This window comes from Sediminibacterium sp., from assembly GCF_019264485.1.
GTDB lineage: Bacteria > Bacteroidota > Bacteroidia > Chitinophagales > Chitinophagaceae > Sediminibacterium.
In genome coordinates this window covers 461373-692058 of record NZ_JAHVAA010000014.1, presented here as the reverse complement: position 1 = coordinate 692058, position 230686 = coordinate 461373, and the positions used below count along the sequence as shown (strand labels likewise).

214 protein-coding genes and 1 tRNA gene (2 of these 215 only partly in view) are annotated in these 230686 nt (G+C 41.0%); 132 read left to right on the top strand and 83 right to left on the bottom strand.

Translation table 11 applies throughout. The features are described from left to right. The 3 genes from feoB to KXJ59_RS14630 form a co-directional block, all read right to left on the bottom strand. Positions 1 to 374 carry the start of a ferrous iron transport protein B gene (gene feoB / locus KXJ59_RS14640; protein WP_295206232.1) on the bottom strand. The gene continues 1744 nt to the left of window position 1, outside the view, so 374 of the gene's 2118 nt are visible here — the first part of the coding sequence; its start codon is at positions 372 to 374; its stop codon lies beyond the left edge, outside the window. Positions 375 to 437: 63 nt separating this feature from the next. Then, positions 438 to 785 carry a DUF86 domain-containing protein gene (locus KXJ59_RS14635; RefSeq protein WP_295206230.1) on the bottom strand — a complete coding sequence of 116 codons (348 nt, stop codon included), beginning with the start codon at positions 783 to 785 and terminating at the stop codon, positions 438 to 440. Next, positions 772 to 1128, bottom strand: a complete 357-nt coding sequence (locus KXJ59_RS14630) for a nucleotidyltransferase family protein (RefSeq protein WP_295206227.1) — start codon at positions 1126 to 1128, stop codon at positions 772 to 774. The genes KXJ59_RS14635 and KXJ59_RS14630 overlap by 14 nt, the downstream gene beginning before the upstream one ends. 38 nt (positions 1129 to 1166) lie before the next feature. Here KXJ59_RS14630 and KXJ59_RS14625 point away from each other — a divergent pair, with 38 nt between their 5' ends. The 4 genes from KXJ59_RS14625 to KXJ59_RS14610 all read left to right on the top strand — a co-directional run bounded on the left by KXJ59_RS14625 (position 1167) and on the right by KXJ59_RS14610 (position 4467). Next, a complete protein-coding gene (locus tag KXJ59_RS14625) occupies positions 1167 to 2810 on the top strand; it encodes a M28 family peptidase (RefSeq protein ID WP_295206224.1) in 1644 nt (547 codons plus the stop codon). 58 nt (positions 2811 to 2868) lie between these two features. Then, on the top strand, positions 2869 to 3312 hold the full coding sequence (locus KXJ59_RS14620) for an IPExxxVDY family protein (protein WP_295206221.1): 444 nt from the start codon (positions 2869 to 2871) through the stop codon (positions 3310 to 3312). 71 nt (positions 3313 to 3383) lie between these two features. Next, positions 3384 to 3614 (top strand): 4a-hydroxytetrahydrobiopterin dehydratase, encoded by a 231-nt coding sequence (locus tag KXJ59_RS14615; protein WP_295206218.1) that lies wholly within the window; start codon positions 3384 to 3386, stop codon positions 3612 to 3614. Between the two features lies 1 nt (position 3615). Then, entirely contained in the window at positions 3616 to 4467 is an 852-nt protein-coding gene (locus KXJ59_RS14610; protein ID WP_295206215.1) for an arginine deiminase-related protein, read from the top strand. A 2-nt stretch (positions 4468 to 4469) separates the two neighbouring features. On the opposite strand, the gene selD is transcribed toward KXJ59_RS14610, so the two are convergent. Both selD and KXJ59_RS14600 read right to left on the bottom strand, forming a co-directional pair. Further along, positions 4470 to 5522, bottom strand: a complete 1053-nt coding sequence (selD, locus tag KXJ59_RS14605) for a selenide, water dikinase SelD (RefSeq protein ID WP_295206213.1) — start codon at positions 5520 to 5522, stop codon at positions 4470 to 4472. 16 nt (positions 5523 to 5538) lie between these two features. Continuing rightward, positions 5539 to 6381, bottom strand: coding sequence for a biotin--[acetyl-CoA-carboxylase] ligase (locus KXJ59_RS14600; protein ID WP_295206210.1), 843 nt, complete (start codon positions 6379 to 6381; stop codon positions 5539 to 5541). A gap of 26 nt (positions 6382 to 6407) precedes the next feature. Between KXJ59_RS14600 and rsfS the strand changes: the two genes are divergently transcribed. From rsfS to KXJ59_RS14570, 6 genes are all read left to right on the top strand, one after another. Further along, a complete protein-coding gene (gene rsfS / locus KXJ59_RS14595) occupies positions 6408 to 6809 on the top strand; it encodes a ribosome silencing factor (protein WP_295206207.1) in 402 nt (133 codons plus the stop codon). A gap of 95 nt (positions 6810 to 6904) precedes the next feature. After that, a complete protein-coding gene (ftsH, locus tag KXJ59_RS14590) occupies positions 6905 to 8935 on the top strand; it encodes an ATP-dependent zinc metalloprotease FtsH (protein ID WP_295206204.1) in 2031 nt (676 codons plus the stop codon). Between the two features lie 26 nt (positions 8936 to 8961). After that, positions 8962 to 9576: an LUD domain-containing protein gene (locus tag KXJ59_RS14585; protein WP_295206202.1), complete on the top strand. Its 615-nt coding sequence runs from the start codon at positions 8962 to 8964 to the stop codon at positions 9574 to 9576. Between the two features lie 7 nt (positions 9577 to 9583). Further along, positions 9584 to 10012 (top strand): gamma-glutamylcyclotransferase family protein, encoded by a 429-nt coding sequence (locus KXJ59_RS14580; protein WP_295206200.1) that lies wholly within the window; start codon positions 9584 to 9586, stop codon positions 10010 to 10012. A 17-nt stretch (positions 10013 to 10029) separates the two neighbouring features. Beyond that, positions 10030 to 10791: a UDP-2,3-diacylglucosamine diphosphatase gene (locus KXJ59_RS14575; protein WP_295206197.1), complete on the top strand. Its 762-nt coding sequence runs from the start codon at positions 10030 to 10032 to the stop codon at positions 10789 to 10791. A 15-nt stretch (positions 10792 to 10806) separates the two neighbouring features. After that, on the top strand, positions 10807 to 11898 hold the full coding sequence (locus KXJ59_RS14570; RefSeq protein WP_295206194.1) for a mechanosensitive ion channel domain-containing protein: 1092 nt from the start codon (positions 10807 to 10809) through the stop codon (positions 11896 to 11898). 46 nt (positions 11899 to 11944) lie between these two features. On the opposite strand, the gene KXJ59_RS14565 is transcribed toward KXJ59_RS14570, so the two are convergent. Beyond that, positions 11945 to 12649 (bottom strand): MerR family transcriptional regulator, encoded by a 705-nt coding sequence (locus KXJ59_RS14565; RefSeq protein ID WP_295206192.1) that lies wholly within the window; start codon positions 12647 to 12649, stop codon positions 11945 to 11947. 97 nt (positions 12650 to 12746) lie between these two features. Here KXJ59_RS14565 and KXJ59_RS14560 point away from each other — a divergent pair, with 97 nt between their 5' ends. Further along, on the top strand, positions 12747 to 13595 hold the full coding sequence (locus tag KXJ59_RS14560) for a 3-hydroxyacyl-CoA dehydrogenase NAD-binding domain-containing protein (RefSeq protein WP_295206190.1): 849 nt from the start codon (positions 12747 to 12749) through the stop codon (positions 13593 to 13595). A gap of 58 nt (positions 13596 to 13653) precedes the next feature. Next, positions 13654 to 15429 (top strand): DUF885 domain-containing protein, encoded by a 1776-nt coding sequence (locus KXJ59_RS14555; RefSeq protein ID WP_295206187.1) that lies wholly within the window; start codon positions 13654 to 13656, stop codon positions 15427 to 15429. 42 nt (positions 15430 to 15471) lie between these two features. Here the strand turns inward: KXJ59_RS14555 and KXJ59_RS14550 are convergent, their stop codons facing one another. After that, positions 15472 to 16611: a hypothetical protein gene (locus KXJ59_RS14550; RefSeq protein WP_295206184.1), complete on the bottom strand. Its 1140-nt coding sequence runs from the start codon at positions 16609 to 16611 to the stop codon at positions 15472 to 15474. 86 nt (positions 16612 to 16697) lie between these two features. Between KXJ59_RS14550 and KXJ59_RS14545 the strand changes: the two genes are divergently transcribed. The 18 genes from KXJ59_RS14545 to yidD all read left to right on the top strand — a co-directional run bounded on the left by KXJ59_RS14545 (position 16698) and on the right by yidD (position 33104). Next, positions 16698 to 17828, top strand: coding sequence for a glycosyltransferase family 1 protein (locus KXJ59_RS14545; protein WP_295206180.1), 1131 nt, complete (start codon positions 16698 to 16700; stop codon positions 17826 to 17828). Positions 17829 to 17893: 65 nt separating this feature from the next. Next, a complete protein-coding gene (gene gldC / locus KXJ59_RS14540; RefSeq protein ID WP_295206177.1) occupies positions 17894 to 18238 on the top strand; it encodes a gliding motility protein GldC in 345 nt (114 codons plus the stop codon). 11 nt (positions 18239 to 18249) lie between these two features. Further along, on the top strand, positions 18250 to 18705 hold the full coding sequence (locus tag KXJ59_RS14535) for a GatB/YqeY domain-containing protein (RefSeq protein WP_295206174.1): 456 nt from the start codon (positions 18250 to 18252) through the stop codon (positions 18703 to 18705). 156 nt (positions 18706 to 18861) lie between these two features. Further along, positions 18862 to 19407: a CvpA family protein gene (locus KXJ59_RS14530; protein WP_295206172.1), complete on the top strand. Its 546-nt coding sequence runs from the start codon at positions 18862 to 18864 to the stop codon at positions 19405 to 19407. Between the two features lie 155 nt (positions 19408 to 19562). Further along, positions 19563 to 20336 carry an alpha/beta hydrolase gene (locus KXJ59_RS14525; RefSeq protein WP_295206170.1) on the top strand — a complete coding sequence of 258 codons (774 nt, stop codon included), beginning with the start codon at positions 19563 to 19565 and terminating at the stop codon, positions 20334 to 20336. A 40-nt stretch (positions 20337 to 20376) separates the two neighbouring features. Next, entirely contained in the window at positions 20377 to 21036 is a 660-nt protein-coding gene (locus KXJ59_RS14520; RefSeq protein ID WP_295206167.1) for a CBS domain-containing protein, read from the top strand. A 113-nt stretch (positions 21037 to 21149) separates the two neighbouring features. Next, the gene (locus tag KXJ59_RS14515) at positions 21150 to 22430 is read left to right on the top strand and encodes a Xaa-Pro peptidase family protein (RefSeq protein ID WP_295206164.1); all 1281 of its coding nucleotides are present in this window, start codon (positions 21150 to 21152) and stop codon (positions 22428 to 22430) included. Between the two features lie 84 nt (positions 22431 to 22514). Next, the gene (locus KXJ59_RS14510; RefSeq protein ID WP_295206161.1) at positions 22515 to 23945 is read left to right on the top strand and encodes a POTRA domain-containing protein; all 1431 of its coding nucleotides are present in this window, start codon (positions 22515 to 22517) and stop codon (positions 23943 to 23945) included. 80 nt (positions 23946 to 24025) lie between these two features. After that, positions 24026 to 24904, top strand: a complete 879-nt coding sequence (locus KXJ59_RS14505) for an NAD kinase (protein ID WP_295206158.1) — start codon at positions 24026 to 24028, stop codon at positions 24902 to 24904. A 334-nt stretch (positions 24905 to 25238) separates the two neighbouring features. After that, positions 25239 to 26093 (top strand): DUF6089 family protein, encoded by an 855-nt coding sequence (locus KXJ59_RS14500; protein ID WP_295206155.1) that lies wholly within the window; start codon positions 25239 to 25241, stop codon positions 26091 to 26093. 108 nt (positions 26094 to 26201) lie between these two features. After that, the gene (locus tag KXJ59_RS14495) at positions 26202 to 26969 is read left to right on the top strand and encodes an isoprenyl transferase (RefSeq protein ID WP_295206152.1); all 768 of its coding nucleotides are present in this window, start codon (positions 26202 to 26204) and stop codon (positions 26967 to 26969) included. Between the two features lie 152 nt (positions 26970 to 27121). Next, positions 27122 to 29860: a POTRA domain-containing protein gene (locus tag KXJ59_RS14490; RefSeq protein ID WP_295206149.1), complete on the top strand. Its 2739-nt coding sequence runs from the start codon at positions 27122 to 27124 to the stop codon at positions 29858 to 29860. A 23-nt stretch (positions 29861 to 29883) separates the two neighbouring features. After that, a complete protein-coding gene (locus KXJ59_RS14485) occupies positions 29884 to 30399 on the top strand; it encodes an OmpH family outer membrane protein (protein ID WP_295206146.1) in 516 nt (171 codons plus the stop codon). Between the two features lie 38 nt (positions 30400 to 30437). Next, positions 30438 to 31055: an OmpH family outer membrane protein gene (locus tag KXJ59_RS14480; protein ID WP_295206143.1), complete on the top strand. Its 618-nt coding sequence runs from the start codon at positions 30438 to 30440 to the stop codon at positions 31053 to 31055. A gap of 154 nt (positions 31056 to 31209) precedes the next feature. After that, on the top strand, positions 31210 to 32040 hold the full coding sequence (gene murI / locus KXJ59_RS14475; RefSeq protein ID WP_295206140.1) for a glutamate racemase: 831 nt from the start codon (positions 31210 to 31212) through the stop codon (positions 32038 to 32040). A 163-nt stretch (positions 32041 to 32203) separates the two neighbouring features. Continuing rightward, on the top strand, positions 32204 to 32359 hold the full coding sequence (gene rpmH / locus KXJ59_RS14470) for a 50S ribosomal protein L34 (protein WP_026774417.1): 156 nt from the start codon (positions 32204 to 32206) through the stop codon (positions 32357 to 32359). 97 nt (positions 32360 to 32456) lie between these two features. Then, positions 32457 to 32849 carry a ribonuclease P protein component gene (gene rnpA / locus KXJ59_RS14465; RefSeq protein WP_295206138.1) on the top strand — a complete coding sequence of 131 codons (393 nt, stop codon included), beginning with the start codon at positions 32457 to 32459 and terminating at the stop codon, positions 32847 to 32849. A 24-nt stretch (positions 32850 to 32873) separates the two neighbouring features. Further along, a complete protein-coding gene (yidD, locus tag KXJ59_RS14460) occupies positions 32874 to 33104 on the top strand; it encodes a membrane protein insertion efficiency factor YidD (RefSeq protein WP_295206135.1) in 231 nt (76 codons plus the stop codon). Between the two features lie 79 nt (positions 33105 to 33183). Here the strand turns inward: yidD and KXJ59_RS14455 are convergent, their stop codons facing one another. The 8 genes from KXJ59_RS14455 to KXJ59_RS14420 all read right to left on the bottom strand — a co-directional run bounded on the left by KXJ59_RS14455 (position 33184) and on the right by KXJ59_RS14420 (position 39480). After that, positions 33184 to 33789, bottom strand: coding sequence for a hypothetical protein (locus tag KXJ59_RS14455; protein ID WP_295206132.1), 606 nt, complete (start codon positions 33787 to 33789; stop codon positions 33184 to 33186). A gap of 118 nt (positions 33790 to 33907) precedes the next feature. Further along, complete coding sequence (locus KXJ59_RS14450; RefSeq protein WP_295206129.1) at positions 33908 to 34507, bottom strand: superoxide dismutase; 600 nt, start codon at positions 34505 to 34507, stop codon at positions 33908 to 33910. Positions 34508 to 34683: 176 nt separating this feature from the next. Next, positions 34684 to 35133 carry a nucleoside deaminase gene (locus KXJ59_RS14445; RefSeq protein WP_295206126.1) on the bottom strand — a complete coding sequence of 150 codons (450 nt, stop codon included), beginning with the start codon at positions 35131 to 35133 and terminating at the stop codon, positions 34684 to 34686. 107 nt (positions 35134 to 35240) lie between these two features. After that, entirely contained in the window at positions 35241 to 35846 is a 606-nt protein-coding gene (locus KXJ59_RS14440; protein WP_295206123.1) for a YdeI/OmpD-associated family protein, read from the bottom strand. A gap of 111 nt (positions 35847 to 35957) precedes the next feature. Next, complete coding sequence (locus KXJ59_RS14435; protein ID WP_295206120.1) at positions 35958 to 36680, bottom strand: DUF1080 domain-containing protein; 723 nt, start codon at positions 36678 to 36680, stop codon at positions 35958 to 35960. Next, entirely contained in the window at positions 36681 to 37067 is a 387-nt protein-coding gene (locus KXJ59_RS14430; protein WP_295206117.1) for a c-type cytochrome, read from the bottom strand. Positions 37068 to 37160: 93 nt separating this feature from the next. Next, positions 37161 to 38219, bottom strand: coding sequence for a sugar phosphate isomerase/epimerase (locus tag KXJ59_RS14425; RefSeq protein WP_295206114.1), 1059 nt, complete (start codon positions 38217 to 38219; stop codon positions 37161 to 37163). A gap of 94 nt (positions 38220 to 38313) precedes the next feature. Then, positions 38314 to 39480, bottom strand: coding sequence for a Gfo/Idh/MocA family oxidoreductase (locus KXJ59_RS14420; RefSeq protein ID WP_295206112.1), 1167 nt, complete (start codon positions 39478 to 39480; stop codon positions 38314 to 38316). A 228-nt stretch (positions 39481 to 39708) separates the two neighbouring features. Here KXJ59_RS14420 and KXJ59_RS14415 point away from each other — a divergent pair, with 228 nt between their 5' ends. The 5 genes from KXJ59_RS14415 to KXJ59_RS14395 all read left to right on the top strand — a co-directional run bounded on the left by KXJ59_RS14415 (position 39709) and on the right by KXJ59_RS14395 (position 45334). Then, positions 39709 to 40992, top strand: a complete 1284-nt coding sequence (locus KXJ59_RS14415) for an MFS transporter (protein ID WP_295206110.1) — start codon at positions 39709 to 39711, stop codon at positions 40990 to 40992. A 40-nt stretch (positions 40993 to 41032) separates the two neighbouring features. Continuing rightward, positions 41033 to 41926: a TIM barrel protein gene (locus tag KXJ59_RS14410; protein ID WP_295206107.1), complete on the top strand. Its 894-nt coding sequence runs from the start codon at positions 41033 to 41035 to the stop codon at positions 41924 to 41926. 118 nt (positions 41927 to 42044) lie between these two features. Then, complete coding sequence (locus KXJ59_RS14405; protein ID WP_295206104.1) at positions 42045 to 43724, top strand: GMC family oxidoreductase; 1680 nt, start codon at positions 42045 to 42047, stop codon at positions 43722 to 43724. 92 nt (positions 43725 to 43816) lie between these two features. Further along, a complete protein-coding gene (locus KXJ59_RS14400) occupies positions 43817 to 44380 on the top strand; it encodes a gluconate 2-dehydrogenase subunit 3 family protein (protein WP_295206102.1) in 564 nt (187 codons plus the stop codon). Positions 44381 to 44467: 87 nt separating this feature from the next. Continuing rightward, a complete protein-coding gene (locus KXJ59_RS14395; protein WP_295206100.1) occupies positions 44468 to 45334 on the top strand; it encodes a sugar phosphate isomerase/epimerase in 867 nt (288 codons plus the stop codon). Positions 45335 to 45432: 98 nt separating this feature from the next. Here KXJ59_RS14395 and KXJ59_RS14390 read toward each other — a convergent pair whose 3' ends face one another. From KXJ59_RS14390 to KXJ59_RS14365, 6 genes are all read right to left on the bottom strand, one after another. Beyond that, complete coding sequence (locus KXJ59_RS14390) at positions 45433 to 46911, bottom strand: Gfo/Idh/MocA family oxidoreductase (protein ID WP_295206097.1); 1479 nt, start codon at positions 46909 to 46911, stop codon at positions 45433 to 45435. A 254-nt stretch (positions 46912 to 47165) separates the two neighbouring features. Further along, a complete protein-coding gene (locus KXJ59_RS14385; protein WP_295206094.1) occupies positions 47166 to 47615 on the bottom strand; it encodes a hypothetical protein in 450 nt (149 codons plus the stop codon). Between the two features lie 128 nt (positions 47616 to 47743). Further along, the gene (gene lptC, locus KXJ59_RS14380) at positions 47744 to 48298 is read right to left on the bottom strand and encodes an LPS export ABC transporter periplasmic protein LptC (protein ID WP_295206091.1); all 555 of its coding nucleotides are present in this window, start codon (positions 48296 to 48298) and stop codon (positions 47744 to 47746) included. Between the two features lie 25 nt (positions 48299 to 48323). Beyond that, the gene (locus tag KXJ59_RS14375) at positions 48324 to 49697 is read right to left on the bottom strand and encodes a hypothetical protein (protein ID WP_295206089.1); all 1374 of its coding nucleotides are present in this window, start codon (positions 49695 to 49697) and stop codon (positions 48324 to 48326) included. Beyond that, positions 49663 to 50397, bottom strand: a complete 735-nt coding sequence (locus KXJ59_RS14370; RefSeq protein WP_295206086.1) for a type III pantothenate kinase — start codon at positions 50395 to 50397, stop codon at positions 49663 to 49665. The genes KXJ59_RS14375 and KXJ59_RS14370 overlap by 35 nt, the downstream gene beginning before the upstream one ends. An 8-nt stretch (positions 50398 to 50405) precedes the next feature. Next, positions 50406 to 51047, bottom strand: a complete 642-nt coding sequence (locus tag KXJ59_RS14365) for an LON peptidase substrate-binding domain-containing protein (RefSeq protein ID WP_295206083.1) — start codon at positions 51045 to 51047, stop codon at positions 50406 to 50408. A gap of 104 nt (positions 51048 to 51151) precedes the next feature. Between KXJ59_RS14365 and KXJ59_RS14360 the strand changes: the two genes are divergently transcribed. Continuing rightward, positions 51152 to 52021, top strand: coding sequence for a glycosyltransferase family 2 protein (locus KXJ59_RS14360; RefSeq protein ID WP_295206080.1), 870 nt, complete (start codon positions 51152 to 51154; stop codon positions 52019 to 52021). 74 nt (positions 52022 to 52095) lie between these two features. On the opposite strand, the gene KXJ59_RS14355 is transcribed toward KXJ59_RS14360, so the two are convergent. After that, positions 52096 to 53274 carry an O-antigen ligase family protein gene (locus tag KXJ59_RS14355; RefSeq protein ID WP_295206077.1) on the bottom strand — a complete coding sequence of 393 codons (1179 nt, stop codon included), beginning with the start codon at positions 53272 to 53274 and terminating at the stop codon, positions 52096 to 52098. An 84-nt stretch (positions 53275 to 53358) separates the two neighbouring features. Here KXJ59_RS14355 and meaB point away from each other — a divergent pair, with 84 nt between their 5' ends. Together meaB and KXJ59_RS14345 are read left to right on the top strand one after the other, a co-directional pair. Further along, the gene (gene meaB / locus KXJ59_RS14350) at positions 53359 to 54264 is read left to right on the top strand and encodes a methylmalonyl Co-A mutase-associated GTPase MeaB (protein WP_295206074.1); all 906 of its coding nucleotides are present in this window, start codon (positions 53359 to 53361) and stop codon (positions 54262 to 54264) included. An 11-nt stretch (positions 54265 to 54275) separates the two neighbouring features. Continuing rightward, on the top strand, positions 54276 to 55202 hold the full coding sequence (locus KXJ59_RS14345; protein ID WP_295206072.1) for a glycosyltransferase family 2 protein: 927 nt from the start codon (positions 54276 to 54278) through the stop codon (positions 55200 to 55202). Here the strand turns inward: KXJ59_RS14345 and KXJ59_RS14340 are convergent. Continuing rightward, on the bottom strand, positions 55199 to 56092 hold the full coding sequence (locus KXJ59_RS14340; protein ID WP_295206069.1) for a glycosyltransferase family 2 protein: 894 nt from the start codon (positions 56090 to 56092) through the stop codon (positions 55199 to 55201). The two genes, KXJ59_RS14345 and KXJ59_RS14340, sit on opposite strands and share 4 nt — an antisense overlap. A 27-nt stretch (positions 56093 to 56119) precedes the next feature. On the opposite strand from KXJ59_RS14340, the gene KXJ59_RS14335 reads away from it, so the two are divergent. Next, on the top strand, positions 56120 to 57025 hold the full coding sequence (locus KXJ59_RS14335) for a glycosyltransferase (RefSeq protein WP_295206066.1): 906 nt from the start codon (positions 56120 to 56122) through the stop codon (positions 57023 to 57025). A gap of 32 nt (positions 57026 to 57057) precedes the next feature. Beyond that, entirely contained in the window at positions 57058 to 57798 is a 741-nt protein-coding gene (locus KXJ59_RS14330) for an FkbM family methyltransferase (protein WP_295206063.1), read from the top strand. A 3-nt stretch (positions 57799 to 57801) separates the two neighbouring features. Here the strand turns inward: KXJ59_RS14330 and KXJ59_RS14325 are convergent, their stop codons facing one another. Further along, positions 57802 to 58047 carry a hypothetical protein gene (locus KXJ59_RS14325; protein ID WP_295206060.1) on the bottom strand — a complete coding sequence of 82 codons (246 nt, stop codon included), beginning with the start codon at positions 58045 to 58047 and terminating at the stop codon, positions 57802 to 57804. Between the two features lie 176 nt (positions 58048 to 58223). Here KXJ59_RS14325 and KXJ59_RS14320 point away from each other — a divergent pair, with 176 nt between their 5' ends. Further along, positions 58224 to 59519, top strand: coding sequence for an aminotransferase class V-fold PLP-dependent enzyme (locus KXJ59_RS14320; protein ID WP_295206058.1), 1296 nt, complete (start codon positions 58224 to 58226; stop codon positions 59517 to 59519). A gap of 66 nt (positions 59520 to 59585) precedes the next feature. Here KXJ59_RS14320 and KXJ59_RS14315 read toward each other — a convergent pair whose 3' ends face one another. The 5 genes from KXJ59_RS14315 to KXJ59_RS14295 form a co-directional block, all read right to left on the bottom strand. Next, positions 59586 to 59711, bottom strand: coding sequence for a 30S ribosomal protein THX (locus tag KXJ59_RS14315; protein WP_294988521.1), 126 nt, complete (start codon positions 59709 to 59711; stop codon positions 59586 to 59588). Between the two features lie 90 nt (positions 59712 to 59801). Then, complete coding sequence (locus tag KXJ59_RS14310) at positions 59802 to 60110, bottom strand: HU family DNA-binding protein (RefSeq protein ID WP_295206254.1); 309 nt, start codon at positions 60108 to 60110, stop codon at positions 59802 to 59804. A 258-nt stretch (positions 60111 to 60368) separates the two neighbouring features. Further along, entirely contained in the window at positions 60369 to 60674 is a 306-nt protein-coding gene (locus tag KXJ59_RS14305) for a DUF4286 family protein (RefSeq protein ID WP_295206054.1), read from the bottom strand. Positions 60675 to 60698: 24 nt separating this feature from the next. Continuing rightward, entirely contained in the window at positions 60699 to 61466 is a 768-nt protein-coding gene (locus KXJ59_RS14300; RefSeq protein ID WP_295206051.1) for an exodeoxyribonuclease III, read from the bottom strand. Between the two features lie 12 nt (positions 61467 to 61478). Beyond that, on the bottom strand, positions 61479 to 62834 hold the full coding sequence (locus tag KXJ59_RS14295) for a hypothetical protein (RefSeq protein ID WP_295206048.1): 1356 nt from the start codon (positions 62832 to 62834) through the stop codon (positions 61479 to 61481). A gap of 80 nt (positions 62835 to 62914) precedes the next feature. On the opposite strand from KXJ59_RS14295, the gene KXJ59_RS14290 reads away from it, so the two are divergent. Further along, the gene (locus KXJ59_RS14290) at positions 62915 to 63646 is read left to right on the top strand and encodes a TIGR00730 family Rossman fold protein (protein ID WP_295206046.1); all 732 of its coding nucleotides are present in this window, start codon (positions 62915 to 62917) and stop codon (positions 63644 to 63646) included. Between the two features lie 101 nt (positions 63647 to 63747). Here the strand turns inward: KXJ59_RS14290 and metH are convergent, their stop codons facing one another. From metH to KXJ59_RS14250, 8 genes are all read right to left on the bottom strand, one after another. Continuing rightward, positions 63748 to 66465 (bottom strand): methionine synthase, encoded by a 2718-nt coding sequence (gene metH / locus KXJ59_RS14285; protein ID WP_295206043.1) that lies wholly within the window; start codon positions 66463 to 66465, stop codon positions 63748 to 63750. A gap of 14 nt (positions 66466 to 66479) precedes the next feature. After that, positions 66480 to 67496, bottom strand: a complete 1017-nt coding sequence (locus tag KXJ59_RS14280; protein WP_295206040.1) for a homocysteine S-methyltransferase family protein — start codon at positions 67494 to 67496, stop codon at positions 66480 to 66482. A gap of 237 nt (positions 67497 to 67733) precedes the next feature. Next, entirely contained in the window at positions 67734 to 68642 is a 909-nt protein-coding gene (locus KXJ59_RS14275) for a DUF5777 family beta-barrel protein (RefSeq protein WP_295206037.1), read from the bottom strand. A 26-nt stretch (positions 68643 to 68668) separates the two neighbouring features. Continuing rightward, positions 68669 to 69199, bottom strand: coding sequence for a YceI family protein (locus tag KXJ59_RS14270; protein WP_295206035.1), 531 nt, complete (start codon positions 69197 to 69199; stop codon positions 68669 to 68671). Between the two features lie 15 nt (positions 69200 to 69214). Then, on the bottom strand, positions 69215 to 69814 hold the full coding sequence (locus tag KXJ59_RS14265; RefSeq protein WP_295206033.1) for a PLDc N-terminal domain-containing protein: 600 nt from the start codon (positions 69812 to 69814) through the stop codon (positions 69215 to 69217). A gap of 173 nt (positions 69815 to 69987) precedes the next feature. Beyond that, a complete protein-coding gene (gene recR, locus KXJ59_RS14260) occupies positions 69988 to 70602 on the bottom strand; it encodes a recombination mediator RecR (protein WP_295206030.1) in 615 nt (204 codons plus the stop codon). Between the two features lie 156 nt (positions 70603 to 70758). Next, the gene (locus KXJ59_RS14255; protein ID WP_295206027.1) at positions 70759 to 72216 is read right to left on the bottom strand and encodes an Ig-like domain-containing protein; all 1458 of its coding nucleotides are present in this window, start codon (positions 72214 to 72216) and stop codon (positions 70759 to 70761) included. A gap of 21 nt (positions 72217 to 72237) precedes the next feature. Next, positions 72238 to 75378: an ATP-dependent DNA helicase gene (locus KXJ59_RS14250; protein WP_295206025.1), complete on the bottom strand. Its 3141-nt coding sequence runs from the start codon at positions 75376 to 75378 to the stop codon at positions 72238 to 72240. A 212-nt stretch (positions 75379 to 75590) separates the two neighbouring features. Between KXJ59_RS14250 and KXJ59_RS14245 the strand changes: the two genes are divergently transcribed. After that, positions 75591 to 76091, top strand: coding sequence for an SRPBCC family protein (locus tag KXJ59_RS14245; protein ID WP_295206022.1), 501 nt, complete (start codon positions 75591 to 75593; stop codon positions 76089 to 76091). Here the strand turns inward: KXJ59_RS14245 and KXJ59_RS14240 are convergent, their stop codons facing one another. The 3 genes from KXJ59_RS14240 to KXJ59_RS14230 form a co-directional block, all read right to left on the bottom strand. Then, entirely contained in the window at positions 76092 to 77573 is a 1482-nt protein-coding gene (locus tag KXJ59_RS14240; protein ID WP_295206019.1) for a family 10 glycosylhydrolase, read from the bottom strand. Positions 77574 to 77650: 77 nt separating this feature from the next. Beyond that, positions 77651 to 78154 (bottom strand): MarR family transcriptional regulator, encoded by a 504-nt coding sequence (locus KXJ59_RS14235; protein ID WP_295206017.1) that lies wholly within the window; start codon positions 78152 to 78154, stop codon positions 77651 to 77653. 70 nt (positions 78155 to 78224) lie between these two features. Further along, positions 78225 to 79256: a radical SAM/SPASM domain-containing protein gene (locus KXJ59_RS14230; protein ID WP_295206014.1), complete on the bottom strand. Its 1032-nt coding sequence runs from the start codon at positions 79254 to 79256 to the stop codon at positions 78225 to 78227. A gap of 116 nt (positions 79257 to 79372) precedes the next feature. Between KXJ59_RS14230 and KXJ59_RS14225 the strand changes: the two genes are divergently transcribed. The 12 genes from KXJ59_RS14225 to KXJ59_RS14170 all read left to right on the top strand — a co-directional run bounded on the left by KXJ59_RS14225 (position 79373) and on the right by KXJ59_RS14170 (position 90765). Further along, on the top strand, positions 79373 to 80161 hold the full coding sequence (locus tag KXJ59_RS14225; protein ID WP_295206011.1) for a GH25 family lysozyme: 789 nt from the start codon (positions 79373 to 79375) through the stop codon (positions 80159 to 80161). 67 nt (positions 80162 to 80228) lie between these two features. After that, positions 80229 to 80939 (top strand): Crp/Fnr family transcriptional regulator, encoded by a 711-nt coding sequence (locus KXJ59_RS14220; protein ID WP_295206008.1) that lies wholly within the window; start codon positions 80229 to 80231, stop codon positions 80937 to 80939. Between the two features lie 86 nt (positions 80940 to 81025). Next, a complete protein-coding gene (locus KXJ59_RS14215) occupies positions 81026 to 81547 on the top strand; it encodes a hemerythrin domain-containing protein (RefSeq protein WP_295206004.1) in 522 nt (173 codons plus the stop codon). After that, on the top strand, positions 81544 to 83943 hold the full coding sequence (locus KXJ59_RS14210; protein WP_295206001.1) for a heavy metal translocating P-type ATPase metal-binding domain-containing protein: 2400 nt from the start codon (positions 81544 to 81546) through the stop codon (positions 83941 to 83943). The genes KXJ59_RS14215 and KXJ59_RS14210 overlap by 4 nt, the downstream gene beginning before the upstream one ends. A gap of 92 nt (positions 83944 to 84035) precedes the next feature. Continuing rightward, entirely contained in the window at positions 84036 to 84188 is a 153-nt protein-coding gene (ccoS, locus tag KXJ59_RS14205; protein ID WP_295205999.1) for a cbb3-type cytochrome oxidase assembly protein CcoS, read from the top strand. Between the two features lie 32 nt (positions 84189 to 84220). Beyond that, entirely contained in the window at positions 84221 to 86350 is a 2130-nt protein-coding gene (gene ccoN, locus KXJ59_RS14200; RefSeq protein ID WP_295205996.1) for a cytochrome-c oxidase, cbb3-type subunit I, read from the top strand. Between the two features lie 11 nt (positions 86351 to 86361). Next, on the top strand, positions 86362 to 86523 hold the full coding sequence (locus KXJ59_RS14195) for a CcoQ/FixQ family Cbb3-type cytochrome c oxidase assembly chaperone (protein ID WP_133474280.1): 162 nt from the start codon (positions 86362 to 86364) through the stop codon (positions 86521 to 86523). A gap of 25 nt (positions 86524 to 86548) precedes the next feature. After that, positions 86549 to 87703 (top strand): cbb3-type cytochrome c oxidase N-terminal domain-containing protein, encoded by a 1155-nt coding sequence (locus KXJ59_RS14190; protein WP_295205992.1) that lies wholly within the window; start codon positions 86549 to 86551, stop codon positions 87701 to 87703. A 4-nt stretch (positions 87704 to 87707) separates the two neighbouring features. Next, entirely contained in the window at positions 87708 to 89120 is a 1413-nt protein-coding gene (gene ccoG, locus KXJ59_RS14185) for a cytochrome c oxidase accessory protein CcoG (protein WP_295205989.1), read from the top strand. Positions 89121 to 89178: 58 nt separating this feature from the next. Further along, the gene (locus KXJ59_RS14180) at positions 89179 to 89619 is read left to right on the top strand and encodes a FixH family protein (protein WP_295205986.1); all 441 of its coding nucleotides are present in this window, start codon (positions 89179 to 89181) and stop codon (positions 89617 to 89619) included. A 10-nt stretch (positions 89620 to 89629) separates the two neighbouring features. Beyond that, positions 89630 to 90070 carry a FixH family protein gene (locus KXJ59_RS14175; protein WP_295205983.1) on the top strand — a complete coding sequence of 147 codons (441 nt, stop codon included), beginning with the start codon at positions 89630 to 89632 and terminating at the stop codon, positions 90068 to 90070. Beyond that, positions 90067 to 90765: a sulfite exporter TauE/SafE family protein gene (locus KXJ59_RS14170; protein WP_295205981.1), complete on the top strand. Its 699-nt coding sequence runs from the start codon at positions 90067 to 90069 to the stop codon at positions 90763 to 90765. Before KXJ59_RS14175 ends, KXJ59_RS14170 begins: the two co-directional genes overlap by 4 nt. 275 nt (positions 90766 to 91040) lie before the next feature. On the opposite strand, the gene KXJ59_RS14165 is transcribed toward KXJ59_RS14170, so the two are convergent. Continuing rightward, entirely contained in the window at positions 91041 to 91442 is a 402-nt protein-coding gene (locus KXJ59_RS14165) for a VanZ family protein (protein ID WP_295205978.1), read from the bottom strand. Between the two features lie 225 nt (positions 91443 to 91667). On the opposite strand from KXJ59_RS14165, the gene KXJ59_RS14160 reads away from it, so the two are divergent. From KXJ59_RS14160 to KXJ59_RS14135, 6 genes are all read left to right on the top strand, one after another. Next, on the top strand, positions 91668 to 92375 hold the full coding sequence (locus tag KXJ59_RS14160) for a hypothetical protein (RefSeq protein ID WP_295205975.1): 708 nt from the start codon (positions 91668 to 91670) through the stop codon (positions 92373 to 92375). 161 nt (positions 92376 to 92536) lie between these two features. After that, entirely contained in the window at positions 92537 to 92941 is a 405-nt protein-coding gene (locus KXJ59_RS14155) for a DoxX family protein (protein WP_295205973.1), read from the top strand. Positions 92942 to 93050: 109 nt separating this feature from the next. Further along, positions 93051 to 94112 carry a sensor histidine kinase gene (locus KXJ59_RS14150; RefSeq protein ID WP_295205970.1) on the top strand — a complete coding sequence of 354 codons (1062 nt, stop codon included), beginning with the start codon at positions 93051 to 93053 and terminating at the stop codon, positions 94110 to 94112. Continuing rightward, positions 94099 to 94803 (top strand): LytTR family DNA-binding domain-containing protein, encoded by a 705-nt coding sequence (locus KXJ59_RS14145; RefSeq protein ID WP_295205967.1) that lies wholly within the window; start codon positions 94099 to 94101, stop codon positions 94801 to 94803. The genes KXJ59_RS14150 and KXJ59_RS14145 overlap by 14 nt, the downstream gene beginning before the upstream one ends. 300 nt (positions 94804 to 95103) lie before the next feature. Continuing rightward, positions 95104 to 98109 (top strand): SusC/RagA family TonB-linked outer membrane protein, encoded by a 3006-nt coding sequence (locus tag KXJ59_RS14140; protein WP_295205965.1) that lies wholly within the window; start codon positions 95104 to 95106, stop codon positions 98107 to 98109. Between the two features lie 17 nt (positions 98110 to 98126). Continuing rightward, positions 98127 to 99503 (top strand): RagB/SusD family nutrient uptake outer membrane protein, encoded by a 1377-nt coding sequence (locus KXJ59_RS14135; protein WP_295205962.1) that lies wholly within the window; start codon positions 98127 to 98129, stop codon positions 99501 to 99503. A gap of 109 nt (positions 99504 to 99612) precedes the next feature. Here KXJ59_RS14135 and KXJ59_RS14130 read toward each other — a convergent pair whose 3' ends face one another. The 4 genes from KXJ59_RS14130 to KXJ59_RS14115 form a co-directional block, all read right to left on the bottom strand. Further along, positions 99613 to 100413 carry an anti-sigma factor gene (locus tag KXJ59_RS14130; protein WP_295205959.1) on the bottom strand — a complete coding sequence of 267 codons (801 nt, stop codon included), beginning with the start codon at positions 100411 to 100413 and terminating at the stop codon, positions 99613 to 99615. Next, positions 100414 to 100956 (bottom strand): sigma-70 family RNA polymerase sigma factor, encoded by a 543-nt coding sequence (locus tag KXJ59_RS14125; RefSeq protein ID WP_295205958.1) that lies wholly within the window; start codon positions 100954 to 100956, stop codon positions 100414 to 100416. Between the two features lie 68 nt (positions 100957 to 101024). Beyond that, a complete protein-coding gene (gcvH, locus tag KXJ59_RS14120; RefSeq protein ID WP_295205956.1) occupies positions 101025 to 101402 on the bottom strand; it encodes a glycine cleavage system protein GcvH in 378 nt (125 codons plus the stop codon). Between the two features lie 163 nt (positions 101403 to 101565). Beyond that, on the bottom strand, positions 101566 to 101916 hold the full coding sequence (locus KXJ59_RS14115; protein WP_295205953.1) for a hypothetical protein: 351 nt from the start codon (positions 101914 to 101916) through the stop codon (positions 101566 to 101568). 72 nt (positions 101917 to 101988) lie between these two features. Here KXJ59_RS14115 and serS point away from each other — a divergent pair, with 72 nt between their 5' ends. Next, on the top strand, positions 101989 to 103260 hold the full coding sequence (gene serS, locus KXJ59_RS14110) for a serine--tRNA ligase (protein WP_295205950.1): 1272 nt from the start codon (positions 101989 to 101991) through the stop codon (positions 103258 to 103260). 20 nt (positions 103261 to 103280) lie between these two features. Continuing rightward, positions 103281 to 104225: an alpha/beta fold hydrolase gene (locus KXJ59_RS14105; protein WP_295205947.1), complete on the top strand. Its 945-nt coding sequence runs from the start codon at positions 103281 to 103283 to the stop codon at positions 104223 to 104225. An 83-nt stretch (positions 104226 to 104308) separates the two neighbouring features. On the opposite strand, the gene KXJ59_RS14100 is transcribed toward KXJ59_RS14105, so the two are convergent. The 6 genes from KXJ59_RS14100 to mqnC form a co-directional block, all read right to left on the bottom strand. Beyond that, entirely contained in the window at positions 104309 to 104851 is a 543-nt protein-coding gene (locus KXJ59_RS14100) for a L,D-transpeptidase (protein ID WP_295205944.1), read from the bottom strand. 270 nt (positions 104852 to 105121) lie between these two features. Then, on the bottom strand, positions 105122 to 106003 hold the full coding sequence (locus tag KXJ59_RS14095; RefSeq protein ID WP_295205941.1) for an outer membrane beta-barrel protein: 882 nt from the start codon (positions 106001 to 106003) through the stop codon (positions 105122 to 105124). 18 nt (positions 106004 to 106021) lie between these two features. Further along, positions 106022 to 107140, bottom strand: a complete 1119-nt coding sequence (locus KXJ59_RS14090) for a hypothetical protein (protein WP_295205937.1) — start codon at positions 107138 to 107140, stop codon at positions 106022 to 106024. A 12-nt stretch (positions 107141 to 107152) separates the two neighbouring features. Continuing rightward, complete coding sequence (locus KXJ59_RS14085) at positions 107153 to 107644, bottom strand: RNA polymerase sigma factor (RefSeq protein WP_295205935.1); 492 nt, start codon at positions 107642 to 107644, stop codon at positions 107153 to 107155. Positions 107645 to 107757: 113 nt separating this feature from the next. Continuing rightward, positions 107758 to 107973, bottom strand: coding sequence for a hypothetical protein (locus KXJ59_RS14080; protein ID WP_295205933.1), 216 nt, complete (start codon positions 107971 to 107973; stop codon positions 107758 to 107760). 135 nt (positions 107974 to 108108) lie between these two features. After that, a complete protein-coding gene (gene mqnC, locus KXJ59_RS14075) occupies positions 108109 to 109233 on the bottom strand; it encodes a cyclic dehypoxanthinyl futalosine synthase (RefSeq protein ID WP_295205930.1) in 1125 nt (374 codons plus the stop codon). Positions 109234 to 109399: 166 nt separating this feature from the next. On the opposite strand from mqnC, the gene KXJ59_RS14070 reads away from it, so the two are divergent. From KXJ59_RS14070 to KXJ59_RS14055, 4 genes are all read left to right on the top strand, one after another. Then, on the top strand, positions 109400 to 110605 hold the full coding sequence (locus KXJ59_RS14070; RefSeq protein ID WP_295205928.1) for an aspartyl protease family protein: 1206 nt from the start codon (positions 109400 to 109402) through the stop codon (positions 110603 to 110605). Between the two features lie 105 nt (positions 110606 to 110710). Next, the gene (locus tag KXJ59_RS14065) at positions 110711 to 111946 is read left to right on the top strand and encodes a pitrilysin family protein (protein WP_295205925.1); all 1236 of its coding nucleotides are present in this window, start codon (positions 110711 to 110713) and stop codon (positions 111944 to 111946) included. 39 nt (positions 111947 to 111985) lie between these two features. Continuing rightward, positions 111986 to 113266 (top strand): pitrilysin family protein, encoded by a 1281-nt coding sequence (locus tag KXJ59_RS14060; RefSeq protein ID WP_295205922.1) that lies wholly within the window; start codon positions 111986 to 111988, stop codon positions 113264 to 113266. A 119-nt stretch (positions 113267 to 113385) separates the two neighbouring features. Then, positions 113386 to 113748, top strand: coding sequence for a phage holin family protein (locus tag KXJ59_RS14055; protein ID WP_295205919.1), 363 nt, complete (start codon positions 113386 to 113388; stop codon positions 113746 to 113748). A 131-nt stretch (positions 113749 to 113879) separates the two neighbouring features. Here the strand turns inward: KXJ59_RS14055 and KXJ59_RS14050 are convergent, their stop codons facing one another. The 3 genes from KXJ59_RS14050 to KXJ59_RS14040 form a co-directional block, all read right to left on the bottom strand. Further along, positions 113880 to 114272, bottom strand: coding sequence for an arsenate reductase ArsC (locus KXJ59_RS14050; RefSeq protein WP_295205917.1), 393 nt, complete (start codon positions 114270 to 114272; stop codon positions 113880 to 113882). Between the two features lie 10 nt (positions 114273 to 114282). Beyond that, a complete protein-coding gene (locus tag KXJ59_RS14045) occupies positions 114283 to 115131 on the bottom strand; it encodes an arsenite methyltransferase (RefSeq protein ID WP_295205914.1) in 849 nt (282 codons plus the stop codon). A gap of 79 nt (positions 115132 to 115210) precedes the next feature. Then, positions 115211 to 115546, bottom strand: coding sequence for a metalloregulator ArsR/SmtB family transcription factor (locus tag KXJ59_RS14040; RefSeq protein WP_295205912.1), 336 nt, complete (start codon positions 115544 to 115546; stop codon positions 115211 to 115213). A 357-nt stretch (positions 115547 to 115903) separates the two neighbouring features. On the opposite strand from KXJ59_RS14040, the gene KXJ59_RS14035 reads away from it, so the two are divergent. The 7 genes from KXJ59_RS14035 (at position 115904) to KXJ59_RS14005 (ending at position 122147) form a co-directional block, all read left to right on the top strand. Then, positions 115904 to 116095, top strand: coding sequence for a hypothetical protein (locus tag KXJ59_RS14035; protein WP_295205909.1), 192 nt, complete (start codon positions 115904 to 115906; stop codon positions 116093 to 116095). An 82-nt stretch (positions 116096 to 116177) separates the two neighbouring features. After that, positions 116178 to 116540, top strand: coding sequence for a PadR family transcriptional regulator (locus KXJ59_RS14030; protein ID WP_295205906.1), 363 nt, complete (start codon positions 116178 to 116180; stop codon positions 116538 to 116540). A 20-nt stretch (positions 116541 to 116560) separates the two neighbouring features. After that, on the top strand, positions 116561 to 118780 hold the full coding sequence (locus KXJ59_RS14025) for a PspC domain-containing protein (RefSeq protein WP_295205903.1): 2220 nt from the start codon (positions 116561 to 116563) through the stop codon (positions 118778 to 118780). Positions 118781 to 118951: 171 nt separating this feature from the next. Beyond that, positions 118952 to 119353 (top strand): hypothetical protein, encoded by a 402-nt coding sequence (locus KXJ59_RS14020; protein ID WP_295205900.1) that lies wholly within the window; start codon positions 118952 to 118954, stop codon positions 119351 to 119353. A gap of 113 nt (positions 119354 to 119466) precedes the next feature. Next, on the top strand, positions 119467 to 120291 hold the full coding sequence (locus KXJ59_RS14015; RefSeq protein ID WP_295205897.1) for a hypothetical protein: 825 nt from the start codon (positions 119467 to 119469) through the stop codon (positions 120289 to 120291). Between the two features lie 169 nt (positions 120292 to 120460). Beyond that, the gene (gcvT, locus tag KXJ59_RS14010; protein ID WP_295205895.1) at positions 120461 to 121546 is read left to right on the top strand and encodes a glycine cleavage system aminomethyltransferase GcvT; all 1086 of its coding nucleotides are present in this window, start codon (positions 120461 to 120463) and stop codon (positions 121544 to 121546) included. Between the two features lie 205 nt (positions 121547 to 121751). Next, positions 121752 to 122147, top strand: coding sequence for a septal ring lytic transglycosylase RlpA family protein (locus tag KXJ59_RS14005; protein WP_295205893.1), 396 nt, complete (start codon positions 121752 to 121754; stop codon positions 122145 to 122147). On the opposite strand, the gene KXJ59_RS14000 is transcribed toward KXJ59_RS14005, so the two are convergent. Next, complete coding sequence (locus KXJ59_RS14000; protein WP_295205891.1) at positions 122116 to 122526, bottom strand: hypothetical protein; 411 nt, start codon at positions 122524 to 122526, stop codon at positions 122116 to 122118. The genes KXJ59_RS14005 and KXJ59_RS14000 overlap by 32 nt on opposite strands. A 264-nt stretch (positions 122527 to 122790) precedes the next feature. On the opposite strand from KXJ59_RS14000, the gene ssb reads away from it, so the two are divergent. The 15 genes from ssb (at position 122791) to KXJ59_RS13925 (ending at position 144873) form a co-directional block, all read left to right on the top strand. Continuing rightward, positions 122791 to 123129, top strand: a complete 339-nt coding sequence (ssb, locus tag KXJ59_RS13995; RefSeq protein ID WP_295205889.1) for a single-stranded DNA-binding protein — start codon at positions 122791 to 122793, stop codon at positions 123127 to 123129. Between the two features lie 92 nt (positions 123130 to 123221). Beyond that, on the top strand, positions 123222 to 123944 hold the full coding sequence (locus KXJ59_RS13990) for a 2-phosphosulfolactate phosphatase (RefSeq protein ID WP_295205886.1): 723 nt from the start codon (positions 123222 to 123224) through the stop codon (positions 123942 to 123944). Between the two features lie 243 nt (positions 123945 to 124187). Then, on the top strand, positions 124188 to 127949 hold the full coding sequence (locus KXJ59_RS13985) for a DEAD/DEAH box helicase (protein WP_295205883.1): 3762 nt from the start codon (positions 124188 to 124190) through the stop codon (positions 127947 to 127949). 187 nt (positions 127950 to 128136) lie between these two features. Then, entirely contained in the window at positions 128137 to 130980 is a 2844-nt protein-coding gene (locus KXJ59_RS13980; protein WP_295205880.1) for an outer membrane beta-barrel protein, read from the top strand. 390 nt (positions 130981 to 131370) lie between these two features. Beyond that, complete coding sequence (locus KXJ59_RS13975) at positions 131371 to 132075, top strand: GNAT family N-acetyltransferase (protein WP_295205877.1); 705 nt, start codon at positions 131371 to 131373, stop codon at positions 132073 to 132075. A 38-nt stretch (positions 132076 to 132113) separates the two neighbouring features. Then, complete coding sequence (argG, locus tag KXJ59_RS13970) at positions 132114 to 133337, top strand: argininosuccinate synthase (RefSeq protein WP_295205874.1); 1224 nt, start codon at positions 132114 to 132116, stop codon at positions 133335 to 133337. After that, positions 133334 to 134335, top strand: coding sequence for an N-acetyl-gamma-glutamyl-phosphate reductase (argC, locus tag KXJ59_RS13965; RefSeq protein WP_295205871.1), 1002 nt, complete (start codon positions 133334 to 133336; stop codon positions 134333 to 134335). The genes argG and argC overlap by 4 nt, the downstream gene beginning before the upstream one ends. A gap of 30 nt (positions 134336 to 134365) precedes the next feature. Continuing rightward, the gene (locus KXJ59_RS13960; RefSeq protein WP_295205869.1) at positions 134366 to 135517 is read left to right on the top strand and encodes an aminotransferase class III-fold pyridoxal phosphate-dependent enzyme; all 1152 of its coding nucleotides are present in this window, start codon (positions 134366 to 134368) and stop codon (positions 135515 to 135517) included. A gap of 129 nt (positions 135518 to 135646) precedes the next feature. Next, positions 135647 to 136609: an N-acetylornithine carbamoyltransferase gene (locus tag KXJ59_RS13955; RefSeq protein WP_295205866.1), complete on the top strand. Its 963-nt coding sequence runs from the start codon at positions 135647 to 135649 to the stop codon at positions 136607 to 136609. Between the two features lie 3 nt (positions 136610 to 136612). Further along, a complete protein-coding gene (argB, locus tag KXJ59_RS13950; protein WP_295205863.1) occupies positions 136613 to 137395 on the top strand; it encodes an acetylglutamate kinase in 783 nt (260 codons plus the stop codon). Positions 137396 to 137398: 3 nt separating this feature from the next. Further along, a complete protein-coding gene (locus tag KXJ59_RS13945; RefSeq protein ID WP_295205860.1) occupies positions 137399 to 138484 on the top strand; it encodes a M20 family metallo-hydrolase in 1086 nt (361 codons plus the stop codon). A gap of 62 nt (positions 138485 to 138546) precedes the next feature. Then, positions 138547 to 139905, top strand: coding sequence for an argininosuccinate lyase (gene argH / locus KXJ59_RS13940; RefSeq protein ID WP_295205857.1), 1359 nt, complete (start codon positions 138547 to 138549; stop codon positions 139903 to 139905). Positions 139906 to 139981: 76 nt separating this feature from the next. Then, entirely contained in the window at positions 139982 to 140713 is a 732-nt protein-coding gene (locus KXJ59_RS13935; protein WP_295205853.1) for an FKBP-type peptidyl-prolyl cis-trans isomerase, read from the top strand. Between the two features lie 141 nt (positions 140714 to 140854). Next, entirely contained in the window at positions 140855 to 143665 is a 2811-nt protein-coding gene (locus tag KXJ59_RS13930) for a TonB-dependent receptor (RefSeq protein ID WP_295205844.1), read from the top strand. 113 nt (positions 143666 to 143778) lie between these two features. Then, a complete protein-coding gene (locus KXJ59_RS13925) occupies positions 143779 to 144873 on the top strand; it encodes an MBL fold metallo-hydrolase (RefSeq protein WP_295205842.1) in 1095 nt (364 codons plus the stop codon). A 59-nt stretch (positions 144874 to 144932) separates the two neighbouring features. On the opposite strand, the gene KXJ59_RS13920 is transcribed toward KXJ59_RS13925, so the two are convergent. Further along, positions 144933 to 145751, bottom strand: a complete 819-nt coding sequence (locus tag KXJ59_RS13920) for a GLPGLI family protein (RefSeq protein WP_295205839.1) — start codon at positions 145749 to 145751, stop codon at positions 144933 to 144935. Positions 145752 to 145922: 171 nt separating this feature from the next. Here KXJ59_RS13920 and KXJ59_RS13915 point away from each other — a divergent pair, with 171 nt between their 5' ends. The 5 genes from KXJ59_RS13915 to KXJ59_RS13895 all read left to right on the top strand — a co-directional run bounded on the left by KXJ59_RS13915 (position 145923) and on the right by KXJ59_RS13895 (position 151147). Beyond that, entirely contained in the window at positions 145923 to 147746 is a 1824-nt protein-coding gene (locus KXJ59_RS13915) for a HAMP domain-containing sensor histidine kinase (protein WP_295205836.1), read from the top strand. 14 nt (positions 147747 to 147760) lie between these two features. Beyond that, the gene (locus KXJ59_RS13910) at positions 147761 to 148444 is read left to right on the top strand and encodes a response regulator transcription factor (RefSeq protein WP_295205833.1); all 684 of its coding nucleotides are present in this window, start codon (positions 147761 to 147763) and stop codon (positions 148442 to 148444) included. 130 nt (positions 148445 to 148574) lie between these two features. Then, positions 148575 to 149765: a glycine C-acetyltransferase gene (gene kbl / locus KXJ59_RS13905; RefSeq protein ID WP_295205830.1), complete on the top strand. Its 1191-nt coding sequence runs from the start codon at positions 148575 to 148577 to the stop codon at positions 149763 to 149765. A gap of 36 nt (positions 149766 to 149801) precedes the next feature. Beyond that, on the top strand, positions 149802 to 150638 hold the full coding sequence (locus KXJ59_RS13900) for a penicillin-binding transpeptidase domain-containing protein (RefSeq protein WP_295205827.1): 837 nt from the start codon (positions 149802 to 149804) through the stop codon (positions 150636 to 150638). A gap of 11 nt (positions 150639 to 150649) precedes the next feature. Further along, positions 150650 to 151147 carry a dCMP deaminase family protein gene (locus tag KXJ59_RS13895; RefSeq protein WP_295205824.1) on the top strand — a complete coding sequence of 166 codons (498 nt, stop codon included), beginning with the start codon at positions 150650 to 150652 and terminating at the stop codon, positions 151145 to 151147. Between the two features lie 3 nt (positions 151148 to 151150). Here KXJ59_RS13895 and KXJ59_RS13890 read toward each other — a convergent pair whose 3' ends face one another. Together KXJ59_RS13890 and KXJ59_RS13885 are read right to left on the bottom strand one after the other, a co-directional pair. Next, on the bottom strand, positions 151151 to 151531 hold the full coding sequence (locus KXJ59_RS13890) for a VOC family protein (protein ID WP_295205821.1): 381 nt from the start codon (positions 151529 to 151531) through the stop codon (positions 151151 to 151153). 25 nt (positions 151532 to 151556) lie between these two features. Continuing rightward, the gene (locus tag KXJ59_RS13885; protein WP_295205819.1) at positions 151557 to 152585 is read right to left on the bottom strand and encodes an LLM class flavin-dependent oxidoreductase; all 1029 of its coding nucleotides are present in this window, start codon (positions 152583 to 152585) and stop codon (positions 151557 to 151559) included. Between the two features lie 473 nt (positions 152586 to 153058). On the opposite strand from KXJ59_RS13885, the gene KXJ59_RS13880 reads away from it, so the two are divergent. The 5 genes from KXJ59_RS13880 (at position 153059) to KXJ59_RS13860 (ending at position 161510) form a co-directional block, all read left to right on the top strand. Then, positions 153059 to 156226 carry a SusC/RagA family TonB-linked outer membrane protein gene (locus tag KXJ59_RS13880; RefSeq protein ID WP_295205817.1) on the top strand — a complete coding sequence of 1056 codons (3168 nt, stop codon included), beginning with the start codon at positions 153059 to 153061 and terminating at the stop codon, positions 156224 to 156226. 18 nt (positions 156227 to 156244) lie between these two features. Beyond that, positions 156245 to 157795 (top strand): RagB/SusD family nutrient uptake outer membrane protein, encoded by a 1551-nt coding sequence (locus tag KXJ59_RS13875; protein WP_295205815.1) that lies wholly within the window; start codon positions 156245 to 156247, stop codon positions 157793 to 157795. Positions 157796 to 157819: 24 nt separating this feature from the next. Next, positions 157820 to 158482 carry a hypothetical protein gene (locus KXJ59_RS13870; protein WP_295205813.1) on the top strand — a complete coding sequence of 221 codons (663 nt, stop codon included), beginning with the start codon at positions 157820 to 157822 and terminating at the stop codon, positions 158480 to 158482. Between the two features lie 19 nt (positions 158483 to 158501). Then, positions 158502 to 159476, top strand: a complete 975-nt coding sequence (locus KXJ59_RS13865; protein WP_295205811.1) for a hypothetical protein — start codon at positions 158502 to 158504, stop codon at positions 159474 to 159476. 81 nt (positions 159477 to 159557) lie between these two features. Then, on the top strand, positions 159558 to 161510 hold the full coding sequence (locus KXJ59_RS13860) for a glycoside hydrolase family 97 protein (RefSeq protein WP_295205809.1): 1953 nt from the start codon (positions 159558 to 159560) through the stop codon (positions 161508 to 161510). 173 nt (positions 161511 to 161683) lie between these two features. On the opposite strand, the gene KXJ59_RS13855 is transcribed toward KXJ59_RS13860, so the two are convergent. From KXJ59_RS13855 to katG, 5 genes are all read right to left on the bottom strand, one after another. Further along, on the bottom strand, positions 161684 to 163093 hold the full coding sequence (locus KXJ59_RS13855) for an efflux transporter outer membrane subunit (RefSeq protein WP_295205807.1): 1410 nt from the start codon (positions 163091 to 163093) through the stop codon (positions 161684 to 161686). A gap of 10 nt (positions 163094 to 163103) precedes the next feature. Continuing rightward, positions 163104 to 166268, bottom strand: a complete 3165-nt coding sequence (locus KXJ59_RS13850; protein ID WP_295205805.1) for an efflux RND transporter permease subunit — start codon at positions 166266 to 166268, stop codon at positions 163104 to 163106. Positions 166269 to 166363: 95 nt separating this feature from the next. Further along, positions 166364 to 167521 carry an efflux RND transporter periplasmic adaptor subunit gene (locus KXJ59_RS13845; RefSeq protein ID WP_295205803.1) on the bottom strand — a complete coding sequence of 386 codons (1158 nt, stop codon included), beginning with the start codon at positions 167519 to 167521 and terminating at the stop codon, positions 166364 to 166366. 172 nt (positions 167522 to 167693) lie between these two features. Further along, positions 167694 to 168293: a TetR/AcrR family transcriptional regulator gene (locus tag KXJ59_RS13840; RefSeq protein ID WP_295205802.1), complete on the bottom strand. Its 600-nt coding sequence runs from the start codon at positions 168291 to 168293 to the stop codon at positions 167694 to 167696. Positions 168294 to 168513: 220 nt separating this feature from the next. Further along, positions 168514 to 170712 (bottom strand): catalase/peroxidase HPI, encoded by a 2199-nt coding sequence (katG, locus tag KXJ59_RS13835; protein WP_295205800.1) that lies wholly within the window; start codon positions 170710 to 170712, stop codon positions 168514 to 168516. A gap of 119 nt (positions 170713 to 170831) precedes the next feature. On the opposite strand from katG, the gene KXJ59_RS13830 reads away from it, so the two are divergent. Together KXJ59_RS13830 and KXJ59_RS13825 are read left to right on the top strand one after the other, a co-directional pair. Next, positions 170832 to 171767: a hydrogen peroxide-inducible genes activator gene (locus KXJ59_RS13830; RefSeq protein WP_295205798.1), complete on the top strand. Its 936-nt coding sequence runs from the start codon at positions 170832 to 170834 to the stop codon at positions 171765 to 171767. A gap of 250 nt (positions 171768 to 172017) precedes the next feature. Then, complete coding sequence (locus KXJ59_RS13825) at positions 172018 to 174105, top strand: hypothetical protein (protein ID WP_295205796.1); 2088 nt, start codon at positions 172018 to 172020, stop codon at positions 174103 to 174105. A gap of 120 nt (positions 174106 to 174225) precedes the next feature. Here KXJ59_RS13825 and KXJ59_RS13820 read toward each other — a convergent pair. Further along, a tRNA-Arg gene (locus KXJ59_RS13820) sits at positions 174226 to 174297 on the bottom strand. 339 nt (positions 174298 to 174636) lie between these two features. Between KXJ59_RS13820 and KXJ59_RS13815 the strand changes: the two genes are divergently transcribed. The 3 genes from KXJ59_RS13815 (at position 174637) to KXJ59_RS13805 (ending at position 176379) form a co-directional block, all read left to right on the top strand. Continuing rightward, complete coding sequence (locus tag KXJ59_RS13815; protein ID WP_295205794.1) at positions 174637 to 175089, top strand: VOC family protein; 453 nt, start codon at positions 174637 to 174639, stop codon at positions 175087 to 175089. Positions 175090 to 175177: 88 nt separating this feature from the next. Further along, positions 175178 to 175831 (top strand): hypothetical protein, encoded by a 654-nt coding sequence (locus KXJ59_RS13810; protein ID WP_295205793.1) that lies wholly within the window; start codon positions 175178 to 175180, stop codon positions 175829 to 175831. A 77-nt stretch (positions 175832 to 175908) separates the two neighbouring features. Then, positions 175909 to 176379, top strand: coding sequence for a GNAT family N-acetyltransferase (locus KXJ59_RS13805; protein ID WP_295205792.1), 471 nt, complete (start codon positions 175909 to 175911; stop codon positions 176377 to 176379). Positions 176380 to 176534: 155 nt separating this feature from the next. On the opposite strand, the gene KXJ59_RS13800 is transcribed toward KXJ59_RS13805, so the two are convergent. Continuing rightward, positions 176535 to 178094: a carboxypeptidase gene (locus KXJ59_RS13800; protein WP_295205791.1), complete on the bottom strand. Its 1560-nt coding sequence runs from the start codon at positions 178092 to 178094 to the stop codon at positions 176535 to 176537. A 285-nt stretch (positions 178095 to 178379) separates the two neighbouring features. Here KXJ59_RS13800 and KXJ59_RS13795 point away from each other — a divergent pair, with 285 nt between their 5' ends. Both KXJ59_RS13795 and KXJ59_RS13790 read left to right on the top strand, forming a co-directional pair. Beyond that, positions 178380 to 178586 (top strand): DUF2892 domain-containing protein, encoded by a 207-nt coding sequence (locus KXJ59_RS13795; RefSeq protein WP_295205790.1) that lies wholly within the window; start codon positions 178380 to 178382, stop codon positions 178584 to 178586. Positions 178587 to 178873: 287 nt separating this feature from the next. Continuing rightward, positions 178874 to 181282 (top strand): TonB-dependent receptor, encoded by a 2409-nt coding sequence (locus tag KXJ59_RS13790; RefSeq protein WP_295205789.1) that lies wholly within the window; start codon positions 178874 to 178876, stop codon positions 181280 to 181282. Positions 181283 to 181384: 102 nt separating this feature from the next. Here the strand turns inward: KXJ59_RS13790 and KXJ59_RS13785 are convergent, their stop codons facing one another. Together KXJ59_RS13785 and purN are read right to left on the bottom strand one after the other, a co-directional pair. Next, the gene (locus tag KXJ59_RS13785; protein ID WP_295205788.1) at positions 181385 to 181822 is read right to left on the bottom strand and encodes a hypothetical protein; all 438 of its coding nucleotides are present in this window, start codon (positions 181820 to 181822) and stop codon (positions 181385 to 181387) included. Positions 181823 to 182049: 227 nt separating this feature from the next. Beyond that, positions 182050 to 183084, bottom strand: coding sequence for a phosphoribosylglycinamide formyltransferase (gene purN, locus KXJ59_RS13780; RefSeq protein ID WP_295205787.1), 1035 nt, complete (start codon positions 183082 to 183084; stop codon positions 182050 to 182052). A 329-nt stretch (positions 183085 to 183413) separates the two neighbouring features. On the opposite strand from purN, the gene KXJ59_RS13775 reads away from it, so the two are divergent. The 14 genes from KXJ59_RS13775 (at position 183414) to KXJ59_RS13710 (ending at position 199807) form a co-directional block, all read left to right on the top strand. Continuing rightward, positions 183414 to 184679, top strand: coding sequence for a c-type cytochrome (locus tag KXJ59_RS13775; protein WP_295205786.1), 1266 nt, complete (start codon positions 183414 to 183416; stop codon positions 184677 to 184679). A 265-nt stretch (positions 184680 to 184944) separates the two neighbouring features. Beyond that, positions 184945 to 188052 (top strand): TAT-variant-translocated molybdopterin oxidoreductase, encoded by a 3108-nt coding sequence (locus KXJ59_RS13770; RefSeq protein WP_295205781.1) that lies wholly within the window; start codon positions 184945 to 184947, stop codon positions 188050 to 188052. Positions 188053 to 188178: 126 nt separating this feature from the next. Then, positions 188179 to 189621 carry an NrfD/PsrC family molybdoenzyme membrane anchor subunit gene (gene nrfD / locus KXJ59_RS13765; RefSeq protein WP_295205780.1) on the top strand — a complete coding sequence of 481 codons (1443 nt, stop codon included), beginning with the start codon at positions 188179 to 188181 and terminating at the stop codon, positions 189619 to 189621. 123 nt (positions 189622 to 189744) lie between these two features. Continuing rightward, positions 189745 to 190335, top strand: a complete 591-nt coding sequence (locus tag KXJ59_RS13760; protein WP_295205778.1) for a DUF3341 domain-containing protein — start codon at positions 189745 to 189747, stop codon at positions 190333 to 190335. Between the two features lie 18 nt (positions 190336 to 190353). After that, positions 190354 to 190977, top strand: coding sequence for a cytochrome c (locus tag KXJ59_RS13755; protein WP_295205776.1), 624 nt, complete (start codon positions 190354 to 190356; stop codon positions 190975 to 190977). Positions 190978 to 191031: 54 nt separating this feature from the next. Then, positions 191032 to 192261 carry a quinol:cytochrome C oxidoreductase gene (locus KXJ59_RS13750; protein WP_295205773.1) on the top strand — a complete coding sequence of 410 codons (1230 nt, stop codon included), beginning with the start codon at positions 191032 to 191034 and terminating at the stop codon, positions 192259 to 192261. 77 nt (positions 192262 to 192338) lie between these two features. Beyond that, complete coding sequence (locus KXJ59_RS13745; protein ID WP_295205770.1) at positions 192339 to 193415, top strand: cytochrome c oxidase subunit II; 1077 nt, start codon at positions 192339 to 192341, stop codon at positions 193413 to 193415. A gap of 63 nt (positions 193416 to 193478) precedes the next feature. After that, entirely contained in the window at positions 193479 to 195299 is a 1821-nt protein-coding gene (locus KXJ59_RS13740) for a cbb3-type cytochrome c oxidase subunit I (protein WP_295205767.1), read from the top strand. Between the two features lie 156 nt (positions 195300 to 195455). Beyond that, positions 195456 to 196355, top strand: coding sequence for a heme o synthase (gene cyoE / locus KXJ59_RS13735; RefSeq protein ID WP_295205764.1), 900 nt, complete (start codon positions 195456 to 195458; stop codon positions 196353 to 196355). Between the two features lie 70 nt (positions 196356 to 196425). Beyond that, a complete protein-coding gene (locus KXJ59_RS13730) occupies positions 196426 to 197004 on the top strand; it encodes a heme-copper oxidase subunit III (RefSeq protein WP_295205761.1) in 579 nt (192 codons plus the stop codon). Positions 197005 to 197081: 77 nt separating this feature from the next. Then, entirely contained in the window at positions 197082 to 197762 is a 681-nt protein-coding gene (locus KXJ59_RS13725; RefSeq protein ID WP_295205758.1) for a cytochrome c oxidase subunit 3, read from the top strand. A 32-nt stretch (positions 197763 to 197794) separates the two neighbouring features. Further along, positions 197795 to 198262: a cytochrome C oxidase subunit IV family protein gene (locus KXJ59_RS13720; RefSeq protein ID WP_295205754.1), complete on the top strand. Its 468-nt coding sequence runs from the start codon at positions 197795 to 197797 to the stop codon at positions 198260 to 198262. A gap of 70 nt (positions 198263 to 198332) precedes the next feature. Further along, entirely contained in the window at positions 198333 to 199145 is an 813-nt protein-coding gene (locus KXJ59_RS13715) for an SCO family protein (RefSeq protein WP_295205751.1), read from the top strand. A 77-nt stretch (positions 199146 to 199222) separates the two neighbouring features. After that, on the top strand, positions 199223 to 199807 hold the full coding sequence (locus KXJ59_RS13710) for a DUF420 domain-containing protein (protein WP_295205748.1): 585 nt from the start codon (positions 199223 to 199225) through the stop codon (positions 199805 to 199807). 59 nt (positions 199808 to 199866) lie between these two features. Here KXJ59_RS13710 and KXJ59_RS13705 read toward each other — a convergent pair whose 3' ends face one another. The 9 genes from KXJ59_RS13705 to KXJ59_RS13665 all read right to left on the bottom strand — a co-directional run bounded on the left by KXJ59_RS13705 (position 199867) and on the right by KXJ59_RS13665 (position 207601). Further along, entirely contained in the window at positions 199867 to 200253 is a 387-nt protein-coding gene (locus KXJ59_RS13705; RefSeq protein ID WP_295205745.1) for an MGMT family protein, read from the bottom strand. A gap of 23 nt (positions 200254 to 200276) precedes the next feature. Beyond that, a complete protein-coding gene (locus KXJ59_RS13700; protein WP_295205742.1) occupies positions 200277 to 200480 on the bottom strand; it encodes a DUF5522 domain-containing protein in 204 nt (67 codons plus the stop codon). Continuing rightward, positions 200461 to 201165, bottom strand: a complete 705-nt coding sequence (gene trmB / locus KXJ59_RS13695; RefSeq protein WP_295205739.1) for a tRNA (guanosine(46)-N7)-methyltransferase TrmB — start codon at positions 201163 to 201165, stop codon at positions 200461 to 200463. Before trmB ends, KXJ59_RS13700 begins: the two co-directional genes overlap by 20 nt. 118 nt (positions 201166 to 201283) lie before the next feature. After that, the gene (locus tag KXJ59_RS13690) at positions 201284 to 201592 is read right to left on the bottom strand and encodes an antibiotic biosynthesis monooxygenase (protein WP_295205737.1); all 309 of its coding nucleotides are present in this window, start codon (positions 201590 to 201592) and stop codon (positions 201284 to 201286) included. Between the two features lie 179 nt (positions 201593 to 201771). Next, positions 201772 to 204240 (bottom strand): TonB-dependent receptor, encoded by a 2469-nt coding sequence (locus tag KXJ59_RS13685; protein ID WP_295205734.1) that lies wholly within the window; start codon positions 204238 to 204240, stop codon positions 201772 to 201774. Positions 204241 to 204412: 172 nt separating this feature from the next. Next, positions 204413 to 205006: a hypothetical protein gene (locus KXJ59_RS13680; protein WP_295205731.1), complete on the bottom strand. Its 594-nt coding sequence runs from the start codon at positions 205004 to 205006 to the stop codon at positions 204413 to 204415. A 214-nt stretch (positions 205007 to 205220) separates the two neighbouring features. Continuing rightward, positions 205221 to 205883 (bottom strand): response regulator transcription factor, encoded by a 663-nt coding sequence (locus tag KXJ59_RS13675; protein ID WP_295205728.1) that lies wholly within the window; start codon positions 205881 to 205883, stop codon positions 205221 to 205223. Continuing rightward, positions 205876 to 206646, bottom strand: coding sequence for an ATP-binding protein (locus tag KXJ59_RS13670; protein WP_295205725.1), 771 nt, complete (start codon positions 206644 to 206646; stop codon positions 205876 to 205878). Before KXJ59_RS13670 ends, KXJ59_RS13675 begins: the two co-directional genes overlap by 8 nt. A 622-nt stretch (positions 206647 to 207268) precedes the next feature. Further along, entirely contained in the window at positions 207269 to 207601 is a 333-nt protein-coding gene (locus KXJ59_RS13665) for a hypothetical protein (protein ID WP_295205722.1), read from the bottom strand. 142 nt (positions 207602 to 207743) lie between these two features. On the opposite strand from KXJ59_RS13665, the gene KXJ59_RS13660 reads away from it, so the two are divergent. The 3 genes from KXJ59_RS13660 (at position 207744) to KXJ59_RS13650 (ending at position 209444) form a co-directional block, all read left to right on the top strand. Further along, entirely contained in the window at positions 207744 to 208658 is a 915-nt protein-coding gene (locus KXJ59_RS13660) for an AraC family transcriptional regulator (protein WP_295205719.1), read from the top strand. A gap of 55 nt (positions 208659 to 208713) precedes the next feature. Next, positions 208714 to 209127, top strand: coding sequence for a MauE/DoxX family redox-associated membrane protein (locus KXJ59_RS13655; protein WP_295205716.1), 414 nt, complete (start codon positions 208714 to 208716; stop codon positions 209125 to 209127). 65 nt (positions 209128 to 209192) lie between these two features. Next, positions 209193 to 209444, top strand: coding sequence for a hypothetical protein (locus KXJ59_RS13650; RefSeq protein WP_295205715.1), 252 nt, complete (start codon positions 209193 to 209195; stop codon positions 209442 to 209444). 27 nt (positions 209445 to 209471) lie between these two features. Here the strand turns inward: KXJ59_RS13650 and KXJ59_RS13645 are convergent, their stop codons facing one another. Genes KXJ59_RS13645 through KXJ59_RS13635 form a run of 3 tightly spaced genes read right to left on the bottom strand, consistent with a single transcriptional unit; the run spans position 209472 to position 215584 of the window. Beyond that, complete coding sequence (locus KXJ59_RS13645; protein ID WP_295205712.1) at positions 209472 to 210986, bottom strand: TlpA disulfide reductase family protein; 1515 nt, start codon at positions 210984 to 210986, stop codon at positions 209472 to 209474. 10 nt (positions 210987 to 210996) lie between these two features. After that, complete coding sequence (locus tag KXJ59_RS13640; RefSeq protein WP_295205709.1) at positions 210997 to 212373, bottom strand: RagB/SusD family nutrient uptake outer membrane protein; 1377 nt, start codon at positions 212371 to 212373, stop codon at positions 210997 to 210999. A 16-nt stretch (positions 212374 to 212389) separates the two neighbouring features. Continuing rightward, positions 212390 to 215584 carry a SusC/RagA family TonB-linked outer membrane protein gene (locus KXJ59_RS13635; protein WP_295205706.1) on the bottom strand — a complete coding sequence of 1065 codons (3195 nt, stop codon included), beginning with the start codon at positions 215582 to 215584 and terminating at the stop codon, positions 212390 to 212392. Positions 215585 to 216107: 523 nt separating this feature from the next. Here KXJ59_RS13635 and KXJ59_RS13630 point away from each other — a divergent pair. From KXJ59_RS13630 to KXJ59_RS13605, 6 genes are all read left to right on the top strand, one after another. Beyond that, on the top strand, positions 216108 to 216350 hold the full coding sequence (locus tag KXJ59_RS13630) for a helix-turn-helix transcriptional regulator (protein WP_295205703.1): 243 nt from the start codon (positions 216108 to 216110) through the stop codon (positions 216348 to 216350). A gap of 199 nt (positions 216351 to 216549) precedes the next feature. Continuing rightward, the gene (locus tag KXJ59_RS13625) at positions 216550 to 218946 is read left to right on the top strand and encodes a TonB-dependent receptor (protein WP_295205700.1); all 2397 of its coding nucleotides are present in this window, start codon (positions 216550 to 216552) and stop codon (positions 218944 to 218946) included. Positions 218947 to 218958: 12 nt separating this feature from the next. Continuing rightward, on the top strand, positions 218959 to 220062 hold the full coding sequence (locus KXJ59_RS13620; RefSeq protein ID WP_295205697.1) for a PepSY-associated TM helix domain-containing protein: 1104 nt from the start codon (positions 218959 to 218961) through the stop codon (positions 220060 to 220062). 540 nt (positions 220063 to 220602) lie between these two features. Then, entirely contained in the window at positions 220603 to 221079 is a 477-nt protein-coding gene (locus KXJ59_RS13615) for an Lrp/AsnC ligand binding domain-containing protein (protein WP_295205694.1), read from the top strand. A 33-nt stretch (positions 221080 to 221112) separates the two neighbouring features. Further along, positions 221113 to 221985: a Wzz/FepE/Etk N-terminal domain-containing protein gene (locus tag KXJ59_RS13610; protein ID WP_295205691.1), complete on the top strand. Its 873-nt coding sequence runs from the start codon at positions 221113 to 221115 to the stop codon at positions 221983 to 221985. A 3-nt stretch (positions 221986 to 221988) separates the two neighbouring features. Next, on the top strand, positions 221989 to 223443 hold the full coding sequence (locus KXJ59_RS13605; protein ID WP_295205688.1) for an O-antigen ligase family protein: 1455 nt from the start codon (positions 221989 to 221991) through the stop codon (positions 223441 to 223443). A 99-nt stretch (positions 223444 to 223542) separates the two neighbouring features. On the opposite strand, the gene KXJ59_RS13600 is transcribed toward KXJ59_RS13605, so the two are convergent. The 3 genes from KXJ59_RS13600 to KXJ59_RS13590 all read right to left on the bottom strand — a co-directional run bounded on the left by KXJ59_RS13600 (position 223543) and on the right by KXJ59_RS13590 (position 226843). After that, positions 223543 to 224628, bottom strand: a complete 1086-nt coding sequence (locus tag KXJ59_RS13600) for an ABC transporter permease (protein ID WP_295205686.1) — start codon at positions 224626 to 224628, stop codon at positions 223543 to 223545. 224 nt (positions 224629 to 224852) lie between these two features. Continuing rightward, complete coding sequence (locus KXJ59_RS13595) at positions 224853 to 226001, bottom strand: glycosyltransferase (RefSeq protein WP_295205683.1); 1149 nt, start codon at positions 225999 to 226001, stop codon at positions 224853 to 224855. Between the two features lie 38 nt (positions 226002 to 226039). Beyond that, positions 226040 to 226843, bottom strand: a complete 804-nt coding sequence (locus KXJ59_RS13590) for an alpha/beta hydrolase (RefSeq protein ID WP_295205680.1) — start codon at positions 226841 to 226843, stop codon at positions 226040 to 226042. 74 nt (positions 226844 to 226917) lie between these two features. On the opposite strand from KXJ59_RS13590, the gene KXJ59_RS13585 reads away from it, so the two are divergent. The 3 genes from KXJ59_RS13585 to KXJ59_RS13575 all read left to right on the top strand — a co-directional run bounded on the left by KXJ59_RS13585 (position 226918) and on the right by KXJ59_RS13575 (position 230538). Further along, positions 226918 to 227358, top strand: coding sequence for a MarR family transcriptional regulator (locus KXJ59_RS13585; protein ID WP_295205677.1), 441 nt, complete (start codon positions 226918 to 226920; stop codon positions 227356 to 227358). A 77-nt stretch (positions 227359 to 227435) separates the two neighbouring features. Next, a complete protein-coding gene (locus KXJ59_RS13580) occupies positions 227436 to 229226 on the top strand; it encodes an acyl-CoA dehydrogenase family protein (RefSeq protein ID WP_295205674.1) in 1791 nt (596 codons plus the stop codon). Positions 229227 to 229368: 142 nt separating this feature from the next. Next, the gene (locus KXJ59_RS13575) at positions 229369 to 230538 is read left to right on the top strand and encodes an N-acetylmuramoyl-L-alanine amidase (RefSeq protein ID WP_295205671.1); all 1170 of its coding nucleotides are present in this window, start codon (positions 229369 to 229371) and stop codon (positions 230536 to 230538) included. Between the two features lie 46 nt (positions 230539 to 230584). Here KXJ59_RS13575 and KXJ59_RS13570 read toward each other — a convergent pair whose 3' ends face one another. After that, positions 230585 to 230686 carry the final stretch of a S9 family peptidase gene (locus tag KXJ59_RS13570; protein ID WP_295205668.1) on the bottom strand. Its footprint extends 2052 nt past the window's final position, so only the last 102 of its 2154 coding nucleotides appear in the window; its start codon lies beyond the right edge, outside the window — the gene reads right to left on this strand; its stop codon occupies positions 230585 to 230587.

The window sequence follows — 230686 nt, the reverse complement described above, 5'->3', positions numbered from 1 at the left end:
TTCATGGTGAGTGCCATCACCACCGGTATTTTCAGGTCGATGATCTGGCTGCAGAACAGGAGATTGCGTTTCAGGTTACTGGCATCGGCTACCAGCAATACAACGTCGGCTTTCATTTCTGTATCAGCACCCATCAATACTTTATAAGCCACCCATTCATCTGCGCGACGTGGGTAAAGACTATAAGTTCCGGGTAAATCGATCAGCTCTGCATTGGTACGGTCATCAAGTGAAATAGTGCCTGTCTTTTTATCAACAGTAACACCGGGGAAATTACCCACTTTCTGATTCAGCCCCGTAAGACTGTTAAACAGGGAGCTTTTTCCGCTATTGGGGTTACCTACAAGGGCAATATGAATATTCTTATGATTCAAATGATTAGATGCAAAAGTAGTGGCAAAGGGTAGTGAGTAGTTACGAGATCGGGAACAGAATGGTTATTGGGCTGATTCCTGTTGAATGATTAATTCGATGGATTCTTTTAAAGGTGCGATCTCAAATTCAAGAACCTGCCAAACGATTTCATAGTCTATACCAAAATATTCATGTGCTAGACGGTTTCTTAACCCAGTCATTTTGAACCAATCTACAAATGGATAACGGGATTTTACATCAGGATGAATTCTTTTACTTGCTTCTCCAATAATTTCAAGACTACGAACAATAGCACGACTTAATCGCTCATCGGAAATCATTTCATCATAAGTCGTTGATTTTAACTCAAAAAGACAATACTTGGTCTCATCTAGAATATGGTTGAGAAAATCAATATCAGAGGGTTGCATATTCTGTATCCTCCAAAATGTATTTTCCAATATGTTTACTCAACCCTTGAGGGGTAATAAGATCAACCTTTTTATCAAATAATTTTTCCAGATAATCTGCTAAATAAACCAGATTGTGTAAGTTTTTTTTGCCTTTAATAAACTCAACTAAAAAATCTATATCGCTTTCCTTTGTGGCCTGATTTTTACTATAAGAACCAAACAAGCCGATTTCCTGAACACCAAAAGCCCTTAGGACATCTTTATGAAGTCTTAGTTGTTTAAAAATCTCGTCTTTATGTAAAACCTTATCAGGCATATCCCAAAAATAAACATTATTTCCAAAACAACTTGTTATACTCATGTTGTGCAACGTACTTTTGCTTCAGCTAAGCAGATATTATGAAGAAACTGTTGTTTTTGTTGTTACTGGTGCCTGTTCTTTCCTGGTCGCAGAGTAAACGGAAAAAGAGAATTGCCGAAGAAAAAGCCAATGCCGTATTGGTAACCAATCTTAAAACCCATGTGAATTACCTGGCCGATGACCAGTTAGAAGGCCGTTTAACAGGCAGTAAAGGAGAAGAACTGGCGGCGCAATACATCATTAAACAATACGAACAACTCGGTATTACCCCAAAAGGAACAAAAGGATACGAGCAGGTATTTGATATCAATGAAGGCAAACAGATTGATGCTGCAACCAGTCTTGTTATTGATGATAAAACACTGACTATCCGTAAAGATTATTTTCCGCTACCCTATAGTCCGAATAAAAAACTGAAAGGAAAGCCGGCCATGATTTTGAGTGAGAAAGGCCAGCCCTGGTTTTATGATGTAAAAGAAATACTGGAAGAACAAAAAAATAATCCTCATTTTGATCTTGAAGCTGCTATTAAGAAGCAGGTAGAAATTGTAGTAGCAAAAGGTGCAACAGCTTTGTTTGTGTACAACAGCTCCACACTTACAGATAATATTCAGTTCAATAAAAATGATCGTTCTGCACTATTGCCTGTTCCTGTTATTTATATTACCAAAGAAGGATGGAAAAAATATTTCTCTGATGAAGAAGCGAGTATGGATGTTGCTTTGAGTGTGTCATTATCGGAGAAGAAAAGAAAAGGAAGAAATATCATTGCCTTTATAGATAACAATGCGGCCAACACCGTAATCATTGGCGCACATTATGATCACCTGGGTTATGGAGAAGATAAAACGGCATTGGATACTTTTCATGCCATTCATAATGGAGCAGATGATAATGCCAGCGGAACAGCAGCTTTACTGGAACTGGCACGCCTGCTGAAAGAAAAATCGCCCGTTAATAATAACTATCTTCTCATGCACTTCTCTGGTGAAGAGCTGGGTTTACTGGGTAGTAAATACTGGCTCGAAAACCCTACGGTGAAAGTAGCGCCCAATTACATGATCAACATGGATATGGTAGGAAGGTATGATACAGCGCATAAATTAACTGTTGGTGGTTATGGTACTTCTCCGGTATGGGGTGAGGTTTGGAAAGGACTAAAAACAAGTTTAATTACCCGATTCGATAGTACCGGCAGTGGCCCCAGTGACCATGCCAGTTTTTACCGTGCCAGTATTCCGGTACAGTTTTTCTTTACGGGTAGCCATGCAGATTATCATAAAGTCAGTGACGATGCCGATAAAATAAACTACAATGCACAACGCGATATTGTAAAACTGATTTATGAACTGATTACACAAACCGATACAAAAGGGAAACTTGCATTTGCTAAAACAAGTGAACCACAAATGGGACAAACACGCAGGTTCACGGTGTCGTTGGGTGTAATACCTGATTATGGTTATACAGGTACCGGTATGCGTATTGATGGAGCAACCCCTGGGAAAATGGGTGAAAAAATTGGGCTAAAGGCAGGAGATGTACTGATACAGCTTGGTGAATATAAATTTGTAGATGTAATGAGTTATATGCAGGCATTAAATGGGTTTAAAGCAGGCGATAAAACCAAACTGCGTATCAAAAGAGGAACAGAAGAGAAGGAATTTGACGTACAATTTTAAAAGAGCGTCTGTTGTCCATAGTCCATGGACCATAGACGATGGACAATAGACTACCGCCATGGCAACAACCAAACTAAGACTGAACATTGAAGAACTCAACGAAGACTTCTTTGATGATACCCGCCTCCTGGGTATAACGGCACCGGTAAAAAATTACCAGTTCTGTTTGCAGTTGAATAACCTGTTGGGTTACCAGTTCAGACTCAATCCGGGACTGGAAATACACCTCCGCAGAAAAGAAAGGAGTTATTATTTCAGCATTTATGAATCGAGAGAACCCAATAGTTTTCTGGTACATTATCTCTATCATAACCAGTTCGATGGTGAATATTTACTACCCGAATTCAAACACATGGATTTTTTATGGCTCATGAAAGGTGATTTGGTCGACGATAACAAATGCAACTGGATCAAACAATCGGTCAAAAACCTTGCGGGTGTGCAATTAGTAGCCGAACTTACCAATGAGCAGATTAAGAACAAAGGGAATATGGTGTTTTAAAACAGAGGAACAGAGGAACAGAGAAACAGAGGAATGTCCGATTTCGATATTCATTATTTAAATGATGTTTTATGTGGATAGAAGAGAATAATAAGCTGTACAGAAAATTTCAGTTTGCCAATTTTTCGGAGGCATTTGCTTTTATGACAAGGGTTGCCATGGAAGCCGAAAAAATGAATCATCACCCCTATTGGAGCAATGTATGGAATACTGTTGAAATATGGCTGAATACCCATGATGCAGGAGATGTGGTAACCGATCTTGATCATCAGCTCGCGAAAAGAATTGATAAACTGGTATAGTATGGCAACACTTCCCACAACGGTTATGCTGATTAAACCCAATGCAAAAATGGGGAAGCCCATTGTAAAAACATTTCAATCTTTGTACAATTTATTGGAAGAACAAGGCATAGAAATTGTATTGTTTAACCAGTCTGACAATAGCACAGTGGGAGCTCTCTACCCCGCTTGTTGGCTCACCACTTTACCTGATGGAGTAGTATTGGTATTGCCCATACACAGAAGAGAAAGAAGAGAGGAGAAAAGAGACGATATTCTTAATACACTTCAGCAAAAATATTTACTGAAAGATGTGGAAGACTGGAGTGAATATGAAGTAGAAGGCTTTTTCCTGGAAGGTACAGCCAGTATGGTAATCGATCATAAACACAAATTGATCTATGCCGCACTTTCTCCGAGAACACATCCTGCCATCCTTGAAAAATTTTCGACAGCGCATAAATACAAAGCCATAACCTTCAGCGCAAGAGATGCATTTGGTAAAACGCCACTACATACCAATATGCTCATGCATTTCGGGGAAGATTTTGCATTGCTTTGTGAAGAAGCTTTCACAGATGATATAGACCTGATTGCTGTAAAACAATTGCTCTTGTCTACCGGCTATCGAATTATTCCTTTCAGCCTCGATCAGTTGACTTTATTTATGGGGAACAGTTTTTCATGTAAAAACAAAAAGGGGGAGTCTTTATTGCTGATGGGTGAAGCCGCTGTAGCGTCATTAACCAAAGAGCAAAAAAAACTAATCGGTAAACAGGTGCAGGTTATTCCGGTAGCACTCGAACCCATTGAAGCAGCCGGCGATGCGGGGTTAAATGCTATGCTGGCACCTGTATGGTTACAGGCTAAATAACATCAGGCATTCACCAACACCGTCTTATCCGTTTTGGGAATCATTCTTCCAACAGGCTCAATAAAATTTTGTAGCTGGTGCTGTTCAAGAATTGACTGAACAATACTTACAGCTTCAGGGGCAACTGCAATGAGTAAGCCGCCATTGGTTTGAGGATCGGGTAATATATTAAACGCTTCCATTACATTTACGCCTGTTCCAAAACCGGTTTTACTGCTATAACTGTTCCAGTTACGGTAAGTAGCATCGGGTACAATTCTTTGAGCCAGATAAGTTTTTGCGGCTGTAATGATGGGTAGTTTTGAATAACCGATTTCAGCCGATAAACCACTACCCTCTGCCATTTCAATAAGGTGACCAAGTAATCCAAAACCGGTAACGTCGGTCATGGCATGTACTCCTTCTGTTTTACCAAGTGCTGCTCCAACACTATTCAATTGCATCAATTGTTTCAATAATAATATCTGGTCTTCATCTGCCAGTACATTTCTTTTCTGTGCTGTTGAAAGAATACCCACACCCAAAGGTTTGGTGAGAAAAAGAAGATCGCCTTCTTTGGCAGTATTGTTTTGTTTGAGTTGATCTTTATTCACCAGTCCATTAACCGACAAGCCAAAAATGGGTTCAGGTGAATCAATGGAGTGTCCGCCCGCCAACGGAATACCAGCTTCCATGCAAATAGCCCTGGCTCCTTCAATTACCTGTTGTGCCAGTTCGGGAGAAAGTTTATCAACGGGCCATCCCAAAATAGCAATGGCCATAATCGGGCTGCCCCCCATGGCATATACATCGCTGATGGCATTGGCGCCTGCTATTTTTCCAAAAGCAAAAGCATCATCAACAATCGGCATAAAAAAATCTGTGGTACTAATAAGTGCCTGTCCGTTTCCTAAATCATAAGCTGCCGCATCATCTTTACTGGCATTACCTACCAGCAGTTGCGGAAATATAGCTGCGGGCTGGTCTGTTTTAAGAATGGTATCTAATACAGCAGGTGCTATTTTACAACCACAACCGGCACCATGCGAAAATTGAGTGAGTTTAACAGGTTCCATAGAGTTGCAAGATAAGTTACTCAATGATCCAACTGATTTCACCAAACTGAAAACGATCGGAAGGCCCGTTTTCAACCAGCAAATCACCCTGTTCATTTACACCCAGTAAGCTACAGGAGAAACGACTATTGGCTTTTTTTAGATGAATAAGGGCTCCTTTTTTGTATAGATGTTCATTGTATGCGGTGAGCAATTCATCAAAAGAGGCCTCTTGTAACTGCCTCAGCCGAACATCGATATGTGTACATAATTCCCTGGCCAGTTGAACAGGATCAAAGGTTTTACCGGTTATTTGTTTGAGCGAAACAGGGTTTAGTAAAGCAGCATCAAATAATACCTGATTGATATTAATGCCTATTCCAGCCACGGCCCACTGCCATTTCTGACCGCGTAGCTGGTTTTCAATCAAAATACCCCCTGCCTTTCTGTCACGCCAGTAAATATCATTGGGCCATTTAATGGATGTTTCATCTCCCGCATACCGGTAAAAAAAATCATAGCAGGCCAATGCAACGGCAACGCTTAGCCTGAATTGCTGACCCTGAACCAGTGGTTGGGGGTCAATTACCACCGACATGATCAGGTTTTGCCCCGATTCCGTTATCCAGCTTTTTCCATGTTGTCCCTTGCCTGCCCATTGGCGATGCGCAAAAAAAACTGAACCATGTGTTGCCATATTGTGTTGAATATGGGTCATGGCATAAATGTTGGTACTATCAGTCTCGGATAATTCCACGAACGGCTGTCCGATTGGTGCTTTAACGTTCTCTGATGCCAAAGAATTACTATTTTTGACGAAGTTACCACCGAGACCGTTAAACACCCGATGTTTATTGCGGGTACGGATGTCAGGAGTCATTATTAAATTTTAAATCATATCTATTATTGGAACCGCTTTCTGTTTTACAAAGCCGTACTAAAAGCTCGGTAACGAGACTTTCACGCAACTCGAAAATTTTCAAGGCCATTATTAAAGCTGTTCAGGATAAAAAAGCAGAACATATTATAAGTCTTGACCTGCGAAAAATACCGGAAGCCGCGGCCGATTTTTTTGTGGTTTGCCAGGCATCCAGTACTACCCAGATCAGGGCTATTTGCGATTCGGTGGAAGATGAAGTAAAAAAAGTTTGCGGTGAAGCGCCTTATAAGCATGAGGGCAGACAGGCATTACAATGGGTACTGATTGATTATGTAAATATTGTGGTACACGTCATGCATCCGGATGCACGCAAGTTTTATAAACTGGAAGAAATGTGGAGCGATGCGGCCTCACAAATACACGAATAAAGAAAAAATTACAGGATCTCTGAATATACAGGAACCTGAAACGTCATTATACTGAGAGGAATATGTCACAGGAAAACAAGCAACCGAAATTAAACATGGAAAAAGGTGATGGCCAACGTAAAGGCCCCAAATTCAATATTTACTGGATATACGGTATCATTATCATCGTTCTGATATCTGCACAGGTCTTTAATTTTTCTCCCGAATTAAAAGTGATTACTGAAAAACAGTTCAGGGATAATATTTTAGTTCAGGGTGATGTACAAAAACTTGACCTGGTCAAAAACAAAGAACAGGTGCATGTATATGTATACAAGGACAGACTGAATAAAGATTTTTATGTTAAGCAATTCAAAAGCAGACTTGATCCCAAGAAAATAGGGAATTCACCCATTTTTTCTTTTGAAGTGGTAGACTGGAAAGCATTTGAAGAAAGACTGGATGTATTCTGTAAAGCCAACAATATTGCTGAAGTAGATATGCGTGTGGTAAAAGCACCGGAATGGTTTGGTCCATTGCTGAATACGGTATTTACATTGCTCATCATCATTGTAGCATGGGTATTACTCATGCGCAAAATGGGCGGCCCATCCAGCGGTGGTGGTCCGGGTGGCATCTTCAATATTGGTAAATCAAAAGCTACTTTATTTGATAAAGGTGCAAAAGTAAATATCACTTTTGCCGATGTAGCCGGACTCGATGAAGCCAAAGTAGAAGTGATGGAGATTGTTGATTTCCTCAAGAATCCTAAAAAATACACCTCGCTTGGTGGAAAAATACCAAAAGGAGCATTACTGGTAGGTCCTCCGGGTACTGGTAAAACATTATTGGCCAAGGCCATGGCTGGTGAGGCGCAGGTGCCGTTCTTCAGTCTGAGTGGTAGCGATTTCGTGGAAATGTTTGTGGGTGTGGGCGCCAGTCGCGTACGTGATCTGTTTAAACAGGCAAGAGAAAAAGCACCTTGTATTATTTTTATTGATGAGATAGATGCCATCGGTCGTGCCCGCGGCAGAAACGCCATCATGAGCAATGATGAAAGAGAAAATACATTGAACCAGTTACTGGTAGAAATGGATGGTTTTGGTGGAGATACCGGTATTATTATACTTGCTGCCACCAACAGACCCGATGTATTGGATAGTGCTTTATTACGCCCGGGTCGTTTCGACAGACAAATTTCAATTGATCGTCCGGATGTAAAAGGTCGTGAAGCGATTTTTAAAGTACACCTGATGCCAATTAAAATTTCCGAAACACTCGATCTGCATAAACTCGCTGAACAAACACCCGGATTTGCCGGTGCCGATATTGCCAATGTATGTAATGAAGCGGCGCTGATTGCTGCACGTAAAGGAAAAGAAGCGGTAGACATGAGCGATTTTCAGGATGCCATTGACCGTGTGATTGGTGGTCTGGAAAAGAAAAATAAAATCATCGCACCACATGAAAAAGCAGTGATCGCTTATCACGAAGCCGGACATGCTGTATGTGGCTGGTTCCTCGAACATGCTTATCCATTGCTGAAAGTAACCATCGTGCCAAGAGGTACTGCAGCGCTGGGGTATGCACAATACACGCCTACAGAACAATACCTGTACAATACCGATCAGTTAATGGATCAGATCTGTATGACATTAGGTGGCCGTGCCGCAGAGCAGATATTCTTTGGTAAGATATCAACCGGAGCTGCGAATGACCTGCAACAGATTACCCGTATTGCCTATAGTATGGTAACTGCATATGGCATGAATAGTAAGGTAGGTAATGTGAGTTTTTATGATCCTACCCAGGAAAATACATTCACAAAACCTTTTAGTGAAGAAACCGGAAAAATTATTGATGAAGAAGTAAGAGGTATTATTGATGAAGCATACCAACGTACTATTCAATTACTGACTGAGAAAAAAGAACAGGTTGAAAAACTCGCAAAAGAGTTACTTGATAAAGAAGTCTTACACAAAAGCGATGTGGAAGAGTTGATTGGAAAACGCCCGTTTGAAGAAAAGAAAATACTGGAAGTAGAAACAGAAGTAGCAGCAGAACCGGTTACAGAAACTGTAAGCTCTGTACCAGTTGAACAGGCAGGAGATAATGATACAGCAACAGATTCAACCGTCATTGCATAATGTCACAAACAGCAAGAGAAAATATCTTGAAAAAAATAAAACAGGCACTGACTCAACCAGTGCCTGTTCCCTTTCCTGAAAGAGTTAAGGAAACAGGTTCGGTATTTCAACCGGTATCAGATGATCTCGACGTACTCTTTGCACAGCATTTTACTCAATTGCAGGGTCGGTTCGCTTTTTGTGAAAATGAAAAAGAGCTGGCATCGCAATTGAATATGCTATTTATCAAACGAGAGTGGAAAGCGCTTTATTGCAGGGAAGAAGAATTGAAACAAAACCTTCAGCAGGCTGGATTTAAAGCCATGACAGCCATTGATGTAGAAAGCTGCGACGCTTCAGTTACCGGCTGTGAGTACCTGATAGCAAGAACGGGCAGCATGGTAATGTCGAGTGGACAGGAAAGCGGCAGAACGGTAAGTGTGTATGCACCGGTTCATATTTGTATTGCTTATACCGATCAACTGGTGTACGATGTGGAAGAGGCACTCGTATTGCTGAAAGAAGAATATGGCGAACAACTGCCTTCCATGATTACACTGGCTACCGGTCCGAGCCGTACAGCCGATATTGAAAAAACGCTGGTAGTGGGTGTGCATGGGCCTAAAGAAGTATTTTGTTTTTTAGTACAACGAAACGGATGATCTGTATATGCCAACTGAAATTTTACCCTTGTTTGTATATGGCTCGCTGAGAAGTGGTTTTCAGCATCCGGCCTATGCCTATATAAGCCGTTATTTTACTTTACTGGGTACTGCAACAGCTCAAGGAGAATTGTATGATATGGGCGAATACCCCGCTGCTATTCCTTCAACTGGAGAAAAATTGATTACTGGCGAATTGTATGCTATTCAGCGGGAAGAAGAATTTTCATGGGCCATTGGTCAGTTAGACGATTATGAAGGCATTAACGGAGAACCAGACGAGCCACAACTTTACCGAAGAGATAAAACAACGGTTCATCTGAACGGACAATCAGTAGAAGCATGGATATATTGGTTCAATGGATCAGTGGAAGGAAAACCGAAAATTGACTGTGGCGATCTTCTGCTTTACATGCAGCAACAAAAAAAATCATAACCCCTTTTATACGGCGGATGCAATTGATTACACCACAAAAGAAAATATATTTTTTATCCGATTTTCATCTGGGTGCACCCGATTATGCAAGCAGTCTTGTTCGTGAAAAAAAAATAGTGGCATTCCTGGATCAGGTGAAGAAAGATGCAGCTATCGTATTTATTGTAGGTGATATTTTTGATTTCTGGTATGAGTATAAAAAAGTAGTACCCAAAGGTTATGTAAGACTGTTGGGTAAACTGGCTGAACTTACTGATAGCGGAATAGATGTTCGCGTATTCATTGGCAACCACGATATGTGGATGAGTGGGTATTTTGAAAAAGAACTCAATATACCCGTGTACCATCATCCCAAAGTTTTTGAATGGAATGGTAAACGGTTTTATATTGGTCATGGAGATGGACTTGGCCCGGGTGACCATGGCTATAAATTTTTGAAGAAAATATTCAGGAACCCATTTTGCCAGTGGCTCTTCGGTCAGTTACATCCTACATGGGGTATTGGTTTGGCCAACTATTTCAGCCGGAAGAGCAGGGAGAAAACCGGTTCAGCCGACGAACATTTTTTAGGAGAAGATAAGGAATGGCTGATTGTTTATTGTAAAGAGCTGTTACAGCATGAACAATACGATTATTTGGTTTTTGGTCATCGCCATTACCCGATTGATTTTGCACTGACAGCACAAAGTCGTTATATTAACCTGGGCGACTGGATACGAAACTATACCTATGCCAGTTTTGATGGCACTAATATGCAGTTGCATAAATGGGAGCAGTAACACTTTTAAATTGTAATGATGGATCGTTTTTTACAACAGAAAGTATTTGATAATACGGTTGAATCGTATCTCTATGTATTGGGTACCATACTGCTGATGCTATTGCTGAAAAAGCTCATCTCGAAATACCTCGCGCAGCAGTTATTTAAAATGATTGCCAATAAAAAGAACCAGACCGCGCGGAAATCTTTTCTCGATCTGGTGGTGCAGCCGCTGGGGTTATTTTTAGTGCTCTCTATTTCTATCATCGCTATCGATAAGCTGAGGTTTCCGGGTATACTCGATTTTAAAATATACCGCATCACATCTAAACAACTGATAGAATCTATTGCCAATGCAATTATGGTGATCGTATTTATCAGGCTTTGTTTACGGATCATTGATTTTATTGCAACTGTACTGGAAGAAAAAGCCAACCTTACAAAGGACCAGACCGATAACCAGCTCATCATTTTCTTCAAAGACTTTTTTAAAGTAATTCTGGTGATTATTGGCATATTGCTCATGATGAAATTTGCTTTCAACAAAAGCATTGGTAACCTGCTTACAGGTTTGAGTATTGTGGGTGCGGCCATCGCGCTCGCTACTAGGGAAAGCATGGAAAACCTGATTGCTTCTTTTATTATTTTCTTCGACAAACCCTTTGTGGTGGGAGACCTGGTAAAAGTAAACGGCTTTACAGGTAATATTGAGAAGATAGGATTGAGAAGTACCAGAATACGAACAACAGATAAAACCTATATTTCGGTACCTAACAAGCAAATGGTAGACAGTATTGTAGACAATATGAGTTTGCGCACACAAAGAAAAGCAGAACTCAGACTGGAAATCGATCTGGCCGCTACTGCTTTGCAATTACAGGCTTTAACCGATGCCATCAAACAAATACTTACCGTGCCGGATATTGAAAATAAAGTGGTTTTCCTGGGCGAAACAGGAAAAAATGCACACATTATAACAATAGAATTTTTTACCAATGCCGAGCAACCGATAGAAGCATTTAACCAGCTGAGGCAGGAGGTAAACCTGCACATCATCAACTGGATGGAACAACATGAAGTTGCCATGGCTGCATCTAATACATCTGTTACAGTAAAACAAGTATAATCATCCTTTTTTCTTGCCCGGATTTAAATCCGGGCAAGAAAAAAAATTAATTACCCAGCCCGGCTTTGAGTTCCAGTAAAAAAGATTTGAATTTGGTAAGCGACTGTACTAATTGTAACTGTACATCGGCCTGGCCCTTGTTTTGTTTGAGGTAATTACGGGCTCCTTCAATGGAAAACTTTCGTTGGCGCAGGAGAAAATAAATGAGCTGTAAATTTTTAATATCCTCAACCCTGAATAACCTGTCGCCCTTGCGTGTTTTACGGGGCTGTAAAACCTCGAATTCATTTTCCCAGTAACGAAGCAAAGAAGTATTCACTTTAAACCATCCCGCCACTTCACTGATGGAATAATATAATTTTTGTTTGAGTACTTCTTCATCAGGTATATCAATCAGGTCAACTTCTGTATCCATTTCACGAAACGATTTCCGTCCACGTTTGCCTGGCTGGCGCATACTGTTTTCCACAGTAATAACAGGCTCTTCCGTTTGCTGCTTTTCAATAACAACAGGGGGTTCTGGAATTTTGGCTTTAATCTTTACTACAATACGCTCATCTGCAAACACAATAGGGTCTGTTGCCGGAACTATTGTTTCAGTAACAGGTACTATGGGAGTAGCTACCATTTCGGGTTCAGCAGCAACAACAGGCAAAGGTTCGGCCGCTTTTTCCTTCACTACCGGCTTTTTTTTAACCACCGGTTCAATGGGCATGCCAAACAAATCGAGCTGTTGAAGAGGTTTTTGCATACCATAAAAGTAATGCATCTGTAAAGCAGTAACTTATGTGGGTTAGTTAAAGTGGAAAAGATGTAAGTATCTTGCAATCATCTTAAGTAAGAGTCATATGACCAATACTAAAACCATCTGCGTTTGTGGTGCCGGAACCATGGGTAGTGGTATTGCACAAGTGGCTGCTCAGGCAGGTTTCCAAACCATTCAGTTCGACCTGAACCCCGAAATGGTTGCCAAAAGCAAACAATCAATCAATGCTGGTTTGGCCAAACTGGTAGAGAAAGGAAGATTAACTGCTGATGAACAGGCTGGCATCATGAACCGGATATTATTTACCACCGATGCGAAAGAGTGTAAGGCGGATATGATTATTGAAGCCATCATTGAAAAAAAAGAAGCCAAGATCAGCCTGTTTCAGGAATTGGCAGCTATTAATAACAGTGAAACCATACTGGCTACCAATACCTCTTCCATTGCGGTTACGGAAATTGCTGAGGCACTCCCGAATCCTGAAAGAGTGGTAGGGATGCATTTTTTTAATCCGGCGCCATTGATGAAACTGGTGGAAATAATCAGCACCCATAAAAGCTCAGCCACAACCATTGAACAAACGATGGCGGTAACAAAACAAATGCAGAAAACACCGGTGCTTTGTAAAGACGCACCCGGTTTTATTGTAAACCGTGTGGCCCGTCATTTTTACCTCGAAGCCATGCGTTTTGTAGAGAAAGAACAGGCGGTTGTTGAAGACATAGATCAGCTAATGGAAGCCAGTGGTTTTAAAATGGGTCCGTTTAAACTGATGGACCTGATAGGGATGGATATAAATTATAGTGTAAGTAATATTGTTTGGGAAGCATTGGGTAAACCATCCCGATTAACGCCATCGTCTGTACAACGTGAAAAAGTGGAGGCAGGAGAGTTGGGTAGAAAAACAGGGAAAGGATTTTATAGTTATTAGTTAATAGACCATGGTCCATGGACTATAGTCTATCGTCGTGTCCGCAAAATTAATTTATATGAAATATTTTTTTCTTGGGTTGGGTTTTCTCCTGCTCTTATCGGCCTGCCAGTTAAGTAATAGTAATGTTACAGGTGAAGACAATAAAGAACTGGCAGTGTTTCTCGACACTTACTATGAGGAGCGGTTAAAATTTTATCCTATTGAAGCTACGATCAATGGCGATGAAAGATACAATGACCGTTTGCTGATTGATTTTACGGATGAACATCGTTCAACACTGAAAAAGTTTTATAAAGAACAACTCACTTATCTCAGCAAGTTCGACCGGGAGTACCTGAATACCAACGATCAGTTGAGTTATGATGTATTGAAGAGAGAACTCGAAGTGAACATCGAAGCATTAGGGTTCAAGGATAATTATATGCCTTTGAATCAGTTTTCCAGTACCCACCTGATATTTATGCAAATGGGTAGTGGACAGGTATACCAGCCATTTAAAACCGTACAGGATTATGATAACTGGTTAAAACGTGCGACTGTTTTCCCGGCTTATCTCGATAGTGCCATTGTATATTTTAGAAAAGGAATGAGCTCGGGTCATGTGTTACCTAAAATACTGGTAGAGCGAATGATTCCGCAGTTTCGTTCAGTTGTTACAGATACGGCTGCAGCCAGTTTGTTTTATGGTCCGGTAAACCTGATGCCGGTTTCATTCGATATAGCAGAGAAAAAAAGACTGGCGGGTGAATTCAATACCCTTATCCTGCAACAGTTAACGCCAGCTTTCAGAAGAATAGCCGATTTTCTGCAGCATGAATATTTGCCGGTAGCCAGAACTTCAACCGGTATTGCAGCTATTCCTGATGGAGAAAAATATTATCGTTTCCTGGTAAAACAACAAACCACTACCACATTTACACCCGATGAGATTTATGAAACAGGTTTGGCAGAAGTAAAACGCATACGGGCAGAAATGGAAAAGACAAAAGAAGCTGTTGGTTTCAAAGGCGATTTGAAAGCTTTCTTTGCATACATCAATACCGATAAAAAATTTACACCGTATAAAACAGCCGCAGAAGTAATTGCCGCTTTTCAGTCGATACAGGAACTTATACAACCCAATCTGGAAAAGCTGTTTAGTAAAACACCGAAAACGGCATTTGAGATCAGGCAAACCGAAGCCTTTCGTGCGGCGAGTGCCAGTGCCGAGTACCAGCAGGGTACACCCGATGGAAGCAGACCCGGTGTTTTTTACGTGCCCATACTCGATGCCACTACATTCAATATTACCAGTGGTATGCAGAGCCTGTTTTTGCATGAAGCCATACCGGGACATCATTACCAGATAAGTCTGCAACAGGAGAATAACAAACTGCCTAAATTCAGACGTTTTGGAGGTAATAATGCATACGTAGAAGGCTGGGCATTGTATTGTGAAAGTTTAGGGAATGAACTGGGTTTGTATAAAGATCCCTATCAGTACATTGGTGCATTGGGCGATGAAATGCATAGGGCTATACGTTTGGTAGTAGATGTGGGTATGCATGCAAAAAATATGACAAGAGAAGAAGCCATCAGGTATATGATGGAGAATGAACAGATCAGCGAAGCTGGTGCTGTTGCGGAAATAGAAAGGTATATGGTAATACCTGCACAGGCATTGGGCTATAAAATGGGGGCTTTAAAAATAAGGGCATTGAGAACTAAATATGAACAGCAGTTGGGCGATAAATTTAAAGTGCATGTTTTTCATGATGCAATACTGAAAGACGGGGCACTGCCACTGGAAGTGCTCGAAAAGAAAATGGATTTGTGGGCCACTAAACAATAATTTTTTCCTTGCCCGGTATTTAAATACCGGGCAAGGAAAAAATTATTGCCATGTACTTAGTGCAGAAGTGTATCCCTTAACCGTAAAACTATGTCTGAACCTGTTTTTAGTACTAAACTCACCTCGTTTGGTATAAATAGCAATGGCACCTGCAGAACCCGATAAAGGTGAAAGCATGGCCGGTGGCCTGTATACTTTTACCATGGCCACATCTGATGGCGAAACCACCCATATATCCTGTGTAGAAACCCTGAATTCATCTAAATAAATTTCTACAGGCTCGCCCCTCCATCTTGCCAACTCAGTCATGGTTTCCTGGTCTTTCTCTACAATCAGGCCAGGTACTTTTCCTTCAAGGAAACGAAGAATGCTCATGGAACGGGACATAGTTTCATCTTCAATACCATCAAATACCAGGGCCTCGGGTTTTTGAAAAAGACCACTGGAATAATACTCATCGTACTGTTCAATTTTTTTCTTGTATTTACCTACTACTGTAACTCCTGGCAAGAGATCGGTACCGGCAGTTGTTTCCATATTAAATACATAACCCGACGAATCGTTTTTATTGATTCTGGCAGATGTGTTACCTACCGTAACCCAAACCCTGCTTTCCATAATGGGTATAAAAGAAGAATCAAGTGGTGTTTCAATACCAATATGTAATGTATTTTTTGTCGTCTTTTTTACCGGTGTAAAAACAAAATAGGCCGAGTCTTCAAACAGGGTACTTTTGAGCCTGAACTGTCCATCGGGGTTCAGCGATATGGTTTCAAAATAAGTACGTTTGTTTTTTGGGATCATCATATAGTTGATCTGCTTCTCCGATTCCAGATGGTTCTTTATTTCACCCGTCATCCTGAAATAACCTTTCTGCACCAGAAAATTAACGGCATAATGTCCGTTCGGAATTTCTTTTCCGACCACAATCGAAGCCTGCGCTTCACCATTGATAAAGGGGTAGCGAAATTTCCATCTTGTACCTGTAGTAATATTATCTATCCATACATGCAGGGAAGCGGCATTGAGTTTCTGTTGCTCGAAATTGGGAATGATACAACTGAAATCAATCGTATCGCCTTTTTTAAAACTTGTTTTATTGATGTCTACCATCAATGAATCGGCAGCATGGCCAATAGTAAAGCCAGCAAGACAAACGAGCAATAATAAAAAACTTCGCATAGATGAATACAATAATATATAAAAATGAGTCATCTGTGAAGGTGAAAGTGTATTTTAACAATTAATGCCGCTAATTTTGCCCCCACATGCGCATCGCTATCAACGCTATATTTCTGCAGAACAATCCAATGGAAGGCTATGGTCATTATACTGCCGAAGTGGTTCAGCGAATGATAGAAGCACATCCGGAAGATGATTTTTTATTGGTCTATGACCGTTCATGGGACAAGGATTTTATCAATAAACCCAATGTTACTCATCTGCTCGTAACACCTGCTGCCCGTCATCCATTAAGTTTTAAATACTGGTACGATATAAAGGCAAGTGCTGCAGTAAAAAGGTGGAAGGCTGATGTATGGTTTCAGCCTTATGGTTTTTGCAGTTTAACCAGCAGTGTACCACAGGTATTAATGATACATGACCTGTCTTTTAAACATTACCCGCAGTATATAAGCTGGTACCAGCGTTTGTATTACCGCTGGTTTACACCTTCTTTTATCCGTAAAGCGAAAAAACTTATCACAGTTTCAGATTTTTCAAAAAATGATATCATCAAAAACTACCGTACTCCTGAAAATAAAATAGCAGTGATTCCGGGAGCCGCCAGAAAAGGTTTTATACCGCTTGACTGGGAAGAGAAACTGGCAGTAAAAAATGGATATGCAGACGGGAGAGAATATTTTTTGTTTGTAGGAGGTGTTCATCCGCGTAAAAACCTGCTGAACCTGCTCAAAGCGTTTTCCCATTTCAAAAAATGGCAGCACAGTAATATGAAATTACTGGTGGCGGGCAGACTGGCATGGCAGTACGATGACCTGCTTGAAAAAATGAAAACCTATAAATACCGCGATGATGTGGTATTACTTGGTTACCTGCCAGAAGCGCAATTGCAAAAAGTGGTGGGTGCTGCTTATGCATTGGTATACCCATCCTGGTTTGAAGGGTTTGGATTGCCCATACTTGAATCTATGCAGGCAGGAGTACCCGTTATCTGCTCCAATACCAGTAGTATGCCCGAAGTGGCAGGAGATGCAGCCTTACTTATAGATCCGGCCAGCCATGATGCAATCGGAAAAGAAATGCTGGCACTGTATCGCAGCGAAGGTATTCGTAATGCTTTTATTGAAAAGGGTTTGCAAAGGGTTCAATCCTTTAGTTGGGATATAACTGCTGCTGCTGTTTATAAGGAACTGAAACAGGCTGTTTTACCTCAATAGTAAAGCCACAGCACTTATATCTCTCCGATTAATCCTATTTTTGCGCCTCATTTATATTTGATACTATGCATCAGTCAACGATTACGATCGACGTTCACCTGGATGAAAATAAAGTGCCACAGAATATTGAGTGGAAAGCCAGCGACAGTACCGCCGACATGGCTCAGCAGGCCAGGGCTATGATGGTAGCTTTTTGGGATGCAGCTGATAAATCGGCCCTTCGTATTGATCTCTGGACAAAAGATATGATGGTGGATGAAATGGCCGATTTTTATTACCAGACACTGATGGGTATGGCCGACACTTATATGCGTGCTACCCAGCAAACAGAATTGGTGGATGACATGAAAAAATTTGCCAAAGACTTCTACAAAAAATTCCGTGACAGTCAGGTAAAAGAAAACCAATAAAAATTACTGATATGAGCTTAGAAGAAAAAGTAATGGCGGGGATGAAAGAAGCCATGAAATCGAAAAATGAAGCATTGTTACGTGGTCTTCGTGCCATAAAAGCAGAAATCATTAAAGCCAAAACAGAACCCGGTGCCAATGGCCAGGTTTCAGAAGATGGCGAATTGAAGCTGCTGCAGAAACTGGTGAAGCAAAGAAAAGATTCGCTCGAAATATTTCAGCAACAAAACCGTACCGATCTGGCACAGAAAGAACAGGAAGAAATTACTGTAATAGAGCAGTTTCTGCCCAAACAATTAGATGCAGAAGAACTGAAAAAAATAGTAGCCGAAATAATTGCTACTGTTGGCGCTTCAGGTCCACAGGATATGGGTAAAGTAATGGGTACAGCAAGCAAACAACTCGCCGGACAAGCCGATGGTAAAACTATTTCGGCAGTGGTAAAGGAATTATTAGCGGGGAGCTAAGGGAGTCGTCAATAGTCAGTAGTGAGTAGAGAGGATGGCTGGCTTATCATTCACATATAGAGAATGTATAAATAAACATTATTTATACATTTAATAATTGCTATAAATTCTAAAAGATATTAATTACTCACTATTCACTGCTGACTACTCACTTCTATGCTTATCGACATCCTCTTCATCATCTGTATGGTTTTCGCCATTTTCAAGGGCTACCGCAATGGATTAATTGTGGCGGTATTTTCATTGCTGGCCATTATTATTGGTTTGGCTGCTGCCATGAAATTATCGGTATATGTTGCAAAGCAGTTGGGTGAATACACATCGGTATCGCAATCATGGTTACCCTTTCTTTCATTTGCACTGGTAATGATAACAGTAGTGATCCTGGTAAGATTAGGTGCTACTGCAGTTCAAAAAATGGCGGAACTTGTTTTACTGGGATGGCTGAATAAACTCGCAGGAATTGCACTGTATGCCATTCTATATATATTAGTGATGAGTGTATTGTTGTTTTTTGCTGAAAAGCTTCATTTAGTGGATGCCAATACAATTGCAACATCAAAAGTATACGGCTTTGTACAGCCATGGGGACCGAAAACAATTGACGGAATTGGTAAACTTATTCCTTTATTTAGCGATATGTTTGAGCGTTTATCTTCCTTTTTCGAAAGCGTTGGTAAGACACAGGAAACGGGCAAGTAATATCTGTAAGTATTTAAACATTCGTTTTTGCCGTTAAATCAGTATTTTAGCTAAGACTGAATACAATCTGAAGCCAGATTTAAACGTTACTGAATTTGTAAATGGTTTTTCTTTTATTTGTACCGGTCATAATGCTTGCATAAGAAATAAGCCCCATGAATTACGAGATCAAACACCAGGATAAATTTAAGTTCATCGAAGAAGGAGAAGGAGAACCTTTGTTATTGCTGCATGGGTTATTCGGGGCACTGAGCAATTTCGTGGACCTTATAGAGTATTTCAAACCTAAATACAAAGTAGTGGTACCTATGTTGCCACTTTTTGACCTTGATATTTTTCATACTTCTGTGGGTGGACTTGAAAAACACGTACAGAAATTTATTGAGGCACGTGATTACACCGGTATTCATTTACTGGGTAATTCATTGGGTGGTCATGTGGCATTGGTGCATATACTGAAGCATCCTGAAAGAATCAAGTCATTGATCCTGACCGGAAGCAGTGGTTTGTTTGAAAATGGAATGGGCGATAGTTATCCCAAGCGTGGCGATTATGAGTACATTAAAAAGAAAACACAGCTTACTTTTTTCGATCCCAATACGGCTACCAAAGAACTGGTAGATGAGGTTTTTGAAATTACCAATAACCGTATTAAAGTCATTAAAATTATTGCACTGGCTAAAAGCGCCATCCGTAATAACCTGGGAGAAGAACTGAACCAGATTAAACAACCTACTTTACTCATCTGGGGTAATAACGATACCATCACACCACCATTTGTAGGAAAAGAATTTAATCGACTGATTCCAAACAGTGAGTTGCATTTTGTAGATAAATGTGGTCATGCGCCTATGATGGAAGTACCAGGAGAGTTCAATCGTATACTGGATGATTTTTTGCATAAATTAAGTGTTGCCCCGCAACCTTAATAACTATTGAAGCGTATATTTAGTAAGAGGAGGATTTATCATGCTCGCATCGCAGTTAATCAATACCGGATTTCCCGCAGTTAATCTTTTCGATAAGGTATCTTTTGCACTTCAGTTAATGGAAGACTACGATTTGCTGCACCTGCCCGTACTGAGTGAAGAAAAATTTGCCGGTATTATTGAAAAAGCCGACCTGCTTGATGCAGACGAAGATGGATTACTGGCATCGCTCGAACAATCACTTAAAAAACTTTTTGTAAAAGGCGAAGAACATTTTCTGGCAGCTGTTAAACAGGTGGCAGAAAATGAACTGAGTATGCTGCCGGTTATTAATGAGCAACATGAATTACAGGGCATTATTCCTGCTAAATCTTTATTTACCCATGTGTCGCATTTTCTGGGAAACAATGAAAAAGGCGGTGTAATTGTACTTGAAACAGATAAACGACATTTTTCTTTTGGTGAAATCAGCCGCCTGGTAGAAACCAATGATGCTTATATAACGCAGCTTAATACTTACCCTGAGAGCGATACAGGGCTGGTAATTGTAACCATCAAGATCAATAAAATTGAAGTATCAGATATTGTGGCCACTTTCCAGCGCTACGATTATGTGGTACGGTATTATTTTGGTGAAGAACAGTATGCCAATGAATTAAAAGAAAACTATAACCATTTACTGGCCTACCTGAATATGTAAGAGGCAGTAAGTATTCCTGCCCTTTTTTGGATAAGATATAAGAACCTTCGATCAATATTCTGGGCACAGTATTACTGCTCTTCTGCTAACTTGATTTTTCCTAATACACTATTATGAAAAGAAGAGCTTTTATCAACCTGTCTGTAGTAACTGCCGGTACCGGCGCAGTCATTGGGCTAAATGCCTGTTCAACAAAAGCGTCAGACAGTAAGGATCCTGCTAACATATTGGCAGCGCTGCAACCTATGACAAAAGATATTCAGCCTATTACATCGGAAGAACGAGGGGCCAGGATTAAAAAAGCGCAACAGTTGCTCACTGAAAACAATATGAAGGCGTTGATACTCGATGCAGGAACCGCCATGGTGTATTATACCGGTATCCGCTGGGGCAGAAGCGAAAGAACCATGGTAGCTGTTATTCCTGCGGCAGGCGAAGTATTTTATATATGCCCCGGTTTTGAAGAAAACCGTTTACGCGAACTGATAAAAATTGGTAAACAGGTATATGCATGGCAGGAAGATGAAAGTCCATACCAGTTAATCGTTCAATCCCTGCAGGCTGTGGGTATTACAGGAGGGGCATTGGCGGTGGAAGAATCGATCCGCTTTTTTATCATGGATGGCGTACGTAAACTGGCACCACAATTCAGTTTTGTAAGTGGCGATCCTGTTACTATTCCCTGCAGACTCATTAAATCGCCCGCAGAAATTGCATTAATGCAGAAAGCAACAGATATTACCATAGCCGCGATGAAAATTGGTATCAGCAGTTTACACGAAGGGATGTCGCCCAAAGAATTTTCTGATATTGTTACAACGGCTCAGAACAGGTTTGGTGGCAGCAGCGATTTTGCCATGGTAAATTTTGCAGAAGCATCGGCATTTCCGCACGGAAGTACCCAGCCGCAGCAACTTAAGAAAGGAGATATTGTGTTGATGGACTGCGGTTGCAGGGTAGAGGGGTATTCATCCGATATCAGTCGCACCATTGTATTTGGTGCTGCACCCACTGCACGCCAGCAGGAAATATGGAACCTGGAAAAAGCGGCACAAACCGCAGGTTATAAAGCCGCACAGATTGGAACAGCTTGTGAAAATGTTGATGCGGCAGCGCGTAAAGTAATTACTGATGCCGGTTTCGGCCCCGGCTACCAGTTGCCCGGTTTGCCACACCGCACAGGCCATGGTATTGGTATGGATGGCCATGAGTGGGGTAATATGGTAAAAGGAAACAAGTTACGCTTGCAGGCAGGTATGTGTTTTAGTATTGAACCTAATATTTCGATTGTTGGTGAATTTGGTGTGAGGCATGAAGACTGTGTATACATGACAGAAAGCGGACCCAAATGGTTTTCACAGCCGGCTCCAGCAATTGATCAACCTTTTGTGTAGCAGAAGGCTGTTAAACAAAGCAACCCGGGCACAATTCAGAAGCGATTCCCCTATTTTTACAAATTCTGATCGAAATAACCGGGGATGCGCATGAGGCTATTTTTCTTTTTTTGCTGGATATTACTGACCGGTTCACTATTGGCACAGGATCAGGATTCTCTCATAACCGGAAGAAGCCTCTCGGAACTGGTTGCCTCAAAAAGTATCTTTCAACTGATTGGTGAAGTGAAAGTGAATGGCAATAAAAAAACCAAAGAATACATTATTCTCCGCGAAACGCCTTTTAAAAAAGGAGACCGCATACCAGCGGGCAATCTGGATAAATTATTGGAACTGGCCAAACAACAGGTAATGAATACGCTACTCTTTGTAGATGTAAATGTATATGTGGCTGCCAAAAAAGGGAATGTAGTACTGATTAATATAGATGTAAAAGAACGATGGTATTTTTTCCCCCTGCCTTATTTCAGACTGGTAGACCGTAATTTTAACCAGTGGTGGGTGGAGCAGAAAAGAAGTCTTGAACGGGTAAACTATGGACTGAAGTTTATTCAGAATAATGTGAGTGGACGAAACGACAACCTCGATATCTGGTTTATTAATGGATATACGCAGCAGTTTACTGTCAGGTACGACAGACCTTTTATAGACAGAAAATTAAAACAGGGCTTAAATGTAGGTGTTATCCGCGCTACACAAAAAGAACTGAATTATGCTACCGGCAATAATAAACAGTTGTTTAGCCGGCAGGATTATATCGTAAGAAAATTTACCCGCGTAGATCTTACCTATTCTTATCGCCCCGATGTTCGAAACAGGCATTATTTCAGGGTGGCCTATAACAATGAAGAGGTAGCCGATACCATTCTAAAACTTAATCCGCTTTATTTTCCGGGTGGGGTAACAAGGTTTCAGTATGTAGACTTTAATTACCAGTATAAATATTATAATGTTGATTATATACCATATCCAACCAAAGGGTTTCAGTTAGAAGCAAGTTTGTATAAAAGGGGCACTACCAAAAACACCAACCTCTGGCTTACCAGTGCCAGAGCCGTATATGCAAAACCTATTTCAAAAAATAGTTTTTTACACCTGGAAGGATTGGGCATTTTAAAACTGCCTTTTAATAATGTCTATTTTAATCAGCGACTGATTGGTTATGGTTTTAACCAGATGCGTGGGCTGGAATACAATGTAGTAGACGGAGTGGCTGCCGGGATTTTAAAAACGAGTGTACATAAAAAAATATTCGGATTTATTCTGCGTAATCCGTTTCCGAGTAAAACACATGATAAAATACCCATCCGTTTCTTCCTGAAAGCCTATGGCGATCTGGGCTATGGTTATAACAGTAATCCAATATCATCAAACACACTGAACAATAAACTTTTACGCACCTGGGGACTTGGACTCGATATTGTTTCGATCTATGATTTTGTGTTTAAAATTGAATACAGCTTTAACCAACTGGGCCGCAATGGCTTATATTTACAGAGCAGGAACGATTTTTAAAACAGGTATCCTGTTTAAGCGGTTTGTTATGAAATGTGAATGATGACAGGGGAGATAAACCACAGTTTAAATGAACCAATATGAAAATTGCTATTTATAGCCGTGGACTCGATGCCGATATGGGCAATCCATTACTGGTATTGCTCGATGAACTGGAACGATACGAAACCCAGATATATATTTATCAGCCCTTGATCGCCACCATGCATATTCCTTTGCAGAAGGCGGAAAAAATGACTCCGTTTTACAGCTCCGATGACCTGAATGGTGAGATCGACTGTCTGATAAGTCTCGGTGGCGATGGTACCATACTCGATGCGGTAACGCTTGTACGAGATACCGGTATTCCTATACTTGGTATCAACTTCGGCAGGCTGGGTTTTCTGGCGAGTATTAGTCCGGAAGAACTGAGCAGTGCCGTTGATGCACTCATCAACCGCACTTTTGTAGTAGATAAACGAACCCTTATTCATCTCGATTCGAATCAACCCCTTTTTGGAGATGCACCTTTTGCACTGAATGAGTTTGCTATTCATAAAAGGGATATCTCACCCATGATTAAAATTCATACTTACCTGAATGGTGAGTTCCTGAACAGTTACTGGGCCGATGGATTGATTGTTTCTACCCCAACGGGTTCCAGCGGGTATAACCTGAGTTGTAATGGTCCGATACTCTTTCCGGAGTCGGCGAGCTTTGTAATTACACCGGTGGCACCGCATAACCTGAACGTACGTCCCATTATTGTACCCGATAATAACGTTATTTCTTTTGAAGTGGAAGGCAGGGCTGACCAGTTTATCTGTGCCCTCGATGCGAGAAGAGAAATAGTAGATAAAACAGTACAACTGGCAGTACGCAGAGAAAAATTCGCCGTAAACCTGGTACGGCTCAATGAAAATAGTTTTCTTTCTACCCTGCGCAGCAAACTTACCTGGGGGCTGGATAAGAGAAACTAATTATTGTCAGGGGAAGATTTAAAAAAGCAACGAGCCTTGAGCCACGAGCTGTGGGTTGATGGGTGAAGAATAGTTGCTAAAATTTGTCTGTAACCCCAAGACACACACAAGGCTCATAGCTCACAGCCCAAAATAGGATAGAATTCAGGCAACGCTGCCCATTATTTATTTATCTGTTCCTGTGAAAGAAAGATATTTTTAAAGATTTTGACTGGTAACGGTGATTTGGCCGGCTGTTTGTAGTGATATCTTTCATTGAAATAGAGAGAAATTAACTTTTATAGTAACATTTTTTGGTGCTATTTTACAGGGATGTAAGCACCCGATAGATTCTATGTTTAAAAAAGCAATCGTTACCGCAGCATTATTCCTGGGTTTGCAAGAAGCAAACGCACAACTGATGGAGAGCTTTGTTCACCAGGGTGAAGTAGGTGTATCCGTTGGTGCCGCTCATTATTTTGGTGACCTGAATCCGAATATAAAGGTAAACCGTCCCAAAATTGCTGCCGGCTTGTTTTTCCGTAAACAGATCAGTAATTATATCGGTGTGCGTGTGTCGGCCGATTATGCCATGCTGGGTTATTCAGATATCTACAGCGATAATGCCGCACAACGCAGACGTAACCTGAGTTTTAACAGTAACGTGTGGGAGCTGTCTGTGGCTGGTGATTTCAATTTTTTTCGTTTTCAACCCGGATTCAAAGGTTACCATTACACGCCATATGTAGGCATTGGTGTGGGTGTGTTTTCTCATGATCCCTATGCTTACCTGAATGGCGAAAAGATACAACTGCGCCCATTGGGTACAGAAGGTCAGGGAAGTTCTTTGTACCCCGATCTCAAACCTTATAATCCTATTGCCATCAGTATACCCTTTACAGTAGGCTTTAAGTATGCCCTTAACGAACAGATGAACCTGTTTGGAGAGCTTACCTACCGTTTTACCAATACCGACTACCTCGACGATGTAAGCGGTTTATATGCACCCGATGCTTTTCCTCCTTTACCCGATGGCTCACCTTCACCGGCCTTCCTGTTGCAGGACAGAAGTTATGAAACCGGGGCTTCCATCGGTATCAAGGGGCGTCAGCGGGGTAATAGCCCACAAAAAGACGCTTTCGCCACTTTTAAAGTAGGGGTGTCGTTTAGTCTCCAATCTTATAAATGCCCCACAGTTAGTACCCGTTAAGCTAATTTTAGGCTGAAAAAGGGCTTTGGGGCTATATTTCTGTCAATTAAATCCCTCTAACCCATTGATTTTGTTAATTTCGCAGCCTTAATACCGTAGGGAACGACCATGGAGTCATCACTCATTGCACAAATCGATAAAGATCGTCTGCCTAAACATATTGCCATCATTATGGATGGTAATGGACGTTGGGCAGAAGAAAAGGGGCAGGAAAGATTATATGGCCATTTTCATGGTGTGGAGAGTGTACGAAATATTGTAGAAGGCTGTGCCGAATTGGGTATTGGTTATCTCACACTGTATGCATTCAGCACCGAAAACTGGGATCGCCCGGTACAGGAAGTAGAAGGTTTAATGGCCCTGTTGGTAGATACCATCCGCAAAGAAGTGCCAACACTCAATAAGAACAATATACGTTTACATGTGATTGGCGATATGCAGATGTTACCCGAATTTGCCCGCAAAGAGTTGAATGAAGCACTTGAAATGACAGCAGCTAATACAGGCCTGAACCTTGTGATGGCATTGAGTTATAGCAGCCGCTGGGAACTGATGAATGCGGTAAAACAGATTGGACTGGATGTAAAAGCAGGAAAAGTTGACCCTGAAACCATTAACCAGGATACGTTGCAGCAATACCTGTCTACCAGCCAGTTTCCCGATCCGGAACTCATGATACGTACCAGCGGTGAATACAGGATCAGTAATTTTCTTTTATACCAGCTGGCGTATGCAGAATTATATTTTACCAATACCCGCTGGCCCGATTTCAGAAAGGATCATTTATACGAAGCTATTCTCGACTTTCAGATGAGGGAGCGCAGGTTTGGAAAAACAGGCCACCAGATACAGAATGAAACCACATTGGCCTCATAAAAGTCTTAAATCCTTTCCAATAGTAAAATAAGGTGGTTGATTTAACAAAGACTTTTAATAATTCCCGTTAATTTGCCCCGCTTAGATAACCCAAAACCATTGCAGAGACTGCTGAATAAGAGACCAGCCAGTTGATGAAAAACAGAATCCGGATGCAGAAAGTGTACAAATTTTTAGTGTTGGTGTTAGTATCATCTCTGGCAGGCAATTTTGCTTATGCACAGGAAGCAAAAAAAGATACGGTCATCACTTCCGTAGATGCAGAGCTGCTGAATATTTTCAATCAGCGAACACCCAAAAAATATAAAGTAGCAGCTATTAGGGTAACGGGAAATAAATTCTTTGATGAGAATCTCTTGATATCTATTGCCAATATTAATGTAGGAGATGAAATTGGTATTCCGGGTGGTGATGCTTTTTCGAAAGCCATTACTAAATTATGGGACCAGAAATATTTCAGCGATGTAGAGATCTATATCACCAAACTGGTAGATAAAGAAATTGAAATTGAAATAGCCGTAACCGAAAGGCCACGATTATCTAATTTTCTTTTCAGAGGTGTGCGTAAGGGTGAATCGGAAGACCTCACCGGTAAATCGGGTCTGGTACGTAACCGTGTGATTACGGAGAATATGAAAATTTCTGCGATTGAAGCCATCAAGAAATTCTACGGCGAAAAAGGATACCAGAACGCTACTGTAAGAATTGATGAAAGACCTGATACTACTTTCGACAATACACTGATCCTCGAATTTGTGGTGAATAAAGGCACTAAAGTAAAGATCAATAATATAAACTTTGGTGGCAATACGGTGGAAGCTGCCAAGCTGAAAAAACAATTCAAAGGCACCAAAGAGAAGTCGAGATTTACACTTAACCCGTCTTTCGACAGCGGCCAGATTGTAACAGTACAGCGTTACGATTTTGAACAATACTGGAAGGAGAAAGGGTTTCTTACACTCAGCAAGACCAAAAAAGTGCTTGATCCATACGCACGTTTTAAATTGTCATCTGCCAAATTCGATCAGATAAAATTCAGTGAAGACAAAGAGAGTCTGTTGTCTTATTATAACTCACTTGGTTATCGTGACGCGGTGATTGAAAAAGATACCGTGTATTTTAATAAAGCCGGCAACCTGAATATCGACCTGAAAGTAAATGAAGGACGTCGTTATTACTTTGGTAACATCACCTGGAGAGGTAATACCAAGTATTCCGATTCAGTTCTTACAGCAATCATGGGTATCAGAAAAGGTGATATCTATAACCTTGATGTACTCAATAAAAAACTCGGAAAATCAGCTTCACCTGAAGGGGGCGATATCAGTGGTATTTACCAGGATGATGGTTACCTGTTTTTCCGTACCGATCCTGTAGAAACAGCCGTGTACAATGATACCATCGATTTTGAAATCAGAATCATTGAAGGCCCGCAGGCTACTATTAAAAATATCCGCATCAGTGGTAACGACAGAACCAAGGAACACGTAATTCGTCGGGAACTGAGAACCATACCGGGTGAAAAATTCAGCCGGAGTGATTTAATCCGCTCACAGCGTGAGATTGCGCAGTTGAATTATTTCAACCAGGAAAAAATTGGTATTAACCCCATCCCCAATCCCGAAGACGGAACCGTGGATATTAATTACAGCGTGGAAGAAAAGTCGAGCGATCAGTTAGAACTGAGTGCAGGCTGGGGCGGTGTAATTGGTTTAACGGGAACACTGGGTGTATCGTTCAACAATTTCTCCATCAGAAATATCTGGAAGAAATCGGCCTGGGATCCATTGCCAATGGGTGATGGACAAAAACTGAGTTTGCGTGTACAGAGCAATGGTAAAGCATTCCGCTCTTATAACTTCTCTTTTACCGAACCCTGGTTAGGTGGCAAGAAAAGAAATGCACTTACTTTCAGTATTTATAATACCCGTTTCGGACAAACATTTGATCCAAGAACCGGTCTCTTTGATCCGAATTATGCAAATACCAGTTTTATATCTACAACCGGAGCAACCATCAGCCTGGCCAAACAATTGAAATGGCCTGATGACTTTTTCTCTTTGTCGATGGGTTTAAACTTTACCCGGTATAAACTGAGCAATTATGCCATCGATCCAATTAACCTGCCTGGCTTTGATAATGGTAATGTACACAACTTCAATTTCAGGATAGCATTACAGCGTTCATCGGTAGATCAGCCATTGTTTCCGCGTTCGGGTTCAAACTTTATGCTGAGTCTGGCGGTAACTCCACCTTATTCACTCATCAACCCGAATATTACTACTGCAGCCAATCCTTATCGTTGGGTAGAATATCATAAATGGCGCTTTAATGGCGAATGGTTTGTACCGTTGGGAAGACCACATGGTGAAGACAGGAACAAACAATTTGTACTGCGCGCCTCTGCCAAATTTGGTTTCCTGGGTAAGTTCAATAAGAAACTGCAGATTTCTCCTTTTGAGCGTTTCCAGGTAGGTGATGCGGGCTTGAGTAACCAGTTTGCTTTACTGGGTTACGATATCATTGCACACCGTGGTTATCCTGTTTATGATAACTCAAACCCCAAAGTGAACCCCGATCAGCAGACTGCCAGACAATATTTTACAATTTTTAACAAATACACCATGGAGCTCAGGTACCCCCTGAGTCTGAATCCGAGCAGTACCATCTATGGGCTTGCATTCTATGAGGCTGCAAACGGTTGGTTTAATATCAAAGATTATAATCCATTTAAGCTCCGGAGGTCTGTTGGACTGGGTATGCGCTTCTTCCTGCCTATGTTTGGACTGCTCGGATTTGATTATGGCATAGGATTGGATAGGTTTTCACCAAACGGTTCCATGAAAGATGCAGCAAGGTTTACCTTTATGTTGGGCTTTGAACCGGAATAAACCTGAACCCTAAAAAAAAGTTTATGAAAAAAACCTTACTCATTGCACTGGTATTGGTATGTATGGTCTTCGCAACACAAGCACAACAGCGTTATGCCATCATCGATACAAAATATATCCTGGAGCGTATTCCGGAGTATCGCGATGCTGATAAAAAACTGCAGCAGGTAGGCGAGCAATGGCAAAAAGAGATCGATGATAAACAGGTACAGCTCGATAAAATGTATAAGAACTATGAGGCTGAGCAATTTATGCTTACCGAAGACCTGAGAAAGAAAAGGGAGGATGAATTGTTTGTAAGGGAAAAAGAGATCCGCGACCTGCAGAAAAAACGTTTTGGATATGAAGGCGACCTGTTTAAGGAACGCCAGCGTCTGATAAAGCCGGTTCAGGACAGGGTATACAATGCCGTTCAGAAAATGGCACTGGCCCGTTCCTACGACTTTGTACTCGATAAAAGTGAAGGAATTACCGTTATATTTGCCGACCCCAAACTGGATAAAAGCGATGATATCCTGAAAGAACTGGGGATTAAATAAGAACAACTAAAACCAAATTTTCACAAACCCTCTCTACAATGAAGAAATTATTACTTGTGTGTGTGACTGTAGCGGCCAGCTTACTGTTCTCCAACAATGCTCAATCTCAGGTTAAGATCGGATATTTTGATGAGCAAACCCTGTTGAGCCTGTTTCCCGGTATCGACAAAGTTGATACACTGATGAATTCCTATGTTAGAGATTCATTGAATGTAGAATACCAGTATTCAGTAGTAGAATACCAGCGCAGAGACAGCCTTTTCAAAAAAGATTCTGCAACCATGCCTGCCAAAGCAAGAGAAATGGCAGTAGGTGAATTAAACAGGTTATACTACAAAATAGCCAACTGGCAGCAATACGCCCAGGAAATGCAGCAGGATAAAATGGATCGTTTGTTGTTGCCTTACAGACAGCAAATGGTGGCAGCATTACAACAGGTGGTTGCCGAAAATAAGTACACACTTGTATTAAAAGCAGAAGCTATTTCTCCTTATATAGATCCAAGTTTAAGCATACTTGATAACCTGACCATTCGTACAGCTATCAAATTGAAACTGGAACTGCCTAAGGAATGGACAGACGCCTGGAAAGCAGCTGGTGGAACTGTACCTGGAGCAACAGGTGCCAAACCTCCGGCCCCAAAGCCCAAGCAATAAAATAATTGATATACAACCAGGAAAATCCCAGCTGTTTACGGCTGGGATTTTTGTTTGCAGGCATCGCACATCATAACTAAATAAAACCTCACCGCTGGAATAACTGCAAACAGAACCGGATAAACCCTCACAATAGATGCCTTAACTTTGTTACATGACAGAAACAAAGCCCATCGGGGTTTTTGACAGCGGTTACGGAGGTCTTACAGTGTTGAAGGAAATGGTAAAAACATTACCTCAATACGATTATCTCTATTTAGGTGATAATGCGCGTGCGCCTTATGGCCCCCGTTCATTTGATACGGTATACCAGTATACCCTTCAATGCGTACAGTGGTTTTTTGCACAGGGCTGCGAGCTGGTTATACTGGCCTGCAATACGGCATCTGCAAAAGCCTTAAGAACCATTCAGCAAAACGACCTGCCTTTGATGCACCCGGATAAAAGAGTATTGGGTGTTATACGGCCCACTACTGAAGTGATAGGGGAATACAGTAAAACAGGATCGGTAGGAATTTTAGGTACAACAGGTACTGTAGTGAGCGAAAGCTACCCCATAGAAATAGCCAGATTCTTTCCTTCCATTAAAGTGTTTCAGGAAGCATGTCCTATGTGGGTACCCCTGGTTGAAAACAATGAATACGATAAACCCGGGGCCGATTATTTTATCCAGCAACACCTTCAGCAGTTGTTTAAGCGCTCTGCTGATATTGATACCCTGTTGCTTGCGTGTACACATTATCCGCTACTGATAAATAAAATAAAAAGATTTGCACCGGCAGGAACCACCATATTATCTCAGGGCGAAATTGTAGCCCGTAGTTTAAAAGATTACCTGGAACGACACCCACATATTGCCAATCATTGTACACAAAAAGGGGAACGCCGTTTTTTTACAACCGATTCAGTAACAGATTTTGATAGCCATGCGAGCATATTTTTTGGGGAACCGGTCGCTTCTGAACATGTAGAACTTTCCAGATAAACTTTTTTTGCACTGATAATCAATGGTTTAAAAAATCAAAACGGTTTTTTTCACTATTTTTCATTGCTTTTCCTTAGTTTTGCCGTCCTTTCACAGACAGCAGTATGGTGACTGCCGTAATGAAATGAAACAAGATTATTGGGTTAGCTAAAAAAACGTAATTATGAAACGTACATTTCAACCGCATAAACGCCGCCGTAAATCTGTTCACGGATTTCGTAAGCGTATGCAAACTGCCAACGGTCGTAAAGTATTGGCCAGCCGCAGAGCGAAAGGCCGCAAGAAACTGACTGTTTCCAGCGAGAAAGGATTAAAATAAATCATTCCCATCTCAGCCGCCTTCGATGGCGGAGGAGAATGAAGAAAAATATAAAGTCCCGCTTTACGGCGGGACTTTTTTAGTTTAGTGGCAGGCAATGAAACCATTTAGTTATAACAAAAAGGAAAAGCTGAAAAGCAGAACACAACTGGAAGCCATTTTCAGTTCCGGTAAAACCTTTTCGGTATTTCCGCTGAAAGTATTTTTTCTGGAGACAGCTGCTACTCAAACAGAAAGGGTAAAAGCAGGTGTAGGGGTAAGTGCCCGGCATTTTAAAAAAGCCGTGCATCGAAACAGGATCAAAAGATTATTGAGAGAAGCCTATCGGCTCGAAAAACAAAACCTGCACGAGCAACTCAGTGACCAGCAAAAACAGATAGCTGTTTTCTTTTTATACATCGACAAAGAAATGCCGGCTTTTGAAATAATCAGAGACAGAATGAAAGATTGTATAGCAAAACTTCAAAAAAAATTGAGCCCCGAAAAATAACTCATTACTCACTATTCACAACTGATGAAATTCCTGCTACAAATACTCGGCTACCCCTTCATTCTGTTGATCCGTTTTTACCAATACGTGATCTCGCCAGCAATGGGTCCAAAATGCAGGTTTACCCCTACCTGTTCTGAATATGCTGTAACAGCTTTACAAAAGCATGGATTATTTAAAGGAGGCTGGCTGGCTATTAAACGCATCAGCAAATGCAGACCCGGCGGCGGACATGGCTATGATCCGGTGCCCTGAGAAACAGAGAAACGGAGAAACAGAGGAATGTCGAATGTCCAATTAAGAAGTAGTTGGACATTCGACATTCCTCTGTTTGTTATTCTTCTGTTTTCTTCCCTCCTGTCATCCCCTCCAATCTGGCAATGGTTTCGCGGATTTCTTTGATGCTGTAGAAACGGTATACTTCAGGAGCTTTACCGTCTTTGCTTTCTGCGGAACGCATATTATGAAAAGGTCCAACAATGATGGCCTCGAAATTATCGGTGATATGTGCGGTTGAATTGGGCAGGATATAAAAATTACGATTGGCCTTGCTTACATTTTTATTGTTCACCAGGTTATGTAATGAATCAATTTTGAAACGTAAAGCTTCCTGTGTAATTACCTGATTACTCAGTTGTGGATCGGTATAATTAACCTGGCTGCCGATGATGGTATCGTTTTTTACATTCACGATATAATATCCATTTTCGGTAAGTGTAACTTTGGCTTCACCAGATGGGGTATTGAGCGTTAGTTCCACATTCTTCCCTACAAAATCAACTGTTTTATCTTCATGTCCGGCGCCATCAGTTGCTTTAATGGTTTTGGTATCGGTATTCACGTCAACCGAGCCCTTGCTAAATATCACCACTCTTTTCTGATCTGACGAGCAGGATGCGAGCAGCAGGATGGCAGTTAAACAGGAGATGATTGATTTCATAAGTAGTAGTTAATAAAGTAAATAAAATTAAACTTCAAGCTGCAAGCATCAAGCTGCAAGAAGAAATATGCTTGTAGCTTGAAGCCTGTGGCTTGAAGCTACAAGCTCTTGGCTAAAATTATTTTGCAAAACGCTCCGCTACTTTATTCCAGTTCACCACATTCCAGAATGCTGCAAGGTAATCGGCACGACGGTTCTGGTATTTGAGGTAATAAGCATGTTCCCAAACATCGGCTCCTAAAATGGGTGTTCCTTTTACTTCGGCTACATCCATTAAAGGGTTATCCTGATTGGGAGTAGAACTTACTTCCAGTTTGCCGTCTTTCACAATCAACCATGCCCAGCCACTTCCGAAGCGGGTCATGCCGGCGTTGGCAAATTTTTCTTTGAATACATCAAAAGAACCAAAAGCACTGTTGATAGCATCGGCCAAAGCACCGGTAGGAGCTCCGCCTGCATTAGGTGCCAGACTCTCCCAGAAAAATGTATGGTTCCAGTGACCCCCACCATTATTTCGTACAGCAGGGCTGATAGAACCTGCTACAGCAACCAGTTGTTCCAGACTCTTGCCTTCATGTTCTGTTCCGGCAATGGCTTTATTGAGGTTGTCTACATAGGCCTGATGGTGCTTACCATGATGAATCTGCATGGTAGCAGTATCGATATGCGGTTCCAGTGCATCGTGTGCATAGGGTAAAGCTGCTAATGTAAATGCCATAACTATATTTTTATATGATTAAAGTGTAGTCAACAAATTTACTGTGCTTCTTTTGAATGAAGATGAATTGTTTCTTAATTCGAAAGAAAGCCATAAGCAGCAAGCTACAAGTTTCAAGCTTCAAGTTGAAATAACTCATTTCTTAAAGCTTGTAGCTTGTGGCTTGTAACTTTTTTTCAGCGTTTCTGCTGAAAAAAATTCTTCATCAGCCAGGCACATTCATCTTGTAAAATACCACTGATAATTGCTGTCTTTGGATGAAAGGGGCTTTGTTGTTCCCTGATATGTTTTCTGAAACCATTCTTTTCATCACCTGCACCATAAACAATAGAACCAATTTTACCCCAATAAAGGGCGCCACAACACATTAAACAGGGTTCGAGGGTTACATAAAGTGTGGCATCGGGAAGGTATTTGGTACCCATACTACTATAGGCAGAAGTTAAGGCGAGTATTTCTGCATGTGCGGTAGAGTCGTTCAATAATTCTACCTGGTTATGTCCGCGTGAAATAATCTTATTATTCATTACTACAACAGCTCCTACAGGCACTTCATCTGCATCAAATGCCAGTTGTGCTTCTTTTAATGCCTGTTGCATGTAGTATTCGTGGGTTTCGGGATGCATAGGGGTCAAAAGTCAAAAGTCAAAAGCCAAAATTCAAAAAGAGATCAAAAATCAAAGATCAGCAAATCAAACATAAAATCCTACATCTGCGATCAGACATCTGCCATCTATCTGTATTTCCAGTTCCTGTCTTTTCCTTCCTCCAGCCATTGCAACATGGTAGCGATGCGCTTTTCACGGGTAGGTTCGGTTTTGGCTTCGGTAATCCATTCAACATATTCTTTTTTATGTGAGTAAGGGAAGGATTCAAAAGTAGTAGCTGCTCTTTTATTTTTCTTCAGCGCATTGGTGATATAAGAAGGAATATCCAGTTTTTTAGGATCTGCCTTTGGTTTAGCGGGTAGTTTAATGCCTGCTTCATTCAGCGCAACAGCTTCTTTTATATAAGCGATCATGATCTTAGCTGCAGGAAGATCTTTAATACTGGTAATCCTGTCGAAATGCCCCATGGCACCCCTGTCTTTGGTTTGCAGAATTTTATCAGGGTCCTTCATTATAGAAGCTTTCCAAAACCCAAAAGCACAGTGATGTTTAAAAGAAGCCATACTGCAAACCACACCTTTGTATTCAAAATGCGGGAAACTCCATTTCATGGTTTCAGTAATATCCGGACAGGCTTTATGCACCAGTTTGCGTATATGCTGGAGTATGGGTTTTGCAAATACCTCTGCTTTGCTGATATAAGCATCTATGCGTGGATCTGTAAGAGGCATGAGCTAAAGTAGGCAGAAGATTTGAAAAACTGAAAGATGAAGAATAGCAGGAAAAATAAAAACCGCCTCTGAATGAAGCGGTTTTATTTACTGATTTTCTGTTTCTTATTCTCACAGTTTCTTTACCACAATATTCCTATACCAGACATGATCACCATGATCCTGTAAGGCAATATGACCTTTAAAATTTTTACCAAAAGCAGGCATCGATTTAAATTTGCTGTTGGCGATCATCTGGTTCCATTGTTCATCACCATAAGTAGTGGTGAGAATAGATTCGCCATTCAGCTTAAACTCCAATTTACCGGCATTGCTGATGATTTCGGCGGTGTTCCATTCTCCTACTGGTTTGGTAACACCTTCTTTACCGGCTACCAAGTCGTACAGGTTACCAGAACGGTGTTTATTGATTTTTGCATCAGCATGACCATCATTATCCAGTACCTGCATTTCCGGACCGGTATACCAGACATATTTATATTTCGCCGGATCATTCTGTACCCAGAAAATAATACCACTGTTGCCATTTTTAGCAATCTTCCAGTCTAGTTTGAGGTGAAAATTCTCCAGCTCCAGCTCATGAATAATATCACCACGCCCCGATTTGTCTGATGCATCCAGGTGAAGGGTACCGTCTTCTACTTTCCAGGAGCCGCCAAGTGTGTCTTTGCCATAAGTAGTCCAGCCTTTAGCTGTTTTACCGTCGAACAGAGAAATCCAGCCTCTTTTTTGTGGAGTGTTACGCAAGGAGGATGTTGTTTTTTTTTCTGTCGTAGTATTTCCCAATACCAGCACACTGATAATGGCTGTTATAAACCAGTTTTGGAACATCATTTATTTCTTTAAGAGGAAAATATATTTTACCATGGCTTTGGCATCATCTTCAGTGATACCGGGATGCCCAGTCATAGGCACAGCACCCCAAACACCCTGTCCGCCTTTGATAATTTTGCCAGCCAGCATGGTTATATTTTCATCTGTATTTTCATATTTCTCAGCCACTTCTTTATAAGATGGTCCGATGAGTTTATCACTTACTTTGTGACAAGTAAGACAGTCTGATTTGCCAATCAGTTCCAATCCTTTTACATAATCTGGATTACTGCTTAAATCATCTGAAGCAGTGACAGCAGGTGCGGCTGCGGTGTCTTTTTTCTCTTCGTTACCTCCGCATGCCGCCATCAGGGCCAGCAGGGAAAGGGATACTAAGTACTTTTTCACGGTTTATGGTTTTGTGGTTTGGTTATTTGTGAATGGTGAATCGTTAATGAGTAGTCATAGATCCGCAATTGACCATTCACCATTCACGCTAAGTTATTCATTGATTCCCAGAATACGGCGATTGAAATTTTCATCAGAACCTGTTCCTGCGAAATCATCAAAAGCTTTGTCGGTTACTTTAATAATGTGTTTTTTAATAAAGGGAGCACCTTCTGCAGCACCTGTTTCAGGGTGTTTAATAGCACATTCCCATTCCATTACGGCCCAGCCTTTATAATTATATGCTGCCAGTTTACTGAAGATGGCACCAAAATCTACCTGTCCATCACCCAATGAACGAAAACGTCCTGCACGGTTGATCCAGCTTTGATACCCACCATACACCCCCTGTTTACCGCTCGGATTAAACTCTGCGTCTTTTACATGAAACATACGGATACGTTCATGGTAATGGTCAATATAACTGAGATAATCCAGGCACTGTAAAACAAAATGTGAGGGATCGAAAAGCAAACAGGCTCGCGGATGATTGTTTACTTTCTCCAGGAACATTTCATAACTGATACCATCATGAAGGTCTTCACCGGGATGTATTTCATAACAAAGATCTACACCATTCTCATCAAATACATCCAGTATGGGCTTCCATCTGTTGGCGAGTTCTGTAAAACCTGTTTCAACGAGTCCGGCCGGACGTTGTGGCCATGGATAAACTGTGTGCCACAATAAGGCACCACTAAAAGTAGCGTGTGCATCCAATCCAAGATTGGCAGAAGCTTTGGCGGCATATTTTAATTGCTGAACGGCCCATTCGGTTCTGGCTTTGGCATTACCACGTACATTTTCAGGCGCAAAACCATCAAACATTACATCATAGGCAGGATGAACAGCTACCAGTTGCCCCTGTAAATGAGTAGATAATTCGGTGATCTGTAAACCTGCGGCTTCTACTATACCTTTCAACTCGTCGGCATAGGTTTTACTTTCGGCAGCTTTTTTCAGGTCAATACAACGGGCATCCCAGGTAGGTATCTGCACACCCGTAAAACCCAATGAGGCAGCCCATTTACAGATACTCTCCAAAGAATTGAATGGGGCAGTATCTCCCAGAAATTGTGCAAGAAAAATACCGGGACCTTTGATGGTGGTCATAATAATGAGAGTAAAAGATTAAAAAATCAAAATTCAAAAGTCAAAATTCAGAGGGGGTATTTTAGTTTTTGAATTTTGGCTTTTGAATTTTTAATTATATCCTGTATTCCGTCCATTTTACATCCGATGCGGCAGATGCTACTACATTGTCAATAAATGCCATTCCTCTTAATCCATCATTGGTATTGGGGAAGTCGAGCATTTCTGCGGTTGCTGTAGTACCGTCGATACGGGCAGATAATGTTAAAGCAAAATTGCGATAGATATTGGCAAAAGCTTCAAGGTATCCTTCCGGATGTCCACCCGGTGTTCTGCAATTATGTGTGGCAAATGAACTAAGCCTGTCGCCATAATTACCCCCGGCGCGTAAAATCTGTGTGGGCTGATCGAGCCATTTTACCAGTAAGGTATTGGGTTCATGCTGTGCCCATTCAATTCCGCCCTTTTCTCCATACACCCGAATTTTAAGAGCATTTTCTTCACCGGCTGCTACCTGCGAAGCCATCAGTACACCACGTGCTCCATTGCTCATACGGAGCAATACGTTACCATCGTCATCGAGTAAACGACCTTCTACCAATGCATTGAGATCGGCGCATAAATGTGTAATCTCTGCACCGGTTATATATTCTGCAAGATGTGCAGCATGTGTACCTATATCTCCCATAGCACCTGCTTTACCCGACTTTTTAGGATCGGTTCTCCAGGCGGCCTGAGCATTGCCTTCTCTTTCCGATAATTTGCTCAGCCATCCCTGCGGATATTCAACCCATACTTTTCGGATTTTGCCCAGCACTCCACCCGCTACCATGGCACGGGCTTGTTTTACCATTGGATAACCGGAATAAGTATGCGTTAAACAAAGTATCAAACCTGTTTCCTGTACTTTCTGGTGAAGCTGTCTGGCTTCATCGAGTGTAAAAGCGATCGGTTTTTCAATTACCACATGAAAACCATGATCCAGTGCCATCATGGCTGGTGCAAAGTGTGCGAAATTGGGGGTAACAATTGTTACAAAATCCATACGCTTATCTGCCGGTAACTGGCTCTCTTTGCTGATCATCTCTTCATAATTCAGGTAAGTCCTGTCTTCGGGAAGAAACAATGAACGACCTGAGTCTTTTGCTATGTCGGGGTTAATACTGAGTGCGCCGCAGCATACTTCTATCAACCCATCCATATTGGCGGCCAGGCGATGAATGGCACCGATGAATGCATCTTTACCTCCACCAACCATTCCCATCCTGAGTTTTCGGTTCATGTGATTTTATTTTATAGGTTCAGGTTATTACTGAAATCGTTTCAGGGATGTAAGGTTATTAAAAAAATAGACGCCAGAGAAATTTTATCATTTTGAGATAGTTAAATCAACACAAACGTTTGCGGAAAAACCGCTGAAATAACCCGCAAATCGGTAAAAATTTTTTCACTCTTTGTTTGAAAATAAAATTACATTTAATGGCTTATTTCAACTAACAACTTAAACGATATGCAAGCCACTCCCCAACGTCAACAATTATTTGTTGCCAGCTGCCTGGCGTTATTGGTAACTTCTCTTTCATTTGGTATTCGTGCAGGCATACTTGGTCGCCTTGGTGTAGAATTTGAATTAAATGCGGCTCAGTTAGGCACCATTGCTGCCACCGCTTTCTGGGGTTTCCCGCTGGCAGTGGTTATAGGAGGTTTTGTAGTTGATATTATTGGTATGAAACGACTGCTCATTGTAGCATTCCTGTTTCACCTGGCAGGTATTGTACTCACCGTTTTTGCAGGGGGTTACTGGACACTCTTCATATCAACACTCTGTGTTGGTATTGCCAACGGAACAGTAGAAGCAGCCTGTAATCCTTTGGTAGCTACTATTTACTCCGATAATAAAACCACCAAACTCAACCATTTCCATTTATGGTTTCCCGGTGGTATTGTAATTGGTACACTGATTGTTTATTTCCTGGATAAAGCAGGTATCGGATGGCAGATACAGGTAGGGTTGATGCTTATTCCTACCATTCTTTATGGCTACCTGTTCAGTAAACTCAGTTTCCCTGTTACAGAAAGGGTTGCCAGTGGTGTATCAACAGCCGAGATGTATAAATCTTTATTGAACCCGCTGTTTATTTTTATGATCATTCTCATGTTTGGTACAGCTATCACTGAGCTTTTTACGGGGCAGTGGATAGATGTACTGCTTAAAAATGTTTCAGATAATGCCATTCTTTTACTTACCATAGAAACCGGTATCATGGTATTGGGCCGCGCATTTGCAGAACCTGTTGTACACCGCTTTTCTCCTGTAGGTGTTTTGCTGATTTCCGCAGTTTTATCGGCAGCAGGTTTATACCTTATGGGACATACCACAGGAAATATGCTGTTTGTAGGGGCGATTGTATTTGGTATGGGTGTTTGCTATTTCTGGCCAACTATGCTGGGTTTTGTATCGGAGAACCTGCCTAAAACAGGTGCAGTAGGGCTGAACCTTATGGGTGGTGCAGGCATGTTTGCCGTTTCGGTGTATATGATTTTTATGAGCGGGTATTATGATAATCTACTGGCCGCCAAACTTCCTGCAGGTGCCAGCCTGGCCGACTATTCCAATGCAGCGGCGGGTACAGAAATGGCGAATGTATTGGGCGAAGCTAAAAAACTGGCAGGCCCGGAAGTATTAAATGCAACGCTTGTAATACCTATAATTTTATCCGTGGCTTTTGCCGGATTATTGATTTATATGCGGAATAAAAGCAAGGCAAATTCACCGACAGCAAACATTGGTTAAACATTAATGCTTACATTTATTACCTGCGAAATGGCTTACTATGGGAACAGATTCTAACAGAAGAAAAACAATCAAACAATTGCTTACCGGTTCTGCTTTATTGGCAACCGGAACAACAATATCTTCTTTTACATCAACCGAATCATCCAAAGATTTATCCATGCAACCATTAAAAGGTAATATCAATCACTCTGTCTGCAGATGGTGCTACGATTATATTCCACTGGATGAGTTGTGCAGCATTGTAAAAGAATTGGGACTGGTAGGTATTGATCTGGTAGGTCCCAAAGACTGGGGTACTCTGAAAAAGCATAACCTTATCTCTACCATGTGTAATGGTGCGGAGATTGGTCTAGTTAAGGGATGGAATGACCCACAGTACCATTCAACCCTGATAAAAAATTATACGGATCACATTGAACTGGTGGCTAAAGCTGGTTATACCAATCTTATTTGTTTCAGTGGTAACAGGAATGGTATGGATGAAGAAACAGGTTTAAAAAACTGTGTGGAAGGCTTGAAACAGATTATGTCGCTGGCAGAAAAGAAAGGAGTGGTTATTCAGATGGAGCTTTTTAACAGCAAGGTTGATCATAAAGATTATATGTGCGATAGTTCTGCCTGGGGTGTTGAATTATGTAAAAGACTGGGTTCTCCTAATTTCAAACTGTTGTATGATATCTATCATATGCAGATCAATGAAGGTGATATCATCAGAACCATAAAAAAAGATCACCAGTATTTCGGGCATTATCATACAGCAGGTGTTCCGGGTCGTCATGAAATAGATGAGTCGCAGGAACTGTATTATCCGGCTATTATGAAAGCGATTGTAGAAACTGGATTTAAACAATATGTAGCACAGGAGTTTATTCCGACAGGCAATGATAAATTAGGCTCGCTCCGTAAAGCGATTCAGATATGTGATGTGTGATAATAGTGAGGTTATCCATGGTCCATAGTCCATGGAAAGAAGAAAAATAAACTATGGTCCATCGACTATGGTCCATGGACTGATATACAAACCACAAACCTTCATAAACAAACAGACCATGGCCGATCAAAATTATGACGCAATCGTTGTAGGCTCAGGAATCAGTGGCGGTTGGGCCGCCAAAGAGCTTACCGAAAAGGGGCTTAAAGTACTCCTGCTTGAACGTGGGCGAAACATTGAGCACATTAAAGACTATGTTAACGCCAACAAGGAATCATGGGATTACCCGCATCGTGGCAGAAGAACCCAACAGATGATCAATGATTATCCGGTACTGAAACGCGATTATCCTTTGAATGAAACCAACCTTGATTTCTGGGTGAATGAAAAGGAAAGCCCTTACACGGAAGTAAAAAGGTTCGACTGGTTCCGTGGTTATCATGTAGGAGGTCGTTCACTGATGTGGGGCAGACAAAGCTATCGCTGGAGCGATCTGGATTTTGAAGCCAATGCAAAAGACGGGGTGGCTGTTGACTGGCCTGTTCGTTACAAAGACATTGAAAAATGGTACACATACGTAGAAAGATTTGCAGGTATCAGTGGCAGCAAGGAAGGATTGCCACATTTACCCGACAGCGACTTTCTTCCGCCCATGGAACTCAACTGTGTGGAAAAAGACCTGGCCAAGCGAATCAAGGAGTATTATAAGAATCAGCGCCAAATGATCATTGGTCGTGTAGCCAATCTTACACAGGAGCATGAAGGACGTACCAACTGTCAGTACAGAAATAAATGCTGGCTGGGATGTCCGTTTGGTGCTTATTTCAGCACACAATCTTCTACCTTGCCGGCTGCCATGAAAACAGGTAACCTTACACTGCGCCCATGGTCTATTGTAACAAGGGTTCTATACGATAAGGATAAGAAGCGTGCAACAGGTGTAGAAATCATTGATGCCGAAACCAATAAAACATACACCTTCAATGCGAAGATCGTTTTCCTGAATGCTTCTGCATTGAATACTTCATGGATACTGATGAATTCTGCAACCGATGTATGGCCCGATGGTTTGGGTAGCAGCAGCGGAGAGCTGGGACATAATGTGATGGACCACCATTTAGGCGTAGGTGCAGGCGGACGTGTAGAAGGTTATGAAGACAAATACTATTTCGGTCGCAGGGCGAATGGTATCTATGTACCACGTTTCCAGAATATCAATGGAGATAAGCGCGATTATTTGCGTGGCTTTGGTTATCAGGGAAGTGCTTCACGCCAGGGATGGGGACGCGATGTGGCTGAATTGAGTATTGGAGCAGACTTTAAAGATGCCCTTACAGAACCAGGTGGTTGGACCTTTGGTATGATGGGCTTTGGAGAAGTATTACCAGACCACAACAACAAAATAACCCTCGATAAAAATGTAAAAGATAAATGGGGGCTGCCAGTACTGTCGTTTGATTGTGAACTGAAAGAGAACGAAATCAAAATGAGAAAAGACATGCAGAAGGACGCCATTGAAATACTCACCAATGCAGGTGTGAAAGATGTAAATGGTTATGAGGGTAATGGCATTCTGGGTCGTGGTATCCATGAAATGGGCACGGCTCGTATGGGACATGATCCAAAGACTTCGGTTGTTAATAAATTCAACCAGGTTTGGGATGCACCCAATGTATACATTACCGATGGCGCATTTATGACATCAGGAGCCTGTGTAAACCCATCACTCACCTATATGGCCTTTACTGCCCGCGCAGCAGACCATGCAGTGACTGAATTGAAGAAACAAAATTTATAAGAGAAAGGTGAATAGTCAATGGTGAATGGTCAATAGAAACCAAGATTCACCATTCACCGTTCACCATTCACGAACACTCAAAACTCATTACCATGAATAGAAGAGAAGCCCTTTCCAGCGTAGCATTGCTGCTTGGGGGAACATTAATCGGTTCTACCGCTTTTCTAACCGGTTGTAAAACCAGTGGCACAGATAGTGGTATCAGCTTTTCTCCGGAAGAAATTAATTTCCTGAATGAAGTAGGAGAAACTATTTTACCGGCAACCACTACACCCGGCGCCAAAGAAGCCAAAGTAGGCGAATTTATGTCGGTATATGTTACAGATTGTTACGAAGCCAAAGACCAGGTAATTTTCAAAGAAGGATTCAAAAAACTGGATGAAGCCAGTAAAAAGAAAAACAATAAAACCTTCCTGGAAAGTACCCCGGCAGAAAGAAATGCTTTACTGGTTGATATAGATAAAGAAGCAAAAGAATACCAGAAAAACAAAAAGCAGGAAGATCCAAATCATTATTTCAGGATGTATAAAGAGCTTACCCTTTTCGGGTTCTTTACATCGGAAGTAGGGGCTACGAAAGCACTGCGTTATGTAGCTATACCTGGTAAATATGAAGGTTGTATTCCTTATAATAAAGGCGATAAAGCCTGGGGATAAGTATAAAATCAAAATTAAAAAGTTAAAGGACTCCTTTGGAGACTTTTAGCTTTTTAATTTTCTTTCTAATCTATAATCTTACAAACCATGTCAATCAATCGCAGAGACTTTCTTCGTAATACAGGTTTTGCGGCAGCAGCAGTATCTCTTCCTTTTGCGGGTAAATCGTCTATACTGGATGAGCTGGCATATAAACCGATCGGCTCATTTGGTATTCAGCTATGGACAGTAAAAGAAGCCATGTTTGCTGACGCAAAAGATACCCTTACCAAACTGTCTTCCTATGGCTATAAGCAAATAGAAAGCTTTGAAGGTCCTAAAGGGTTTTTCTGGGGTATGAAGAATACCGAATTCAAAAAACTGATGGATGATCTGGGTATGAAAATCGTATCATCACACTGTAACAATACTGTTGAATTTGAACGTAAATCGGCTGAAGCAGCAGAGATCGGAATGTCGTACCTGATCTGCCCATGGAAAGGTCCTCAAAAGTCAATTGATGATTTCAAACGCTTTAATGATGAATTCAATAAATCGGGCGAAATAGCCAAAAAGAATGGAATACGGTTTGCCTATCATAACCACGACTATTCATTCAAGGTACTTGACGGCCAGGTGCCACAGGTAGTAATGATGGAAGGAACGGATAAAAACCTGGTTGATTTTGAAATGGATATTTACTGGGTTGTAGCAGCAGGTGAAGATCCTAAAGCCTGGTTCAAAAAATATCCCAACCGTTTCCGTTTATGTCATGTAAAAGACCTGACTAAAACAGCCAAAGGAAATGAGTCGTGCCAGATTGGTAAAGGTACTATTGACTTCAAATCTATTCTGGGTGAAGGTGCTAAATACGGGCTGAACAACTTTATCGTAGAACAGGAAGCATTCACCGGTACCAACCCTATGGAAAGTGCACAGGCAAATGCAGGATATATGAGTCGGTTTCAGATATAGCAGCGAATATATTCGAATATCCAACAGAGAAATGTCCAATACCCAACTTCGAATTAAAATTGGATATTGGACATTTCTCTGTTCATTATTCTTCTGTTTTACACTCCCAAACTCCAGCCTTCTCTGTATTGTCTTTTTACGAACTGATTGGCTTCATCGAAGTTGGTGATCTTCATATTAGGACCATCCCATACCAGCCTGATATTTCTGCCGGGGTATGTGATACGGCCTGTTTCCATTTTCTTCTGCAGGTCGTAACTGCGGATGGCCAGGTTACCCATCAATACGCTTTCTGTAAGTGGACCGGCCACATCGAAATTAGAACTGAGTGTTTTAGCTGCTTCAGAACCATAACCCGCAATGGCAGCTTCTACCCATGCTGCATAGTGACCATTATCGCCATTGGGTACACGTTTAATTGTTTGTGGAACCTGTGTTGTCTTTGTAAGACTGGTAGGCAGGAGGTTGGGAATGGCACCATAAGTACCACACATCATCTTTCCTTTGGTACCAATAAAGATGGTGCCATTACCACCATCACCCATCATTTCATTCGGACCCAGTTCAGCCGGACGTTCGGGTTGAATACCACCATCCATCCAGTGCATGGTAAGATCTGGTTTACCATTCTGCCCTTTGAACTTAAGGATGATATGAGATGCCAGCGGACCACATTCGGGTGCATATACCGCATTCCAGTTTCTTTCATAACGCTTGGCTACACTGCACTCTGCAGAAGCGGGGTAACCAAGACCCAATACAGCAAATGCAGGTGCCATAATATGGCAGGCCATATCGCCAAGGGCACCCGTACCATAATCCCACCAGCCACGCCAGTTAAATGGAACAAGGTTGTCTACATAATCTTTATAGGGGGCGGTGCCCAACCATAGATCCCAGTTCAGTTCTTTGGGAACAGGTAATGTATTTTTCGACCACTGAATGCCCTGAGGCCATACTGGCCGGTCTGTATAACAATAAACAGTATGCACATCTCCAATCAGTCCGGCATTGTACCAATCAACCAGTTGACGTACACCATCACCGGAAGCACCCTGGTTACCCATTTGAGTAACTACTTTATAACGATGCGCAGCTTCCGTCATTACACGGGCCTCATAAATATCGTGTGAAAGTGGTTTTTGAACATATACATGTTTCCCGAGTTGCATAGCTGCCATGGCCTGAACGGCGTGCATATGATCGGGGGTAGATACAGATACCGCATCAATGCTCTTATGCTCTTTATCCAGCATTTCACGATAGTCTTCATATACTTTTGCCTTTGGATAACGCTCACGGCTTTTGGCAGACTGACGAGAGTCTACATCACACAAAAAAGCAATATCGGCTTTACCACTCATGAAGAAGCTGTACAAATCGCTTTCACCTTTTCCGCCCGCACCAATACCTGCTACCCGCAGTTTATCACTGGGTGCAATATAACCTCGTCCTAAAACATGTCGGGGTACAATATAAAAACCGGCCAAGGCGGTCATGCTGTTCCGGAGAAATTTTCTCCTTGAATCGTCGGTAAGATTTGTTTCCTGTTTCTTGTTCAGGTCTTTCTTTTTCATGTGGTTGTTTTATTGATTTTTGTCACATGCAATTCGCCAATAAACATGCTGGTTTGTATCGACCTTTGTTATGGCTCATTTCATAGCAATCTGTTGGTTATTGGTTGGATAAGCAATGGAGCTATGAATTTATTTAATTATTTCGATTGAGGGAGGTAAAATTTGAATGAATGGATATTTGCATAAAAAAAATGCTAAAGATGCACACCTGCCTCGGGCAAATGTGCATCTTTAGCATAAATAATTCTTTACAATTATAAATTAGGTGGTCTTCTGTTCTCTACATAAAGGTTAAGACCCGCATATTTACCATTGATTTTTTTGAGTTCACTGGTATCTACATATCCGTACTTTTTTTGTAATCGGAGTGAGTCATCCTGCATATAGGTAACCATGATCCACCTGTCAGTATCGAGTGCCAGCGGATACTTTTTACAAACAGTGCCATTATTGGCATTTACCTGAATGGCATAAGACCCTTTTGGAAATTTCCGTACAGGTACATGCTGTAATCCGGGTTTTAATGAATAACTGAGGTTCTCTCTTGTCTTTCCATCCCCCTGATTGCTGAATACCAGTTGCATAGAAATTTCTTCATTGCTTTCATTGTTCACGATTACATGTGCCGATTGTTTGGCCACATTACAAGCCGCTAAACCGATAGCGGCAGTTAATACATACATAAATTGCTTGTTGATACGCATAAAACATTGATTTTATGGGCATGTATACAGAAGAAGGCAAACTGTTTTCGTAAGCAGTAGTAAGGGGTTGCTGTACAGACACAGACAGAAGGGAAATCGTTGCTTTAACAGCTTTTTTTGTGCAATTATTAATTCAATGTACTATCTGGTAAAATGGCAAAACTACCAGGTTGGATGTTGAAGAAAGTAATATCAGTCAGATCCTGATTGGAGCGAAAACCATTTGCATAACGTCCTTTTTGCTTATAAGGATAATTTTGAACCAATGTAACGGGTGTATTGGTATAGAATTGCCCAAGCGACTGATCCCAATAGAGTTCATTGCTGTAAAGCGTATCGCCTTTGGTATTAAAGATCACTACACTGTCTCTCAGAAAAACCTTGCTCTCATTCTGAAGGTAGCGGCCATATTTTGCAAATAACTGACTCTCTACGCGCATAGAAGAATCAAAAAAATCAACATGCAGACTATTCGGGAATTCTGCTTTACGCAGACTATCGCCCTGGTAGCGCAGGAGCAATGGGGCAGTTAGCTTGGCGGTAATGCGCCCGTTCTGGCTGATATAACTTTCAATGTTTTTTCCTTCCTCAATTCCCGGTGCTCTTCTGCCTAGTTCTTTAACATCGTTCACATCATTTTCACAGCCCCACATAAAAAAGCAGCCCACTAAACAGGCTGCCATTAAAGTTTTTATATGAAAAGAAGAATTAGTCATACCTGCGTTTCTGAAACCATACATCAGTTAAACTGATACCCAGCGTAAACTGAACATAACTTTCGGTAATATTATTAACACCCGATCCTCTCTTGCCAAATTGCAAAGCAGTATTCAATACTGTAAACTGACGATCGTAATTATTCCATTTTTTAATTGGTAAACCTGCTCCAACAGAAAACCCAATATGCTTTAATCCATTACCATCCACATCCACATAATCTTTTCCTATAAAAGCACCCACACGATAATTTACATTACTCCAGTAACTACGGCCAGCCAATGGATCAGGACAAAGTTGAGCACCTATTTTTAACTGCCAGCTGTTTACGAGCTGATCTGTCTGGTTATAGAAACGGTATTTGTTCCATTGTGTAGTGGTATATTCTGCACCGATAGACCACATTTCAAAAGTACCGCGATTATTGCTGGCTGTTTTATGTAAAGTAATACCTCCCGAATAGGTAGAAGGCATTTGAATAGTGCCTTTAATACCATCTACATACGAAACACTGTCAATGGTAATATCGCCCGCCTGCGACTCCGTATAGGTTTCTCTTTTCTGGTCCTGCGATGCAGACAAACCTTGCGCCAACATAGCTGAACCACCTAAACGTACCATATAGTTACTGGTTGTTTTGGTTTGTTCATTGACTTTTTTACCTACAGAAAACTCATATTGAAAACCCGGATTAAAAAACAGACCATTGAAATTGGTTAGGGTTGATGAGTTAGACTGATAGTAAAAAGTACTATCGCTGATGAAAATTTTCTTGGTAGAAATTTCTCTTCTTCCAAAATTAAAACCGGTATTAAAACCAACACTCAGGTTCTTCCACTTTTTTCCAATACCCACATACGCCTGGTTTAACCCGCCAGAACCCTCATATATGGTGGCCAGGCTATCTCCCGCCACTCTTTCGCGGTTTACTACTGAATAACTGATACGGCTTAAAGGTCTTAATCCAAATGCCAGACCCAGACCCTTCAACCTGTTAAGTGGTAAACCAACACCGAGATAAGAAGGATAAAAATAATTGGACCTGAATTTACCGGCAGGGTTTTCGCTTCTTAGGTTTCTTGTATCGATGGTTAGCCCCAAATCATAAGAAACCATGAAAAAATTGCTGTAGGTGGCAGGATTCATGAAATTGATGGCCTGACCCACATTATTATTGGTTCCATCTGAATAGGCAACGCCTAAACCACCCATGGCCCTACTAATGGCATGACTTCCATTATAGAAATCACCCAAACCATAACGGGTAAAGGGAGAATTTTCCTGTGCGTTAGCATTAAGCAGGGTAAATCCGGTAACCAGAAAACACAGACTAAGTCTGATTAGTGTTGAACTCACAGATCGCATACAGGCCTTTAAATATTAAGTAAGGGTCGGCAAATATCCTGTTTTTTAGATGTGGTACAAAAAAAGCCATATCACCCCCGGTTAACAGCACGTTAAAGTTGTTGAATTTCAAGGCATAAGCGTCAATAATTCCATCAATTTCCTTGGCCATTCCCATGATTACACCGCTTTGAAGGTTGGTTTTGGTATCGTAACCAATCAGTGGAAAGTGATGATCGGGCTCTACCATGGGCAATAAAGCCGTTTGCTCATGCATGGCCCTGAACCGCATGGTCATACCCGGAGAGATGCTTCCCCCCAAAAATTCATGCGCCTTATTGATGTAATTGTAGGTAATACAGGTACCCAAGCCGATAGCCAGGTTATGCTGATTGGGAAAAAGATCAACAGAAGCCGCACAAATAGCCAGTCGGTCGGCACCAATAGTTTCTGGTTTGCCCACCGGCGTGGTAAATGGCAGTTTACTGGTATGCCCCAGCTTGTGAAATGCAGTTTTCTCTGATAAAACTGTTTCCATCTCCGGATTATGCTTGATAACAGAAGATAGAATGGATTGATTTGGTTGGTAACGGTCTATTAAACCTGAAATGGTTGTACTGCTGTCATCATCCAATACCAACACTTCTTTCAGGTCGCGACCCGAAAAAACAGCACATTTCATGCGCGTATTGCCAAAATCGAAACATAAACTGGTTTGCATAAACGTAGTTATACATTAAAGTTAAAGCCTTTCAGTTCCCTGAAATGACCATTCAGTTGAATCCTTTCCTTAAGCGATTCTATACCCGATACAACCGGAAGTATTTTTCCAAGATGTCTTTTCAGGTATTCCAGTCGCTGTAACTCATGCATCAGGCCAAAAAACTCATACTCTTCTTCTAAAGAGAGGCCGGCATGATGCGCAAGATCGTAACTAAAAAGAGTATGATCAGGTTTTTTAAAATCTTTTGAAACACCGATGGCCTGGTGTAATTCACGAATGCCATTTATTACCTGCTGAAGCAATTTGGGTTGCTGCCGCTGGTCATTATCAGGATAATGCACAATGGCACCGCTGTATAATTTATCCGGAATAGATTTCACCAGTTCCAGCGTACGGAAAATTTTTTCACCTCGGGTACGGATATCCATTTTGCCATCGGCATGAACCTGCACCATCTCAGTAATATGAACAAGGGTACCCCGTTCAGCAACCGTGTTTTTTAGAACAACGGGAATGCCAAATGCTTTTTTCGAAGCATAACAATCGTTGATGAGTTGTTTATAGCGTGGTTCAAAAATGTGCAGGTTCACCTCCTCGCCGGGAAACACTACGATACCTAATGGAAAAATGGGAATAAAATTGGTCATGGTAAAAATAATACAGCTACGAAGTAAATAAAAGCCGTGAACAAATCAACAACAGAAAAGTTGAATGGGCATTCAGTATGCTTTTTTCGTGTTTACTTTGCCATATGAAAATCTCAGGGTTTACTATCATTAGAAATGCGGTACTAAATGATTATCCGATCGTGGAAGCCATTCGCTCCATTCTTCCGGTGGTAGACGAAATGATTATTCTCGTAGGTAACTCTGAAGATGATACAATTGGACTGATGCAGTCTATCAGTGACCCCAAAATCAAAATCCATCATTCTGTTTGGGACCCTGCATTACGCACAGGTGGATCGGTATTGGCCATTGAAACCAATAAAGCGTTTCAGTTAATTGATCCTGAAAGCGACTGGGCATTTTATATACAGGGCGATGAAGCCGTTCATGAACAATACCATCAAACCATCCGCCAGACTTGTTTGGCGTATAAAGACGATAAACGTGTAGAGGGTCTTGTATTTAAATATCTTCATTTCTATGGTACTTATGATTATGTAGGCGACAGCCGCAAATGGTACGATCATGAAGTACGAATCATCAGAAACGATAAAAAAATCACTTCCTATAAGGATGCCCAGGGTTTCAGGGTAGGGAAGCAGAAACTACAAGTAAAACCAGTTGATGCTTATGTATACCATTATGGCTGGGTAAAAAGTCCGGAACAGATGATGAAAAAGATAAAAAATTTCAGCAAACTCTGGCACTCCGATCAGGTACTTGAAGAAATGATGAAAGCACCTGACTTCTGGAACTATGATGAATTTGATTCACTACAAAAATTTACCGGCACCCATCCCGCAGTAATGCATGAAAGAATAACACGTCAAAACTGGAAAACAGAACTCGACATCAGCAAAAAGAAATTCTCTTTTAAAGACAGGTTACTTTACCACTTTGAAAAAATTACGGGGATAAGATTATTTGACTTCAGGAACTATAGAATAATTTGAAAATTTGAAAATGGGAAGCCTGTATTTTTTTTGAAATGGCATTTGCATATACTACATCTCTCATTTTCAAATTTTCATCCCGCTTTTAGCGGAACTAATTTCCAAATTAACAATCCCCAGCAGTGCAACCAAACCCCATACTGGTAACCAAGATTTGCTTCTACAAAGCAGGAGGCTGCAATAGCAAGGGTCCAGCAAATGATTCCGATATTTTTTTGACGTATGCCAATATAAGCCGGAAAAAAAAGCCAGATGGAGAACAACAGCATACCCCACCACCCACTCCCTATCCACCAGAATAACCATTGATTGAAGGGCCAGCCAAAACCGGTTGTATAAGATGGATATAACTGTTTGAAATGATTATTCAGTGTAGCTGGAATATTTGCCCACCCTGTATTCTGGTCACCCGATTGTATAGCATGCCATGCAGATTTGTTGATGGCATATCGTGCATTATCAGACAAAGTGGGGTCGTATTTTCCGGGCGTGTATTGATGCCAGTCGTACAAACTATAACCAATTTTATGTTGTACCGTAGGGAAGAGAAACCAGGTGACGATACAGATGGCCAATAAACAAGCCATCATTAAAAAACCTTTTTTAAAATGCTGCTTACTAAAAAGGGTATGAATAGTTATAATCATGCCCATCATCAGAACAATAACCCACCCGGTACGTGCCGATAAAAAAATAATACTGATGAGTAAGAAAATACAGGCCGGTAATAACCACTTTTGTGTGTGCCTGTTCAACCAGGCAAGTAAGGCAGCGGCAGATAAAAAAATGGAAAAACGTACATGATCATTGTCCATAAATACAGGGAGTGTCTGACCACTGCTGTATCGCTCAAGTGCAGCAGTGCTGTTAACTACATACCAGCCCAATGGATACAATACAGCGAGTAAAGCTGCTACGATCCAGCAATAACTCAGTGTGCGAAATATACGGGGTTCTATTGATGCAATACTTGTTATACTCAAGGCAACAACCGGGTAAGTAGCTAATGTGAGTATATGATCCCAGGCCGCACCCGCGAGAGGCGATTGCCATACACCAAGGAGCCCAAGTATAACTGGTGTCATTCCCCAAATGAGTAAGGCATTGTTTCGCCAGCCACTGGCCCAGTTGCGGAAATGCCAGAGTGCAAAAACCAACCATAATCCCATGGATACAGATAAAACGGCCCTGCTCCACAGTAATCCTGCGAGTGAAATAATAAACAATCCAGAAATAAGCCACTCTTTTTTCATGATATCATGGTTAATCTGTAATTCTCTGGCTTCAATTACTTTCTTTTGTAAGACAAGAATTAAATTTACGCTTAGCATCGCATTATGTGGCAGCAATTATTAACAGGTATACAGGAACAGGATCAAAGAGCATTGGCACGCAGTATATCATGCGTGGAAAATGAAGTACCGGGTTTTGAAAGTTTCCTGTCGCAATTGCCGGTCGGACATGCTGCAGTTACCGGTATTACCGGTCCTCCGGGTGCCGGGAAAAGTACTTTGGTGGATGCATTGATTGCTGAGTGGGTGTCGAAGCATAAAAAAGTAGGGGTGCTTTGTGTAGACCCGTCTTCTCCTTTTAACCTGGGCGCTGTTTTGGGCGACAGGATACGCATGAGTGAATGGTATAACCACCCGAATGTATTTATCCGTTCACTGGCCACCCGTGGTGCTTTGGGGGGATTACATCCGCATATTATCGATATTACAGCCTTAATGCAGGCGGCGGGGTTTGATCATATTATTGTGGAAACAGTAGGAGTGGGGCAAAGTGAAATTGAAATTGCAGGTCTGGCCGATACAACAGTTGTGGTTGTTGTACCAGAAGCTGGCGATGAAGTGCAAACCATGAAAGCAGGATTAATGGAGATTGCTGATATTTTTGTAGTGAATAAAAGCGACAGGCCCGAAGCAGATTTATTTGTAAAAAACCTGCGGATGATGCTTGCACCTGCTTTTCATCATTCAACAACTGAGATTCCGGTTATTAAAACAGTAGCCACTGCTAAAACAGGCTTGCCCGAACTGGCAAATGCTATTGAACAGCACCAGGCAGAAGAACATCATTCAGACAGAAAAGACTGGCTGCTAACAGAGCGAGCCTGGAAACTGATTCAACAAAAAAGGATGAAGGACCTGAATAAGCAGATGCTGAAAGAAAAAATTGCATCACTGCGAAAAGATAAAGAGTTCAACCTTTTTGGTTTCGTTCAAACTTATATCAATCCATAATACATTACTGTATGTCATTTGCCCTGTTTGATATTTCAGTAGTGATTGCCACTTACAATGGAGAACGATACCTGAAACAGCAACTGGATAGTATACTTGCACAAACCCATTCTCCTGAAGAAATTATAATAGTAGATGATGCTTCTTCAGACAGTACGGTAGCAATACTAAAATCCTATGCAGCAAATGATACAAGATTTCGTTTGCTGATCAATGAAAAAAATATCGGGTACATCAGAAGCTTTGAAAGGGGAATGTTAGCGGCAACCTGTTCACTGATTGCTTTAAGTGACCAGGACGATATATGGGTGCCTCATAAACTAGAAACCTTATTTAAAAATATGGGCAGCAGTATTGCCGTATACAGCGATTCAATACTTGTGAATGAAAATGGAGTTTCATCCGGTAAGAAAATGTCTGATATAAAAAACCAGCTTAGCTACAACAACTGCCTCATGTACACCATTGGCGCCTGGGCACCAGGTCATGCCATGCTGTTCAGAAAAGAGCTTGTTGAAAATTGTAAACCTTTCCCCGGTATTGTAACACACGATTTCTGGCTTGGTTTTGTGGCGGCTTGTAATGGAGGCATTGCTTATGTAAATGAGGCCTTGGTTCAGTACAGGCAGCATACAGCCAATGCCATCGGTGCCAATACACAGCGAACCAGAAAACAAAAACCATCTGTTGAGGAAAGAAGAAAAATAGCCAGGCAAAGAATGCAGTTACTGTATGAAAAATGCCCGGCCACGCTAAAAGAACAAAAACAGGTATTCGAAATACTTGCTGTTACCTACCAAAAGAGTGACATCGGAAGCCGATGGAAACGGATGATCACTTTTCTTCAATACAGAGATATTATCCTTGCCTACAAAAAGAAATCGGCATTTATGCGGATACTGTTTTGTGTAAAAATGTTCTTTAAGATAGACGCTTAACCGTGCTGTACCAGGGCATTCCAGCAACGTTTGAAAATATTTTTTAAGCGGACTGTTAAAGGAATATCCTGCTGAACAAGTGGGCCATCGAATTTATCTCCTCTTCTTAAATAGTATTTTGATAAAGTACCTGAAGTCATACCCCATTTTCCAATAAAAGTATAATATCCCTTATTGCGTTTTACCCTCTTAACTGAAACGGAGCCGAAATGATATACACGGCTTTGCTCCAGCCCTTTGAATAAGCGTACACCCAATTGCCAGAGTTTCATTGAGAAATCAGGATCAGAATACATGCCCGGACTGAATTCTATACTATAACCGCCTGCCAGGTCCCAGATATCTTTATGCACCACATTTGGTGGCCAGGTAGCGCCCTGCCAGTCGTGAAACGGGAGTGCAGAAAATTCAGTGAGTAATTTTTCTTCCTCGAACTGATCAATGGAACTACCAAAATTTTTCTCAATAGAACAACTGCTTTGTGCCTTTATTTCAATAGCTGTTGAAGAGAGAAAAAAATAGTTGTGGCCTATCTGCTGAATTTCATTGAACAAAGGGCTATCCCAACCTGGACAAACATACATATCGTCGTTCATGTACAGGAGGTAATTGGTTTGAGCCAGTGTTCTGCAACTGTTGAGTGCATAACAGACTCCAATATTTTCTTTGCTATAGGAATAACTGATATCTGCCTGCGATTGCACCCATTCAAGTGTACCATCTTTGCCTTCATTGATATGTACAATGATTTCATGCTGCAATGCAGAGTGCTTGCGGATACTGTTAATACACAATTGCAAATAAGCTAAATTGTTCCAGCTGGGTATCATAATAGAAAATACCGAGTCGGGATGAGTGTTGCCCTTATGTTTTTCTATATTTACAGCCATGCGATGCGATAAAAATAAAAAGAGTTAATGACACTACCTATTTCAGTTGTTTTATGTAGTTATAACGGGGCTCGTTTTATTGAAGAACAGGTTCAGTCGGTGCTTTCGCAAACTTATCCCATACTTGAATTGATTGTGGTAGACGATGCTTCAGCCGATGATACCTGTGCGATTATCGAAGAACTTGCCCGAAGAGATGAGCGAATCAGGGTATACAGAAACCCCCATAACCTGGGTTTTTCAGCCAATTTCGAAAAAGCGCTGGGTCTGGCGAAGGCCGAGATAATTGCTATTGCCGATCAGGATGATTACTGGCACCCACAAAAGCTGGAAAGAATGCTCAATCAATGGCGGGCAGATGTGCCATTGATTTATTGTGATTCTGTACGTTTTACCGGTCAGCTTCCTACTAATCCTGTACCAAATAAAAAAAACCGGAAGCTGGAAGGCGCTGATCCGAAATGTATCGCCATATTCAATACCGCCAGCGGTCATGCCATGCTGATCAGAAAATCTTTGCTTACACTGGCTTTACCGATACCAACAGGTATATATTACGATTGGTGGCTTGCCATGGTAGCTATGTGTAATGGATCGGTACAATTTCTGCCTGAAATACTGGTGTACCAGAGAGCCCACGATCAGAATGTAACAATTCAGCAACTGCCCGAAAAAGAATTAAGAAAACGGTTCAGGCAAATGCTGGTAAAACACCTGGATGCATTTTCAACAGTGAAAGGAATGAAACAGGATGATGTGCTATTTTTTCAGCAACTGGAATATTACTGGAAGCAATCATTAGCGCGCGGCTGGAGTCTGGGTTTATTCTTTTTTTTACTCAGGTATAGAAACCTGTTGTTTGCGTATAAAAAAAGAAAGCTGCCATTTATCTCTCAACTGAAACATAGTTTTCTTTTTGCTTTCGGCCAATAACGTTTATTTTGTTACTCATTGAATAATATTGAATGGCATCAAGATTCAAACCACTGATAAAAGCATTTGGTCTTACAGACGGTCTTAAGTTTTACATACACCTGCTATTCAAAAAGTATGGTAGCTTTCACTCGTCTCTTTACGGTGCCACATTTTATTTAAGAAAAAACTTTTCTGATAAATATACATTCAAACAGGTATTTCTGGACGATCAGTACAATATCAGTCTCCCTTTTGAACCGAAAACCATTCTTGATGGTGGAGCCAACATAGGGTTGGCTTCTGCTTATTTTGCACACCGGTTTCCTGATGCTTCGATTATTGCAGTAGAACCCAGCAAAACAAATTTTGCGATGGTAGAAAAAAATACGGCAGCATTTCCACAGGTTAAAAAAATATGTGCTGGTATCTGGAATAAGAATGCTCATTTAATAATTGTGAACAAAGCTGATCACGATAACGCTTTTATGGTGGAAGAAAGTTATCCTGAAAATCCGGAAGCCATTCCTGCCGTATCAATTGAGTATATAATGAAAGAACAGGGCTGGTCTACCATCGACATTTTAAAATTAGATATTGAAGGGTCGGAAAAGGAAGTGTTTGAACAAGGGGTTGATTACTGGTTACCAAGAACCAAAGCTATTTTTGTAGAAGTGCATGATCATATGCGTAAAGGAGCTGGGAATGCTATTTTTAAAGCCATCACCAAATATCATTTCTCCTTTGCTTTGCAACATGAGAATCTGGTGTTTATTAATGAAGACCTACCGTAATAATTATTGATTTTTTTCTTTTTCGTGAGCGGTTACTTCTTTCTCCTTTTTCCACCATCTCCATCCAATATAACCCATAATGGCCAGTGGGGCACCGGCGAGATAAATGATGGCAGAGTTTAAAGCTTTTGCTGGCCCCTCACCCAGTTGCGAAGCTGTTTTGGTACAAATAGAACACTGAGCTCCGGCCAACTGACCTATCAGCAGAAAAACACCTGCACAAATCACCACCTTACATACCTGCTTCATGACCTGAAAGTTTCTGCAAAGATAGGAGTATAAAACAGAGAAATAAGGTCCAAAGGACTCCCTTGAGAACATGAAATAAGCAACCAGAAAGAAAAGGGCTATTTCACTTTCTCATTTCTTATTACTTATTTCTCTGTTCCTCTGTTTTTCCTATCTTTCTTGTTCAACTTTTACCTATGCAGCAACGCAGACAGTTTCTACAGCGAATGGGTTTACTGGCGGGAGCATTTTCCGCAAATAGTCTTTTTCAGCAGGCACATGCTGCTGAATGGGAAGCAGCTCAAAAAAGAGTAGCATCCTTGTCGCCTGAACAAACTGCCACAGATGAGGATTACTGGAGCGTTATTCAACAGGGTTATACGGTTAACCCTAACCTGATTAACCTGAACAATGGGGGCGTAAGCCCTTCCCCGAGGGTGGTACAGGAAGCGGTGGAACGTTTTAACAGGATGTCGAATGAGGGGCCCTCTTATTATATGTGGCGTATTCTGGACCAGGGGCGTGAACCGCTGCGGTATAAATTGGCTACCCTCGCAGGCTGTTCACCGGAAGAAATTGCGGTAAACAGGAATGCCACTGAAGCGTTGAATACTGTAATTTTTGGTCTTGACCTGAAAGCGGGTGATGAAGTAATTGGCACCAAACAAGACTACCCCAATATGATACAGGCCTGGCGCCAAAGAGCAATGAGGGAGGGTATTGTTTATGCACAGATTAGTTTCGATTTCCCCATTGAAAATGATGATACAATTGTGGCAGCATTTGAAAAAGCCATCACCCCCAAAACAAAACTGCTTCACCTGACACATATCATTAACTGGATCGGACAAATATTACCTGTTAAGCAGATTGCGCAGATGGCACATAAAAGAGGGATTGAAGTAATTGTAGATGGGGCACACTCTTTTGGTTTGCTTGATTTCAATATACCCGATCTTGAATGTGATTATTTTGGCACCAGCCTGCACAAATTTTTAAGTGCGCCTATCGGCAGTGGTATGTTATGGATTAAAAAAGAAAAGATAGAAAAAATTTGGCCGCTGGTATGTAATGATAAACCCAGGAGTAATGATATCAGAAAATTTGAAACCCTTGGTACCAGAAGCTTTCCGATAGAACAGGGTATTGGAGAAGCTTTAAATTTTCACAATGCCATTGGTGCAAAAAGAAAAGAAGAGCGCATCCGCTACCTGAAGAATTACTGGGCAGGTAAAGCAAAAGAAATACCCGGTGTAAAAATTCATACATCCTTTAAGCCGCAATATGCCTGTGCTATTTGTGGCGTATCGGTTGATGGTATGACACCTGCGCAACTCGATCAGGCATTATTCAATACCTATAAAATACATACGGTAGGAATTGTATGGGAAAATATCAGTTGCGTACGGGTAACGCCACATGTATATACCAAACTCCAGGATCTGGATAAGCTGGTATTTGCGCTGGAGGAAATCTCTAAGAAGAAAATGTAGGATGTCAGATCTCAGATATCGGATATAAAAACAAATCCGATATCTGAGATCTGACATCTGCCATCTCTATGATGCTTTCGCGGCTGCTTTCTTTGCTTTTACAGCAGTAGCTTTTGCGTTAGCAGGGCGGCTTTTGCCAAATGAACCCTTGAATCTTTTACCTTTTGCGGTTTTTTTATCGCCTCTACCCATGGTACAGTTATTTTGTTAATGAACAATAGTGAGGTGCAAAAATAGAAAAACCCCGCGAAAGCGGGGTTCAATTCTTTTTTTACGCCCAGATTAGATCTTAGCGCTCAGTTCTTTACCTGCTTTGAAGCGGGCAACTTTTTTAGCTTTGATTTTGATGGTCTCGCCAGTCTGAGGATTGCGACCAGTACGAGCAGCACGCTTAGATACAGAGAAAGTACCGAAACCTACCAGGGTAACTTTGTCACCTTTTTTCAGGGTTTTGGTTACTGTATCTACAAAAGAATCCAAAGCAGCGTTAGCCTGGGTTTTTGTAATACCTGCATCTTCTGCGAGTTGTGCGATTAATTCAGCTTTGTTCATAGATGTGTTTTTAGATGTGTTTAAATAAGAGAAACAAATTTATTCGCTTTTAGCAAACAGCAAAATATTTTTCAAAGTTTACCTTGATTTTAAGAACCTATAAAACCCTGCCCCGTAAAGGATTTCAGCCGATTATTGCAAAATGAAAGGATGATGTTTCAACGATGTATTTCGCTGAAACCCTTTATTTTCAATGCTTTCAGAAGATATTCGCTGGAAATCAATCCCGTAGCGGGTTTCAGAGCAATATAGCGAAGTTTTGTCATTACCAAAATGAATTTGCAAAACTATCCACACTCAATTCACAACCTGCATCAGAGACCGAAAACCTGCAAACTGATCGCCCCATTGATTAAATGCATCCTGTCTGAGTGCAGCGGCAAACTCACTGATATAACGATCATAATCTTCCCGGGTTGCTGCCATGTATTGTGTGGCATAAGTAGGTCCTTCGGTTTCATCAACCTCCAATACCCTTACAAACCTGAAATCTGAAAAACATCCTGTTTGCATTACTTCAGGTATATGTTTTGTTTTCATCCACTCCACCCAATGCTCGTGAATAGACCATGCGAGTTGAATGGTAACATTATAGATATACATGTTTATACAATTTATTGAACGGCATCAGGATAATTCGGCATAGATAGGGCAATGATCGCTGTGTTTTACATCAGGATAGATGGTAGCTGCTTTTAACCTGTCGTTGAGGTTGTCTGTAATGCTGATATAATCAATGCGCCAGCCCTTATTTTGTAACCTGACAGATGGAAAACGCTGGCTCCACCAGGAATAAGCACCTTTTGCATCCGGATTAAGGTAACGGAAAGTATCGGTCCATTTATTGGCCAGAAACTGATCCATCCAGGCCCTTTCTTCCGGTAAGAAACCCGATGATTTTTTATTGCCTTTCGGATCATGAATATCAGTTTCAGTATGTGCAATATTATAATCGCCTGTTACAATCAGCTTTTTTCTGGTTTTACGGAGTTGTTGAACATAGGTAAAAAACTCATCCAGCCACTGGTATTTGTAAGTCTGTCTTTCATCTCCACTGGTACCTGAAGGAAAATAGGCATTGATCAGAGTAATATCACCAAAATCGGCACGGATAACCCTGCCTTCTGCATCGCTTTGTTCAATACCATTTCCATACAATACATTATCGGGCTTAATCTTTGTAAAAATGGCCACACCGCTGTACCCTTTTTTCTGGGCCGAAAACCAGAAAGTATGATAACCCAGCTTTTCAATAGCTGCCACATCCGCATCTTCTTTATTGGCCTTTGTTTCCTGTAAACAAATAATATCCGCAGGATTGGTGGCCAGCCAGTCTGTAAATCCTTTTTTCATAGCAGCCCGAATGCCATTGACATTATATGATATGATACGCATGATAATGGTTTGTTATTGATAGAATTTAGAAAAAGCAATCATCAGCAGCTGGTTCAGTTTTTCCATTTCTAAAGATGCATCAAAAACGGCAATCCGCTCAGGTAAATAAATACCTTTTGCTACCGCAACCTCTTTATCGTTAAGCCTGATTTCTTTTAAACTGTTTCTGTCGCTACAACGAATAACAAACGGCTGTTCTCCAATTATACCAATTACCAGGTACTCAAAAAGTACATTTCTTGGTACAGACGAGCCCGAGATGGTTACAGTGGAGCTGCTGTCGTAACCATTCGTTATTTTGTTTACAAAAATTTTTTTCTCAGGTATCCCAATATTTTTCTGAATAATAAAACGGGCAATGGTATCTTTATCTTTTAATAATGTGTGTACCAGCCCGGGCAAAAACTGCGTGAAAACATCTGCCTGTGAAATAAAACTGAAATTGGGATTTATTTCAGTAACCAGTTTTAAGGTATAATTTTTATCACGAAGAACATCCCGGCATTCCTGTCTTAGCTGAACAAAATCGGAACTATTTAAATTGCCAGTTGCGTTTATGGCATTTGCTATTTCAGAATTGTCTGGAATATTTTTTTTCTTCCCTTTTGCAATCAGCTCTTCATAAAAAGTATCACCCAGCCTGATCATTTCCGATTCGCCGTTTCGTTGATAGGTAAAAATATCTTTCTGCGATCTTGTTTGTAAAACCGGGTGTTTACTGATTTCAGGTAAAATAAAATTATCAGCATAAAAAGCCGGAGGGGCTTTTATTTCAATCATATCTGTATTGTTCTGTTCATCCAGTAAACGACCGATGCCCAGGTTAAGCAAATCGGTAAATCCTTTTGGTGTTACTGAAAGATTGGAAGGGATAAGCCCAAAACCATTACTACTGCCGGGGCTTACACAGATGGTAAGTACATCATTTCTAATAATTTTTTTTTCATGATTTACAAATAGTATACCGAGTTGGAAAACAGATTTTGTTCGTTTAAATAAGAGTGAGTCCTGCAGGTAATCTGGCTGGCTGTAATAAAAAGTATTGGGTTCGTATTCGTAAATATCAATGTATAAATGATGTGTAGCTGTATCGGCATTGGTAAAATAAACACTTGCCGTATTGTACTGTTTTAAATTTTCGAGTGTGATAACCCTTAAGATAGTATCGTTGATCCGGGCATTTTTTTTAGCCAGTAACTGGTCGTTTAACTGTTTTATAAATGTACTCCGGGTATCGGGTAGAGAAAAATAGTTCATTACAGGACCCAGCATGGAAAAAGTGCGTACCTGCTCAAGTATCACATTTTTTTGCGCGCTTGCAGAAAGGGAATAAACAATTACGAAAATGATGAGGCTGATTTTTCTCATAAAACGGTTAACTATGGTTGGCTACCCAGTATGACAGCAAATTTTGTGCTAATTTGAATTTTTATCAATATAAGACAGAAATGAAGAAAACAGAAAGATTCATTCCGGCGCAGGAATCGGTGTATTTGGACGGACCCAAACCCAGGATCAATGAATTGGGTTTTGCCTGGCAAATTTTCAGACAGTTTATAAAAGGATTCAGAACCCTGCATTTTGTAGGACCCTGTATCACGGTATTTGGCTCGGCAAGGTTCAAGGAAGAGCATCCTTATTACCAGGCAGCCGTAGAATTTGGAAAACGCATTGCTGCCCTTGGGTTTACTACCATGACAGGTGGCGGACCGGGTATTATGGAAGCTGCTAACAAGGGTGCTTTTGAAAATGGCGGACAATCAGTAGGGTGTAATATTAAACTGCCTTTTGAGCAATATCCGAATCCATATATGCATAAATGGATCACATTTGACTATTTCTTTATCAGGAAAGTGTTGCTCGTAAAATATTCTTACGCTTTTGTAATTATGCCAGGTGGTTTTGGTACCATGGATGAATTTTTTGAGACACTCACCCTCGCTCAAACTAAAGTAATTAACGATTTCCCGATTGTATTGTATGGGAAGGATTATTTCCAGCCTTTACTAAACAGTATCGATGAAATGGCACAACATGGCACTATTTCACCGGAAGATAAAAAACTGATCTTCCTCACCGACGATATAGAGGAGGCCATGGATTATATACAAACCTATGTTCGCAGGAATTATACAGTAAAACCTAGGAGGAGGTTGTGGTGGTTGTTTGAAAAAAGATAGAGGAATAAGGAACAGAAAAATGTCGAATATCGAACTTCAAAGTAGTTTAAATAACCCCACTTCTATATTCGATATTCGACATTTTTCTGTTCATCTGTTGCTTACTCTAACACCGGACTCAGCCATCTTTCGGCTTCTGCAAGGGGCATGTTTTTTCTTTTAGCATAATCCTCCAACTGATCACGCTGAATTTTTCCTACACCGTAGTATTGGCTTTGCGGATGTGAGAAATACCAACCACACACAGAGGAAGCAGGATACATAGCCAGGCTTTCTGTTAACTCAATACCAATGGTTTCTGTAGCTTGTAAGAGTGCAAAGAGTTTATATTTTTCTGTATGATCGGGACAGGCAGGATAACCAGGTGCCGGACGAATACCAGTATATTTTTCTTTGATCAGCTCTTCATTACTCAGGCTTTCACTTTGATCATAACCCCAGTATTCTTTTCTTGTTTTCAGGTGCAGGTATTCAGCAAAAGCTTCTGCTAAACGGTCGGCCAATGCCTGTAACATGATTTTATTATAATCATCATGACCTGCTTCAAAGTTTTTAATATGCGTATCGATACCATGTATGGTTACAGCGAAAGCACCTATAAAATCTTTTTTACCATTTGCTTGTGGTGCGATAAAATCGGCCAGTGATAAGTTTGGTTGACCAGGTGCTTTTTTTATCTGTTGACGCAGGAATGATAAAGTGGTAGTTGAGCCTTCGTGACTAACCGTTACATCATCATCTTTGCTGGCAGCTTCCCAGAAACCAATGGTTCCTTTAGCGGTGAGCCATTTTTCTGTAATGATTTTGTCCAGTAATGCATTAGCATCGTTATACAATTTGGTGGCTTCTTTTCCAACAATAGTATCGCTGAGTATTTCAGGAAAATTACCATGCATTTCCCAGGCAATAAAAAATGGTTTCCAGTCGATGAATGGTCTGAGTTCATTCAGGTCAACATCAGCAAATACTTTAGTACCGGTAAATTGTGGATTTGTGGCATTGAAATTTGCCCAGTCAATATTCGCTTTGTGTTGTAATGATTCCTGGTAAGAAAGATATTGTTTGATACTTTTTTTGTTATCAAATCCTTCTTTCAGCTTTACATATTCATCAGTTACAGTTTGTAAAAAGGGAGTTTTTTGTTCTTTGCTCAGCAATGAGCCCGCCACCGTAACACTCCGCGAAGCATCGAGTACATGTACTACGCCATGCTGGTACTCGGGTGCAATCTTTACTGCGGTGTGCATACGTGAAGTTGTGGCACCACCTATGAGTAAGGGCTGGGTCATATTTCTCCGCTTCATTTCTTTGGCAATATGTACCATTTCATCAAGTGAAGGGGTAATGAGTCCGCTCAGACCAATAATATCAGCATTTTCTCTTTGAGCGGCGTCTAAGATTTTATCGGCGGGCACCATTACACCCAGGTCAACAATATCATAACCATTACAACCCAATACTACGCCAACAATGTTTTTTCCAATATCATGCACATCTCCTTTAACGGTGGCTAAAAGAATCTTAGCTGCACCAGCTGCTTCAGTATTAGTAGTGCCGGCTGCCAGGTGGGCTTTCTTCCTTTCTTCTTTTTCAGCCTCAATAAATGGTGTGAGTACAGCCACACTTTTTTTCATCACACGTGCACTTTTTACTACCTGCGGAAGAAACATTTTACCTGCACCAAATAAATCACCCACGATATTCATGCCATCCATTAAGGGGCCTTCAATTACATCGAGTGGCTGAGGATATTTTAAACGGGCTTCTTCCGTATCGGCTTCTATATAATCTGTAATACCATTGATCAATGAATGAGAGAGCCTTTTTTCAACCGGTTCATTTCGCCAGGCTTCATCTTTTACTTCTACTTTACCTTTTGCTTTTACGGTTTCTGCAAAAACAATCAGTTTTTCAGTTGCTTCATTGTTATCATTGTTTTTATTGAGTAATACATCTTCACAAAGCTGGCGCAGCGTTGGCTCAATTTCATCATACACCACTAACTGACCTGCATTTACGATACCCATATCCATACCAGCTTTAATAGCATAGAACAGGAATACCGAGTGAATCGCTTCTCTTACATGATCATTACCACGGAAAGAGAAAGACACGTTCGATACGCCACCACTTACTTTGGTTAACGGCATCAATCTTTTAATCTCTCTGGTAGCTTCAATAAAATCTACTGCATAGTTATTGTGCTCTTCAATACCTGTAGCAACAGCAAAAATATTGGGATCGAAAATGATATCCTGTGGAGGAAAACCCACTTTCTCGGTTAGGATTTTATAGGCGCGGTGACAAATTTCAATCTTCCTGTCTTTGGTATCGGCTTGCCCCACTTCATCAAAAGCCATTACAATTACTGCAGCGCCATAGGCCTTGCATATAAAAGCCTGCTCAATAAATTTCTCTTCCCCTTCTTTCATGGAGATAGAGTTCACGATACATTTACCCTGTACACATTTTAATCCTGCTTCAATGATCTCGAATTTTGAACTGTCGATCATGATGGGAATCCGGGCAATATCTGGCTCACTTTGCAGCAGGTTTAAGAAAGTGGTCATGGCTTTCACACCATCAAGGAGGGCATCATCCATGTTTACATCTAATACCTGTGCACCGCTCTCTACCTGTTGACGTGCAACGGATAATGCTTCTTCGTATTTATTCTCACGAATAAGTCGTGCAAATTTTTTAGAACCTGTTACATTGGTACGTTCACCAACATTTACAAAATTTGTCTCTGGACGAACAACAAGAGGCTCTAATCCGGATAACCTGAGATAAGGCTTTATAGTAATGGTATCACTCATGTATAAGTCTTGAATTAAGCCAAAGATGTTTCCACAACGGGAAGTACTCTTGGTGTAATTGTTTTAACGTGATCGGCAATATGTTTAATATGGTCGGGTGTTGTTCCGCAACAGCCGCCTACAATATTTACAAAACCCTGATTGGCCCATTCTTCAATAAAATGAGCTGTTTCATGTGGTGCTTCATCATATTCACCCATGGCATTAGGTAACCCGGCATTGGGGTATGCAGAGGTGTAACAGGATGCAATCTGACTCAGCTCCTCAATATGTGCACGCATTTCTGCAGCTCCCAAAGCACAATTCAATCCTATACTTAAGGGTTCTGCATGCATGACTGAGGTATAAAATGCTTCGAGGGTTTGTCCACTGAGTGTTCTGCCCGATGCATCGGTAATGGTACCACTGATCATGATAGGTAATTCGGGAGTACCTGTTTCCCTGAAAAACTGTTTGGCAGCAAAAATGGCTCCCTTGGCATTGAGGGTATCAAAAATGGTTTCGATCAATAAAATATCAACACCACCATCTATCAAACCCTTGATCTGTTCTTTATATGCTGTAACTACTTCATCAAAAGTAACGGCCCTGAAGCCCGGGTTGTTTACATCGGGAGAAAGACTAAGTGTTTTATTGAGCGGACCAATAGCGCCTGCCACATATTTCGGCGTGGTACCCGGATTTTCAGCCATAAATTCTGTAACGGCATCTTTGGCACATTTAGCAGCAGCTACATTTAATTCGTATGCCAACGTCTGCATATCGTAATCAGCCATGGCAATAGTGGTACTGCTGAAAGTATTGGTTTCAATAATATCGGCACCGGCAGCCAGGTATTGTTTATGAATACCTTTTATGATTTCGGGTTGTGTAATGCATAAAAGGTCATTATTGCCTTTTACATCGCAGTGCCAGTCTTTAAACCGCTTACCACGGTAATCTTCTTCTGTAAGTTTATGACGCTGTATCATGGTACCCATGGCGCCGTCTATAACAAGAATCCTTTTTTCTAAATCTTTCCGAATGCTCATAATACGCTTCTTTTAAGGCAACAAATATTGCATGAACTTTGCCGAACCAATAAAACGTAGTGAGAAAATTCGAGGGTGCTTTCCTGTACGTTTATTAGTTCGATTTGTCCCGCTTTGGGCAGGATTACAGGCCGAACAATAAACAAATCCGCCTGTGTAGGCCACAAAGATAGATAAAAATCAATAAAAAACCCCGGCGATACCTGCCGGGGTTTTTTATTGATATATCAGGTATCCTTATTTCTTTTTCCTGCCAATATTGAAGATGCGGGAGATGTTAAAACCCCACCTGATATCGCCCTTACCCCATGAACCAAATGTTTCATGAATAAAAGTATGTTCATTCATGCCAATTGAATTGGTGAAATGAAGCTGAAATACGTGCCCGCCGGTTTGTATATCTACTCCAATTGACAACGGGTTATAAGTACCATCAAAACGTTGTGTCTGCACAAAATATTCGGCGTTGATACTTACTTTTTTGCTTACTTTCTGTCTGGCCAGAAACCCAATTGAAAACAGGTCCTGCGAACCCCCTGTTAAAAACAGTTTTCTGTTATAACGCGTATAGGTTGGAGATACCTGTAACGAAGTATTTTCATTGAATTTACGGGCAATCATTACCTGAGCGGTGTAATACATCCTGTCTTTTGTTTTTACATTCAGCGTAGGATCAGCATAACGAATACCACGATAAGCCAGGGCTCCCAATAGTGAAATACTTACAGGTACATTTTTTTCACCGGTCTGCTGACGCAATACACGGTATTTTAAAAAAGCATCACCTTCTTTGTTGGTACCGGTTCTGCCAATTCCAACCATCAGGTTATCCGACAAACCAAAATCGAAACCAATACGGGCAGCCACAAAATCTAACCCGAACAGGTTATAAAATCCCTGGTTCAGTGGTGAAAAGCGGTGGTTGATACGGAAGTCCATACTCCCTTTACCCGTAATTTCTACTGTTTGTGTAGTAACGAGTCTGGTAGAATAAAAAGTGTTAAGTGTACGTTCAGATTTGTTTTTATCTTCTGCGGCACTGGCACTGTCCTGTAATTTAAACAGGTCTACTTGCTGTGCATCAGAAAATAGGGTAGTACAGGTCAGGCATAAAATAGCCAGTGACCTTTGTAACAGGGTCTTCATACAGGTGGTTTATATTGATAAAATGATTACTGGTATTGGCAGCTTACCTCAACATCTACTTTTTCTGTTACAGATGAGGCATCGATCTTAAAATCTTTTAGATTAATAACAAAGGAACCACGCGCAGCAGGCTTACCTCCTTTGATTTCCAGAATACCGTTTACGGTTACATTTTTTGTTACGCCATGCATTGTAAGATCGCCTTTCACACTCACTTTATAGCTGCCATCTTTTGAAAAATTCACCTCTTTCAGGTTCGCAATAGTTCCTTTAAAATCGGCACGTGGAAATTTGGTGCTTTCTGCATACTGGTCGTTAAAATGCTCCTGCATTTCCGCCAGTTTGAACTTAAACCCTTTCATCAGCAGGCTAAAAGTAAGCTGACCATTATCGGCTATTCTGCTCGTTACTTCATTGTTTACTGCTTTCACATCACCATCGGTCGGCGATTCGAATGTGATTCTTCCATTGCGTGTGCCGAATATTTTTTGTGCCTCTGCCTGCTGCCCAATGAACAGAAATGTAACGATAATGGCTAAAACTTTAATCTGCTTCATAATTATAATCCTTTCTTATTTTACTAATACTCCTTCGTTGATGACTACATTGGCATCGGGTATATAACCGGTACAAATGCCTTTGAATGTTATATTGTCACCCGCTTTTAAAGCACCGGGATCTGTTTTAAATGTACAATTGATCACAAAAAAAGGATCATTCGTCTTAAAATCTACGACAATATTGCCATCCTGGTTTGTAGATACGTTAATCACTTCACCTGTTATCTCAATGGCTTTGTCGAGGTATAAGGTATTGGCCTTGGCTTCGTCTGCTGCAAATGCCTCAAATAATTGCTGGGCTGTTACCTGAATTCCCTTCTCTGCTGCTACATCACGATGTTCTCGTGAGTAAACAAAATAAACAGTCAATGCTACCGATAATGCCAGTCCAAGTACGGAAATCCATAGCAAATTTTTCGACTTGTTCCAGTTACTCACGATATAAACAAATAAACCTGCAAATGGTACTAATACCAGAAATGCGAGCCAGGCTATTTTTGAGTTCTGTTCAAGATCTGTTCTTTTAAAGAGCTGTATCAAAGCCAGGATCAATATAATTACCCAAATGATGCCTGTGCAAATCAGTCCAGCAACAATACCCGCAAATTCCATAATATTTTATTTAATGGATGAATAATACCTCAGCCTTCTGTTTTGTTCGCACTTTATAAAAGTACAAAAGGATAGCGGCTATATTCAATGTTTAAACTGCAATTTAAACATTCCCATCGATACCAACAACTACGGATACGCTGGTCAAAGGTTGCTTAAGCATTAAAATTCTGTTATTTCACGTACTGCTGAACGGGCAGACGGTTGGCAATGCTTCGGGCGAGGGTCATTTCATCGGCATATTCCAGTTCGCCACCAAAGGCAATACCCCTGGCAATGGTTGTTACCCTGCATGACAAGTGAGCCAGTTTTTTTTGGATATAATAGATAGTGGTATCGCCCTGTATATTTGGATTGAGGGCAAAAACCAATTCTTCAGTTTCTTCTTTTTCTATTCTTGAAACCAGCGATTCAATACTCAATTGGTCGGGACCAATACCATCCAATGGAGAAATAATACCGCCGAGTACATGATAGGCACCATTGAATTGTTGTGTACTTTCTATGGCAATTACATCCCTGATATTTTCTACAACACAAATGAGTTTCTGGTTGCGCATGGAGTTGGCGCAGATGGAGCAGATATCACCGTCGCTGATATTATGACATCGCTGGCAGAATTTAATATCTCTCCTCATCCTTGCAATGGTTTCACCAAAATGCTGAACATCGTTTACATCCTGTTTAAGTAAATGTAATACCAGTCGCAAAGCTGTTTTCTTGCCGATACCCGGCAATTTGGCAAACTGTGCCACTGCATTTTCAAGTAAGGAGGATGGAAGCTGCATGGGTCAAAGATAGCAACCCTGCGGGTAAGTTTCAAGCGGCAAGTGACAAGCCACAAGCCTCAAGCTGCCAGTAAAGTTGTGAATGGAAAATGGGCGATAGTAAAGAGTTCAATTTTTTTACCCCGAACTTGTAGCTTGAGGCTTGCAGCTTATCTCCTACTGCAACGCAATTGTAACTTCGTTATCCCAATTGGCACGGATAGTAAGTGTTCGGGGTATACTTACAACGCGTTCAGGTTGTTGTTTTTTGCCTGTAGAGAAATGACCGGTATCCCATTTGCCGTTCTGATTGGTATCGTACAATATTCTCACATCATAAGTTCCGGGTTTGAATCGTTTGATGGTGAAATCATTTACTGTAACAGGATATGAAGCGGTAAGCTCATCATTTTTTACCAGTTGAATAATAGGATGCCTGCTGGTATCAAGGTTTAAGAACCGGAAACGGATTGTTCCATATTCTGTTTCCTTACGTGAATTAATTGTAAGTGTATCAGATTTTGGCAACATCACTGCATTGGTATCGGCAAAGGCTTCTTTCTGTAGAACCAGTTTATAGACAGTATTTTCTTTCCAGGGGTAATTGATGATTAGTTTTTTGCGGCTCGTATCAAGTTGAATAGTATAACCATTTACGGCTCTGTAATTGGTGTCGGTTAACTGTATTTTAGTGGTATCAACAGCGAATAATTTCCGGTTGAAAAACAAGGGGAGATTGCTCATTAAATCCTGCTGACCATTGTCTAAAACAGGCAGGTAGCGTAAACGTCTGTCGTCGCGTAGTGAAGGTGGTAAAACAGCGCCTGCATCACCTGATGATTTTGTAGGTTTCGGAGATTGTGTGAAAGCATACAATGTATCGCCAGTGGTCTTTCCATTAATCATTACGGCACTATTCCTGAAAGCAAATAATTCGGTACTGTCAAATACCTTATTATAACTATTCTTATTAACCACGTATGCAGCAAAAGAACCGGCAGGAAGATTATTAAATATAAATTCGCCTTTACCATTCAACCGGGTATAAAAACGGGGCTGAAGTTTTTGAATGGCTGAATCAGATAAATCGCGGTGAAGCACTACCCATAAAGTACTGTCTACTTTTCCTGTTTCTGCAATCATTACTTTTCCAGCATAACTGTTATAATCAATGGTTGGTCCGGTTGAAAAAACATAACGGAAATTCCTGGCGATATTATTTTCATTTACATCCTGTATGGCATTGCCGAAATCAATGGAATAAGTAGTATTGGGCTCAAGTGAATCGCGGAAACGGATGGTAACATTGCGTAGCTTATAATCGGCGGAGGGTATTGTTTTGAGTACGGGTGAATAGATGATATTTTCACTCACATTATCAAGCTGAACAAATTCATCGAATGTAAGTGTGATATTTTTTGATTTTACATTTACCGCAGAATCTTTTGGCAGCGCCATTACCAGTCTTGGAGGTAAACTATCCCTGAAGCCTCCACTCGGCGGAACAATATTGGCACAGGATCCCGCCAGTGTTATAACTGCTATGAGTACAACCAGTAATTGAAGGTATGAGGTTAAATGCTGTTTTACTTTCATGAATGTTGCAAACTTACAGGCTTTCTGTGGAGCAGGCATCTGTTCTTCTTAAAAATCATGTTAATCATCCTCTTCTTCATCAGGATCATGCAATGCCACGGCTATTTCATTTGTTTTTACAAACTGGCACCAGCGGCATTCTTCTTTTCCGCAACCCGTATAAAATTCCCTGGCCTGAATCTTGTTCCATACAGTTTCAATTTGTTGGGTAACCGTGGTAATATCACTGTCTGTAATCACCCTTTTTTCTTTCAGGTATCCTTTCTTTTTATCAGGTTCAATAAAATCGAACTCGGCGCTCACAGCCTGCCAGCTTTTTGAGGGGTAATTATCAACCAGTATTTTATAAAAAACAGCCTGCCGCCAATAATCTCCACCATCGGGTTCTTTTTCACCGGGAGGATTTAATTTTTTAATACCCTTCTCAGCATCACCTGTTTTATAATCTACTACATTAACCTGTTTCCCATCAAATTCCAGCTTATCCAGTTTTCCTTTCAGCGGGATACCTTTAACAATCACATTACGGATATTGGTTTCTACTGCCACAACTTTGTTCCACTCGTTTATATACCTGTTATAATATTCCGGTAGCACCTGATCGCCCTGTTCCATCCTGCGTGCAAACTGTTCTTTGGTAAAATTCTCCCGATGCCGGTTCATATACCATTTAAAATCGGCCATAAATTCCTGTATGCCGGGAAACACCTGTTCACGCTGCTGCATTTTCTGGAAAAGCGACTGAAGGGCATAGTGTACAGCAGATCCAAATTCCGTAGCTTCTGATTTACCGGATGGCACCCGTACAAGATTATTGAAATAAAACTGTAGCGGACATTTCAGGTAGTTATTTAGTGCTGTAACATTCATCACGAATTTGTCGAGAATCTTTGTAATAAAATCGGCTTCAATTCTTTCGATCTCAGGCTTTTGTTCTTTTTCGAATGACAGTATGCTGAAATCGGCAATGGTATTACCATCAAGACTGATAGCTGAAAAAGGTAATTGGTGTTCCTGTCTGATCTCGGCAATAAACATAGATGGTTCTATTTCTTTTCCATCCTTATTCGTTTTGGCATAAGAAATACACAATTGTCTGGCTGCCCTTGTAATAGCAACATAGAATAACCTGCGTAATTCTTCTTCTTCACTGTGTGCGGGTTGCGAAGAAAAAATAGTGTCGGGCATACTATAGCCACCGCCTGGTTTTCTTTTCTTTTCCCAGTTGGTTGAATTACAACCCGCAAGGAAAACATATTCATACTCAAGCCCCTTGGAGCCGTGTGCGGTTAAGAGATTTACAGCCTGATCGGTACCTCCTACCCTTACCAACGGTAGTGAGAGTCCTTCTTTTTCCATCAAATCGAAAATATTGATGAGTTGTTGCAGACTGAGCAATGGATTACGATGTGTTTCTTCCTTGATGAAATCAAATAAGCCGGTGAGCAACTGTAAAAGCCAGTGTTTATCGGCACTTTGCATGATGTAGTTGAGCACACCTGCTTCACGAATTATATTTTCAAAAAGCTGTTGCAGTGTAATATTGGGTACATCTTCTATGAGCTGTTCAATGGCTGACTGTGCTTTTTTCAACCCCGGTATTTCTTTGCTGAATAAATCGGGTAATGGCCCCTGTAATCTTTCTGCAATCAGTTGTCTGAGTGATGTTTTTTTATCACCAAATCTTCTTTCGGCTACTTCAGCACTCAGTTTGGCAATTTCAATAGGGGGAATGGAAAACCAGTTGTAGTGTAAAATTTCAAACAGCATTTCATCTCCGCCAAAAGGAATATCATGTTCTGCAGCCAGGTATCTTAATACCTGTACAAGTTGTTTACCCAATGTTTCCTGGAGAATATTCACATTCCGTTTGCTGTAAACAGGAATTCTTTTTTGCTGAAAATAACGAGCCAGTTCTTCTCCATATTTATTCTCACGGTAAATAATACTGATATGACCAGGTTGCACACCCTGCTTTATTAAAGACTCAACCTGCAGCGTAATATGAATCATTTCCTGCCGTGGATTCTCGTATTCAAAAATTTGTGGCAGTTCTTTGAGTTGACTGAGTTGAGTATTTGAGGAAATCAGTTCTTTGTTCAATCCATCCAGTTTTTTTACCAGTCTTTCATTGTTTCTCTCGATCAGTGTTTTGGAAATATCGAGGATAGGCTGGGTAGAACGATAGTTATTGGTTAGAATAACTGTGTATAGGGATTGACTGAACTGATGTGCAAACGCTTCCATATTCTCAACGTTTGCTCCCTGAAAGCGGTAAATACTCTGGTCATCATCGCCCACAACAAACACATTGGGTACTTCCCAGTAATTGATGAGTAATTTAATGAGTTCATTTTGTGTGCCACTGGTATCCTGAAACTCATCTACTAAAATATACTGATACTGCTCCTGGTAACGGGCAAGCAGGGTTTTATTATTGGTGAATGCATCGATTACCCAGTTGATCATATCATCAAAATCGTACCTGTTCCTTCTGCGCATCATCTGCTGGAAAAGAGCGAACTCGGCTACAGCTGCACGTAGCTTTTCCATTTTCTCTGTTTCTTCCGCAATTTTATTTTTTTTGAGATCGCCTTTCTTATTGGACCCACTGGTGCGCTGATAGATAAAATCTGATCTGTTGGGCAAATCTGCGAGATAAACATCAATCCTGGATTGAATATATTCTGCTGTCCAGCCTTCTCTTTTCATGGTGCTGAACAACTGCTGGAGGTTATTGATTTCATAATATACATCACCCCTGTATCTCTTCAGTGGATGATTTTTAGAAAAGCCATCAATCAGTTCTTTGAGTAAAGCAATTCTTTCAAGGTCGGATATAGGATCCATCGATGTTTTTTCAAACAGCGAAAGATTATCCTGTATTACATCATTACAAAAAGCATGAAAAGTGCAGATATTTACTTTGTATGCATCAGGACCAATAAATCCCAATAATCTTTTACGCATGGCCACCACACCGGCATCGGTATAGGTTAGGCAAAGAATATTTTCGGGCTGGGTATCGGTTTCAAGTCTGAGTTTCCCGATTCTTGCTCCTAAGATCTGTGTTTTACCGGTACCCGGACCGGCAATTACCATAACAGGGCCCTCAAGGGTATCAACCGCTTTCTGTTGCTGCTCGTTTAGACCGTCATATATTTTTTTGAATTGCGCCAGTTGTTGTTCACGGGTAATCATGGAATAAAGATAGAGTAAAGAGGAGAACAGCAGAATGTCGAATATCCAATATTCAACTAACCCCCTAACCCTCTCTGCAAAGCAGAGAAGAGGCTTTGGAATATTGTACCAATAACATAGATGAGATTGCTGTTCGCCCTCTTTGCGCAGCAGAGAGGGTTGGGTGAGTTGAACATTTTAGTTGATGAGGTGTTATTAGCTAAAACAGCCTCATGTCGAAAGTATATTCATTAAAAACGGTTCAGCAAATACCTGTTTCACTGGTAGAAGCCTGGGACTTTTTCAGCAGCCCTGCGAACCTGAAGGAAATTACCCCTTCTAATCTTGGATTTAATATCATCAGCAAACACCATGGAATGCGTATGTACCCTGGGCAGGTAATTGAATACAAAGTCAAACCCATATTAGGTATTCCTTTGTACTGGATGACAGAGATTACACATGTGGCAGATCGTCAATACTTTGTAGATGAACAACGTTTCGGTCCATACAGTCTCTGGCATCACCAGCACCATTTTAAAACTATTGATGGTGGGGTTGAAATGACGGATATTGTTCACTACAAATTACCGCTCTGGATATTGGGCGATATTGCCAATACCATCATGGTACGCCGTCAACTTCAGCAAATTTTTGAATATCGTTTTACGGCTGTTGAACAACGTTTTGGTAAATGGCCGGTTGAACAGGATAAAAGAGTAATTTTCGATTAATCAATACAAAAGTCTTAGAGGGCTAACATTATTATCTGTATCTACTGAAGCCACAAGTATTTTTTTTCCTTTGGTTTCTGGATGTTTATTTAGATCAACAGTGGCAGTTTTATCTCCAACAATAAATTCAATCAACTGGCTGTTCCCAAAATCGGGTTCTGCTTTGCCATCGTTCATAAACACTGCAAAACCTTTGATCTTTTCTTCTCCTTTATACACAAGCCTATAAGTATGTTCATTGGTTTTTTCTACCAATGGCTGAGGTGGAACGGTATTGTCGATCCAGAACATTGGCGGTACCAGTGCAGGATAGCGATAATAATGCTGTTGCAAACTATCGTTCCATCCATTGGGGTTTCTGTTGAATACACTGCTGTTATAATAAATGCTGCCCTGGGTGTTTTCATAACTCCTCAAAGCTTTTATCTGTTCAGGTATTTCATTTCTGTTTTTCCATGCTGTGTTTGATCCCGCCCGATAAATACCATGCCCTATATAAAGATGTCTTTCATAACTGTGTTCGTTCCACCAGCGTAATAAAATATCATAACTCGCGAGTGGATGTCCTCTCTCCCAATAGAGTTGCGGTGCTATATAATCTATCCATCCTTTCTGTAACCAGAGTAATACATCGGCATATAATTCATCGTAGTTAGTAGGTCCGGAGCGGGTTTCACTACCCATTGGATCCTGATTTTTATTGCGCCATACGCCAAACGGGCTGATCCCGAATTTCACTTTAGGATTTGCTTTTCTGATGGTTTGCTGGAGTAATACAATAATGCTATCGCAATTACTTCTTCTCCATTCATCTTTTGCCATTCCTTTTCCATACTGTAAAAAAGCAGCCTGATCCGGGAATTCGCGACCGGGTATTTTATAGGGATAAAAATAGTCGTCCATATGAATGGCATCAATCTTATACCTTGTTACAATATCTTTTACCACATCTGCCACATGCCTGCGCGCTTCTGATAAACCCGGATTGAAATATTTTTTATCGCCATAGTTAATAAACCATTCAGGGTGTTGTCTGGTAATATGATTGGGTGCTACAGAAGAACGAAGAATATTAAATACGGCGCGGTAAGGGTTAAGCCATGCATGAAATTCCATTCCGCGTTTATGTGTTTCGGTAATCATAAACTCCAGCGGGTCGTAATATGGATTGGGAGGAAGTCCCTGTTTGCCCGTGAGGTACTCGCTCCAGGGCTCAAGTGAAGAAGGGTAGAAAGCATCTGCTGATGGGCGTATCTGTACAATCAGTGCATTCATGCCATTGCGGCGATGCATTTCGGCCATGCGGATAAATTCTGCCTGTTGTTCTGCAACAGAGAGTGTTCGTTTACTGGGCCAGTCAATATTCTCCACGGTTGCTACCCATGCTGCCCTGAATTCGTAATTAGGTGAATGTTGTGCAAACACATTGGCGATAATAACAGAAAGGAACAGCGTAAGAGAGAATTGTAGCAATGCTTTCATGGTTCAAAGATAAACCAGCAGGTAAGGCAAAGCTGTTGATGTGGAAGAATTCGGAAATCTGGTACAGAAATTAACAATTACACAGTTTCTTCACGCATTTTGTCGAGTAACTTGTTTAAAGTAGCCGCTTCTGTTTCTGAAAGGGTTTGTATTAACTGGTCTATTTCTGTATTTTTTTTATCGAGTTTATCCAACAGGGCCAGCCCTTTTTTGGAGATGCTTACATCTACGAGGCGTTTGTCGGCAGAACATACTTTCTTTTCTACCAGCCCTTTCTTCAGCAAGCGTTCAACGATCCGGCTGGTATCACTCATTTTATCGAGCATACGTGAGCGGATCTGTAATGTACTCAATGGCTGCTGGCAACCTCTCAGGATTCGAAGGATATTGTATTGCTGTGGTGTAATATCGTCCGGGTCGAGCATGGTTTTGATTTTTTCATTCAGCCAGTTGGCAGAATAAATGATATTCACAGAAGCCTTCTGGTACTCGTTCCTGAAATGCTGTTGTTGTATATCTTTTTCAATACCCATAGTTGTAAATGTAGTGAAAATGTTATAAGGTGAATGGTGAATTGTCAATGGTGAATGTTTAATAGACTTGTCATCCCCCAAAATTAAATTTACCATTCACCTTTGACTATTCACTATACTAATCCTGCCATACACTCAGTCCTTCGCTGCAATTGGCACAGATATCTATATTTTTTCTACTTGTCATCAGTTCTTTTCTGAATTGTTTGTAATTGTCATTGCTCCATATTTGCCTGAAGCTTTGCGATTTCAGATTGCCGAGCTGGTGCATGGCATCTTTGTCGAAACAGCAGGGTACTACAAGCCCGTCCCAGGTAATTACATTGGCATGCCAAAGCTTCCAGCAACGGTTGGTCAGGCCACTTTTTACCCGCACCTTACCATCCTGGTCTTTTTTATAGCGGCTATATTTATTATTTTCAGGAATCAGGTTATGCGGGTCATTCTCATAATCATATACCTGTGCTGTTTTGAAACGAACCTGATCAACACCAATTTCAGCACCCAGCTTTTTTACTTCTTCAATCTGGTGTTCATTTGGCTTAACTACTAAAAACTGAAAAAAGATAAATGGTGTTTTGCTGTTCAGTTCTTTTTTCCATTTAACAATATTGCGGGCACCCTCCAGCACTTTATCAAGTTTTCCGCCCACACGGTATTGCTGGTAAACATCCTGCGAAGTGCCGTCAATCGAAATAATCAGCCTGTCTAACCCACTCTCCACTGTTTTTTTTGCTTTCTCGTCAGTTAGGTAATGCGCATTGGTGGAAGTAGCGGTATAAATACCTTTATCATGCGCATATTTTACCATCTCCAGAAAATCAGGATTAAGATATGGCTCTCCCTGGAAATAAAAAATAAGGTATAACAGGTCTTTATGAATATCGTCGATGGTTTCCCTGAAAAAATTCTTTTCCAGCATACCTGTTGGTCTTGTAAAAGCACGAAGTCCACTCGGACATTCAGGGCAACGTAAATTACAGGATGTGGTAGGTTCGAATGAAATGGAAATAGGGAAACCCCACTGAACAGGTTTTTTACTAAAGCGGCTGATCTGATAGCTGGCATATACTTTCAAAGCATTCCAAACTCTTCTTAAAGTGAGCTTACGCAAAAAATTAATGCTGTCGTTCCAGTTGAAATAGGCCATCGGGGTAAAATTACTAAAAAGCAGGGATGGAAATACCTGTTATGCCTTTCTGTTGCTACACAATAATTCTCAGAATTGAAATAAGCGATACCGTTTTACCCGAATTTTGCATGTATATGACAAAAAGGCGATCAAAGCGGTTAAGCAGGGAACAGCGACTATGGATGATCTTACTGGCAGGTGGTTTTATACTGATTCTGTATTTCACATTACTGGATAAATGGCATGAACGACAGGAAGAAACCGTTTCTTCTGTGAGGTATGAGGCTTTTGGGATACAACTACCTCCCGGTTATAATATTCATGGAATAGATGTCAGTGTACACCAGGGGGCCATTCACTGGCCATCTGTTTATGGTATGAAAGAAGCAGAAACCAGAATGGGTTTTGTGTTCATAAAAGCTACAGAAGGATTAAATGATACCGACAAACGATTTCACAAAAACTGGCAGGATGCAAAAGAGGCAGGTATGGTTCGGGGTGCTTATCATTTCTTTCTGGCCACTAAAAGTGGAAAAAAACAGGCATTACAATTTATTCGTCAGGTAAACCTGAAAAAAGGCGACCTGCCACCTGTTGTAGATATCGAAAAATTATACGGGGTTAAGCCTGTTGTTATGCGTGAACGATTAAAAGAATGGTTAAAAGAAGTAGAATCATACTATCAGGTAAAACCCATTATTTATACTTATGCCGATTTTTATGAAAGATACCTGGGGGATGAGTTTAAAGATTATCCTCTCTGGGTAGCCCATTATTTTCAACCCGATAAACCAAGAATTAAGCGTTCATGGCAGTTTTGGCAATACAACGAGCAGGGTAATATTAATGGAATCAGATCAAAAACAGATTGCAATGTGTTCAATGGCGACTCAATTAAATTTAAACAAATATTGATACCCTAACTGCTTTAGCATCTTTTAATAGAAGACAGTGCATAAATAACTTTATTTTTGTATCTCAAACCTTCAGATGCAATTTCATCACGACTATGCTACCTGTCAGTCCTGTGCACAACGATTTAACTCTGTTTTTTGTAAAGCCAGGGAAGAATATGTAGATGCAATCAATGAACAGAAAATCTGCAATACGTACAAAAAAGGGCAGATACTTTTTAATGAAGGCGCTTACCCTTTCGGTGTTTACTGTATTAATGAAGGAAAAATAAAACTCTCACACCAGGGCGATGATGGTAAAGAGCAAATTATTCGTTTACTCAAATCGGGAGATGTATTGGGGTACAGGGCACTACTGAGTGGCGACAGGTATGGCGCTTCTGCGGTAGCACTCGAGGATACAAAAGTTTGTTTTATACCCAAAGAAATATTCGTTACTGTTCTTAAAAACGATACAGGACTGGCTTTTGAAATGATGAAGCTATTGAGTGATGAACTGCATAAAGCAGAAGTAAAACTCACCCATCTCGCACAAAAGCCTATCAGGGAACGTCTTGCCGAAACTTTACTTTTTATCAAAGAAACCTATGGTTTCGAGGAAGATGGCATTACGCTGAATGTTCGTTTATCAAGAGAAGAAATAGCCAATCTCGTAGGTACAGCCACGGAGTCAACCATTCGATTACTGTCCGATTTTAAAAAAGACGGAATGGTGGAACTTGACGGTAAAAAGATTAAAATTCTACAGCATAAATTACTCCTTCAAACAGCCAATCTCCAGGATTAAACATGATAAAAATCATGTTTGTGGTTGAGTATCATCATAGTTGAGCTTTTCGGGCAACCCTACCTTGCAACTAAATTATTCCTATCATGTTGTTGCCGGCAGGTACTCATATATATCAGGGTTCTGGTTCTATCGGAGAAATCTGTAGTGCCATTCCAGCTGCCTATCATACACCAATCCTTGGTTCCTGTGGCAGGATTCGTACCTATCTTGATCAACATGTATCCATTGCAGAATTACCTGCACCGGTTTTTGAAATCGTACAACTTGTTTTTCAAAAAATTGAGGATGAATTAACCCATGCTTTCAGAAAAGAAACCGGTATTGTTTTTCCTTATCTACAGCAACAAATGGGTGATGGAAAGGTATTACTTCAGCCCAAAGTATTAGATACCATGTTACATACGCATCAGGTATTGATTGAACTACTGCAAAAACTAAGACAGCTTGTGCATCATTACGTTACCCACCCGGCCTGGCCCGATGCACTGAAAGGCTGCATCAACGAAATGTTTTTACTGGAAACGCATGTATTAAGATGGATACATTTTGAACAAAGCGTGTTGTATCCCTTATTGAACAGTTATGTTACAACTAAGACCGCATGAGTAAAAACAGTCCGATACATTCAACCCAACTAGCCTGCTATCATTGTGGTGAAACCTGTCGTGACACTGATATCAGGGCTTACGAAAAACATTTTTGTTGTGAAGGCTGTAAAATGGTGTACGAAATACTGAACAAGCATGACATGTGTACCTATTATGATCTCAACCATAGTCCGGGTCAGTCACAAAAAATTGCGGTTCGGTCAGATAAGTTTGCCTTTCTTGATGATACTGCTATTCAGCAGTCGCTGATCAGTTTTAAAGACGACCATCATACACACATCAATTTTTATCTCCCGCAAATGCATTGCAGCAGTTGCTTGTGGCTGCTGGAACAACTGCATAAACTCAATAAAGGAATTGTAAACTGTAAAGTAAATTTTGAGAGAAAAGAAGCAGCTATTATTTATGATCATCACCTGATTAACCTGCGTCAACTGGCCGAATTGCTTACAGGTATTGGTTATGAGCCTTATATCAGTTATCATGATCTCGGCAGGAAAAAACCTGTAACTGACCGGAAAAAAATTTTCAGACTCGGTGTTGCCGGCTTTTGTTTTGCAAATATCATGCTCATGAGTTTTCCAGAATACCTTGGTATTGATGATAGAGAAACACAACTGATGGTTTTCTTCCGTTACCTGAACCTGATACTCAGTCTGCCTGTTTTTTTTTATAGTGCCGGTGAGTTTTATATAAGCGCCTGGAACGCACTTAAACAGAAGTTCCTGAATATAGATGCGCCCATTGTATTAGCTATCTGGGTAACATTTGCACGCAGTATTTATGAAGTAGTTACAGCTACCGGCAGCGGGTATTTCGATTCGATGACTGGCATTGTATTTTTTATGCTGGCTGGGCGTGTGCTGCAAGACAGCACCCACCGGCAATTGAATTTCGATCGTGATTATACTTCTTATTTTCCCGTTGCTGTAACAAGAATAAAGGAAGATGCTTCATCTACAGTAACCCTGCCCGATATACAATTGAATGATACATTGCTGATACATCACCATGAGTTGATTCCGGCAGATGGTATCATTACCCGTGGTCGGGCATTGATTGATTATAGTTTTGTAACAGGTGAAACCATGCCCGTAGCAAAAGAAATGGGAGAGATTGTTTATGCCGGTGGTAAACAGGTAGGGGGAAATATTGAAGTTCTGGTGATTAAGGAAGTTGCTCAAAGTTATCTTACGCGCCTATGGAACAACGACCTGTTTAAAACCGGTACAAGCAATGAAAATTCATTTGTTCATGGGTTGAGTCGCTGGTTTACCTGGGTGGTTTTTGCAGTAGCCATTGCAGCAGGCGCTTATTGGTTTTGGCAGGATGAAAGCAGGAGCTGGAACGCTGTTACAGCTGTACTTATCATAGCATGTCCATGTGCATTATTATTGAGTAATACATTTACCAATGGTAATATCCTGCGTATTCTTTCCCGGAATCATTTTTACCTGCGTCATGCAACAGTGATTGAAAAACTGGCAGGTATAAATACTATTGTGTTTGATAAAACAGGAACACTTACAGCAGGAACAGAAATGGAAGTGGTATATGATGGAAAACCCATTACACCGCAGATCCGTAAGAAAGTAGCTACCCTGGCAGCACAATCAACACATCCATTGAGCAAAGGAATTGCCGGATGGGCCGGGCAATCTTTAAAAGACCCTTTTCTGGCTTTCGAAGAATTTCCGGGAAAAGGAATTGAAGGAATGGTAGATGGTGACCTCATTGCACTTGGCTCTGCACTTTTCATTACCGGTAAAACACAAAACGATGAAGCGTCGGTTGTATACCTGTCAGTAGAGGGAACATTATTCGGAAGATTCCGTTTCAGGAATCATTATCGTCAGTCGGTACCTATGTTATTAAGACAATTACAGACATGTTTTCATATTGCAGTGGTGAGTGGCGATAATGATGGAGAACTGCCTTATCTCCGGAAATTACTGGGTCAGCGTTCAGAACTTTATTTTAACCAGCAACCCGAAGACAAACTGGAAGTAGTAAAATCTATGCAGCAGGAAGGAAAAAAAGTGATGATGATAGGCGATGGGTTAAATGATTCCGGCGCTTTAAAACAAGCTGATGTAGGCGTTGCCATTACTGATAACAGCAACAATTTTACACCGGCAAGTGATGCCATCATAGAAGCAGGCAGTCTGCCACAATTGTATCAGTTCATCAGGATGTGTAAATTCAACCAGACGATTGTTATGATTGCGTTTGTAATATCTATTCTGTATAATATCACCGGTTTATATTTCGCTGTGCAAGGCACATTGTCACCAATGATTGCAGCTATATTAATGCCCTGTAGCAGCATCAGTATCCTGCTCATTACTTTCGGGCTAAGTAATCTCGCTTCCAGACGTTTACAGCTTTCCTGACAAAAACATGACTAAAATCATGTGTTCCCTTGAGTAATATCATAGGCTGCCCCATGCGTTGAAAATACTTTTACAGTGTTTATTCAACAGCTATGAACGTTATTATCCTTCTATTAATTGCAAGTATCAGTGTGGCAGGTTTATTTCTGGGTGCTTTTATCTGGAGCGTTAAAACAGGTCAGTACGATGATGAGGAATCTCCTTCTGTGCGTATGCTTTTCGATCAAAAACCTAATAAAAAATAGTTACTCACCCTCTTCTATAAAAACGACCATTCATGCAATCAGAACAATTTTTTTACGACAACAAAACGGTAAAGCTATTTGCGTATGCCACCATTCTGTGGGGAGTGGTTGGTATGCTGGTAGGTTTACTTGCTGCTGTTCAGATTTATTTGCCTGCGGCCAATTTTAATCTGCCCATCACCACATTTGGAAGAGTTAGACCTCTTCATACAAATGCGGTGATTTTTGCTTTTGTAGGCAATGGTATTTTCATGGGAGTGTACTATTCACTGCAACGTTTGTGTAAGGCACGTATGTTCAGTGATACGCTCAGTAAAATACATTTCTGGGGATGGCAACTGATTATTGTAGCTGCTGCCATAACATTGCTGGCTGGTTATACTACCGGTAAAGAATATGCAGAACTGGAGTGGCCTATTGATATAGCTATTACCCTTATCTGGGTTGTATTCGGTATCAATATGTTTGGCACCATTCTCAAACGGAGAGAAAGTCATTTATATGTGGCCATCTGGTTTTATATCGCTACATGGGTAACCGTTGCTATGCTGCATATTGTAAACTCATTTGAAATTCCTGTTACTTTTCTGAAAAGCTATAGCTGGTATGCAGGTGTACAGGATGCGCTGGTACAGTGGTGGTATGGACATAATGCTGTTGCATTCTTTCTTACTACACCTTACCTGGGTATCATGTATTATTTTCTACCCAAAGCAGCTAACAGACCGGTATATAGTTATCGTCTTTCCATTATTCACTTCTGGGCACTGATCTTTATTTATATCTGGGCAGGGCCACACCATTTATTGTATACAGCATTGCCCGACTGGGCACAGAGCCTGGGTGTGGTATTTAGCATCATGTTAATTGCACCATCATGGGGTGGTATGCTGAATGGTTTGTTTACACTGCGAGGTGCATGGGATAAAGTACGTGAAGATCCTATCCTCAAATTTATGGTAGTAGCTATAACCTGTTATGGTATGGCCACTTTTGAAGGGCCATTACTGAGCCTGAAAAATGTAAATGCAATTTCGCATTTTACCGACTGGACTATTGCACACGTTCACGTAGGTGCGTTGGGCTGGAATGGGTTCCTCACTTTTGGCATTCTCTATTGGGTGATTCCAAAAATTTTCAATACACCATTGTATTCAACCAAACTGGCGGGCACACATTTCTGGATCGGTACCATTGGAATAGTGTTGTATGCCATTCCCATGTATTGGGCAGGCTTTACGCAGGCCATGATGTGGAAACAGTTTACAGAAGATGGTACACTTAAATTCCAGTTCCTCGAAACAGTTACTCATATTATTCCCTTATATGTAGCAAGAAGTGTTGGCGGTTTGCTATATCTCGTAGGTGTATTCATAATGGTATACAATATTGTGAAAACAGTGAAAGCGGGTAAACTGGTGGCCAATGAAGCAGCAGAAGCGCCACCACTGCCAGCGAAAATTGTTACGCATGGTAAACAATACTGGCACCGCTGGATTGAAGCAAGACCCATTCAGATGCTGGTATTGAGTCTGGTTGCTGTAGCCATTGGCGGTATACTTGAAATTGTTCCAACATTTCTGGTGAAGAGTAATGTGCCAACCATTGCAGCAGTAAAACCATATACACCACTCGAATTACATGGTCGTGATATTTATATCCGTGAAGGATGTTATACCTGTCACTCACAAATGATCCGCCCCTTCCGCGATGAAGTGGCACGATATGGTGAATACAGCAAAGCTGGTGAATTTGTGTACGACCATCCATTCCAGTGGGGTAGTAAACGTACAGGACCCGATCTGGCGCGTATTGGCGGAAAATATCCTGATAGCTGGCATTATAACCATATGCTCGAACCACAGAGTATGAGCCCGGGTTCTATCATGCCATCTTACCCATGGTTACTGGATGACGCTATTGATACTGCAACAACCGGCGCAAGAATAAGGGCTATGCAAACACTCGGTGTGCCTTATGAAAAAGGGTACGACCAGATAGCTAATAAAGAACTGATGGCACAGGCAGAAAAAATCAGTAAAAATTTGAAAGCAGATAAAATTGAAACTGCTCCGAACAAAGAAATCATTGCCATGATTGCTTACCTGCAAAGGATTGGTGTAGATATTAAAGGCTCACAACCAGTAACAGCCAAACAATAAAAGAAACAGACATGAAATTTATCAATTATCTGGAAAAAATTATTGGCGTAGATATCTATGCACTCAGTTCTTTCTCCATCTTCTTTACTTTTTTTCTCCTGATGACCCTCTGGGCCTGGAAAGCAGATAAAAAAATGATAGAAGAAATCAGTCATTTACCATTAGACAACTAACCTTCTGACTTATAAACGAATTGCAATGCAACAGCGTAATTTTCAACGGATCAAATACTTCAGTATATGGATGACTGGTCTTTTCTGTACACTGGTGCCTTCCAGTGTATGGGCCGAAGGTCCACCCAAACCATCTACTATGGCAAACCCACTTGCACAGGTACTGGTGGTAATTATAGCGGTATTGTTACTGGCCATCGCTTTGCTCGCACATGTTGTATTGGGCGCAGCTGAAATGAAGATGAAAGAATTTCGTGAGAAAAGAAATTCAACTACACAACAAAAAGTGTTTACTGTAATTACCTTTTTACTGATGAGTTCTGTCACATTCGCGGCAGATGAACCAGTAACAGCAGTTGCTGTAAATACAACTATTAGCGGACTGTCGCCTACTGCATTTTACTCGCTCATTTCTGTGGTGGGAGTAGAACTGCTGATATTATTATGGCTGCTCTATCACCTGAAAAGTTTACTGGCAAAAGAAACAGTGAAACAGCAGGTGATTGAAAAAGAATCCGGGTTTTCAAAATGGTGGAGCAAGGCTAACAGTTTCAAGCCAATTCAGGAAGAAGCTAATATTGATCTGGGTCATGATTACGATGGTATCCGTGAACTCGATAACCGCTTACCGCCCTGGTGGCTGTATGGATTTTATATCTGTATTATTTTCTCCTGTATTTATCTCTGGCGCTATCATGTAACACATACTGCTCCTTCAAGCCTTGAAGAATTAGCTGCAGTTATGAAAAAAGCCGAAGCAGAAAAAGAAAACTACCTGAAAAAAGCAGCCAACAATGTAAATGAAAATACCGTAACCTATCTCAGTGATGCATTGGCACTCGACGCAGGCAAAAAAATATTTGTAACAGCTTGTGCTGCCTGTCATGCAGCAGATGGTGGTGGTACAGTTGGGCCTAACCTGGTGGATGAATACTGGTTACATGGTGGCAGTATGTCTGATCTGTTTAAATCAATCAAATACGGCTGGCCGGAAAAAGGAATGAAAAGCTGGAAAGATGATTATTCACCTGCACAGATAGCACAGTTGGCGAGTTATATTAAATCACTGAAAGGAACAAAACCAGCTACGGCAAAAGAACCACAAGGTGAAGTATACCAGGAGCAGGAGGCAAGTGATACAACAAAAACAGCACCAGTAGTAAAAGAGGGAGTGAAATAATACGATGAGTGAAATAAAACATAGCAACGTAATCGAAACCGATGCCTTCCGCGACCGGATTGCAACGGTAGATGAATCCGGTAAACGGAAATGGATATATGCATACCAACCCAAAGGACGTTTTTACAATATACGTTCGGTATTAAGTGTGTTTTATTTTCTGATCTTTTTTGGATTGCCTTTTGTACAAATCAACGAAAGACCACTCTTCCTCTTTAATATTCCGGAAGCCAAATTCATTTTATTTGGTAAGATATTCTGGCCACAGGATTTTTTTATTTTCGGTCTTACCATGGTCACTTTTGTGTTCTTTATTATTCTCTTCACCGCAGCCTTCGGAAGATTGTTTTGCGGTTGGGCCTGTCCACAGACCAATTTCATGGAAATGATGTTCAGGAGAGTAGAGTATTGGATATTGGGAGATGCTCCTGCACAGAAACAATTGAAATCTGCTCCATGGACAGGTAAGAAGATGATTAAAATAACAGTAAAGCATCTATTGTTTTTCCTGCTCTCTTTTACCATCGCAAATTTTTTTCTGGCTTATATTATTGGTATAAACGAGCTCGAAAAAATTATAACTGAACCAGTTACACAACATGTAGTGGGATTTGCGTCCATTCTTGTATTCAGCGCTGTGTTCTATGGTGTATATGCATTCTTCAGGGAACAGGCATGTACTGTTGTTTGTCCTTATGGTCGTTTACAAAGTGTTTTACTGGATAAGAATTCCATGATTGTAGCCTACGATTATAAAAGAGGGGAACCAAGGGGCAATTTTAAAAAACAGGCATCATCATCATTGGGCGACTGTATAGATTGTCATCTCTGTGTGAAAGTTTGCCCAACAGGAATCGATATCAGAAATGGTGTGCAAATGGAATGTGTGGGTTGTACGGCCTGTATTGATGCCTGCGATCATGTAATGGATAGTATTGGGAAGCCCAAAGGGTTAATCAGGTACGCCTCTGAAAATAGTATAGCCAAAGGCGAACCATTGCGCTATACCGTAAGAATGAAACTGTATACTGGTTTATGTTTTTTGTTGCTTGCTCTGCTTTCGGTGATTTTAATGACCAGAAAAGATATAGACGCAACAGTGATCAGAACAGCAGGGATGTTATACCAGGAAAGAGGGAAAGACAGTTTATCGAACCTGTATAATATCAAGCTGATTAATAAAACCACAAAAGACATTGCTGTTAAAGTAGTGTTGAAAGATCAACAAGGAACTATTCTGATGGCGGGGAAACCTGTAATTGAAATTAAGAAGGAAGGACAGGCATCGGGTACTTTTTTTATCATATTGCCCAAATCGGCTGTCAAACAAAGAAAAACCATGCTGAAACTGGCTTTATATACTAACGGTGAAGAACTGGTAACATCAAAAACCAATTTCCTCGGCCCGGCTTTGTAAAACAAGTTTGCAAAGTCAAAAGATCCAATATCCCTTAAAAAAATTAAAACAATTCAACATGAATTGGGGGATAAAGTTAATAGCTGTTTGTGCGGGTTTTTGCTTTTTACTGAGCCTGACGATCTATATACTGGTAAAAGAGATTAAAGTTGATCTGGTGAGCAGGCAATACAGGGAGGAAGAAAAAAACTATCAGCAAGTGATAGAAGCAAAACAAAAGGCAACACAGATAAGTGCTTTCAGGATGTATAAAGCAGATCCCTTTATACTGCTGCAGGTTCCTAAAGAGCAATTAAAGGTAAAAATAAAAGGTAAGGTTTTCTTTTATTGTGTATATGACGAACAACTGGATAAAACTATTCAGTTAGAGCCGGATGATTTTGGACAACAGATAATTCCTCAGAGCTGGATAAAAGGAAAACGGTATACAATAAAATTGAACTGGAACGATGGACGGGATGAGTTTTACGCGGAGCAGGAATTAAATATGAACCACTAAACTATTTTGTATGAACTGGGGAAACAAACTGATACTCGTATTTATTGGCTTTGCAGGTCTGATGACCACATTAGTATATAAAGCAGTGAATACCCGTTTCGAACTGGTAAGCAAAGAGTATTACCAGGATGAACTTAGATACCAGGATAAAATTGATGGCAGGGCCAATGCTGCATTGATTGGTGAAATAATTGTTACCCATACAAATAAAGAACTGCTATTGCAATTACCCCGCGAGATGAAAGGAATGATAATAAAAGGCGAAGCCTGGTTTTATTGTAAAACAGATGCAACCAAAGACCTGCGTTTGCCTCTTACTGTTGATGCAGATGGCAGACAAATAATTGCAAGAGAAAAATTACCTGCAGATAAATATCTGCTGAAACTAAGTTGGGAAGCGGCTGAAAAAAAATATTACGTGGAAAAAGAAATACTATTTACTGCTGAATGATACTTGCCATTTTCATATCGGCTTTGTTGTTAGGGCTGGCGAGTAGTCTGCATTGTATTGGTATGTGTGGCCCGTTGATTATGAGTGTACCGGTACAACATCTGCCACAGCATAAAAAAATATGGGGTATACTTTTATACCAGTTTGGGCGAATTAGTACATATATGATAATGGGTGTTTTAGCAGGGGTAATTGGCTGGCGTATAGGTATAGCAGGATGGCAGCAGGTGTTTTCAGTTCTTATGGGAATGGCAATCCTTTTTTTTCTGCTGAGCCAGGTTTTCTTTAAAAAAATAAAAGGGTGGGCTTGGTTCAATCAAAAAATCACAAAACTCATTTCCTGGTCTATGCGCCGTCATAGTTTCTCAGGTATGTATATGATGGGAGTAGCCAACGGATTGTTGCCCTGTGGCATGGTTTATATTGCCATCAGCGGAGCTATGGCCAGTGGCAGTATTTTGAATGCCATGGTTTTTATGTTTGTTTTTGGTCTGGGAACCCTTCCTGCCTTATTTTCTCTGGCTTTCTGGGGTACCCGTTTAAGCTGGCAAAACAGGCAAAACATGCGTAAGCTGGTACCTTATATAGTGGGTCTGACGGCCATTTTACTGATAATCAGAGGATTAAATCTCAATATCCCCTACATGAGTCCTTTTATCTCCGAACGTAGTGCGGATACGGTATCCTGTCACTGATCCTTTAACAAATCATTGTTAAACCATTGACATTTATTTCGGTCTTTACTATAGAACTTTGCATCAGGCAACAGTGAAAGAAGAACAGGTATCTTTTAAAAAGAAAGCAGGTTTTATTTAGAAAGGATTAACAAATCCGTAAAATCTTTTGGCACTGAATTTGCGTTAGTATAGATATAAGCAAGTAGTCAATTTTCTCATAAGCAGTTAGTTTTGGTTGCGTCCCCCGTTTCTACGGGGGACAATCTTTTTTATAGAACTACTGATTATCAATCTTAAATAGCGGGAGTTATTATTTTTCGTAAGAATATTGTTTGCGATAAAGCCAATGCCCCTAATGCCCCTACAGAATCGGCCAATATATCGGCTTCTTCAAAAGAACGGTTTACAATGAGCTCGCGCTGAACAAATTCCATTCCTGTACCGTAAGCAATAGCTCCAATACTGATAAGCCAGAACCAGCGCTGCCGGGCTCCGTTATGTAAACTGCTTTTCCAGGCCGGTAGATGAAATAAAAAGCAAAGCATACCAAACATACCAATATGCACCAGCTTATCGAACTGCGGTATTTTTTTAAACCACCAGCTGGCAGGAAACTGCCCCGTACCGGGTAAACACAATAAAACAACCGTAATGATCAGAAAAATGAATGCTGGAATAAATTTTATCAGTTTCAATATGTCTGTTTTATAGGTAAGGAGGGTACAAAAGTATTGATGAACTGTTCATAAGCCGGCTTTTATTTGGTTAAAATTATAATGATATGTATCCTGATCCTATCATTTTGCAGTACAAACACCTGATTTGGTAGACGGTGTTCTGTGAACTGATTTATAGCAATTATCTTAGTTTTTTCGTTTTATACCAGCTATATTTCCCCGACGCTAGCATTAACAATCAGTATGAAAGAGTACCTGAAGAAATTACAGAAACTGTATTTTGGTTATCTTTTTTTTGCACTGGTACCTTTGTCTCTAATCGCTTTCTGGAAAACTTATTTTTCAGGATTGTTTATACATGGGGATACGTTTAGTTTTTACTTTCATTTTCATGTACTTGCGGCAATTAGCTGGTTGGTTTTATTGATTGTTCAGCCCATACTTTTTCAACAAAAAAAACTGGCTCTTCACAGAACCCTGGGTAAGCTGTCTTATATACTTTTTCCCCTACTAATTATATCAATTATACTGCTTGCACACTATCGCTATCTTGCAACTCCATCGCCTCAATCGGTTCAGCTCCTTATTCCATTTAAGGATATTGTTATTGCTTTATATGGATTTTCAATTGCTGTGTATTACAAAAAGAAAGTGTTAATACATGCACGTGGTATGCTGTTAACAGGGTTGGTTTTTCTGGAACCGTTACTGGTACGTATTTTTTCAAACTATATATTGCCCTGGCCTTACGCTATGTATATGGTAATGGGATTGATCTACTGTATTTTCATTATGATTATTATAGGGGAAAGAAAGACAAAGGAAGGCAGATGGGTTTTCCCACCTGTTTTACTTTTTTATATCCTTATACACCTGGCAATAGTAAACGACTGGGATATTCCTTTTTTCAACAGTTTTGCCAGTTGGTTTTCTCATGCTGATGTAACTTAAAATAACTCGAGTGGTTTTAAATAACTATAACAGGCATGCGGTCTGATGAACAACGTTGCATGACTGTATAGTTTTCTGTAGTTGATTTACTGCTTTTAATAGATAGATGATATAATTGCTCAGTGTTAAAAGCTATTTTGGAGGTATTAAATATGAAACACATGCAAAAGCCCAATAACCGTTTTCTTATTGTACTCCATTCATTCCGGGTAATACTTTCTTTATTGCTGATTATTCATGGAATGGTCAGGTTATTTATTGGTGGAGCACCTCATTTTGGCGCCTATTTAACTAGTGAAGGTATTCCGGGAGGTACTTTTATAGCATATGCCCTTACTTTTTTTGAAATTATAGGCGGATGCCTTTTGGCACTCAGGGTATTCAGCAGATGGATCATTCCCGTTTTCCTGATTGAAATTATCATGGGTCTTGTGATGGTGCATGGAAAAGAAGGATGGTTTGTAGTGGGGTATGGAAGAAATGGTTCGGAATACAGTGTGCTTATACTCGTTTCCCTGATTTTGGTATGGTTCAGCGAAGATGTATTTGTAAAAAAGGAATCCTGATATTCATTAAACCACCACACTCATAGACCTAAACGTGTTGTTTGTAGACGATTGTCCGTTTCCATCTCCGGCATACACAAAAACGTATTTTTACAGTAAATACTTTTTGATGAGAAAGAACGGCTTTTATATACTGCTATGGACAGTTTATTACCTCGTAGTGGTATTTGTAGAAGCTGAATGGTTGCGCCAGGGATCTCCTGATTTGGCAATAATTGCTGTTTATCAACAAACAGCATTATCGAGTTTTATTTTCATCAGCGTTCAGATTCTCTTTTTTTATTACCTGATTTTTTTCTGGCTCGAAAAAGTAATCGATTCGAATAAACTGAGGGTTGGAAAAATAGTAGAGCTGATTATAATGTATACGCTCACTGTTTTTATAAAAAGACTGTTATCTGTTTTTGTAACCCAACCATTGATTTATAATTCAGGTCCGCCTGTGATCGAAAATATTTTCGATTTCAGGTTGTTATTTACCAGCATGTTATTTCTTTCTTTTCCCATTGGCATCAGTATTGCCATTGAATTCCTGAGTTTCAGGATATATAACCTCCAGCGGGAAAAGGAATTATTGAGAGACAAGCTCACTACAGAATTATCGCTGCTGAGAAACAAACTACATCCCCATTTCCTGTTCAATACACTGAACAATATTTATTCCCTGTCGCGTAAAAAATCTGAATTTACTTCAGATGCCATATTGAAATTATCTGAATTACTCAGTTTCATGTTATATGAATCTGGCAAGGGAAGAATTACAATGAAGCGTGAAATTGATTTTATCAATGATTATATAACGCTTGAAAGGCTAAGGTATGGGTCGAGACTTGATTTTACATTCGATATTGATATTGATGATGAAGAACAGCTGATATCGCCTTTGTTATTGCTTCCGCTCATTGAAAATGCTTTCAAACATGGGTCTTCACAGGCTTTGAATGAGTCGTCAATATATATCTGTATTAAACTGTTAAATGGTGTACTTGATTTAACGATCAGGAATAGCTGTGATATACAAGCTCCCGGGAAAAATGAAGGCATAGGGCTGAAAACCCTGAAACGGCAGCTCGAACTGTTGTACCCCGGACATCAGTTGATGACTCAAAAAAAGCAGCATCTTTTTGTAGCACAGCTTTCTATCAACTTATATAATTATGCAGAAATTTAAGTGCCTTATTATTGAAGATGAGCCACTGGCGGCTGAAGTAATTGGCGAATACATTCAGCAACTACCGCACCTGGAACTTACAGCCATGTGTACAAATGCGATCGATGGGTTGCAGGTATTAAAAACAACAGCGATAGATATTCTGTTCCTGGATATTAATCTACCCCGGTTAAGTGGTATTGATTTTCTGCGTTCGCTGGTTAAAAAGCCTGCCGTAATTTTTATTACTGCACACCGGGAATACGCGATTGAAGGGTATGAACTGGATATTACCGATTACCTGCTTAAGCCGGTAGCATTCAGCCGTTTTCTGATGGCTGTTAACAAAATTACCGAACGAAATCAGGTGCAGCATACAACCGAGTTACAGAATTTACCTAAAGATCATCTGTTTGTGAATGTGAGCAGAAAACGGCAGAAGATACTGTATAATGAAATCGTATACTTTGAGAGTAAGCGTGAATATGTAAGTATTGTAACACAACAGGGATCATATTTAACAAAGATTCAGCTTAGTGAATTAGAGAAACAACTCGACAAATCAGAGTTTATAAGGATTCATCGTTCCTTTATCGTTTCGAAAAGAAAAATCAAGGCCTATAATGCCACAGAAGTAGACCTTTCAGCCATTCAGATACCTATCGGCCGAAATTATAAAGCGCAGGTGCTTTTTCAGCTCAATCAATCTTAAAACAATGAATAACAGCGATCAGTGTTTTTTGTGTATGAATAGCTGCAGTTGATAGAATTTATATTCCACAAATGAGGCATCGTCATAGTTTGGTGCAGTATTAAGCGCGAATTTTCTCAAGTTTAGTTAGAGGTGATGCGGGATATTTTTATATCCCGCATTTTTCATTAAACCCCGTTGTTTGTATCCCAATGCTTGTTTTTCATCGACAGTCTATCTGCACAGCAAACGCGCAGCACTAATTTCCGGCACTGTTTACTGAAATCTGTAAACAGTTTATTTAATCAATTTAACAAGCTTATGAAAAAGAAAATCTTGCTTTTGATGTATATGCTTGTATCGGTTGTGTGGATATATGCACAAACAAAAACCGTTACAGGTAAAATACAGGATGAGAGTGGAACTCCATTGGGTAATGTAAGTATACAGGCTAAAGGAACAAAACTGGGAACAGTAAGTTTAGCCGACGGTACTTTCTCTTTATCTGTTCCATCAACAACTTCAACACTTGTCTTCTCACTGCTGAATTATAAAACAGCAGAACTGGCGATTACCACATCGCCGTTAAACCTGAAAATGCAGGCGGCTATTGATAATCTTTCCGATGTGGTAGTAGTGGCTTATGGCACAACAAAAAAACCGGAAATAACTGGCGCAATGGGTATTGTAAAAGCAAAAGATATTGAAAACAAGCCTTTCACCTCAGTAGACCGTGCTTTACAGGGCGCTGTTGCAGGATTACAATCTGTTGCGAGTTCAGGAACACCGGGCGCCAGCCAGCAAATAAGGATACGTGGTATTGGCTCAATCAACGCCAGTTCAGAACCATTATGGATATTAGACGGTATAGTGGTTAACACAGGGGATGCTTCAAGATTAACAACAACAGCCAACCTCTTAAGTACACTTAATCCAAATGACATTGAAAGTATTACGGTACTGAAAGACGCGTCGGCATCTTCTTTATACGGATCAAGGGCTGCAAACGGCGTAATTCTGGTAAACACAAAAAAAGGAAAATCGGGTAAAACCAAGTTTCGCTTTGATACAGAAATAGGATACAGCGACATCGCTTATTTTAATGAGGATTATCGCCCCCTGAATGCAAATGAATATTTTGAACTTACTCGTGAAGGACTGGTAAATGCAGGCGCTTCACCTGCAGCCATCACTGCTACACTTGCGTCATTGGGTCAGGGTAACAATGTTAATTATAACTGGCTCGATGCTGTAACTAAAAAAGGTACACAGCGGCAATATAACCTCAGTGCATCAGGAGGTAATGACCGGACTACTTATAATTTATCAGGAGGATATTTCAGACAGGAAGGTATTACACTGCAAAGCGATTTTCAAAGATGGAATGGCAATATGAGTATTACTTCCAAAGCTACTGACCGGCTTACGATTAGTACAACGCTAAATACCGGCTTTGTTCAGCAAAATGCACCGTTGGCCGGGGGCTCTTTCGGAAATCCCATACTAAGTTCTTATTTCTTACTGCCATCCAGAGCAGCAAGAAACCCTAACGGGTCATTGAATATAGCGGCTCCCGATTTCGGACCAGGAAACCTGCATAATACAGTAGCAACTGCAGAAATGGATAAACGTTTCCTGAAACAACTGAGTGCGAGAGGTGGTCTTACTGCCGAATACAAAATACTGGATAACCTGAAGTTTACCAGCAGGTATGGTATTGACTATAACGTACTGGAGGAGGAGCAATACAATAATCCTTTTCATGGCGATGGACAATCTGTAGGCGGAAGAGCTTTTGTATTTTATACACGATTATTTAATTATACCTGGACCAATCTGCTGGATTATAAGTTCTCCTTTGGTAAATCAAAAGATTTTACGACTGCCATTCAGTTAGGCTATGAAGCACAGGATTCCAGAACTTTAAGCAGTAGTATAAGTGCAACTGGTTTCCCGGCTACTACACAACTTACCTATCCTGTAGTTGCTGCAACGCCTACACAAGCCAGTGCCACAGGTTCTGACTTTTCATTTCTTTCTGCTTTTTCTTCTGCTTCCATCAACTATAAAAATAAATATGTGCTTACCGGGAGCTTGAGAAGGGATGGATCAAGTAGGTTTGGTAATCAAAACCGCTATGGTAATTTCTGGTCTGTTGGCGGCACATGGAACCTCGATCAGGAATCTTTTATTAAGGATATAAAACTAATCAGCCAGTTAAAACTCAGGGCTTCATATGGCGTTAATGGTAATGCGGGTATTGGCAATTACGACTGGCAGCCCACTTATTCTTATGGATCTAACTATAACCAGCAACCGGGTAGCGGACCGAACAACATTGGTAACGTTTTTCTTACCTGGGAAATCAATAAGCCATTCAATGTTGGATTGGATCTATCTCTGATGAATAATATCGTTACGTTAACTGCCGATTATTATATACGGAAAACATCCAGTTTATTATTGGATGCACCTGTATCGAGAACCAGTGGTTTTTCAACTGTTCGCGACAATATTGGCAGTATGGAAAACAAAGGTTTTGAGTTGAGCCTGAATGTAATACCAGTTACAACAAAAAATTTCCAGTGGTCGGTGAATATCAATTATGCCAATAACAGGAATAAGATATTATCGCTCGTGAATAACCAGGATATTATAACAGGAATTTTTGTTCGCCGTGTAGGACAAGACTTTCAGTCGTTTTATGCGCCAAGATGGGCAGGTATAGATCCGGCCAATGGCGATCCGCTGTGGTATAAAACTGCTACAGGAAAAGAAACTACCAATAATTTCAATGAAGCACAAAGAACAGTGTTGGGCTCGGCCTCTCCGCGTTATTTTGGAAGCTTTACAAATACCCTCCGGTTCAAAGGGTTCTCTCTTGAGGCACAACTTTATTTTAGTGGAGGCAATCTTACACAGGATGCATGGGCTGGTTTTTATATGGGTAGCGGAAATGGCCCCGCATTCAATAAAGTATTACGCCAATACACTGAGCGATGGAAAGCACCAGGCGATAATAGCGCAACCCTTCCACGATATGTATATGGCGGAAACAGGCTGGCGCAAAATCCATCCACCTTGTATTTGTATAAAGGAGATTATGGCAGGATCAGAGATTTAACCCTCAGTTATCAATTGCCCGGTGAGCTGGCTAAAAAACTTAAACTTAGTTCTGCTGTGTTTTATGTACGCGGTACAAACCTGTTTACACTGGTACGCGATAAAAAACTTCCATGGGATCCGGAGCAGGGTGTGGCCAGTCAGACCAACCTGAATGTTTTTATCCCTAAAACAATAACAGCAGGTATCAATATTGGTTTCTAATAAAAAATTATCTAATCATGAAAATGAAATATTATTTTATAGGTTGTTTCTTCTTCCTGATGTCTTGTTCAAAAGATTTTCTGGAGAAAAAACCATACAACGCTCTTCCTGTGGAAGACGCTTTACAATCGGAAGCCGATATACTGGTTGCCTTGCGGGGTGCTTACGCCAGTTTACGTAATGTTGATTTATACGGTAGAACAATTCCTGTTTTAGGCGATCTGATGGCAGATGTTACTTACCAGTCACTGACAAATTCCAACAGATACACATTTTATAATCAATACGGAACACCGGTGGTAGATGGAAATGCGTTGGGGATGTGGACAGCGGGGTATCATACAATTTTGAGGGTAAATAATATTCTTAACTCAACCATCGATGGTACAGCTACTGCACGACAGTACCGCGGCGAAGCACATGCTATACGGGCCTTGATGTATTTTGAATTGGTTCGCTTTTTTGCAAAACCTTATACAGATAATCCATCCGATGTGGGCGTGCCAATTATTACCACATTTAATATAGGTGTAAAACCCAAAAGAAACACTATTGCTGAAGTATATGCTTTGATTTTAGATGATTTATCAAAAGCGTATAACCTTATGACCCAAACCACGAACTCATCGCAGTTTACTAAATATGCTGCTAGAGCCCTGGAAGCAAAAGTACATCTTACAAAGGGCGATATGGCAAACGCCCGTACTGCAGCGATTGATGTAATTAATAATGGTGGATATACATTGGTAGGGGCAAACAATTATGTTTCTTACTGGCAAAATCCGGCACCATTGACTAATAAACTGGAAACCTTATTTGAAGTTTCATCAGATGGAGTAGCAAATCTTGGTTTTGATGCATTGGGTTATATCTATTCACAAAATGGTTATGGTGATATGATTTGTGCATCAGACTTGTACAATTCATATACTGCAACTGATGTAAGAAAATCTTTGTTAACTCCGGGAACGCGTTCTGGTGCGGCTGTATTTGTAAATAAGTACACCAATATTGTTACCGACAGAGATGATACCAAAGTGCTGCGTTTAAGTGATGTGTACATGATAGCAGCAGAAGCCAGCTTAGGTACAAATGAAACAGATGCAAGAAATTACCTGAATGCAGTAGCTACCCGCCGCGATGCATCATTCACAGGTTTTACATCAACAGGTGCTGCATTACTGGAAGATATACTTACAGAACGTAGAAAAGAACTGGCATTTGAAGGACATCGGTTTCATGACCTCAACCGTTTAAAACGTACCATCAACAGAAGTGCTGATTATCCGGCTTCAGCCAGAACCATTCCTTACCCTTTCAACAGGCGTTTATTGCCTATTCCACAGGCTGAAATGGATGCCAATCCAAATATGGTGCAGAATCCGGGGTACTGATTTATTGTTTGTATGATGTGGTATTAAACCAGGTATACTTTAAAAGTATGCCTGGTTTTTTTATAGAGAAACTTATGAGTACTTGAGAATAAATGAGCAGTCATTATAATTATCCTGCAACATTACCAATTACCTGTAACTGCTGAAGATTAGGTGTTGGACTGCCACCACGTTTTTCCAGTGTAATGGCAAAAGCAGAAGCGTTACTGATATTTTTCATTTTACATAAACCACTGCAGGCGTCAATCATTCCTGCATCAACAGGCTTGCCATCTACAATGGCCCATAACTGGTATTGCGTATCGGTACTGGTTTGTGGTAAACGATTGGCCAGCAGGTATACTTCATTGTTTTTCTTATCCCAGAATACAGTAGCCAGTTTATTTTCTTCTGTTTTTATACCGGGCATCGACACTTTTGTAAATGCGGGATCGCTCATGATCTGCATGCCATTGTATAAATCAAGACCCTTGGTTTGTAAGGCTTCGTTTTGCGCGAGCAGACTTGTTTTTTCAGTAAGCAGGGCCTGGTATTGGCTGGATGCTTCGCGGAACTGGTTGTAGAAGTAAACATTGGTAGCAGCGCTTACAACGAGTAATATCACAGAAGCGGCAGCTACATAACGTAACCAGCCTGTATTGGCAACAGGCATATGAACAAGCTTTGTTTCAGTAGCCGGTTTGAATTCATTTTCAAGTTGGGCAAATAAATCAGACTTCACACGCTGGGCAGGTGACATAGCATTGGCAAGTGCAGTTTGTTCGAGCGATAACTCAAAAGCTTCAATAGCAGCCCTTATTTCAGGGTGCTGTTGGCTTAATTGTTCCAGCTCGGCACGCTCCTGATCATCGGCCATGCCCAAGACATAGCTCTCGATGATTCCACTTTCTATGTATGCCTGTATATTCATTTATGGTTGAATAATGCCTCTTAATTGAATTAATGCTGTTCTTAGTCTTGTTTTAACGGTACCCAAAGGTATATCCAGCATTTTGGAAATTTCATCCTGGGTAAAGCCCTGAAAATAAGACAGATCAATCAGTACACGGTATTCCTCTTTTAACTTGTGAACCAGTTTGCGTAAACCTATCTGGTCTACCTGTAACTGCGCGGAACCGGCTGCACTATATACGTTTTCAGATAATTCCTGGTTTTTCTGGTTATTCTGGTAGCTTTTACTCCGTACGGTATCAATTGATGCATTACGGGCAATATTCAGCATCCAGGTAAATAACCTGCCTTTGCTACTATCGTAACTTTCGACCTGACGCCAGATTTTTACAAATACTTCCTGTAAAACATCATTAGCCAGTTCTTCATCCTTTACAATATTATAGATAATGGATAAAAGGGCACCTGAGTAGTTATCGTACAGGTAACTAAATACATGCTGTCCACGCTGCTGGAGCAGATGTACCAGTTCGGATTCGCTGTATTTTTTGGCTACTTCCAAAAGCAGGTGGTGTTTTGTACAAGGTTAGGTAACCAATTTACGAGGAAATTGTTCGGATGGTTTTAAAACTATCCAACCAGTGCCGCATAGGCTTCGCTGCTCATCAGGGCTTCCACATCAGAAACGCTACTTACGGTCATTTTAATCATCCAGCCATCACCATATGGGTCGGTATTTACGAGTTCGGGCTGTTTTTCAAGTAAACTGTTTACTTCGAGAATGGTACCGGCTACTGGTAAAAACAGGTCGCTTACGGTTTTAACCGCTTCTACTGTACCAAATACTTCTTCCGCTGCCAGACTCTTCCCGGTTGTGCTGATATCAACATAAACAATATCACCCAGCTCATGCTGAGCAAAATCAGTAATACCAATGGTAGCAGTATTGCCTTCTAATTTAATCCATTCGTGGTCCTTTGTGTAGCGTAAATCGGCTGGGAAGTTCATATAGCTTGGTTTTTAAGTTTTTAGTCCATGGTCCATAGTCTATAGACCATGGACTGTTCTGCTGCAAATATTGATTAATTCCGGAACATGGAAAATTTATTCCTTGGTTTATGACCTATGATTTATAGCGAATGATACAACACTTACTATAGGCTATACACCATTAACTATTATCCACATGCTGGAAGTACAGCAAAACATGATCTTTGATAAAGTTTTCCTGCTCCGGAAGGGGCATCGGCGTTAATTCTTTTACCTGCTTAAAATGGGGCCATCCTTCTTCGTCTTTTCCTTCCAGTATATAATAACCACTCTGCGACAATACCGTGCATATGGCCACGTGCATCAGATCCTGTTTTTGTTCTTTTGTTACTTTTTCACGGATAAAACCGGTTTCCTGTAAACCAATCAGGAAAAGAATGGCTTCGAGGTCGGGTTTTTTACCAAAACGTTCTAACAGTTGAGCCTCAAGTGCCCACCAGCGTTGCTGAAGATCATCACTTACATATTGCATACCGCAAAGGTAAACCCTCAAAGCCTTTCTTCATCAGCCTTTAGCTGTTATCTTTGCCGCAAATTGACCCTTATGTTACAAGTGAGTGTTCTGAGAGCGAATCCGGAAGAAGTAAAGAAAAGACTGGCGGTAAAACATTTTAAACAACCAGAACTGGTTGATACCATTATTGGATTGGATGATGAGCGTAAAAAACTCCAGCTCGATTTCGATACCACACAGGGTAAAATCAATGCCGCATCGAAAGAAATCGGTAAATTGATGGGTCAGGGTAATAAAGAAGCTGCTGAAACCATGAAAGCGGAAGTAGCGGGCTTGAAAACCAGTCTCGAACCCATAAAGGAACAAATGGCAGTGGTGGAACAAACATTGCTTGATACCTTATTACAGTTACCCAACCTCCCCACAACAGAAGTGCCGGAGGGCAGAACACCAGAAGAGAATGTAGTGGTACGCGAAGCTGGTACAAAGCCTGCTTTATATGAAGGAGCCCAGCCACACTGGGACCTTACCAAAAAATACAACCTGATCGATTTTGAGCTGGGTAATAAAATTACCGGAAGTGGTTTCCCTGTATATATAGGTAAGGGTGCCAAACTGCAACGTGCACTCATCCAGTATTTTCTCGATTTTAATACCGCTGCCGGTTATACAGAATACCTGCCACCCTTTATGGTAAATGCCGCATCTGCCATGGGTACAGGACAGTTGCCTGATAAAGAAGGACAGATGTATTATATGCCGGAAGATGATTTCTACATGATTCCAACAGCAGAAGTACCTGTTACCAATGTATACCGCGATGTAATTTTAAAAGAAGAAGATTTTCCGGTGAAAATGACCGCCTATTCTCCCTGTTTCAGAAGAGAAGCGGGTAGTTACGGAAAGGATGTGCGTGGATTGAACCGTTTACACCAGTTTGAAAAAGTAGAAATTATACAGATTGTCGCACCAGAGAAAAGCCATGCTGCACTGGAAGAAATGGTATTGCACGTGGAAAAATTATTGAATACACTTGAACTGCCTTACCGCATTCTAAGATTATGTGGCGGCGACATGGGTTTTGCCAGTGCCATTACCTACGACTTCGAAGTATTCAGCGCCGCACAGGAACGCTGGCTGGAAGTAAGCAGTGTAAGCAATTTTGAGAATTACCAGACAAATCGTTTGAAATGCAGGTATAAAGACGCCAATGGTAAAATGCAATTGGCACATTCACTCAATGGAAGTTCTCTGGCGCTTCCCAGGATCGTGGCTTGTTTGCTGGAGAATCACCAGACTGCAGAAAGTATAAAGTTACCTGCCTCTTTACAGCCCTATTTCGGATCGGCCATTATTAACTAATACCATTAAATTGATTGGTTATGATTATTAAATGGCTTAAAAGAATTGGTTATACCCTGCTCGGAGTATTGCTGCTGGTAAATATTATTGCTGCATTTCATGCCTATAAGTTCACACATTTTTACAGTAATGCTGCACCGGTAAAAAAACCGGAACAAATGAGCGGTGGCGAAAAACTGAAAGCTATTTTCTTTGGTATTCGTTATCCCAAAACCAAAGTGGTCGACTCATTAGGGTTACCGCATGATACAGTTTTCCTCAAAACCACCGACAGCCTTCAACTCGAAAGCTGGTATGCCAAACGAGATTCAGCAAAAGGAACTGTACTCATGTTTCATGGTCATGGCAGCAGTAAAAGTGGCATCATTGCCGAAGCCAGAAAACTGTATGAAATGGGTTATCATGTAATGCTAACCGATTTCAGGGCGCATGGTAACAGTGATGGCAATACAACATCTATAGGTATTTATGAGTCGAGAGATGTAAAAGCTGCATACGATTACATTGTTGCAAAAGGCGAACAAAATATTATTATCTGGGGGATATCGATGGGGGCAGCCACGGCGCTTAAAGCCATTGACGAATTTGGCCTCAAGCCCAGCAAGCTCATCCTCGAAATGCCCTTTGGCTCATTACACAGTGCCGTGCAGGGTAGAATGAAAACTATGGGACTACCTTCAGAACCCCTGAGTAGTTTACTCACTTTCTGGGGTGGACTCGAAATCGGTTCCTGGGCTTTTAGCCACAGACCGGAAGAATATGCGAAGAAGGTAAGCTGCCCTGTTTTGCTTCAGTGGGGAGCTGGTGATAAACGTGTTACCGAAGACGAAACGAACGCTTTATTCAGCAATATTTCAAGTCATGATAAGGTAATGATCAAATACCTGCAAAGCGGTCATGAGAGCCTTTTCAAGAAAGAAACGGGGAAATGGGTGACTGTAATGAGTTATTTTCTAAATAAGTAGGCAATTTTTCTAAAAAATTAAAAATTCAAAAGGCAAAATTCAAAAGGGATCAATTTTGAATTTTACCTTTTGAATTTTTAGTTTCATTTCCTGATCGTAATCCTCGTTCCCACCGGCAGTACATCAAAAATTTCTTCCACATACCTGTTTTTGGTGCTGATGCATCCTTCGGTCCAGTTTTGTAATCCATCTACCGCATAATCTTCATTGGGCCAGGTGCCGTGAATGCCGATGCTTCCACCAATTTGGGCGTTGGCTGGAATGAGTCCGGCCGCTTTACGCTGGTTGAATTTGGCCACACTTTCAGCATTGGGGTAATCGATCAGCAGAAAGCGGCTCCATTTTTCATGTTTTCTTTTGAAGCTGATTTTAAAAGTTCCTTCGGGGGTTCGGCGGTCGCCCTGCATCATTTTATCGCCCATGTCTTTATTGCCAAATACCACTGGGTAGACGGCCAGACACTCGCCGGTAGAATCGTACACTTTCATTTCATACTTCGTTTTTACAACAAGGATGTAGTAAGTGTTTTTAGTAGCATGTTCGGTGTTGAGGTTTCGCGGGCTTCTGAAAGAAGTGCCCCCAATTAAAATGGCCAACAGGCAGGGAGCATACAGGAGGGGTTTCATACAAATAGGTTTTTGGTGAGAACCCGAAACTAAAATTCCGCTGCATGACCCGGTGTTGTACTCTGGTTAATTGACAAAAGTTTTGGTTAACAAACGTTATGTTAAGGGATAAGCTACAAGTGACAAGCTACAAGGAAAAGACAAGTAACAAGTACCAAGTACCAAGAGACAAGCTACAAGAGACAAGGGTACAAGGTTCAGGAGATTTTCCTTGAATCTTGTACCCTTGTCTCTTGTAGCTTGTCGCTTGCGGCTTGCAGCCCGCTGCCGCTACCATCTGCTGAACCTGATGCCTACTGCATAAGGATACTGCTCAACCCTGGTAATATCTTTGTGTAATTTATTAATGCTGTAACTGCCATATAAACGTACCGGTCCTAAACCTACTTCACCAATAGCTGCTAAGCGGAAAGGTTCTAGGTTGAAATCACCAGGCGATTTTTGTTTGCCTCGTTCACTGCTTTTTTGTTTGTTCCTGCTGCTGATAAGGTAACCCGCACTCATACCGGCACTGATACTAAAACCTCTTCTGTTATTTGGCGAAGTATTTATATTAAGCATGAAAGGAACAGTCAGGTAACCGGCATAAAGTTTATTCTTGGAGAAACTGATGGAATCGTTGTACACGTACGGATTAGGATCTTTTCTGTAACTGATACGTGAATCGTAACGGAAATTATACATTTCCAGGCCCAACCCATATTTCAGGTTCACTACATGTTTTACCACGTTTACTTTCTGCATAAAGAACCAGATATTCACGTTGGTAGATTTGCCGGTATTCAGTTTAAAACTGTTCTGGTTCACGGCTCCATCGGCCGGCCGAAAATTTCTGAAATAACCACCTGCCTGTGCATTGGTGTAATTGGTTTGGTCGCGGAAATTGGTGAACCCTAGGTCCATGATCCACCAGTTGGTGCTGATATTTCTTTTGGCCCTGTTTCTGCGTTCAATCTTGATATCAAAGTTACGATCCCAGTCTTTCCATATTCCTTTGTTATCGGAACTACTGCTGTTACCGTCTTTGTTTTTCTTGATGATAATAAAATTGCCCACTTTAACGGTGTCGGAATTATTACCTGTACTGTCTGTCTGGGCAAACAGCGATCCTGAAAGCAGGAATGCTGCTGTTACAATGGCTAAACGTTTCATACGATGTGCTTTTCTCTTTTATTTTAATGGTCTTGAGGGGCCGGTACCAACGGTTTCGGCTTCTTCAGCTTTCTTGCTTCTGAATATACTGGTTGCCTTACGGAAAAGGCCACGAAGTTTATCTTTATTAATTTCAACAGAACCAATCAATAAACTTTTATTATTACTATTGGTTTCTGTATCCAACTCCCTATAAACCACCTGTTGAACCAATGCTTCTTTTTCAGGAGCTTCCGTTTCATCAGGACTGGCAGCTGTTTTAATCATTTCGTTTACATTGATGGCTTCATTGGCGGCAATACCCGCAAATGTTTTTGTATTCATCAAAGGTTTTACAGACTCTTCTGCGGTAATGGTATTTTGTCTTTCAATGATCAGTTCAGGTTTTGTTTTCAAATCCTCACTGGTGTTTGTAATGGGTACATTTACAGCTAAGGATTGTTGTAAAACCGAAACAGTATTTTGCTGAGCAATCTTATTTACTTTATTTGAGGTATAAGAACCAGAACTGTTATCAGTTATTTCTGCCGGTTCATTAACGACAGAAGAACTGTTTGTATTATCAGTGCCCACTATTTTCTTATCAGTAACAGTTGCCAGTTGGTTATCGTTGCTTATGGTTGAACCGGTATTGCCGGTAATGGTCCAGAGAAAAAATCCAAATCCTATTATTGCTGCTGCTGCAACCATTTTCATCCAGCGCATGTATACAATGGGCCTTCTTTCAGACTCAGTTCTGTATAAACTGTTTTTATATGGGAAAACAAGTTCTTCAACAGGGAGCTTGGTTTGTTTGAACTGAACAAATTCTTCCTGTAATGCCGGATGTTGTAATACGAATCTTTCAACTGCTTCACGCTCTTCAGGTACGAGTTCATCATCTACATATAACAGAAATTGCTCAGTATGATTGTGTAAACCAATTTCCTCACCTGCATTGCGGTAGAGTAATGATTTATCTGTGACCAGGTTCTCTTCAACAGGCAAAGTAGTTTGTTGCAGCGCAAGAAACTCATCTGCCAGGTCAGGATTTTCCTGAACAAACTGTTCAACAGCCATCCTTTCGGCAGGAGAAAGCTCCCTGTCTGTATAGAGCAGGAAAAACTCCTCGTAATTATGTCTGTTGATGTTGATCATTATATTGATTAATTATAAAACATTTTCAGGACTCACTAAATAATTCCGCAGGGTAAGTCGGGCACGATGAAGATAAACTTTCACCTGGCTTTCATTTAATCCCATGATCTGTCCGATTTCTTCATAGCTATATCCTTCATAGTCTTTCAGCATTACCAGGCTTCGTTGTGTTTCATTCAGCCTGTTTAATGCCTCCATCAGTATCTTTTTTACATTCCTGTTATTGCCGCTTATCTGCTCCGATCTGCCATCTTCCTGGAATTCGTCTTTTAACTGAATCCTCTTCACTTTCCTGATATGGTCAATCATCTGGTTATAGGCCACTGTAAAAAGATAGGATTTCGATTTGCCGTTTTCAACTGCTTCCCGGTTGCGCCAGAGTTTTTCGAAGGCTGTCTGAACGATATCCCTTGCATCCTCTTCATGGCGAAGATTCTTCACGATGAAACGATACACGTTGTCGGCGTATAGGTTCACACAGTTATTGTACTCTTGCTCGGTCATAAACAGCAGCGATAATTCAAATGATTGCCTTGTATAAAGGTTATACGGGCGGCGGAGACTTTTGTTACAGTGCAAAGAAAAAAAATCCTGCGTTTATGGCGCAGGATCAATGATTATCGGAAAGTTGAGACAATTAAACGGTTTAATCCGCCATAATGCATTTCATCCGGACTGCTGCCCTGAGGCTTTGTGGTTTGCTTTTTCTGCTTCAATGGACAGTTTTTGGAAGTCTCACAAATCTTTTTATTGCTGTAATTCTCCGTAATATACCCGACTGCGAATAACATGACAGTAGCTGCCACTGGGAGAAAGAGGTATCTTTTTTTCATAAGCCGGGTTTAAGGAATGGTAAAGTTATATACAAGAATCTTAAACAAGAAAGGTTTTAACGTTAAAGGAAGTTAAAAATCGATAGTTTATAGCTAATAGTCCATAGCCATAAACTATGGTCTATCGACTATGGACTAATAATCTATCACCTGCTCCTGTATACTTTCCGGAATTTCCCTCCAGTTGTACTGCTGGCCGCGTAACTGGGGCTCAAAACCGGCTTCGCGGATGGCATCCTGCATGGTTTTATAGGTAAAACGGTGGGGGGCGCCGGCGGCGCTTACCACATTTTCCTCGATCATAATGGAACCAAAATCATTGGCACCAGCATGCAGACAAATCTGGGCCGTTTGTTTACCCACTGTAAGCCAGCTGGCCTGTATATTCTTCACATTAGGCAACATAATACGGCTGATGGCAATCATCCTGATATATTCATCGGTAGTGGTAAGGTTATGAACCCCCCTGATACGGGTAAGCAGGGTATCTACATCCTGAAAGGTCCATGGAATAAAAGCCAGGAATCCGTTTGCCTCTTCGGGTTTACGACTTTGAACCTCCCGTATCCGTGTTAAATGAATAAATCGCTCTTCAAGTGTTTCAACATGCCCAAACATCATGGTGGCACTGGTGGTGATATTCAGTTTATGGGCTTCATGCATGATATCCAGCCATTCATCCGCCCCACATTTCCCTTTCGAAATCAGTCTGCGCACCCTGTCAACCAGAATCTCGGCACCTGCGCCGGGTAAAGAGTCCAGACCAGCTTCCTGTAAGGCTTTCAGCACATCCCTATGGCTCATTTTCTCCAGTTTACAGATATGCGCCACTTCGGGTGGCCCCAGCGCGTGCAGCTTTAAATGGGGATATTCCTGTTTAATCTGTCTGAAAGTGTTGGTATAGAAATCCAGTCCCAGTTCCGGGTGATGACCTCCCTGTAACAGTAATTGATCGCCGCCGTATTGTAATGTTTCTTCAATTTTCTTACGGTAGGTAGGCATATCGGTGATATATGCCTCGGCATGACCCGGTATGCGGTAGAAATTGCAGAATTTGCAATTGGCAATACAAACATTTGTGGTATTCACGTTCCGGTCAATCTGCCAGGTAACTTTACCATGCGGAACCTGCTTCTTCCTCAGTTCATCAGCCACATGCATCAGTTCGGAGAGAGGGGCCTGTTCAAAGAGAAACATACCTTCTTCTATACTTAAAAACTCAAAATTCAGTGCCCGTTGGTATAAATCAGCTAACTGCATGTAGAGGGAATTTCTTGTAAACAACAAAGGTAGGATGATAAGGTTGATTATAGCTGCATCAAAAACGGCAGTTCGATTGTCATGTGTAAGAGCCGATGATCATTCACACCCGGAAACAACACAAAAAAGCGGAGGTAATGGCCAAATGAGCTTATTTTGAATCTGCATGAAACGTTTAACGATTGCCATCCTCCTGATAGGGTTGTTTTGTGCCCTGCCCCCTGCTCATGCTCAGGAAGAATTTATCATGCCCGAAGCGAAATTGCTCACACGCTTCCCTTTTACCCAGTTGAGCGGTGGCATTGTTTTACTCCGTGCACAGATCGATAACCATGCCGACACACTCAATTTTGTTTTTGATACAGGTAGTGGTGGCATTTCACTCGACTCACTCACAGTTGAGTATCTCGGACTGAAAAAAGAACTGAGCGATAAGACTATTCGTGGTATTGCAGGTATTAAACTGGTAGAATTTGCCTATAATCATACACTTAAACTGCCGGGCTTGCAGGTTGATAAACTGGATTTCCATATCAACGATTATGATTTACTGACAAGTGTGTATGGATTAAAAATTGACGGTATTATCGGGTTTAGTTTTTTGAGAAGATTTATTGTACACCTCGATTACGACAAACAGGTGATGGAAGTATATTCACCCGGCAGGTTCAGGTACCCGAAAGGGGGGTATATGCTTCATCCCGATTTTTCGACACTCCCCTTACAGGCAGCTACAATAGAAGATGAGAGAGTGATAAATGCACGCTTTATTTTTGATACAGGCGCAGGTCTCACTTTCCTGCTTTCAAAAGAATTTGTACAGGACAGCGCAGTATTCAAACGAAAAAGAAAATTCTATCCTACACAGGCAGAAGGGTTAGGCGGAAAGAAGATGATGGATATTACTGTGGCAAAAGAAATAAAACTGGGCCCCTACAAATTCAGAAACGTACCCATACATATTTTCGATGATGAATATAATGTAACATCCTATCCATTACTGGGCGGACTTATTGGCAATGATGTAATGCGCAGGTTCAATGTTATTCTCAATTATCCCGACCGATCTATTTATATCAAACCCAATAATCATTTCCCTGAAAGCTTTGACTATTCCTATACAGGTTTGGGTATATACCTGATTAATGGCGAAATAAGGGTCATTGATATTATTAAAGGCTCGCCGGGCGATAAAGCAGGTTTTCAGCCGGGTGATATCATTTTTTCAGTGGAGAATAATTACACTAAAAATATTCAGACTTATAAAACACTTTTTCAAAACTCTATCGGTAAAGTTCGTGTGATCATTTTCAGGGAACAAAAACCCCTGGTACTCACCATGGTCATAAAAGATATCAGGCGCAACCGGTAATGAATTTATGTTTTTGGGAAATCTAATGGGCTGAAATGATCGGCCAGCGCCTCAAAACGATACACTACCTGCTTTTCACTTAATTTCGCTGTTTCAATTCTATCTATGATTATATATGACCGATTTGTGCTGGATAATGGACTGAGGGTTTTGGTACATGAAGATCATTCCACCCCCATGGCTGTAGTTAATGTGCTGTACGATGTAGGTGCCCGTGATGAAAACCCGGAAAAAACAGGTTTCGCACACCTGTTCGAGCACCTGATGTTTGGAGGCAGCATCAATATTCCCGATTATGATGAGCCCCTGCAAAGAGCAGGCGGCGAAAACAATGCCTATACTACCAACGACCTTACCAATTATTATTGTCAGGTGCCGGCAGAAAATATTGAAACCGCATTCTGGCTCGAAAGCGACCGGATGCTGAGTCTGGCATTCAGTAAAAAAAGTCTTGACGTTCAGCGAAAAGTAGTGTGTGAAGAGTTCAAAGAACATTACCTCAATAAGCCTTATGGCGATGTATGGCATAAAATGCGTGAACTGGCTTATACCAAACATCCATACCGCTGGATGACCATCGGTAAAGAACTGAGTCATGTGGAGAATGCACATATTGATGATGTAAAACAGTTCTTTTTTAAACATTATCGACCGGTGAATGCTGTACTGGTAGTAACAGGTCATGTAACTACGGAGCAGGTAAAACAACTTGCTGATAAATGGTTCGGTGATATACCGATGGGCGAAAAATACCAGCGCAGCTTACCACAGGAGCCTGCACAAACCCTTGCACGTAAACTCGAAGTACATGCGCAGGTACCACTCGATGCATTTGTTAAAACATGGCATATGGATACACGGCTCGATAAAGGGTATTATGCAGCCGATATGATTACTGAAATACTTGGTGGCGGTGGCTCTTCAAGACTATATCAATCGCTGGTGAAAGAAAGACAATTATTCTCCAATCTGGATTGTTATCATTTTGGCAGTATAGATGCAGGTCTGCTGACGGTAGAAGGAAAACTGGTAAAAGGAGTAAAACTGGAAGAGGCGGCTGCGGCAGTAGATGCTGAGATCGGTAAACTGCAATCTACACTCATCAGCGAACAGGAATTGCAGAAAGTAAAAAACAAAACAGAAAGTGTTATTGCTTTTGAAGATATGAGTATTATGAGCAGGGCCAATAGTCTTGCCCTGTATGAATTATTGGGTGATGCAGATATGATGAATACCGAGCTACAGAAATACCAGGTGATAACCGTTGAAGATATACAGGCATATTGTAAAAAAATATTCCGCGAAGAGAACAGCAATACCCTGTTCTACCATGCCAATTAATATTCACTTATCAGTGCCGTTTAACAGCGATATAAATTTATGATCAACAGAACCACCGCTCCTTCCATAACCGATGCAGTATCATTCAATCTTTCACTGAAACCCTGCGATCGTTATACACTTGATAACCAGACACCCGTTTATGCCATTCATGCAGGCGCACAGGATGTGGTGATGATTGAATGGGTTTTTTATGCAGGCAACTGGTACGAATCGAAAAATATAGTAGCAGGTACCACCAATTTTTTGTTGAAAAATGGTACCGCTCAGCGAAATGCGTATTCTATCAATGAATATTTTGAATTTTATGGTGCATACCTGAACCGTAGTTGTTACAATGAAACCGCTACAATAACATTACATTGTTTAAGTAAACACCTGCATGAACTGTTGCCTGTTGTTGCCGAAATACTCACTGAAAGTATTTTTCCTGAAGCAGAACTGGCTATCTGTAAACAGAACCAGAAACAAAGACTGGAAGTAAACCTCAAGAAATGCGATTTTGTGGCCAACCGCCTGATTGATGAATATGTATTTGGTTTTCATCATCCTTATGGTAAGTACACATCAACAATTGATTACGACGCATTACAAAGGGAAGAAATGGCAGCGTTTTATGAACAGTTTTATAAAAATGGTTCCTGTATGGTATTTGCCGCGGGAAAGCTGCCCGCCGATTTAGGAACACAACTGAATAAAGTGTTTGGAAAACTTCCGCTTAACAGCAAGCCATTGCCCGCCATTGAATACCCGCTTGCACCTGCCACAGAAAAAAAATACCGGATTATTAATGATGCAGAAGGTGTACAGGGAGCCATCAGAATGGCGCAATCTTTTTTTAACAGGCATCATCCCGATTTTCCGAAAGTGCAGGTGTTGAATAATATTTTCGGAGGATTTTTCGGGTCGAGGCTCATGAGTAATATACGTGAAGACAAAGGGTATACTTATGGTATACACAGTTACCTGCAAAATCATATCCATCACAGTGCGTGGATGATCAGTACCGAAGCAGGACGTGATGTTTGTGAAGCAACGATTACTGAAGTATATAAGGAAATGGAACGATTGCGAAATGAACCGGTAGACAAAGAAGAACTTGATCTGGTTCGTAACTATATGATCGGCTCATTACTTGGTGATCTTGACGGTCCCTTCCAGATCATCAGCCGCTGGAAAACATATGTGCTGAATGGACTGGATGAACAGTATTTCTACAATAGCATAGAAACCATTCGAACTGTAAGCAGCGAAGAGTTGCAAGCCCTTGCGCAAACACATCTTCAACCTGAGCATTTCTATGAATTGGTAGTAGTATAATACAGAAACCATATTCCCTGCTCTGGATTTAAATCCTGAGCAGGGAACATAGCTGTTAAAATTTCGAATACCGCTGATAATCAGAAAATAAATACTAATTTGAAACGTATCTATATTATATGGGACGTTTCTTTACAAAAACAATAGCAAGTACGCTTGCCATTTTATTAGCAGCATATATTCTTCGGGGTATTGATGTGAAGGATCCACTCACGGCATTAATTGTTGCTGTGGTGCTCGGGTTATTGAATAGTTTCATTAAGCCCGTTCTTATTTTACTGACGATACCCATTACTATTTTCACACTCGGACTTTTTCTCTTCGTCATCAATATTATCATTGTAAAATGGGCAGCCTCTATTGTTCCGGGTTTTACGGTAGATGGATGGGTGTCTGCATTGTTTTTCAGCTTACTCGTATCATTTGTAACCTCTATCATTGAAGCCATCCTCGGAAGAGGAGGTGAGCCACAAGAAAAATAAGTATGCTTAATAACCTCCCGTTCCCCCTTTCTCTTTGTTAATAGTGTCTTGCAAATTGTAAGCTAAGTTTTGCTGAACTTTTTAAACACGGAGAAAGCGAGAACGGGAGGTTGCACAGAGATTTTGGAACATTAGAGAGAGGCAATCAAATTCTTTACTTTCTCACTAATCAAATCCCTGATTTTATTAAACTCCTCTGGTTCCATATGTTTCGGATCTGGAATCTGCCAGTCGATGAATTGTTTGGCAGGCATCCAGGGGCAGGCATCGCCGCAGCCCATGGTAACGACTGCGTCAAAGGGAGCATAGGCTTCTACCTCCTGCAGCGATTTGCTGTCGTGTGAACCTAAATCGTAACCCAGTTCTTTCATGGCCGCAATGGCTTTAGGGTTAACAATACCACTCGGTTTGCTGCCAGCACTAAAGGCTTCAACATGTTCACCACCATGAATAGTAGCAAAAGCCTGACTCATCTGACTGCGATTGCTGTTTTCTACACAAACAAAAAGGAGTTTCTTTTTCATGGATATATATTTAATTACAACATCCTGGAGCACAACAAGGCGCTTCTTCTGTTAATGGTTTCTCGGCATATACAGTTATGCTATAAATACCTGCATTACTGTTTCTGAATGATTGAATCTCTTCCGCTGAAAAATAATTACGGAGAATATCATCGGGCAGGAGTATGCTTTTTTCTTTCTGCACGGTAACGTTCTTGAAACCTGTAGCCTGAATGAGTTCGAGGTATACATTTTTTTGTATGGCACCCGATACACAACCGGCATACATTTCAGCAGCTTCTCGAAGTTTGGATGGCAACTCGCCTTCCAATACAATATCTGAAATACTGAAGTGACCGCCGGGTTTTAATACACGGTATACTTCTTTCAATACATTGAACTTATTGGGTACGAGGTTCAATACACAATTACTAACGACTACATCGGCCACATTTGCCGATACAGGCATTTGTTCAATATCACCAAAACGAAACTCTACATTGTTAAAACCCAGTTTTTCTGCATTGGTTCTTGCTTTTTCAACCATGCGTTCTGTAAAGTCGATACCAATTACTTTACCATTCTCACCGGTAAGTGCGCGGGCAATAAAGCAGTCATTGCCTGCACCACTGCCCAGATCAATTACGGTATCCCCTTTTTTAATCCTGGCAAATTCAGTGGGTAAGCCGCAACCCAACCCAAGATCAGCATCGGGGTTATAACCTGCCAGGCGGGTATAGTCATCTGCCATAATATTATACACTTCTGTGCTGCAACCACCTGCACCGCAGCATGAAGCTGCATTATCGCTGCGTGTCTGGTCAGCGATTTCGCCATACTTTTCTTTTACCAATGCCTTTAAGGCTGTTTCTGTTTGCATTTTTTTGTTTTTTATGATGATAAAAACTGTTCGTGGTCACTATTGTCTGCGATCCATGGCCCGCATACAGTGATGAGCGCTAACAGCATGATTTCGCCTGTTGATCTTTCAGTTTGTGAAAAAGGGAAGAAAACTCTGTATTGAATTTTTCAAAAGCTTTCCAGTTGATACAATAACAGCTTCGTGGTCCATCTACCGTACCATCAATTAAACCGGCATCTTTTAATTCTTTTAAGTGTTGCGATACAGTAGACTGTGCCAATGGTAATACTTCAACAATCTCACCACATATACATTCATTGTTTTGAGCCAGCACTTTTAATATGGCAATACGTGCCGGGTGCGACAGTGCTTTTGCAAAGGCAGCGAGGTCCTGTTCTTTTTTTGAAAACGCTTCTGTTTTAGGTGTGGCCATCTTTTATCGTTTTTGTACGATAAGACAAAGTAAATACCTTTTTTTCTTTTATCGTACAAAAACGATAAATATTTTTTCAGACCAAAACCAGTTATTTGGGAGACAATGTAAAGAATCGCCGTTTCTCACGAAATAATACCATTCATCCTATTGTAAAAATCTTGAAATCTTGTAACTTGTTGTTTATCAATTAATTAAGTTTAACCAGTTATTAAGCTCTGCCCATTACCTAAAAAAACTTGGTACTATGTGTTGCATAGTACCAAAAATACCCCCATCTTTGTGTTATGAAAGGAAAGGGAAATAACCCGAACCCTTCAGAAAAGAAAAATTAAAAACACTATTAAATAAAGAGTTATGAAAACGCAAAACACAAACTTCTTTCAGCAACTGGGACAGGATCACCTGAATAATCTGGTTAGAGAAGTAAAAGAAACCGTTGCGACTGGTATTCAGATAAACAACAAAAATGTATTCGGTGCCGTTGATTACTGGAATATTCAACGCAACCGCAAAACAAGAATTCTGAGAAGACATCTTGTTGCTTAACCAAATCAGAACAGAAACAATTTTATAAATCATTGTTCTGCTTACCCCCCGAAAAGTAAGGGAACAATTAAAAACTCCGGCTATGGACATTCAGAACACACAAAGTCAGATGCGAAAGGGTGTATTGGAGTTTTGCATTTTATCCATCATCAGGCAGGGTGAGGTTTACCCCAGTGATATCGTGGACCGAATGAAAGCTGCCAACCTGCACATCCTGGAGGGTACTTTATACCCGCTTTTGACAAGATTAAAAAATGCAGGTTTACTGACCTACCGTTGGGTGGAAAGTAACAGTGGACCGCCCCGTAAATATTTCGTGATGACCGACAAAGGTTTAGAGTTCTATAATGAACTCGAAAGAACCTGGCAGGAACTGGCCGATGCCGTGCAGGCACTCACACAACCAGTAGGATCGGCTCACGAAGAAAACCCAACCCAACCTTAACCAACAAAACTGAACAGAAAATGAAAAAGGTAATCAATATAAACTTTCAGGGCAGGGTAATACCCATCGAGGAGTCTGCCTACGACATGCTCAAGCAGTATGTGGAAAGTTTGAGAAAGTTCTTTGCCAATGAGGAGGGACGCGACGAAATCATCAATGATATCGAAGGACGTATCGCTGAATTGTTTGGCGACAGCCTGAAAAAAGGTGCTACCTGTATTACCGATGATACAGTAAATGAAATCATCAATAGTATGGGCCGCCCCGAAGATTTCGAAGGTGAGGAGTCGAATGTACACTCACAATTGGGTGGAGAAGAAAAAGAATACAGATTCAATAACGCCGGTACTGCCGAAACCAGTGCCCGTGGCAGGTTATACCGCGACGATAATGAAAAAATATTGGGGGGTGTGTGCGGCGGTTTGGCCAACTACCTCCGTATCGATCCAACCATCGTTCGTCTGGTATTTGCTTTGATCACCTTTATGGGTGGTTCAGGTATCCTCCTGTATATACTGTTATGGATCATTCTTCCTTCCAGACCACTGGAAGGAATTTCATCCACTAAAAGATTATACCGTAATCCAGACGAAAGAGTTATTGCAGGTGTAGCCAGTGGTATCGCATCTTATTTCGATATCGCAGTATGGGTACCCCGCTTAATCTTTGCTTTCCCACTGGTACTCGGTATCATCACATCTATTTTCAGAGGCGCATTCTGGATGGACGTTGATCCCTTCCCAGGTATCATCTTTGGTTCATTTGGTGGTACTTTATTCGTAATATATGCAGTATTATGGGCCGTAATTCCAGAAGCCAAGAGTGCTTCAGAAAAACTGGAAATGCGTGGCGAAAAAGTAGACCTTAATACCATTAAAAATACCATCCAGGAAGACCTCGAAGGCTTTAAGAGCCGCGCAGAAAAATGGGGTGGTGAATTCAAGGACAAAGCACAGCAATTCGGACAGGAATTTGGCCAGACAGTTGGACAAAAAGGCCAGCAGGTTGGCGCAGAAACAGGTTCGGCAATTAAAAGAGGTGGCAGAAGGCTTGGTGGTATAATCGCCATCCTGTTTAAAGCGTTCTTCTTATTCATTGCAGGTATACTGGCTTTCGCTCTGTTGGTAACATTACTTGCCTTTATGGTGGCAGGTGTAGGAGTATTCCCCCTGAAAAACTTCTTCCTTGAAGGATTTAGCCAGAACTTTCTGGCATGGGCCACACTCTTATTATTCCTCGGAGTACCGGTGGTAGCGTTTATTACCTGGCTCATCCGCCGCATCATGGGTATAAAATCGGGTAACCGTTATTTGGGATTCACGTTTGCCGGCTTGTGGTTTATCGGACTGGTTTGCGGTGGTATTCTTACCTATTCTATTGTACGCAATTTCGATGCAACAGCAAGAGAAAAGCATGAATACAGTGTGGTACAACCTTCAACCGGAAAACTGGTGGTAAAAGTACCAGACAGCAAAGTAAAAGTGTATGGACGCTGGTTTAAACTGGATGGTATTGTGAGTATGAACGACGATAGCTTATTCCTGAATAATGTACGCCTCCGTATCGTGAAAAGTCCAGACACCGCTTATCATATCTATTCTTATAAATACAGTAGCGGAAGAGATGAAGGTGCAGCAGTGAGGAATATTCACGAAATATCATACAGTATCAATCAGTCTGATAGTACCGTATTATTAGACCGTGGTTTTTCTCTGAAAAAAGGAACTAAATTCCGTAACCAGGGTGTACAGTTAACCATACAGGTACCTGTAGGTAAAAGAATCCTGATCGATAGAACAGTATCACGCAACCTCAACTGGTTTCATGTAGGAAATGGTTACGACTGGGAGTGGGATGAAGAATGGAACAGCAATAATGAAGACTGGCATTCTAATGTGGAATATATCATGACGCCTGGCGGACTGGAGCGGATAAAAACAAAAGAAGATATTGAAGAAGAAAAAAGAAGGAAATCAGATGGAGAGTCAGACTCGGATAATGATGCAGTAGAGCAGTATAAAAAAAGTAAGGAAGAATTGCAGAAAGAATATGAGCGTAAGCAGCGTGAGGCAGAAGAGTTAAAAAAAGAATTGGATAAACCTATTGATACCACCCGTTACCGTTACAAAAAAGCAACCGCCATGAATGAGGCGGAAATAAAACCGGTAATAGAGGAGCGCACAGAAAACCGGATACCCTTTGAGGCTTCAAGGTTACTGATGATGCAAATGGTTTATTAAAGATGGTTGAAGTTGGGAAAAAAGAACCCCGTCCTGTTCTCACGAGGGGGTTCTTCCCTTCTCTTTTCAAAACCATAGAATAGATGCATGAAATATGCCACAACAAAATTCAAGCAGCCTGTAATGTTTATTGGTGAATTCTATGTAACCCCAATCAATAAAAGCTAACACATGAAAATGAAATACACTGTTGCCATTGCCATCTGTATCATGGTATTAACAGGATGTGTTCGTTATCATTCCGAACGTATCCACGATGGAAAAACAACGATCACGGTAAAAGAAAGTGATCACCAATACCGGATGGATGCGAAATTCAGCCGCTCAAAAACCAAACAGGTAGCCAGGGTAATAGATCAGGCACTGGACTCTAATTCCAGCCTTGATACCGATGACCTTGATGGAACAATTTCACTGGAAGATGATACAAGAGTATATGTTAGACTCCGCTCTGGCAGACTCAGGATAAGGTTTGATAAAGATGTAAACAGCGAAACCGCTTATGATCGTATCAAAGAATTAAGTGAAAAAATTAAAGTAACCATCCACTCCAGTCAGGTTCAGCTTCAATAATATTTTATTTTCTGCTTTCGGATGATGCACCCACTTGCAACCGGTTCTTAACCCGGTGGGATGGTGGAGGGATAAACTTATGCCCTGCAAACATGTCACCACAAATCATCTGTATGAAAAGATTACTACTCCGATCTGTATTTGTAATAGTACTCATCCTGTCTATCATTTACCTGATGGCATGGAAGTCTCCCAAATATTATGTTCCACAAACAGGCTGGAATACAGCAGACAGTATTGTGCCATTTCTTCAGTATACGGGAGAACATGAACGCCCTTATATTATAGAAACAAATACAGCACTGATCTTTGGCGCCACACACACCAAAAACAGCAAGGATCCACAGATTATACAAATGGAAAACCGCTGGAGCGAATTTCAACCCACAATCGCACTGGTAGAAGGCCGGCTGGGGTTTCTGCTACCGCCTTTTATGGATCCTGTGGAAGAACTGGGAGAAGGAGGGATGTTAAAAGCACTGGCACACAGGGATGGTGTGAAAATCATGAACTGGGATCTTTCCAAAAAAGCATTGGCCGATTCATTGCAACATTATTTTACACGCGAACAGATTGCTTTACAGCAAATACTCAATCCCTATTTTGGCAATCTTCGTTTCGGTAAACCATCTTCACCAGATCGTTTCATTAAAGAATACCTGAAACGCGCAGCTCATGTGGGTTTGCAAGACAGTATCAAAACAGTGGCCGATGTAGACCGTGCCTGGAAAAAATATTTCCCCGCAGGTACAGACTGGCGAGAAGTATCTGATGAATATGAATTACCCGGTTACCTGGCAACACTCATGGCCACATCAAACGATATCCGTAACCGGCAGCTGGTAGCAGCAGTAAAAGAACTCACCAAAAAAGGGGAAAGAGTCTTTGTAGTATGCGGCTCCAGCCATGCATACTGTGTAGCTCCATCTTTCAAATAAAGCTCTCTGCGAAACTTCCGTTCCCTCATGTTCTCTGCGGTGAACATTCGAGTAAAATCACCGCAGAGAACATGAGATAACTAAGTTATCGCAGAGGAATACTGATTTCAAAACATTTTATGCTTCCATCATCCTTTCGCTTATTTTTGCGGCACGATAAAAGACGCATATGAAAAATACACCCTTCACAGAGAAACATATTGCATTAGGTGCAAAAATGGCAGAGTTTGCCGGTTACAATATGCCCATCAGTTATTCAGGTATTAATGATGAGCATGCGGCTGTGCGTAAGAATGCAGGTGTATTTGATGTAAGCCATATGGGTGAATTTATTCTGAAAGGCGACAAAGCCCTCGACCTCATTCAGCGTGTTACTTCCAACGATGCATCCAAACTTAGTAATGGCAAGGCACAGTACAGTTGTTTACCCAATGAAGAAGGTGGTATTGTAGATGACCTCATTGTGTATTGTATTGAAGAGAATAAAGTGTACATGCTTGTAGTAAATGCATCAAATATTGAAAAAGACTGGAACTGGATCAGTCGTTTCAATACAGAAAATGTGGAGATGCATAATGTAAGCGATAAAACCTGTCTGCTCGCCATTCAGGGTCCTAACGCTACCAGGATGTTGCAACCACTTACCGATATGGATATCATGAACCTCAAATACTACACTTTCGCCAAAGGAGTATTTGCAGGAGTAGAGAACGTTCTGGTAAGCGCCACAGGATATACAGGTGCAGGTGGCGTGGAAATTTATTTTGAAGACAGTAATGGGGCAGCCGATAAAATATGGAATGCTCTTTTTGAAATTGGCGGACCACAGGGATTAAAACCAATAGGACTCGGTGCAAGAGATACGCTCCGTCTGGAAATGGGTTATTGTTTATATGGTAATGATATTGATGATACCACATCGCCACTCGAAGGCGGACTGGGATGGATCACAAAATTCACCAAAGATTTTACAGCGAGGGCCATACTCGAAAAACAGAAAGCAGAGGGCGTAACACGTAAGCTGGTTGGTTTTGAAATGATTGACCGCGGCATCCCCCGTCATGATTACCTGATAAAAGATGCAGCTGGCAATACTATAGGGAAAGTAACATCAGGTACACAAGTGCCTTCACTTAATAAAGCTGTTGGACTGGGTTATGTTAATACTGCCTTCACGGCAATCGATACAGATATTTATATTGATATCAGGAACACGCTCGTAAAAGCAAAAGTGTCAAAATTTCCTTTTGCATAACTATCTATAATTGATTTGAAAAGCCGTTCTGCCTCAGGCAGGACGGCTTTTTTTGTAGTTCTTCTCTGCGTAAACTCTGTGTTCTCATGTTCTCTGCGGTGGGTTTACTCACGTCACCCTATTGGAGGGAGGGACTGCAGAGAAGATGAGAATACAGAGTAGTCCGCAGGGTACATTGCAGACTAAAATGTATTTTTAGAACCCAATGTTAACCACTGCCCGATATAGTATTATTTTATGTATGCTGCTGTTGTTTGCATGTAAACCCACACAGCATACTGCTCCTGGTATACATGATATTGGTTCTATTGGTACCGAAATAGGCCAGGCAATTATGATAGCAGACCAATTGCAGGGACTGCCAACAGCCAGTGGCAACAGATACGATAGTGTTAAATTTACCGGATCGCATAAAAAATTAAAGTTCGGTACAAGGGTGGTGGTTACACATACCATAACAGGGGCATCCGTTACTGTAAAAATTGTAGACCGGGGTCCGATTGGTCTGGGTCAGGTAATAGGTTTGAGCAGGGCCGCCATGAAAAAATTAGATACCAGTGGTAATACCCTTATCCCCGTTCGCATTCGTTATAAGGAATAAACAGGCTCTCTGTTTTGCTGGTCATCCGCGTAATCAATAATTCTTCGTTGAACAATTCGCTGTACGCATGATCATAACAGCAGACATATTTTTTGCCGTCGGCCGTAAAATAAGTGTGGGTAAAAAAATCGAACTGAAAACCCCTTGCCGATAAAGTTTTCCGCATGATGGTAACAGTAGAATGAGAGCCTTCTAAAAAAGTTTCAAGAATACGTCTGTTTTTCAGCAATAAATGATTCACCTGACGAATCAATCCTCTTTCGGCCATGTATTTTTTATTATTAAAAGCACTCCTGCAATAATCATCACAAAATTTTTTATCCATACGCCCTTTTAATATGCGCTGACAGGTAAGACATTTTTTTTGTTTGGTAGACATAGCCGGAAATTTCTTCACGATGAAAATAACCGTAATCACCACCAATCGTATGCTTATACTATATGGATTTTAAAAAATAAAGTAATTGTAGCAGCAGTTGGTATGTATTTCTACCTGATCCCTTTTAGAACACATTTCACGTACATCGTTTGAGGTATAGTTCCGGGTAAGAGATTTTAATCGGAAGTATACGGATAAGTTCCGGCTATAGGGTTTATGCAGTCAGATATTCGTACCAGATTATTCAAACCTAAATCATGTAATATGAATATGATGAAAAACAGGGTGCAGCTGATTGGTCATCTTGGACAATCACCTGAAATCAAAACACTCGAAGCTGGTCGCAAAGTAGCCAATATGAGTCTGGCTACCAATGAAGACTATAAGGATGCCAATGGCAATAAAGTTAGTGAGGCCCAATGGCATACAATAGTAGCCTGGGGTAAAATGGCTGATTTTGCCGAAAAATACCTGTCCAAAGGCTTACAGATAGCAGTAGATGGTAAACTGGTGAACCGCAGTTATACTGATAAAGCCGGTGTGAAAAGAAATGTCACAGAAATATATGTCAACGAAATGCTGATTATTACCCCCAAAAAATAATAGTAGCCTTTCTTTCTGATACGGCCGGCTTGTCGAGGCTGGCCATTTTTAACTGTTACAATGCTTTCAGATAGACTGTATATTTGCAGCCCATGAGTGCAAAACCTACTTTGTATACCATTCTTTCTCCGAGGCTGCTTGATATTTATGATGTATCAGACAGTGTAGTAGTAATCATTGATGTATTCAGGGCTACATCCACCATTGCAACCGCATTGTATAATGGTGCAAAAAGAGTCATTCCGGTGGATGCAGTAGATAAATGTATAGAAATTGGTATACAGACAGGTGGAATTACTGCCGGTGAAAGAGACGGTAAAATAATTCCCGGACTGGCTCATGGAAACTCCCCTGCAGAATACCCACGCTCATTTGTAGAAGGTAAAACATTGGTACTCACCACTACCAATGGTACCAAATTGCTGCATATGGCACTGAATAAGGGAGCTTCAGAAGTAATAACAGGGTCATTTCCCAATATATCTGCCGTATGTGAATACCTTGTTGCACAAAATAAAAATGTAATCCTTGGCTGTTCTGCCTGGAAAGACCGTTTTAACCTGGAAGACGCCATGTTTGCAGGTGCAGTCATACATCGCATCAAAGAACATTTTACCATTCACTGCGACAGCAGCCTGATGGCAGCCGATATGTACGGCCTCCATCAGAACGATATGCACCAGTTTATACGCAGAACTACCCATTGGCACAGGCTGGCATCTTATGGCCTGGAGTCGGATCTTGAATACTGCGTAACACCCGATATGGCCAATGTATTGCCCATTTATAAGAATGGTGATCTGGTTTGCGGCTGATAGTTGATAGTCCATAGACCATGGCAATAAACTTTCTACCATAGTCTATAGACCATCGGCCATAATCTAACCTTAACAAACATTTCATCCACATTCTTTTCTTTTTCCTTCTTTAACTCAGTTGCTTTCCTTTACTTTTGCAAATTGCCCTTTTCGCAGTGGCAATATTGTTTTCAAGGGTGAGCGGGGTATAGTATGGCCAATTGCCAACTTACCTGTTTACTGCTAACAACTGATTGATGTATGGCGCTTCCGTATCTGGTTAAACATATTTACAATAGCGGCACCGAAGAAGTGATCCGCAGAGGGAAAAAAATTCATGCACTGGGCAATGTAGAACTGGTGGAATATGATGAACTGATGACCAATGTGGTCTTCAGGGTAAAAGATGATGGCTATGCTACTTTTTATAAAGTACATATCAACCAGTTTAAAGATCCTAAAACATTATCGCTCCGCTGTTCATGCCCATATAACCTTTCAGAAATCTGCCGCCATAAAGCCGGAGCACTTTTTCATCTGCAGGATTTACTCGACCGTAATCAACTGGGAGAAAAAGAAACGAGTTACAATCAGAAACATACTGTTGTAAAAATGAAACAATTAGATCTTAAACTGATCAAAATGTTATCATCGCAACAGAATGTTGAAAAAGCAGAAGATTTTTTAAGAAGCAGCCGCTCCAATATCATCGAAGCAAAAGATGAACGCGTACTCGCTGAACTGGAATTTGAGGGAGAAGTATTCAGGATACTGCTGCAGAAAAATGAAGAAAGAAATTTTGATACCAGTTGTACCTGCTCTTCCGATACAGAACACCCCCTATGCATACACAAGGATATTGTGTTATTACAGTTGCTACATAATTATGGCCCGGCTTATTTCGACAGTATTCGTAACTGGGACAAGGAAAAGAATAAACTGCTTGCTTTATACGGGTACTCATTGAGCGATGATATCAAAGGGAAATTTGAATTTACCTATGCGGAAGGCAAACCTTTTTTACGGGTACTCGATACCAGTATTAAAAGAGTTTCTTTAAATCCAACTGCAGACCTTAAACCTAAACAGGAAGAAACAAAACCAACAACACTGGTTGAAGAACTGGAAGAACGGGAAAAAGAAGTGTTGAAATTGGGTGTAGTAGTAACTTTCAACGAACAACAATATCCATACGTACAGTTAGAAGCGGTACAGGGCGAAGCGGATGAAAGCCAGACATCTTATGTAGGTAAAGTAACCAAACTCGACCTTTCAAGATTTGTTAATACAGAAGTATTTAATGAAGATGATAAAGGAACCCTGCAGCAATTAAGAAAGCTCATGCCTTCAGAAGTGAGCCGTTACCTCGATCGTAATTCTCCTTTCAGCGGTATTTGGGAAAATATTATTCAACAGCATAACGATGAACTGCCTGAAGAAACCAGGCACCTGATGAATGAATACCTGCATCCCAAGATTAAAAAACTATTTATTGATCTTGCAGACAGTAAATTCATTTTTACTTTACCTGAGCGTAAATCATTTACAACGGCTAATCTTCAGCCGGTTGAACTTGTTACATCATTCATTAGTCCTGAGTTTGAAGTAAGTTACCAGAAAGACAGGTATGAAATCAACTGTCGGGTAAAGCTGCCGCTGGCTGATCTTAATATTGCAGAGAATGAAAGCAATTCGTCACTGTTTTTTAAATACCATAACCAGTTCTTTACCTGGCAGCGAACAGAAGATATATTGGTGCTGGAAAAATTTCTGCCCACAGGAAAAATTGTTATAGCGGCAGAAGACTGGTCTGCTCAGTTGCAGCAATTCATACTGCCTCTATCTAAAGAATTCAATGTACATTTTGGAAATGTACAGAAGGAAGAAGTAAGAGATATTAAACCCGAAGTGAAAGTATTACTGAAAGAAAAAGGAGAGTACCTGCTCTTTCAGCCTGTATTTAATTATAAGGGTTATGATGTACGTTCAATAGATAAGGAAAAGATTATCATACCTGTAGAAGATAAATTACTCGTTATTCAGCGTAATCTTGAAGCAGAAAGAGAGTTTATACAAAAAATAGAATCACTTCATTCGCACTTTATACGACCGGCGGAAGGAGATGTACTGGCATTAAAGGGAACAGAGGTATTACGCAATAACTGGTTCTTCCTTTTTGTAGATGCCGTGAAGGAAATGAATATTCCTGTTTATGGTTTTGAAGCACTGAAAAATTTCCGCTTTAATACTGCCAAACCATCAACTAAAATATATATCAGCAGTAATACAGACTGGTTTGATGCTAAAGTAGAGATTCATTTTGGTGAACAGAAAGTAACTGTTGATGAAGTAAAAAAAGCATTGAGTAATAAACAGCAGTTTGTACAGTTGGGTGATGGTACACTGGGTATTCTTCCCGAAGAATGGATAAAAAAATACTCATTGCTTTTCAGGGTGGGAGAAGGCAAGTCAGGTTCAATGAAACTCAGCAAATACCATTTTAGTGTGGTAGAAGAGTTATACATGCAGCGCGATGAAGAAGAACTTTTCTTTCAGCTCGAAGAAAAATACGATCGGCTGAAAGAAAATCATTCCATAAAAGAGATAGCCGCACCTGAACATTTGAAATCTATTCTCCGGCCTTACCAGGAAAGCGGGTTTCAGTGGCTCAACTATCTGAGAGAAGTACAGTGGGGAGGTATCCTGGCCGATGATATGGGTCTGGGTAAAACCATACAGGCATTGAGTTTTCTCTATCACCTCAAACAGGAGAATGGCTCATTAAAAGCTTTGGTGGTTTGTCCTACCACACTCATGTTCAACTGGCAGAATGAGATTAAAAAATTTACACCGGAAGTAAGTTTTTATGTACATCATGGCGGACAAAGAACCCGTGAAAACCTGGCAGCAACTGAGGCGGATGTTATTATTACCACATATGGTACATTAAGAAGCGATATCAAACAATTTGTGGAAGTGGCATTTGATTATGTGGTACTTGATGAAAGTCAGGCCATCAAGAATCCATCCAGTAAAGTAACAAAAGCAGCTAGCCTTATAAGAGCAAAAAACAGACTTTGCTTAAGTGGTACGCCATTACAGAATAATACTTTTGATATTTACGCTCAGATGAATTTTCTCAACCCCGGTATGCTGGGCAGTGTAGAATTTTTCAAACAGGAATTCTCTATTCCAATCGACAAGTTTGGTGAGAAAGAGCAGAAAGAACATTTACGCAAATTGCTTTTTCCTTTTATTCTCCGCAGAACAAAAGAGCAGGTGGCAAAAGACCTTCCTGAAAAACAGGAAATGGTACTCTTCTGCGAAATGGGTGATGAACAGCGTCGGATTTATGATGCATTCAGAAACGATTACCGGGATAAAATTTTAGGTGTAGTTGATAACCAGGGGATACAAAAATCGCAACTGACTATTTTACAGGGATTGATGAAACTGCGACAGATCTGCGACAGCCCTGCCATCATCAAAGACGAAGAAAAATTTCCGAACGCATCGGTGAAACTGGAAGAAATAGGAAGAGAAATCACAGAGAATATCAGTAATCACAAAGCACTTATTTTCTCGCAGTTCCTGGGCATGCTGGCATTGATCAAAGAAAAAATGAAAGAACTGGGGGTTGAATATGAATATTTCGACGGTAGCAGTACCGTAATGGAAAGAGAAAGAGCTATTCAGCGATTCCAGAATGATGATACTTGCCGTGTGTTCCTCATCTCATTAAAAGCAGGTGGTGTGGGTTTAAACCTAACCGCTGCTGATTATGTATACATTGTTGATCCCTGGTGGAACCCGGCAGTAGAACAGCAGGCCATCGACAGAACCCATCGTATCGGACAAACAAAGAATATTTTTGCTTACCGCATGATTTGTACCGATACGGTAGAAGATAAAATACTCAAACTGCAAGACCGTAAAAGAAGTCTTGCACGTGAACTGATTACTGATGATGAGGGTTTTGTGAAGAATCTCACGAGGGAAGATGTAGAGTATCTTTTCAGCTAATTTTAATCGATGCTGTCATTATCTATCTGGATTGCTCTGCTTTATTGACCGAGCGACCTATAGAGTTTTATGCTTCACCGATTTTAACAGCAGGCTTTCCAACTATCCTTATAGCTTTCCGTTAATCTTTTAGTGTTTCTGACAGTCAAATACACTTATTAGATTCGTAATTCATAATAAACTGAGCATGACCAAAATTCTAACCGCTATTGTATTCCTTTTTATTGCCCATACTACAACGGCGCAAACCAGTGCCACACTAAAGGGTAAACTGGTGGATACAGTCGGTAAACAATCATTAAAAGACGCTTCCATCACCATATTAGATGCCAAAGATTCTACTTTGGATGTTTTTGGGCTGACCAAGGCCGATGGTAGTTTCCTCATCAGTAATATCACATTCGGGGAAATGATTGTAGATATCAAGTTTCAGGGGTATGAGCCTTTTTCTAAAAAGATTGTTTTCTCCAAAACCAATAATTCGGTTGACCTGGGCAATATTTATTTGAAAATTGCTGCCAATGACCTTGGTAACGTTACCGTAACACAGTCGGTCATCAGAATGAGGAATGATACCATGGAAGTATCGGCTTCTGCCTTCAAAACAAAACCCAACGCAGTAGCGGAGGATTTATTGAAAAAAGTACCCGGTATACAGGTCGACAAGAATGGTAATATAACCGCACAGGGCGAGCAGGTGCAAAGAATACTGGTAGATGGGAAAAGATTTTTTGGTGATGATCCACGTATGGCGACAAGAAACCTGCCACCGGATGTAATTGACAAGATTCAGGTATTTGATCAGGCAAGCGATCAGAGTGCATTTACCGGTTTTGATGATGGCAACCGTGTGCGAACTATTAATATCACGACCAGAAAAGACAGACGCAAAGGATATTTCGGCCGGGGTACATTGGGTTTTGGTGCCAATGCCGATGAAGGTTTATATGATAACAGTTTTAGCCTCAGCCGCTTCAATGGCGATCGTCAGATTACGTTTACAGGTCAGGCCAATAATGTAAACAAACAGAATTTCTCTGTGCAGGATATGTTGGGCTCGCTCGGTGGTGGAAATTTTGGTGGTGGTGGAAACAGAGGCGGTGGCGCTGTTCAGGGTTTAACAGGTAGTGGCGGCGGTGGAGGCTTGGTGAATACCTGGGCCGGTGGTATAAACTACCGTGATACATGGAGCCCCAAAACACAGTTCTCGGGAAGTTATTTTTACAATGACCAGAAAACCTATCGCGATCAGAAAAGTTTTGTACAGAACCTGATTCCTGGCGCACCTGATTCGTCTATTTTCAATGACCAGACACAGTCATCAAAAACATACAATAAAAATCACCGGATCAATTTTAATATTGAGCATAATTTCGATTCAGCAAATTCGCTGATCATCCGTCCGAATATCAGTTTCCAGGATACCTGGTCGCAGACATTACAACAGACTGCTTCCACCAGAGGAAAAGTAACTGCACTGAACAGTTCCGATGCACAATCTGTCCGTAAGAACAATGGGTTTAATGGAAATATCGACGCAACATTCCGTCACCGTTTCCCTAAAAGAGGGCGTACCTACTCACTCAATATCAATACCGGTGGAAGTGCCAATGATGGAACTGGTACCAATTACTCACGTAACCAGTATAATCCAACCAACAGACCGGCGTACAGCGATACGATTGATCAGGTGTATGCTACCAATCGCGATACACGAAACATCAGTACCACGCTTTCTTATACGGAACCCATCGCTAAAAACCAGCAACTCGAATTCAATTATAACTATTCTTATAACCTGAATAATTCAGGCAGAGAAACAATGGAATTTAATTCAGGTTCGGGAAAATATGATGTACCTGTAGTTAATCTTACCAACACGTTCGAAAATACGTTCAGCTCTAACAGAATGACGGTGAACTATCGTCTGCAAAATGCTAAATACAATTTCAGTATTGGGTCTGGTGTACAGGTAGGTGATCTTACCAGTAATAATGTGACCAAAAACACGGTAATCAAACAGCATTTTGTAAACCTGTTTCCTGCGGCTAATTTCAGGTACGAGTTTACCAAAACAAAAAGCCTGCGTATATTCTACAATGGCCGTACTTCACAACCAAGTGCAGAACAGTTACAACCTGTAGCGGATAACAGCAATCCGCTGAACATCAGAACAGGTAATCCGAATCTGAAACAGCAGTTTACACACAGCGTACGTTTCCTGTATAATTCATTTGATGTGTTTACACAGAAACTTATTTTTGCCACCATCAATGCCAACTTTATACAGAACGATATCCAGAATGCAACCACCTTTCAGCCAAACGGTGCACAGTTAACCATGCCGGTAAACCTGAGTGGTACTTATAATATCAATGGTGTGTTCAACTATGGTTTCCCGCTGAAAAGACCAAAGAGCAATCTGAATCTGATTGCCAATGTGTCGCGAAACCAGTCGCAGACATTGATCAATAATGCCAGCAACTATACAAGGAATACCACTTTAGGTGGAACGGTTTCATGGACCACCAACCTGAAAGAAGGGTTTGATATGAACTTCTCATCCAATTCTTCATTCAGTATGGCGCGATACACTTTGCAGCCGCAACAGAATGGCGACTTCTTTACGCAAACCGTTTCTACTGAAGCCACAGCTTATTCAAAAAGCGGCTGGGTGTTCTCGATTGATTTTGATTATATCTATAATGGAGGAAGAAGCAGTGGTTATAATACGAGTATTCCCCTGTTGAATGCAAGTTTATCTAAACAGATGCTGAAAAATAAAGCAGGCGAACTTAAATTCTATATGTTCGATTTACTGAACCAGAATGTAAGTGTAACCAGAAATATTACCGGCAATACTATTCAGGACGTTCAGACAAGGGTGCTGACAAGGTATTTTATGGTAAGCTTTACTTATAACCTGCGTCGCTTTGGTGCCAACCAGCAACAACAACAGCGTGGGCCAAATATGATGATACCGGGTGGTAATATGCAGCAGATGAGGATGATGAGGGGTGGTGGTATGTAATAATATATAAACTGAAAACAATACAGAGAGCCGTCCCGCCTCAGGCGAGACGGCTTTTCTATGCTAACAACCGTAAGTTTAAAATAGAGATTTAATAATCCTTTCATAAAAAATTTAGCCACTATAACCCCAAACTGTTATACTTTTACAACCACAAAGCATAATCAGTTAATAAAGTGAAGCAGATCCTGATCAATTATTTATCATTCTTATTGAATTCACCCCGTCAGGTGTTTTCAATGGAAGCTGCTTTTAACTTTCTCCCGCGACCCCGACGTGGTTGCTGATAGGACGAGCAACTGGCACTTGCCCCTATCAGTGGAAAACTCCCCGGAATCTCTTTCTGACAGGTAGCTGTCGTTCCCTTTACGTTTATTTAATTCTTTTAAGTTGGAACAAAATATCATTGTTCGTGTAGCCAATAGTGGCGACACCCGATATGCGCAAACCATTACTGATGAAATGGAATCATCAGCAAAAGCACGTGGAACCGGTATTGCCAAGCGCAGTCCCGATTATGTAGCTATGAAAATGAATGAAGGCAAAGCCGTCATTGCACTCTTACCCGATGGTACCTGGGTGGGCTTCTGTTATATTGAAGCATGGGGTCATGATTCATTTGTGGCCAATAGCGGACTCATTGTATCACCCCCATTCAGAAAAAGTGGAGTGGCCAAACTGATCAAACAAACCATCTTCAATCTGTCGAGGGTAAAATATCCTACAGCAAAAATATTCGGTCTTACAACAGGTCTGGCTGTGATGAAAATAAACAGCGATCTGGGTTATGAACCTGTAACGTATAGTGAACTTACCGATGATGAGGAATTCTGGGCCGGTTGTAAAAGCTGTGTGAATTATGATGTATTGATGAGCAAAGACAGAAAGAATTGTTTTTGTACCGCCATGTTGTACGATCCTGCCGATCATTACGAACCCGAAGAAACTTCATCAGCTTTCAGCAGGAAGTCGAAAATATATGAGCGCTTTATGAAATTGAAGCAGCATACACTGTTACGCCTTTTTCGTAAAAAAGAAAATGGTGGAACCAGTATCAAACCCAAATCGTTTTTTCATCACCTGTTTAATCTCTGACCTGTCAGTATTATTATATAAGCAAAGCAAAGAATCGTATGAGCAACCTACCCACATCACTTCCTGCCGGCACCAAAGTTGTATTGGGCTTTAGCGGCGGATTGGATACGTCTTACTGTGTAAAATACCTCACCGATGAAAAAGGATATGAAGTACACAGTGTAATTGTAAACACCGGAGGTTTCACCGCAGCAGAACTGGAGCAGATAGAAGCTCATGCCTATAAACTGGGTGTAAAATCGCATACCACTGTTGATGCAGTGAAAACTTATTACGATAGCATCATCCGATTCCTCATTTATGGCAATGTATTGAAGAATAATACCTATCCATTAAGTGTAAGTGCAGAAAGACTGAGCCAGGCATTGCATATTGCTGAACATACCAGGAAATTAGGCGCAAAAGCAGTGGTACATGGCAGTACAGGAGCGGGTAACGATCAGGTGCGTTTCGATATGGTATTTCATATCATGATACCGGGGGTAGAGATTATTACTCCTATCCGCGATATGAAATTGAGCCGTGAAGAAGAAATCAGCTACCTGAAATTAAAAGGAGTGGAAATGAATTTTGATAAGGCAGCTTATTCTATCAATAAAGGATTGTGGGGAACCAGTGTTGGCGGTAAAGAAACATTACAATCAAAAGGGATGCTGCCGGAAGAAGCATGGCCCACACAGGTAACCAAATCGGCTGCCGAAGAAATAAAACTGGGTTTTGAAAAGGGAGAACTCAGACGCGTAAATGACCAGCATTTTGCACATCCTTCAGAAGCCATTCAGTATGTACAATCTGTTGCTGGTGCATTTGGTATTGGAAGAGATATACATGTAGGTGATACCATCATCGGAATCAAAGGCCGTGTGGGTTTCGAAGCAGCGGCACCAATGGTTATTCTCAAAGCACACCACGCACTGGAAAAACATGTACTCACCAAATGGCAGTTGAGCTGGAAAGATCAACTGGCACAATTTTATGGCAACTGGCTGCATGAAGGACAGATACTCGATCCTGTGATGAGAGATATTGAAGCCTTTCTGGAACACTCACAGGAGCAGGTAACAGGCGATGTATTTGTGCAACTAATGCCCTATCGCTTTACTGTAATCGGTATAGAATCGCCAAATGACCTGATGAGTAGCAAGTTTGGAAAATATGGTGAGATGAACAGCGGATGGACAGGTGAAGATGTAAGAGGGTTTTCCAAAATATTTGGTAACCAGACTGCTATATACCATAGCATCAAAGCCGATCAGTCATGAAAAAACTTAAAGTAGCTATTACAGGTGCGGCAGGATATACCGGTGGTGAGTTGATCAGACTTTTGCTGAATCACCCGCAGGCAGCACTGGTGAATATACACAGCAGCAGTAATGCAGGTAAACCACTGTACACCGTACATGCTGATTTACTCGGTGAAACGGAAATGCTATTTAGCCATGAACCATATGCCGATGCTGATGTGTTGTTTCTCTGTGTAGGCCATGGCGATGCCAGAAAGTTTTTAGACCAGCATGCCATTCCTTCCACAACAAAAATAATTGATCTCTCACAGGACTTTCGTTTACCAGCAACTGCAGCACATGGAGAAAAAACTTTTGTGTACGGACTGCCCGAATTGAATAAGGAAGCAATTGCAACTGCACAAAATATAGCCAATCCCGGATGTTTTGCAACAGCCATTCAATTGGCTTTGTTGCCACTTGCTAAAGCGGGCGTATTAAGTGATGTTTATACAACCGGTATTACCGGATCAACAGGGGCGGGGCAGTCGCTCAGCAACACATCGCATTTTAGCTGGAGGGCTAATAATATACAGGCATATAAATCGCTGAACCATCAGCATATTAAAGAAATTACTGCTTCACTCAATCAGTTACAAACCGATTCGCCACTATCTGAAACTGGAGAAGGTGCAGGTGTACATTTTGTTCCATGGAGAGGCGATTTTACCAGAGGTATCTATACCAGTTCAGTGATCGACTGTAGTTTTCCGCTCGAAGAAGTAAAAAATATTTTCCGGGAATATTATGCAAAAGCTGCTTTCACCTATTACAGTGAAGAAATGATTGACCTGAAACAGGTGGTGAATACCAATAAATGTCTGGTACATGTAGAGAAACAGGGAGATAAACTGGTCGTTCACAGTGCCATCGATAACCTGTTGAAAGGTGCCAGCGGACAAGCGGTGCAGAATATGAACCTATTGTTTGGACTGGATGAAAAAACAGGGCTGCAATTAAAGGCCAACTATTTTTAAATTAAATGCTGACGGGCAATTTTTTATTCTATGAAACTATTTGATGTATATCCGCTGAACAATATTACCATCGAAAAAGCGAATGGTTCATATGTGTGGGATGATAAGGGAACCCGTTATCTCGATATGTATGGTGGACATGCCGTAATCAGTATCGGTCATACACATCCGCATTGGGTAAAAAGAATAGAGGGGCAATTAAATAAGATTGCTTTTTATTCAAATTCTGTCATTATACCCCTGCAACAACAACTGGCTGATAAGTTGGCGACAGTGAGTGGTAAAACCGATTATCAGCTTTTTCTTTGTAACAGTGGTGCTGAAGCCAATGAAAATGCATTAAAGCTGGCATCATTTCATACTGGTAGAAAAAAAATCGTAGCGTTTAAAAAATCTTTTCACGGACGTACATCACTGGCGGTAGCAGCAACCGATAACCCATCAATAGTGGCACCAGTAAATGAAACAGACAATATTATATTTCTTCCCTTCAACGATGTGAATGCCCTGCATGAATGTTTTGTACAAGAAGGTAACACTATTGCTGCTGTAATAACGGAAGGTATACAGGGAGTGGGAGGAATTAATGTAGCATCTGACCTTTTTCTGCAAACCGTTCGTTCTCTTTGTAATCAGTATGGTGCTTTATTTATTGCAGACAGTGTGCAATGCGGATATGGCCGCACCGGAAAATTCTTTGCGCATGACCATGCCGGTGTGGATGCCGATATTTATTCTATGGCAAAAGGTATGGGTAACGGATTTCCGATAGGTGGTATTTTAATAGCGCCACATATTCAACCCAAACATGGTATGCTGGGTACCACATTTGGTGGTAACCATTTAGCATGTGCCGCAGCGTTGGCAGTGTTGGAGGTGATGGAGAGTGAAAATTTAATGATCCTGACTGCTGAAAATGGAGCCTACCTGATGGAGCAGTTAAAAGCCATTCCTGAATTGCAGGATGTAAGAGGAAGAGGGTTAATGATTGGATTTGGTGTACCTGATCAGCTCAAAGACCTGAAAAAACTATTATTACAGGAATATAAAATTTTTACAGGAGAAGCAAAACCCAATGTAATCAGGCTCTTGCCATCATTGGCTTTGCAGAAAGAACAAATAGATGAATTTCTGCAGTCGTTAAAACAGGCCATAATGGCTCTAAACAAAAACGCTGCGTAAATTTCGTGTTCTCTTTTCTCTGCGGTGGAGTTCCTAACGTCACCCTGACGAAGGAAGGGACCGCAGAGAACGATAGAGCGCAGAGGTGGCCGCAGAGAGTATATAGAACTTCAACCCAGAAATCTAATTATGAAACAATTTATATCCGTAACCGATGTAGCCGATATCAATGCACTCATTAAAAAAGCGATGGATTGCAAGGCCAGTCCATTGAAATACCAGCAGGTGGGTACAGGTAAACGTATCGGTTTATTGTTTCTCAACCCGAGTTTAAGAACAAGACTGAGTACACAGGTAGCGGCGCGCAATCTTGGTATGGAAGCCATTGTATTCAATGTAGATAAAGAAGGCTGGGCATTGGAGTTTGAAGAAGGGGCCATTATGAGTGGTAATACGGTAGAACATATTAAAGATGCAGCCCCGGTATTGGGCCAGTATTTCGATATTCTTTGTATCCGTACATTTCCCTCATTAAAAAACAGGGATGACGATTACAGCGAAATGTTTATTCATCAGTTTATTAAATATGCCGGTGTGCCTGTTGTAAGCCTGGAAAGTGCTACACTGCACCCGCTTCAGTCATTGACAGATCTGGTAACTATTTCAGAAGAGCTGACAATAAAACCACTGAACAAAAAACCAAAGATTGTTTTAACATGGGCGCCGCATATCAAACCTTTACCACAATGTGTGGCCAATAGTTTTGCCGAATGGGTAAATGCATGGGGAGAAGCTGAATTTGTAATTACTCATCCGCAGGATTATGAATTAGCTGAACAGTTTACAAAAGGAGCTACTATTACCCACGATCAGAATGCCGCATTATCGGGAGCAGATTTTGTATATGTAAAAAACTGGAGCACTTTTACCGATTATGGTAAAGTATATGAAAATGATCCGGCCTGGATGTTGACAGAAGATAAAATGAAGATCACAAATCAGGCAAAAGTGATGCATTGTTTACCGGTAAGACGAAATGTAGAATTGAGTGATGAGATTCTGGATGGCTCACATAGCCTCGTAACCAGACAGGCGGGTAACCGTGTATGGGCGGCACAGGCAGTATTACATGAAATTCTTACTATAAAATAATTGATGGTGGAACCCCTATATATCATAAAAATCAGCGGAAATATCATCGATGATGAGCAGCGACTGGATAGTTTCCTGCAACAGTTTGCGCTATTGCAGGGAAAGAAAATATTGATACATGGTGGTGGAAAACTGGCTACCAAAATGGCCGACCAGTTAAATATCCCGCAACAGATGATAGACGGGAGAAGAATTACCGATGCAGATACCCTGCGTATTGTAACCATGGTATATGCGGGCTATATCAATAAAAATATTGTAGCCAAACTTCAACAGTATGGCAGTAATGCAATAGGTTTAACCGGCGCCGATGGAAACTGTATACTGGCACATAAAAGACAACATGCCAGCATTGATTATGGTTATGTAGGCGATATTGATACAGTAAACAAAACACTGTTATATCAATTGCTGGAACAAAATGCAACGATTGTACTGGCTCCGATTACACATGATGGCAACGGACAATTACTCAATACCAATGCCGATACTATTGCACAGGAAATAGCGAAAGCCTTGAGCAGTCTGTATCAAACCATATTGATATATTCATTTGAAAAGAAAGGGGTGTTGCTGGATATAAATGATGAATCATCGGTTATTACTTCACTGAGTAAAGAAAGTTACCAGTTACTAAAAAGCGAAGAGAAAATATTTGCAGGCATGATACCCAAACTTGATAACGCTTTTGCTGCTATTGATGCAGGAGTAGGTAAAGTAATCATTGGCCAGGCAGAAGAATTAGCTTTACTTGTAAATGAATCAAGCGGAACTACGATACAATAAAAAATGGATCAGTCGACCGACATATTATACCATGATAGTATCAGTTTACTAAAAAAACTGATAGCCATTCCCTCATTCAGCAAAGAAGAGTCGGCAACAGCCGATTGCCTGGAACAGTTTCTTCAGACAAAACAGGTTCAGACTAAACGGTACCTGAATAATGTATGGGCCACCAATCTGCATTTTGATGAAACCAAGCCTACCCTATTATTAAACTCACATCATGATACGGTAAAACCTAATAAGGCCTATACGCTGGATCCATTTGCAGCAACTGAAAACGAAGGGAAGCTATTTGGTTTGGGTAGTAATGATGCAGGTGGATCGCTGGTATCATTGCTCGCAGTATTTCTGCACTATTATCCTCAGCAGGAACTTAATTACAATCTTGTATATGCAGCAACAGCAGAAGAAGAGATATCAGGAAAGAATGGGGTAGAAGTATTATTGCCATTATTGCCTTCCATTGATTGTGGTATAGTTGGTGAGCCTACAGAAATGCAAATGGCAGTGGCAGAACGCGGACTCCTGGTGCTTGATGCAGTGGCAACAGGCAAGCCTGGTCATGCGGCACGTAATGAAGGTGAGAATGCATTGTACAAAGCGGTAAAAGATATACAGTGGATAGAAAATTATCGTTTTGAAAAAATATCAGAACTGCTGGGCCCTGTAAAAATGACGGTCACCGTTATTGAAACAGAAAACAGGGCACATAATGTGGTTCCTGCGTCCTGTAATTTTGTAATAGATGTAAGAGTGAATGAATGTTATGATTTTGAAGAAGTCATTAACACCATCCAGTTAAATCTTCAATCTACTGTCCGGCCAAGAAGTCTGCGGATGAAATCCAGTTCCATTCCATTGAATCACCCGCTTATACTCGCGGGTAAGCGAATGGGCAGAAGCTGGTATGGATCGCCTACCACTTCAGATAAGGCACTGATGCCTTTTCTTACACTGAAAATGGGTCCGGGAGACTCCGCAAGAAGTCATAGTGCGGATGAGTTTATTTACCTGAATGAAATAAAAGAAGGAATAGCACTCTATATCGCAATACTGGATCAGCTCATACTAAAGCAATCAACATGAAATGGCCATTCTATCCCGTTTTACGGGACAAGTAGTGACTAAAATCAATAAAAAATTAACGCATGAAACTCTGGCAAAAAAATACCACTGTATCAGGAGCCGTAGAAACCTTCACGGTAGGAAAAGATCGTGAAATGGATCTGCTTCTGGCTCCATTCGATGTATTGGGCTCCATTGCCCATGTAACCATGCTGGCAGAAGTGGGTCTGTTAACAAAAGAAGAAGCTATACTGATAAATAAAGAACTGAGAAACATTTATCGCAATATTCACGATTCACCTCACGAAGGAGTCCCTGGGAAATTCACGATTCACGAAAACATAGAAGACATCCACTCACAGATCGAATTCATGCTCACTGAAAAAATAGGGGAAGCTGGGAAAAAAATACACAGCGCCAGAAGCAGGAATGATCAGGTGTTGGTAGACATTAAACTTTTTCTGCGGAATGAAATAAAGTTGCTGGCAACAGAAACAGAAAACCTGTTCAACTTATTACAGCAGCAAAGTGAAAAATACAAGGACCATCTTTTACCGGGTTATACACACCTGCAATTAGCCATGCCCTCCTCTTTTGGATTGTGGTTTGGTGCTTATGCAGAGAGTTTGGTAGATGATATGATTTCATTAGAGGCCGCCTATAAAGTAGTTAATAAAAACCCGCTGGGTTCTGCAGCAGGGTATGGCTCTTCTTTCCCTATCAACAGAACGCTGACTACAGAACTACTGGGTTTTGATGAGCTGAACTATAATGTAGTATATGCCCAAATGGGCCGTGGTAAAGCAGAAAGAATAACGGCTACAGCTATGGCGAATATTGCAGACACACTAAGCCGTATGAGTATGGATATGTGTTTGTACCTGAACCAGAATTTTGATTTTGTGAGTTTCCCCGCAGAATTAACTACAGGGTCAAGTATTATGCCACACAAAAAAAATCCGGATGTATTTGAACTCATACGCTCACAGGCCAATCGCATCAAAGCACTACCCAATGAGATCATGCTGATGACAACCAATTTGCCATCCGGATATCACCGCGACCTGCAATTATTAAAAGAGCATTTATTTCCCGCATTAGGCACATTGCGACAGTGTTTACAAATGGCACAGTTAATGTTGTCATCTGTTGAAATAAAAAAAGGCATCATGCAGGATACTAAATACCTCTATGCATTCAGTGTGGAAGAAGTAAATAAACTGGTATTGCAGGGTATTCCTTTCCGGGACGCATATAAGCAGATAGGTATGCAGATAGAAGAAGGGAAATTTAAAGTTGATATCAGCCAGTTGCAACATACGCATGAAGGCAGTATGGGTAACCTTTGTACGGCACAGATCGGCAACATGATGAAGCAGGTTATAGCTGACTTCGGGTTTGAAAAAGCGGAAAAAGCGATTGAAATGTTGCTGGAAGATTAAAGTTGATAGACAGCCAGTTTCTTTCTTGGTGTAATCCCTAAAATATTGTTGTTTTGATGCTCCTAAACCAGAAATGATGCGAATTATTCTCTCTTGTACAATCGGACTGCTTTTAACAGGTGCCGGTTATGGTCAGACAAAAACAGTAAAACCAGCGGCGCCAAAAACAGCAGCGGGTACAACAAAATCAGTAGTTAACCCACTTAAAGACAGCAAAGATTCTGCGAGTTATGCATTGGGTATCAGAATTGGACAAAACCTCGAAAACCAGGGGCTGGGTAAAATAAATGTAGCTATCCTGCAAAGAGCACTTTCCGATCAGTTACAGAAAAAGAAAATAATGATCCCCGAAACGGCCCTAAACCAGTGCATAGAAGGGTTTATCGAAAAAGCAAATGAAGAAAAATTAGGGGTTGCCAAAAAACAGGCAAAAGCTTTTCTCGATGCCAATGCAAAGCGCCCCGGGGTAATTACACTACCAAGCGGTTTGCAATATGAAGTTATAAAGAATAATCCTGATGGGGTAAAACCGGTGGCAACCGATCAGGTAAAATGTCATTATCATGGAACACTGATTGACGGAACTGTTTTCGACAGTTCTGTGGAACGTGGTGAACCTATTGTTTTTTCTGTTGGTGGAGTAATCCGCGGATGGCAGGAAGCATTACAACTGATGACAGTTGGCAGCAAATGGAAACTCTATGTACCTGCCGACCTTGCTTATGGCGATTCTTCTGCAGGCCCTAAAATTGGTCCGGGTTCTACACTGGTTTTTGAAGTAGAATTGATCTCTATCGAAAAACAATAATCAAATACTGAAGATACTGGCCCTCTGTGAAAACCACAGAGGGCTTTTTATTCTATTAACCTTCATTAACCTTTCCCCAAAGTTCATTAACCGCTTTTGCATAAACCCAACACTACTTTTGATGCATTAAAACCAAAAGTAATGTTGAAATACATCGCTACACTGCTTATCATTGTTCTACTTCCCGCTTTTGTAAAGGCGCAAAATACAGGCACCGTAAAAGGACATGTATTTGATACAGCCACGAATCGTGGGTTGGCTTATGCCACAGTTTCTGTTGTAAATAGTAAAGATTCAACCCTTATAACATTCACCAGGGCCGACTCAACAGGTAAATTCAGTATCAGATCGCTAGATAAGGGCAGTTATCTTATTTCTGCTTCTTATGTCGGCTACGTTCCGGTATGGAAATCGATAGATGTAAAAGCCGGTCAGGAACTCGATCTTGGCCAGTTGATACTTACGGATGTATTAAAGAGTGGAGAGGTAACTGTTACCGCACGCCGCGCACCGGTTACCATTAACGGCGACACAGTAGAATTCAATACGGAGAATTTCAAAACCCAACCCAACGCGGTAGTAGAAGATCTTTTAAAGAGATTACCGGGTGTAACGGTTGATAACGACGGAACCATCAGGGTAAATGGGCAACGCGTGAACCGCGTATTGGTGAACGGAAAAGAATTCTTTACCGGTGATCCGAAAATTGCCACCAAAAACCTTGATGCAGATGCAGTAGATAAAGTACAGGTATTCGACAAAAAAAGTGATCGTTCAGAATTTACTGGTATTGATGATGGCAATTCAGAAAAAGCCATTAACCTGAAACTGAAAAAAGACAGAAATAAATCCACGTTTGGAAGGATAGCCGGAGGGGCAGGTGGCGATGATGGCAGGTATGATGCACAGACTAATATAAACCGCTTTAATGGCGATCAGCAATTATCGCTGTTGGGGATGGCCAATAATGTAAACAAACAGGGTTTTAGCCTGACTGATATCATGAATTTTTCGGGCGACCTTGCAAGGGGTATGAGAAACAGTGGAGGTGGCGTCAGCATTAGTATCGGTGGCGGTGGCGGAGACAACGGGTTGCCTGTAACAGGGCTTGGACAAAACCAGCAGGGGGTAGCTACTACTTATGCAGGCGGTGTTAATTATAATGATCTCTGGAACAAGAAATCAAATGTAAATACCAGCGGCATGTTTAGTGATATTGATTTGCTGACCAACCGAATCACCAATCGTCAGAATCTGCTACCGGGCAATACATTTGATTATATAAGCAATAGTAATTCTGCAAGGAAAGTACAACAGCAAAGATGGAACGGAAGTATCGATCACAAATTCGATACGATGATTTCATTAAAAGTTACACCACAGGTTTCAGCACAACAGAACAATACAAATACGTATAGTAGTTATAGCTCGACCAATAAAAATGGCCTCAAAATAAATGACGGTTTCAGCGATAGCAAAACACAGTCAGATGCATTAAACCTTTCTGCTACTGCTTTATACCGCCAACGGTTAAAGAAAAAAGGGAGAACCATTTCAGGTAACTTTACTTTAAACTATAACGACAGCAAACAAACAGGCGATCTCTATACGCGTAATACTTTCTATGCAGCAGGTGTAGCACTGAGAGATTCCATCACAAACCAGAAAAATACCCGTAATGCCATTACCCGCAATTTTGGTGGAACCATTACTTATACCGAACCTATAGGCCGTAGGTCATTACTTGAAATATCATCGTTCTATAATACCAACAGCGGACAAAGCGATCGTAAAACCTATGATTATAACAGTGGATCAGGTAAATACGATCAATATAATACCATTCTGAGTAATGATTTTACCAGCAGTTATAATTATGGTGGTGGTACAGTTAATTTCAGATCGAATATGAATAAAGTGATATTAACAGTAGGTTCTTCTTTTCAGTCGGCAACGCTGCGAAGCACCAATAATACCAATAGTAATGTAATTGAACAACGTTTCTCTGATCTGTTACCCAGTGCCAATATACAGTACAGGTTTACATCCAGTAAGACCCTTTCGATGAACCTGAATACTTCTACCACGCAGCCGTCAACGGCACAGTTACAGCCAATTGCAGACGTAAGTGATCCATTGAACACTTATACAGGTAATCCAAACCTGAAACGCAGTTATGTACAGTCAGTAAACCTGAGTTTTTTTTCTACCAATGTGTATACACAAAGAAACCTGTTTGCTTTTGTCTCTGCCACAAAAACCAATAATGCTATTGTTAACTCCGATCAGATTCAACCAAACGGATCCCGTGTATCGATGCCGGTGAATGCAGACGGACAATATTTTGTTTTTGGTAGTGTTAATGCAGGTTTCCCGATCAAAAAAATAAAATCAAGAATTGATATCGGAATCAGCACAAACTATACACGCAATATTGCTTTCCTGAATGGAGCAAGAAATAATATCGCTAACCTCGGTGTAGGACCTTCATTGAATTATAGTTTTGCGCAGGATGGATTGATGGACATCAATGCAAGTGCCAGACTGAGTATCAGCAAAGCAACTTATTCACTTCAGCCAATGCTCAATACCAATTACCTGCAGCAGACTTACAATGTGGAAATGAATAATTACCTGCCATTGGGTCTGGTAATGAATAATAGCTTCAATTATACAGTGAATTCCGGTCGTGCGGATGGGTTTAATACCAAGATACCATACTGGAATGCGTCACTGGCTAAAGGTTTCATGAAAAATAAAAGGGCCGAACTGAAACTGAGCGTATTCGATATGCTGAACAAGAATATCGGTATCAACAGATCGGCCAACCAGAATTATATAGAAGACACACGGTATAATGTACTACAGCGTTATTTCCTGTTAAGTTTTACTTACAGATTGAACAAAGCCGCTACCGGAGGTGGAGCACGTATTATAACGAGGAACTTCTAAACAGAATTCTCTATTTTCTCATATTTATCAGTACTCCCCTTCTTTCCAGAAGGGGATTTTTTTTATGCAATATCTGACTGGCTGATACGTCTTAAGGGTAGAAACCCAAACGCATGATCATTTTTGCCGTTATATTGATAGTATTCATTCTTGCTGTATATGCCTTTATACGCACAGAACCTTTCGGAAGTCTTTCAACAGGGAAAAGAAAAGAACGTATTGAACAATCGCTTCATTACCGTGACGGCAGATTTCAAAATCTTCATCATACGCCCGACCTCGCCGAAGAAGCCAGTTATTATAGTGTATTGACTGAGTTTTTCTTCCGTCGAAAAGAAAGACCAAAACCATTATCTGCAATTCCATCCCGTAAAACTGTACTCAAAGAACTTGATCCGGCAGAACAGGTATTGGTTTGGATGGGGCATTCATCTTATTTCATTCAGGCAGACGGAAAAAAAATATTGGTAGACCCAGTATTGAGTGGTGCAGCATCGCCCCTGTCATTTACCACCAGGGCTTTCGCCGGTACAGATATTTATAAAGTAGATGAACTGCCAGATATAGATTACCTGTTTATCTCACATGATCACTGGGATCATTTGGATTATGCAACCATACGTTTATTAAGAACTAAGGTTGGGAAAGTGATTACAGGCTTGGGTACAGGAGCACATTTTGAACGATGGGGATATAAGGAGGAACAAATCATGGAGCTTGACTGGTACGAGAAAGCAGTTATGACAGAAGGAACGGAGGTAACTGTTCTGCCTGCAAGGCACTTTTCGGGACGAGGGTTTAAACGCAACCAGAGTTTATGGGTTTCCTTTGCACTGCAATTGCCTTCCATGAAATTATACCTGGGCGGCGACAGTGGCTATGATGATCATTTCGCACAAATAGGTGACGCATACGGACCTTTCGATTTGGCAGTACTTGAATGCGGGCAATACGATAATAACTGGCGATATATTCATATGTTACCAAACCAGATTATGCCTGCTGCACGTGAGTTAAACGCAAAAAAGATATTACCTGTACACTGGTCAAAATTTACATTAGCCAATCATGCATGGGATGAACCGGTAGTTGAATTACTGAAGTCTGTTAAAGAAAATGATCCGCAGGTACTTACACCTATGATCGGACAAAAACTGGATTTACTTCATTCTTCGGATCTGTCGAAATGGTGGTTAGAGGTACAATAAAAGAAAGGGGCATATATCTTTTTTTGATATAGCCCCTTTCTTTTATTAGGTATAGCTGATTAACCGCCGATGCGGAAATTTCCACCACCACTTGGCATTTGCTGCTGCATCAAATCCATTCTCATTTTATTGAATTCAGCTGCTGTAACGGTCTTTCCTTTTTTAGGTTCCTTCAATAATTTCTGGTCTACTTCTTTTTTAATTTCCAGCGCAGTGTAAACCATAGCACCGTTATCACTGTCCAGTTGCAGAATTACACCTGGTAACTGGCCATAACTATCGGGGCCAACGGGGCTGATAATATCCTGTGCATACCATGCTACTACTTCAATTTCGCGTGGCTGTGGGCGTGATGTATCCCTCGTAGGACTTGCACCAGCGCCGCCGAAAACCATCATTCGCGGTGCAGATACCTGTACGGTGATTTTGCGTGTGGCTTTTAAGCAGGTATAGCCGAGTATCTGTTTGGTTTCATTGGTAAGTTTCCAGGGTTGCTGCGTAATGGAATCTACAATAAGATAGTTTTTACCAGCAAGTTCTGAGCTCAGAACAGACTTAGACTGGGTGAAGTTTTTAAAGAGATCTCCGCCGTCAGAACCGCCGATAGAGAAACTCATTACCCTCATTCCACCGCCTCCACCTGCAAAAGGGTCAGGAGCTTCATTTTCAGGGATTAATTTGTAGAGGGAGATACTGTCGCTGAACATCAGTATATGTTTACTGATACGGAACTCAGGAATCATGGCCCTCATTTGTTCACTCGTAATAGTACGATGCGAATTGATCTTTCGCTCATACACAATGGTACCCTGCTTTACCTGCGCCTTTAAAGAACCAAGACTAACGGCAGCAGCAATCAGGAAAAATGCTTTCTTCATGTAGGTAGAGTTTATATTGAATAACTTTAAAAGGGCCAGGTGCCCTGTTTTTAATGACCTCAAAGCTAATGGCAGCCTTTGTTAAGCATTCTTGCTCAAAGGTTAATTTAGGTTAATGAAAAACCGCTACAGCAAACAGAAGCCTTTACCTTTGTTCCGAGATTATACAACATGAAAAAATTACAGCTTTCACTGGTATTAATGATGTCTACTGTGCTCCTGCTGGGAGCATTTGAGGGCTACTGGCTGCACAAGTTGTATAAAGATGAACATGCAGGATTAAAAAAAGAAGTGGATGTGAGTTTCCGGGAAACCATGAATAAACTGCAGTTATCGCGTTTCGAAAAAGACACATCACTCATTACCCGCACCCTGGTATTGCCAAACCCGAAAGTGAGTGGCACAGCTACATTTACACAGTCGTTTAAACTGGATACGGTTAAAAAAAACGGGCCGTCGAATGTTGTTTACAGAACCATTGGTAGTCCGGTGGAATTGAAAAATATTCCTGCAGATTCCATTCAGTCTGTTTCGGTATTCAAATCGGGGTTTAGTTTTAAAGGGGCTCCCAATCCGGCATTGATTGAATTGATCATGAAACAGGCAAAGGGTCAGATGGATTCAGCAACCAGAATTGTATTCAGCTTCGACTCCAGTTTTAAACAAGGTATCGGTCACAGAACGAACGAACGGTCATCAGGGTATACGATTCGTATTAACAGAAACGATACTGGCCAGTTGGCATCTGTCAACGATAGCCTCAAAAAGGAAATGGTACAGGTAAGAGAGCATCCAATGCTGCTGGCTGCAAGGAATTTACAGGCGAACATGAAGCGAACCGATAGTGCAAAGAAGATAGCTGCTCAACCGGCTGATAAAATTCTTTTTGCGCAAAATATACCGGCTTCGGGTGCTGTAACAGCTTCTCCAATCATCCGTTTTCTTTCGAATAATAAAACCATCAACGATTCCATACCGGTTAAAGAATTAGATTCAGCATACAGGGCCGAACTGGGTAAAGCCAATAAAAAATTACAGTTTACCATTCTTTTTGAATCATTCAAAGACAGTATTCCGGGTAAATGGAATTTCAGGAGAGATAGCTCAGACCTGGTAATTACCGATAAAGTATTTGTAGGATACAACACCCCATACGCTTACCAGGCAAAATTTGAAGGCACAGGAATGTATGTGCTGGGAAAAATGCAAATGCAGATTGGTGGCTCGGTGCTCTTGTTATTACTGGTAGCAGGTTCGTTCATCATATTGTATCGTAACCTGTTGGCACAACAAAGGTTGGCTGAGATCAAAAATGATTTTATCAGCAATATTACCCATGAGTTAAAAACGCCTATTGCAACGGTTGGTGTAGCCATTGAAGCATTGAGAAATTTCAATGCCATACAAAGCCCGGAAAAAACCAAAGAATACCTTGATATTTCCGCCGCTGAATTACAGCGCCTGAGTTTACTGGTTGACAAAGTGCTGAAGCTGTCAATGTTTGAAAAACAGCAGATTGAACTCAATAAAGAACCGTTCGATCTGAAAGAATTGATAGAGGAAAATCTTCGGATCATGAAATTACAGTTCGACAAACACAGGGCAACAGTTGATTTTACCGCATCGGATAATAGTTATATGATTGAGGCAGATAAATTACACATGACAAGTGTGATTTATAACCTGTTAGACAATGCGCTCAAATACAGCGGTAATAAACCATCTATTCAGATTACCATGAGCATGCCCGATACAGAACGTATTATGCTGCGTATTACAGATAATGGTATTGGTATTGCACCGCAGCACCAGACAAAAATTTTTGATAAATTCTTCCGTGTGCCAACCGGTAATAAACATAATATAAAAGGATATGGGCTGGGCTTGAGCTATGTAGCTGAAGTAGTGAAAAGCCATAAAGGAAATATCCGGGTAGAGAGCGAACCGGAGAAAGGCAGTACATTTATAGTAGAACTTCCTGTAAGAGATCAATAAAGTCTGTTAGCATTATGCCCATTAAAGTTTTATATGTTGAAGATGAATTGTTTCTTGGCAAGATTGTAAAAGAAACACTTGAAACAAGAGGCTTTGAAGTAATCATGGAATCTGATGGAGCCGATGTAGTTCGTTCATTCGAAGATGAACAACCCGATATCTGCATTCTTGATGTAATGCTGCCCAACAGAAGCGGGTTTGAATTGGCAGAAGATATCCGCAAACTCAACGATGATGTACCCGTTATTTTCCTGACGGCAAAAACCCAGACCGAAGATGTGGTACAGGGTTTTAAAATCGGCGGTAACGACTATATCCGAAAACCCTTCAGCATGGAAGAACTGATTGTTCGGATAGAAAATGCACTAAGGGTAAGGAAAGAAGATTTACCTGCCGAAATAGGCGACAGCATTATAATGGGTAAGTACAGTTTTCATCTTAATAAACAAGTACTGAGCAACGGTTCAGGCGATCGAAAACTTTCTTACCGGGAAGCCGAGCTGATTAAATATCTCTACCAAAACCGCAATGCAGTAATCGACCGTCGCGACCTGCTCAATCATATCTGGGGAAACGATTCATTTTTTAACAGCCGTAACCTCGATGTCTATATTACCAAAATACGAGGCTACCTCAAAGAAGACCCCAGTCTGGAAATCATTACCATAAAAGGGGTAGGGTATCGGTTTGTGGTGTAAAAAATAATGAACAGCAGAACAGAGGAATGTCCAATTTCAAAATAAGGTCTAACTCCTACTTGAAAATTGGACATTCCTCTGTTCTGCTGTTCTACATTCTGCTATCTTTGCTCCTCATAATCGCAAAGTCATGAATGAAAAATTTGTAGCCCGTGTAAGGGAGGAACTTCAGGAAATAGAAACGGCCGGACTCTTTAAAAAAGAGCGCATTATTACCAGTGAACAGGGACCGGAAATTGTTGTGAATGGTAAATCGGTACTGAATTTCTGTGCCAATAATTATCTCGGTCTTTCATCGCACCCAAAAGTGATTGAAGCCGCCCATTCAGCCATCGACACACATGGTTATGGCATGAGCAGTGTGCGTTTTATTTGTGGTACCCAGGATATTCATAAGGAACTGGAGAAAAAGATCGCCGATTTTCTCGGTACAGAAGATACTATATTATACGCTGCAGCATTTGATGCCAATGGAGGTGTATTTGAACCATTGTTTAATGAGCAGGACGCAATCATCAGCGATGCATTGAATCATGCGTCTATTATTGATGGTGTTCGCCTGTGTAAGGCACAACGTTTCAGGTATGAACATAATAATATGAACGACCTGGAAGCAAAACTCCAGGAAAGTGCAGGTTGCAGAAGCAGGATCATCGTTACCGACGGATCATTCAGTATGGATGGAACCATTGCGCAACTCGATAAAATCTGTGACCTGGCTGATCAATACGATGCCATTGTAATGATTGATGAATGTCATTCCTCCGGTTTCCTTGGTAAAACCGGGCGGGGTACACACGAATACTGTGGTGTGATGGGCAGAATAGATATTATTACCGGCACACTGGGTAAGGCCCTTGGAGGTGCAAGTGGTGGGTTTACATCGGGTAAAAAGGAAATCATTGAAATGCTGCGTCAGCGCAGCCGGCCATACCTTTTCTCGAATACAGTAGCTCCGTCAATTGTAGGTGCTTCTATTGCGGTATTGGATATGCTTACTGAAACCACACAGTTAAGAGATCAACTCGAATACAACACAAAATATTTCCGTACTAAAATGACCGAAGCGGGGTTTGATATTAAGCCCGGTGATCACCCCATTGTTCCTATCATGTTATACGAAGCGGTAGTGGCACAAAATTTTGCAGCTAAATTACTGGAAGAAGGCGTGTATGTAATTGGCTTCTTCTATCCGGTGGTGGCAAAGGGTCTGGCACGTATCCGCGTACAATTAAGTGCAGCGCATCAGCAACATCATTTAGATAAAGCGATAGCCGCATTTACTAAAGTAGGTAAAGAACTGGGTGTTTTGAAAGCATAAGCGAAACAACTCTAATCAGTTTATTAAAATAAAACTATGTCATCAGTAAAAAATATTCTTTCGATTGGTTGTGTACTCAGTGTATTATTGATTGCCTGTTCCCCGAACAATGTGAAGATAGAAGACAGCTTCAAAAAATATTTTGATGAAAACAAACTGACAGGTACGTTTGGGTTATTTGACAATGGAACGGGTCAATTCACTATTTATAACCTGTCTCGTTTTAAAGACTCGTCTTACCTTCCTGCTTCTACCTTTAAAATTGTGAATTCGCTGATTGGTATTGAAACCGGGCGTGTGTCGAATGAGAAAATGGTAATCAAGTGGGATGGCAGGGTGAATATATTTCCCGGTGGCGATACGGCACACGACTGGAACCGCGATCTGACCATGGAAGAGGCTTTCGCTGTTTCTGCCTTACCTTATTACCAGGAACTGGCCCGCAGAATCGGGAAAGACACCATGCAACGCTGGATCGACAGTCTGGAATATGGTAATAAACAAATAGGAACTGCTGTAGATTCTTTCTGGATCAATAATACTTTAAAAGTTACTGCTGATGAACAGATGGGACTGGTAAAAAGATTGTATTTCGCGCAACTGCCATTCCAGAAAAGAACACAGGAGATTGTAAAGAAAATGATGATCAGGGAAAATAATGCGAATTATCAACTGGCGTATAAAACAGGATTAGGGTTTAAAGAAAATGGAAATTTAATAGGATGGGTTGTTGGATGGATCGAGGAAAACAAGCATCCCTATTTCTTTGTGCTGAATACAGAAGGAGATAAAGAGGCGAAGATGATCGAGGCCCGAATGAATATTTTGAAAGCTATTTTAAAAGAACAGGGCTTTTTTGAAGGGAAGCGTTAATCTTTTTCAGCATGACCAAACGACAAAACTATATTTCCTGGGACGAATATTTTATGGGTGTTGCCTTACTTTCTGCTAAACGAAGCAAAGACCCCAATACACAGGTAGGTGCCTGTATTGTAAATGATAAGAACAAAATTGTTGGAGCTGGATATAACGGATTACCGATAGGTTGCGATGATAATGAATTTCCCTGGAGCAAGGAGGGTGATTTTCTTGATACCAAATACCCATATGTCTGCCATGCAGAACTGAATGCCATTCTCAATAATATTGGAATGGATCTGAAAGGGTGTAAGATATATACTGCATTGTTTCCCTGTAATGAATGTACAAAAGCCATTATACAGGCAGGTATTAAGGAAGTGGTTTATCTCTCTGATAAATACGACGGGACCGATCCATCAAAAGCATCAAAGCTGATGTTGGAAAAAGCGGGTATTCAATTCCGGAAAGTAAAAGCATCAGTGTCCGGCTTATTTCTCTCTTTCAAAGAAGAAGACGTCTGATGGCTATTGTTCTTTTTTTCGAATAACCTGAAACATATTTCCTTCAGGATCCTGACCTATAAACAGTAGGTAAGGATAGTTAGTAAAACTGGTAATGTCTTTAACTGCTACTCCCTTTGTTAAAAGTATTGTGTGTAATTGATGAATGTCTGCATCAGTCTCAAAAATAATTTTGGTATTACTTTCTATAAAACTGTTGTTTGATATATCAGTATAATTAGACCCTATTTTGTGTAATCCAATTTTTGCATTTCCGGCCGAGAATAGAATCCATTCTGACGGAATTTCTTCAAGTATAGCGAAACCGAATACATGCTGATAGAAATGTTTCATTAATTCAAAATCAGCCACAAATAGCATAATAGTATCCAACTTTAAATGCATGGCACATCATTTGCCATAAATATAATCAGTTCAAAGCCTTTCTGATAGCCGGAGCGATTTTAGTTCCAAAAATTTCAATCGATTTCATCAAATCCTTATGTGAAGGCCCACCTACATCCATATGTGCTGCAAAGCGGGTAAAACCTAATGTTTCATGTAACTGTAAAATTTTGTCAATGGCTTCATTGGGTTCTCCAATAACCAAAGCCCCGTCATTCCCTCTTCCAAAATCAAACTGATCGCGCGTATAGGCCGACCAGCCCCGTTGTTTACCAATACGGTTCATTTGTGCGGCATACTGAGGAAAATATTGATCTGCAACTCTTTTACTGTCATCACCAAAAAATGCATGCATATGAACACCGGTTTTCATTTTTTCAACCGGATGTTTGAAATGCTGGTATACTTTTTCATAATAATCAAATAAGGGTTTGAATTGTGCGGGACTGCCGCCAATGATGGCAAATATTACGGGGAGCCCATACCTGCCGGCTCTCAATACAGATTCGGGAGTACCTCCAACAGCTATCCACATGTCAAGTAGTTGGTTATAAGCACGTGGAAATACTTCCTGTTTTACCAACGGTGTTCTGAATTCTCCTTTCCAGCTAACAGGCTGTTGCTGATTTACCTGGAGGAGCAGATCAAGTTTTTCTTCAAAAAGCAAATCATAATCAGCCAGGTCGTAACCAAATAGCGGAAAGGATTCTGTAAAACTACCACGGCCAACCACCAGTTCTGCCCTTCCGCTGGAGAGTAAGTCAATACTGGCGTACTGCTGATATAAACGAATCGGGTCAGCAGAACTTAATACCGAAACTGCACTTCCCAGTCTGATATGTTTTGTATTCGTCGATGCTGCTGCTAATATGATCTCGGGGGCCGATACTGCATATTCGGGCCGGTGGTGTTCACCAATACCAAAAAAATCAAGCCTCAGTTCATCCATCAGCTTAATTTCTTTTATCATTTCCAGCAGTCTCTGTCCGGTAGGCACAGTAATGCCCTTTTCATTTACATGTAAATCGCCAAACATACCAATACCCAGTTCCATTTGTTTTTTTACAAAAATACAATGCAACTGTCTGACATCATTATATAGATAATATGGTGGTTTTTACTAAGAATTAGCCCGAACTGTTGAATCGGCACCCTATGTGTATTGGCGGAAAATTAAACAGCTAGTACCAAGTTGTTAAATTATTGCCACATCATGATAATATCCGCAAACAGATTTTTTTTTTCAGTGAGTACATTTAATCATTGGGAAAAATAATAAATGTCAAAATTACAATTAATATTTTTCTTAATGGGTTCACCTATTATAAACCCTAAGTAATTCATATGCTACGTTGCTTTGCAGGTATTGTACCCTTGTACAGTGCACACTACTCTTTTGTCTTCGATCGAAGCGTTGAATTTCATCTGCAGGATGGATAGGTTGACATTACATTATTTGTACCACTATATATAAGTATACACAGATCTCTTCATAACCAACTAACATTTCATTATCAACATTACATTATGAGTAAAGCTACACGATTCATTATGCGGAAGCACTTATTCATGCTGATGCTGGCGCTGTTTTCCTGTTTTGTAGCGAATGCGCAGGTAAAAATCACCGGTAAAATCCTGAATAAGAAAACAAATACACCTTTGGCGGGTGTTGCTGTCGTTGAAAAAGGGGGTACCAATGGTACAGAAACCCTTGAAAACGGAACGTTTTCCCTGAATGTAAAAAACGGGAACGCCACCCTTGTTATTTCTTCATTGGGTTTTGCCACACAGGAAGTAAAACTTGCAGGTAAAACAAACCTTGATGTATCACTCGATGAGGACATTAAAGGAATAGATGATGTAGTAATCATCGGTTACCAGAACTCAACAAGGAGAACTACTTCAGCCGCTATTTCGAGTGTGAAAGGTAAAGACATTGAAAATACACCTTATCCTACTTTCGATGCGATGCTGCAAGGACGTGTAGCAGGATTAAATGTACTTTCCGTTTCTGCTGAACCCGGAGCTGCCGGTATTGTAAATATCCGTGGTAATAGTAGTGTGGCCAATGCCAGTGGTGGTGGTACCGCTACAGGTGTATCTGCACCATTGTATGTAATTGATGGTGTGGTATTTGACGTAAGTGATTTGCGTACAGCTTATGGTAACAGTAACCCGCTGGCCGCTATCAACCCGAATGATATTGAATCAATTGATGTATTAAGAGATGCATCTGCTGCTGCCATTTATGGTGCAAGGGCTGCAAATGGAGTAATTATTGTGAAAACAGTAAAACCTAAAGGAGGCAGACCTCAGTTCAGACTTTCTTCTTATGTAGGTATTACTACTAAGCCCAGTATGAAACCTGTTATCGTTGGAGCAGAAGAGAGAAGACTTAAAATGGATATCCTGCGCGAACAGGCTACTTACCAGCAGCAGGGTGTTATGTCTCAGTTTCTTACTGATAGTTTGAATCCTGCATTTAATAATGCAACTGATTTTCAGGATCTGTTTTTTCAGGATGCCATTCTGCGTAACGTAGATTTTAGTATAGCGGGTTCAACTCAGGCTATGTCTTATCGTTTGTCGCTGAACAGTTATTCGGAGAACGGATTACAACCAGGTTTTGGGATTAAAAGATTAGCACCCCGTCTGTATGTGAGCATGAAGCCTTCTAAAAATGTTGAAATTACTTCAGATACTTATATGGGCTTTGTAAAAGAGCAGCGCGGTGATGGTACAGGTAATGTTACCCCATATAATATACAAACCTTTCCTTCTTCTTTCTGGCAGATAGATGATGTTACCCGCAATAACTATGCTGGTAAAAATGATAAAGTGAGAGACGATGCCAGAACAACCAGTATTAACGGTAATCTCCGTCTTACCTGGAAACCATTTGAGAACATTACTTTTATCAGCTCTCTTTCCTATAACCTGGGTTTTGTACGCAGAGATTATCTGCGCGACAGATCGGTGGTTACCAATAACCGCTCTGATGCCTTCCTTACAGAAAGCAATTCAAGCCGTTATGAAATTGAAAACTATGCAACCTGGAGTAAATCATTTGGAACAGGAATGGACCATAGTGTAAGCGTATTGGTAGGCCAGGGTGCTGAAGAACAAATCGTGAAAAGCACATCTGCTAACGCCAATGGTATTCCTTTTGATGCCATCCGTATTATCGCGGGTGTTCCTACAGGCCCCAATCTGAACGTATCTACCAACTATGAAGACCGTTCAAGGGTATCTTATTTTACCAGAGCCAGTTATAATTATAAAGGCAAATACGGAGTTGATGTTAGTTTCAGAAGAGACGCATCATCGCGTTATGCTCCCACCAGCCGTTGGGGTACATTCCCGGCATTCTCTGCCAGATGGAATATCTCTGATGAGCCATTCTTCAAAAAACTGAGCAAAGTTATTTCTTTTGCAAAAGTTCGTTACAGTTATGGTGTTACCGGTCGTGACCCGGGTGGTTACTATGCACAGTATCGCCAGTTGAGCACCAATATGAACTATCCAACTTCTTCTTTAGGTTTTGGTGCAGCAGGTAATATTATTACTTATGGTGGTATTACAGCCGTTACACCGAGTTATACCGGTGCGGCTCCTGCAACCAATATTACCTGGGAAAAATCGCCACAAACCAATCTGGGTATTGATATGAATTTCCTGAGAGATCGTATCAGTTTGAGTGTCGACTTTTATCATAAAGCCAGCAAGGACCTGATCTTTAATATTCCGGTTCCTGTTACAACGGGTTATACTACTGCTACCAATAACTTCGTGGACATCGCAAACCGTGGTATCGAAATTTCTTTGAATACCAATAACCTTTCTGATCGCAGTCCACTGAAATGGCAGACAAGTTTAAACGTAGCTTTCAATGACAACTATGTAACAAAACTGCCCGATGGCAACCGCGACTTTACTTATGGACCTGTCTTCTTATCAAGAATACTAACCATTGGTCAACCACTGTATGGTTACCGTGTGTTTAATATCAATGGTGTTTATCCAACAACCGGAGATGTACCTGTTGATCCGCTCACCGGTTTACGTACCCGTATTTACGGAGGTGCACAATTTATCGGTGGTGATAATGCAAAACAGGATATCAATGGAGACTATAATGTGGATGATAATGATATGATTGTTCAGGGAGATCCTAATACCAAGATTTATGGTGGGTTCATTAATACCTTAACCTATAAAGGATTCTCAGTACAAATTCTGTCAACTTTTATCCTGGGTAGAAGTGTGTGGAATGGTTATCTGTCAGATAAATTGGCATCTGCAAGTAATAACCCGCCTAACTTTTTTGGAACCAGATCGGGTCCGGCTGCAGAATTTAACAACCTGAATCTATGGAGAAGACCAGGCGATATTGCAACGCTGGGAAGTTTATTTAGTACAACTGATCCATGGACTATTCGTTCTTCTATGTTTGTGGAAGATGCAAGTTTCTTCAGAATTAAAACAGTGAATCTTTCTTATAGCTTCCCTGTAAGTGAAAGGTTGAAAAAACTGGGTATTCGTATGATTCGTCTGTATGGCGTGGCAGATAACTTAAAAGTATTCTACGGAGCAAACCTGCCTGATCCGGAATCAATTGGTATTGACGGTTTCACCACTGCAAATGGTTATCCCGTACCAAAGAAATTTACACTGGGTCTGGATATTCAGTTTTAATCCTAAAAAAGAGAAATCATGAAATTCATTAAATCATATCATAATCAATTACTCGCACTGTTTATGCTGACGATGATGACAGTGTCTTGTAGTAAAAAATTTACTGAGCGTGTTCCCATCAATGCGCCAACAGATGCCAATTTCTGGAAGAATGAAACAGAAGCCACCAGTGCTGTTGCCGGTTCTTATGCTTCATTAAGAATTGCCATGAATGAAATGGGAATGGGGCACTATTATTATGGTGATACCCAAACTGATCAGTTTGTAGCCAGAACCAATGGAGAAGACTATCCTGCTATCACACAAATTCAGTGGCAGACTTTTGTAGCTCCATCACAAACATTCCGTGGGCTCATTAAATTACGTCGCTGGGATAATTTCTATCGTGCAGTAGATCAGGTGAATCGTTGTATTAAATACATTCAACCTATCCCATTGTCGAATTTTACCTCTGTAAACAAACAGGCTGCAAAAGATGCATTAATAGGTGAAAACTATTTTCTCCGTGCCTTCACTTACTTCTACATATCAAGAATCTGGGGCGATGTTCCATTGGTGATTGAAACAGTAGAAGATGCAGCAGCTACGCCAAATTTACCTCGTGCCAAACAGGCCGATGTGCTGGATCAGTGTATCAAAGATTTACAGGAAGCCATTAAACTGTTGCCATATGTAACAGCTCCTACCGCTACACGTCCAATTCGTGCCAACAAAGGAACCTGTTATGCATTACTTGCTCATATCTACGCCTGGAAAGGTGAGTATGATAAAGTAGTACCCGCTGCAGACTCTGTAATTACCAGTGGTGGATATTCACATGTAAGCAGGGCTACAAGGGCTTCTTATACTGCTATGTTCAGGGGTAATTCTTCAGAAGCTATTTTTGAAATTTCCCAGAATGCAGCTAATGAAGGTTCATTGATTACAGCCGGATATGGTGATATCAACAACAGCATCGCTGCCAGAACATTAAAATCACCTTACCTGCTTACACAATTAGGTAATTCACTCTTTACCCTGGATGCAGGCACATTGACAACATTATTTCCCAATAATGCAGATAGTGTTGATTTGAGAAGAAGAAATGGATTTGATTTCTGGGGAACAACAGATCCGATCTGTACCAAATACGCAAATATTGTATATACAGGTCCTAATAACACATCTCCACTCAGTCAGAACAATATACTGGTGTTCAGACTTGCTGATATTAAATTGTTGAAAGCAGAAGCATTGGCATCATTAAATAATCCATCCGGTGCAAGAACCATTGTAAATGAAATTCGTGGCCTGGCCGGTTTAGGTCCTACTACAGCAACCGACGCAAATATGTTTGAAGAAGTGATACAGGAAAGAGGCAGAGAGCTGTTTATTGAAGGACATCGTTTTTATGACCTTGTTCGCCTGGCTCGTAAGACCAATATTATCCGATTCAATGGAACAGGAACCATCAGCCGTATGACTATCACTGATTTTAACCTGGGTAAATATTACTGGCCCATTGATCCGATCCTGATTTCTCTGAACCCATTACTGACCCAAACGCCATTCTGGGCGGATAAAATGTAAGCCATCACCCCAAAACAATCTTTTATGTCTTATAAATCAATTCTCGCCGCATTCATTGTGATCTGTTTGTTCGGCTCCTGTAAAAAAGATTACCTCACAGGAGGAACCCTGCACCAGGCTATCACACCACTCAATAATGTGGATTATATGAAGGCGAATGCATTTAAATTGTTCGATACCGCTGTGGTAGTGATTGAACGTTTAGGAATGACAGCGCAGGTAAATAATGCTAAAACATTTTTTGCTTTTACCGACTATGCGGTTCTAAACATGATCAACCTGCGTCTGCAGCAGAAACAACTGGTGAACCCACTGGCAACGTATACACTGGATAGTTTGATCAGTAATATCAATGAAGATTCTGTCAGACAATATATCCTGAATGAAACCATCGAACTCAAAACAGCCCCGGAATTGATACCTGCAACCTATACGAGTTTAGGTAATACAACAATGGGTGTATTGAAGCAATTGCAAACAGGAGCAGCTTATCTCGAACGTACACAGGCTCCTACTTATTTACTGTTTTATGTAAAAGTAAGAGGTGCATTGGATCAGCCGGGTGTAACACCTCCGGTAAATCAAAACGATATAACTGTGCAGTGCCAGACGACGGGTATAAAAACCTCGAATGGTAATACCACCATGCATGTATTGGCCAACCAACACACATTTGTAAGATTCTGACCCCACAAAAAAAATGACTATGAAGCCTATTTATAAATCAATTTGTGCAGTACTTACCATTATGGTGGTGGGTTATGCGTGCTCAAAAAAACCATCTGAAGGTTTTTTAGGAAATAAGTTCTACTATCTGTCCAATCCATTCGTCGGTATAAAAGGAAGGGTAACTACCTCTGTACCTATACAGGCAGATGGGTCTACCAACCCACTATATGTAAAACTGTTGCAGGTGCGTACACGTGCCGGACAAGTAACAGATGCGCTGACCAAAGAATATGAAATTCCTATTTATAAAGGAGAAGTAACACCGCAGGATTCAACACCGCAATTGCTGGCTGCGAAACTGGGTACAGCCATGTATAAGCCATTTAATATTAATTCTATCGGTGGACGATTAGAATTAACACCGGCAAGTGCAATGGTTGATACAGGATTATACGATTTTGATATTGAAGTAAGTAATATCCGCGGTTCAAAAAAGATTAATAGTGTAGCTAAAGTACAAATTACGCCTGCAGTTCCTTCGCAATTGGTTAGGCAGTTTGCCAACAGTTCGGCTGTTAATCAGGAAAGCGTATTCACTACACAGGCTAATTTTTCCACTACCCTGGAAAGACGTGCAGGTCCAAACCAGATCATTATCCGTTTCCTCGACAGAAATGGAGTAGCGTTCAATCCAAAGCAGGGGCAGGTATTACCAAGGGTAGGTACCACTGCCGCACCTCGTTTTGTTTTCAGACAATTTGCGCCCTATTATCCTGAAGTGGTTAATGATACTGCATTTATTTATCAGTACCCTGAGAAAACACCCACATTCCCATTGTACCTGTTGAATAATGCTTACCTGAGTTCTTACAGAATTCCAGCACAGTTTAATACACTGGATCAGAATATCAATCCTGAATTTGCCTTCCGTCTCTACCCGACAGATGGTGTTACAGCAGTTTCAGGTACATGGGTAATAACCAATCGCATTGGTTTTGCCGCCAAAAAATAGTTTCTTTAGCAGGCGTTAATTATAGCAAGAAAGAAAAAGTCGCCGCAAGGTGGCTTTTTCAATTTTAAATACCGTTGAAATATGAAAAAATACCTGTTGTTTTTTTTACTGTTATGGTGTGGTTTTTCAGAATTACAGGCACAAAGAACTACACAATTGTATAGTCCAGATCGCAAATTGAAAGTATCCGTGTTCCTGAATACAAAGGGCGAGTTATTCTATGACGTATACCATAAAGATTCATTGGTAATGAAGTATTCACGGCTGGGCGTTAACAGAACAGATGCCGATTTTACTACCGGATTAAAACTGCTATCTGTATCTCCCGCCACAGCTATAGCCGAAACATACACCCTTCTTCATGGAAAGAAAAAAAGGATAAATTACCATGCCCGGGAGCAAAAATTTTCTTTTTTAGCAGCATCGGCAAAATCAATGGAAGTCGTTTTCAGGGTATCGAACGATGGTCTTGCCTTCCGGTATGTTTTTGATGATAAAAAGGATAGAGATAAGCAATATCGTATCACCAAAGAGCAAACAGCTTTTCATTTTAAACCAAACACCATTGCTTTTCTTCAACCTAATATGAATTCCAAATCGGGATGGAACAAAACGCAACCTTCTTATGAAGAGCAATACCAGCAAGGAATACCTGTTGGTACTGCCGCACCTGAAAAAGCCGGATGGGTATTACCTGCATTGTTTAAGTCGGGTTCGTATTGGATTAATATTACAGAAACAGCAGTAGATACAAATTATTGCGGTTCCAGACTTGATCAGTATTCGCCAGATGGTAACTATAGCATTGCTTTTCCACAAGACACAGAGGGTATTGGTACTGATGCTGTATATCCTCAGTCATCATTACCCTGGTATACACCCTGGCGTATTATCACATTGTCTGATGAGTTAAGTGTACTGGCAGAATCAACACTCGGTACCGATCTTGCCCTGCCAGCTAAATATGATGTATCTGGCTGGCTCAAACCAGGAAAGGCTTCCTGGAGTTGGATTATGTATAAAGATGGTTCCATCAATTATACTGTACAGAAACGTTATATCGATTTTGCAGCATCAATGAAATGGCAATATTGTTTGATTGATGTAAACTGGGACCGGCGTATCGGTTACGAACGTATGGATACATTGGCAAAATACGCAGCAACAAAAAATGTAAAACTGATACTTTGGTATAACTCTGCTGGCGACTGGAACACGGTGAATTTTTATACGCCACGAAATAAATTACTTACACACGCATTAAGAACAGCAGAATTTGCAAAACTGAAAGAAATGGGTATTGCAGGTATCAAAGTAGATTTCTTCCCGGGCGATGGACAGTCAGCCATGAAATATTATATCGATATTCTGAAAGATGCTGCTGCATATGGCATCGCTGTAAACTTTCATGGTTCAACCTATCCGCGGGGCTGGTCAAGAACCTATCCCAACCTGGTAACGATGGAAGCCATTAAAGGACAGGAATTTATTACATTTAACCAGCAGGATGCCAATATGCAACCCGTTCATGCTACAACAATTCCTTTTACCAGAAATCTTTTTGATCCTATGGATTTCACACCAGTGAATTTATCTGGTATTCCGGGTATCAGAAGAAAAACCACAAAAGCCTTTGAACTGTCATTATCGGTATTGTTTTTATCGGGTATTCAGCATTTTGGAGAATCGGATAGTGGTATGTTGAAACAAAAAGATTTTGTTCAGGATTATATGCGCACAGTACCAGATAGCTGGGATGAGGTAAAATTTATTGATGGTTATCCCGGAAAATATGTAATACTGGCAAGACGCGCAGGCAAGCAATGGTATATTTCAGGCACCAATGGTGAAAACAAAGAACTTAGTCTCCAACTTAACCTGTCTTTTCTGAAAAAGCAATATAAAAAAGCTGTTCTCATCGGCGACGATGCTCAGGAAAAAGACCTTTTTAGTAAACAGATTGATCTCGAAAGCACCTATAATATTGTTATGCAACCATATGGAGGTTTTGTAATAAAGACAAATGAAGATTGAAAAGTGGAGTAATTGGATTTATTATAAGTATATCGTTTAATAAAAAGTGTGACACATTAAATGTGTCACACTTTTTATGATAAAACAGTAATTGTACAATACTTATACAGTTTTATTGAATCAGATAAAAGGAATCGATTAATATTCCGATAGTCATATAATATAAACAGAGATTACTGCCATCCTCCACCTAAAGACCTGTATAATTCTATCACTGCTGTTGATTGTTCTTTTTGTAATAACGCAAGAGCCAGCTCTCCCTGTAACACATTGCTTTGTGCAGTAATTACTTCAAGATAATTGGCCATGCCATTTGCAAATAGCATTTGCGCGCTGCCAATTCCTTGCTGTAAATGAGATACTCTTGATTGTGCTATTATCTGTTGTTCTTTTAGTTTGTTTACTTTAATCAAAGCATCTGAAACCTCACCAACAGCATGTAATACAGATTGACGAAAGGCAATTACTGTTTTCTCTCTGTCTACCTGCGAAAGCTGGTATTGTGTTTTTAGTTTACCCTTTTGAAACAAAGGTTGTGTAATACCAGCCATCGTTGTAACAAATAAGGAAGCAGGAACACTAAACCAATTGCTGGCCAAAAAGGAATTAATACCACCTGTAGCGGTAATGCCTAAAGAAGGGTACATGCTTGCTTTGGCGATTCCGGTATTTGCATTGGCAATGGTAATATCCAGTTCTTTTGCTTTAACATCGGGTCGGTTTGCCAATAGTGCTGATGGAATACCAGTAGACAGCTCACCGGAATGAACCGGATCATAAATAGAGCCGCTGCGTTTAATAGAAGCGGGTGTAATACCAGAGAGCACACTCAAATGGTTTTCTTCCAATGCAATCTCTTTTTCCAACTGCGGAATCAATTCTGCCGCCACCAGTTGTTGAGCCATAGCTTGCTGTAAGGCAAGTACGGTAACCTGTCCGGCATTATATTGATGTTTCAGTATCGAAAGAGTACTGTCGCTCAGTAACAGATTTTTTTTGGCAATCCCCAACTGGGCATCAAGCATCAGTAAATGATAATAACCTTTGGCAACAGTAGCCACCAAATCGGTCTGAATAACTTTTTGCGCCTCAGTTGTTTTCAGGTAACCCGCAAGTGCTTTTGATTGCTGGTTTTTTATTTTACCCCATATATCAGCTTCCCAACTAAGCGTGAGATTTACAGAATAATCCTCAACATAAGATTTCCGGAGAAACTGGCTAAGGCTAAGACCGTTAAGGCTATTGTCTGAAGGTCTGTTGATGGCACCTGATGCCTGCAACCTTGCTTCGGGTAAATATTCAAGCCTTGATTGTTTGATGAGTAATTGTGCCGCTTCCCGGTTTTGTAAAGCGGTTTGCATATCATAATTTCTGGCAATAGTGCTATCAATCAATTGCTTTAGTTCATTGTTTGAGAAAAACCGGTTCCAATGAATACGGGCTATTGACGAAGTATCTGTTGTATTGCCATTGCGATAGTTTGCTGCTATTACGGGTTCGGGCGACGCAATATCTTTTGATATTTTGCAGGCACTGAAAAGTAATACTGTAAATAGTAGCAGGTATGGTTGTACGATTTTCATTGTTGTAAGATTATTTTTTTTGTAGGTCGAGTTTATCCATAATCCATTCATCGTGTTCTTCGGTTTTTCTACCGCTTACTTTTTCCTGTAAGAACTGGAAAACACTGAAAAGAACAGGAATGATGAAGATGCCAAGCAATACACCGGTAAGCATTCCACCAACTGCACCTGTTCCTATAGAACGATTGCCCATAGCAGATGCGCCAGTAGCCGAAAGAAGAGGAATAAGACCTACAATAAACGCAAAGGACGTCATTAATATAGGACGCAAACGCAGACGCGAGGCTTCAATAGCAGCATGGTGTATGGAAAGCCCTGCTTTTCTTCTCTGTACAGCGTATTCAACAATTAATATCGCATTCTTGGCGAGTAAACCAATCAGCATGATCAGTCCTACCTGCACATAGATATTGTTTTCAATACCCGCAAAACCGATAAAGAGGAAAACACCCAGTAGTCCGGTGGGTACAGAAAGAATAACTGCAAAAGGCAACAGATAGCTTTCATATTGCGCAGCAAGCAGAAAGTAAACAAATATAACCGACATTAAAAAGATTAAAGTTGTTTGCGAACCCGATTGCTGTTCTTCACGTGTAAGCCCTCCCCATTCGTAAGCGTAACCTCTTGGAAGAAATGCAGCAGCCGTTTCTTCAACAGCTTTCAATGCTTCCCCCGAACTATAACCGGGTTTGGGTACACCATTTATGGTAACCGCATTAAACAGATTATTTCTGGTTACTGTTTCAGGTCCATATACTTTTTCAAGCGAAACGATGCCAGTAACGGGTACCATTTCGCCCAGGTTATTTTTTACCTGAACATTGTTCAGTGTTTCGGGGTCAAGGCGATAAGAAACATCCGATTGTAAAACAACTTTATACTGTTTACCAAACTTGTTGAAATCACCCGCCTGAAGACTGCCATAGAAAGTTTGAAATGTTTGCAAAAGGTCGCTGATTGAAACACCCAGTTGCTTGGCTTTTTGTTCATCAATATTTAGTTTGTATTGAGGATTGCCTGTATTGAAAGTAGTGAAGGCATACATGATTTCAGGACGCTTCATGAGTTCCCCGATAAAGCCATTTGCGGTAGCACTCAGGTCTTCCAGTTTTCCGCCAGCCCTGTCTTGCAGTATCAGTTCAAAACCATTCGTGTTACCAAAACCCTGAACTGTAGGTAATGTAAAAGTGAACAGGTCTGCAGCAGAAATAACAGATAGCTTCTGATTTACTTCTGCTAGTATGGCATTGATGTCTTCATTTTTACCACGTGTGCCTGGTTTCTTTAATTTAGTAAAAGCCAGTGCATTAATGGGACTTGATGCGTTTGTAATGATATTCATACCTGCAACGCTGTACGATTTTTCAACACCCTCCACAGTTGCAATAATGCTGTCTACTTTGGCTACTTCTTTTTTGGTACGCTCAAGCGAAGCTCCTGGTGGCATACTAAGTGAGTACAGGAAAATACTCTGGTCTTCGGTAGGAATAAAACCAGTGGGTGTGCGTTTAACCAATACTACTGTTGCAGCCGTAATCAGTACCAACGCAGATAAAGCAATCCATTTTGTTTTAATTAAAAAACGCAGGCTGTTGCCATAACGGGTTGTCAGATTTTCAAAGCCTGCATTAAATGCTTTAAAGAATCTGTCTTTGATGCCTTTAGGTTTTTCTCCGGCAGCATGATGATTTTTGAGTAGTAAAGCAGATAACGCAGGACTTAACGTAAGCGCATTCACTGCTGAAATAAGAATGGCAATAGCCAGTGTAAATGCAAACTGTTTGTAAAATATTCCTGCGGGCCCCTGCATAAAACCAACCGGTACGAATACTGCTGCCATCACCAGTGTGATAGAAATAATGGCACCCGATATTTCCCCCATGCTTTTTAGTGTAGCAGTACGGGCAGGTAAATGTTCATTGGCCATTTTGGTATGCACTGCTTCCACTACCACAATTGCATCATCTACAACAATACCGATTGCAAGTATCAGTGCGAATAATGTAAGCAGGTTGATCGTAAAACCGAATAGCTGCATAAAAAAGAAAGTTCCCAGAATGGCAACCGGTACGGCAATGGTAGGAATCAGGGTAGAACGCAAATCCTGAAGAAAAAGAAATACAACGATAAATACAAGAATAAACGCTTCTATCAAAGTCTCTATTACTTTTTCAATGGATGCGTCAAGAAATTCTTTTGATGAATAGGGCACGAATGTCATTACACCTTTGGGTAAATCCTTATTTACCCTTTCCATGATTTTATTTACTTCTGTAAGAATATCGTTGGCATTAGAGCCAGCGGTCTGATAAATGAGTATCCCGGTAGATGGTCCCTTGCCAACTTTGGCTTCAGAGCTATAATTGAAAGAGCCCAATCCAACCCTTGCCACATCTTTCAAACGGATAATAGAACCATCTGCATTGGATTTGAGAATAATGTTTTCATACTCTTCATTCGAGTTCAGTTTTCCTTTGTATTTGATCACATACTCAAAAGATTCTTTACTGCCTTCTCCAAATTTTCCGGGAGCAGCTTCCAGGTTTTGTTCCCTGATAGATGCCAGCACATCTTGTGTAGAAAGTCCGTAACTCGCTAATCTGTCTGGTTTCAGCCAGATGCGCATGGCATAATCTTTTGTACCAAAAATAGTAGCCTGCCCTACACCATGCACACGCTGAATTTCCGGAATGATATTTATTTTGGCGTAGTTCTGTAAAAAGGTTTCATCGTAAGAGCCATCACTATACAGTGCTATCGCCATGATGATGCTGTTCTGTTGCTTTTGTGTGGAAACACCAGCCTGCAGTACTTCTGCGGGAATAAGACTGTTGGCTTTGGCCACCCGGTTCTGCACATTTACTGAAGCAATATCGGGGTCAGTACCGGCGGTAAAGAATACACTGAGCGTCATTGTACCATCGTTGTTGCTGTTCGATGTCATGTAAGTCATATTCTCCACACCATTGATGGCTTCTTCCAGTGGTGTTGCTACTGAGCGGGCCACTACTTCTGCACTGGCACCGGGGTAGGTTGCAGTAACCAGCACTGCGGGCGGCGCAATATCTGGAAACTGTGTAATGGGTAGTTTGGTCAACGAAACAATACCCAACAACACAAGCAATATGGATATTACGGTGGAGAGTACCGGTCGTTTAATAAATTTTTGTAGCATAATAGGTAATTGTGTTATTGATAAGGCAATAGGCTCTTACCAGCTATGAGGCTGTATAAAAAGCAAGCGCTTTTCAGGGTAATATTGATGAATGATTAGTGTTTACTCGGTGAATGATCTGCAAGTGCACTGTCGATAGAAGTGGGTTGAGGTACTATTACAGCACCATCTCTCAGTCTTTGAATACCACTGAAAACAATCGATTCTCCGCTTGTAACTCCATTGTCAACGATATAATTGCTGCCGCTTTTGCCAACCACTTTAATTTGTTTGGAAACAACTTTATTACTGTCGCCAAGCGCAAATACATATATTTTATCCTGCAATTCATAAGTGCTTTGTTGCGGAACCAATAATTTGTTATTCTGTTGGAAAGGAATCCGAATTCTGCCACTGATACCGGAGCGAAGTAATTTTTGTTTGTTGGTAAAAAGTGCACGGAAAGAAATGTTGCCGGATGTTCTGTTGAATTGACCTTGTACCAGTTCTACTTTTCCTTTTTCAGGATAAATGGTGTTATCGGCAAGTTCTAATTCAACAGGAGGGAGGTTATTTATTTTATCTTCCATACTGGCACCTGGTATGGTTTCGGAAAAACGGAGAAATTCTGCTTCGCTCATGCTGAAATAAGTATGCACATTACTTACCTCCGTTAAAACGGTTAAGGGAAGTTGCTCCCCTCTGCCAATAAGGCTGCCCTGTTTAAAGTTGATGTGGCCAACATAGCCACTAACTGGTGCATTAATTACGGTATATCCGAGCGTAATATCTGCACTCGTTTTACCGCTAACTGCCTGCGCATAACCAGCCTGTGCTTCATGCAGAATTGCTTTCGCGGTTTTCAATTGCACTTCAGCAATTACTTTGTTGGCAACAAGGGGTTCAAGCCTGTCAACTTCAACCTGTGCTTTTTCTACATTGGCTTTCGCCAGGTTGATATTCGCTTCTGCTGTTTTAATGTATTGTGTATATTCTTTTTGGTTGATCCGGAACAACGGTTGTCCTTGCGAAACCCAGCTACCATCTTCCACATAAATTTTTTCGAGATAACCGCTTACTTGTGGGCGTATATCAATATTAGTGGTTCCTTCTACGGTTGCGGGGTACGACTGCCAGGTGGTGGCCGATCCGATTTCAAGTTTTACAACGGGTAAAGCCGGTGGTGGTGGTGCCTGTTGGTTAGCGGCTTTGCCGGTGCAGGCTGCAACATATAATATACCTGCATAAAGAAGATAGGTAAATAGCTTTTTCATAACGTAATTAGTTTTTCTAACGGTGTTAGATTATTGGTGAAAAAAAACAACATTTGCTGTTGCTTGAAAAAAGGTCGAAACACTGGTAATTTATCTAACAGTGTTAATCAGGTCGGTTAAAAAAAAGTACTCAGTACTTTCTGCTTTGCTTACTTCATGTATTTGTGTTTTATCAGTTTTTAATAGAGTTTATAAGTCCGCTGATGGCATCTTTCAGTACTTCCCGGTTTAGTTCATCCCGGTTAATCTGGGTAGTAAGGTTTATCGAAATCAATCCATGAACCACACTCCAGAAAGAGTAGTATTTACGGTCAATATATTCTTCCGAGCGTTTTTCAGCCGGTGTTATTTCCTCAATTTTATCCCAGAGCATATTCATCGGGCGATCATAATCAGGGCAAGTATTTTCGACTGAACAACAATTCATTTCCACCCCATACATCACCTGGTATAATTCCTTGTAAGCAAAAGCAAAATGCCAGTAAGCCAGCCACATGGCTTCCAGTTGACCTTCCGGCGTGGTACTCAATTCCCTGGCTTCTTCCATTTTACCGGCAAGTTTTACATAACCAATTCTGGTTAACTCCTTGAGTATGGCATCTTTATTACTAAAGTATTCATAGATAACCGGTGCTGTATAATCTATCTTATCGGCAATTTTACGCATACTAAGTGCACCCCAGCCCTCCTCTTTCACAATATCAAGGCTGGCACGAAGTATATTATGCCTCGTGTCTTCCTTAATCTTTTGTATGCGATCCTTACTGGACAATTTTCTTATATGGTTTAAAATCTAACACTGTTAGGCAAAATTAGGCGAATAGCTTCTATACTGCCAAATATTTTTTTGAAAAATGGTTAACCGGTGTCGTTTTATGCTAAAAACAAGTGAAGATTAGCAGGCGGATGGATGATAAGTACGTCGGTCAATAAAAAGGGTGACATATCAAATATGCCACCCTTTTTCAAATACTGATAAAAGTTTGATCAGTTTAAAAACGATCCAGGTTCATCACTTTATTCCATGCTGCTACAAAGTCTTTTACAAACTTCTCTTTGCCATCTGCACAGGCATATACTTCGGCAATAGCGCGGAGTTCTGAATTAGAACCAAAAACCAGATCGGCACGTGTGGCGGTCCATTTAACCTGTCCATTGGTACGGTTACGTCCTTCAAATTCCTGCTGGTGACTATCGGCAGTAGCAGACCATATGGTACTAAAGTCGAGCAGGTTTACAAAGAAATCATTGGTGAGTACGCCAGGTTTATCTGTGAATACGCCATGCTTCGATTGGTTATAATTGGTATTGAGTACACGCAATCCACCTACCAGTACCGTTAATTCCGGTGCTGTAAGTGTAAGTAATTGTGCTTTATCAATTAATAGTGCTTCTGCAGTAGCCATTTGTTTTGGTTTCAGGTAATTGCGGAAACCGTCGGCCTGTGGTTCAAGTACTGAAAACGATTCAATATCTGTTTGTTCCTGTGAAGCATCGGCACGACCAGGGGTGAATGGAACAGCTATATTGTGTCCGGCATCTTTTGCAGCTTTTTCAATAGCGGCACAACCACCGAGTACAATCAGGTCGGCAAGCGATACCTGTTTCTTACCCCCATTGGCATTAAATGATTGCTGAATGGTTTCGAGCGTACCCAGCACTTTCGACAATTGCTGCGGATTATTTACCTCCCAGAATTTCTGAGGAGCCAAACGTATGCGGGCACCATTGGCACCACCACGCTTATCCGATCCACGGAAGGTGGAAGCAGAAGCCCAGGCAGTTGAGACCAGTTCTGATACGGATAAACCCGAAGACAGTATATTATTTTTCAGTGTTGCAATATCTGCTTCATTAATCAGTTCATGCGTAACAGCAGGTATGGGATCCTGCCATAACAGTTCTTCAGCAGGAACTTCTTTACCGAGGTAACGCGCACGTGGTCCCATATCTCTATGGGTAAGTTTAAACCAGGCACGGGCAAATGCATCCGCAAACTGATCAGGATTTTCATAGAAGCGTCTTGAAATTTTTTCATAAGCCGGATCAAAACGCATGGAGAGATCGGTAGTAAGCATAAATGGCGCATGGCGCTTGGCAGCATCATGTGCATCAGGAACGGTTCCTGCACCTGCTCCATTTTTGGGTTGCCATTGGTGGGCACCTGCCGGACTCTTGGTCAGCTCCCATTCAAAACCAAAAAGGTTTTCAAAATAATTATTGCTCCATTGCGTAGGAGTGGTGGTCCAGGCACCTTCCAGTCCACTGGTAATGGTATCGGCACCTTTGCCAGATCCGTAAGTATTTGTCCAGCCCATACCTTGTTCTTCAATACCGGCAGCGGCTGGTTCTTTACCAACATATTTACCCGGATCTGCAGCACCATGTGTTTTACCAAAACTATGTCCACCAGCAATCAAAGCCACTGTTTCTTCATCATTCATGGCCATGCGACCAAAAGTTTCGCGGATGGCTTTTGCTGCAAGAATCGGATCAGGATTACGACCGGGTCCTTCAGGGTTAACATAAATCAATCCCATTTCCGTTGCACCTAAAGGTGATTCAAGACTTTCAGGGTTTCTGTGACTGGCAACAAATTCTTTTTCACTGCCCCAGTATACATCTTCTTCTGGTTCCCAAACATCTGCACGGCCACCGGCAAAACCGAAAGTTTTAAAGCCCATTGATTCGAGTGCTACATTACCCGCCAGTATCATCAGATCAGCCCAGGAAATTTTCTTTCCATATTTCTGTTTGATAGGCCATAAGAGTAAGCGGGCTTTATCAAGATTCGTATTATCGGGCCAGCTGTTCAATGGCGCAAAACGTTGCATGCCGGCACCGGCACCACCGCGACCATCATAAGTACGGTAAGTACCTGCACTGTGCCAGGCCATTCGGATAAAGAATGGACCGTAATGTCCATAATCTGCCGGCCACCAGTCCTGAGAGTCGGTCATTAAAGCGGTCAGGTCTTTTTTCAGTGCATCATAATCCAGCGACTGAAATGAAGAAGCATAATCAAAATCGGGATCCATTGGGTCAGACAGTTCAGAATGCTGACGGAGGATGTTAATGTTAAGTTGGTTGGGCCACCAGTCGTGGTTGCGTGTACCACCGCCGGCAGCCTGTTTCAGGGTGCCGTTGTGAAAAGGACATTTGCTGATGTCGCCATTGGCATTATTTTCCATATTGATTTATTTTATAAGGTTATTGGATGATGAAAACGGGTGTTGTTCGAGCAGCAAGATTACACTTAAATAGTTGATAGTTCAAATTGATTATCTTTATGATAATATAGATTTAATCTATGACACTAACACAATTGGAATATATGGTAGCGGTAGATACCTACCGGCATTTTATATTGGCAGCAGAAAAATGTTTTGTAACCCAGCCAACCCTGAGTATGCAGTTACAAAAACTGGAAGAAGAACTGGGTGTGAAAATTTTTGACCGCACGAAACAGCCTGTTATACCTACTGAAATAGGCGCCAGAATTATTGCACAGGCAAGGGTGGTATTACGTGAATCGGGAATGATCAAACAATTGATTAATGATGAAAAAGATGTGATGACGGGTGAACTTCGCATTGGCATCATTCCTACACTGGCGCCATACCTGTTGCCAACGCTGTTTAAGCAGGTACGTGCAAAATACCCGCAACTCGAACTGGTCATCAGGGAAACCATTACAGAAGAAATAATACATGAACTGAAAAATAACCGGCTCGATTGCGGGCTGGTAGTTACACCCTTAAAAGACCCATCTATACGTGAAGATGTATTGTTTTATGAAGAGCTGTTTGTATATCTGTCGAGGAAGAATGCTTTGTATGATAAGAAATATGTGCTGGCCGATGATATAGACCCCGACCAGTTGTGGCTGCTGGAAGAAGGGCATTGCTTCCGCTCACAGGTATTGAATTTATGTGAGCTGCGCAAAAGCGGTGACCTGCATTTTAAATATGCCACTGGAAATATTGAAACACTGAAACGGATGGTAGATAAAAGCAACGGCCTCACCATACTTCCTGAGCTGGCGGTAATTGAATTCAACAAAACGCAGATGAAACTGGTGAAGCGGTTAAAAGATCCGAGTCCGGCGAGAGAAGTGAGTTTGGTAACCCATCGCGATCATATTAAAACCAAACTCATTCAGACATTAAAGGATGAAGTGTTGCAAATGGTACCTAAAACCATGCAACAGTTGAGGAATAAAAAAGTGGTGGAGATTAGTGATTGATTTTGGTCTAAATTTTATTCGTTATTGCAAAAAAATCTTTCAGAACAGGAGGGTTGATTTTCTCTCTGGCGTATTTCCACGAAAAAAATAGAAGACCATGCTATCGTTTTAGATAGAGGCTTTGGTAAACAATAAACTTAATAGTGACAATTATTTATTCGATAAACCTTATTTTTATCGTCAACCACAAATATTCCATTCACTAAAACGCTACAAACAATGAACGATCATGAAAGAGAAACAACCTGTCATGAAAATCACAAAAGTGATTTTATCATGTATGGCGATGCTCCTGCTTGCCCCAGGCGGAATACAGGCGCAGAAAAATGAAACATCAGGTAGTAAAGTAAACCAGCGTTTTATTCACCGGGCCATGGGCAATCCCTACCTGCCTTTATGGGAGCATTTGCCCGATGGCGAGCCCAGGGTTTTTGAAGATCCTGATAAACCCGGCAAGTTCCGCGCCTATATTATAGGCTCGCACGATTTACGTTTTACCAGTTATTGTGGTCCTGATATCAGAATATGGTCTGCGCCCATAGAAGATTTATCGAGCTGGCGCGATGAAGGCGCTGTATTCACCTATCAGTCGGAAGACAAGTGGGATGTAATGTATGCGCCCGATCTGGTAGAAGTGAAAAGGAAAAATGGCAAGAAAGAATATTATCTCTATCCGCATAGCCGTGGCCCTAACAGAGAGCCACTGGTGGCAAAATCAAATCGCCCCGACGGACCTTTTACACCCGTAAACCTTACCGAAGACGGTAAACGTACCGTACCCGGTAGTATTTTAGGATTCGACCCTGCGGTATATATAGAATATGTGACCGACCCGAAAGATCCTGATTATGAAATTGGTTTTCGTGCCTATGCTTACTGGGGCTTTCAGCGATCACTCGCAGCGCAGTTAGATCAGAACACCATGTACTCACTCAGACCCGGCACCAAAATCATCGACCGTTTTCTGCCTGCCAGTTCACGTTATGGCACTTTACGTGATCCGCAGGGCACTGTGTATCCGCAGATTTATCCGGGGGAAGATTTGGGTACATTCAATTTTTTTGAAGCCTCCTCTATTCGTAAAGTGGGCAATAAGTTTGTGTCTATTTACAGTGGTTATTCCGGACCAGAATATGGCGTAGGAAGTTCTAACTCTACTTTGCGTTATGTGGTGGGCGACTCGCCATTGGGTCCGTGGAAGAGTGGTGGTGTATTGGTAGATTCCCGTGCACCTGTATTGAATAAAAACGGAACTGCTATTCAAACCACCAATGCAGGCCATAATACACATGGCAGTATTCAGGAAATCAACGGGCAGTGGTATGCGTTTTATCACCGGCCACCGCGCGGATTTGGTTTTGCGCGTCAGGCAATGGTGGCGCCTATTTCAGTTAGCTGGGATGAAAAGCCTGTATCGGAAGGCGGAATGGTGTACCTGCGGGCATTTGATCCTTATGCGCCGGATAAAATACATGTGGTGAAAGACAGTGCAGGAAAAGAATACAAGGGTGCTGAAGTAACATCGGAAGGTTTTCATTTTTATGGGCTTGATCCTTACCGCTATTATTCTGCAGGTTATGCCGCTTATCTTTCCGATAACAGTATTCAACAGGATTCATGGGATATATGGGATAACCATATGCCCATTACCAAAGTGAAAAACGGACATATCATCGGCTATAAATATTTTGGTTTTGGTGGTCATGCCAGAACTGAAAAAGGCTTACCTGCTTTTGAAGGAACCAGGAAGGGAAACAAAACAGCATTTAATCTTTTCCTTACGCCCAAAACAAGCAAATCGTTTAAAGTAAATGTTTGGTTGGATGGTCCATGGGATAATGAAACATGGAAAGGAAAAAAGATCGGCGAAATTATTGTTCCTGAAAATGCCAAACAGGAAAGCACACAGTACACAATTGATGTTGCTGCTTTTGTAGATCATTTAGATAAAAAGCATGCTATTTACCTGGTAGCCGAAGGTGCAGAAACTGAATTGCTTTTCGATTTGCAGGGACTGGGTTTCAGTTCAATAAAAAAGAAAATTATACGACCCGTTCCACCCACGGTAAACATTACCGTGAACGGAACAGCACTTGCTCTTTCTGAAACACCTGTTCGGTCGAACAATACGAATGGGCTTGTTGGTTATGGTGAATATGAAGCAAGTTATACGCTGCCTGCAGGTACAACAACCATACCTGTTGTAGCGGCATCATCGAATAACGCTTCTGTAAAAATATCGGTAACACAAGCCGCAAGCTTATCAGGAAAAGCGGTGGTGAAGTTTGATTATAAGGGAGTGGTGAAGACGTATTATGTGGTATTGGCGGCACCGTGATGACGATTTCCCAGCAACATTCAAAAAAAGGTAAATTTTACCAAGGGTTCTTATACCATACGGATACCCTTGCGGAAAATAAATAATAAAGCCCGCTTCTAAGTTTAGAAGCGGGCTTTGTAGTCCCGACAGGAATCGAACCTGTATCTAAAGTTTAGGAAACTTCTATTCTATCCATTGAACTACGGGACCAGCAGAAATGGTGAACAGAGGAATAAGAAATATCCAATGTCCAATTTTCTGTTTTTTATAAGAACTTGTATTCAAAGTTTAGTCCCCGCAGTACTGTGGGGATATTCTATCCATTGAACTACGGGACCAGCAAAAATGATGAACAGAGGAATATCGAATATCCAATGTCCAGGTTTCTTTGCGGTATTTTAATATATCTGGTTATTTATAAGAACTGTATTCAAAGCTAATGGCTAATGGCTAAATGCTAACAGCTTCCCCCCACGGGAGGGCAAAAATAGGGGATTCGGGATTTTTGGAGGCAGGAAATGGAGTATTTTAGTAAATCAAGTAAACTACATGCGTAAAACCCTTTTTTCACTGATCCTTCTTGGCATCAGCATCTGTACCATGGCACAAGACAATACTCCCCGAATACAGCTCAACCATATTGCCCTCTATGTTACCAACTTACAACAGTCGGCCAGCTTCTACCGGGATGTGATGGGTCTCGATACCCTGCCCGAACCCTTTAAACTGGGTAAACATGCCTGGTTTAAAATTGGTCCGGCCATGGCATTGCATGTAATTGCTGGGGCACCGGCGAAAAAAGAATATTATAAGAATAACCATATCTGCTTCAGTGTATCCAGCATCGATCAGTTTATCGGCAAACTCACACAAAGAGGCATTGTATATGAAGATGTAAACGGTAAAACCGGCGCCGTTACCACCCGTGTTGACGGTGTTCACCAGATCTGGTTCCGCGATCCGGATGGGTATTGGATTGAAGTGAATGATGCGAAGGAATGATTTTTGATGTCAGATGGCAGATTTTGCACAGTGCCATATCTGACATCTGCCATCCGACATCTGCCATTCCTTCCTATATTTGCCGTCTATGAAATTTTACAATATTATCATTAAATACCGCTTCTGGCTCAGCCTGATATTGATTGCGGGTGGGGTGGCACTTAATATGACGGGTACGGGTTTCTGGCCCACATTTCCTATTTATTTTGTAGCACTGATCGGTTTACTCAGTCATTTTTTTATAGGCCCATTGCGTCTCATACAGGAACCGATGGAATCGGGTAATATTGAAGAAGTGGAGCGGATATTAAATGGTATCTGGTTCCCCAATCTCTTATACAAACCTGTTCGGTCTACCTATTATACCATCAAGGGCAACCTGGCCATGATGAAGCAGGATTTTGATTCAGCCGAAAAACACCTGAAGAAAAGTACAGAACTGGGGTCGCCCATGCCCGAAGCAGAAGGCGCCAATAAATTACAATTAGGTATGATGGCTATGCAGAAAGGCGATTTGAAGCAGGGTGAAAATTATATCCGTGCCGCCATCCGTGCCGGTATTCCTGATAAAGAAAGTGAAGCCGTGGCTTATCTCACCATGTGCCAGATATTCATGAACAAAAGAGAATTCCGCGCCGCCAAAGATTTCTTCCGCAAAGCCAAAGCCTGCAAACCAACTACCAAACAGGTGGTGGATCAGATTAAGGAAGTGGAGAAATATATTTCGCGGGTTCCGGGGTAAAATATTTGATGTCAGATGTCAGATGGCAGATGTAGCATAGTGCCAAATCTGACATCTGACATCAAAAAAATCCTCCTATGCTTCGCATCTTAAAAATATCATCTGAGTCTGCCGCACTGGAAACCGTGCGGCTGCTTTTTTTGGAGTATGCGGCAAAATTGCAGGAAGACCTCTGCTTCCAGAGTTTTGATGCTGAAGTGCGTCATCCACTGGAAAAATATGGACCTCCCAAGGGTGTTATTTTTCTTGCTTACTGGAATGATAAAGCAGTTGGCTGTATTGCCCTACAACCATTATCAGAAAAGGGGGTATGCGAAATGAAAAGATTGTATGTACAACCCGCTTTCAGAAAATATGGCATCGGCCGCAAACTGGTGGAAGAACTGCTGATAGCATCCAAAGCCATGGGTTATACTAAAATGCGTCTCGATACACTCGATCGCCTTCAACCTGCCATCCGTTTATATGAACAGTATGGGTTTGAAATCATCAATGCTTATTATGAAAATCCCTTGCCGGGAGTGGTGTATATGGAGCGGGAATTGTAATAGTGAGTAGTGAAGTGAGTAGTCAGTAGTCAGTAGTCAGTAGTGAGTGAGGGGAAAGTGAGTAGTCAGTAGTGAGTGGTTTCGAAAACTTATTACTCACTACTGACTATTGACTACTCACTCAAATATCAGACATCCGACATCAAAAAATCCTCCTAGTATTTCGCCGGTGTACCAGGTTTCGGAATGCTCTTCTTGATAAACTTCCTTAAATTATCATTGCTTTTCTCGAGGTCTTCTTTACGCAGGTACATCATGTGTCCGCTGCGGTAGCCTTCCCAGCTCATGCGGTCTTTGAGGCGACCGCTGGGGTCCATCTGCCATAGATTGTATTGGGCATTGAAATAATCGCAGGCTCCATCGTAATAACCAGACTGTACAAGTACATGCAGGAATGGGTTTTCGGCCATAGCAGTACGCAGGTTATCGCCTGTTCTGTCGTTGGTACGATCCCATGGGTTAACGGGTCCGAATACATAATAACGCTGATCTGTTTTGTATTTCAGTTCTTCACGTAAATACATATTGATGGCTGGCGTAAATGAATGCTCCCAGGATAAAAGTTCTGAATTGTAATCAGGCGATTCACCCGCATCTTTTTTATCGATGCCTTTGTAACGTGAGTCGAGACGACCAACAGTAAAGCCCTGATCGCGCAGTAATTCTTTCCAGAATAAACTGGTAGACACATCGAGGTTATTCTGCAGAATTACTTTTTCATTGATACCTGAAAAGCGCGCCATTTTAGCGGCGATCTCTTTGCGTTTGGTGTCGTCGAGTAACCATCCTTTGTTGATAGCAGGAATAAGATCATTCATGGTGAATGCTTCTACTTCGGGCAACATATCGGTCAGGTCTTTTTTCTGCAGATCGGCAGGTAGTTTTTTATGGTACCATGCAGTAGCAGCATAATAAGGTAAACGCAATGCAGCCGCTTCTCTCGGACTTCTTTCAATACCCAGTGTAGTAGGTGAAACAAGTATTACACCGTTGAGAAACATCCAGTGTGCATTTTGTAATTCGAGTGCCAGTCCTGAAACACGTGTGGTACCATAGCTTTCACCAATCAGGTATTTGGGGGATGCCCAGCGGTTCATGCGGGTAACAAATGTGTTGATCCATTCAGCGAGGTACTGCACATCGGCACGTACACCAAAGAAACGGGTGGTAGGAATGTCTTTGCTGATGGGGCGTGAGAAACCGGTGTTTACAGGATCAACATACACCACATCTGCCACATCTAAAATTGAGTGCGGGTTATCTTTCATGCCATAGGGTTGAACAGGATAACCCTCATCATCTACATTGAGGATACGTGGACCGGTATAACCAATCTGCATCCACAATGCAGCTGTACCCGGACCACCATTAAAAGAAATGAGTAAGGGACGTGTGGCTTTGTCTTTTACATCGGTACGTTCGTAATAGGTAAAAAATACACCGGCTTCAATTTTGCCGTCTTTATCCCAAACGGGCATGGTACCCACAGTAGCTTTATAGGGAACACGAACGCCTTTGATGGTGGCTTCATGTTCTGAAGTAACAGTAGCATCCGGATTAAAAGGGATATTGAATGAAGCTACTCTCGGGTCATTGGAGCCGGCTGATACAGGCGCATTACCTGTTGTATTGCCCTGGGTTGTTCCGGCAGGTCTTTGGGCCATTAGTCCTGTTACCATACAAATGGCAACACAACCAAGCATGATTTTTTTCATAGTAAGCAGTAATTGGGATGGTGAATAATGTCGAATATAAAAGTAAGCGCTGAATTATATGCAAAAAATAGGTGTTTGACTGAGCAGAAAGGCGAATAGGTGATTTTTTACCACAGAGTGGCACAGAGGGTTTAAAATAAATTTGGCTATTAGTTTGTAGTTATACCTCTGTGTAACTCCGTGTTTTACTCCGTGAAACTCTGTGGTTCCAATACCGTGTGACAAAAGTCATATTATTAATGCCCAGGCAATCATACCTTGTAGCAGTAATTCAAATCTTTCTATATGAAAACAAACATGGGAAACACAGACAGAATTATCAGGGTAATACTCGCACTGGTATTTGCAGCCCTTTATTTTACGGGAACTATAACGGGTACCTGGGGAACTGTATTAGTGGTGCTGGGAGGCGTATTTCTGGCAACATCAGTCATCAGTTTTTGCCCACTCTATTCCATATTCGGCATCAATAGCTGTGGGAGAAAGAAATAAGGAGCAAGAAACAAGGGACAAGCAGCAAGAAACAAGAAATGAGATAAGAAGTTATATACTTTCTTGTTTCTTGCTGTTTGTCCCTTGTTCCTTATTTTCATTGCTGCTTGTGCAATGTAAGAAAACGACAGGTCTGAAACTTCTCCAGGGTGCCTGCTGGCTTCGCTTCTACCATATATCATGGATTAGGAACAATGGTCTATCTTCTGCTCTCCGGGCCTTTTAATTGAATGATATTTGTTTTGCTACTTAACTGTAAAAACAAACAGGATATTTCTATGCAGGGTATGAAAAAAAGAATCATTGGTTTAATGCTAGGTGTTTTTGTTGCTTCAACAACTTTGTTGGCGCAGAATTATAATATCATCATCAAAGTTTCAGATGAAAAACAACTGCCAATAGAAAGTGCTGTGGTGGATTTGTTTGAGAAAGAAAATAAAACAGGTACTGCCATCAGTAAAAAAAATGGCGAAGCCCTTATCGCGAATGTGAAAGCTGGTACTTATGAAATTGCCGCTTCTTTTACAGGGTATGAACCTCAGCGAATAAAGAATGTAGTGGTTGCAAATGCAGACCTGTATCTTGATATCAAACTAAAGCCAATTGTTTCTGAACTGGCACAGGTTACCGTACAATCATCCAAACCTTTTATTCAGCGTGAGCAGGGTAAGCTGATTGTAAATCCCGATGCCTCGCCCACCAATAACGGCACCACCGTTGTAGAGCTGCTGGAGAAATCGCCAGGTGTAATGATCGACCGTAATAACGGTATCAGCCTTCGGAATAAATCGGGTGTACTGGTGTTGATTGATGATAAACCTACTTACCTGCAGGGAGCCGATTTGATCAGTCTGCTCAGTTCGATGAATACTTCGCAGGTTGAAAAAATAGAATTGATAACAAGTCCATCTGCTAAATACGATGCAGCCGGTAATTCAGGTATCATCAATATCAAAACAAAGAAAATAAAACAGATCGGCTTTAATGGTAATCTTACCATGGCTGCTGCAATGGGGATGCATCCGCGTACCAATAATTCTCTTTTACTCAACTACAGGAAGAATAAATGGATTCATTATTTCTCCTACGGTATTAACTATGCCAAAACAAGAATGCCCATCTATGCACTGCGCACCTATTTTGATGCAGCGAGATCCCCTATCGCCATTCTTGAACAGCCTACTTTTTTCAATAACACGAACCTGAACAATACCATTAAATATGGAACTGAATTTGCGGCAACTGATAAACTCAGTTTTGTATTCTCATTCTCTGGTTCACTCATCAACCGTAAAGCCCGTAACACAGCTACTGCTGACTGGTTATCGCCATCCAGAACCATCGATTCTTCTATATATACGTCTTCTAATTCGGAGAACAGGTTTACAACTGGTGCCATTAGTATCGGCTCGCGTCACAAACTTTCGAAAACACAACAACTAACCATCGATGCCGATGCAGCACGATACGATTTAAACAATGAACAATATTTTCAGAGCGACCGGCCCGGTGCACAGGGTTATACCATTGGTACATTGGGTAATATTCCTTCCTTCATCAAAATATTTTCTGTGAACAGTAATTATACACAGGATATGGGAAGAAACGGGAAGCTGGAAGCTGGTGTTAAAACTTCGAAGATCGATACCGACAATGATGCTGGGTATGTAGTAAGTGTTAACAACGGTTTATGGCGACCAGACTATGCGAAGAGCAACCATTTTGTTTATGGTGAAAAAATACACGCTGCATTTGGTATGTATGAACAAAAGTTTAAGAGGCTGACAGTACAGGCTGGCCTGCGTTATGAATACACACATTACGATGCGCACCAGTTGGGTAATATTGTGGTAAAGGATTCTTCGTTCAGCAGAAATTATGATGGTTTCTTTCCATCGGGTTTTGTTACCTGGGAAGCAGACTCAATACATACATTTTCATTCTCTGTAGGCCGCCGTATTGACCGTCCCAATTTTCAGCGACTAAATCCATTTGTAAACATTATCAATAAATACACACTCGAAAGAGGCAATCCTTTTTTCAGACCACAGTTTACCTGGAACTTTGAATTATCGCACCAGTATAAACAGTTGCTGCATACAACGTTCTCTTATTCACTCATCAAAGATTATTTCTCGCAGTTGTTTCTAACCGATCCTGATGGTACGCTGGTGTACACACAGGGTAATGTAGGGCGTATGCACAACTATACTTTTTCAACAATGCTTACCATTAAACCCGCCAAATGGTGGTCGTTGAATACGGAAGCTATTTATACCTATAAAAAACTGATTGGTTATGTGTGGAACAATTATCGCTCCGATGTTTCACAACTTACACTGAATATGAACAATCAGTTTCGAATCAGTAAAAAAATAAGTGGTGAAATCTCGGGTTCATATACAGGTCGATCACGTAACGATTTACAGGAACTGTTGTACCCATTCGGTCAATTAAATGCCGGCTTATCGATGCCGGTAATGAAAAACAATGGCACACTGCGCTTTTCTGCCCGCGATATTTTTAAAACAAACTGGATGGAGGGGCTGACTGATTTTAAAGATGCAGAAGAATACTTTATTGTAAGACGAGACAGCCGTGTGTTCACATTATCCTTCTCCTATCGCTTCGGCAAAAACAGCAAAACAACCCGCCAGAAATCTGCCACAGAAGAAATGCGAAGAGTAGAGCTGTAGGAATAAAGAAGAAGAAATAAGGAATAGGAAACATGAAATGAGAAAGTAAAGGAGTATTCCACTTCCTGATTTCTTATTTCATGTTTCCTATTCCTTATTTTCTCAGCCCCACACATCCGGGTGTTTGGCAAAATAAGGGAGTGCGAAACAACCGGAGATGCCGGTGATGATTTCAACGCCGAGGGTAAGTCCTCTGGCGCTGGCAGGTAACGGATCGCCGGTAGGCATCATATTAGGACCGAGGGGAATGAATGCTACAATGGTTACAAGACAAATACAGAGTAAGGTATAAAGCATAGCACCTTTTTTCAGGTACTCTACCATAGCTGCATATACAATGCCCGCAGCAATAAGCGTAGGTATGGTAAAATAAATAATGGAATTGATGTTTACCCACTCTGCAAATTCATATCCCGTTACCTTTCGGTAAATGAGATCAAATGCAAGATTGATGACTGTAGTGCCGATACCTACGAATAAACCACCCAATATGCCACGGGTGGCCATACTGTACTGGTAAGGGGAAGTTCCGGTTTCCATATCGAAAGGTTTTAGTGTTGTTAAAACTGTACTACCTCATGCGATCGGAAAATGCCTGGCGATGAATAAGACCTGTTTATTCTTAAATTTCGGAAGAATAATTGGTATTTGCAAGCGAAGCAGGTGAGAAGTCCGAAAGACCGGAAGTCGGTAAGTCCGAAGATGTGTTCTCGGGTAATGAATTCTTTTGTAATAGATAATAACGGTGCTTGCGATACCTGAATTCCTCAACTTCCGGACTTCCGGACTTCCGGTCTTTCGGACTGTACTACCACCTGCTCAACTACCTGCGGAAAATACCTGTGTTCCAGTTCGTGAATTTTTTGCGCCAGGGTTTCTGGCGTATCGGTTGTTGTTATTTCGCAGCGGGCCTGGAAAATGTGTTCGCCTTCATCGAACTTTTCGTTTACATAATGAATAGTAATACCGCTTTCTTTTTCGCCTGCTGCAATTACAGCTTCATGAACATGCATGCCATACATGCCTTTGCCACCATATTTTGGCAGTAGGGCTGGGTGTATATTGATGATACGGTTGGGGTAGGCTTCTATGAGTGCCGGAGGTATTTTCCAGAGAAAACCAGCCAATACAATAAAGTCAATGCCACTGCGCTGTTTAATCTCATCTACATATGCGTTGCCGCGAAAGAATTTTTCCTTTTCAATCATCAGTACCGGAACATTATTATCGGTTGCTATCTGAATAACACCGGCTCCGGGTTTATTACAAACCACCAAAGAAACCTGTATGGTGGAATGATTTTTTAGATGGGTTATGATTTTGGCAGCATTCGAACCGGCGCCGGAGGCGAAAAGAGCAATGCGGATGTTGGGATGTCGGATCTCGGATGTCGGATTTGAGGGTAGCTCATGTCCAAAGGACTCCTGTCGGAGGACCATGGACCATGGACCATGGACTACTTCTTCCCCTTTCCCCTTTGATTTTTCACTTTCACCATTCACCATTGACCATTCACCCTTCACATTTCTCCCTGTGATTCTCCGCCACATTTTAATGAGATAATTTCTAAAAAAAGGAAACTGCCCCATGGGAATGCTGACCGCTAACACACAAATGGGCCAGATAAGGGTTACAAGTAGTATATATATAATATAAAAGAGAACCCCTTTTTCGACGGGTAAAAGGGCTATAATACGTTTGCCGGTATAGCCGCAAAGGCTGCCGCCGAGGGCAAAAGTGGTGAAAACCAGTATAAACCGGGGCCAGTTTAAACCCCATTTCTCTTTCAGGCGACGAAACATGGCTCAAAAATGCGATAAAAAGGGGAGGAAAATTGCGATAGGTGATTTTTTAGCCACAGATTCACAGATTTCTTTTTTAATCTGTGAATCTGTGGCTTGTTTCTAACATTCTCTGTTTGCATGAAGATCAATTTTATGATTTTGAACTTCATTCAATGAATTTGTTTAAAAGTATGACATTCGTCATGCCTTATATGCGCCAATTCGCTGAAACACAAGCCAGATAAGGATAAAAAAAAATCCGCAAGGTTTGGTTTTTGTCAGCATCGTGTCATATTTTTGCAGCCGTTCACGGATATTTTTCCACACCAAGAACCACGTTTGTGTATATGATATCTTTTAGACGCATAACCAAGACCTGCCTGCTCAGTGCACTCCTTTTCTTGGGTTTTTCAGTAGTGAATACAGTTTCGGCGCAAGATGGTAAAACCCTCTTCAATACGAATTGCGGAACCTGTCACGCCGTACATAAGCCTTCTACTGGTCCGGCCCTTGCGGGTGTGGAAGATCGTTGGCCCAATAAAGCCAATCTCTATTCCTGGATCAGGAATAGTGCCGCTTTCCTGAAAACAGGCGATAAGTACGCTAATGACCTCTATAATACATGGGGTAAGGTTGCGATGAACCAGTTTCCCAGTCTGACTGACGAAGAAATTGGTGCCATTTTGAAATATATCGGCTCTGTTCCAGCCCCTGGTGCAGGCGCAGCTGCCGGTGCCGCGGCAGGAGACCCCAATGCTGCAGCCGCTTCTGAAAGCGACAATACCTTATTATTTGGTATCCTCACCCTTATTCTGGCAGTGGTTGCCCTTATTCTCTTGCAGGTGAATGCCAACCTGAAAAAACTGGCCGATGAGCGTGAAGGTCATGCCTCAGTTGAGCCTGTTCCTTTCTGGAGAAACAAGAGTTATATCGCTATGATTACTGTGGTATTATTTGTAGTGGGTGGTTATCTCACTTCAAAAGGTGCTATGGCACTGGGTCGTAGCAAAGAATACCAGCCCGAACAACCTATTTACTACTCACATAAAGTACATGCCGGTATCAATCAGATCAACTGTCAGTACTGTCATACCGGTGTATACCAGGGCAAACAAGCCACTATTCCTTCTGTGAATGTGTGTATGAACTGTCATATGTCGATCAATGAGTACGGTGGCGAAAAAATGTATACTGAGTCTGGAGAAGAAGTAAATGGTACAGCAGAAATCCAGAAATTATATAAATACGCAGGTTTTGAGCCCGGTAAACCCTGGGATCCTTCCAAAGCAAAACCAATTGAGTGGGTTCGTATTCACAACCTGCCTGATCATGTATACTTTAACCACGCACAACACGTAAAAGCAGGTAAAGTAGAGTGTCAGACCTGTCATGGTGAAATCCAGAAAATGGGTGAAGTAAAACAGTTTTCCGACCTGAGCATGGGTTGGTGTATCAACTGTCACCGCGAAACACAGGTACAGTTTAAAGACAATGGTTTCTATAGCATTTATGAAAAATACCATCAGGACCTGAAGAGTGGGAAAATGGATAGCACCAAAGGTGTTACTGTGGAAGCGATTGGCGGAACTGAGTGTCAGAAATGTCACTATTAAATTTGGAAATCTGGAGATTTGGAAATTTGTCCGCAGGACTCATTTGGAGAAAATGAAGCAGGTTCAGATTTTCAAAACCTTCGGTTTTTAAAACAATAATGACTAAGCAAGCGGTAAAAATGAGGATTGGGGGTTGAAAATTCACAAATTTTCAAATTCACAAATTTTCAAATTGACATATTGAAATTGTAACGAAAGGAAATTAGTTTAAGCGGAAATAATCCATTTCCAAATTTCCAAATTTCCAAATTTTCAAATTAACAAGATGGAAAAAAAGTACTGGCAAAGTTTTGGAGAGCTGAATCAGTCTGAGGCTTACAATAAAGAAGTAAAAGACGAATTCAAGGATGAGCTTCCATTTGTAGCTGATGAGAGCAAGAGCTTCATGGAAACTGCTGCTCCCCGCAGAGACTTTCTGAAATACCTGGGCTTTAGCACCGCCGCTGCTGCTGTAGCTGCGAGTTGCGAAATGCCGGTTAAGAAAGCCATTCCCTTTGCCAATAAACCAGAGGATATTGTTCCGGGTATTTCCAACTACTATGCTACTACCTATGTTCAGGATGGTGATGTGGTAAGTATCCTGGCCAAAGTGCGCGATGGCCGTCCCATTAAAATTGAAGGTAACGACCTCAGTCCGATCACAAAAGGTGGTACATCTGCCCGTGTTCAGGCTGCTGTGTTGGATTTATATGATACAGCCCGTTTACGTTTTCCTACCATCGATGGTAAGGAAGTAACTTTTGAGGCGGTTGATAAAGCGGTTGCTGCGGGTATTGGAGGTAATGTGGTAATTCTTACCAGCACCGTTACTTCTCCTTCTACCAAAGCTGTAATTGCAGAATTTCTTTCTAAATATCCTGGTAGCCGCCATGTAACATATGATGCTGTTTCATACAGCGCTATGATTCAGGCCAATGAAGCTACTTATGGTGTTCGTGGCATTCCTTCTTATCATTTCGAAAATGCAAAAGCCATTGTGAGTCTGGGTGCCGATTTCCTCGGAACCTGGCTGAGCCCGGTTGAATTTGCCAGACAATACGCAGCAGGTAAAAAAATTGATGAGAAGAACCCAAGCATGAGCAAGCATATTCATTTCGAATCTGTTGCTTCCATGACCGGTTCTAATGCCGATGAAAAATACCTGCATCGCCCTTCTGAAACCGCTGCTATCGCTGCTGCTTTATTAAGCGCAGTAAATGGTCAGGGTGTTAGTGGTATCAGCGATGCCAAACTGAAAGCAGGTATCGAAAAAGCTGCCAAAGCATTGAATGAAAATAAAGGCGCTGCATTAGTAGTGGCCGGAAGCAATGATGTAAATATTCAGGTGATAGTAAATGCTATCAATAATGCCATCGGTGCCGGTGGAACTACCATTAACTGGGGTGTGCTCGATCACCAGCGTGCTGGTGTAGATGCAGATTTTGTGAAACTGGTAGAAGACATGAATGCAGGTGCGGTGAATACCCTTCTCGTTTATGGCGCTAATCCTGCTTATACATGGTATGATGCGGAGAAATTTAAAGCAGGACTGAAAAAAGTAAAAACAACTGTTTCATTTGCTGCTAAAGTGGATGAAACTGCTGAACTGTGTAAGATTGTTGCTCCTGATCATCATTTCCTCGAAAGCTGGGGTGATGCTGAAGCAAAAACAGGTCATTTCTCTTTCATTCAGCCTACGATCTATCCTTTATTTAAAACCCGTCAGTGGCAAGACAGCCTGCTGAAATGGAGTGGTAATACTTCTGATTATCTCGCTTACCTGAAAAATTTCTGGAGCGCTAAACTGGGCGGACAATCTGGCTGGGATAAAGCCCTGCAGGATGGTGTGATCAGCATAGGCGAATCGGCTACCAAACCCGGAACCTTTAGTGGTGCCGCTGTAGGTGCTGCAGTTGCCGCTGCTACTTCAGGTAAAAAAGGTGGTAAATATGAACTGGTACTCTACGAAAAAGTAGGTATCGGTGCAGGCCAGGGTGCTTCGAACCCATGGTTACAGGAATTACCTGATCCGGTTACACGCGCTACCTGGGATAACTACGTAATTGTATCTCCTGCGCTGGCCAGAACCATTTTAGATATTGACCTGAACAATGGTGGTCAGGCAGATGCTTATGAAGTAAATCCTCCTAAAAAAGTAGTGAAGGTTTCTGTAGCTGGTAAAGAAATTTCATTGCCTGTATTAATCATACCCGGTACACATCCTGATACCATCGGTATCGCCGTAGGATATGGCCGTAGCAATAATATTGGTAAAGCTGCAGCAGGTGTTGGTAAAAATGCCTTCCCGCTGGCTACACTCAGCAATGGTGTGGTGAGCTACAGTAATAATAGCGTTGAGATTACTGTAACAGGTGAAAAATATCCTGTTGCCTTAACACAAACACATAACCGTTACGATACCACACAGGGTAACCGTACCGAGGTAATGAAAGAACTGACACTGGCTGATTATAAAAAACATCCAACCGAAATTCGTGAAGAGCGTGATCATGAGTTGAAACCATGGGGTGGACTGGAGAAATTTGAAAGTCAGGGTACCATTTATCCGGTTTATGACAGACCGGGCATTAAATGGGGTATGAGTGTTGACCTGAATACCTGTAATGGTTGTGGAGCCTGCGTTGTGGCTTGTAATGCAGAAAACAACGTTTCTGTAGTAGGTAAACCCGAAGTATTACGCGGTCATGAAATGCATTGGTTACGTATCGACCGTTATTACAGTGGCGATATGGATAATCCGAATGTAGTATTCCAGCCACTCATGTGTCAGCACTGCGACAATGCTCCTTGTGAGAACGTTTGTCCGGTGGCTGCTACCAACCACAGTTCAGAAGGTATTAACCAGATGACTTATAACCGTTGTATCGGTACAAGGTATTGTGCCAACAACTGTCCGTATAAAGTACGTCGTTTTAACTGGGCTGATTATACTGGTTCAGACAGTTTCCCGAATAACCAGGAAGGTCATGTAAATGATGTGGTAATGAACATGAATGATGATCTTACCCGAATGGTACTGAACCCTGATGTTACAGTACGTTCACGTGGTGTGATTGAGAAATGTTCATTCTGCGTACAGCGTTTACAGGAAAGCAAACTGAAAGCGAAGAAAGACAGCAGACCATTGGTTGACAGTGATGTTAAAGTAGCCTGTCAGCAGGCATGTCCAACCAACGCCATCACATTTGGTAATGCCAATGATAAACATAGCGCCATCACCATGGTGAGAACAGAGAATCCGAACCGTCAGTTTTATGTGCTCGAGCAACTGCATGTATTACCAGGTGTTACTTACTTGGCCAAAGTACGTAATACAGAATCGGCGCATGGTGAAGGAAAGCATGAAGCAAAAAAAGAAGCAGAACACGCATAGAGTGAGTAATGAGTAGTCAGTAGTGAGCTGAATGAAACACTCACTACTGACTATTCACTACTCACTAAAAAGATCTAAAATAACTATGGACCACTAACCCTGGCCCATGGACCAAAAAAAGACCAGATGCATTTAAAGTACGAATCACAGCTCAGGGAACCGTTGGTGTACGGTGACAAAAATTACCATCAGGTAACTGAAGACATCGTGAGACCCATTGAAGCCAAGCCCACTAAATTGTGGTATATCGGTTTCTATATTTCTGTTGCCTTATTGTTGTTTGGTGTGTATAGTGTATACCGTGAGGTAACTTATGGTATTGGCCAGTGGAACCTGAATAAGACCATCGGATGGGGTTGGGATATCACCAACTTCGTATGGTGGGTAGGTATTGGTCACGCAGGTACATTGATTTCTGCGATCCTTTTACTGTTCCGCCAGGGATGGAGAACAGGAGTGAACCGTGCGGCTGAAGCGATGACCATCTTTGCGGTAATGTGTGCGGGTCAGTTCCCCATCTTCCACATGGGTCGTGTTTGGATGGCTTTCTTCGTACTTCCTTATCCTAACACACGTGGTCCTTTATGGGTAAACTTTAACTCACCACTGTTGTGGGACGTATTTGCCATCTCAACTTATTTTACTGTATCTCTTTTATTCTGGTATTCTGGTCTGATTCCTGACTTTGCAACCGTTCGCGACCGTGCTTTCACTAAGCTGCGTAAACGTTTATATGGTATTGCATCTTTTGGCTGGACCGGTTCTACCAAACACTGGCAGCGTCATGAGAGTCTTTCTCTTGTACTCGCCGGTTTGAGTACACCACTGGTACTTTCGGTACACACCATCGTATCATTCGACTTCGCTACATCAGTAATCCCAGGATGGCATACCACCATCTTCCCGCCATACTTCGTTGCAGGTGCCATCTTCTCCGGTTTCGCCATGGTACAAACACTGATGGTGATTGTACGTAAAGTATTCCAGATGGAAGACTATGTTACGATTGGTCACATTGAGGCGATGAACAAAGTAATTGTATTAACGGGTTCTATAGTAGGCGTGGCTTACCTCACTGAGTTATTCATGGGATGGTACAGCCAGAACAAATATGAAGGTTACACATTCTGGTACAGCCGTGCTTACCTGTTCAGTCCTTATGGCTGGAGCTATTGGGGTATGATGGCTTGTAACGTACTGAGCCCGCAGATATTCTGGTTCCGTAAAATGAGAAGAAACCTGTTCGTAACCTTCTTCATGAGTATTATCGTGAACATTGGTATGTGGTTCGAACGTTTTGTAATCATCGTTACCTCATTGTACCGCGATTACCTTCCTTCCAGCTGGTCTGTATACTACAGTCCTACTATCTGGGAAGTTGGTTTCTATGCAGGAACATTCGGTTTGTTCTTTACCTGTTTCTTCCTCTTCGCCAAATACTTCCCGGTAATTGCGATAGCAGAGATCAAGTATGTACTGAAAACAACCGGTGAAGGATATAAAAACAAAATGGGCAATATTGAAGAGCAGAAGCTGGAAGATTTTGTACATGAACAGGCGCACCATTGATAATGTGCTAATTTGAAAATTTGGAAATTTGAAAATGATGATTTGATGTTTGGAATTTATAGGAAATAAACACATGTTCATTTCCAAATTTCCAAATTTCCAAATTGTCTAATTAAATATAACATGGCAAAAAAGAAATTCGTAGTAGGCTGTTTTGATGATGAAGCAGTATTGTTTCCTGCGGTGAAAAAAGTTCGCACGTCTGGTTACAAGATTCATGATGTGTATACACCATTTGCGGTACACGGATTGGATCATGCACTGGGATTGAGAGAAACCAGTTTGCATACTGCAGGTTTTATCTATGGTATTACCGGTACCACAACAGCCCTGAGTTGCATCAGCTGGATTTTTACCCTCGACTGGCCGCTGAATATTGGTGGTAAACCACATTTCGCTTTGCCGGCATGGGTACCCATCATATTCGAGTTAACGGTATTGTTTGCAGCGGTAGGTATGGTACTTACTTTCTGCTACCTCTGTCAGTTGGCTCCTTTTGTAAAAAAGCATCATTTCCATCCCCGTGCAACAGACGATCTGTTTGTAATGGTGATAGAGTGTACCGATAAAACAAACGTTGAAGACCTGAAAGCATTCCTGAGCAGCAATGGTGCTGTAGAAACAGATGTTCAGGTAGCTGAGGAAGGCTGGTGGTTAGGTCGTTACGACAAAGACGAAATGATGTTTGAAAACAAAGAAATCGTTGCTGCTTAATTTTTGAATACTAAGAAGATGAAGAAATTATTGATCATAGCTGTTGCTGCCACTGCCACAACCATTGTAGCCTGTAGCGATGTAAAGCGTACACCAGGTACCATTTATATGCCTGATATGGCATACAGCCGTGCCTATGAAACCTATGCAGATCATAGTAACCTGACTGAAAAAGGCATTCACTATACAGCAATGCCTGTTGCGGGAACAATGGCCAGGGGTGCTGAACTGCCATTTCATATTGCCAAAGATGCGGCAGGTGATACCACCAATTATTATGCATCTCGTGCAGTACCCAACCCTGTTGATTCTATGAGTGAGGCAGAGACTATTGAAGCTGAACGTCTGTATCAGGTTAATTGTGGTATCTGCCATGGTAACAAACTGGATGGTAACGGTCCTTTGTACAAAGGAGGAGAGGGTCCATATATTGCAAAACCCGCCACATTGGTAGGAGATGCGAAATATGAATCAATGCCAGACGGACAAATGTTCTATTCTGTTGCTTATGGTAAAAATATGATGGGTTCATATGCATCACAATTAAGCCGTAAACAACGCTGGATGGTGATTAAATACATCAAGAACAAACAAAAAGAAGCAAAAGCAGCAGCTACGTCAGCACCTGCAGCAACAAAATAAATAGTATTAAATCCTAGCTCCGGATTTTAATCCGGAGAGATTAAAAGAATAAAAATGGCATCTATCAAAACGCAATTTGAGATACCCGGCAAAATGAAAACATGGTCCTATGCCTTGATTGGAGTAGGATTGGTGGCACTGATCGCAGGTCTGGTGATCAAGGGTTTCAGCGCCGATGAACATGAGCAGACTCAGTTCTGGGGTACACTGATGTATAATACCATTTTCTGGACCCTGGTTTGTAATGCCAGTATGTTCTTTATCTGCGTTACTACGATGGCTATGGGTGGATGGCAGCAATCATTCCGCCGTATTCCGGAAGCCATTTCTACCATGGTACCCATATTTGGTGCCATCACTTTTGCAGTATTGATTTATGTAGTCTTAGGTCATAAACACCATATTTATCATTGGTTAGACAGCGAAGCGGTTGCCAACGATCCGATCCTGAAAGGCAAAGCTGGTTTTCTGAATCCTGTATTCTTTATTATCTGGACTACCCTCACCATTGGCTTATGGAGCCTGTTGGGATGGAGAATGCGTCAACTGAGCAGTGAGGCCGATGAGGCACCAATGGATGCCGAGAAAGGCGCGAGCTTTATCTGGAGAAATACCATCCGTGCTGCTCTCTTCGTAGTATGGTTTGCCTTAACTGTTGGTTCTACTGTTCCCTGGTTATGGATGATGAGTATCGATGCACACTGGTATTCTACCATGTATAGCTGGTACACATTCGCCAGTTCATTTGTATCGGGTATGTCGCTCGTAGCTTTATGGGTGATTTACCTGAAAAATAAAGGTTACCTGGAACTTACTTCACAGGAACACCTGCACGATATTGGCAAGTTCATGTTTGCGTTCTCTATTTTCTGGACCTACCTCTGGTTCTCACAGTATATGCTGATCTGGTATGCAAACATTCCTGAAGAAACTGTTTATTTCAAACACAGGGTACAGGGTCCTTATAAAGGTATTTTCTTCCTGAACCTGATCATCAATTTCTTATGTCCTTTGTTGATCCTGATGAAGCGTTCAGCCAAAAGAAATTACACATTGATCACTTTTATGGCAGTATTAATCATCTTTGGACATTGGATCGATTTTTACCAGATGGTAATGGGAAGTCTGTCTAAAGAACATGTAACCCTTGGCTGGTTCGATTTTGGTATACTGAGTTTATTTGTGGGTATGATGATTCTGGGTGTAGGTAAAGCTTTGACAAAAAAACCATTGGTTCCGAAATATCATCCTTTCCTGAAAGAGAGTGTGATTCACCAGGTGTAGTTGTTAATTTGAAAATTTGGAAATTTGAAAATTTGTCCGCCTCAGGCGGATCAAATTGAATAAATACTGATAGTATTATGACAATGTTTTTAACCATAGCCGTAATTGTACTGATTTTTGTAGTGATATTTCAGATCGCCAAAGCGAGCGAATATGTATCGGTACTGAAAGGAGAAGAAGTAAGCCGTAAACAAAACAATAAGATCAACGGATTCCTGATGATGGGATTTCTGGTATTGGGTCTTATCGGTGTGTGGTACTGTAATAAACTTTATTATGGTAAGACCCTGCTGGTGCAGGATGCTGCCAGTGTGGAAGGCGCACGTGTAGATTCAATGTTATGGGTTACACTGGCTTTAACAGGTGTGGTGTTTATCCTTACACAGATCGTTCTGTTCTGGTTTGCCTATAAATACCAGGAAAAAGAAAACCGTAAAGTATTCTTCTTCCCACATAACACAAAGCTTGAAGTTATCTGGACAGTTATTCCTGCCATCGCATTAACTGTTCTGGTTGTAATTGGGTTGAGAAACTGGTTCCTGTTTACCGGAGAGCCTCCTCAGAATGCCATGGTAGTGGAAGTAACCGGCAAACAGTTTGGCTGGATCTATCGCTATCCGGGTAAAGACGGATCATTCGGAAAAAAATATTATAAAAACATCGACAACGCATCGAATAGTCTGGGTTTGATATGGGAAGATAAACTGGGTCATGATGACCTGGTAATGGAGCAAACCATGTATCTCGTGAAAGGCAAACCCGTAAAACTCATCATCGGCTCAAGAGACGTAATTCATGACGTGGGTCTGTCTCATTTCCGTATGAAAATGGATGCGGTTCCGGGAATACCTACCACATTGTGGTTTACGCCAAAGTACACCACAAAGGAAATGAAGGAGTTGACAAAAAATCCTGACTTCCAATATGAAATCAGTTGCGATCAGATGTGTGGTAACGGACACTATTCTATGAAAGGAGTAATAGAAGTAGTAGACCAGGAAGAGTATGATGCCTGGATGGTGAAACAAAAGCCGTATTACGCACAGCAGTTCCCTGATAAGGATACTGCCGCGCCAAAAGCGGTTGCAGACACTGCTAAAACAGCTTCTGCAAAACCTGTTGAAGCAGTGAAGAAAGCAGTGGCAAAATTGTAAAACATTGTTCAACCGGAATACGAAACGGTTGTTATCATTGATAGAAATTTATAAAAGCAGATTATGAGTAATGAAGCAGTAGTGCATGCACATGGAGCAGTGACCACACATGAAGGTCATGGCGATCATCATCATGAGCATCACCATCATGAGACTTTCATCAGCAAGTATGTATTTAGCCAGGATCATAAAATGATCGCCAAACAGTTTCTGATTACCGGTATGGTATGGGCTGTATTGGGTGGTCTGATGAGTGTACTCTTCCGTTTACAACTGGGTTATCCTGATGCTACTTTCCCATGGCTCGAAGATATTCTGGGTAAATGGGCTAAAGGTGGTCGTATTACACCTGAAGCTTATTATGCGCTGGTTACTACACACGGTACTGTACTGGTATTCTTTGTATTAACTGCGGGTCTGAGTGGTACTTTTGCCAATTTCCTGATTCCTCTACAGGTAGGTGCACGCGATATGGCATCTCCTTTTATGAATATGCTGAGCTACTGGTTCTTCTTTGCGGCCAGTATCGTGATGCTTTCATCCATGTTTGTTGAAACAGGACCCTTTAGTGGTGGTTGGACTGCTTATCCGCCTTTAAGTGCATTGGGCGATGCTTCGCCGGGTTCTAAAATAGGGATGGATATGTGGCTTATATCAATGGCCTTATTCGTAGTATCTTCTCTGTTGGGTGGTTTGAACTATATCGCAACAGTATTAAACATGCGTACAAAAGGTATGAGCATGACCCGATTGCCACTTACTATCTGGGCATTGTTCTTTACTGCTGTACTGGGTGTATTATCATTCCCTGTATTATTCTCAGGTTTTATCCTGTTGATTTTCGACAGAAATTTTGGAACAAGTTTTTACCTGTCAGATATTTTTATCAATGGTGTGGGTGCATTGCCTAATGAAGGTGGTAGCGCCATCCTTTACCAGCACTTGTTCTGGTTCTTAGGTCACCCTGAAGTATATATTATCCTGTTACCTGCCATGGGTATGGTATCAGAGATTCTTTCTGTGAACTCACGTAAACCCATCTTCGGTTATATGGCGATGATTGGGTCACTGTTCGCTATTGCTATTCTCGCCTTCCTGGTATGGGCACACCATATGTTTGTAACCGGACTGAATCCTTTCTTAGGTTCTATCTTCGTATTACTTACATTATTGATTGCAGTACCATCTGCTATCAAAGTATTTAACTGGCTCACCACTTTGTGGAGAGGTAATATCCGTTTCACACCAGGTATGATGTTCGCTATCGGATTTGTTAGCTTATTTATCTCCGGAGGTTTAACTGGTATATGGCTGGGTAACTCAGCATTGGATATTCACCTGCACGATACTTATTTCGTAATTGCACACTTCCATATTGTAATGGGTGTGGCATCTATGTTTGGTATGTTCGCAGGTATCTACCACTGGTTCCCTAAAATGTATGGCAAGTACCTGAACAATACCATGGGATATATCCATTTCTGGGTAACCATTGCCGGTGCTTACCTGATCTTCTGGCCAATGCACTACGAAGGTCTTGCAGGTATGCCACGCCGTTACTACGATTATAGTATCTGGGAAAGCTTTAAACAATTCGTAGAACTGAACAGATTCATCAGCACAGTAGCTATGATTGTATTTGCTGTACAGTTATTGTTCCTGTTCAATTTCTTCTACTCTATTTTCAAAGGAAGAAAAGTAACCACACTCAATCCATGGGGTGCCAATACACTTGAGTGGACTACACCCATTCATCCTGGTCATGGTAACTGGGTGGGTGAAATACCTGAAGTACACCGTTGGGCTTATGATTATGGTAAAGATGGTAAGGAATTTATTCCGCAAACAACACCGGTGGGAGCAGATGAAAGTGATCATCATTAATTGATAACTGTCTTGTAAAACTGGTAACAGTTACAGGATTTGAATAATGTCAATGCTCCCGATCATTCGGGAGCATTGTTTTTAGACTTGGAGGGATAGGGAATAAGAAGTGGAGAAAGAGTTGACTTGTTGATATTGTGGGACTAATCAGATTAAATGACAGCAGATACAAAAAGCTCAGCATCGTATTCGGTAGCGGCCAAAGTGAAGGATTACTTCCAGCTCATCAAATTCACGTTGAGTTTTACGGTAGTTTTTTCATGTGTGGTTTGTTACCTGCTGGCGCCAAAAGTAGTGGAGTATGATCTGGGGATGATTGTAGTTCTTTTTATTGCGGGTATGCTGGTAACAGGAAGTGCCAATGCTATTAACCAGGCTGTTGAGAAAGATACGGATGCCATGATGAAACGTACCGGTAAAAGACCGGTGGCCAATGGCAGAATGAAACAACAGGAAGCCTATGTGTTTGCCCTGATTGCAGGCTTATTAGGTGTGGGAATGATGTGGTATTTCTTCAATCTCTCATCGGCATTGTTGTCGGCTTTCAGTTTGTTTCTGTATGCGTATATCTATACGCCGCTGAAAAAAATAAACTCAATTGCTGTATTGGTGGGGGCTTTTCCGGGAGCACTGCCCTGCTTGATAGGATGGGTAGCCGGTAATGATGATTTTAGTGCAGGTGGGTGGATATTGTTTGGCATACAGTTTCTCTGGCAGTTCCCGCATTTCTGGGCCATTGCGTGGGTAGCACACAGTGACTACAGTAAAGCCGGCTTTAAATTATTGCCATCCGATTTGGGTCCAACCAAATTCACGGCATTACAGGCTATTATGTATTCAGTGTTGATGATACCGGTTGGTATATTGCCTTACTATTTCGGATTGACAGGTGAAACGAGTATGTGGATTGTAATTGCGGCTAATCTGTTTATGGTGATACAAAGTGTTCGGCTATACCGCGATATGGATGTAAAAGCAGCACGCCGGGTAATGTTCAGCAGCTATATCTATCTACCGATAGTGTTGCTATCCTTACTGGCGGATAAAATAAAGTGAGTAGTGAGTAGTGAATAGTGAGTGTTTTCTTTACTCACTACTCATCACTCACTCAAAAAATAAAACTGAGATGATGACAACCGTGCAGACCAATGAGCCCAAACGCATTCACCCGCATAAATTTACTATGTGGGTGGCCATGGGTAGTATTGTAATGGCATTTGCGGGACTAACGAGTGCCTATATTGTAAAAAAGAACCAGAGTAGCTGGCTTGAATTCGATCTGCCCGTGGTATTCTGGTATTCTACTTTTGTAATATTAATCAGCAGTGTAACCATGCACCTGGCAGCCAAAGCATTTAAAGCCAGAGAAATGGGGCGTTATCGGAGTCTGATAACAATTACTGCTGCACTGGGCGTATTGTTCATTGTATTGCAATACCTCGGTTTTGTAGACCTGGAAGCAAACAATATTGCACTGGTAGGCCCTAAAAGCAATTCGGCGGCATCATTCCTGTTTGTAATTACGGGTTTACACATGCTGCACGTACTCGGAGGTGTAATTGCATTGCTGGTGATGTTTGTACGCGCTTACAGCCGAAAAACAAAGACCTACAGCAGTGTTCCGGTAGAAGTAGCGGGTACTTACTGGCACTTTGTAGATGTGCTCTGGATCTATCTTTTCATCTTTTATAACTGGATCGGATAGTTGAAGAAAAAGTTAAGGTTTATGCACCTTTTTTGAACAACAGCCAATATTTTTGTAACGAAATTTTTAGAACGATCATGGCAACGACAACAACTGCAACAACAACCAAATTGTGGGGTGGCGGAAAGAGTCCCTTCAATGTAGAGTACGGCAAATTAATGATGTGGTACTTCCTCATGAGTGATGCCTTCACATTTGGTGCATTCCTGATCTCATATGGTACCATTCGTTTCTCTACCAATGGATGGCCCGACCCCAATGAGGTCTTCAAAAGTTTCCCTTTTGCTCCGGAAGGGATGAATGCGCCGTTGGTGTTCGTGAGTATTATGACCTTTATCCTGATCATCAGCTCAGTAACCATGGTTCTGGCTGTACATGCAGGTCATAACATGGATAAAAAAGGGGTGGTGAAAAACCTTGTTTGGACCATTATCGGTGGTCTGGCCTTTTTGGGTTGTCAGGCATGGGAGTGGAACCACTTACACCACGAAGGTGCATGGTGGGGCAGTAACCCTTTCCTGAATGCTGACGGAACCGCTTCTTCTACCAATTTTACTAACTATTTCTTTACCATTACCGGTTTCCATGGCTTCCATGTATTCTCGGGTGTGATCATCAATATCGTAATGCTGATCATGACACTCATGGATAAGTTTGAACAGCGCGGACATTACCTGATGATCGAAAAAGCCGGTTTATACTGGCACTTTGTAGACCTGGTTTGGGTATTTGTATTTACCTGTTTTTACCTGGTTTAATCAACATTCATTCATTTAATTAAGATATTGATATGTCACATACAGTAGGTCACGAAGAAACACATGGAGGCGGTACCAGCGAAATCAAAAAAGTAACCATCATCCTTTCTGTATTAACCATCATAGAACTGGTACTCGGTTTCTGGATGATAGGTATGGAAAGTGAAGGATTACGTTTGGCCGTTAAAGGAACCATTATTATCCTGATGCTGGCAAAAGCATTTTATATCGTAGGTTATTTCATGCACCTGAAACATGAAATTAAAAACCTGATTATGACCATCGTAGTGCCGCTGGCATTATTCATCTGGTTCATCATAGCTTTCCTTGCAGATGGTAACTCATTCAGAAACCTGCGTAATACTTACGATCCTTATTTCAAAGAACAAAGCACTATTAAGGTAGAAAAGAAAGCACATGGTGGCACACATGGAGCAGCAGCATCTCATGCCGATTCAACAACACATGAGAGCAAAGAAGCGGTGGAAAACAAACACTAGAATTTTTATTGTAAAATATTAATTGGAAACCATCGCTCATGTGGCGATGGTTTTTTTATACCACTCGAATATGAACAGGAAAGCGATACTGGGTTTAATGGTGGCCGTTTTTATTCCGGTTTTCTGTTACCTTGTTTTAAAATATGCCAGTGAAAATGCGGTAGATATGCCCCGTAAATACCTGCTCGATACCGTTGTTACCCGGGTAGAGAAAGGTAAAATGATAACAGACAGCATCTGGCACAAAACATCGAATATAACACTGCAAAACCAGTTAGGCGACACCGTAAGCCTGTATGATAAGCAGGGTAAGATTATGGTGGTTGATTTCTTTTTTACCAGTTGTAGAAGCATCTGTCCCGGACTTACCCGCAATATGGCCAGACTGCAGCAATCGTTCCTGAGAGGGGGTAATGTTCGCAAAAAAATAGACACATCTATTGTACAGTTCGTTTCATTTACAGTAGATCCGGAACACGATTCGGTAAATATTATTAAAGATTATGCAGATCGTTTTGCTGTAAACCACGATAACTGGTGGATGCTTACAGGTAACAAAGATTCTATTTACCGTTTTGCATTTGAAGAACTTAAAGTAGACAAGTTCAGCGAAGAACCGATGAGTCCGGATTTTGTACACACCACCCGTTTTGTGCTGCTCGATAAAGACAGGTATGTAAGAGGATATTATAATGGACTCGACTCATCATCTTTATCAAAACTGGCAAGAGATATTGGCTTGTTAATGCTGGAGAAAGACGAAAAGAAAAAGAGTACCGTATTCATGCAAATCATCGACCTGAGCTGGTTATGGCTCATCATTGTTATGCTTGTTATTTTCTTTGTTTTATATATGCGCAAACGAAGAAAAATAAATGGATAAAATACCAACTTTTCTATGAACTTCTGTGTTTTCTCCACAGAAGTCCATCCGGACAATGACAATAAACTAAAATAATCATGCTCGAACCTTCACTCCCCAAAAACGACAAACAGGCCCGCTGGCTCATAGGTATTTTTTCAGTAGTTGTATTCACTGCTGTAGTGGCGCTTGGGAAAATAAAACTCAATATCGACCTAAACTTTGATGTACATATTTTTGCAAAAATCAATGCATTTATCAATGCAGTGATTGCCGTTTTACTGGTGGCAGCACTCATAGCAGTAAAACAAAAGAAATACGCTCAGCATAAACGTATTATGATGGCAGCACTCCTTTTATCAGTTGCCTTTCTTGTGTCCTATATTCTTCATCATTTATTAGCCGGAGAAGCAAAATTTGGTGATACGGATCATAATGGTATTGTAAGCGAAGCAGAGAAATTAGCAGCAGGAAGTATACGGATTGTGTATTTCCTTATACTGATTACGCATATATTTCTGGCGGCCATCATCCTGCCTTTTATTTTATTCACCGCTTATCGTGGCCTCACCGGCGAATATGCGCAACACCGTAAAATCGCCAAAATAACCTGGCCCTTATGGTTTTATGTAGCTGTTACCGGTCCGGTGGTGTACCTGATGATTAGCCCTTATTATTCTTAATTTGGAAATGTGCTAATTTGAAAATTAAATTCTCCTGTTATTTCCAAATTAGCACATTTTCAAATTTCCAAATTCTCCGCCGGGTCCCAGTATTTTTTATCGAAATCTACAATCTGGTCATCTTTTACTTTTATCTTTTCTTTAGCCAGTAATTCCTCCATTAGTGTAGGTGTTGCAAAATGAGCTTTGCCGCTAAGCATGCCGTTCCTGTTTACCACACGGTGTGCCGGCACTTTGGGTTTTACATGGAAAGAACCATTCATGGCCCAGCCTACCATACGGGCACTCATTTTGGTTCCTAAAAATGCAGCAATAGCACCATAAGAAGTTACACGCCCCTTTGGTATAAGACGAACAACATCATATACCTGTTCAAAAAAGGAAATGTCTTTGCCACCACCGGGTAAAACGGAGCGGGGTTTTTCTGTAATTTTTTTTGGAGGCACCTGTAAAAATTTATACAGGCAATTTACGATTTTGGTATCAGTGCTTTTTGTTTCTCTTCAATTAAAGCTGTTCTTCTGGGTTCCGGAACAGACTCATACTCAAACGGACAATGCCTGCACCCATGTCCACAGCAATACCCCTTGGCTGTATGATAGGCTTCTGTGAAAACCACATAACCATGTTCATCATAATAAAAATCTTGCCCCTCAATCAATGGATGGTTCACGAAGGTGTTGTTTTAATATTTCATCAATTTCAACAGACAGTTCTTTGTTTAGTTTAAAACAGAGGTAATGAATACGGTTGCTTTGGGCAATATCCAGTCCTTCGTAATGCGTTTTAATCAGTAATTCAGGCTTAATGGATTCCTGTGTATGAATATTTTCTGAATGTTCAAGTAGTTCCAGCCCATATAATTCTATTACCAGTAAGGTAAAATGATAAAGATCGGGACTGTCTGTTTTTAAATGTACCAATCCGTCTTTCTGTAATAACTGTTGATAGAGCCGCAGAAATCTGGGATGTGTGAGTCTTTTTTTGGCGCGGGAAATCCTCAGTTGCGGATCGGGGAATGTGATCCATATTTCAGCTACTTCTCCCGGCTCAAAATAATTGGTTATTTTATCCATATGCGACCGTATAAAAGCCACATTGGTTAATCCTTCTTCGAGCGCGGTTTTGGCACCACGCCATATGCGGTTACCCTTAATATCGATACCAATGAAATTCCTGTGGGTATACATACGGCCAAGTCCTACTGCATATTCACCTTTGCCACAAGCCAGCTCAAGTGTAAGCGGGTTGCTGTTGTTGAAGAAATCCTTCCATTTACCCTGCATATTTTCAGGATATTCCAGCACATTGTCAAAGCCCTTGATCGCTTCAAATCGTATCAGTTTTTTCTGTCCCATCAGGCGGCAAAGATAGGAAACAGAGAAATAAGGAATAAAGAACAGAAGAATCAGAAAATACTATAGAAGGTATTTATCTCCTTTCACTGTTCCTTATTCCTTATTTCTCTGTTTCATATTACAACAGCCCTTTACCCGCTACAGCTTTCAATACCCTTCTTTCGGGCTCAATGGCGAGGAGTGAACTTGCCTGTGAAAGTGCTTCCTGGAAATCGCTAAGCTTTTGAGAACTGGCATGACTCTCGGGCGAGTCCCATAATTCGGTTACCAGAATATGATCGCCATTTTCGGTATCCTGGTTAATAATATATAAATGACAGCCATGTACATAGGCGATTTTGTTGTACAACCTTGTAAGAATGTTAAGTAGGTTATTACCTTTCGACTCTCGGGTAATAAAACGGGTTTGCAGTGTGTAATGATGCATATTGGGTTTATTTGCTTGTTTGTTAGACACGCAAGAATGGGGCCATGAAGCCTGATAGCTGTGAAAGAAAGACTAAAATCAACGATACAGGGCATAAAAATCCCCCATCTGATGATGGGGGATTTTGTTTTTATAGGATTGGATAGTCTGCTTCCTGTTGGTGGCCGGCCAATTGGGCATTAGTTCCCGCCACCCACACGGCTCTGCTCTTCCTGAGAGCCGCTGGTTCTGCGACGGGGTTGTGAACCGGGGGTATTTTTTCCAAAACGATAAGCAAAAGTTAGGGTAACCTGTCTGGCATCTGGTAAAGCCAGTGTTTTTACATCCACATCACTGTATTTGGTGGTGGCCCTGAATTTTTGCCAGGCAAAGGGGTCACGAATATTCATACGAACGGTGGCTTTGCCCTGCATTACCTGTTTTTGTAAACCAATACTCATCAAATAAACAGGATGGAAAACAGCCAGTTGATCAACCGTTTTATGACGGTAAAAACCACTGAGTTCAGCATTCAGGCCTTTCTTCTTATTCAGCACAAAACTATTGGTAATATTCATGTTGAATGAAGTAAAGGAAATATCAATCGGGTCGGTATTGTAAATGCCTTTGTAATGATTATTAAAAACAGTAGCAAAGAAATTGGCATTCCACCATGAGTTGAATCGGGCAGGTGCTGTAACAGAGAAACTTATGTTGTTGAACTTTGCAATATTCTCGGAAGTGTTATAGGTTATTTTATCTGCCGAACTCTGGCGAAGAATTTGGGAAATTACATTGTTCGTCGTATTCACTGCCAGCGTAAAAATAAATTTCGATTTAAAAGCATAAGTCAGTTCTGCATTATGTGTAAACTGTGGTAAGAGATAAGGATTACCCACCCTGTAAGTTAAAGAGTCTAAAAAGAAAGTAAACGGATTCAGGTCCTGGTAATTGGGTCTGGTTATACGTCTGCTATAAGAAGCAGTAAGCTGATTTTGTTTATTGAAAGCATAACTGATGAATACACTCGGAAAGAGGTTGGTAAAATTTCTTTTAAAACTCGAATCGTTTGAAACCTGACGCCCTTTGGCAATGGTATTTTCCAGCCTCAAACCTGTTTGAACCGACCACTTACCCAACTGTTTATTGGCATTTACATAGATTGCATTGATATTTTCCCGATAAATAAAATGATTGGATCGGTTATCGGGAATCCATGTTTTGTCGGGTAGCTGGCGGGTATAATTCACTTCATTGTCATTTTCAACAATACTGCTTTTTACACCGGCTTCAAAACGACCGCCCTTGTAAGGCTGTACATAATCAGATTTGAAGGACCAGATATTGATGGTAGAAGGAATGTGGCCATTCAGTAAAATACTGGGACCAACCTGATTACCGCTGCTGTTATATACATCGGTAGTAAGCAGCAAATCGGAAGTATTGTTGTATACTACATAATCAATATCAGTTGTCAGTTCTTTGCCTGCAGAATCGAAATTGTGTTTCCAGTTGAGGTTACCTGTAAAATTTTTAAAACTGGTAATATTTTTAGTGCTCGATAAAAGAGTTGACAATATATTTCCGTTATTGTCTTTGATAACAGATGAGCTGGTAGGTAATGGTCTTCCTTCAAACAAAAAACCACTCATTACTACACCAAAAATATTTTTCTTATTGGGCTGATAATCTAAACCCAAACGAAGGGTCTGATTGAAATTGCCAAAACGGAAACGGGTTACCAGGTCTGATGAACCATCTTTATTACCCATGGCGTCATAAAAATTTCGCTCAATATTGAGTGTCTGCCGGCCACGGAAATAATTGGGCAGGTAACTGCCAAAGAAATTAACCTTATTGTGTTTATAGTTGAAAGTAAAACTGTTCTGCGATTTTGGAATTACATACAAAGCCCCTTCAGGTTTGAAGAGAGCGGCCGTAGCACCCAACGTAAGTGTACCGTTAAAACCATTACTGCGTCCTTTTTTGGTTTTAATATTAATAATACCAGAATTACCTGCCGCATCGTAACGGGCCGAAGGGTTGGTCATAATTTCTACCACATCTAATTCTGCAGCGGGCATATTGCGTAAGAGGTTGGCAAGGTCGGTGGCCGACATATAAGTAGGTTTACCATCGAGCATAACAATTACCCCGGCTTTACCACGTAAGCTGATATTGCCTTCATTGCTTACACTTACACCCGGCGATTTTTCCAGGATCTCCAATGCACTCGAACCCGCACTTGTAGGAGAAGCTTCTACATTAATAACTGTTCTGTCTATTTTGGTTTCTACAAATGGTTTCTTGGCACTCACCGTAACCTCATTCATGTTGCGTACTGAAGGTTGGAGCGAAATAAGTGGAACAGTAAGCGGATCGGCATTTACTGCAAATGGAGCCGACCATTTTTTTGTATAACCTACCAATACCACAGAAAGCAGGTACCTGCCCGGTTTAATATTGATGAATTCGTATTGTCCGTTTTCATTACTTACTGCCAGCTTTACCAGTGCAGAATCTTTTTGCTGTAAAAGAGAAATAGTGGCAGAAGCAATATTTTTTCCCTGTTCATCCTGTATGGTGCCCGAAACAGAACTGCCAGATTGGGAATAGGCGCCTGTAAGCAGGAATAATGACAATACAAGAAAAGTAAATTTTTCTTTCATGCGGTTCGGTTTTAAGTATAAGCAACCTAAAGATTTGATTTACCGCTGAGACAAAAATGCTAATAAGGACAGGGGCGAAAATTTGCGGGTGCAATGGGTGAAAAGGCCCTCTTTGCTCGAATGGTTTTGTCAGTTTGTTACATAAAAAGGAGCTTGTATCAAAGAGCTAAACTCAAATGGCATCTATATAATCTGCTGCTTTTAGTACACCATCAATACCCGATAAAATTTCTTTATAACCAACTCCCATCCATGTAAACAGATCAATAATATCCTGAAAATGAGTTCTTGCGTATACTGTTGCAATGGTATTACCCATACCAAAACAAATGGGTTCATGATGTGCTACCCGGTTTCTGATAGAATTAATACGGTTTAGCCTTGCATATATATTACCCTGGTTATGATGGGGCGGTAAGCAGGGGAAAATTTTTAATAAGCTATTTCCTCCCGCCCTAAACTGGTTACCGGCAAACATAAATTTCCAGGTACCAAAACTAAGTTCGGCGAGTAGTTTACCATGTGTATAGTTATTTCCGAGACTGGTATATGCCGCTTCAATTTTACTGAACGTTTTTTTACAACCCGGGCTTGTTAAAAAACCACCGGGCCGTATTGATGCCAATAACCATTCCTGTGCCTGCGGTGAAGGAAGAAACTGATGTTTGTAATGCGTATCAATTTTATTTCTTAAAACAACTTCAAATATGCTGATGGTTGCAAGAAAAGCCTGAGAGAGCCTGATATTAGCACGGTACAAGCGCATCGTTCTACGCGTATTGTATGAGCATGAAATTTTATACCTGGAAAGCCGTTGTTCTGAAATCAATGCTTCAAACTTGCTGAATTTCAATGCTGTAAATTTTTCAGGTTAAAATTGTTTTTTAATTAAAATAAATATTATCTTTACATTGTTATTCCCCGTTTGGCGCTGCTCTGCATCCATCGGGGTTTTTGCTTTTAAGGGCCTATGTAATTGTTTATTCATTGAACGAAAACAAACCCTGCTTTAGCGCATAAATAGCTACACCTGCAGACGTTCTCACCTGCATTTTCTTGTAGATTAATGCCCGATTGTTTTCAATGGTTCTTCTGCTGAGAAAAAGCATTTCTGCAATTTCCTGATTGGTTTTCTCATGGCATATCATATGAATGATCTTTAATTCGAGTTCAGAAAAATTGATGGATTGTTTATGCTTGTAAGGGTTAAAATGGCTACGCCCCAGCAGGCGAATCATTTTGGTATTGGTGGTTCTGCAATAATAGGGGTAGCCTTTGCAAACCTGGTCGAGGGCAGTAAACAATTCAGCCTTTGGCATATTCTTGGTTATGTATCCAATGGCTCCTGCTTCTAATGCTTCAATAATCGATACATCGTTTTCGTAATTGGTAAGTACTACGCATTTAATAGAAGGGTTCCACTGAATGATCTTTTCTATAGCAATAGAACCCTCCAGTAACGGCATTCTTAAATCAGTTAAGATAATCTGAGGATCAAGCGTTTTTGCTTTTTTAACCAACTCTTCACCATTAGATGCTTCACCTACAATATGGTACATTTCATTATCACTGAAAAATCCCTTGATACCTTCCAGGTAAAGTTCATGGTCGTCGGCAATCAGTATACGAATCTGGTTATCCATGTTCCTGTTGATTTAAAAGTGAGTCAAGTGGAATTATAATTTCATAACTGGTTCCTTTATGATGATCAGAAGAAAGATTAATACTTGCATGTAATAATTTAACCCTTGAATAAATATGTGATAAGCCAGCCCCTTTAAGCATCCAATCTTTATTTTGGGTATTAAATCCGATTCCATTATCCCCTATAAAGAGAACAAGATTTTTTTGCTGTACTCTTACTGTGCACTGAACAGAACTGCAAGCGGCATGTTTGAGTGTATTAGTCAGTATTTCTTTTATAATTCTATAAATGTGTATTGCTTTCTGAGGGAGGAAATTTTGTTCATCAAAATCAAGGGTACACGACACCTTTATTTTATGACTGGAATTTATTTCTTCCAGTAATTCAATGAGAGTAGTTTTTAAACCTAAACTGTCGAGTGAGGGAGGAATAAAATTATAGGCAATCTCTCTAATTTTCATCCTCATATTCTGTACCTGTTTCAATACCTTTTTGTGAATAGTATCATCCTGAATTGATTGTTGCTGAACCAGTATACTGATAGATGCAAGGCCGGCTCCAATTTCATCATGCAGATCGATATGCATTCTTTTTCTTTCAGCATCGATGAGTTCAACTTCTCTGGCCAGTTGCCATTCATATTCTTTGAGCCTGAAGCGGTATTGCCGGAATAATGCGAACATGAACATAGCCAACAGAATGGTAAGAAAAATCAGACTGGCTAAGAGTATGGTGTAGTTGGTTGTTGTCTGGGTATCCATAAAATGGCTATAAAAAATGAAATATTAACAAGAATGTTTAATGCAGAAAGTAATACCCACAGATCGATGTGGAAATTTGTAGCTTGACTTGTAGAGAACTGTTTGAATACATGTATAAATGCACGGAAAGTAAAGTAGGCCAGAAAAGAAAAGCATAATAGCAGATCGGTTTTCTTATAGTGGGTAGTAAACCTGTTAAACGTAAGACGGGAAAGTTTGTCTATACTGAACCAAATAATTAATAGTGAAGCAAATATTCGGAAGAGTGAATTGCTGTTCATCAGGCTGTGAAGCCAAAGATTATCTAATACCCATATCAATATTCCGGAAATAACAGAAACAATTATTGATAATTTGGTTAAGGGGTTCAGTTTCAGAAAAAACCACACATACAACAGGTATTCAAGTAAGGTATATATGTTAGAATTGATCAGGTTATTGTGATATAACCTGATCAATATAAAACTCAATCCTTCATTTAGTAGCCCAAGGAGAAGGATTAATAGAAATGGTTGATACCTGTCCGGTATTTGTTTACAACGTATTAATGCTGTCGTTGTAGGCAAACAGATAGAAAAAGCAGATATGGTCGCAAACAAAAAATAGTTCATGACAGACTATTCTATTCATTTAATGGCGACGGCGGAGGACAGAGTGGGGGACATTGGAATGCATCTTCAAGGATAATTCCTTCGTCATCTGTCAGCAGTTCAGGATTATTTATGGGGAGAATATCCTGCCCGTTTTCATCCACAGCAACCAGCACGCTGCAGATTCGGGTATCCGCCTTTCTTCCCAAATATATACGAAAAGAATGACATCCGTTCTGGTTCAATAATGCTTTTACAGAACTTGCCAAAAAAGTTTCCGAGTAAGGCATATCCTCTCCGGGATCTTCACGGAAACGGGTCGTGTAATCGATGGCCTGGGCCAGTGTAATTTGATGTTGAATCATAGTGTTTAGTTTTGAATGCAAACTATGTGCACGCGCTACACTGGAAAAGGTGGTAAATACTTTATTAATGGTGGTAAATACTCTATTTTTTAGATACTAAGTGGGGGAAGGCTAATGAACAGATAGTTTTAGTATACCAGCTATGATGGCTACACTCAACTATCGTCGTATTGAACTAAGGCCAGAGGTTCCACCCGGGTGGGAATCTGTTCGCATGCAGGGAACTAATTTTACTTCATGGGAAGGGAAAGAGGGTATTGTAATGGTAGAGGACATTGCAATTAACCCTTTTTCTATTTTGGTTGCCCGTATATTTCTTCGGTCGCCTGAAAGAATAGAATTACGCTTACGAAATACCGGTCTTTGTTTTTCCTTTTGTCTTGAAGGATTGTGGCAGATAACTAACGGCATCCAGTTTTCGAATATCAAAAAAAACCAATACCAATTATTTTTTTCAGATGATATACAACTCATTCCACTACAGAAGCCGGGGCGTGTAAGTCATTTATTAATTATTCGAAGCAATACCCAAAAACCTCCTGGTGGTGAAGAAAGCTTATCCGGGTCTGTAAACGCTACTGCTTTAATGATGGACCTGATATTACAGCTAACACAAACATCTTTTTACCCCCAGCCCAGGTCATTTCATGAAAAACTAATCCAGAACATCATTAAAACTGCGGAGGAGGGAATAGGCAGTGATAAATTACCATCCGGAAAATTTACAAACGCTGAACTGGATGCTTTGTATAAAGTATGTGAGTTGATTGAAAAAGACCTGAGACAACATCATAGTATTGTATCGCTTGCTGCCTACAGCGGAATGAACCGGCAAAAACTTACCACAGGGTTTAAATCTTTATTTGGACAAACTATTTATACCTATTACCAGCATAAACGTATGCAACTGGCCCAAACCTTATTGGTAACCAGCGATTTGCCCATAAAGCTGATATCGAAAAAAGCAGGTTATGGTAATACCAGCAATTTCTCCATTGCTTTCAGAAAATTTTATGGCATAACACCCGCTCAAATGCGCCGAAAAAAACAGGACTGATAATTACATACAATTTGCTGCCATCCTCATAAACCGGCCTGAGTAGTTTGGTGCCATGAAACCGAAACTCTATTTCCTGTTTTGTTTTTTACTGATTCTATTATTCACTTATACCGCTTTTAGTAAATGGCTCAATATGGAGGCCCATCTCTATGCCATGCGTAACCAACCTTTTTCAAGAACGGTAAATAATTTTCTGGCTCATGCTTTGCCGCTGGCAGAAATTATTGCGGTTATCTTATTGGTAATTAATACCACCCGCTTACTGGGTCTCTATCTCTCTTTGTTGTTAATGACATTATTCACAGGGTATGTGCTTGTAGTGTTATTGGGTTTATTTGGTCGAATTCCCTGTTCCTGCGGAGGTGTAATTGAATTGTTGGGTTGGAAGGAGCACCTGGTATTCAATATTTTTTTTCTGGCAATCAGTATAGCAGCCATACGCTTACACAAATATATTCATGCATGAACAGGGAAAGCCGAAAACCTGTACAAACGAGTAGGCAATTATTTATTCATTTTAATTCAAGATTTATGAAAAAGATTTCAGTTTTTCTCATGGCAGCACTCCTGGTAGGGGTAGCCAGTGCTTTTACTACTGTTAAACCTGTAAAGCAACAGGTGGCTTATGGGTTTGATGGAGTACAATGGCATGAGGTAAATACGGAAGATATCAATGTTACCTTCCAGTGTATCAGCGGTGCCGAGTATTGTCTCTTTGATGAACCCAACGGCACACCATTGCCAGGCCGATTACCAAACGAACAGTTTGTAAAAATTCCATAGTTAAAAAAGGGGGGATTGCCCCCTTTTTTATTTTGTTTTCGCATCTAAAATATCCTGTACCAGTAGTTCAACTTCATCCCTGTTTTTGGGCATATGGGGGTTCGATTTAAACATTTTATTTCCTTTGGCCATAATCATTACCCGTGGGTATGCCTGAATTTGGTATTGCTGAATTAAACTATGTTCCATTCCCATTCCATTGGTATAGGCATTCACAAAATCAGCATGTGAGTAAATTCCCTTTGATACACTACTGAGCCAGGTTTCTCTGTTTGTATCAATTGAAATACTCATAAAAATAATATCCGGATCACCTGCCAACCGGTCTTTCGCTAATCTGAGTACCCGGGCCATTGTAATGCAGGCATCGCAACCGGTAAACCAGAAATCTAAAACCACTACTTTATCTGCATAATCGTTACTGTTAATTGTTTCTCCACGCAACCCTGTTAACGAAAAAGGCGTTACCGTTATACCTGGGGTATAATTTTTTTCAAAATTTTCAACAATGGCTTTAAGCTCGGGTGCATAAACCATTGTGCCAACTTTGGCTATCAGTTCCTGAATATTTTCTGTATTTGCATTAAAGGTAAAAATATAAGCTAAAAGGGCAGTGGCTATTGCTTCCCTGTTATTCTCCGGCCATTGTTGTAAGGCATCTGCATATTTTATAGCCGGAAATTTAGGACTGTTGTTCTCCTTTATTTTGGTTTCAATCATGGTTTTCCTGACAGCCATGTCTAAAAATTCCGGCGATAAGGTTGAAGTACTGTAATGGGTAAACAGTTCCTGGAGTATTGGAGTAATGATCGTTGTATAGTCAGTATTCAGCTGCTGGATGTCTTTTTCCGGTGATTTTGTGCTGATTAACTTATCTTTTAACGTACTATATGTCGACATAATACCCTTGATTTTTCCTACTGTAAAATCTCTTTCAATTATATTTCTTGAAGTCTCGGAAAAAACGGCTCTATTTGCTTTGGTTAAACTATCCCAGTACGCTCTGTATTTGGATTCGTTACTTTCAAAAACAAAAGCTGCTTCTGTAAGATTTGTGTATCGGTCAATTATATTCGTTTTGATTCCTGCAATCTTGTTATACAACCGTGCATAATGAAAAAGATGCAGTGCCTGATTTTTAGCTGCATTTCTACCGGTAATATTTAAAAAAGGACGATTTGTCTGTGAATAGTTTTTATAACTGTCTTTCCCGGCTTTGACAGAGATACTATCACCCGGTTCAATTAACTGATCGCTGAAAAGGAGTCCTTTTAAATGCGTAGATGTAATGGAGCAATAATAGGGATGATCCATATCAGGAATGTTAATTTGAAAGTTCCCATCACTGGTTACAATTTTTTTTTCCGTACTTCCCATAGCAGTTATCCCAAGTTTATATGGATAGTAGCTGATGGTAATGGTATCGTTTGTAAAAGGCCATAGTGTACCATTAATAATAGCAGATGTAGCAGTTTTCTCCAACTGTCCTATAGCGCAGTTACAAAACAGGGTGATTATGATGATAAATTGAATTGCTTTCATATTTTAAATTTTATCTGGGGTTTTGAATAATACCACTCATGCTGATTTCATTAGCTGGAATGGCGAATACATATTTATTGCTGCCCGGCAGCAGTGTGTAGGTCTGGTTGCCTAATTTTCTCACAAGGGTTATATTGGCCCCTTCTTTATTGTACCGTTTCAGGTCGGACCAACGGTGGCCGCGCCAAACCAGTTCTTTTCTTCTTTCTGTTCTGATTTTTTCAAGTGCATCTGTGGCATTCAGGGCTGTAAGCGGTACAAAAGTTCCTGTACGCCATCTTTTCTGCAAAAGGGTATTCAGATCTGCCATAGCTGCCTGCCACTGACCGGTTTTGGCGAGGGCTTCTGCACGAATGAGCCATACTTCATCGGTAGCAATACCTGTAAATGGAAGTATTGTTCCGGAATACCCTCTTTTAAACCCCATATTTGTACCACCTGTTGCCCTGAAAAAAATACTTCTCCTCAGATCATTGGTAGTATATGATCTGTATAAAGCAGTATCTGCAAAAACAGTAGTGGAAGTAGTAAACAAAACAACATATGTACTGATGGCCTGAGAGAAATAAATGGTTTCCGCATGTGAGCGGTCAAAAGGACTTACAGCCGTTGTACTAACCGTATTATAGTCTGTTAGATAATTGTATAAACGTAAACAACTGTCTGCATAAATTCTCGCCTTTTCATACTGGCCGGAAGCAGTTGCCATTCTTGCCAACTGTGCAAAAGCAGCTGGTTTAGACGGCCTGTTTTTTGCTACAGGAGGTACAATATCCGATAACAAAGCAGCAGCTGTTAACAGATCGGTAAAAATACTATCGTAACAGTCTTTGATGCTGCTTCTTGGTACATTCTGATGAACATTGGTATTTCGCCTGATTGGAACACCTGGTGTTGTTGTCATGGTAGCACTGTCGAAAGCTGCTGCAAAATGTTGTACCAGGTTACTCAAGGCAAAACCTCTGAGAAAAAAAGCAGATCCTTTAATATTGTTCCATTCGGCCTGTACAGAAGTGGCAGGTGGATTTTTTTCTAATTGTTCCAGTACAATATTGGCATAGAGTATTTGTTGATAACAAAGGGACCAGTCAGAAATATTTAGTTGACTGCCATATAAGTCAGACTCCCATGTATAACTGGATCTTTCCAGAAAGGGTAAAGCCTGCCAGTTGGCTTCGGTTAAATAATAATCATCACTGCCCATTTCACCCAGGCCAGGTGAATAGGTAAATACCTGAGTATTATCAAGTAATGACCTTAGCTCAGCCAGTGTAGAAGGAATGATGATCGCTGAATTGGGTTTTTTATCAAGAAATGCATCTTTATCACATGCTGTTAGTAAGCAGAAACAGCAGCATAAATAAACCAATCGTTTATAAGTATTCATAAATCAGGTGTTGAGGTTAAAAATCAATTTCAAGTCCTAAAGCATAAGTTCGTGGGGAAGGGAAGCCCGTAATATTATCGGGATCAATGCCTGCCTTATTTGATTTCCAGAGTATACCTATATTATTGGCATATGCATATACCCTGCATGATTGTATATGCAATGGATTCCTTTTTTGCATTGGTATATTCCAGCTGAATCTGATATCTCGTAAGCGTATATGGTCACCCTTTTCAATCAGCGCATTTGAGTATTGATAAAACTCGTCTCTGGCAGGAACAGCGGGATATACCATTGATGGGATAGTGGTAAACATCTCATCTCCGGGTACCCGCCATCTTCTTGCATAATCTGCATGGGTAGAAGGTGTTGCAGAAAGCGAAGAAGAGAATGCGGAGGCATAGTGTACCGATGATCTTCTGAAATAGTAACCCATCGAATACACCATATTTACCGACAATAAAAATCCACGATAACTGATATCATTTCTGAACCCACCAAAAAAAGTGGGTCTGCCCGATCCGATATACATAAACTCATCTTTTGTAGCAGGATTTACCAGCCGGCTATAATTTGTACTGGTAGTATTATTGAGCAGCCCTAAAGGATTTCCTGTAGTAGGCTCTAAACCCGCCATCGGATAAGCAAAAACAGCTGACCAGGGTTTACCCTCATAGGGATTAGAGGTTATGTTGGTAAGATAAAATTTTGTGAGTGCAGCAGGAACAAGGTACCGTTGAATGATATCTCTGTTGTAACTGAATAACAGTTGTGCAGACCATTGCAAGGGTTTTTGAATTATCAGGGCATTCAATGTCAGATCAATTCCCTTTGTTTGAAGATCGGCAATATTCTGCCGGAATTGTGTTACACCTGTTTGTGGAGCCATGGGACTGGCGCCTAAAAGATTTTTACCATTTTTTTCATAGTATTCTAAGCTGGCATCTATTCTTCCATTGAATATGGAGAAATCAATACCTGCATTCAGCACATGAATTTTTTCCCAGCTGAGTTTAGGATTGGGAGGATTAACCAGGTAGGCAGTAGGTTGACTGAAAAAGCTGTTAAGATCGCTGCCTGCAGTAGTGTAAGCGGTAGCTGTTTTATCAAGGTTACCACTTACGCCATAAGTAAAACGAAATTTAAGCGTATGAAGAAGTCCGGGTTTCCACCAGTTTTCTTTGTGGACCATCCAATTGCTTCCAACAGACCAAAGCGGAACGGTTTTCTGATTGGCATCTACGCCAAACAGATTAGAAGCATCTTTTCTGGCACTAACAGTAAGCTGATACCTGTTTTTGTAACTATATCCCAGATTTATGAACTGCGAAAGAAAACGATCTGTAGTCTGGTTATTGTCTGCATTTGTGGGTATTCTTGAAGCCAGTCCATTGGGAAGCGTAGGGAAAGTACTGATGGGATTGATTTCCTGGTCAATACCATTGCTTTCATTAACACCATATCTTCTGATATCTGACCTTCTCGTTGTGAAGTCACGGATTTCCATACCGGCTAATACATCAAGAGTATGATGTTGCTTCCAGCTGTTACGATAGTTTACCTGAATACGACCATTGTGAGCAACAAAGCGTTGATCTGTTCTGTTGAGGATATCACCAAACGGGATGGCTGTAGCGGGAATACCTGTAGCATAGTTGGGTAAGGTATAGCGATTAATCAGATCTCTGGTAAAGTATTGATCCATAGACAGTAGGTTGCGCGTTTCTGAAGTGCCCGTTTCGAGTTGGTAACTCATCTGCACCTGTAATCCTTTTCTGATACGCCATAAAGCGGATGTCAGGATTCTTGTATCCAGTCTGGAAGTCTTATGATTTACCAACCTGCTTTCTTCATAGGGCTTGTTTAACCATGATAATAATTGGCCCTGACCAATGGTATCCAGCCATGCTTTACGAAAGTCTCTGTACACAGGGATTGCATTACCCTGCTCATCTACGAGGTCCTGATAAATGGAATAATTACTGGAATAGGCAGACGAAGGACTATTGGTAGCAGAAATAGCCATATTGAGGTCAGTGGAAAAATCCAGTTTGTCCTTAATCAACTGAATCAGCGTTTTACTCCTGAGTGTAACCCTGCTGATATCGCTTTGCAGTTGAGGCTGTTGTTGTTTATCCCATCCCGCAGAAAAATAATACTGTGCCCTTTCACTGCCACCCGATACATTCAAAGCATATTGCTGTGCCACTGAACTGCGATAGAAATAACGTAAAAGGTCTGCGCGGTTATCTGTTTGTAAGAGTTGTTGAATTTGTGCAGCAGAATCTGCAGCTGTTATTCTTCCCGCTCTTCTGTCATCAAAAATGCCTACAGCAGGTGAGAGCCCGGGAAAACGCTGGTTGATTCTGTTATTATAAAATCCCCTCCCAAAAAGAAAGGATTCCATCTCTATCAGTGCTGCGGCATCGGCTGTTTGCTGGTAGTAGAGATCGGGTTTTTCACCGATGGTAATATTGGTATTGAAGCGTATCTTGGGAGCAGGTGACTGTTTTGCTTTTTTAGTGGTAATTACAATCACACCATTACCAGCCCTTACGCCCCAGATAGAAGCAGCTGCTGCATCTTTCAGGAGTGTAACCGATTCAATATCGTTGGGATTGATTTGGTTGATATCGCCTTCAAAAGGAAAATTATCAACTACAATCAAAGGTTCAGTATTGGCAAGAATGGTGCTTCGGCCACGTATTTGAATGGCCGATTCGTTGGCATTGGGAGTTCGGTTGCGGTTAAAAATTAAACCTGAAGCAATACCATCTAATCGGTCGAGCACGGATGCACCTACTTTCCGATTAAAGAGTTCGGAATTGATTTTGGTGAATGAACCCGTTGCTCTTTCTGCCGGTATAGACTGATAACCTGTTTGTACTTCAACCTCGGTAAGCAACTCTGTGGAAGGATCTAAACGGATATCGAGAAAAGAGGCATTGGTAACCCTGATGCGTCTGGTTGTATAGCCTGTATGACTGATAACCAGTGTATCTGGAAATGACAGGATGGATAATTGAAAACGACCCTCTTTATCAGAAAGTACGCGGCTGCCTTTAGCAGTAAGGTATACCAGGGCATCAGCAATTGTTTCATTGTTGCCGGCAGACCTTATTTGTCCTTTTAACAAGGAGCTGTTTTGAGGAGAAACCTGCGCAAAGCTCAGCCATGGGCAAAGCATTGCCAGTAAGCAAAATATTCGCATTTTTTGCAGTTAAGAATGTTGAGAAAATAGATTATTCAGACTAGTGTATGAGATGGGAAATAAGCTATACCGGGTTTTTCGGCTTTTTGGCATACTGGGTTTGCAGTAAACACCAGGCGGAGCCAAGAGGATGAATTTGGGTGAACTGGTTTTTCATATTAAAGGAATACCATGGGTTCATGTTTCTAAACCGAAACTGAAAAAACCGGGGGGTGTTTTTTTCAGTACAAACCCTGTGTAAGAGAAGCTGGCATAGAACGGTGTCCAGTGTTTCTCCAGAAACAGCGGCTGTCCTCATCCAAAACTCACTCATAGTAAACAGGGTTTTCATGTTTTTATTATTGGTTATTTATTCATAAGAGTCTTACAGGTATTGCGTTTCAAAGCTTTTCCGAAAAGACCCTACACAAATTTTAATGATGCGCTATTCACCAGTATAGTAAAAAAGCTATCCAAATATAACAAATATTCTTAGTCATGACTAAGTGGACAGGTTTTTTTCTTTTCCGTCTTTGCACCTATAATGTTGAGTAAGAACTTAAAAAATAAAGTAGACTGGTTTGTGATCAACAAAATCAAGGAGATCAGAAATGAATTAGGCATTTCACAGGTTGATATTGCTGTTCACCTTGATGTTTCTTCTGGTTTTATTGGTCAGGTAGAGAGCCCTAATTTCCGCACCAAATACAAAACATCACACCTCAACGAAATAGCCAAACTGTTTAATTGCTCCCCCAAAGATTTCTGGCCTGAGAAACCACTTTAGCATTGAGTATGTCAATTAATAACCTACTACGTCTGACGTGTAGCGAACTCAGTAGCTTTTATTCTTCCTTCAAAAATAATTTCCCTGACACTTAAATGACAAATACAAACAGTTATTTCTCATTGCGTAAATGGAATTCCTCATTTAGATAAGCACCTGCATATTCCACAGATAGTTTTGCGACCTCAAAACAATTTGTATGCAGAAAATTTTATCAATACTAATCGGCCTGTTTGTTTTTTCCTTTGCCTTTGCAAATGAAGAGTCTGAAGGCAACAGTGTCATCAAAGGAAAAATTACCACTACAGAAGGAAAAGCTGCAGTAGATGTAAGTATTCAGTTAAAAGGCTTTACCAAAGGAGCCATCACCAATGATAATGGCGAATTTATTATCAGGGGATTGAATGCAGGTAATTACGAGTTAGCAATTTCATTGGTTGGCTATAAAGAAGTAAACAGGAAACTTACACTTACTGCCAATCAAACCACTACAGTATCTATCCAGTTAGAACTTACTGAACAACAGTTAACAGAAGTAATCATCAGAACCGGTATTCGTTCGTATAAAGCGGGAACAGTTTCTTCTTCATTACGCATACAAACGCCCTTACTCGAAATGCCACAGAATATACAAGTGGTAACAGCCAAGGCTCTCGCCGATCAGCAGGTAATCAGCATGAGTGATGGAGCCATTCGTAATGTGAGTGGCGCCATCCGAATGGAACACTGGGGCGATCTGTATACTAATATTACAGCCCGTGGTTCACAGATTCAGGCTTTTCGTAACGGATTCAATATGGTAAACTCTTTCTGGGGCCCGTTAACAGAAGACATGAGTTTTGTAGATCATATTGAATTTGTAAAAGGTCCGGCCGGCTTTATGCTGGGCAATGGAGACCCCAGTGGTTTATATAATGTAGTAACCAAAAAGCCAAGCGGACATAATAAAGGAGAAGCTTCATTAACCATGGGCAGTTTCGATCTCTATCGTGCCACACTCGATCTTGATGGAAAATTTAATATGGAAGGGAAATTATTATATCGCCTGAATATTTCAGGTCAGCAGAAAAAATCGCACAGGGCCAATGAATACAATGACAGGTATGCATTTGCGCCTGTAATTACTTACCAATTCAATGATAAAACAAAACTCACCGCAGAATATGCCTGGCAAAATGCACGGATGAGTGATGTAGGATCTTACTATGTATTCTCAACAGATGGTTTTGCTACCCTGCCTGTTGGCGCTACTTTCTTACCTGCAGGTTTGCCCGGCACCAATATTAACGACCATACTGTTTTGTTAAACCTGCAACACCAGTTTAACTCAGCCTGGAAACTCACGGCACAAACCAGTTATAATAATTATAAACAACAAGGCAGTTCTATGTGGCCCGCAGCTGTAAACAGTAATGGCACTATTCAGCGTGCTGTTAGTAGTTGGGATGCAAAAAGCAGTATCACCATGGCGCAGGTATTTCTGAACGGAAATATAACTACCGGTCAGTTGCAACACAGAATATTGGGTGGCGTGGATGTATCGAACAGACAATATTTTGCCGACTGGAGTCAATACCATTTACTCGATACAGGAAATGCTTTATTCGATACAAGAAATCCTGCTCTCGGCAGACCTTCCAACGGATATCCGCAGTTCGATTTCAGCACACCACTCGAACAAAGAGCTGTGGCAGCAGGTGGTACCATGGATATGCGTAATACAGGTATTTACCTGCAAGATGAACTGGGTCTCTTTAACAATAAACTCCGTCTTACCATCGCAGGTCGTTATACTACCATCTCACAATCTGAATGGGGCGCGGCAGCAAAAACAGCCGACCGCTTTACACCCAGAATTGGTTTAAGTGTTTCGCTTGACAGACAAACTACTGTTTACGGATTGTTTGATCAGGCATTTATTCCACAGGCAGGCAGACTCGCCAATGGCGGTTCTGTAAAACCCATCACAGGCAATAATATGGAAATCGGTTTCAAGCGCGACTGGGCCGGTGGAAGATGGAACACCGGTTTAACATTCTATCGTATACTCAAAGAAAATGAATTAACAGCTGATCCGTTTAGTCCGCCAGCATCGGGACTGAGTATTGTAATGGGACAAAAAAGAGCACAGGGTATTGAATTTGATGTGAAAGGACGTATTGCACAGGGACTGGACCTGGTTGCCAACTATGCACTCACCGATTCAAAAATTACCAGGGTAGCAGCAGGTGTTACATCTATGAAAGTAGGTGATGTGGTACCCGGTTATGCAAAACATACAGCGAATGTATGGCTCACTTATCGCTTGCAGGATGGGGCTTTAAAAGGACTTGGTTTCTCAGGCGGATTAAGTTTTCTCGATGGTCGTAATACTTACTGGGATCTTTCACCCGATCCCACCAAAGTCTTACCTGCTTATACCAAACTCGATGCAGGTATTTCTTACGAGAAAGATATGTTACGCCTGAACCTGAATGTATTCAATGTACTCAATCAGTATCTCTATAACGGATCATATTATCAGTGGCTTTCTGCCTACAACTGGCAAACAGAAGCACCTCGTAATGTTAGATTCAGTATTGCTTATCGATTCTAAACAAGACTATTCATGCGATTTAAAAAATGGATCGGTAAAATACACCTATGGCTCGGACTAAGTTCCGGGCTTGTGGTTGTATTCCTCGGTATCACTGGTTGTATACTGGCATTTCAGCAGGAGATAGAAGCTGTTACGCAACCGTATCAATACGTGAAAGAACAGAATAAAAAAATATTACTGCCATCGGTTATCAAACCAATTGCTGAGAAAGAAGTACCTGGTAAACATCCACACAGTGTATTGTATGAGAAAGGTAAAGCCGCTAAAGTAATTTTTTATGGAGACGATTATTACAACCTCGTATACATTGATCCCTATGATGGGAAAGTGTTGAAGACAAAAGACATGAGTCTCGACTTTTTCAGGATCATCATTATGGGTCATTATCAGTTGTGGTTACCGGTAGCAATTGGTCAGCCCATTGTAGCAACTGCCACACTTATTTTTCTGGTACTGATGATTACAGGAATAATACTCTGGTGGCCCAAGAATAAAGCAGCCAGCAAGCAACGTTTTAAAATTAAATGGAATGTTCGCTGGAGAAGAAGGAATTATGATCTTCATAATGTACTTGGGTTCTATATGAGCTGGGTAGCTATATTTATCGCGGTTAGCGGACTGGTGATGGGTTTTCAGTGGTTTGCCCGATCGTTTTATGCAGTGACTTCGGGTGGTGAAGCCATCAAAGCATTTTACGAACCTGTATCAAAAAAACAACCGCTGCCCAACGCTTCTTTTTCTGCGGTGGATGAATTGTATAAAAGGGCAGCAACTACTTATACCGATGGACAAACAATAGAAGTACATTATCCTGAAACAGACAGTTCGGCGGTAGCACTGGCCATCAATCCGCTTCCGGGCACTTATTGGAAAGTTGATTATACTTATTACAACCAGTATACATTGGCCGAAATGCAGGTGGATCATGCTTTCGGACGTTTTGCAAATACCTCTGCTGCCGATAAAATTTATCGGATGAACTACGATGTACATGTTGGTGCTATTGGAGGACTACCCACCAAACTGCTTGCTTTCTTTGCAAGCCTGATTGCTGCCAGTTTACCGGTAACGGGTTTTATTATATGGTGGGGGAGAAGGAAAAAAAATGTATGAGTAAGCTTGTGAATTGTTTTTAACTCAAGTTTGTAGTATGAAGATCATCTATAATAGTGTTTTTAGTGATTTTCTGGTATTTAGTTGCAATTCATTTATACTTCGTCATTTATTGGGTTGATTGCAATAACAGGGTTGACTTCAAGGGAAGAGTATATCGAGGGCGTGAAGAAAAGTTCAGGCTAATAAAAAAGCCACTCCATGTTAGAGTGGCTTTTGCTGTAGGGGGAGGGATCGAACCTCCACGAGGCAGTTAGCTATAGCGCAAAGTTCAGTGGTCGACCCTGGTCGAACCGGTATTGCTACCGATCCGGCTCTACACTACGTTTGTCCTGTTATCCTCACCCCCGAGACAAGAGGGCATGTCTGCCAAAAATTTCATCACCCCACAGTATATAAGAACTATTTCTTTGTTTGACAACACAATATTAGGTTAAATAGCTTATTTCTTACAAATATTTCAATATTTATTTTTAAAATATAGATATTATTCAATAATATTGATAATTAATTAAATTTCATCAAAAAATAGCCTTGAAAATGTCTGCCAAATTAAATCTTGACAAACTGGATTACCAGATCATCCAGGAAATGATGGAAAACGCTGAAATTTCTTATGCCGATCTCGGTAAGAAACTCTTTGTTTCCGGTGGTACCATCCATGTAAGGATCAAAAAACTGGAAGAACTACATGTAGTGAAAGGTAAAAAACTATCTGTTGATCTCAAAGCCCTTGGGTATGATGTTATTGCTTTTATAGGCGTTTATCTCGAAAAAAGCTCTTTATACGATACCGTTGCCAAAGAACTGAAAAAAATTCCACAGATCGTCAGGCTTAATTATACCACAGGTAACTATAGCATGTTTGCAGAGATCGTTTGTAAGGATATACAGGAACTGCGTTATGTACTGCACGATGAACTCCAGAAAATAAAAGGTATTGAAAGAACAGAAACCTTTATCTCATTAGAAGAAAGTCTGGACAGGAATGTTGTGGTACTTTCTGAAAACAGTTAAAAGATCAACCATTAAATTGTACTTTCATAAGGTATGAATACAAGTTCATTTAATATGGCAGAAACAGCCACTGTCATTCAACATAACTGGAAAAAAATAGTACTATTTACTATACTGTCTGCTGTTGTAGCGATAGTAACTGTTTTTTTGATGCCTAAACAGTATCGCTCAACCGCTATGCTGATAGCCGCAAACCCGCAACTGGCAGATAAATCTCGCTTATTCAATGAGAACATTCAGGGACTCTATTCTTATTTTGGATCTGGTGATGATCTGGACCGTATAATGGGTATTGCCGATCTTGATACTGCATACAAACAATTAGTAGATGAGTATAAACTAATTGACTATTATAAACTTAGTAAAGATGAGAAACCTATTTTAAGAAGAAAAGCAGTTTTAAAATTACGCGAAGATCTGTCGCTGCAAAGAACAGAAAAAGGACAACTAAAAATTTTGTGCTGGACAAAAGACCCACAGTTATCAGCTGATCTTATAAATGCTTTGGTTAAAATTGTAACAAAACAAATTGAAACTATAGCACATGAGCAATACGCAGGGTCAAAATCTTTTCTTGAAAAGGCTATACAAACAAAAGAAACAGAGTATCAGCAGTTGGCAGACAGCTTAAGAAAAATACCAGAAACTAAAGACCAGTTATTTGAATTGTTGCAGTTAAGAATAAAATCTGTTTTAAGTGATTTACAGGAATATCGAACATTAGCTGCGCAATTTGGTGTTATGACAAAAATGCAAACACCTGTATTGTTTGTATTGGATAAAGCAGTTCCCTCTGCCAAAGCCGAACGACCTGATAAACCTGCTATTATACTCGCTGCAGCCGTCGCCGGTTTTATATTTTCAATATTACTCTTATTACTGGGTAATCGTAAACAGATGAACTAACTGATGCGTTCTGTGTTTATCTCATATCAGCGAAAAGAAATACTGTCATTACTCGTATTTATATCTTTTGCTGTTATCGCCATCCTGACACAACAATGGCAATGGGTCTGTATTCCTTTTGCATGGCTAATTATTCCCACCTTTTTTCAGTTTGTAACAAAAACTACTGAGCAATTATTTTGGCTTTTATTATGTCTGCTGCCTTTATCAACTGAACTCAATATCACTCCCAGGCTTGGACTTGATTTCCCGGATGAAATTGTGATGATACTGCTCACCGGGGTAGCATTGCTATATTGGTGGCATCGCCCACAACAGTTTCCCTTAGCGGTGTGGAAACATCCAGTATTTTTTTTGTTAATCATGCATGTCTGCTGGATAGGTATTACTACTATTTATGCGATAGAACCTCTTCCTGCAATTAAATTTCTGTTAGCCAAAATCTGGTATATAGTTCCCTTTGTTATTCTACCAGCCATTTGGCTGAATTCTATTTCACGCATACAAAAATTAGTGGCTTGCTTATTATGGCCTATGGGTTTTGTTGTTGTGGTTACATTATTCCGTCATGGGGTGGATGCATTTAGTTTTGAAAGTATTAATCGGCATCTCTCTCCTTTTTTTCGTAACCATGTGAACTACGCATCTATGCTGGTTTGCCTGCTGGCTGTTTTGTTTTGCGTATACCAGCTCACACCTCAAAATACCCGTAAGCGAAAATGGGTAATAACTGCATTATTGGCTGGTGCGCTGGCATTAATACTTGCCTATTCAAGAGGTGCATGGTTGGCCCTGGTAGTAGGTGTGTTAGCTATTGTAGCGATCAGGAAAAAACAAATGGGCGTATTAATTGTATTGGCAATAACGGCTGTATTGGTATCGACAGTCTGGTTGGTAACCGATAAACGTTATTTCCGTTTTGCCCCCGATCATGATAAAACCATTTTTCATACCGACTTCTCACAACATTTATCAGCCACCGTTGAATTAAAAGATGTTTCAAATGCAGAACGCTTTTACCGATGGGTAGCCGGTGCCCGGATGTTGGCAGAAAAACCTCTTACGGGCTTTGGCCCTTCATCTTTCTATCTTCATTACCGGCCCTATACAGTAAAACGTTTTGAAACATGGGTTAGCAATAACCCGGAACATTCAACAGTGCACAATTATTTTTTACTAACCGCATTGGAACAGGGGATAATGGGTCTTATCATTTTTTGTGCACTTTATTTTTTTATGCTTATTCGGTTACAGAAAATTTATCACCAGCTACATAGTTATTTTTACAGGTCTGTAACACTAACAGTAACTGTAATACTTGTCATGATTGGTACCATCAACTTTATCAGCGACATGATTGAAACCGATAAAATAGGCAGCCTGTTCTGGCTATGTATGGGAATGGTAATAGTACTCGATAGCAAACTGCGGGAAGAAAGAGAAAGCCTTGCGGGATGAAGCGTGAATAATGAATAGTGAAATGACAAAACTTGTATAATACTTTTAGGCTGTGCTTTAATTTCGGAGTTTCACTATTCACTATTCACTATTCACGCCTCACGCTCTCTCATCCCTCACATTCAATGCATCTCTCAAGCCATTACCTAATAAATTAAATGCCAGTACCAGTAACATAATGGCAATGCCGGGGGCGAGGGCGAGCATGGGATTATTGGTGATGATGAAATTATAGTTTTCCTTGATCATCAGTCCCCAACTGGGTTGCGGGGGTTGTACACCTACTCCTAAAAAACTTAAACCTGCTTCTATTACAATAGCAGATGCAAAATTACTGGCAGCAATTACCATTACGGGTCCCAGAATATTAGGAAGTATATGTTTGATGATGGTTCGCATATTAGAATAACCAAGTACCCTTGTTGCTTCTACATATTCCAGTTCGCGAATGGCCATCACCTGTCCGCGCACCAATCGGGCCACATTCACCCACATGGTGAGTCCAACGGCAATAAATACCTGCCAGAATCCTTTTCCGAGTACCAGTGTAATGGCAAAAACAAGTAATAATGTGGGGATGCTCCAGATAACATTCAGGAACCACATAATGATACCGTCGGTTCTCCCCTTGAAATACCCGGCCATGGCACCAAGGGTGATGCCGATTGTAAGCGAAATGATTACCGCAATTATACCTACTGCAAGACTCACCCTTACGCCAATAATAAGACGGCTTAAAATATCTCTTCCAAATTTGTCTGTACCTAAGTAAAACTTTACTTTTTTTACCGGTTCAGGTGCCGTGTAACGAAGCAGTACTGCTTTTCTTTCCGTAATAGGATCATCTACAATACGTTGATAGATTATACTATCTTTTTGTACCTGGTATGATTGTACAGGAATATATTGCCATTTATCTTCTACACCCCTGATCAGCCTCGAAAAAAAAGAGGAGGCCCCTGTTATTTTTTCGCGATTTATACGAAGTAACTGTACTTCATACCCCGGTTTTTTACTGCCTATTTCAGGAATCATACGATTGGCATTAGGGGAAGAATCGGGGGCAAGAAAATAACCAGCTACTGCAAGCAGCAAACTAAGCAGAATCAGTATCAATCCAAATGCAGCCCCTTTGTTACGGAGCAACCTCTTGAAAGTAGATAACGTATTAAGGGTGGTAGTCACTGTGGGAAATTACTGATTTATACGAATCACCGATTGGAAATGAATATTTACCGAAAAACGATCCTGCCGGATAAACGTTTTCACTGTATTGGTATCATTTATGTAGAATATTATTTATGTGGAATTTTATTAAATATTGTTTTCTCCTGTTAGGCTTTGTACTCATGATCTTATACTCCTGGTGGCCCGAACGAAAAGAATCGAAAAACCACTAAACAATCGCTTTATTTTACCTGTCTCCCCTTCCATTGATAAGTTCCGAATTTGCCCAGCCATCCGGCAACTACTGTATATATAAGATGCAGCGGTTGCATGAATGGAAAATATAACAAAGTGTCCTGCTGGCTATAAAAACGAGCTACGGAACGCATAAAAGAAAGTTCAACAACTGTTTTAACCAACATCAGTGTTAACCAATGTGCTATTTCACCGCTAATAAAAAGATTCACCGGTAGTAAAATTAATAACGCAAGATTTACTGCATATACAAGTGCAAGAATGCGGAAAACACTTTTATCATCATACCGATCGGCCTTGCTGGCCCAACGAATACGCTGGTTAATAAAAGCAGACCAGTTGTGCATGGGTGCTGTGGTTACAATAGCACCCTGGTGAAAGAGGTATCCTAGCCTGTCAGGATATCTTTGTTTGATTTTGAACATCAGTAACATATCATCCCCACTTGCCAGTTCATCAATACCCTTGAACTGTCCTACTTCATAAAATACTTCTTTTCTGTAAGCAAGGTTTGCGCCATTGCAGATGGTATGATAACCTGCAGAAACAGCGGCTGCAGTAATGCCCTGCAAGCTCATAAAATCGAGTAACTGGAATAACGATAAGATGCCTTTTTTATGTGTAAACATTACCGGTGCCGCTACGAATACGGGCCGCTGCTGCTGAATATAGGCATCGTATAAATGCAACCATTGAGCGGGTGCATTACAATCGGCATCGGTTGTAATAATCCATTCACCTTTACTTTTGCTGATGGCTACTTCAATGGCTTTCTTTTTATACGCATTCATCGGGTTGCCGTCGAGGTGTGCTTCGAGGTGAATAAGCTGCAGGTTGGAATACTCTTGCTGAAGTTGTTGAACAATTTCAACCGTTGCGTCGGTTGAATGATCGTTCACTACAATTAATTCAATAAGCGCCGAGGGATAACTGCTGTTGAGTATGGTTCTGATAACATCTGCTATACCGGCTGCCTCATTGCGTGCAGGTATGATGATGGAAAAAGAAGTAAGCGGTGAAATATTACCGTCAGGTTTAAATGGCTGTAAACGACGGAACCATTTCCTGTACTGAAGAATCAGCCAGCAATAGGCCAATACCAGCAAGATGGTGAGGAAGAGTCCGGCGGGATACATGTGACAAAGAAACTTATTTATGTTTATATAGTAGCAGCTTAGTCAGTAATCATCTTTAACAGGTTCGGTTTGTATTTTTCCTGTAACAGGTGGTGACCAGCTTCAAGTTCTTCTACGGTAATGAGGTGTTCCAGCCCTTTCTGTAACCGGAAACCATGTTTTGACAGGATAACCCGGTCATATTTTCCAAACAACAAATGAACTTTTACCTTATGAGTTGCAATGATTTTTTTCAGTCTATTGAGTGAAGGACGAAATTTTCGCATGGTGGTCCATCTTTTGTATAATTTTTCTCTTTCTTCCGCATCATCGAGGTAATGATGTGCAAACCTGCTGATACTTTTATTAAATAAACCAAGTCTGGTGGTTAGTGCCATCATGGCAAACATCCATCCGGGATATCGCATGGTAAACCTGAAAAGTATATTTCCTACCCATGTTTGTGTTGAAAATTTCTGCCAGGGATTTTTATGTAATCCGTCTGGGGCGACCAGAATGAGGTGGCTTATTTGTTGTGGGTACATTTCCAGTAAACGCATACAAACCCTTCCACCCATGCTATAACCCATTAACTGAATTGATTTGCCGGCCGGAGCAATCAACTGTATTATAGTCATTAAAACAGTTGGCTCCAGTAGTAAAGGGCCGGTCCAGTGGGTTTTGCCATGAAACGGCATATCAAAGGCGATGATCGTATGTGTTTGCCACAAATCTTTCAGCAGGAGAAACTTTTCACCTTCTTCTCCATAGCCATGAAAACAGAATAACCATTGATTACCAACGCCAAAGCGATGGTAATAGAGCTTTGAACCTTCGTATTCTATAAAAAGCTGTGCTGACAAGGAATTTTAAGGTTTTATTCTTGGCAATGTCAAAGAAACGAATTTACTTTGAAATTAGTTGCATAACTAACTATATGCCAAACAACCAATTCAAAAGAGGGGAATTATACAGTGTAATCAATGGGATGGCATCTACTGCTGTTGCCAGAAGGTTACAGAAAAATTTCAGACAGGCGGGTCTCGAAATTACCATTGAACAATGGAGTGTATTGTATCATCTGTGGAAAGAAGATTGTTTGAGTCAGCAGGAATTATGTAACCGTACTTTCCGCGATAAGCCCAGTATTACAAGGCTGATTGATAACCTCGAAAAACAGAAACTGGTAAAACGTACGGCTTCTAAAGAAGACAGAAGAATAAACCTGGTTTGTTTAACAGAAACAGCAAAAGGATTACAGGATTTGACGATCGATCTGGCCAATCAAACCATGAGTGAAGCATTGATAGGAGTGAACAAAGAGGAGATTGAAACAGTGAAATCGGTGTTTCAGCGCGTGTATGATAATTTAACTTAGGGTGCAAGTCAATGGTCAATGGTCCATAGACCATTAACTACTTCAAATCATTAATTAACTAACAAATACAAACTTCCATGGAAACAACAAAACAGGCGAAAGCCCTTCAGGGTGGTGAGTGGCTCATTAAAGAGAGCAATCCGTTTGAAACTTTTATACCAGAAGATTTCAACGAGGAGCAGCATATGGTGATGGATATGTGTACCCAGTTCCTGGATGCAGAAGTATTACCGATTATTGATCGTATCGATAAACTGGAAACTGGTCTTATGCCTTCTTTGCTGGAGAAAGCCGGTGAACAGGGGCTGTTATCAACTTCCTTCCCCGAGCAATACGGCGGACTGGGAAAAGATTTTATTACGTCTACCATTGTAAATGAAGGTTTGGGTGGTGGCCATTCTTTTTCCGTTGCAGTAGCGGCTCATACAGGTATTGGTTCATTGCCCATTTTATATTTTGGAACAGAGGAACAAAAGCAGAAATATATTCCCAAACTGGCCAGCGGCGAATGGAAAGGAGCTTATGGTTTAACGGAGCCCAATAGTGGTAGTGATGCATTAGGTGCTAAAACCACAGCCAGACTCAGTGATGATGGAAAATATTATATCCTGAATGGACAAAAATGCTGGATCACCAACGGTGGGTTTGCTGATGTGTATACCGTTTTTGCAAAGATTGATGGCGACAAGTTTACAGGCTTTATTGTAGAGCGTGGTTTTGAAGGTTTTACACAGGGGCCTGAAGAACATAAAATGGGTATCAAAGGCTCTTCTACTGTTCAGTTGTATTTCCAGGATTGTAAAGTACCCGTAGAAAATGTGTTGGGTGAAATAGGCCGTGGTCATGTAATTGCATTTAATATTCTGAATATTGGTCGTTTGAAATTATGTGCAGCAGCTTTAGGTGGATCTAAGCGTGCGGCTACCATATCTATTCAATATGCCATTACCCGCGAACAGTTTAAGATTTCGATTGCCAAGTTTGGTGCCATCAAACATAAAATGGCTGAAATGGCTATTCGTATGTGGGTGTGTGAAAGTGCACTCTATCGTGCATCGAAATGGATTGACGACAAGGAACATGAACTGATGGCCAATGGTAAAACTTTTGCTGAAGCACTGTTGGGCGCAGCAGAAGAGTATGCTATTGAATGTGCCATGCTGAAAGTATATGGCAGTGAGGTACTAGATTATGTGGTGGATGAAGGCGTTCAGATACATGGTGGTAATGGGTTTAGTGATGAATACATGATTTCAAAAGCCTATCGCGACAGCCGAATCAACCGAATTTATGAAGGAACCAATGAAATTAACCGCCTGCTTACGGTTGATATGGTACTGAAACGCGCCATGAAGGGTAAACTGGATCTGATGGGTCCTGCAATGGCAGTGCAAAAAGAACTGATGAGTATTCCTGATTTTGGTTCGGAAGAGGAAGGGGCGTTTAGTAAGGAATTGAAGTATATAGCCAATTTCAAAAAAGCCATCCTCATGGTGGCTGGTGCGGCCGTACAGAAACTGATGATGCAGTTGGAAAAAGAACAGGAAGTGTTGATGAATATTGCCGATATGGCTATTGAAACCTATAATGCCGAAAGTGCATTGCTCCGTGTAATAAAACTGACCGAACAGAAAGGGGCGGCGGCTACCCAGTTACAGGGCGATATTATGCGGACTTATCTATATGATGCGGCTGACCGTATCAATAAATCGGGTAAAGATGCCCTGAACAGCTTTGCAGATGGAGATGAACTGAGAATGATGCATATTGGCCTGAAGCGTTTTACCAAGGTAGAACCCTTTAATACCAAAGATGCCCGTCGTCGTATCTGCGAAAAACTGGTATCGGATAACGGCTATCATTTGTAAGAAAAAAAGCGGTAAAAAATTACCGGGTTTCACAAAGATTTCACATATTTGATCTTTGTTTTACGGTTGCTTGCTCAAACAAAGGTCTCATTGTTTCAAAACAGTGAGGCCTTTTTGTTTGTATTTATATTAATTTGAACACATGAAATCCGCATTCATTTGTATCTGTTTTGCTTTTGTTTTGGCAGCAAATGCCCAGACTAATTTTTATACTCCCTGGATTGGTCGCTCCACCGGAAAACTGCCTGCACTGGCATATGGTTTGGGCGAAGACCGGTTAGGCGGTGCCAAGCTGGGTTATATCGATTCAAATATTGCATTACGTGTGATGGATACTATTAAAGGAATGTACCTCATACAATTATCAAAATTTCATCAGGCGTTTATAGAAAAGCAATATGTACGAACAGATAGTCTCAACCAGCTTAAACCCTGGTATGTAACAGGATCAATTAGTGCCAAAGGCGATTCAGCTACTGATAATGTTGGTATTCTGCTGGAAGAAAAACTACCTTATAAAAGCTGGATGGAAATTAATCCGTCTAAAATTGTGGTGGATATTTATGGAGTACAAAGTAATACCAACTGGATTACACAGTTACAAACATTAAAGGAGGTAAAGAATGTGTATTACCAGCAAACAGAAGACGATGTTTTTCGTTTAACAATCGAACTTAAGCATCAACAACACTGGGGCTACAGCATTGGTTATATGGGCAGGTCATTGGTAGTAAAAGTTCGTCGCCAACCCCAAAAAACTGACTTAAGAAATTTGCGTATTGCTATTGATGCTGGTCATGGAGGAACCAATACCGGTGCCTCGGGAATCAAAGCAAAAGCTTCGGAGAAAATTTATACACTTCGTTTTGCTAAAGCGCTTCAGAAACACCTGAAACTGAAAGGAGTTAAGCATATCATTATGACCCGTTCTGATGATACCACTTTTGATAATAAAGACCGGATATTGTGGTTGCAGGAACAGAAGCCCGATTTGTTGATCAGTTTACATTTGAATTCCAGTGCTAATACCGGTGTAAGAGGAACCAGCACTTATTATAAACATATTGGTTTCAGGCCCCTCACTACTGCGGTGCTGAAGCGGATGCTGGAACTGAAACTGAATGAATTTGGTAATATCGGCAGTTTTAATTTTGCCCTTAATTCGCCTACCGATTTTCCGAATGTATTGGTAGAGATAGCATTTTTAAGCAACGAAGCCGATGAGAAAAAAATCATCAGTCCAAAATTCCATACTGATGTAGCTACAAAAATTCATCTTGGATTAGTCGACTGGCTAAAAACATTAAAATAATTTTTCCCTGCACCGGATTTAAATCCGTGCAGGGAAAAATGGAGGATTAGTGTTTGATGAATCTGTCGAAGAATTCAATGGTTCTTAACATCTGATCAATCCGCTGCCTGTTATTGCCACTTCTGGTGAGCTCATGTGTACCCCCGGG

What these genes read in the sequence shown, in the direction of transcription:
- KXJ59_RS13805 (WP_295205792.1), top strand. Translation starts at nt 175,909, where the DNA reads ATGCTTCGCATCTTAAAAATATCATCTGAGTCTGCCGCACTGGAAACC.
- KXJ59_RS14425 (WP_295206114.1), bottom strand. Translation starts at nt 38,219, where the DNA reads ATGACCACCATCAAAGGTCCCGGTATTTTTCTTGCACAATTTCTGGGA.
- KXJ59_RS14025 (WP_295205903.1), top strand. Translation starts at nt 116,561, where the DNA reads ATGAAAAAGGTAATCAATATAAACTTTCAGGGCAGGGTAATACCCATC.
- KXJ59_RS13930 (WP_295205844.1), top strand. Translation starts at nt 140,855, where the DNA reads ATGTTGAAATACATCGCTACACTGCTTATCATTGTTCTACTTCCCGCT.
- KXJ59_RS14195 (WP_133474280.1), top strand. Translation starts at nt 86,362, where the DNA reads ATGAAATTTATCAATTATCTGGAAAAAATTATTGGCGTAGATATCTAT.
- KXJ59_RS14495 (WP_295206152.1), top strand. Translation starts at nt 26,202, where the DNA reads ATGGAGTCATCACTCATTGCACAAATCGATAAAGATCGTCTGCCTAAA.
- selD (WP_295206213.1), bottom strand. Translation starts at nt 5,522, where the DNA reads ATGGAACCTGTTAAACTCACTCAATTTTCGCATGGTGCCGGTTGTGGT.
- KXJ59_RS14175 (WP_295205983.1), top strand. Translation starts at nt 89,630, where the DNA reads ATGAACTGGGGAAACAAACTGATACTCGTATTTATTGGCTTTGCAGGT.
- KXJ59_RS14020 (WP_295205900.1), top strand. Translation starts at nt 118,952, where the DNA reads ATGAAAATGAAATACACTGTTGCCATTGCCATCTGTATCATGGTATTA.
- argH (WP_295205857.1), top strand. Translation starts at nt 138,547, where the DNA reads ATGAAACTCTGGCAAAAAAATACCACTGTATCAGGAGCCGTAGAAACC.
- KXJ59_RS14555 (WP_295206187.1), top strand. Translation starts at nt 13,654, where the DNA reads ATGAAATATTTTTTTCTTGGGTTGGGTTTTCTCCTGCTCTTATCGGCC.
- nrfD (WP_295205780.1), top strand. Translation starts at nt 188,179, where the DNA reads ATGCATTTAAAGTACGAATCACAGCTCAGGGAACCGTTGGTGTACGGT.
- KXJ59_RS14190 (WP_295205992.1), top strand. Translation starts at nt 86,549, where the DNA reads ATGCAACAGCGTAATTTTCAACGGATCAAATACTTCAGTATATGGATG.
- KXJ59_RS14090 (WP_295205937.1), bottom strand. Translation starts at nt 107,140, where the DNA reads ATGATCAACATCAACAGACATAATTACGAGGAGTTTTTCCTGCTCTAT.
- KXJ59_RS14480 (WP_295206143.1), top strand. Translation starts at nt 30,438, where the DNA reads ATGAAGAAATTATTACTTGTGTGTGTGACTGTAGCGGCCAGCTTACTG.
- KXJ59_RS14365 (WP_295206083.1), bottom strand. Translation starts at nt 51,047, where the DNA reads ATGACCAATTTTATTCCCATTTTTCCATTAGGTATCGTAGTGTTTCCC.
- KXJ59_RS13750 (WP_295205773.1), top strand. Translation starts at nt 191,032, where the DNA reads ATGGCATCTATCAAAACGCAATTTGAGATACCCGGCAAAATGAAAACA.
- KXJ59_RS14070 (WP_295205928.1), top strand. Translation starts at nt 109,400, where the DNA reads ATGAAACGTTTAACGATTGCCATCCTCCTGATAGGGTTGTTTTGTGCC.
- mqnC (WP_295205930.1), bottom strand. Translation starts at nt 109,233, where the DNA reads ATGCAGTTAGCTGATTTATACCAACGGGCACTGAATTTTGAGTTTTTA.
- KXJ59_RS14170 (WP_295205981.1), top strand. Translation starts at nt 90,067, where the DNA reads ATGATACTTGCCATTTTCATATCGGCTTTGTTGTTAGGGCTGGCGAGT.
- KXJ59_RS13920 (WP_295205839.1), bottom strand. Translation starts at nt 145,751, where the DNA reads ATGAAGAAAGCATTTTTCCTGATTGCTGCTGCCGTTAGTCTTGGTTCT.
- KXJ59_RS14505 (WP_295206158.1), top strand. Translation starts at nt 24,026, where the DNA reads ATGAAAATTGCTATTTATAGCCGTGGACTCGATGCCGATATGGGCAAT.
- KXJ59_RS14330 (WP_295206063.1), top strand. Translation starts at nt 57,058, where the DNA reads ATGGCATCAAGATTCAAACCACTGATAAAAGCATTTGGTCTTACAGAC.
- KXJ59_RS13645 (WP_295205712.1), bottom strand. Translation starts at nt 210,986, where the DNA reads ATGAAAGCAATTCAATTTATCATCATAATCACCCTGTTTTGTAACTGC.
- KXJ59_RS14265 (WP_295206033.1), bottom strand. Translation starts at nt 69,814, where the DNA reads ATGGAATTTGCGGGTATTGTTGCTGGACTGATTTGCACAGGCATCATT.
- KXJ59_RS14345 (WP_295206072.1), top strand. Translation starts at nt 54,276, where the DNA reads ATGTCATTTGCCCTGTTTGATATTTCAGTAGTGATTGCCACTTACAAT.
- KXJ59_RS13635 (WP_295205706.1), bottom strand. Translation starts at nt 215,584, where the DNA reads ATGCGAATATTTTGCTTACTGGCAATGCTTTGCCCATGGCTGAGCTTT.
- KXJ59_RS13985 (WP_295205883.1), top strand. Translation starts at nt 124,188, where the DNA reads ATGGCGCTTCCGTATCTGGTTAAACATATTTACAATAGCGGCACCGAA.
- KXJ59_RS14600 (WP_295206210.1), bottom strand. Translation starts at nt 6,381, where the DNA reads ATGACTCCTGACATCCGTACCCGCAATAAACATCGGGTGTTTAACGGT.
- KXJ59_RS14445 (WP_295206126.1), bottom strand. Translation starts at nt 35,133, where the DNA reads ATGCATCCCGAAACCCACGAATACTACATGCAACAGGCATTAAAAGAA.
- KXJ59_RS14400 (WP_295206102.1), top strand. Translation starts at nt 43,817, where the DNA reads ATGAATAGAAGAGAAGCCCTTTCCAGCGTAGCATTGCTGCTTGGGGGA.
- KXJ59_RS13855 (WP_295205807.1), bottom strand. Translation starts at nt 163,093, where the DNA reads ATGAAAATCGTACAACCATACCTGCTACTATTTACAGTATTACTTTTC.
- KXJ59_RS14060 (WP_295205922.1), top strand. Translation starts at nt 111,986, where the DNA reads ATGATCAACAGAACCACCGCTCCTTCCATAACCGATGCAGTATCATTC.
- meaB (WP_295206074.1), top strand. Translation starts at nt 53,359, where the DNA reads ATGTGGCAGCAATTATTAACAGGTATACAGGAACAGGATCAAAGAGCA.
- KXJ59_RS14155 (WP_295205973.1), top strand. Translation starts at nt 92,537, where the DNA reads ATGCAAAAGCCCAATAACCGTTTTCTTATTGTACTCCATTCATTCCGG.
- rnpA (WP_295206138.1), top strand. Translation starts at nt 32,457, where the DNA reads ATGAAACCATTTAGTTATAACAAAAAGGAAAAGCTGAAAAGCAGAACA.
- KXJ59_RS14375 (WP_295206089.1), bottom strand. Translation starts at nt 49,697, where the DNA reads ATGCGATCTGTGAGTTCAACACTAATCAGACTTAGTCTGTGTTTTCTG.
- KXJ59_RS13575 (WP_295205671.1), top strand. Translation starts at nt 229,369, where the DNA reads ATGAAATCCGCATTCATTTGTATCTGTTTTGCTTTTGTTTTGGCAGCA.
- KXJ59_RS14510 (WP_295206161.1), top strand. Translation starts at nt 22,515, where the DNA reads ATGCGCATGAGGCTATTTTTCTTTTTTTGCTGGATATTACTGACCGGT.
- KXJ59_RS13925 (WP_295205842.1), top strand. Translation starts at nt 143,779, where the DNA reads ATGATCATTTTTGCCGTTATATTGATAGTATTCATTCTTGCTGTATAT.
- KXJ59_RS13675 (WP_295205728.1), bottom strand. Translation starts at nt 205,883, where the DNA reads ATGGATAACCAGATTCGTATACTGATTGCCGACGACCATGAACTTTAC.
- KXJ59_RS13795 (WP_295205790.1), top strand. Translation starts at nt 178,380, where the DNA reads ATGAAAACAAACATGGGAAACACAGACAGAATTATCAGGGTAATACTC.
- KXJ59_RS14545 (WP_295206180.1), top strand. Translation starts at nt 16,698, where the DNA reads ATGCGCATCGCTATCAACGCTATATTTCTGCAGAACAATCCAATGGAA.
- KXJ59_RS13830 (WP_295205798.1), top strand. Translation starts at nt 170,832, where the DNA reads ATGACACTAACACAATTGGAATATATGGTAGCGGTAGATACCTACCGG.
- KXJ59_RS13945 (WP_295205860.1), top strand. Translation starts at nt 137,399, where the DNA reads ATGGATCAGTCGACCGACATATTATACCATGATAGTATCAGTTTACTA.
- KXJ59_RS14560 (WP_295206190.1), top strand. Translation starts at nt 12,747, where the DNA reads ATGACCAATACTAAAACCATCTGCGTTTGTGGTGCCGGAACCATGGGT.
- KXJ59_RS13585 (WP_295205677.1), top strand. Translation starts at nt 226,918, where the DNA reads ATGCCAAACAACCAATTCAAAAGAGGGGAATTATACAGTGTAATCAAT.
- KXJ59_RS14580 (WP_295206200.1), top strand. Translation starts at nt 9,584, where the DNA reads ATGCCAACTGAAATTTTACCCTTGTTTGTATATGGCTCGCTGAGAAGT.
- yidD (WP_295206135.1), top strand. Translation starts at nt 32,874, where the DNA reads ATGAAATTCCTGCTACAAATACTCGGCTACCCCTTCATTCTGTTGATC.
- recR (WP_295206030.1), bottom strand. Translation starts at nt 70,602, where the DNA reads ATGCAGCTTCCATCCTCCTTACTTGAAAATGCAGTGGCACAGTTTGCC.
- KXJ59_RS13815 (WP_295205794.1), top strand. Translation starts at nt 174,637, where the DNA reads ATGCGTAAAACCCTTTTTTCACTGATCCTTCTTGGCATCAGCATCTGT.
- KXJ59_RS14395 (WP_295206100.1), top strand. Translation starts at nt 44,468, where the DNA reads ATGTCAATCAATCGCAGAGACTTTCTTCGTAATACAGGTTTTGCGGCA.
- KXJ59_RS13785 (WP_295205788.1), bottom strand. Translation starts at nt 181,822, where the DNA reads ATGGAAACCGGAACTTCCCCTTACCAGTACAGTATGGCCACCCGTGGC.
- cyoE (WP_295205764.1), top strand. Translation starts at nt 195,456, where the DNA reads ATGACAGCAGATACAAAAAGCTCAGCATCGTATTCGGTAGCGGCCAAA.
- KXJ59_RS14340 (WP_295206069.1), bottom strand. Translation starts at nt 56,092, where the DNA reads ATGGCTGTAAATATAGAAAAACATAAGGGCAACACTCATCCCGACTCG.
- KXJ59_RS13770 (WP_295205781.1), top strand. Translation starts at nt 184,945, where the DNA reads ATGGAAAAAAAGTACTGGCAAAGTTTTGGAGAGCTGAATCAGTCTGAG.
- KXJ59_RS13800 (WP_295205791.1), bottom strand. Translation starts at nt 178,094, where the DNA reads ATGAAAAAAATCATGCTTGGTTGTGTTGCCATTTGTATGGTAACAGGA.
- KXJ59_RS14570 (WP_295206194.1), top strand. Translation starts at nt 10,807, where the DNA reads ATGATGGATCGTTTTTTACAACAGAAAGTATTTGATAATACGGTTGAA.
- KXJ59_RS14115 (WP_295205953.1), bottom strand. Translation starts at nt 101,916, where the DNA reads ATGCAATATGTAAGTGATGATCTTCAGCAACGCTGGTGGGCACTTGAG.
- trmB (WP_295205739.1), bottom strand. Translation starts at nt 201,165, where the DNA reads ATGGGACAGAAAAAACTGATACGATTTGAAGCGATCAAGGGCTTTGAC.
- KXJ59_RS13960 (WP_295205869.1), top strand. Translation starts at nt 134,366, where the DNA reads ATGAAACTATTTGATGTATATCCGCTGAACAATATTACCATCGAAAAA.
- KXJ59_RS13880 (WP_295205817.1), top strand. Translation starts at nt 153,059, where the DNA reads ATGAGTAAAGCTACACGATTCATTATGCGGAAGCACTTATTCATGCTG.
- KXJ59_RS14410 (WP_295206107.1), top strand. Translation starts at nt 41,033, where the DNA reads ATGGGAACAGATTCTAACAGAAGAAAAACAATCAAACAATTGCTTACC.
- KXJ59_RS13755 (WP_295205776.1), top strand. Translation starts at nt 190,354, where the DNA reads ATGAAGAAATTATTGATCATAGCTGTTGCTGCCACTGCCACAACCATT.
- KXJ59_RS14405 (WP_295206104.1), top strand. Translation starts at nt 42,045, where the DNA reads ATGGCCGATCAAAATTATGACGCAATCGTTGTAGGCTCAGGAATCAGT.
- KXJ59_RS13710 (WP_295205748.1), top strand. Translation starts at nt 199,223, where the DNA reads ATGCTCGAACCTTCACTCCCCAAAAACGACAAACAGGCCCGCTGGCTC.
- KXJ59_RS14485 (WP_295206146.1), top strand. Translation starts at nt 29,884, where the DNA reads ATGAAAAAAACCTTACTCATTGCACTGGTATTGGTATGTATGGTCTTC.
- KXJ59_RS14530 (WP_295206172.1), top strand. Translation starts at nt 18,862, where the DNA reads ATGCTTATCGACATCCTCTTCATCATCTGTATGGTTTTCGCCATTTTC.
- KXJ59_RS13900 (WP_295205827.1), top strand. Translation starts at nt 149,802, where the DNA reads ATGTCATCAGTAAAAAATATTCTTTCGATTGGTTGTGTACTCAGTGTA.
- KXJ59_RS13760 (WP_295205778.1), top strand. Translation starts at nt 189,745, where the DNA reads ATGGCAAAAAAGAAATTCGTAGTAGGCTGTTTTGATGATGAAGCAGTA.
- KXJ59_RS13860 (WP_295205809.1), top strand. Translation starts at nt 159,558, where the DNA reads ATGAAAAAATACCTGTTGTTTTTTTTACTGTTATGGTGTGGTTTTTCA.
- KXJ59_RS14095 (WP_295205941.1), bottom strand. Translation starts at nt 106,003, where the DNA reads ATGAAACGTTTAGCCATTGTAACAGCAGCATTCCTGCTTTCAGGATCG.
- KXJ59_RS13890 (WP_295205821.1), bottom strand. Translation starts at nt 151,531, where the DNA reads ATGCATTTAAAGTTGGATACTATTATGCTATTTGTGGCTGATTTTGAA.
- KXJ59_RS14320 (WP_295206058.1), top strand. Translation starts at nt 58,224, where the DNA reads ATGCAGCAACGCAGACAGTTTCTACAGCGAATGGGTTTACTGGCGGGA.
- KXJ59_RS14415 (WP_295206110.1), top strand. Translation starts at nt 39,709, where the DNA reads ATGCAAGCCACTCCCCAACGTCAACAATTATTTGTTGCCAGCTGCCTG.
- KXJ59_RS14245 (WP_295206022.1), top strand. Translation starts at nt 75,591, where the DNA reads ATGTCGAAAGTATATTCATTAAAAACGGTTCAGCAAATACCTGTTTCA.
- KXJ59_RS14515 (WP_295206164.1), top strand. Translation starts at nt 21,150, where the DNA reads ATGAAAAGAAGAGCTTTTATCAACCTGTCTGTAGTAACTGCCGGTACC.
- KXJ59_RS14250 (WP_295206025.1), bottom strand. Translation starts at nt 75,378, where the DNA reads ATGATTACCCGTGAACAACAACTGGCGCAATTCAAAAAAATATATGAC.
- KXJ59_RS14055 (WP_295205919.1), top strand. Translation starts at nt 113,386, where the DNA reads ATGGGACGTTTCTTTACAAAAACAATAGCAAGTACGCTTGCCATTTTA.
- KXJ59_RS13615 (WP_295205694.1), top strand. Translation starts at nt 220,603, where the DNA reads ATGTCTGCCAAATTAAATCTTGACAAACTGGATTACCAGATCATCCAG.
- KXJ59_RS13680 (WP_295205731.1), bottom strand. Translation starts at nt 205,006, where the DNA reads ATGCGCTTGTACCGTGCTAATATCAGGCTCTCTCAGGCTTTTCTTGCA.
- argC (WP_295205871.1), top strand. Translation starts at nt 133,334, where the DNA reads ATGAAAAAACTTAAAGTAGCTATTACAGGTGCGGCAGGATATACCGGT.
- KXJ59_RS14565 (WP_295206192.1), bottom strand. Translation starts at nt 12,649, where the DNA reads ATGCAAAAACCTCTTCAACAGCTCGATTTGTTTGGCATGCCCATTGAA.
- KXJ59_RS14630 (WP_295206227.1), bottom strand. Translation starts at nt 1,128, where the DNA reads ATGAGTATAACAAGTTGTTTTGGAAATAATGTTTATTTTTGGGATATG.
- KXJ59_RS13620 (WP_295205697.1), top strand. Translation starts at nt 218,959, where the DNA reads ATGCGATTTAAAAAATGGATCGGTAAAATACACCTATGGCTCGGACTA.
- KXJ59_RS14105 (WP_295205947.1), top strand. Translation starts at nt 103,281, where the DNA reads ATGATTATTAAATGGCTTAAAAGAATTGGTTATACCCTGCTCGGAGTA.
- KXJ59_RS14000 (WP_295205891.1), bottom strand. Translation starts at nt 122,526, where the DNA reads ATGTCTACCAAACAAAAAAAATGTCTTACCTGTCAGCGCATATTAAAA.
- KXJ59_RS13790 (WP_295205789.1), top strand. Translation starts at nt 178,874, where the DNA reads ATGAAAAAAAGAATCATTGGTTTAATGCTAGGTGTTTTTGTTGCTTCA.
- ccoN (WP_295205996.1), top strand. Translation starts at nt 84,221, where the DNA reads ATGCAATCAGAACAATTTTTTTACGACAACAAAACGGTAAAGCTATTT.
- KXJ59_RS14635 (WP_295206230.1), bottom strand. Translation starts at nt 785, where the DNA reads ATGCAACCCTCTGATATTGATTTTCTCAACCATATTCTAGATGAGACC.
- ccoG (WP_295205989.1), top strand. Translation starts at nt 87,708, where the DNA reads ATGAGTGAAATAAAACATAGCAACGTAATCGAAACCGATGCCTTCCGC.
- ssb (WP_295205889.1), top strand. Translation starts at nt 122,791, where the DNA reads ATGAATATGATGAAAAACAGGGTGCAGCTGATTGGTCATCTTGGACAA.
- KXJ59_RS13640 (WP_295205709.1), bottom strand. Translation starts at nt 212,373, where the DNA reads ATGAATACTTATAAACGATTGGTTTATTTATGCTGCTGTTTCTGCTTA.
- KXJ59_RS13685 (WP_295205734.1), bottom strand. Translation starts at nt 204,240, where the DNA reads ATGAAAGAAAAATTTACTTTTCTTGTATTGTCATTATTCCTGCTTACA.
- KXJ59_RS13580 (WP_295205674.1), top strand. Translation starts at nt 227,436, where the DNA reads ATGGAAACAACAAAACAGGCGAAAGCCCTTCAGGGTGGTGAGTGGCTC.
- KXJ59_RS13740 (WP_295205767.1), top strand. Translation starts at nt 193,479, where the DNA reads ATGAGTAATGAAGCAGTAGTGCATGCACATGGAGCAGTGACCACACAT.
- KXJ59_RS14030 (WP_295205906.1), top strand. Translation starts at nt 116,178, where the DNA reads ATGGACATTCAGAACACACAAAGTCAGATGCGAAAGGGTGTATTGGAG.
- KXJ59_RS14300 (WP_295206051.1), bottom strand. Translation starts at nt 61,466, where the DNA reads ATGCGTATCATATCATATAATGTCAATGGCATTCGGGCTGCTATGAAA.
- katG (WP_295205800.1), bottom strand. Translation starts at nt 170,712, where the DNA reads ATGGAAAATAATGCCAATGGCGACATCAGCAAATGTCCTTTTCACAAC.
- KXJ59_RS14230 (WP_295206014.1), bottom strand. Translation starts at nt 79,256, where the DNA reads ATGGCCTATTTCAACTGGAACGACAGCATTAATTTTTTGCGTAAGCTC.
- KXJ59_RS14280 (WP_295206040.1), bottom strand. Translation starts at nt 67,496, where the DNA reads ATGAGCATTCGGAAAGATTTAGAAAAAAGGATTCTTGTTATAGACGGC.
- KXJ59_RS13715 (WP_295205751.1), top strand. Translation starts at nt 198,333, where the DNA reads ATGAACAGGAAAGCGATACTGGGTTTAATGGTGGCCGTTTTTATTCCG.
- KXJ59_RS13650 (WP_295205715.1), top strand. Translation starts at nt 209,193, where the DNA reads ATGAAAAAGATTTCAGTTTTTCTCATGGCAGCACTCCTGGTAGGGGTA.
- KXJ59_RS13845 (WP_295205803.1), bottom strand. Translation starts at nt 167,521, where the DNA reads ATGAAAAAGCTATTTACCTATCTTCTTTATGCAGGTATATTATATGTT.
- KXJ59_RS13595 (WP_295205683.1), bottom strand. Translation starts at nt 226,001, where the DNA reads ATGTATCCCGCCGGACTCTTCCTCACCATCTTGCTGGTATTGGCCTAT.
- KXJ59_RS14240 (WP_295206019.1), bottom strand. Translation starts at nt 77,573, where the DNA reads ATGAAAGCATTGCTACAATTCTCTCTTACGCTGTTCCTTTCTGTTATT.
- KXJ59_RS14305 (WP_295206054.1), bottom strand. Translation starts at nt 60,674, where the DNA reads ATGTATATCTATAATGTTACCATTCAACTCGCATGGTCTATTCACGAG.
- KXJ59_RS14100 (WP_295205944.1), bottom strand. Translation starts at nt 104,851, where the DNA reads ATGAAACCCCTCCTGTATGCTCCCTGCCTGTTGGCCATTTTAATTGGG.
- murI (WP_295206140.1), top strand. Translation starts at nt 31,210, where the DNA reads ATGACAGAAACAAAGCCCATCGGGGTTTTTGACAGCGGTTACGGAGGT.
- KXJ59_RS14325 (WP_295206060.1), bottom strand. Translation starts at nt 58,047, where the DNA reads ATGAAGCAGGTATGTAAGGTGGTGATTTGTGCAGGTGTTTTTCTGCTG.
- KXJ59_RS14085 (WP_295205935.1), bottom strand. Translation starts at nt 107,644, where the DNA reads ATGACCGAGCAAGAGTACAATAACTGTGTGAACCTATACGCCGACAAC.
- rpmH (WP_026774417.1), top strand. Translation starts at nt 32,204, where the DNA reads ATGAAACGTACATTTCAACCGCATAAACGCCGCCGTAAATCTGTTCAC.
- KXJ59_RS13745 (WP_295205770.1), top strand. Translation starts at nt 192,339, where the DNA reads ATGACAATGTTTTTAACCATAGCCGTAATTGTACTGATTTTTGTAGTG.
- KXJ59_RS13690 (WP_295205737.1), bottom strand. Translation starts at nt 201,592, where the DNA reads ATGCATCATTACACACTGCAAACCCGTTTTATTACCCGAGAGTCGAAA.
- KXJ59_RS14615 (WP_295206218.1), top strand. Translation starts at nt 3,384, where the DNA reads ATGTGGATAGAAGAGAATAATAAGCTGTACAGAAAATTTCAGTTTGCC.
- KXJ59_RS13990 (WP_295205886.1), top strand. Translation starts at nt 123,222, where the DNA reads ATGAGTGCAAAACCTACTTTGTATACCATTCTTTCTCCGAGGCTGCTT.
- KXJ59_RS13870 (WP_295205813.1), top strand. Translation starts at nt 157,820, where the DNA reads ATGTCTTATAAATCAATTCTCGCCGCATTCATTGTGATCTGTTTGTTC.
- KXJ59_RS14610 (WP_295206215.1), top strand. Translation starts at nt 3,616, where the DNA reads ATGGCAACACTTCCCACAACGGTTATGCTGATTAAACCCAATGCAAAA.
- KXJ59_RS13625 (WP_295205700.1), top strand. Translation starts at nt 216,550, where the DNA reads ATGCAGAAAATTTTATCAATACTAATCGGCCTGTTTGTTTTTTCCTTT.
- KXJ59_RS14270 (WP_295206035.1), bottom strand. Translation starts at nt 69,199, where the DNA reads ATGAAGCAGATTAAAGTTTTAGCCATTATCGTTACATTTCTGTTCATT.
- KXJ59_RS14625 (WP_295206224.1), top strand. Translation starts at nt 1,167, where the DNA reads ATGAAGAAACTGTTGTTTTTGTTGTTACTGGTGCCTGTTCTTTCCTGG.
- KXJ59_RS14295 (WP_295206048.1), bottom strand. Translation starts at nt 62,834, where the DNA reads ATGAGAAAAATCAGCCTCATCATTTTCGTAATTGTTTATTCCCTTTCT.
- KXJ59_RS13610 (WP_295205691.1), top strand. Translation starts at nt 221,113, where the DNA reads ATGAATACAAGTTCATTTAATATGGCAGAAACAGCCACTGTCATTCAA.
- KXJ59_RS14215 (WP_295206004.1), top strand. Translation starts at nt 81,026, where the DNA reads ATGTTGTTGCCGGCAGGTACTCATATATATCAGGGTTCTGGTTCTATC.
- KXJ59_RS14315 (WP_294988521.1), bottom strand. Translation starts at nt 59,711, where the DNA reads ATGGGTAGAGGCGATAAAAAAACCGCAAAAGGTAAAAGATTCAAGGGT.
- KXJ59_RS13865 (WP_295205811.1), top strand. Translation starts at nt 158,502, where the DNA reads ATGAAGCCTATTTATAAATCAATTTGTGCAGTACTTACCATTATGGTG.
- KXJ59_RS13730 (WP_295205761.1), top strand. Translation starts at nt 196,426, where the DNA reads ATGATGACAACCGTGCAGACCAATGAGCCCAAACGCATTCACCCGCAT.
- KXJ59_RS13810 (WP_295205793.1), top strand. Translation starts at nt 175,178, where the DNA reads ATGAAATTTTACAATATTATCATTAAATACCGCTTCTGGCTCAGCCTG.
- KXJ59_RS14575 (WP_295206197.1), top strand. Translation starts at nt 10,030, where the DNA reads ATGCAATTGATTACACCACAAAAGAAAATATATTTTTTATCCGATTTT.
- KXJ59_RS13915 (WP_295205836.1), top strand. Translation starts at nt 145,923, where the DNA reads ATGAAAAAATTACAGCTTTCACTGGTATTAATGATGTCTACTGTGCTC.
- KXJ59_RS14440 (WP_295206123.1), bottom strand. Translation starts at nt 35,846, where the DNA reads ATGCCTCTTACAGATCCACGCATAGATGCTTATATCAGCAAAGCAGAG.
- KXJ59_RS14180 (WP_295205986.1), top strand. Translation starts at nt 89,179, where the DNA reads ATGAATTGGGGGATAAAGTTAATAGCTGTTTGTGCGGGTTTTTGCTTT.
- KXJ59_RS14500 (WP_295206155.1), top strand. Translation starts at nt 25,239, where the DNA reads ATGTTTAAAAAAGCAATCGTTACCGCAGCATTATTCCTGGGTTTGCAA.
- KXJ59_RS13665 (WP_295205722.1), bottom strand. Translation starts at nt 207,601, where the DNA reads ATGATTCAACATCAAATTACACTGGCCCAGGCCATCGATTACACGACC.
- KXJ59_RS14620 (WP_295206221.1), top strand. Translation starts at nt 2,869, where the DNA reads ATGGCAACAACCAAACTAAGACTGAACATTGAAGAACTCAACGAAGAC.
- KXJ59_RS14385 (WP_295206094.1), bottom strand. Translation starts at nt 47,615, where the DNA reads ATGCGTATCAACAAGCAATTTATGTATGTATTAACTGCCGCTATCGGT.
- KXJ59_RS14130 (WP_295205959.1), bottom strand. Translation starts at nt 100,413, where the DNA reads ATGAATATACAGGCATACATAGAAAGTGGAATCATCGAGAGCTATGTC.
- KXJ59_RS14520 (WP_295206167.1), top strand. Translation starts at nt 20,377, where the DNA reads ATGCTCGCATCGCAGTTAATCAATACCGGATTTCCCGCAGTTAATCTT.
- metH (WP_295206043.1), bottom strand. Translation starts at nt 66,465, where the DNA reads ATGAGTGATACCATTACTATAAAGCCTTATCTCAGGTTATCCGGATTA.
- KXJ59_RS13725 (WP_295205758.1), top strand. Translation starts at nt 197,082, where the DNA reads ATGGCAACGACAACAACTGCAACAACAACCAAATTGTGGGGTGGCGGA.
- KXJ59_RS14370 (WP_295206086.1), bottom strand. Translation starts at nt 50,397, where the DNA reads ATGCAAACCAGTTTATGTTTCGATTTTGGCAATACGCGCATGAAATGT.
- purN (WP_295205787.1), bottom strand. Translation starts at nt 183,084, where the DNA reads ATGTTTCGTCGCCTGAAAGAGAAATGGGGTTTAAACTGGCCCCGGTTT.
- KXJ59_RS14065 (WP_295205925.1), top strand. Translation starts at nt 110,711, where the DNA reads ATGATTATATATGACCGATTTGTGCTGGATAATGGACTGAGGGTTTTG.
- KXJ59_RS14150 (WP_295205970.1), top strand. Translation starts at nt 93,051, where the DNA reads ATGAGAAAGAACGGCTTTTATATACTGCTATGGACAGTTTATTACCTC.
- KXJ59_RS14035 (WP_295205909.1), top strand. Translation starts at nt 115,904, where the DNA reads ATGAAAACGCAAAACACAAACTTCTTTCAGCAACTGGGACAGGATCAC.
- KXJ59_RS13980 (WP_295205880.1), top strand. Translation starts at nt 128,137, where the DNA reads ATGACCAAAATTCTAACCGCTATTGTATTCCTTTTTATTGCCCATACT.
- serS (WP_295205950.1), top strand. Translation starts at nt 101,989, where the DNA reads ATGTTACAAGTGAGTGTTCTGAGAGCGAATCCGGAAGAAGTAAAGAAA.
- KXJ59_RS14525 (WP_295206170.1), top strand. Translation starts at nt 19,563, where the DNA reads ATGAATTACGAGATCAAACACCAGGATAAATTTAAGTTCATCGAAGAA.
- KXJ59_RS14040 (WP_295205912.1), bottom strand. Translation starts at nt 115,546, where the DNA reads ATGGCCACACCTAAAACAGAAGCGTTTTCAAAAAAAGAACAGGACCTC.
- KXJ59_RS14005 (WP_295205893.1), top strand. Translation starts at nt 121,752, where the DNA reads ATGTTAACCACTGCCCGATATAGTATTATTTTATGTATGCTGCTGTTG.
- KXJ59_RS14145 (WP_295205967.1), top strand. Translation starts at nt 94,099, where the DNA reads ATGCAGAAATTTAAGTGCCTTATTATTGAAGATGAGCCACTGGCGGCT.
- KXJ59_RS14455 (WP_295206132.1), bottom strand. Translation starts at nt 33,789, where the DNA reads ATGAAATCAATCATCTCCTGTTTAACTGCCATCCTGCTGCTCGCATCC.
- KXJ59_RS13910 (WP_295205833.1), top strand. Translation starts at nt 147,761, where the DNA reads ATGCCCATTAAAGTTTTATATGTTGAAGATGAATTGTTTCTTGGCAAG.
- KXJ59_RS14050 (WP_295205917.1), bottom strand. Translation starts at nt 114,272, where the DNA reads ATGAAAAAGAAACTCCTTTTTGTTTGTGTAGAAAACAGCAATCGCAGT.
- KXJ59_RS14355 (WP_295206077.1), bottom strand. Translation starts at nt 53,274, where the DNA reads ATGAAAAAAGAGTGGCTTATTTCTGGATTGTTTATTATTTCACTCGCA.
- KXJ59_RS14080 (WP_295205933.1), bottom strand. Translation starts at nt 107,973, where the DNA reads ATGAAAAAAAGATACCTCTTTCTCCCAGTGGCAGCTACTGTCATGTTA.
- ccoS (WP_295205999.1), top strand. Translation starts at nt 84,036, where the DNA reads ATGAACGTTATTATCCTTCTATTAATTGCAAGTATCAGTGTGGCAGGT.
- KXJ59_RS13895 (WP_295205824.1), top strand. Translation starts at nt 150,650, where the DNA reads ATGACCAAACGACAAAACTATATTTCCTGGGACGAATATTTTATGGGT.
- KXJ59_RS14225 (WP_295206011.1), top strand. Translation starts at nt 79,373, where the DNA reads ATGACAAAAAGGCGATCAAAGCGGTTAAGCAGGGAACAGCGACTATGG.
- KXJ59_RS14275 (WP_295206037.1), bottom strand. Translation starts at nt 68,642, where the DNA reads ATGAAGACCCTGTTACAAAGGTCACTGGCTATTTTATGCCTGACCTGT.
- KXJ59_RS13935 (WP_295205853.1), top strand. Translation starts at nt 139,982, where the DNA reads ATGCGAATTATTCTCTCTTGTACAATCGGACTGCTTTTAACAGGTGCC.
- KXJ59_RS13655 (WP_295205716.1), top strand. Translation starts at nt 208,714, where the DNA reads ATGAAACCGAAACTCTATTTCCTGTTTTGTTTTTTACTGATTCTATTA.
- KXJ59_RS13825 (WP_295205796.1), top strand. Translation starts at nt 172,018, where the DNA reads ATGAAAATCACAAAAGTGATTTTATCATGTATGGCGATGCTCCTGCTT.
- KXJ59_RS13720 (WP_295205754.1), top strand. Translation starts at nt 197,795, where the DNA reads ATGTCACATACAGTAGGTCACGAAGAAACACATGGAGGCGGTACCAGC.
- kbl (WP_295205830.1), top strand. Translation starts at nt 148,575, where the DNA reads ATGAATGAAAAATTTGTAGCCCGTGTAAGGGAGGAACTTCAGGAAATA.
- argB (WP_295205863.1), top strand. Translation starts at nt 136,613, where the DNA reads ATGGTGGAACCCCTATATATCATAAAAATCAGCGGAAATATCATCGAT.
- KXJ59_RS14420 (WP_295206112.1), bottom strand. Translation starts at nt 39,480, where the DNA reads ATGAACCGAAAACTCAGGATGGGAATGGTTGGTGGAGGTAAAGATGCA.
- lptC (WP_295206091.1), bottom strand. Translation starts at nt 48,298, where the DNA reads ATGGCAGCCTGTTTAGTGGGCTGCTTTTTTATGTGGGGCTGTGAAAAT.
- KXJ59_RS14335 (WP_295206066.1), top strand. Translation starts at nt 56,120, where the DNA reads ATGACACTACCTATTTCAGTTGTTTTATGTAGTTATAACGGGGCTCGT.
- KXJ59_RS14435 (WP_295206120.1), bottom strand. Translation starts at nt 36,680, where the DNA reads ATGATGTTCCAAAACTGGTTTATAACAGCCATTATCAGTGTGCTGGTA.
- gcvT (WP_295205895.1), top strand. Translation starts at nt 120,461, where the DNA reads ATGAAAAATACACCCTTCACAGAGAAACATATTGCATTAGGTGCAAAA.
- KXJ59_RS14160 (WP_295205975.1), top strand. Translation starts at nt 91,668, where the DNA reads ATGAAAGAGTACCTGAAGAAATTACAGAAACTGTATTTTGGTTATCTT.
- KXJ59_RS13605 (WP_295205688.1), top strand. Translation starts at nt 221,989, where the DNA reads ATGCGTTCTGTGTTTATCTCATATCAGCGAAAAGAAATACTGTCATTA.
- KXJ59_RS14015 (WP_295205897.1), top strand. Translation starts at nt 119,467, where the DNA reads ATGAAAAGATTACTACTCCGATCTGTATTTGTAATAGTACTCATCCTG.
- KXJ59_RS14220 (WP_295206008.1), top strand. Translation starts at nt 80,229, where the DNA reads ATGCAATTTCATCACGACTATGCTACCTGTCAGTCCTGTGCACAACGA.
- KXJ59_RS14450 (WP_295206129.1), bottom strand. Translation starts at nt 34,507, where the DNA reads ATGGCATTTACATTAGCAGCTTTACCCTATGCACACGATGCACTGGAA.
- KXJ59_RS14140 (WP_295205965.1), top strand. Translation starts at nt 95,104, where the DNA reads ATGAAAAAGAAAATCTTGCTTTTGATGTATATGCTTGTATCGGTTGTG.
- argG (WP_295205874.1), top strand. Translation starts at nt 132,114, where the DNA reads ATGAGCAACCTACCCACATCACTTCCTGCCGGCACCAAAGTTGTATTG.
- KXJ59_RS14550 (WP_295206184.1), bottom strand. Translation starts at nt 16,611, where the DNA reads ATGCGAAGTTTTTTATTATTGCTCGTTTGTCTTGCTGGCTTTACTATT.
- KXJ59_RS13775 (WP_295205786.1), top strand. Translation starts at nt 183,414, where the DNA reads ATGATATCTTTTAGACGCATAACCAAGACCTGCCTGCTCAGTGCACTC.
- KXJ59_RS14290 (WP_295206046.1), top strand. Translation starts at nt 62,915, where the DNA reads ATGAAGAAAACAGAAAGATTCATTCCGGCGCAGGAATCGGTGTATTTG.
- gcvH (WP_295205956.1), bottom strand. Translation starts at nt 101,402, where the DNA reads ATGAACTTCCCAGCCGATTTACGCTACACAAAGGACCACGAATGGATT.
- KXJ59_RS13630 (WP_295205703.1), top strand. Translation starts at nt 216,108, where the DNA reads ATGTTGAGTAAGAACTTAAAAAATAAAGTAGACTGGTTTGTGATCAAC.
- KXJ59_RS14490 (WP_295206149.1), top strand. Translation starts at nt 27,122, where the DNA reads ATGCAGAAAGTGTACAAATTTTTAGTGTTGGTGTTAGTATCATCTCTG.
- KXJ59_RS13955 (WP_295205866.1), top strand. Translation starts at nt 135,647, where the DNA reads ATGAAACAATTTATATCCGTAACCGATGTAGCCGATATCAATGCACTC.
- KXJ59_RS14135 (WP_295205962.1), top strand. Translation starts at nt 98,127, where the DNA reads ATGAAAATGAAATATTATTTTATAGGTTGTTTCTTCTTCCTGATGTCT.
- KXJ59_RS14535 (WP_295206174.1), top strand. Translation starts at nt 18,250, where the DNA reads ATGAGCTTAGAAGAAAAAGTAATGGCGGGGATGAAAGAAGCCATGAAA.
- KXJ59_RS13660 (WP_295205719.1), top strand. Translation starts at nt 207,744, where the DNA reads ATGATGGCTACACTCAACTATCGTCGTATTGAACTAAGGCCAGAGGTT.
- KXJ59_RS14210 (WP_295206001.1), top strand. Translation starts at nt 81,544, where the DNA reads ATGAGTAAAAACAGTCCGATACATTCAACCCAACTAGCCTGCTATCAT.
- KXJ59_RS13670 (WP_295205725.1), bottom strand. Translation starts at nt 206,646, where the DNA reads ATGGATACCCAGACAACAACCAACTACACCATACTCTTAGCCAGTCTG.
- KXJ59_RS13875 (WP_295205815.1), top strand. Translation starts at nt 156,245, where the DNA reads ATGAAATTCATTAAATCATATCATAATCAATTACTCGCACTGTTTATG.
- KXJ59_RS14045 (WP_295205914.1), bottom strand. Translation starts at nt 115,131, where the DNA reads ATGCAAACAGAAACAGCCTTAAAGGCATTGGTAAAAGAAAAGTATGGC.
- KXJ59_RS14255 (WP_295206027.1), bottom strand. Translation starts at nt 72,216, where the DNA reads ATGCCTGCTCCACAGAAAGCCTGTAAGTTTGCAACATTCATGAAAGTA.
- gldC (WP_295206177.1), top strand. Translation starts at nt 17,894, where the DNA reads ATGCATCAGTCAACGATTACGATCGACGTTCACCTGGATGAAAATAAA.
- KXJ59_RS13850 (WP_295205805.1), bottom strand. Translation starts at nt 166,268, where the DNA reads ATGCTACAAAAATTTATTAAACGACCGGTACTCTCCACCGTAATATCC.
- KXJ59_RS13885 (WP_295205819.1), bottom strand. Translation starts at nt 152,585, where the DNA reads ATGGAACTGGGTATTGGTATGTTTGGCGATTTACATGTAAATGAAAAG.
- ftsH (WP_295206204.1), top strand. Translation starts at nt 6,905, where the DNA reads ATGGAAAAAGGTGATGGCCAACGTAAAGGCCCCAAATTCAATATTTAC.
- KXJ59_RS14390 (WP_295206097.1), bottom strand. Translation starts at nt 46,911, where the DNA reads ATGAAAAAGAAAGACCTGAACAAGAAACAGGAAACAAATCTTACCGAC.
- KXJ59_RS14360 (WP_295206080.1), top strand. Translation starts at nt 51,152, where the DNA reads ATGAAAATCTCAGGGTTTACTATCATTAGAAATGCGGTACTAAATGAT.